Origin of the sequence: Oceaniglobus trochenteri (assembly GCF_020529025.1) — a bacterium.
GTDB lineage: Bacteria > Pseudomonadota > Alphaproteobacteria > Rhodobacterales > Rhodobacteraceae > Oceaniglobus > Oceaniglobus trochenteri.
Genome location: NZ_JACNMM010000002.1, coordinates 219822 through 446962 on the forward strand (window position 1 = coordinate 219822; position 227141 = coordinate 446962).

The window sequence follows — 227141 nt, forward strand, 5'->3', positions numbered from 1 at the left end:
TACGAGGGCGAGTTCCGCGGCGACAAGCGCGAGGGCCAGGGCGTTTTCGTGGCCACCGATGGATACCGCTATGAAGGCGATTGGGTTGCCGGCCGGATCGAGGGGCAAGGCACCGTCACCTATCCCGACGGGTCGGTCTATGTGGGCCAGTTCCGCGATGACCTGGCCGATGGCACCGGCAAGATCACCTATGGCGACGGCGCCACCTATGATGGCGAATGGAAGGCCGGCATCATCAACGGCACCGGCGTGGCCACCTATGCCAGCGGGCTGGTCTACGATGGCGAATTCGTGAACGGGTTGAACGCGGGCCAGGGCACCATGACCTATCCCGACGGATACACCTATACCGGCGCCTGGCAGGACGGCCAGCGCAACGGCAATGGCAAGGCCACCTATCCCGACGGCACCGTCTATGAAGGCGATTTCGTCAACGGCACCCGCGAGGGCCAGGGCACCATCACCATGCCCGACGGCTTTACCTACACCGGAAGCTGGAAGGCCGGCGAGATGGACGGCGAAGGCGTGGCGACCTATTCCAACGGCGATGTCTACGAAGGGTCCTTCGTCGCGGGCAAGCGTCAGGGCCAGGGCACGATCCGCTATGCCAATGGCGACGAGGCCTCGGGCGGCTGGGAGAACGGCGCGCTGACCTCGAGCAACTGAAGGGAACCGCGCTGACGCGCGGTGCCTGCGGCGCGAGTATTTCTTGCAAGAAAGAGGGGGCGTCAGACCACCTGGCCGTCGTCGAGCCTGTCAAGCAGGGCGGCGGCCTCGTTGATGACGGTCTTGCGGTGGCTTTCCTCCATCCTGTCCCAGGTGCGGTACATGTTGGCCATGCGCGGGTTCCTGGCAAAACGATCGCGGTGGCGGTTCAGGAAATCCCAGTAGAGCAGGTTGAAGGGACAGGCCCCCTCGCCCGTTCTGGCCTTCACGTCATAGGCGCAACCCTTGCAGTAATCCGACATCTTCGAGATGTAGTTGCCGCTTGAGACATAGGGCTTGGAGCCGATGATGCCGCCATCGGCGAACTGGCTCATCCCGATGGTGTTGGGTGCTTCGACCCATTCGAAGGCATCGGCATAGACCGCCAGATACCAGTCATGCACCTGCCCCGGATCTATCCCCGCGATCAGGGCGAAGTTGCCGGTGACCATCAGGCGCTGGATGTGGTGGGCATAGGCCTCGGCCCGGGTCTGTTCGACGGCTTTTGCCATGCAACGCATCCGCGTCTTGCCGCCCCAGTAGAGGGCGGGAAGATCGCGGCTATGGTTCAGGGCGTTGCCTTGCGTATATTCGGGGCCCTGCAGGAAATAGATCCCGCGCATGTATTCGCGCCAGCCGATGATCTGGCGGATGAAGCCTTCGGCGGCGTTGATGGGCACCTGACCATCGCGCCAGGCCTGCTGCACCGCCTCGCAGACCTCGCGCCAGTGCAGCAAGCCGGTGTTGAGATACATCGAGATGCCCGCGTGATAGAGAAACCGGTTGTCGGCCAGCATGGCATCCTGGAAATCTCCGAAACGCGGCAGGGCATGGGTGATGAAATGGGTCAGGGCCCGGCGCGCCTGGGTGGTGTCGGTGGCGAACCAGAAGGGGTTCAGATCGCCGAAATTGTCGGGAAACCGCTGCGCGACCAGGTCCAGCACCTCGTGCACGGTGTCGTCGGGGGTGAACTGCATCGGGCCGCTGAAGGCGATATCTTTGGGTGCCGGCTTGCGGTTGTCGTGATCGAAGTTCCACTGCCCGCCGGCCGGTTCGTCGCCCTCCATCAACAGGCCCGTCCTGCGGCGCATGTCGCGATAGAAATACTCCATCCGCAACTGCTTGCGCCCTTCGGCCCAGTGTTCGAAATCCTCGTGGCTGGCCAGGAACCGGTCGTCGGGCAGCTGTGTCACCTTCAGCGGGCAATGGGCCAGCGCGTCGATCAGCCGCCATTCGCCCGGTTCGGTGGCAAGCACCTCCTGCGCGCCGTGTTCCTCCGCGCGGCGCAGCAATTCGCCGCAGATCGAGCCGGCGTTGTCGGGATCGTCCAGCCGGGTATAGGCCACCTGCCAGCCGTCATCCCGCAGCCGGGCGGCGAACTTGCGCATGGCGGCCAGCACGAAGGCGATCTTCTTGGGGTGATGGGCCACATAGGTGGTTTCATCGCCAACCTCGGCCATGACGATCATGTCGTCCTTCGTGGCCTGTTGCAGCGCCGCGATATCAGGCGAAAGCTGATCGCCCAGGATGAGGATCAGGCGTTTCACCACGGAATGGTCGCGCCGGAATAATCGAAGAACCCGCCCGATTGCGCCGGTTCCAGCGCGGCGATGACATCGACCAGGTTCTTCGCCGCCACCTCGGGGGTGACCTTGGCGTGGTCGGGATAATCGGCGGTGAAGGCGGTTGCGACGGTGCCGGGGTGCAGGCAGACGGCGATGGCCTGGCGGTGGCTGCGCGCCAGTTCGATCGCGCCGCCATGGATGAACTGGTTCAGCGCCGCCTTGGAGGCGCGATATCCGTGCCAGCCGCCCAACCCATTGTCGCCGATGCTGCCCACCCGGGCCGAAAGGGCGGCGAAGACTGCCCGCCGGTCACGCGGCAGAAGGCGCAGGGCGTGTTTCAGGATCAGCGCGGGGCCGATGGCATTGGTGGCGAACTGCGCCGCCAGCGCCCCGCCCTCAAGTGCCCTGAGCGATTTTTCCGGCGGCCTTGCGTCGATGACCAAAGCGCCCGTTGCCACGAAAACCAGATCGAAAGGGCCCGCAAGCGCGCCAAGGTGGCGTTCGATGCTGGCCTCGTCGGTGATGTCGAGCCCGTCTGCACTGCGCGACAGGGGGGTGACGGCAACGACCCGCCCCTGCAGTTCGCCCGCGATGGCGCGCCCGATGCCGCCCGATGCCCCGATGACCAGTGCCTGTTCCATGAGCCAGAGCTAGGCCCGCGCCCTGCCCCGTCAAGCGGGCGATTTCGGGGTTTACATTCGGGCGCGGCCGGGTATCGTTTGCGCCATGGAACACCGCGCCCATACCCCCGCCCTGAGTGCCGAAACGGCACCGCTTGGCCTGCGCGGCCTGCTTCTTCTTAGTCGCCTCTGAGCGTGCCTTCGGCGCGACCGCTCAGGGGTGGACCAGCGCCGGAAGAACAGAAGCACCAAGGATACCAATGACATGACCGATACCACCAAACGCGACCGCGTCGTGATTTTCGACACCACCCTGCGCGACGGCGAACAATCGCCCGGCGCCACCATGACCCATGCGGAAAAGCTGGAGATTGCCGAACTGCTGGACGACATGGGCGTCGACGTGATCGAGGCCGGGTTTCCGATTGCCTCGGAAGGGGATTTCAACGCCGTCAGCGAAATCGCCAGGCGCAGCAAGGACGCGGTGATCTGCGGGTTGGCGCGGGCCAACTTCAAGGACATCGACCGCTGCTGGGAGGCGGTGAAACACGCCGCGCAGCCGCGCATCCACACCTTCATCGGCACGTCCCCGCTGCACCGCGAGATGCACAAGCTGAACCAGGACGAGATGGCCGAGCGCATCCACGACACCGTGACCCATGCCCGCAACCTGAGCGACAACATCCAGTGGTCGCCCATGGATGCCACCCGCACGGAAGCGGATTACCTGAAGCGGGTGGTGGAAATCGCCATCAAGGCCGGCGCGACGACCATCAACATTCCCGATACCGTAGGCTATACCGCGCCGGTGGAATCCGCCGACCTGATCCGCATGCTGATCGCCGAGGTGCCCGGCGCGGACGAGGTGATCTTTGCCACCCACTGCCACAACGATCTGGGCATGGCGACGGCCAATTCGCTGGCGGCGGTGGCCGGGGGCGCGCGCCAGATCGAATGCACGATCAACGGCTTGGGCGAACGCGCGGGCAACACCGCCCTGGAAGAGGTGGTGATGGCGCTGAGGGTGCGGGGCGACATCATGCCCTGGGACACCCGGATCGACACGACGAAGATCATGCACATCAGCCGCCGTGTCGCCACCGTCTCGGGCTTTCCGGTACAGTTCAACAAGGCCATCGTGGGCAAGAACGCCTTTGCACATGAATCGGGCATCCACCAGGACGGGATGCTGAAGAACGCCGAAACCTTCGAAATCATGCGCCCCGCCGACGTGGGGTTGAAGGAAACCAACCTTGTCCTGGGCAAGCATTCGGGCCGCGCCGCCCTGCGTGCCAAGCTGAAGGAACTGGGGTTCGAACTGGCCGACAACCAATTGAACGACGTCTTTGTGCGCTTCAAGGACCTGGCCGACCGCAAGAAGGAGGTCTACGAAGAAGACTTGGAAGCGTTGATGCGCGACCAGTCCAAGGGCGAAGGCGAACGGGTGAAGGTGAAGTTCCTGCGCGTCGTCTGCGGCACCGAAAGCCCGCAAAAGGCTGAGCTGACCCTGACCGTCGATGGCACCGACCACGAGGTCACCGCAACCGGCGACGGTCCGGTGGATGCCACCTTCAAGGCGATCAAGCAGGTGGTCAGCCACGATGCCCGGCTGCAACTCTACCAGGTGCACGCCGTGACCGAAGGCACCGATGCCCAGGCCACCGTCACCGTCCGGATGGAGGAGAATGGCCGCATCGTCACCGGTGAATCGGCCGATACCGATACCGTCGTGGCCAGCGCCAAGGCCTATGTGGCGGCCCTGAACCGCCTGCTGCTGCGGCGCGAAATGGCCGGCCCCGACGCCGATGTGAAGGGTGTCAGCTACAAGGACGCGGGCTGAGACTCGGGGCGGGTGCGGGGTTTCGGCCCTGCCCCCGCCCAAGGCATTGTCGCACCGGGCGGGCGAAACCTCAGGCCCGTTCGGCGATTGTTTCAACGCCGATAAAGATATTTTGCCGTTTTCCAGAATTGCACATTTCGAACAATTTTGACCCTTTCGTCGCAGCCTGCGCATCCAGCCTTTCACTTAACCGACAATACCCCGCTTTCCCGCCCGCCCCGGCCGGCCACCTCGCGCGGGAATGCGCCGAAATCTCCGGCCCGGGGCCTTTCGCCGCTTCGCGCCGGGGCATATAAGGCGGCCTCGTCTGCGCCGGGTGGAGTCGCGGACCCGACACGTCATTTGGGGGCTGCCTGCCGATGGGAAGTTTTACCGGTCTGTTTTCGTCCGACATGGCCATTGACCTGGGAACAGCGAACACGCTGGTCTATGTCAAGGGCAAGGGCATCGTTCTGAACGAACCTTCGGTGGTGGCCTATCACCTGAAGGACGGTCGCAAGCAGGTGCTGGCGGTCGGGGAAGATGCCAAGCTGATGCTGGGCCGCACCCCCGGCAGCATCCAGGCGATCCGCCCGATGCGCGAAGGGGTCATCGCCGATTTCGACGTGGCCGAAGAAATGATCAAGCATTTCATCCGCAAGGTTCACAAGCGCACGACCTTTTCCAAGCCCAAGATCATCGTCTGCGTCCCCCACGGCGCAACGCCGGTCGAAAAGCGGGCGATCCGCCAGTCGGTCATCAGCGCGGGCGCCCGCAAGGCCGGCCTGATCGCTGAACCCATCGCCGCCGCCATAGGGGCCGGCATGCCGATCACCGACCCGACCGGGAACATGGTCGTCGATATAGGGGGGGGCACCACCGAGGTGGCGGTGCTGTCGCTTGGCGATATCGTCTATGCCCGCAGCGTGCGGGTGGGCGGCGACCGGATGGACGAGGCGATCATCAGCTACCTGCGCCGCCAGCAGAATCTGCTGATCGGCGAATCGACGGCCGAGCGGATCAAGACCACCATCGGCACCAGCCGGATGCCCGACGACGGGCGCGGCGCGGCCCTGCAGATCCGCGGGCGCGACCTGTTGAACGGCGTGCCCAAGGAAACCGAGATCAACCAGGCCCAGGTGGCCGAGGCGCTGTCCGAACCCGTGCAGCAGATCTGCGAGGCGGTGATGATCGCGCTGGAAGCGACACCGCCCGACCTGGCCGCCGACATCGTCGATCGGGGCGTCATGCTGACCGGAGGCGGCGCGCTTCTGGGCGATCTTGACCTGGCGCTGCGCGAACAGACCGGGCTGGCCGTGTCCGTGGCCGACGAATCGCTGAACTGCGTTGCCCTGGGCACTGGAAAAGCTCTGGAATACGAAAGACAGCTTGCCCATGTCATCGACTACGACAGCTAACGCCGAGGGCCATGAATGGCGCAGGATCGAGGCACCAGCGTAAATTACACCCGCCCGGTCCGCCGCATTCTGGTGGGCGTGGTGGTTGTGTTGTGCCTTGCCATCTTCCTGTTCTGGCGCATCGACAGCCCCCGCGCCGAACGGGTGCGCGCCCAGATCATCGACCGGGTGGTGCCATCGTTCGACTGGGCACTGCTGCCGGTCACCAAGGTGGCCACGATGATCGAGGATTTTCAAAGCTACAGCCGGATCTACGAACAGAACCAGGAGCTGCGCCGCGAGTTGCAGCAGATGAAGGCCTGGAAAGAGGCCGCCCTGCAGCTTGAGCAGGAGAACGCCAAGCTGCTGGACCTCAACAAGGTGCGGCTTGATCCGTCGCTGACCTATATCACCGGCGTGGTGCTGGCCGATTCGGGCAGCCCCTTTCGCCAGTCTGTCCTGCTGAACGTCGGCGCGCGCGACGGAATCCAGAACGGCTGGGCCACCACCGACGGGCTGGGCCTTGTGGGGCGGGTTTCGGGCGTGGGCGAAACCAGCGCCCGGGTGATCCTGCTGAACGACACCGGCAGCCGGATTCCGGTGACGATCCAGCCCTCGGGACAACGCAGCATCCTGGCCGGTGACAACTCTCCGCTGCCGCTGCTGGATTTTCTCGAGACGCCCGAGGCCGTGCGCCCCGGCGACCGGGTGATCAGTTCGGGCGATGGTGGCGTTTTTCCGGCGGGGCTTCTGGTGGGTCAGGTCGCCCTTGGCACCGACCGGCAGTTGCGCGTGCGCCTGGCCGCCGATTACGAGCGGCTGGAGTTCCTGCGGGTGCTGCGCAGCCACGCCGGCGAGACGATCACCGATCCCGGTTCGCTTGTCGCGCCCGCCACCCCGCCCCAACCGCCGGAGACCGGCGATGGTTGACCCGGTTTCACGCCGCCGCTGGGGGTTTCGCGCGCTCTTCGTCCTGCTGGCGGCCATCGTCGTCTTTGTCGAAATCCTGCCCTACCGGATCGGCGATGCCCGCATCCCCGGCCCCGATATCCTGACGCTTCTGGCCTATGCCTGGGTCATGCGGCGGCCCGACTACATCCCGACGCTGCTGGTGGCTGCGGTGATCCTGTTCACCGACATCCTGTTCATGCGCCCCCTTGGCCTGTGGACGGCGCTGGTGCTGCTGGGGCTGGAATTCCTGCGCGCCCGGCAGCCCTTTTCAAAGGATCTGCCCTTCCTGGTCGAATGGATGATGGTGGCGGCGGTCCTGCTGGCGATCACTCTCACAAATGCGTTGGTGCTGGCGATTTTTCTGGTAGAGCAGCCGGTGCTTTCGTTAACCTTCCTGCAAATGATCGTATCAACCCTGACTTACCCGGTGGTGGTGGCCCTGTCGCGTTACGCGATCGGGATCCGCAAGGCTGCGCCGGGCACGGTTGACGCATTGGGACACCGGATATGAGACGCTCACCCAAGGATACCGAGGCCAGCAGCCGCAAGATCACCCGTCGCGGGATGGTCGTGGGCGGGCTGCAACTGGGCATGCTGGGCGTTCTGGGCTGGCGGATGCGCCAGATGCAGGTGGAACAGGCCGACGAATTCCGCCTGCTGGCCGAGGAAAACCGCATCAACATGCGCCTGATCGCGCCCTCGCGCGGCTTGATCTTCGACCGCAACGGCATTCCGGTGGCCGAGAACACCCAGAACTACCGCATCGTCATCGTCCGCGAAGAGGCGGGCGATGTCGACATGGTGATCGAGCGGTTGCGCCACCTGATCTATCTCGACCCCGAAGAGCTTGAGCGGTCGCTGCGCGAGATGCACCGCCGCTCGCCCTTCGTGCCGGTCACGCTGACCGATCAGCGCAGTTGGGAAGACATCGCCACCGTCGCCGTCAACGCCCCCGCCCTGCCCGGCATCACCCCCGACGTGGGCCTGACCCGGCATTATCCGCTGGGCGAGGATTTCGCCCATATCGTCGGCTATGTCGGCCCGGTCAGCGATTACGACCTGAACCGCATCGAGGACGACGACCCGCTGCTCCAGATCCCCAAGTTCCAGATCGGCAAGACCGGCGTCGAGAACAAGTATGAACGCGACCTGCGCGGCAAGGCCGGCAGCAAGCGGATCGAGGTGAACGCGGCGGGCCGGGTCATGCGCGAGTTGGGCCGCGACAGCGGCGTGCCGGGCGCCAACCTGCAACTGACCGTCGACAACGCGCTTCAGAATTTCGTCGAGGCACGGCTGACGCTGGATCAAAGCGCCTCGGCCGTGGTGATGGACGTGCGCAGCGGCGACCTGATGGCGGTGGGCAGCGCCCCCACCTTCGACCCCAACAAGTTCGTGCGCGGCATTTCCGTGAAGGACTATGGCGAACTGACCGACAACATCTATCGTCCGCTGGCCAACAAGGCCGTGCAGGGCGCCTATCCGCCCGGCTCGACCTTCAAGATGATGGTGACCATGGCCGCGCTGGACACCGGCGAGATCAGCGCCGAGGACACGGTCTATTGCCCCGGTTTCACCGAGCTGGGCAACCGCCGCTTCCACTGCTGGAAGCGCGGCGGGCACGGCTATGTGAACCTCGAGAAAAGCCTGCAGCAATCCTGCGATGTCTATTACTACGAGATGGCCCAGAAGGTCGGCGTCGACAAGATTGCCGAAACCGCCCGCCGGTTCGGGTTCGGCGAAAAGTTCGACATCCCCATGTCCGCCGTCACCGCCGGGGTCATGCCCGACAAGGATTGGAAGCGTGAACGCTATGGCAAGGAATGGCTGATCGGGGATTCGCTGAACGCCTCGATCGGACAGGGCTATGTCCTGGCCTCGCCGCTGCATCTTGCGGTGATGACGGCGCGTCTGGCCTCGGGCAATGCCATCATGCCACGGCTGATCAAATCCATCGACGGTGTGGAAACACCCATCGTCGGTGCCGAACCGCTGGGGTTCAACGAAAACCACCTGCGCATGGTGCGCAAGGGCATGTTCGCCGTGTCCAACACCCGGCGCGGCACCGGGTTCAGCGCCCGCATCGACGACGAAGGCCGGCGCATGGCCGGCAAGTCGGGCACCAGCCAGGTGCGCAACATCACCGTGGCCGAACGCGCGCGCGGCGTGACCAGCAACGCCGACCTCCCGTGGGAGCGGCGCGATCACGCGCTTTACGTCTGCTTCGCCCCCTACGACAATCCGCAATACGCGGTTTCGGTGGTGGTGGAACATGGCGGCGGCGGATCGTCGGTCGCCGCCCCCATCGCGCGCGACATCCTGCTGTTCGCCATGCACGGCAAGACCCCGCCGCTCGACGCCTATCCCTCGGGGCAACGGGGCCGCATCCGCGAGATGCTCAGCAAGCTTCCCGTGCGCGGCACCACGCCATCCCCCGGCAGCGACAGGGCATGATCGGATGAGCTATCTCGAATACCACGCCAAGACGGTGCCCACCGGCCTGTCGAAGATCCTGCACCTGAACTGGCCGCTGATCCTGCTGCTTTCGGCGGTGGCCTCGGCGGGCTTCGTGATGCTCTACTCGGTGGCGGGCGGCTCGCTCACCCCCTGGGCCGAACCGCAGATGAAGCGTTTCGGCCTTGGCATGGCGCTGATGCTGTTCGTGGCGATGGTGCCGATCTGGTTCTGGCGCAACATGGCGGGCCTTGCCTATGGGGCCTCGGTCCTGCTGTTGCTGTTCGTGGAATTCTTCGGCGTCACCGGCATGGGCGCCCAACGCTGGATCGACCTGGGGTTCATGCGCCTGCAACCGTCCGAGCTGACCAAGATCACCCTGGTGATGATCCTGGCAGCCTATTACGACTGGCTCGACATCCGCAAGACATCGCATCCCCTCTGGGTCGCGGTGCCGCTGATCCTGATCCTTGCGCCCACCTTCCTGGTGCTGCGCCAGCCCGACCTTGGCACGGCGCTGCTGCTGATCATCGGCGGCGGTGCGATCATGTTCCTGGCCGGGGTCAGCTGGTGGTACTTCGCCGCGGTGGCCGGACTGGGCGTCGGGCTGGTTTCGGCGGTCTTCACGTCGCGCGGAACGGACTGGCAGCTCTTGAAGGATTACCAGTATCGCCGGATCGACACCTTCCTCGATCCCTCGACCGATCCGCTGGGCGCGGGCTATCACATCACCCAGTCCAAGATCGCGCTGGGGTCCGGGGGCTGGACGGGGCGCGGCTTCATGCAGGGCACCCAGTCGCGGCTGAACTTCCTGCCCGAAAAGCACACCGATTTCATCTTCACCACCCTCGCCGAAGAGTTCGGCTTTCTCGGCGCCTTCTCGCTGCTGTCGCTCTATGCGCTGATCATCGTCTTCTGCTTCGCCTCGGCCTTTTCGAACAAGGACAGATTCGGCTCGCTTCTCACGCTGGGGGTCGGGGTGACCTTCTTCCTGTTCTTCGCCGTGAACATGTCGATGGTCATGGGCCTGGCGCCGGTCGTCGGCGTGCCCCTGCCCCTGGTCAGCTATGGCGGCTCGGCCATGCTGGTGCTGCTGGTGGCCTTCGGGCTGACCCAGTCGGCCCATGTCCACAGGCCGCGCGGCCGATGATCAATGTGCTCTTCTCTGCCCGGTCCGACCGTTGGCCACAGTATCGCCAGCCCCTGGCCGATGCCTTCCTCAAGGCCGGGCTAAAGGTCGATCTCTCCTGCGACCACGCGCCCGAAACGGTCGATTACATCGTCTTCGCCCCGGGTGGGCCGGTGTCGGATTTCACCCCCTTCACCCGCTGCAAGGCGGTCCTGGGCCTCTGGGCCGGGGTCGAAACCGTGGTGGACAATCCCACCCTCACCCAGCCGCTGACCCGCATGGTCGATTCCGGCCTGCGCGAAGGCATGGTGGAATGGGTCACGGGCCACGTGTTGCGCCATCACCTGGGGATGGATGCCCATATCACCGGACAGGACGGCAACTGGCAGCCCGAGATCCCGCCCCTCGCGCGGCACCGGACTGTCGGCATCCTGGGGCTCGGGGCCTTGGGCACCGCCTGCGCGCTGGCCCTGCGGGGGCTGCGCTTCGATGTCGCCGGGTGGAGCCGCCGGGAAAAGCAGGTCGAGGGCGTCGCCTGCTTTCACGGTCCCGAAGGCCTGCACCAGGTTCTGGCCCGCAGCGAGATCCTCGTGCTGCTGCTGCCCCAGACGCCCGAGACGGAAAACACCCTTGATGCGCAAACCCTGGCGATGCTGCCGCGCGGGGCCGTGGTCATCAACCCGGGCCGCGGCCCCCTGATCGACGATGCCGCCCTTCTCAGCGCGCTCGACAGCGGACAGATCGGCCATGCCACGCTCGACGTGTTCCGCACCGAACCACTGCCCCCCGAGTCGCCCTTCTGGCAGCACCCGAAGGTGACGGTCACGCCCCATATCGCCAGCGCCACGCGCCCGGATTCGGCGGCGCAGCTGATCGCCGGGAACATCCTGCGCGCCGAGGGCGGCCGCCCGCTCCTGAACCTGGTCGACCGCGCCGCGGGCTACTGACCTTACCCATCTTTGGTCCGGAAATATCCTCGGGGGGAGGCCGAAGGCCGGGGGGCAGACAGCCCCCCTCTGCCGGCGCGGCTCAGCGCAACCTGGGCGGGCGCTCCGGGTCCATGCCCGGGTTGGCGCCCGGTTGCGTCACCGCCTCGGGTTCGGGCAGATCGAACCGCAGCCCCACCCGCGCAAGCCGGGCCGCAAAGGGATCGGCGGCGGTGAAGAACCCCACGTCCAGCGTTCCTGCCTCGACACCCGAAAAGGCCAGCGCCTCGCCCGTGGCGCGGGCAAGGGCCGCCTCGGCGCCGGGGGCCGGATCGACGAAGGCCAGCAGATGGGTCAGCCCGCCCTCGTAGCGCGCGCCGACAAGGTAGGCCATGCGCGCCATGCCCGCCGCCGCGGCCAGCTTCGCGTCCAGCCCCCGCAAAAGGCGTTCGGGCAGACCGTGGGGCGCAGTTATCTCCTGGGGGCGGGCTTCGATCTGCGCCGGGGCCTCGGCCAGGGTCGCCACCAGCCACTCAAGGGCATCCGGTGCCACCAGGAAGGACGACGGCGCCACGTCCGGGTTCAGTGCGAGGCCCAGCCCCTGGGGCGCCAGCATCGCCGCCACCGCCCGCCCCGACAGGGCGGCATAGGGCACGATGCGTCCGGCAAAACCGGCCAGCCGCTCCTCGCGGTCGAAGCCCAGCACGAAGCGCCCGTCGTCGGTGTCGAAGATCGCGGGTGCGATGGTCTCGCCCTCGGCCTCGCGCTCCAGCATCACGAACAACTCGCCATCCGCCAGGCGTTCATAGAACCCCAGCCGCAGGGCATCGTCGCCCGGGGCCTGTTCCATGGCGGCATGGGCGTGGTCGAGGGGGGTTTCAGGCGTCATGCCAGGGTCTCCGATATGGCGGTGCGCAGGGCGGGCAGAAGCTCGGCCTCGAACCAGGGGCGTTCGTTCAGCCAGCCGGTATTGCGCCAGCTGGGATGGGGCAGCGGAAAGACGGCGGGCGCATGGGCCCGCCAGTTCGCGACATTCTGGGCCACGGTCCCCGGGCCAAGGTGCCACTTGTGGGCATATCCCCCCACAAGCAGGGTCAGGGGTACCGGCCCGATCTCCTGCATCACCCTGTCGCGCCAGGTGCGCGCGCAGATTGCGGGGGGCGGCAGATCCGACCCCTTGGCGTTGTAGCCGGGAAAGCAGAAGGCCATGGGCACGATGGCGATACGGTCCTTGTCATAGAAGGTGGCGGCATCCAGTCCCATCCATTCCCGCAGCCTGTCGCCCGAGGGGTCGCTGAACGGGCGGCCGCTGCGGTGCACCCGCGCGCCGGGTGCCTGGCCGGCGATCATGATCCGCGCCCCCGGACGGAACCAGGGCACCGGGCGCGGCGCATGGTGCGTCGCCGTGGCCGCAAAGCGGGACGCGCACAATCGGCAGGACAGGATTTCACCGGCAAGATCGGACATGCCCTTCACATAGGGCGCGGAATGCGCAGGGTCCACGGGGGGTTGCGTCATCTCTATATTTCTATAAATCTAGAAATATGAAAACACTCTTGCCCGACTCGCTCAGCATCGAACAGGCCGCTTCGACCTTTGCCGCCCTCGGCTCGGAACAGCGGCTGGCGGTTCTGGCCGCCCTGGTGCGGGCCGGGCCGGACGGGCTCAGCATTGGGGCGCTTGGCGAAAAATGCGGCGTCACCGGATCGACCCTGACCCACCACATGCGCATCCTCACCCAGGCCGGACTGGTTCAGCAGGTGCGCCAGGGCCGTTCGATCATCTGTGCCGCGGCCGAATTCGGCCGGGTGCAGGCCCTGTCCGATTATCTTTTACGCGAATGTTGCGCCGATTGCGGTGCAATCGGAGAACACCGCCATGTCTGACCATGCCCACAGCCACACGCCGACGCGGATGCCCAACCTTCGCAACGCCTGGACGGCAAGCCTTGCCATTCTCGTTGGGCTGGCGATATTCGATTTCCCCGCGGCCTGGCCAACGGCGACATTCGCGGCGCAGTCCCTTCTGCACACCGCGCCCTTCATCCTTTTCGCGGTCTTCGCCGTCGCCTACCTGAAGGCCAGCGGCGCCGAGAACCTGCTGGCCCGCGCCTTCGAGGGGCGGCAGGGCCGGATGATCGTGCTGGCCGCGCTTCTGGGCGGGTTGGCCCCCTTCTGCAGTTGCGAGGTCATTCCCTTCATCGCCGCCCTTCTGGCAGTGGGCGCACCCCTGAGCGCGGTCATGGCCTTCTGGCTGGCCTCGCCGCTGATGGACCCGGCGATGTTTGCCATCACCGCCGGCACCCTGGGGTTCGATTTTGCCCTGGCGAAAACCGTCGCGGCGGTGTCACTGGGGCTTCTGGGGGGCGTGACGGTGATGATCTTTGCCAATACGCCGGTCTTCACCGACCCGCTGCGCCCGCAGCCTGCGCGCAAAAGCTGCTGTGGCAGCGCCAAACCCTTCTCGGGCAAGGCAGAATGGGCCTTCTGGCGCAGCGCCCCCCGACGCGAGACCTTCCGAGACACCGCGCTCGACAATGCCCTTTTCCTCACCAAGTGGCTGTTCCTGGCCTATCTTTTCGAGGCGCTTATGCTGCGCTATGTGCCCTCCGACTGGATCGGGTCAGTGCTGGGCGGTGACGGGATCGGGCCGATCTTCCTTGGCGCACTGGTGGGCGGGCCGGCCTATCTGAACGGCTATGCCGCCGTGCCGCTGGTCGATGCCCTGCTTGATCAGGGCATGGCGAGCGGCGCCGCGATGTCCTTCATGCTGGCCGGCGGTGTCAGTTGCATTCCCGCCGCCATCGCCGTCTGGGCGCTGGTCCGGCCGCGGATCTTTGCCGCCTATGTGGGCATCGCCATGGTGGGGGCCGTCCTGGCGGGGCTGGGCTGGGCCGCCGTCGCCTCCTAGGCGCCGCCTGCCCCACAGGTTTGTCTTTTTCGCGGGTGCAAGAACAGTTGCCCCCCGGGGAACGATGATTTACCCATGAAAGCCAATTCGCTGAGGGATCGGGAACCTATGTATCGTGTCTGGAATTTCGTCACCAACTATTCACTGCTGCTGATCTTCGGCGCGTTGATCGCGCTGATATGGGCCAATATCGACGCACATTCCTATCACCACGTGGTGGAATATCCGATCTGGTTCAACGATCTGGTCGGCACCGACGCCGGGAAATGGATGTCCAAGTACGGCGAGGACTTCCACATCGACGCCATTGGCGATGTGTCCCGCGTTCTGACCTTTCACTATCTCGTGAACGACGTGCTGATGGCCTTCTTCTTTGCCATCGCCGCGAAAGAGGTCTGGGAGGCCGTGATCCTGGAAAACGGATCGCTGCGCGGCAAGAAGGCCGCAACCCCGCTGGTTGCCACCCTGGGCGGCATGGTGGGGCCCATCGCCGTTTACCTGGGCATGGCCTATTTCGTCTTCGGTTCCGAAACCTATGACGCCGTGGCGCGGGGCTGGGCCATTCCCACCGCCACCGACATCGCCTTTTCCTACCTGGTCGGGCGGATCGTCTTCGGCGCGGGCCACCCTGCGGTGCGCTTCCTGCTGCTGCTGGCCATCGCCGACGATGCGGCCGGGCTGATCATTCTGGCGATCTTCTATCCCTCGGGCGAACTGGCCCCTGCGATGCTTCTCGTCTCGCTGGCGGCGGCCATCGCGGTGTTCTTCCTGTTCAACTGGTTGCCGCGCAAGATGGATGCCGGCGATCAGCTGCGCCCGCGCTCGACCTGGGTGCGTGAAAAGCTGTCGTTCTGGCCCTACCTTGTGGCCGGTGCCATCAGCTGGTGGGCGTTTCAGGAAAGCGGGCTGCACCCCGCCCTTGGCCTTCTGCCCATCGTGCCCACCCTGCCCCACGCCGACCGTGCCTTCGGGATCTTCAGCGAGGCCGAGCAGTATCTGACCGACCTTCTGAACCACACCGAACACCTGCTGAAGCACCCGGTCGAGGTGATCCTGTTCTTCTTCGGCCTGCTGAACGCGGGGGTCGAGTTCAACTCGATCGGCGCGCCGACATGGCTGGTGCTGGCCGGCCTGTTGATCGGCAAGCCCTTCGGCATCCTGCTGTTCGGCTGGCTGGCGGCGGGGCCAATGAAGCTGGGCCTGCCGGTGGGCATGCGGATCATCGACCTGTTCGTGATCGGCTGTGTTGCCGCCATCGGCTTTACCGTGTCGCTTTTCGTTGCCTCGGTCGCCTTCCCCGGTGGCGCGGTGCAGGACGCGGCCAAGATGGGCGCCCTGTTCAGCTTTGGCGCGGCGCTGGTTTCGATCATCGCGGGCAAATTGACGCGGGTTCAGAAACAGGAAGACTGATAACAGTCTGAAACGCCCCGGCCTTTGATGGATTGGAGACAATTTTCATTGGCCGGGGTGGCCGCCTCGCGGCAAGACACTGGGCCGATGGGCCGAACCGACATATTGTGGCCAAATTGACGGAATACGCTTGGTGTTAACCGCAGTAAGATAGCTGTGGGCAAACAGAGCAGGCGCCGGGGCGCAGATGATCGAATTTGAGAATGTCTCCAAGTCGTTCTGGACAGGATCGCACCACAAGGTGATCCTGAACCGGGCCAGCTTTCGCGTGGAGGTTGGCAATTCTCTGGGAATCCTCGCCCCCAATGGCACCGGCAAGACAACGCTGATCAACATGATGGCCGGGCTGGAAAAGCCCGATGAAGGCCAGATCAAGCGCACCAGCCGCATCTCGTTTCCGCTGGGGTTCATGGGCGGTGTCATCAACAAGCTTTCGGGCACCGAGAACGCCCGCTTCATTGCCAAGCTCTACGGGATCGACCCCGACTATCTTGAGGCATTCTGCCGCTGGCTGTGCGGGCTGGGTGAATATTTCGACATGCCCGTGGGCACCTATTCGGCGGGCATGCGGTCCCGCCTGTCCTTCGCGCTTTTGCTGGCGCTGGAATTCGATATCTACCTGATCGACGAAGGCATGCCCTCCACCACGGATGTCGAGTTCAACCGCAAGGCCGGTTCGATCCTGCGCGAGCGACTTGAAAGCGCCACCATCGTGGTCGTGTCGCACCAGGCCGAAACGCTTGAGAAATTCTGTCGCTCGGCGGCTGTCCTGATGGATGGGCAGTTGCACATGTTCGACACACTGGAAGAGGCCAAGCAGCTTTATGACTACGAAACCCAAAGTTAGAAAGTTCCGCATCCGCCGTTCCAGCCCCCTGGCGACCAGCCCGGAGCAGGTGGACGATGCCGTGCAAACGGACCGCGGCGAAACGCCTCCGAACGAACCCGCGCGCCCGGAAAAACCCGCCGCACCGCAAAAGGCCGAAGCACCGTCCGCCGCGCCGCAACCATCGGCGTTTCAGGATGCCAATGTCTCCTCCTCCGACGAAGTGGCCGCCGAGGATGACATGGCCGCCCTGCGCCGCGAGGGGCTGACCGGGCGCCAGTTGCGCATGGCGCGCCGGCTGGCCCAGAAGCACGGCCTTGCCCCGACCTCCGATTTCGACGCGGTGCGCCTGTTGCGGGCGCGCGGCATCGACCCCTTCGAACGGGCCAACATGCTGGAACTGGTGGTGCCCGAACAGGGGTCGGGCCAGCCACGGGAATCGCGCGTGCAACTGCCCCAGACCCGCGCGCCCGATTCGCTGCCTTCGACCGAACTGGGCAATCCGGGCCAGCCCCGCCCCGACCCCCGCGCCGCACGCGCGCGCGAGATTCAGCTGATCCAGCGCGACATCGCCCGCCGCCGCCGCCGCAAGTCGCTGCTTCTGATGTCGCGGCTGGCCTTCCTGGTGGGGCTGCCGACGCTGATCGCGGGCTATTACTTCTACGTCATCGCCACGCCCATGTACGCCACCAAGTCCGAGTTCGTGATCCAGCAGGCCGACGCGGCCGCCCCCGGTTCGCTGGGCGGGCTGTTTTCCGGCACCGGTTTCGCCACCAGCCAGGATTCCATCGCCGTGCAAAGCTATCTGCAATCGCGCGACGCGATGCTGCGGCTGGACGCGGATGAGGGGTTCAAGGCGCATTTCTCGGACCCGTCCATCGACGCCATCCAGCGGCTGCCCGAAAACCCGACGAACGAACAGGCCTACAAGGTCTTCAGCAAGAACGTCGAGATCGGCTATGACCCCTCGGAGGGCATCGTCAAGATGGAGGTGGTGGCCGCCAGCCCCGAGGTCAGCGCCGAGTGGTCGAACCGCCTGATCGAATATGCCGAAGAACAGGTGGACAACCTGACCCAGCGCCTGCGCGCCGACCAGATGCAGGGCGCCATGGACAGCTTCGAGGATGCCGAGGCCAAGATGATGGCGGCGCAAAGCCGGGTCCTGGAATTGCAGGAAAAGCTGGGGGTCCTGGACCCGACCGCGGAAACCGGCGGCGTGATGACCCAGATCACCACCTTCGAGGTGCAGCTTCAGGAAAAGCGGCTGCAACTGCAACAGTTGCTGGACAACCGCCGCCCCAACCAGGCCCGCGTCGATGGTGTGCGCGGCGATATCTCGCGGCTGGAAACGCTGATCGCCTCGCTGCGCGGTCAACTGACCGATGGCGGGGGCAGCGCAAGTTCGCTGGCCCAGATCAGCGGCCAGTTGCGCATGGCCGAGGTCGATCTTCAGACCCGCACCCTGCTGATGCAGCAGGCGCTGCAACAACTGGAAACCGCCCGGATCGAGGCGAACCGCCAGACCCGCTATCTCTCGATGGGTGTCACCCCCGTCCCCCCGGACGAGGCGACCTATCCCCGCGCCTTCGAGAACACGCTGCTGGCCTTCCTGATCTTCTCGGGGCTTTACCTGATGATCTCGCTCACCTCCTCGATCCTGCGCGAACAGGTTTCCGCCTGATCCATGGGCGGATCGGGCTTTTCCTGATCCCCCCGGCGCACTACGCTGGGGCCAATAGCCACGGATGGTGTGATCATGAAGCCCTTGTTCCTGTTGTTGCGTGCCGTCCTTGTGGCCTTTGCGCTTGTCTCCACGATGCCGGCGCTGGCCCAGACCGCCGACGACGACGCCGAAACCAGCCGCGATCTGGCCAGCGTCGAATCGGCCATCGAAACCGACGCCCGCATCACCGAACGCATCCGCAACATCCTGATCGAGCTTGAGGGCTATGAAGGCGTCACCGTGGCTGTCCGCTCGGGCATCGTTACCCTGTCGGGCGAGGTGCTGGACGAAGCCGCCCTCACCCGGCTGGAAGAGCTGGTGAACCGCATCGACGGCGTGATCACCATCCAGAACGAGGTGACGGAAACCACCGACCTGTCCAAGCGGCTGAACCCGGCCATCGAACGCATGCAATCGCGCGTTCACCAGGCGGTGGCCTTCCTTCCCCTTGTCGCCGTCGCCCTGACGGCGGCCGCGCTGATCTGGTTCATCGGGCTGCGCATCGCCCGCCTGCGCCAGCCCTGGGAAAGGCTCGCCCCCAATGCCTTCATCGCCGATATCTATCGCCAGATCATCCTCTTGGTGTTCATCGTCGCCGGCGTGGTCATTGCGCTGGACATCCTGAACGCCACCGCGCTACTGGGCACGATCCTGGGGGCCGCCGGTATCATCGGCCTGGCCATCGGTTTCGCCGTGCGCGACACGGTCGAGAATTTCATCGCCTCGATCATGCTGTCGATCCGCCAGCCGTTCCAGCCGAACGATGCAGTCGAAATCAACGGCGACGAGGGCAAGGTGATCCGCCTGACCAGCCGCGCGACGATCCTGCTCAGCTTTGACGGCAACCACATCCGCATCCCGAATTCGACCGTCTTCAAAAGCCGCATCGTCAACTATTCGCGCAACAGCGAGCGGCGCTTCCAGTTTGAAATCGGGGTCGAGGCCGACAGCGACCTGGCCGCCGTGCGCAGCCTGATCGAGGACACGGTCAGCGCCATGCCCTTCACGCTGGACGCGCCGGGCACCTCGGTCTGGATCAAGGACATCACCGACAGCGGCGTGGTCTTCACCGTCACCGGCTGGATCGACCAAGGGACGACATCGCTCTTGCGGGCGCGGGGCGAAACCCTGCGCCTTGTCATGCTGGCGATCGAGGCCGCCGGATTCGCGATTCCCGACACCACCTATCGCATCCGCATGGAAGGCCCCGCGACGGCCCTGGTTTCGGAAACCCCCGAGGACGAGCCCCCTGCCCGCCCCGCCGCAAAACCCGCCCCGATGCCCGAACCGACGAAGGACGTGATCGGCGTCGATACCCAGGACGATCAGGCCCTGGAAAAGATGATCGCGCAGGAACGCAGCGACGAAACCAACCCCGATCTGCTGCGCCGGAACGCCCCGACGGAATAACCCGAGAAAACCACCGGTTCGCGGTTTTTTTGCCCTTGCACAGCCCGCCCCCCCTCGGTAGAACCCGCCCCAAGTTGGGGTGTAGCCAAGCGGTAAGGCATCGGTTTTTGGTACCGTGTATCGTAGGTTCGAATCCTACCACCCCAGCCATTTTTCCGGAATTGCAATGCCTGCCGAGGACTGGAACCTAGTCGGTTCAACCTGACATCTGGCGACAATCCAGACGCCCTGTCTTGCTCAGTCCTTCTGCCGTCACTGACATTCACCGGCGCGGGTATTGCCAACCGGTATTCGGCCGACCTGCTCTTCCGCCACCACCGCATCATCGACGTCTGCAATCGCCCCTTCGCCCTGAAGGCAGGAACAGCATGTCATCGGGCCCGTGGGGCAAGGTGCCACAGGCGATCGCGGCCATCAGTCCTGCCCTTCGCCGGGCATCCGAATCTGCAGCTTGATGTCGGCGGGGCGGCCCTCGGCGGCGCGTTCGAAGGCTTCGATGCCGCGTTCGAACGGGAAGGTCTCGGAGATCAGCGGGGTAAGATCGACCTTGCCCGAGGAGATGAGTTCCAGCGCCCGGTCGAACACATTGGCATAGCGGAACACGGTTTCGATCCTGAGTTCACGGGCACAGGCGGCACTGACGTCAAAGGGCACCGGCTCGGGCGGCAGGCCCACCAGCACGACACAGCCGCCGGGGCGTGCCGCGCGGATCGCATCGCCATAGACGCGGGGGTTGCCCGAGCATTCGAACACAATGTCGGCGCCCCAACCGGCGGTTTTCGCCATCACGGTATCGACAAGCGCGTGTTGCGCCACGTTGACGCCCGTTATCCCGTCATAGCCTTCGGCGATGGCCAGTTTCTCGGCGCTGATGTCCGAGATGATGACCCGCGCGCAGCCCCCCGCAAGGGCCGCCAGCGCCACCATGACGCCGATGGGGCCTGCCCCGGTGACAACGGCCACGTCACCCGGTACGATGCGGGCGCGCGTGGCGGCCTGCATCCCGATGGCGAAGGGCTCGACCATCGCGCCCTCGGCAAAGCTGACGTTGTCGGCCAGCCTGTAGGTGAAGGCGGCCGGGTGAACGACCGAAGGCGTCAGGATGCCGTGGTCGGGCGGCGTGGCCCAGAAGGTGACCTTCGGGTCGACGTTGTAGATGCCCAGCTTGGTTGCGCGCGACGACATGTCGGGCACCCCAGGCTCCATGCAGACCCGGTCACCCACCTGCAGGCCCGTGACGCCCCCGCCCACTTCGGTGACGGTGCCGGCCCCTTCGTGGCCCAGGACCATCGGCGCATTGACCACGAAATCGCCGATCCGCCCGTGGGTATAGTAATGCACGTCACTGCCGCAGACGCCGACCGTATGCAGCGCGATCCGCACATCCTGTGGACCCAGCTGGTCGGGCAGCTCGATCTCGCGGATCGACAGTTCGCCTTTGCGCTCCAGAACAAGGGACTTGGCCATAACGTCCACCTCTCAACCTGCTCCCCGGTCATGGCACGACCGGGGATACCGCTCCGCGACTTTAGCAGGTTGCGGCGCCACGCATAGACGGTTGGGCGTGATCGCCCCCCCCTTCCCCGGTGACCTTGCCAGCGGCAACGCGCATTGAAATGACGCCACACTGCGCCGGGGCGAAACACCCTCTGCGGTGACGCGTGGGAAGGGTTGCCGAACCTGTCCAAATGTCCGAACCCGACCACACCCGTTGAATCGACAGCAGGAGGAGCAACCGCTTCATCGTTCTTGATTTCCGCTCCGGCTTTGACACCAACTCAGGCTTTCGCAAGTTGGGTATGTTAGGATGGCCCCAAGGCAATGCGGCGCTGGCATGCCGGGGGGGGGCGGACCGGCTCGGAACCGGCAGCGCCGAAACAGGAACGACAGACCGCCGGAACATGTGATCGGCGCGGCCCCGGCAGCCGTGCCTCATTGCGGAAAAACAACCCCGGGTGTAGTAATGTGTGGATATCATCAACCATAGCAGGCATAAGCCGAGCCTCAGCCGCACTGCCCGCAGACCATTGAAGACCAAGGAAATTGTTTCCAACACCCCCTGACGAATTAGCGCACATGGGCAAGGTTGGTACCCTAAGCAGGATTTTCGAGAAGCATATGAAAATACTCGCCATCGACGATGACTCATTTATTGTCGAACTTCTCACGATGATCTGTAACAGGATCGGGTTTTCCGACGTTCAGACCGGGCTGTCGGGCGAAGAGGCGCTTCGCATGATCGGGGAGAGCGAGCAGGGCTTCGACTGCTTTCTTCTCGATATCAACATGCCCCAGATGGACGGGATCGAGCTATGCGCGCGAATCCGCGCATTGCCCGGCCATGAAAAGACCCCCATCATCATGCTGACCGCCATGACCGAGCGGCATTATATCGACCGGGCCTTCAAGGCCGGCGCGACGGACTACGCGACCAAGCCCATCGACATGATCGAGTTGCGCGCCCGCCTGCGCATGGCCGAAGAGGTTGTGACGGCCCGCAACCTGGCGGCCATTGCGCTGGCCGCCGAGGTGGAAGACACCCAAGGCCCGCCGGTCGAAAAAAACTACGCGCTTGACGATCTGATCGAGGTCGGGGGCTTTGCCGATCTGATCGATTATGCCGCATTGGCCAATTACCTGCTGCAACTGTCGCGTGCCGGCCTTGTCGGTTCGCAGGTTCTTGCCATCAGCATCGACCGGATCGACGAAATCTATGCCCGCGCCTCGCTTCGCGAGTTCACCCATGTCCTGACCGAAGTGGCCCGGGCGGTGAATACCTCGTTTGGTGAAGGCGGCTACATGATGGCCTATGCGGGCACCGGCACCTTCGTTCTGATCTCGGGCAAGGCAACGCTGGAGCCTTCCATCGGGCTTGAGAACGAAATCCAGGGCCTTCTGGATGGCCGGCGCATCAGCTTTGACAACGGCGAGGCGATTGCGCCCGAAATATCCATCGGCAACCCCATCAGGCCAAACGCCAGCAAGACGCAGCGCATCCGCCGGACCTTCGACCGCGCCATCGCGCGCGCCCAGAACCGCGGGCAGAAAAAGGCCAGCGATGGCGCCCACCCGGCGGACAGGCTGGCCTCACGATAACATGGCAAAGGGCCGCCTGGTCGGGTTCAGGCGGGCGGCCTTGTCGGGACGGTAAACCAGAAGCAGGTCCGCCCCCCCTCTTGGCTGTCAAACCCGATTTCACCGCCGGTCTGTTCGACGATCTGCTTGGTGATGCTCAGCCCCAGCCCTGTGCCGCCACGACTGCGGGTCGAAGCTGCGTCAGCCTGCGAAAAGGGGTTGAACAGCTGCGCCTGGAAGGATTGCGGTATCCCGTCGCCATCATTGCACACCGAAATGCGGATCGCGTGTTTTTCGGGGCGCAAGGCAATATCGACCTTGCTGTCGTTGCGGGCGAACTTGGCTGCATTGGACAGCAGGTTGGCCATCACCTGCTGAAAACGTTTCGGATCGACATAGCCCGCAAGGGTGCGGTCTGGGCAATCGACCTCGTATCGCACATTGAACCGGTCGGCCGAGGCAAGGTTGGCCATCACCGATTCCTCGACAAGGCCCACGATCCGGTAGCGTTCCAGTTCATACCGCATCTGCCCGGCCGAGAATTTCTCGAAGTCCAGAACGTCGTTGATCAGCGTGTGCAGGCGGTTGCCGTTCTGCTCGGCGATGTAAAGCAATCGCTGTGCCTCGTCCGACAACGGCTCGGCGTCCATCGACGACAGAAGCGAAAGCGACCCCAGGATCGAGGTCAGCGGCGTGCGCAACTCATGGCTGACGGTCGAGACGAATTCGCTTTTCAGCTCGGCGAGGCGGCGCTGCTCGGTCACATCCACCACCTGCGAGACGAAATGGTCTGCCTGCCCGTCATCATCCTTCACGACCCCGACACTCAACAAGCCCCACATCACGGCCCCGTTGGCCCGGATGAAACGCTTCTCAAGCTGATAGGTCGAAATCTGGCCTGCCATCAGCAATTCAAGCTGGCTCAGGTCCCGCTGAAGATCGTCGGGGTGCGTGACAGCCTGAAACCCGGTCTTCAGAAGATCCTCAAGCGGATACCCCAGAAGATCGCAAAGCGCGGGGTTCACCTGTAGAAATCTACCGTCCAACCCGACAAGAGCCATGCCCACAGCCGCGCTTTCGAAGGCCGACTTGAACTGGTCCATGCTTCTGCGCAGCGCCTTTTCCACGTTCTTGCGCTGGGTGATATCTGACATGACACCGCTCAGCCGGGTCGGGTTGCCGTCACGGTCGCGTTCGGTGACCGAAATATCGCTGCGTATCCACATCCAGTCAGACCCGTCGCGCTTGCGCAGGCGGTAATCGCAATTGACCTGGTCGCGCTTGCCCGCGATGCACTCCATCATCGGTTCAAGGGCCACCTCGCGATCATCCGGATGCAGGCGCGCGCGCCATTCCTCGTGGATGTTCACCTCTTCCGTCGGCCCCAGCCCCAGGATCTCGCGCCAAATCTCGCAGACGTTGACGGTGTCGGTGGTGCGGTCATATTCGAACACCGCGATGCGCGCGCCCTTTATGGCGCTCTGGGCCCGGCGCAGGGTCTCCTTGGCCTGCTTCTCGGCGCGCACCTCGGCCGTCACGTCGCGCATGACCAGGGCGTATTGCGCCCCGTGCTGTTCATCGTCCCAGACGGTCATCTGAATGCCCAGAGGCACCGGTTCGCCCGAACGCATCCGCCCGGTCATGCCCTTGACGATGGCGTCGATCGCCGGAGGCTCGATCAGCGCCCCCAGATCCTGGGCCGACGCCACCGCAAGGACATCGGAAACGGGCCGCCCCTGCAAGGCGCCCACGTCATAGCCGAAAAGGCGGTCGGTTGCCCTGTTGCAATGCAAAATCCGCCCCGAAGCCCCGACGATCATCAGGGCCACGCGAATATGTTTGAATGCATTAATGATCGACTGATCGCTCATCATCTCGTCACCTCGTAAATCCGCGAGAGGGATCGGCGCGATCCCTGCCCCTAGCCCCTTCCCGTCGCCTGCCCCCTCGTTCGTCCGGAATCGGCAGCGGCTGTCAGGCGGGCGACAAGTGAGTGAACATCGAAGGGCTTGGTCACGAAATCGGTGGCCCCGGCGGCAAAGGCCTGATCCACGTACTGCTGATCGCTCATGGCGGTGATCATGATGATCGGACAGTCGTGATAATCGGGTATCCGGCGTATCAGATCGCACAGTTCAACGCCGTCCATCACCGGCATCTGGATATCGAGAAGAATGCATTCGAACGGCGTTTGCGCCGCGATGATCTGTTCCAGCGCAGAACCGGCATTGGTGACGGTGACAATCTCGGAATAGCCGGCACGTTCGGCGATCACGCGGAGGATCTGAAGAACGGAGTCATCATCGTCGACCGCAAGTATTTTCATCGCCTGTCCTTGTGCCCGCTACGTTCGGAGTTCCGATGGGGAACAAGTCCTGTTCCGCCGTTCGTCAAGCCAGATCGCACTGCTCGTCGGGGTCGCTGCTGCCGTGATGCGACGCATTGTTCTTCAACGCCGCTTTCTGGACGTTCTAGGCGCCAGAAAGGCCGGATGCAACTTGGGATGATCGCCTTTTGGTTGTTTTCCACCAACCCGAGGTGCGGATACAACGCGCGTTGCGAAAGGCTCAGCTTTTGGGGTGGGTGTGCTGGATAGACAGATCCACCAGCATTTCACCGAACTCCGGCTCGGTCTCGGGGCCCTGAAGCGTCAGGTTGTGGAGACTGATGAAATCGGCGTGAATCTGTTCGATCTCGGCCTTGGTGAAATCGTTATCCGACCGGGAAAATGCGCCAATGCTTTTCGAGCCATGTTCCGACGTCGCCATGACGCACCAGTGGTTCAGGTCAAACTCGACCGCCTTGTCGAAGACGCCGTGTTCATCCATGGCCTTCAGTTCCGACCAAGGGGCGATGCCGTCATTGGCAAAACCCCACCTCACGGCGGGGTCCTTCATGACGATCCCCTTCTGGGAATAATAGGCCATCCAGGCCGCGTCATATGTCTGAAACAGGTACTTGGGTGTCGCGAAATCAACGTGAAACGCCGCAGCGAAGCCCCCTGGGCTTTGCAGCTTCAGTCGCGTGAGTAACAATCTGAGCTGACTTGTTAGGTTCATACCACGCCCCGACCCCGTGAGCGCCTTTGTAACATGCATGGCGACTCAAAAACAATCGCATTCTTTCACCGCCTGAGCGGCGCACCTTATGCCTTGTAGGGTGCCGCCGCCTGTTTGGCTGCGCGGTTGAGATTGGCGGTCGGCACCAGGAACAGGAAGAAGTCCTGAACCAGGTAACGCTCATCCGTTTTGTTGATGATGTGCTCCATCGCCTCCGAATCCTCTTGCCCACAGCAAGGTAGTACTCAAATGCGCTTCTTGTGAGGCACAAAACCGATAACTTTCCGGCGACATCATGTCAAACGTTTGCTTGACGGCGCAGTCTCACTTCATCGTCAGCCTGAGCGGCTCGGACAGCGGGCATGGACAGGATGGCATAAGAGCGGCCGTCATGCTTGTTGCGGTACTTCTCGCCCACCTGCTCGGCCGCATAGCCCAGCTTGCGCAGGGACCGCCGGAAGCCCGGCACCGTCAGCGTCACCAGATCGTTCGAACCCTGGGCGATTGCCAGTTCCACCAGCCCCTGAACCACCAGCGCCAGACATTCCTGCCGTTCCTCCATCGAAGTCAATTCGTCCGACATCACCAGGCGCGTGCATTCCGAGGCATTGGCGAACTTGTGCGCCTTGGGCAGAAGGTCGGCGGGAATCCCGTCGATGCGCCCCGCCGCGGCATCCTGAAGCATGCAGCCGTGGCTTCCCCAGGTGTCAGAGAACCGCATCAGCCGCGCGCCTCCCACCAGGCGCCCGTCCTTGATTGCAACCGAGTAGGACGCCGTGGGATTGTCGTACTGGTCCATCTCGACGTCGTCGTTGTGCGGGATGTCCCACGCCAGGGTATCAACGAAAAACCTCTTGCGAAGCGCAAGAAATTCATAGAACGCTGATCCGTGCAGGTGCATATCCGACAGATCGAAGGTTATTCCTGTAATTTCGCTTTTCATTTACCATGCTCACGTTGACTGAGTTTCAAAAGCTGCGCGACGTTGGCACAGCCGACTTCCCGCTATGGGCGAGTACATGGCATTTGTGTGTCGAAAATGCGATCAAATCCAGCCGTATTCTTTAGCTTCTCCGACAGCTTGCGTATTTGTGCGCGCCCCTAGCTTGGATCTGGCGTTTGTCAACCGCAATTTCACCGCGCTTTCGCTTATGCCAAGACGGTGTGCAATTTCTTTCAGCATCATCCCCAGCGCCAGCAGCTTCAGCGCGTCAATCTCGGCTTCGGTCAATGCCCGTGCGGGTTCAAGGGCATGGTGCAGCTCGGTCAGGGCACCGCTGAGGAACTCCAGTTCGTCCTCCTCGAACTCGCGATCCGGGCGCGCGAAGGATCCGAACGACCGCAGGCCGGGCGATTCTTCGGGCATCACGCTGACCACCGCGCCATAGCGCAGGCCGAACGTTCCGGCCGTCTCCAGCACCTTGCGATCGTCGCTGAGTGAAATCGCGCTCCAACGGGTGTGGCCCGAATTGTCATAGATCCAGCGAATCACCGGATCGAAGATCATCAGGCCTTCCTTGGTGTATTTATCGATCCACTCGGGGGGGAGGGTATTGCGTTCGTATTCAGGGAAAGCAAAGCCGACGCGCAGCGCCAGATGGTACCCTGACGTCGCGAGGCAGTCGAAATCATAATCGACCAGAAGGCTGGTTATTGTTTTCATTAATCTCTGACCCAGCCCCTATCGAACGCGCACGCTATCCAGGGTTGTGTCTCTAGGCGCCTGCCGGAACAAGCTCGGTGTCAGACTCGGTTTGATAATAGCGAACATAGACTTCAAATACTTATAGCTTCAAGGCCGACCACTGCGACCAGACGACGCTTTGCCGAAAATTGGCTTCCTCGCTGCGACCGGTCACGCCCTTCCCTGCCGCTTGCCCTACCCAGCCTTGGGTTGTTTCGCGAGACTACAGCGTCGGATCATGGCGCAACAGCCGAAACGCCCCGCCATCGTTCACGACAGCGCAGCGTTGCAAACAGGAACCACAGGATCATCCCGAAACCAGATGAAGCCGCCCCGCGCCATTTCGTTCGGCGGAACGCTTCTCGGCAAAGGCGATGGCATTGCCAAAGGCCACCACCGCACGCTGCGCCCTTTCGGCCCCCGGGCGCACCGGCCCACCGACCGATGCCATGAGAGGCGGCGTCCCCTTGGTGTCAAGCGCGTCCGCCCAATGGGCGATCTGCCTTTCGATCGTCCTTTCGATGACCCTGCTGTCGGAATGGGACTGGGCCTTGGCCACGACCAGAAGATCACCGTTTGCCGCATAGCCCACCAGGGTCTGCCGGTCGGAAAAGGCTTCTCCGCCTGCCTTGGCTACGTCGCCAAGAAAACGTGCGAATTCAGCGGGTTCAAGCTGCGCCTTGAGATCGGCCAGCGGATCGACCCGGACCGCGAAAACCTCAACCTGGGTGGTTTCGCGCCGGGCCATCGCGGTGAGGTAATTCATCAGGACCGAGCGTTCGACCAGATTGTCGCCCGCAGCCTCGCGCAAACCTTCAGGCAGCGAAAAGACCAGGTCGCGCGCGGCATGGGGTGCACCGCTGCGGCGGGCCTCGGCCACCTCTTCCTGGGCGATGCGCAGGCGCGTGCCCAATTCGTCGATATCGAAGGGCTTGGTCGCGTAATCGGTCGCACCGGCGCGGAAGGCATTGCCCATGTTCTTGAGGTCGCGCATCGCCGTCAGCATGATGATGGGGGTCAGCCGATAGGCTTCCAGCGCCCTGACATGCTTGCAAAGCTCGATACCGTCCATCTTCGCCATGCTGATATCCACCAGTAAACAGTCGAAGTCGGGATCATCCTGCAGAACGCGCAAGGCGTCGGCCCCCGAGGGCGCCGTGGTGATCTGGGTGAAACCGCTCTTGGCGGCAATCATCGGAATCAACTCGAGGATGAAAGGATCGTCATCGACAGCGAGAATCCGCATGGAGCCCTGTTCAGCCCCGCTTGCCGGATTGCTTACCGTCACTTCGCCGATCCGCCCGGTCGAATCATAACGTACGGCCTTAGGCACCACGAGAGCATAGCGCAGACCGGCCGTCACAAGCATCGTTCCGGCACCCACCAGCGTGTAATACCCCAGCGCCAGCCAGATCGACGCCCCCATGACCAGCGAGACCACGAATGCGGCCATGCCCGTGACGACGCCGACAATGAGATACCCGATGATCATGGCGATTCCCGATAGACCAATACAGACCACAACCTAGAGGAGATTTTCCCGGTTTCAACACATTCCGGTTACAAGCGCCGCCGTTGCCCGATAACTGTCGCCTTTTGAAGCGCTTTCATCGCCCAATCCGTCAATGGTTGAATGTCCGGACACAGTGGCATGGACCGGTTAATGAACGGTGAAATTTGCCCGAACCGGCGGGACGGGGACCAACCTGGCGATTCACCGCCCCCCTGCCCCGCCCATCGCGACACACCGGGCGGGATCGTCGATGGCACATGGCCACCCGCGGTCTAGCGCATGGCCAGGTTGATCAGCGTAAAGATCAGCGCCGACAGGATGGCGGCGGCGGGGACGGTGATGATCCAGGCGGCGATGATCGTCATGAAATGCGACCGGCGCACCAATTTGCGGCGGCGGCGCTCTTCGGGGGCATAGGTCGCGCGGTCCGGCATCGCCAGCCGGGCCTTGCGAATCCGCCGCTCGGCGTCCCACTCGCGGAAGAAGCCGACGCCGAACACGCCCCCCACCGCGATATGGGTCGAACTGACGGGCAGGCCAAGCCAGCTTGCCACGATCACCGTCGAAGCGGCGGAAAGGGCAACGCAATAGGCCCGCATCGGGTTCAGCTTGGTGATCTGCCCGCCGACCATGCGAATCAGCTTGGGTCCGAAAAGGAACAGGCCGAAGGAGATACCGAAGGCACCGATCACCATGACCCAGAAGGGAATACCCACCGTATCGGACAGATCGCCCGACTGTGACGCCTGGACGATGGCCGCCAGCGGCCCCACGGCATTGGCCACGTCGTTGGCCCCGTGGGCAAAGCTCAGCAAGGCGGCCGAAACGATCAGCGGAATGCCGAACAGCACCTTGAGAGACTTGTTCCGGTTCTCAAGCCCCTCGGATTGCCGGCGAATCACCGGAATCATGACCGCCCATGTCGCCACCCCGATCACGGCCCCCATCAGCAAGGCGGTGCCCAGATCGACCGAAATCAGTTTCTTCAGTCCCTTGAGCACAAGATAGGACGAAAAGACGCCCGCCATGATGCCCACCAGAACAGGCACCCAAACCCGCGCCGCCGCAATCTTGTCATCCCGATAGATGATCCGCGACTTGATCAGCCAGAGAAACAAGGCCGCGATGCCGCCGCCAAGAACCGGTGAAATCACCCAACTGGCGGCGATGGTGCCCATCATCGACCAGCTGACCGCGGCAAACCCCGCCGCGGCAACCCCTGCCCCCATGACGCCGCCGACCACGGAATGGGTGGTTGAAACCGGCGCGCCAACCCATGTGGCCACGTTCACCCAAAGCGCGGCCGAAAGCAGTGCTGCCATCATCGCCCAGATGAAGGTGGCCGTGGTGCCCATGCTTTCAGGCGCGATGATGCCCTTGGCGATGGTCGAAACCACGTCGCCCCCCGCGATCAGCGCACCGGCGCTTTCGAAGACAACGGCAATGGCAATTGCGCCGCCCATGGACAGCGCATTCGCCCCGACCGCCGGACCCATGTTGTTGGCCACGTCGTTCGCGCCGATGTTCAGGGCCATGTAGGCGCCAAGACAGGCCGCAACCAGCACGATGAACGAATTGTTCTCCATGCCGGTGAACAGCATCGCGCTGATCCCGGCCAGCAGAACGAAAACCAGCCCGACCCCCGGCCCCACCATGGGGCGTGACGCATAGCTGGTCGCAAGCTCGATATTCGAGAATCGCGCCAGGTCGCGATCCAGTGTATCCAGATGGCGTGGGTCGCCCTGTTCGTCAGCCATGTCCGTCATCCCCTCGATTGGGAAAGACGACTAGCGTCCTCTTGGCGGTGGAATCAACCGTCAATGCGGCAGCGCCGAAATTACTTAGCGACTGCGGAAGATCGACTTCAGTTCCGGCTCGTTCACCATCTCGGCGGCCTTGTCGGCCGTCACCCACCTGCGTGTCCTCTCGTGGGCTTCGGGGAAATCTTCGGACAGATCCTCGACCGCGACGGCATAGACCAGCGTTTCGACCGGTATTTCCCATCCCGAGGATTGCCGCTTGCGGTAGGAATAGCTTCCGATCGGTTCCTTCGTGGCCTTGCTGTTGCGCACGCCAGCCTCTTCCCAGGCTTCCTGCAAGGCGGCCTCGTTGGATTTCAGCCCGCGGATGGGCCATCCCTTGGGAATGATCCAGCGGCCGGTGTCCCGGCTGGTCACAAGCAGGTATTCACGCGACTTGCCCTCGCCACGATGGCACAGGGCAGCGACCTGCAAACGCTTCGGGCGTTGCAGAAGGGGGGCCAGGAACCCGGTCCAGACCGATTGGAGGGCAACATTCATTAAAAAACCACTCGACTTTTTCTTCTTTTTCTATGCGTCCCTATATAGGATGCCGCTGGGGAAATTGCAATTTCCACGCCCAAGCCACCGGAATCCGCCATTTTTCCAAAGACGATCCCGCGACCGCTTAGCGCGGCGTCTTCATCTTGTCGCGGATCGCCAGGTGCGCGGCGGCCAGGCGCGCCATCGGCACCCGGAACGGCGAGCACGAGACATAATCGAACCCCGCCGCGCGGCAGAAAGCGATGCTTTCGGGATCACCCCCATGTTCGCCACAGACCGAAAGGGTGATGCCCGGATGGGCCCTGCGCGAACGCTCCACGCCCAGCGTCAGCAACTCTCCCACCCCGTCGACATCCAGCCGCAGGAAGGGATCTTCAAGAAAGACCCCCTGTTGCACATAGGGCCCCATGAAGCGCCCGGCATCGTCGCGCGACAATCCGAAGGTCATCTGGGTCAGGTCGTTGGTTCCGAAGGACAGGAAGGCGACGGTTTCCGCGATCTCACCGGCGCGCAGGGCCGCGCGGGGCGTTTCCACCATCACCCCCATGCGATAGCGGAAATCGACGCCGGTTTCGCCCCGCACCGCCGCCGCCACGCCATCGACCCGAAGGCGTACCAGTTCAACCTCGCGGCGGGCCGAAACCAGCGGGATCATCACCTCGGGCACGACGCGGCCGCCCACCTCGACCGCGGCCTCGAAGATTGCGCGCGCCTGCATGTCGTAGATCTCGGGCACCGCGATGCCCAGCCGCACGCCGCGCATGCCCAGCATCGGGTTCACCTCGCGCAGGGATTCGACCCGCGCGATTACCTTGGCCAACGGCAGGTCCAGCGCCTCGGCCAGACCCAGCAGCCCCTCGCGCCCTTCGGGAAGGAATTCGTGCAGGGGCGGATCAAGCAGGCGAATGCAGACCGGCAGCCCCTCCATGACGCGGAACATGTCGGCAAAATCCGACCGCTGAACCGGCAGCAACCGCTCCAGCGCGGCGGCGCGGTCTTCCGGCCTTGCCGCGAAGATCATCTCGCGCATCACGGTCAGGCGGTCGGCGTCGAAGAACATGTGTTCGGTGCGGCACAGCCCGATGCCCTCGGCGTTGAAACGGCGGGCCATGTCGGCCTCGGCGCGGGTGTCGGCATTGGCGCGCACGCCGATGTCGCGCAGACCGTCGGCCCAGCCCAGCAGCGTGCGGAAGGCATCATCCAGCGCCGGTTCGACAAGCCGTGCCGCCCCGACCAGCGCCACCCCCTGGCTGCCGTCGATCGTCACCATGTCGCCCTCGTGAAACACGCGGCCATGATCGCCGGTCAGGGTCCGGGCGCGGGTGTCGATGGCAATGCCCGAGGCCCCGACGACACAGGGAAGGCCAAGCCCCCGGGCGATCACCGCGGCATGGCTGGTGACGCCGCCCTTCTCGGTCAGGACAGCGACCGAGGCCAGCATCCCACGCACGTCGTCGGGCTTGGTTTCGCGACGCACCAGAATGCAGGCTTCCTCGCGCGCCGCGCTGGCCTGCGCCGCCCGCGCCGTGAAGACTAGCCGCCCGGTGGCCGCGCCCGGGCTGGCCGCGATCCCCCGGGCAAAACTGTCGCGCGGGCCGTCGGGATCGACCTGGGGGTGCAGCAGGTCGGACAGGGCGGTGGGTTCGATCCGCAGCACCGCCTCCGAGCGCGGAATGATCCCGTCCTGCGCCAGGGCCACCGCCACCCGCACCGCGGCCCGGGTATTGCGCGGCACCCGCACGGCATCAAGGATGTGCAACCGCCCGGCATCTATGGTGAATTCGATCTGCATCTCTTCGCGCAGCCGACTGCGGCAAAGCGCGCCGAAGGCGACGAGTTCATCGAAGGTTTCGGGGCAAAGTTCCTCCAGCGAGGCGCCGCGCCCGTCGCGCGTCAGGTAGATGGCCCGCGCGCCTTCCACCAGTGCCTCGCGCCCCTGGCTCTGGCTCAGATAGCGGCCCGTGACCTGAGCCAGACCCGTGGCAGAGTCGATGAACTGGATCACGCCCGAGCCGCATTCGCCCCGGCGGCCATGCCCCACCCCCAGGGCCATCACCTGCACCACCAGCCCCAGCCCGGCATCGCTGGGCGCGCCCTTGGCCTGGCGCAGCAGGCGCGCCGAGGTTCCCTCCCAGGCCCGCGCCATCGACCGCAGCACATCGCTCAGCTGGCGTTCGGGGTTCTGCGGGAAAGGTTCGTCCAGCTCCGCTTCATAGGCCGCCAGGAGTGCCGGAATGGCGCTGGCGTCGGGCTTGGATATTTCGAACATATCCGGGTCAAGCCGATCCACAAGAACGGCATAGGATTGTATAAACCGGACATACAGTGCATCTGCCGCCTCTGGCCCGATCAGCCCGGTCAGGCGTCTGTGCTGGGCGTCGTTCATCCCGATGTTCAGGATCGCCCCCGGCCCGCCCCAATCAGAGACCTGCCCCGAGGGGCGTACCGACAGCAATCTGTCGCGCCCCAGCTCATCGAACAGCGGCCCCAGGTCGGGCAGTTCGCCCAAGGCGATGCGGCGCACCATGTCACAGCCAAGCGCGACGGTCTGCGGCACGGGCAGGCCCATGCGGATCAGCCGCTGCAAGCATTTCGCGCGCCCCCCATGCTCCGCCGCCGAAATGGCGGCGGTGGCGGTTATCGCGGTATGGGCCTGGCTTTCGACGGTTTTCTGCACTGCGGCGCTCCGATGTCGCGCGCAGGATAGCCCCCTTGCGGTGTCATGCAAGGATTACGTCCGGGCCTAGCCTTCGATGCGGGTCAGATCGGCGACGCCAAGACAGATGGTGCGGATGCGGCTTAGCAAATTCAACCGGTTGCGGCGGATCACCTGGCTTTCGGCGTTCACCTGCACCGCCTCGAAGAAGCCGTCGATGGGCGCGCGCAGGGCGGCCATGGCCGACATGGCGGCGGCGAAATCCTCGGCCTGCATGGCGGGCGCGATCTGTGCATCTGCGGTATCAAGCGCGGCGAAAAGCGCCTTCTCCTCGTCGGTTTCGGCGTATTTGACATCGGCCCCATAGGAGTATTCGACACCATCCTTCGCCTCGGCCTGGGCCAGGATGTTGTTGGCCCGCTTGAACCCCTGCAACAGGTTTTCGCCATCGTCCGTTTTCAGGAAATCGGCCAGGGCATTGGCCCGGTTGACCAAAAGCGTGAAGTCGTCACTGCCCGGCATGGCCAGGCAGGCGTCAATCACGTCATGCCGGATACCCTGGTCGCGCAGGTAGACCTTGAGCCGGTCGTGGATGAACGCCACCAGGTCGGCGGCCTTGTCTTCGGGCAAGGCGCCCAAAACGGTCGTAAGCTGCATTCGAAGGCCCGAGGTCAGCAGCAGCCGGATCACCCCCAGCGCGGCGCGGCGCAGGGCGAAGGGGTCTTTGCTGCCGGTCGGTTTCTCGTCGATCGACCAGAAGCCGGCCAGCACGTCCAGCTTGTCGGCCAGGGCGACCACTACCGAAAGCGGCGCGGTGGGCACATCGTCGGACGGGCCCAGCGGCGAATAGTGATCCTGCGCCACGGCCGCCACCTCTTCGGGGTGGCCCGCCGCCGCGATGTAATACCGGCCCATGAGCCCCTGAAGTTCGGGGAATTCGTAAACCATTTCCGAGGTCAGGTCGGCCTTGGCCAGCCCGGCGGCCAGCGCGGCCTGCTCGGGGTCGGCCCCCACCACCGGCGCGATCTCGCGCGACAGGGCCTGCACCCGCGCGACCCGGTCGGCCAGGGTGCCCAGCTTGTTGTGGAAGGTGACGTTTTCCAGCGCCTTCGCCCATGCACCAAGGTCGGATTTCGCCACCCGCAGGTCATTGTCCCAGAAGAACCGCGCATCCGACAGGCGGGCCGACAGAACCTTCTGGTTGCCCGACAGGATCGTGGCGCCGTCATCGGCGGTGGTGCGGTTGGCGACTGTCACAAATCGAACAATCTGGCCTGATTTCGGGTCGCGAACGCTGAAGAACTTCTGATGTTCGCGCATTGAGGTTTGCAGCACCTCGGGCGGCAGGTGCAGAAAATCCTCGCCGATCCGCCCCATCAGCACGACCGGCCATTCCACCAGGCCGGCCACCTCGGACAGAAGCGCGGCGTCTTCCACAACCTCCAGCCCCTGGGCAAAGGCGGCGGTGGTGGCATCGGCCCAGATGTGATCGGCGCGGTCTTGGGCAGAAAGCATCACCTTGGCGCGCGCCAGCTTGGCCGCGTAGTCATCAAAACCGGTGACCGAAAAGGCATCGGGCGCCAGGAAGCGATGACCGCGCGTGGTGTCGCCCGCGCGGATGCCGTCGATTTCAAGGTCCACCACCCGGTGGCCATCCTCGGCCGAAAGGATGCACAGGATCGAATGCAGCGGCCGCACCCAGCGCAGATCGCCCGCACCCCAGCGCATGGACTTGGGCCAGGGGAAATTGCGCACCACCTGCTCCAGCACCTCGGCGACGATGGCATCGGCGGGGCGGCCCGGCGTTTCGATCACCGCGACGTAGACCTGCCCCTTCTTTTCGTCGCGCACCTGCAAATCCTCGCGGGTCAGCCCGGTCGAGCGCAGGAAACCCTCGATCGCCTTTTGCGGCGCATCGACGCGCGGGCCCTTGCGCTCTTCCCGCTTGGCGGGGGCACCATCCAGTAGCCCCTCGACCGACAGCGCAAGACGGCGCGGCGTGTGGAAGGCCCCGGCCGAGGCATAGGTCAGACCAGCCTCGACCAGGCCGTCGGTCATGCGTTTCTTCAGGTCCTCGGCGGCGCGGGCCTGCATCCGGGCGGGAATTTCCTCGGAAAACAGTTCGATCAGCAGATGTGCCATGTCAGGGTTCTTTTCGTGAAATTGGTTCAGTCGCGCGGCGGACAGGACGGCCCGGCGGGGGTGCCGTCATATTCCTTGTCGCCGCAGTGGTTCAGCTGGTGCCAGGCATAGGCGCGGCCATCGTCGAAAACCGCCACCACACGGTCGACACCGTATTCGATGTTCTCCTGCCCCAGAAAGGCGATCGCCTCGCCGGTTTCCAGCGCCGCGCCGATGGTTTCGGCATCGAAACAGTCGAACCAACCCGGCGCGGTCAGCGGCTGGGCGTTTTCGTAGGTGACATAGGTTTCGGTCAGCATGGCCTGGCTCATCGGAGTGGTGAAACAGGCGCGGAACCGCAGGGGCGAACTGTCGGCGTCGATGCCGCGGAAATCCTCGGCCAGGATGGCCTCGGGTGCGTCGGTTGCCAGCATGGTCAGCTGCACGTCGTCCGGGGTGTATTCAACCTTGTCGTAGAAGGCATAGACCTGAAGGTAATACATCGTCGCTCCGGCGACGAGCGCTGAGATCACGATGGTCCCTCCGATGATGCGGCCATTCATGGTGCCTCCGATCCGGGGCAATGTTGCGCGCTCATGCGGCCCAGCCCCCCTGCGGCGTTTCAAGGTAGGCGTCGGCACAGGCCTTGGCCAGCGCGCGCACCCGGCCGATATAGGCCTGGCGTTCGGTGACCGAGATCACGCCGCGCGCATCCAGCAGGTTGAACAGGTGGCTGGCCTTGATGCACTGGTCATAGGCCGGGTGCACCATGACGATACGCTTGCCCGATTTCGGATCGTCGGCCTCCTGGGCGATGATCCGGTGGCATTCGGCCTCGGCATCCTTGAAATGCTGAAGCAGGGTGTCGGTGTCGGCGACGTCGAAGTTCCAGCGCGAATATTCCTGCTCGGTCTGGCGGAAGACATCGCCATAGGTCAGCGGGATCGGCGCATCGGGGGCGTTGAAGGGCATGTCCATGACATGATCGACGCCAAGGATATACATCGCCAGACGCTCCAACCCGTAGGTCAGTTCGCCCGAGACGGGGCGGCAGTCATGCCCGCCGACCTGCTGGAAATAGGTGAACTGCGACACTTCCATGCCATCGCACCAGACCTCCCACCCCAGGCCCCAGGCCCCCAGCGTGGGCGATTCCCAGTCGTCTTCGACAAAGCGGATGTCATGCAGCGCCATGTCGATGCCGATGGCCGCAAGCGAGCCGAGGTAAAGCTCTTGCAGGTCGGGCGGCGAGGGTTTGATCAGCACCTGGAACTGATAGTAATGCTGCAACCGGTTGGGGTTTTCGCCATAGCGCCCGTCGGTGGGGCGGCGCGAAGGTTGCACATAGGCGGCCGCCCAGGGGTTGGGGCCAAGCGCCCTCAGCGTCGTGGCGGGGTGGAAGGTGCCCGCCCCCACCTCAAGATCGTAGGGCTGCATGACGGCACAGCCGCGGGCGGCCCAATAGGTCTGCAGGCGCAGGATGATCTCTTGAAAGCTCTGGGGCGTGTCCACTGTGGGCCTCGTAATTCTGGCGGGCAAAAGCGGGTTCTGCATAGGCACATGGGCAACAAGGGTCAATTGCGCCCGCCACTCTCTTCAATGTTTCTTGACCTCGTGCAAGATATCGCTCTCATGAGGTCGGCTGTGAAAATGGCGAAATTGACAAGGGTTGAGCGGATAAGAATGTTCGGATTTATGAGAAGTCTTGTGGTGGTAACGGCCGCCTTCGTAGCGGCGGGCGCACAGGCCCAACAGAATTCGTGGATTCAGGTCGAGGCCCAGCCGCGTCTGCAGGCCGCCCAGGAACGCGCGTCCGACTATGCCCGGCGCCTGCCGAACGTGGCGGGTTTCCAGTTGGGATCGACCAACTGGCACGCCATCGTCGTCGGCCCCTATGACGAGGATGTGGCCGATCGCCTGCGTCGTGATCTGCGCAGCCAGGGGGCCATTCCCGGCGACAGCTTCGTCACCGACGGTCAATCCTTCGGCACGCAGTTCTGGCCCATCGGCGGCGCGGCGGCTCAGGCCCCGGCCACGCCCGCCACCCCGTCCCCCGCCGCTCCGCTGACCGAAACGGCCGAGCCGCTGCCGGTCATCCCCGCCGAACCGGCCGATGAGACCCCCGCCGAGGCCCGGCGCAGCGAAGCACAGTTGACCGGCGAAGAACGCCGCGCGCTGCAGGTGGCGCTGCAATGGGAAGGTTTCTACGACGCTGCCATCGACGGCGCCTTCGGCCGTGGCACCCGCGCCAGCATGGGCGAATGGCAGGCGGCAAAGGGCTATGACGTGACCGGCGTTCTCACCACCCGCCAGCGGACCGAGCTTCTGGCCGCCTATAATGCCATCCTTGAAGGGCTGGGCATGGAAACCGTGCGCGACGATGTGGCGGGCATCGAGATCAAGCTGCCGCTGGCCATGGTGGGGTTTGACACCTACGAACCACCCTTCGCCCATTACGGTCCCCACAAGGACGCGAAATTTCCCAAGGTCCTGCTGATTTCCCAGCGGGGCGACGAGAACACGCTTTTCGGTCTCTACGACATCATGCAGACCCTTGAGATCGTGCCCGAAGAGGGCGCCCGCGAAAAGCGGCGCAGTTCCTTCACCCTGATCGGCGAGAACGCCGAGTTCATCAGCCAGACCGAGGCGGTCACCAAGGACGGAACGGTCAAGGGCTTTACCCTGATCTGGCCGCGTGGCGACGAAAAGCGCCGCCAGCGCGTGATCGACGAGATGACGGCAAGTTTCACCGCCATTCCCGGCCAGGTGATGGACGACCTTGTGGGCGACCCGACCGAGGATCAGCGGATCGACCTTCTGGCCGGGCTTGAGGTGCGCCGCCCCGAAGTGTCGCTCAGCGGCTTCTACGTCGATCCGCGCGGCCATGTCCTGACCACCAGCACCGCCGTGCAGCAGTGCAGCCGCATCACCCTGAACGAAGAGGTCGAGGCGACCCTGAAGGCCAGCGATGCCGACAGCGGCCTTGCCCTTCTCACCCCCGACCAGGCGCTGGCGCCGCGCGCCTTTGCCCGGTTCCAGCCCGCCGTGCCGCGGCTGCAATCGGATGTGGTGCTTTCGGGCTATTCCTACGAGGGCATCCTTGGTGCGCCCTCGCTGACCTTCGGCACGCTTGCCGATCTGCGCGGCCTGAACGGCGAAGAGACGATCAAGCGGCTCGACCTTGCGGCGCAGCCGGGCGATGTGGGCGGCCCGGTCCTGGATGTCAGCGGCGCGGTCCTGGGAATGCTGGTTCCCGGCATCGACAAGGACGGGCGCGCCCTGCCCGATCAGGTATCCTTTGCCGTCGATGTGGAAACCATCGCCGGTTTCCTGTCGGACAACGGCCTGTCGGCCACCGCCGCCGAACGCGCCGGCCCGGTGAAGGCCGGCGTGCTGAACGACATGGCCACCGACATGACGGTGCTGGTCAGCTGCTGGCGCTAAGCGCCGGCGTCATCAGGATGACGGTCGGGCCGTCCGCCTTCAGGGCGGCCCCCACGGCCTCTTGCAGGTCCGATAGCGTCGCCGGGGCCACGGCCCCCGCGCCATAGGCCCGGGCCAGCGCCAGGAAATCCGGGTTGCGCGCCACCACGGCATTGGGCGCGATCTGGCTGCGCACCATGGCGTCTTCGATTTCCTTCAGCTTTCCATTGTCCCACAGCAGGATCGGCAGCGGCAGGCCCAGTTCAACGGCCGTTCCCAATTCCTGCAACGAATACTGGAAGCCGTAGTCGCCCGCGATGGCCACGGTCGGCAGGCCGGGCCGCCCGACCGCGCCACCGATGGCCGCCGGAAGGGCATAGCCCAAGGTGCCGAAGCCGAAGGGGTGGTGCCAGTGGCCGGGCCGCGCCATGGGCCAGATTTCCTTGGCGGCATAGGCGAACTGGGTCATGTCGGAATAGACCATCGTGTCGTCGGGCAGCGCCGCGCGCAGGGCATCGCAGATCGGCAGGATGCCGGGCCGCTCGGCGTCGATCTCGGCACGCCACTTCGCGCGGGCCTCGCGCACCTCGGCCCCGCTCCAGCCGGTGGCGGGCGGCGCATCGCAGGCGGCCAGCAGCCGCCCCATGAACCCGCCCGCATCCGACAGCACGGGATAGGCCGCCCGGTGCCTGTCGTTCAGGCTTTGCGGGTCGATATCGACACGGATCATCGGTGCCTCATGGCCCAGCACGTCGCGCCAGAGATCGACCTCGGCCAGTTCGGTTCCGATCGCCAACACCAGATCGGCGCTGGCGATCACCTGCGCGCTGTCGGGGCGGGCCAGCAGGGCGCCGAAATGCAGCGGATCATCCGGCGCGGCGATGCCCCGCCCGGCATAGGTGGTAAAGCTGGCGGCGCCCGTGCGCTGCAACAGCGCCCGCGCCGCATCCGACGCCCCCGCCGCGCCCCCCCCGAAGATGAAGAGCGGCCGCTTGGCCGCGGCCAGCAACGCCGCTTCACGCTCCACCGATGCCGCGACCGGCGGTTGGGCCAGCGGCATGGCATCGGGCGCCGGTGCAGCCGAGGCGCCCAGCACCGCGATCGGCACCTGGATATGTTTCGTGCGCTTGCGCAGGGTGGCGAATTCGCCCAGCGCCCGGTCGATCAGGGCAAAGGCCCCGTCGGCGTCGCGCGCGGTGTGCGACCAGTCGCTGACCGTGGCGGCCGCGCCCTCCTGGTCGCGCATCTGGTGCAACTGCCCCTGCACCGAAGCCGTTTCATCCAGGCAGGACGACAGCACCAGCAGCGAAACCGAATCCGACCAGGCCTGGCCCATGGCCGTCATCGCGTTCAGAAGGCCCGGCCCGGTGATCACATAGGCCACCCCCGCCCGACCCGTGGCACGGGCATAGCCATCGGCCATGAACCCCGCCCCCTGTTCGTGACGGGCCAGCACATGGGTGATCCCGGCCTCTTCGATTCCGCGATACATCTCGACGTTGTGCACGCCCGGAATCCCGAAAATGGTATCGACGCCCCGCGCCTTCAGCATGTGGGACATCTGCGCCCCCAGCGGTCGTTCGCTCATCATCCCCTCCAGAACATCGCGGTAAACAGAACATAGACCGCCATGATCTCAAGCCGGCCAACAAGCATCCCGGCGATCAGCAGCCACTTGGCGGTGTCGTTGATCGGCGCAAAGGTCCCGGCCGGGCCGATGATCGGGCCAAGGCCGGGGCCGATATTGGCAATCGCCGTCGCCGCCCCCGAAAGCGAGGTGACGAAATCCAGCCCCGTCATGGCCAGAAGCACCGAAAGCACCCCCAGCGACACCACGAACAGCACCAGGAAGGCAATGACCGAGTTCATGACATCGCTGCCCACGGGCCGCCCGTCATAGCGCGGCGTGAAGATGCCATGGGGCGAGTGGATGCGCCGGATCTGCGAATAGATGGCCGCCAGCAGGATCTGATAACGGAAGATCTTGATCGAACAGCAGGTCGATCCGGCACAGCCCCCCACCAGCCCGATCAGAAAGAAGACCACCATCGCGAAGCTGCCCCAAAGCTGGTAGTCGACGCTGGCATAACCGGTGCCCGAGATGATCGAGGTGACGTTGAACAGCGCCTCGCGCAGCGACGCCTCGGCGTCGCGGTCGTCGGCCACCATCTGGAAAATGCTCATCACCACCACGACGACAAGGATCACGGAAAGAAAGGCCCGGATCTGCGAATCGCGCCAGAAGGGCTGGGCGGTGCCCGCGATAAGCTGGATGTAGCGCACGAAAGGCATGCTCGCGAGGATCATGAAGATCGAGGCGGCGTATTCCGGTGCGCCCTGGAAGGCCCCGAAGGATCGGTCGGTGGTCGAGAAGCCGCCGGTCGACAGCGTGGTAAGCGCGTGGTTGATCGCCTCGAAGCTGGGCAGACCCAGCGCCAGGTAGCAGAGAAAGCAGATGAAGGTCAGCGCGACGTAGATCCAGCTGATCTGGGCCGCGATCTCGGCGGCGCGGGGCAGGATCTTGCCCATGGTATCGAAAGCCTCGGAGCGGAAGATCTGCATCCCGCCCACCCGCAGTTCGGGCATGAAGACCATGGCCACGACGATGATCCCGATCCCGCCGAACCACTGCAACATCGAACGCCACAGCAAAAGCCCCCGCGGCAGGGAATCAAGCCCGGTGAACACTGTCGATCCGGTGGTGGTCAGGCCCGACATCGCCTCGAACATCGCATCCGTCAGGCTGGCCCCCGTGGCGCCCAGCACGAAGGGCAGCGATCCGAAAATCGGCAGCATGACCCAGACCCCGACGGTCAGAAGGAAGGTCTGCTGAATCGAGATCCGTTCGACAACGCCATTGGAACAGGCCAGCGCGATCAACCCGCCGGTCAGCGACACGATCACAGCCGCCTCAAGAAATGCGGGCCAATGGCCGTTGCCCGCGGCAAGATCAACCATCAGGGGCACGACCATGGTTGCGCCAAGGGCAGCCACAAGCAGGCCGATCACATATCCAACAGGGCGCGGGTCGATCATGGCAAAGGCTTGGCCAGATGGCGCGAAACTGTCAACCGGAGGCGCAGAGGCCAGGGTGCAGGTGCAGCACGAAAACGACAGGTCATGACGGGCGCGTCACCCGCCGTGGACAAGGCTGGAGAACAGGCGCGGATCAAGGCTGGCCTGCGCGAAGGTCGGCCCCTCGGTCAGGACAGAGACGGCATCGTGGCTGTGCAGGCTTTCCTGGTGGCTGGCCACGATACGGTAATCCCCGACCCGCGAATCCCCCTGCAACCTTTCGGCAAACAGGCGCGCGGCGTCTTCCACGAAGATCGGATTGGCGGCGTTCAGCTCGGCAAAGGCCTGTTCGTCCTCGCGCTTGACCATGACCTGGGTTTCCGTCGGCACTGCGGCGCGGCACAGGTCGATCAGGTCTTCGAACCAGAGACAGGGGGCACTGTCGCGCACCACCACCGAAACCCGCGCGACCGAGCGCTGGGAATGGGGCGTCGCCAGTTGCCCGCGGTTCTGGCGGGCATGTTCGGCCAGCTCCAGCGAACAGGGGCAGGTCGAGGAATAGACGTAATCAAGGTGCAGGATCTGCTGGCGTACCCCGCCCTGCTCCACCAGTTCCAGCGCGATATCGTAATACTGGTATCCCGCCAGCCCCGACCGCAGCGAACCCAGCGCCATGGGAAAGGACAGGCGCATCTGGATGCGGGCGTCAAAGCTCTCCAGGTCGGTCTTGTAATCGTCCAGTGCCGCTTCGATCACGTTGAAACTGAACGTCTTTTCCGCGTGGGTATAGAAGGTGCGCATGATGCGCGACATGTTGATGCCCTTCTTGTCCGCCTCAAGCGATACGGTGCCGGTGACGCTGGTTTCCAGCATCAGGGGCGCCCCGTCGCGGGTGCGATAGCGGATCGGCAGGCGGAAGTTGCTGATGCCCACATGCTGGATCTGGCGCTGCGCCCCCCGGATCAGGGCGGCGGGGCCGTTCTGAAGATCGGGCAGGCTGGCCAGATAGGCCGGATCGGTGCGAAACTCGGCAGGATAGTCCCGCGAAAGGCCGGTCGTGGCGCCAGCCTGGCTTGGCGCCAGGTCGGCGATGGCCGGGTCCAGCGCGGCGATCTCGGCCGGAGTCGACCGCCCCGCCCATTCGCGCAGCACCCTCAGGGCCTCTGCGGCATCTTCGCGTTCGGATTCACCGGGCGGAGTGTGAACGTTCATGGGCGGCCTCTACAGAGGGTGGGACGGACGGCACCGGATACCGCCGCCCTGCCACAGGTTCTAGCGCATTTCGCAGCCGGGCGCACGACCGCTGTTCAAACCCGCACTCGGGCCGGCGGCCGACAGGGCGATGCGCCCGTCAAACCGCATCCAGCGCCCCGAGTATATCCGCCAGCAGATCATCGGCATCCTCGATACCCACCGACAGCCGAACCAGCCCCGGCGTGATGCCAAGGGTCGCGCGCTGTTCTTCGCTCAGCCGCTGGTGGGTTGTCGTGGCGGGATGGGTGACGATGGATTTCGCATCGCCAAGGTTGTTGGAAATGGTCATGATCTTCAGCGCATTGAGAAACCGGAAGGCCGCCGCCTGCCCGCCCGCTATGTCGATCGACAGAACGGTGCCGCCCTTCTCCATCATCCGCAGGGCCACGTCATGCTGGGGATGGTCGGGCAGATGCGGGAAGATGACCCGCGCCAGTTTCCCGTGCCCGTCCAGCGCGGCGGCGATCTTCGTCGCACCATCGGTCATGGCGCGCACGCGCAGATCCAGGGTTTCCATGCCCTTCAGCATCACCCAGGCGTTGAAGGGCGACATCGCGCCGCCGGTATGCTTGACGTAGGGCTCCACCGTCTTGCGGATGAATTCGCGGGTGCCCAGGATGACGCCCCCAAGGCAACGCCCCTGCCCGTCGATATGCTTGGTGGTGGAATAGACGACGACATCGGCACCCAGTTCCAGCGCACGGCTCCAGATCGGGGTGGCGAAGACATTGTCGACCACCACCGTGGCCCCCACGCCATGGGCGATCTTCGCCACCTCTTCCAGATCGATCACCTCCAGCGTCGGGTTGCTGATGGATTCCAGGAACACGGCCCGGGTATCGGGGCGGACAGCGGCGCGCCAGGCGTCAAGATCGGTGCCATCGACAAGGGTGATCTCAACCCCGAAGCGGGCCAGCACATCCTCGAGGATGTACAGGCACGAGCCGAAAAGCGCCCGGCTGCTGACCACGTGATCGCCGGCCTTCAGCATCGCGGTCAGCGCCCCGCTGACGGCGGCCATGCCGCTGGCAGTGGCAAAGGCATCCTCGGCCCCTTCAAGCGCGGCGATGCGTTCTTCGAACATCCGCACCGTGGGGTTGCCGTAGCGGGCATAGATGAACTCATCCTCGCCCGACTTCAGGAACCGCTGCTCGGCCTGTTCGGCGCTGTCGTAGACAAAGCCCTGTGTCAGGAAGATCGCTTCCGACACTTCGCCATACTGGCTGCGCCGGGTTCCGGAATGCACCAGTTTGGTGCGGGTGTTCCAGTCTTTCGTCATGGGTGCCCCTCGTACAAAAACCCCCACCGTCAAAGCGCCGGGGGCATTTGTCCCGACCTCTTTAGCGGAATTTTTAACGTGGCCCGCAATCCGGTGAACAAATCGCCACGATGGCGCCAGCCATAGCGCCCCGCCCCGCGACGGTCAAGCGCACAGCCCCCGGCGCGCCGCCCTTGCACGCCGGGCCCGTCCACCCCAGTGTCAGGGCAGACGAACGGAGAAACCAATGTCCAAACCAATCGATCTTTTCTACTGGCCCACGCCCAACGGCTGGAAGGTCAGCATAGCCCTTGAAGAAATGGGCCTGCCCTACGACGTGACGCTGATCGACATCGGCGCCGGCGCGCAGTTCGATCCCGAATTCCTGAAGATCGCGCCCAATAACCGGATGCCCGCCATCACCGACCCCGACGGCCCCGACGGTGCGCCGATCTCGATCTTCGAATCCGGCGCGATCCTGCAATACCTCGCCCGCAAGACGGGCCGCTTCTGCGGGGATACGGAACGCGACCGCGTGGCGGTGGACCAGTGGCTGATGTGGCAGATGGGCGGGCTTGGGCCCATGGCGGGCCAGGCGCACCATTTCCTGAAATACGCCCCGGCCATGGACCCACCCCATGACCTGCCCTACGCAAAAGACCGCTATCGCGCCGAGACGGGCCGCCTCTACGGCGTGCTTGACCGTCAGCTTGCGAAAAGCGAATTCGTCGCCGGCGACTTCTTTTCGATCGCCGACATGGCGATCTGGCCCTGGGCATCGCTCTGGGAAGGCCAGCAGCAGACACTGGAGGACAAACCCCACATGGCCCGCTGGCTGGAAACAGTCGCCGCCCGGCCGGGCGTGAGCGCAGGACGCGCGGTCGCGGCCGAAAAACGGTCCGACCTGCAATCCGACAGGAAGGCCCAGGGCAACCTCTTCAAACGCTGATCCACTTGGCGCCGTCAGAGGGGGGCTGTCTGCCCCCCGCTGGCTGCGCCAGCCCCCCGAGGATATTTTCAGACCAAAGATGGAACGGTTAACCTTAATGCAAGGTTTATCATGCCATTCTCGGGGTCCGGGACAGGCTGGGAAGCCGATGATCGTGACCGAAGATGGTGGCTCATCCCCGCGCGGATGGGCCACTTTCCATCTTTGGTCGTGAAATATCCTCGGGGGGGCCCGGAACGGGCCGGGGGCAGACAGCCCCCTCCCCGCTCGCCGCAGGCGCCTGTGCCTATTTCTCGCGCGTCTTGTAGGTTTCGAACAGCTTGCCTTGCAGCATGAAGAAACCGAACATCGCCGCGGTCAGGCCGAAGGTCTTGAAGTTCACCCAGGCGTCGGTGGACATCGTGCGCCAGATCACCTCGTTCGCGATGGCCAGGCCGAAGAAGAACAGCATGAACCGCTTGGTCAGGATCATCCAGCCTTCCCGCTCCAGCGGGATCATCTCGTCCATCAGCACCCGCAGGTAGGATTCGCCGCGCAGCAACCCGACCCCCAGGATCGCCCCGAAGATCAGGTAGATCAGCGTCGGCTTCATCTTGAAGAAGCGTTCGTCGTTGAACCAGACGGTCAGCCCCCCGAAGACGACCACCAGGACCAAAGTCAGAAGCTGCATCTTGCTGAGCTTGCCGGTCAGGCGCCAGAGGATGAAGCTGCTGAGCGCGATCAGCGGCACGAAGGCCGCCGTGATCACGATGAAGCCGGAATAATCGGTGCCCCCGATGGTGAAGGTCCGGTCGCGCAACATCAGGTAGCCGGCGAAGAACAACAGCACAGGCCCCAGTTCCAGCGCCGATTTTGCCCATGCGGGGATGGATTTTTCTTGCATCATGGTCTCCGGTCAGCCTCCCATTTCTACTATCACGGCACCGACTGCGATCAATGCCATCAGTGCCATCCGGCGCGGTCCCACCGTTTCGCCCAGCACGAGCCAGCCGATCAGGGCGGCGAAGACCGTCGAGGTTTCGCGCAGCACCGCCGCCTCGCCCACCTTGTCCAGCCGGGTGGCCAGCATGACCGACCCGAAGCTGCCGAAGGCGATGACCGCACCGATGGCCCCCCGCGACAACAGCGGGCGCAGCGCCGGACGCGGGGACAGGCTGCGATAGCGCAGATAGCCGATCAGCGGAAAATCCATGGCCGTGATCACGAAGAACCAGGCCAGGAAGGTGAAGGGATCGGGCGTCGCGCGGATGCCGTAGGCGTCGTAAGTGGTATAGATGGCCACCAAACCGCCGGTGGCCAGCGCGATCCACAGGGCGGGCACCAGGGTATCGCGCTGCAGGTCGATGAAGATCAGGTTGTAAACCGCCAGCCCGAAGATTCCGGCCAGAAGAACCGCCACCCCCACCCACTGCATCGGCGCGAAGGTTTCACCGAAGATCAGCCAGGCGCCGATGACGGTGAAAAGCGGCCCGGTGCCCCGCACCACGGGATAGACCACCGTGAAGGCGCCGCGCGAATAGGCCAGCGCCATCCCCACCTTGTAGACGAAATGGATCAGCAGCGCGCCCCCCAGCAACAGCCACTGGGTGCCCTCGGGCCAGGGCACGGCGAAAAGCGCGATGGGCAGCGCGAAGAGGAAGATGAAGGCGTCGATCACCCCGCGCGTCAGCCATGGGTCGTGCATGCCCTTCTGCAACGCGCCGAAGACCGCATGCAGCACCGCCGCCGTCAGCGCCAGCGCCAGGGCAAGCTGGTGCCCCGCGGCCGTGCCCTCCATGGCCAGCAACCAATCGCTCATCCGCGAAACCCCCGGGGCGGTTCAGGCGTTGGCCCTGGAACAACCGGCAATCGAGGGCGCATGTTTGACAACATCCTGAACGATCTGACAGGCACATTCAGCACCGTGCCGGTGGATGTGGCCACGCTGCGGCTGGTGGTGGCGGTGATCCTGGGGGGCGCCATCGGGTATGAACGCGAGCTGCGTTCGAAGGCGGCGGGGCTGCGCACGCATATCCTGATCGCCCTGGCCGCCTGCCTGTTTGTCATCATCTCGCAAAGCATCGCCACACTGCCCTTCGGGGCCGATGCCGAACTGCGTGTCGATCCGCTTCGCCTGATCGAGGCGGTGACCGCCGGTGTCGCCTTCCTTGCGGCCGGGGCGATCTTTACCCAGGGCGCGAAGGTCCACAACCTGACCACGGGGGCGGGCATGTGGCTGGCGGGGGCAATCGGGCTGGCCTGCGGGGCCGGACAGGTGCCGCTGGCCGTCATCGCCACGGTGATCTGTGTCGCGGTGCTCTGGGCGCTGCGACAGCTCGAAACCTGAGCGGTCATCCCTCAGACCGCGGCGCCGGTCAGGGCCACGGCAAATTCCTCGGGGTCGAAGGGGGAAAGATCGTCGATCTGTTCGCCAACCCCGATGGCGTGGATCGGCAGGCCGAAGCGGTCGGCCAGCGCGACAAGGACGCCACCGCGCGCCGTGCCGTCCAGCTTGGTCATCACCAGGCCGCTGACATCGGCCAGCTTCTGGAAGATTTCCACCTGTTGCAGGGCGTTCTGGCCGGTGGTCGCATCCAGCACCAGCAGGGTGTTATGGGGCGCCGAAGGGTCTTTCTTGCGGATCACGCGGACGATCTTGCTCAGTTCTTCCATCAAGTCGGCGCGGTTGTGCAGCCGCCCGGCCGTGTCGATCAGAAGAAGGTCGGCCCCCGAGGCTTCGGCCTTGGTCATCGCGTCGAAGGCCAGCGACGCCGGGTCCGAGCCTTCGGGCGCCGTCAGAACCGGAACGCCGGCGCGTTCGCCCCAGACCTGCAACTGTTCCACCGCCGCCGCGCGGAAGGTGTCGCCCGCCGCGATCACCACCGATTTGCCGGCGGCGCGAAACTGGCTGGCCAGCTTGCCGATGGTCGTCGTCTTGCCCGACCCGTTGACCCCCACCACCAGCACGACCTGCGGGCGGTTCGGATAAAGCGGCATTGGCCGGGCGACGGGCTCCATGATGCGGGCGATCTCCTGCGCCATCAGCGCGCGGATCTCGCCCGACGACATCCGCTTGCCGAACCGGCCCTCGGCCATGTTGGCGGTGACGCGGGTGGCGGTCTGCACACCCATGTCGGCGGTGATCAGCAGTTCTTCCAACTGCTCCAGCATGTCGTCGTCCAAGGCGCGGCGGGCGACATTCGCATCGGGCGCGCGCCCGACAAGGCGGTTCAACAGGCCGGGTTTTGCCTCAGGTTCCGGCGCCGGGGGTGCGGCGGCCGGGGGTGCGCGCTCGGGCTCCGGCGTCGGCGGGGGGGGCGGCGAAGGCTCGGCTGCGGCGGCGGGCGGCGCGGTGTCTTCCGCCGTCGCGTCGCCCACGATGGCGTCCACACCTTCCTCCAGCTTCGAGGAACTCTTGAACAACTTGCTCTTCAGCTTGTTGAAGAATGACATCGGCGGCCCTTTTCGCAACCCTTGCCCATCAGTTAGGGCAGTTGGGCGCCGGATGGAAGGGCGGGGGTTTGTCAGCGCGCGCGCCGCACCCTATATCCCGCCCATGACACCGCCCGATCTGAACTCCGCGATCCTGGCCGCGCTGGCCGAAAACCCCGACCGGGTGCAGCACATCATCCATGACGGCAAGACGATCTGGCTGAAGCGGCGCGAAAGGCTGGGCCCGGTGCGCCGGCTGCAGAAGGGCGATTCCGCCCGCGCCTTCGAGGCCGAGCGTGCCGCCCTGCACGAATGGGCGGCCTTGGGCGCCCCTGCCCCGCGCATCCTGGCCGAGGGGCCGGAGTTCTTTGCCATGGCCGACTCGGGCCGACCGCTTCACACCCTGATGACCGACGACGCGGCGCATCTGCCCGCCTTCCGCGCCGCCGCCCGCGCGCTGGCCGACCTGCATCGCCGGGGGCTGAGCCACGGGCGGCCGTCGCTGAAGGATATCTGCTGGGACGGCGAAAAGATCACCTTTCTCGATCTCGAACGCTATGCGCCCCGGCGTAACACACCCAAGGGCCACGCGATGGACCTGGTGATGTTCGTCTTCAACGGGCTGACCGTGGGGCGCGGCATGACGCCCGAAATGGCCGCCGCGATCGAAACCTATCGCGCCGAAGACCCCGCCCATGTCTGGGAGGCGGCGCGCGCCTGGTGCCACCGAATGCGCTGGATCGACTGGCTGACCAAGCCGATCCAGATGCGCGGGCCGGGAAAGGCAAAGGAATTCAAGGCGATACCCCTTACCCTTGCCACCTTCGCCGCCCCCTAGCCCCTGGCGCCCGTGCCGCCGATTTCTTCCGGGAAATGCGCCATGGTCAGGCGGATCGGATTGGGCGCCGCCTGTCCCAGCCCGCAGATCGACGCATCGGCCATCGCCTCGCACAGATCCTCAAGCAGGGCGGTATCCCAGGTTTCCGCCTCCATCAGCTTGACCGCCTTTTCACAGCCGACCCGGCAGGGCGTGCATTGGCCACAGCTTTCATCCTCGAAAAAGCGCAGCATGTTCAGCGCGGCATCCCTTGCGCTGTCGGCGTCCGACAGGACGACCACGGCGGCCGAGCCGATGAAGCTGCCCAGGGGTTGCAGCGTGTCGAAATCCAGCGGCACGTCATCGACGCTGGCGGGCAGAAGCCCCGAAGACGGGCCACCGGGCTGATAGGCCTTGAACACATGCCCTTCGGCCATGCCGCCTGCCTCGGCGATGATGTCGCGGATCGTCGATCCGGCCGGCAGAAGATAGACCCCGGGGCTGGCCACCCGCCCCGAAACCGAAAAGCTGCGCAGCCCCTTGCGCCCGTTCCTTTCCACCGACGACAGGATGCCCGGCCCTTCACGGCAGATCCGCGCCACCCAGTGCAGGGTTTCGACGTTGTGCACCAGGGTCGGACGGCCGAAGATGCCCACCTGCGCGACATAGGGCGGGCGATGGCGCGGCAGCCCGCGCTTGCCCTCGATGCTTTCGATCATGGCGCTTTCCTCGCCGCAGATATAGGCGCCGGCGCCACGGCGCAGGTCGATATACCCGGGCGCCACAAGGCCCGCGGATTCTAGCGCGGCAATCTCGCGGCGCAGGATTTCAAGAACCGCGGGGTATTCATCGCGCATGTAGATGAAGCAGGTCTCCGCCTCGACGGCCCAGGCGGCGATCAGCATACCTTCCAGGAAAAGATGCGGTCTGCGCTCAAGATAGAACCTGTCCTTGAAGGTGCCCGGCTCGCCCTCATCGCCGTTCACGGCCAGATAGCGCGGCCCGGCGTTGGCCCGCACGAAGCCCCATTTCTTGCCCGAGGGAAAGCCGGCACCACCCAGCCCCCGAAGGCCCGATTGCAAGAGCTTGTCCTGCACCGCTTCCCAGTCACCACTCTCGCGCAATGTTGCAAAAGTGCTATATCCGCCGTCGGATACATAGGATTCATAGGCCTGATAGTCGGGAATATGACAGTGCGTATCCTCGCTTTCGATGGCGGCCCGCACCTTTTCGGGCGTTGCGCGGTCGATGTGGTTGTGGCCAAGCTCGACCGCAGGCGCCGTATCGCAGCGCCCCATGCAGGGCGCGCGCAGCACCCGCACCGTCGCCGGATCAAGCCCCTGCTCCAGCGCCGATTTCAGCGCCTGCGCCCCGGCCAGTTCACAGGACAGCGAATCACAGACCCGGATCGTCAGGGCCGGCGGCGGCGTCTCGCCCTCTTTCACCACATCGAAATGGGCATAGAAGCTTGCCACCTCCTGCACCTCGGCCATCGACAGGCGCATTTCCTCGGCCAGGGCACGCAAAAGCGGCGCCGAAAGACAGCCCTCGGCATCCTGGATCAGGTGCAGATGTTCGATCAGCAGATCGCGCCGACGCGGCCGGTCGCCCAGGATCTCGTGCAGGCGGGCCAGCGCGCCATCGTCCAGTTGCCGCCCCTTCGGCGTCTTGCGCCCCCTGCCCTTGCCGGATTTCCAAACACCCTTGCGGTCGTCCAGTGCCATGTCGCGTCCTGCCTTTCCAGATTCCTGCCGCCACCCTAGCGTTTCCAATCCCGATGGCCCATGTCAAATGCGACACCCCGTGCCCGCAACAAGGCCCGGCAAACCTGACAGGCGGCCAAATTTGCGCCATCATGTTCAGCGATACTTCACGGAATCTGTCTCAGGATGTGGCCCATGATGCCCGGACCGACCCGCCTTTTCGCCATCGCGACGCTTCTGCCCGCCGTCCTTCTTCTGGCGGGCACCCTGCTGGGCGGGCCTGCGCTGTGGCTGGGGCTGTTCTGCATGACGCTGCTTGCCGGCACGCTTGACCATCTGGTGGCCCGCGATGCCAGCGCGGGGTGCGAATTTCCGGCGGGGGACGGGCTTTCGGTGGTTCTGGGCGGGTTTCACTTTGCCCTGCTGTTTTCGGCCGTCTACGCCCTCGGGCGCGGCAGCGTCCTGTCACCACTCGAACATGCCGGGGTGTTTCTGGGGGTTGGGGTCTGGCTGGGCCAGGTCAGCAATTCCAATGCGCACGAGCTGATTCACCGCAGCAACCGCTGGCTGTTCCGGCTTGGCAAATGGATCTACATCTCGCTTCTGTTCGGGCATCACACCTCGGCCCATCCCAAGGTCCACCACCGCTTTGTCGGATCGCACGACGATCCGAACACCGCGCAACTGGGCGAATCCTATTACGCCTTCGTGGCCCGCGCCTGGCCCGAAGGCTTCGCCGCCGGGCGCGACATGGAAACCGCCCTGCTGGCACGGCGCAACCTGCGTTTCGCCGCCCTGCATCACCCCTATGTCACCTACATCCTGGGGGCGGTCGGCTTTGCCGGGCTGGCCCTGGTACTGGGGGGGCTTTTCGGGCTGCTCTGGTTCGTCTTGCTGGCGGGTTTTGCCCAGCTGCAACTGCTGATGTCGGATTACGTGCAACACTACGGCCTGGTGCGCCGCCGCATTGATCCCACCCGGCTGGAGCCTGTCGGCCCGCACCACAGCTGGAACGCGCCCCATTGGTATTCGGGCGCGATGATGCTCAACGCGCCGCGCCATTCCGATCATCACGCCCACCCCACGAAGCCCTATGCCACGCTTGAGCTTGGCGATGTACCGATGCTGCCCCGCTCGCTTCCGGTGATGGCGCTGATCGCGCTTTACCCGCGCGCCTGGTCGCGCATAATGGACAAGCGCGCCGCGAAATGGCGCCGCCCGCCCGCCGGAACCGCCGCCTGACACAGATGTGAGCGGCTTTCCCCGCATTGCCCCAAGCTGCCACTTTTCGCGCGACTTTGCCTGTGGCAGGCTGACACCATGAAACAGCTTCTGCCCCTTGCCTTTCTCGCCCTCTTCACCGGAGTCGCCAGCGCGCAGGCCCCGATGACCGCGGCCGAATTCGATGCCTATACCCAGGGCAAGACCCTGTTCTTCGAGGCGGGCGGCCTGTCCTACGGGGTCGAGGAATACCTGCCCGGCCGCAAGGTGCGCTGGTCGTTCCTGGATGGCGATTGCAAGGAAGGCAGCTGGTACCCATCCGGCGCGCAGATCTGCTTTGAATACGAAGACGGCACCGGCCCGCAGTGCTGGACCTTCTTCCGCGATACGGGCGGCTTGCGCGCGATCTTCCAGGGCGACGATCCGCAAACCGCCCTTTACGAGGCGCGCCAAAGCGATGAGCCCATGGTCTGCCTCGGCCCGAAAATCGGCGTCTGAGCGGGCAATGCCCCCTTGCCTTGGCCCATGACGCGCCGCATCCTTTGACCATGAGCTTGACGGGAAAACATGCGCTTGTCACTGGCGGGGGCAGCGGTATCGGCCTTGCCATCGCCCGCGCGCTGGCCGCCGAAGGCGCCGTTGTCACCATCACCGGACGGCGCAGCGCCCCGCTGGATCGGGCGGGCGAACTTTACGGCCTGCACCCGCTGGTGGCCGATGTCACCGATGAAACGGCGCTGGACGGTGCGATTGATCGGGCCGTCGCCGCACGGGGGCCGCTGGCGATCTGCATTGCCAACGCCGGAATCGCCGAGGGCCGCGCCCTGCACAAGACCGACATGGCCTTCTGGCGGTCGATCATGGCCACCAACCTTGACGGCGCCTTCCTGACGATCCGCGCCGCCCTGCGCTCGATGCGGGGGGAGGATTGGGGGCGGGTGATTGCCGTGTCCTCGGTTGCCGGGCTGAAGGGGTTGAAGGGCGCCTCGGCCTATACCGCGTCAAAGCACGGGGTTGTCGGACTGATCCGGGCGCTGGCCGCCGATCACGCCGGCGGGCCGATCACCTTCAACGCGCTTTGCCCCGGCTACGTCGACACCGATATCGTCAGCCGCAACGCCGCCGCGATCCAGTCGCGCGCGGGCCTCTCTGCCGCCCAGGCCACCGCCCTGATGACCGACACCAACCCCCACAAGCGGCTGGTCACGGTGAGCGAGGTTGCCGAGGCCGCGCTCTGGCTTTGCGGGCCGGGATCGGGCAGTGTAAATGGCCAGGCCATCGAGATTTCGGGCGGCCAGATCTGAAAGGACCAAGATGACGGATTTCGCAGCCACCAAGGCCATGTTCCACCTGCCCGACGGGGTGATCTATCTTGACGGCAACTCGCTTGGGCCGCTGCCCCTGGCCGCGCCCGAACGGGTGGCCGAAATGATGACGGCGCAGTGGGGGCAGATGCTGATCACCGGGTGGAACAAGGCCGGGTGGATGGCCGCCCCCAGCGCCATGGGCGACCGGATCGCACGGCTGATCGGCGCGCCCGAGGGCAGCGTGGTTCTGGGCGACACCCTGTCGATCAAGGTGTTCCAGGCGCTGGCCGCGGCCCTGTCGCTGCGCCCCGATCGTCGGGTGATCGTCAGCGACAGCGGCAATTTCCCGACCGATCTTTACATGGCGAACGGGTTGATCCGCGCGCTGGACAAGGGGCACGAACTGCGCACCCCCGCGCCCGAGGATGTGGCCGATGCCATCGGCGAAGATGTCGCCGTGCTGATGCTGACCCACGTCGATTACCGTACCGGGCGGATGCACGACATGGCCGACCTGACCGCCCGCGCCCATGCGGCGGGTGCGCTGGTGATCTGGGACCTGGCCCATTCGGCCGGCGCCCTGCCCCTTGACCTGGCGGGGTGCGGCGCCGATTTCGCGGTGGGCTGCACCTATAAATACCTCAACTCGGGCCCCGGCGGACCGGCCTTCATCCATGTGGCGCCGCAGCACGCCGGGGCAGTCGAACCGGTGCTGTCGGGCTGGCTGGGCCATGATGCGCCCTTCGCCTTCGACCCCGATTACCGCCCTGGTCCGGGGATCGAACGGATGCGCGTCGGCACCCCGCCGGTGATCCAGATGGCGGCGCTGGACGCCGCGCTGGACATCTGGGACAGTGTCGACATGCAGGCCCTGCGCGACCGCTCGGTCGAGCTGTGCGAGAGGTTCATCGAAGGTGTCGAGGCGCGCTGCCCCGACCTGACGCTTGCCTCGCCCCGCGTGGCGGCGCAACGCGGCAGCCAGGTTTCGTTCCGCCACCCCGAGGGATACGCCATCATGCAGGCCCTGATCGCGCGCGGCGTGATCGGCGATTTCCGCGCCCCCGACATCCTGCGCTTCGGTTTCACCCCGCTTTACATCGACGCCGACGACGTTGACGGCGCGGTGAACCACCTGGCCGAGGTGATGGAGGGCAACCACTGGGATCGCCCCGAATACAAGGTGCGCGCCGCAGTCACATGACGCAACAGCAACAATGGCCGGACATCGTCCTGCGCCCCTATCGACCCGACGACGCCACGGGGTGTTTCGCCCTGTTCCGCCTGGCCATCCACGCCGGAACCAGCCCCCATTACGACGCCGCACAGCGTGCCGCCTGGGCCGGGTCGGGGCCCATGGGCGACGCCTGGCACAGCCGGCTTGCCGCAATGCACACCACTGTCGCCCAGCAGGCGGGCGGGATCGTCGGCTTCATGTCGCTGCGCGGCGACGGTTACCTAGATTTTGCCTTCGTCCACCCCGACCTGCGGCGCAGTGGGCTGGCGGTGAGGTTGCTGGACCGGACACTGGAACAGGCGCGCCGCCTTGGGCTGCGTCACCTGACGACCGACGCAAGCCACCTGGCGCGGCGGTTCTTCCTGAAACACGGCTGGCACGAGGTCGCCGCCCAGCAGGTACAGCGCGACGGTGTCATGCTTGAGAATTTCCGGATGGCGCGAAGCCTATGAGGCCCGGGCCATGGGCGCGCGCCGCCCCGCCGCCCATTCCGCCGCCGCAGCGCCGAAAGACGTGAACAGCGGGCGCGACACCGGGTCGTTGGCGGCGTTCCACTCCGGGTGCCACTGCACCGCCAGCGCATAGCCCGGCGCACCTTCGATATAGACAGCCTCGGCCGTGGTGTCGGGCGCGCGTCCGTCGATCACGATGCGCGCACCGGGGGTGCGGATGCCCTGCCCGTGCAGGGTGTTGGTCATCACCTGTCGCGCGCCCATCAGGCCGTGGAACACGCCGTTCTCGGTGAACTCCACGCTATGGCGCAGGGCGAATTTCTCTTCGATGGTGCCGTCGGGGGGCATGCGGTGATTGTCGCGCCCCGGCAGATCGCGGATTTCCGGATCAAGGGTGCCGCCCATGGCCACGTTCACCTCCTGGAAACCGCGGCAGATGGCCAGGAACGGCTGACCGCTTTCAACGCAGGCCCGCACAAGCGGCAGGGTGATGGCGTCGCGGGCCCGGTCGAAGGCGCCGTGGGCGGCGGTTTCCTCTTCCCCGTATTCGGCAGGGTGGACGTTGGGGCGCCCGCCGGTCAGCAGGAAACCGTCGCAGGCCGCCATCAGGTCGGGCACGGAAACAAGGCGCGGATCGGCAGGAATGATCAGTGGCAGCGCCCCCGACACCTCGGCGATCGCTTCAGAGTTCATCAACCCGCCCGCCGTGACGGGGTATTGATCGTTCAGAAGGTTCTGGTTGCCGATGATCCCGACGATGGGGCGTCTCATACCGTCTCCCTTGTGGTTATGGCCCAAAGTTTACCGGGTTTGCCTGCCGCATCCAACCGGATTGGCGCAGCCGTGCAGGGGGGCAGGATCACAGCAGCTCTCCCTGTTCGGGGGGGGCCTTGGGGGGCTTGGGCTTGCGCCGCCGCGTGGCCGGGGCGGCGCCGCCGATGGGGAAATCGCCATCACCGAAACGGATCGTCAGGCTGGTGGCCTGGGCCGCCGCCTTAGCGGTGGTGATCACGTCATCGCCGCTCAGCACCACGGCATAGCCCCGTTGCAGCGTCGCCTCGTAGCCCAGCGTCTGGCGCAACCGCTCCAGCGCGTCCAGCCGCCCGCGCGCCGTCTCGGTCTTGTCGTTGAAGGCGCGGTGCAGCCGCTGGGCCAGCCGATCCAGATCGCGGCGGCCCGAATCGACGGCCCGCCCGATGGGCTGGGGCGAAAGGCGGCCACTGCGCTGATCCAGCCGGTCACGCTGAACCGCCAGCGCGCGCGAGAGGCCCGGGGGAAGGCGAGCGGCCAGGCTGTTCATCCGGGTGCCTTCGCCCTCGATCCGGGCGCGCAGCGTGCGCGGGCGCATCACCGCCGCCGCCTCGGTCAGCCGTCCGCGCGCATCCTGGGTGGCGCGGGTCAACGCGGCGGGCAGCCGCGCGCCCGCCAGGTCAAGCCGCTGGCGCGCAGGCGCCAGAAGCGAATCGAGCCGGGGCAAGGCCCGCGCCACATCGCGCAGCCGCTGGCCCTTCTGGGCCAGGTCGCGGGTGGGGGCCGCCGTCAGCCGCGCCCCCTGCCCCGTGACCCAGGCCAGCAGATCGGCCCGCACCGGCACCGCCAGTTCCGCCGCCGCCGTGGGGGTGGGCGCGCGCTTGTCGGACACGAAATCGATCAGCGTCGTGTCGGTTTCATGGCCCACGGCCGAAATCAGGGGAATCTCGCTTTCGGCGGCGGCGCGGGCCACGACTTCTTCGTTGAAGCCCCAGAGATCCTCAATGCTGCCCCCGCCCCGGGCCACGATGATCAGGTCGGGCCGGGGCAAGGCGCCACCGGGGCTGAGCGCGTTGAAACCGCGAATCGCCCGCGCCACCTGGGGCGCGCAATCCTTGCCCTGCACCGCCACCGGCCAGACCAGAACCCGACGCGGAAACCTCTCACGCAGCCGGTGCAGGATGTCGCGGATCACCGCACCGCTGGGCGATGTCACCACGCCGATCACCTCGGGCAGGAAGGGCAGCGCCTGCTTGCGCGATTCGTCGAACAGCCCCTCGGCGGCCAGGGCCTTCTTGCGCTTTTCCAGCATCGCCATCAGCGCGCCCACACCCGCCGGGCGCAGATCGTCCACCGTGAGCTGGTACTTCGACTGCGACCCGAAGGTGGTAAGCTGCCCCGTGGCAACAACCTCCATCCCCTCTTCCGGCAGGGTGCCAAGCGCCGCCACCTGCCCCTTCCAGGTGACCGAGGCCAGAACGCTGCGGTCGTCCTTGATATCGAAATACAGATGCCCCGAGCGCGCCTTGAACACGCGCCCCACCTCGCCGCGCACCCGGACGCGGCCGAATTCGCCCTCGATCACCCGTTTCACCGCGCCCGAGATTTCCGAGACGGTGTATTCATGGGCGTTCTGCCCCGGCGCGGGATCGTCGATCAGGTCGGACATCAGGATACCTTGTGAACTCTGCCCGCCCACCCTAGAACGCCCGCAACCAGAGGAAAAGCGGGGGCGACATGAACATTCTCATTCTGGGCAGCGGCGGGCGCGAACATGCCATCGCCTGGGCCGTCATGCAGAACCCGAAATGCGACCGCCTGATCGTGGCGCCCGGCAATGCGGGGATCGCGATGATCGCCGATTGCGCCGCGCTGGATATCCTGGACGGCGCCGCCGTGGTGCAGTTCGCCGAAGAAAACGCCGTGGACTTCGTGATCATCGGCCCCGAGGCACCGCTGGCCGCCGGCGTGGCCGACGATCTGCGCAGTGCCGGCATCCTGGTGTTCGGGCCGGGCAAGGCGGCTGCGATGCTTGAGGCGTCCAAGCGGTTCACCAAGGAAATCTGCGATGCCGCCGGCGCCCCCACCGCCGCCTGGGCCCGGTTCGACAGTGCCGAACCGGCGCGCGACTATATCCGCCAGAAGGGCGCGCCGATCGTCGTCAAGGCCGATGGCCTGGCGGCGGGCAAGGGCGTGATCGTGGCAATGGAGATGTCCGAGGCCCTGGCCGCCATCGACGACATGTTTTCAGGCGAATTCGGCGCCGCCGGTGCCGAGGTGGTGATCGAGGAATTCATGCAGGGCGAAGAGGCGTCGTTCTTCGTGCTTTGCGACGGAGAAACCGTGCTGCCCATCGGCACGGCGCAGGATCACAAGCGCGTCGGCGCGGGCGATACCGGCCCCAACACCGGCGGCATGGGCGCCTATTCCCCCGCGCCGGTGATGACCGACGCAGTGACCGAGGCAACCCTGGCCCGGATCGTGCGCCCCACCATGGCCGAGATGGCGCGCCGTGGCACGCCCTTCACCGGCGTTCTTTTCGTCGGGCTGATGATCGAGAATGGCCAACCCCGGCTGGTGGAATACAACGTGCGCTTCGGAGACCCCGAATGCCAGTGCCTGATGATGCGGCTGGGCGCGCAGGCGCTTGACCTGTTGCTGGCCTGCGCCGAGGGCCGGTTGAGCGAAGCCCGGGTCAACTGGGCCGAGGACCATGCCATGTGCGTTGTCATCGCCGCCGAGGGCTATCCGGGCACCTATGCCAAGGGCGAGGTGATCGGCGGGCTCGAAGGGTTCGAGGCCGACAGCTTTACCATGATGTTCCATGCCGGGACCGCGCTGCGCAATGGCAAGGTGGTTTCGGCGGGCGGGCGCGTTCTGGGCGCCACCGCGCGGGGGAGCGATCTGCGCGCCGCGCGCGACCGTGCCTATGCCCTGGCCGACCGGGTGGAATGGCCCGGCGGCTTCTGCCGGCGCGACATCGGCTGGCGCGCGCTGGACTGACGGGGCGGACTGGGGCGCTGCCCCAGACCCCGGAGTATTTTCAGCAAGAAAGAGGGGCGTCAGTCGCAGGCCATTGCGGCCGCGAAGCTGCCCCGGTCGCGGTGCCGGCCGATCACCCGCGAGGTGAGCCGCCCCCCGGCGAGGCGGGTTGCCATCACATTGCGCCAAGCGGCATCGGCGGTGATCATCTCGGGGCCGGCGCCGCAATCGCGCATGCCCCCCGCGATGTCGCTTTCGCCGATCCGGTGATTGGTGAGGCCGGGGCTTTCGGCCAGGGGCACCAGCCGCCAGCCTTCGCCCGCAGGTTCCATGCGCCAGACCATCAGCGTTTTGGCCAGGTGCGGCCGGTCGATCCAGGCGAGTTCGATCCTGCCGTCACCGTCCAGATCGGCGGCGCCGACGGGGGCCAGCCAGCGGAACCGCTGTCCGATGAAGGGCGAGGCGGCAAGCGGCGCAAGCCGTCCCTGCCCGTCCAGCCCCCAAACCGCGAGGCGGGCGCCCTGGCTGTCGCTGCTTTCGACGGTGATGACCTCGGGGGCGCCATCGCCCGTGACATCCGCAAGGCGGGGCGCGGTATCCTCGAACACCATGCCCGGGGGGTATTGCGCCGACAGGCGGCGGCCATCGGACAGTGTGACCTCAAGCGTCGCATGCTCGATGCCATCGCCCAGCACGGCGTGTGGATAGCGGTCGGTGGGGTCGGTGTAGCGGGCGGCGGTTATCTCGGCCGCCAGGCCCTGCCCGGCGAAGAGCGCGGGCAAGGCCCAAGCGATGAGCGCCCGCGCCGAAATCATATCTGTTTTTCGGGCATCTGCACCACCAGCCCGTCGAGGGCATCGCTGACCTTCAACTGGCAGGTCAGGCGTGAACGCTCGGCGTCGGGCTGGAAGGCGAAGTCCAGCATGTCTTCCTCCATGCCGTCCTTTTCAGGCAGCTTGGCCACCCAGTCGGGGTGGACGTAGACATGGCAGGTGGAACAGGCGCAGGCGCCGCCGCAGTCGGCCTCGATCCCGGGAATGCCGTTGTCGCGCGCGCCTTCCATGACGGTCAGCCCGTTGGCCACCTCGACCACATGTTCGGTGCCGCCATGTTCGATATAGGTTATCTTTGCCATCGCTCGTTTCGTTCCCTCGTTGACGGTGTCGCGTCCGTACCTAATGGTCGGGGCGGCGTGATGCCAGTGACATCTGCGTGGTTTCGCCGGGCGCGCCCCTGCCGTGACAAGGCCCTTCCCCGATTGCTGCCTTTGGGATAGCATCGCGCGAAACGACCCGCCAGAGGCCGAGCAGCATGTCCTTTCCCATCCCTTCCCAGGCTCTTTGCCCGGCTGTCCTGCTGCTGGCGCTTGCGGGATGCACCGGCATGACCCGGCCGGATGTGTCGCGCTTCCTCGAACCAGAGCTTTCGGCAAGCGACCGCCCCGTCGGGTCGGACCCGAATGCCTGCTACAGCCAGGACGTGACCCCGGCCCTGATCGAGACGGTGACCGAACAGGTGGTGGAACAGCCGCCCGAGCTGTCAAAGGACGGCACGCTGCGCCGCCCCGCCACCTATCGCACCGTTACCGAGGCGCGCATCGTGAAGGATCGCAGCGACATCTGGTTCCAGACCCCCTGCCCCGACGAACTGACGCCGCAGTTCATTGCCAGTTTGCAAAGGGCGCTGGCGGCGCGGGGGCTTTTCGCGGGCAGGGTCAGCGGCGTGATGGACGCCGAGACCCGTCAGGCGGTGCGCCGGTATCAGAAGGCCGAGGGGCTGCACAGCGGGGTCATTTCAACGGCGGCGGCAAAGCGGCTGGGCCTTGCGGTCTATGAACGCGACGAGGCCCTGCGCAAGCGCCGCTGAACCGGGCAAAAGAAAACAGGCGCCCCGAAGGACGCCTGCCTGATGGTTGCTTTCCGAAACCCGATCAGTCGATGGGCAGGGCCACGAAGCGCGGTTCGCCCGCACGACGCACCAGAAGCAGGATCGACTTGCGCCCTGCATCCTTGGCCTCGGCGATCCGATCTTCCAGGTCCGAGGGACCGCTGATCTTGCGCTGCCCAGCCTCGGTGATCACGTCACCGGCGCGGATGTTCTTTTCGAAGGCATCGCTGTCTTCGGCCACATCCGTCACCACCAGCCCGTCGGTGGCGCCGCTGAGGTTCAGTTCCTCGCGCATTTCGTCGGTCAGGACCGTCACCGTCATGCCCAGCACATCGGCATTCGACGGCGCTTCGGGGGCCGGGGCCACGGCGGGCACGGCGCCTTCGGCCTCTTCGCGGCGGCCAAGCGTGATGAGGAGCGTTTCGGTCTTGCCATCGCGGTAGACCTTCACGCGCACGGCCTTGCCCACCTGGGTGTTGCCCACGGTGCGCACCAGGCTGCGGGTGTCGGCGACGTCCTTGCCATCGAAGCTGATGATCACGTCACCCGCCAGCATCCCGGCCTCTTTCGCGGGGCCTTCGGGCACGTCGGTGACCAGAGCACCGGCCGCGGTCTTCAGGTCCATGGATTCGGCGATGTCCTCGGTCACGTCCTGGATGCGGACGCCCAGCCAGCCGCGGCGGGTTTCGCCGTATTCCTTCAGCTGCGAGACGACCTTGGTCACGACATTCGACGACATGGCGAAACCGATGCCGATGGAACCGCCGTTGGGCGACAGGATCGCGGTGTTCACGCCGATCACCTCGCCGGCCATGTTGAACAGCGGACCGCCCGAGTTGCCGCGGTTGATGGCGGCGTCGGTCTGGATGTAATCATCATAGGTGCCCGAAAGCGCGCGGTTGCGGGCCGAAACGATACCGGCAGAAACCGAGAAGCCCTGGCCAAGCGGGTTGCCCATGGCCATCACCCAGTCACCCACACGCATCACATCACTGTCCCCGAACGGCACATGGGACAGCGCGGTGTCGGCCTCGACCTTCAGAAGCGCAATGTCGGTGTTGGGGTCGGTCCCCACCAGCGTCGCCGGAAGTTCCTTGCCCGAGAAAAACTCGATCTGGATCTCGTCGGCGCCTTCGATCACGTGGTTGTTGGTGACGATATAGCCATCTTCGGAAATCACGAACCCCGAGCCAAGCGCCTGGCTGCGGCGGGGCCGCTGGCCGTTGCCGCCGGGGTTCATCCGGTCGTTGAAGTCACGGAAGAAATCCTCGAAGGGCGAGCCTTCGGGAACGATGGGCGCCTGCCCCGAGCGGGCGGCAACCGTGGTGGTGGTGGTGATGTTCACCACCGACGGACTGATCTTGTCGGCCAGGTCGGCAAAGCTCTCGGGCGCGCCTCTTGCATCGGCGGCCAGGCTTTGTGCCATAACCAGGGCCAGGCCCACGACAAGCGCCCAGAAGGTGCGCAGGGGGGCCGATACGGTCCGTTGCAGTGTCATAGTGCGAGATGTCACGATATGCTCCTCCAAGCAAAGCATTGGTGCAATTGGCAGGGCGGGATCAGCGGCACCAAGGGCCGGCAGGGTCAGGCGATCCCACCTGTCTCAGGTAGTGTGACATCGGCGTAGCGCAACCGCCAGTCCGTGTCGTGTCAACAGCACGTGATTAAAACGTGCGCGAAACTTGCGTTGCGGTCACAGTCCCGCGCCCAGGGCCCGTGCCCCCCAGACCAGCAGAACCCCCAGCGCCAGCGCGCCCAGCCCGATGAAGCGCCGTGTTTCCGGGGATATCCGGCGCAGCGCCTCAAGCGCCTCCTCCAGACGCGAAGGGGCCAGTGCGAACACCAGCCCCTCGATAGACAGCACCAGCCCGAGGGCAAGAAGTGCGGTTGCGATCAACGATCCGCCTCGCGCGGCTGATCGGAATTGAGGTAGTCGAAGAACTCGCTGTCGGGCGACAGGACCAGCATCGAATTCTCGCCCTTGAGCGAACGCTGGTAGGCCGTGAGCGAACGATAGAACTCAAAGAACTCCTGGTCGGCGCCGAAGGCCTCGGCGAAGATGCCGTTTCGCTGGGCGTCGGCCTCGCCTCGGGTGACTTCGGCGTCGCGGGTCGCCTCGGACACCAGTTCCACCACGGTTCTGTCGGCGGCGGCGCGCACGCGCTGTGCCGCTTCCTCACCGCGGGCGATCTCGTCCGCGGCTTCGCGTTCACGTTCCGCCCGCATCCGGGCGAAGGTGGCTTCCAGGTTCTGCTCGGGCAGCGCGGTCTGCTTCAGCCGCACGTCGATCACCTCAAGCCCCAGGGGCGCCGCACGGGCGCGGGCCTGGGCGGTGATGCGCGCCATCAGTTGCGCACGGTCGGCCGACAGGATCGTGTTCGAGGTCACGCCATCCGAACCCAGAACCGCGCGGATCTGCGGGTTCAGGATGCCTTCCAGCCGGTCCTCGGCGGCACGTTCGCCCCCAAGACCCACGGCACGGCGGAACTGTTCGACATCGGTAATGCGATAGCGGGCAAAGGCATCGACCACCAGGCGGCGGTCGTCGCTGGGCGTCACTTCGATCGGGTCGGTGTCGATGCTCAGGATGCGGTCGTCATAGCGCACGACCTCCTGGATCAGCGGCAGCTTGAACGCCAGTCCGGGTTCTTCCTTTACGGCCTTGATCTGGCCGAACTGCAGCACCAGCGCCTTTTCGCGTTCGTCCACGATGAACACGGACGACACCAGAATGGCACCGGCAATCACGATGAGCGGGATGACAAGAGCGGATTTTTTCATCAGTTCGATCCTCCCGAGCCGACATTGCGGCGCAGTTCATTCAGCGGCAGATAGGGCACAACGCCCTGACCCGCGCCACCCTGGGCGCTGTCGAGGATGATCTTGTCGACCTGGCCCAGCACGTCTTCCATGGTTTCAAGATACAGGCGCTTGCGCGTGACCTCGGGCGCCTTGGCGTATTCCGCCAGAACGGCCGAGAAACGGCTTGCCTCACCCGATGCCTCGTTCACCACCTGGGCGCGATAGGCTTCGGCCTCTTCCAACAGCTTGGCGGCTTCACCACGCGCGCCCGCAAGGGCCTGGTTGGCATAGGCATCGGCCTGGCGTTGCAGGGTGTCGCGCTTCTGCTCGGCGGCCTGCACCTCGCGGAAGGCGTCGATCACCTCGCGCGGGGGGTCGGCCTTGTCGAGGTTCAGACGCACCACGTTGACCCCGGAATCATAGCTGTCGAGCGTGTTCTGGATCAGTTCCTGCACGGTGTCGGCAATCAGGGCACGGTCACGGTTCAGGATCGGCGCCAGTTCACTGCGCGCGATCACCTCGCGCATGGCCGATTCCGAAACGGCGCGGATCGTCTGGCGGGCATCGCGCAGGTTGAACAGGAACATGGCCGGGTCGCTGATGTTCCAGACCACTTCGAAGTCGATATCGACGATGTTCTCGTCGGTGGTCAGCATCAGCCCGTCGTCGTTGCGACCCGAGGTGCCGCCAACGCCGATCTGTTCGGTCTGTTCGCGCGTCACCGGCAAAACCTCGGCGGTGACCAGCGGCCAGGGGGCAAAGTTCAGACCCGGCCCGCCGGTGGCCGAGTATTTGCCAAGGAACAGTTCAACCGACTGTTCTTCGGGCTTGACGGTGTAGAAGCTGGAAAAGACCCAGAGCCCGATCACGGCCAGCGCGGCAATGCCCACGGTGCCGCGGCTGAGTCCGGGTCCGCCCGAACCGCCACCGGTGCCGTTGTTGTTGCCACGGCCGCCGCGCCCGCCCATCAGGACGCGCAGCTGCTCCTGGCCCTTCTTCATTATCTCGTCGATCTCGGGAATCTGCGGTCCGTCGCTGCCCGGACGCCGGTTGCCCGGTTTCCGTCCATCGTCATCGCCACCGCCCCCGCCGCGGGGGCCGCTGCCCCAGGGTCCGCCATTGTTGCTGGCCATCCAGGTTGTTTCCTTTTGTTGGTCAGTATCTTCTGTAACTGTGGTTCTCGCGCAGTGAAATCAAGCGCCCGGCAGATATATGGCTGCCACCGGTCCTAACGGACCGGCTTGCGCATTGTCACCAGTTCTTCGGCAATTGTCGGGTGAACCGCGACCGTGCGGTCGAAATCCTCTTTCGTGGCGCCCATCTTGACGGCGATCGCCGCCAGCTGGATCAGTTCGCCCGCCCCTTCGGCCACGATATGGCAGCCCAGGACGCGCCGATCGGCGGCATCGACGATCAGCTTGAACAGCACCCTGTCCTCGCGCCCGGCAAAGGCATCCTTCATGGGCTTGAAGGCCGTGGCATAAACCTCGATCTCGTGGTCCTTGCGGGCTTCTTCCTCGCTCATCCCGACATAGCCGTATTCGGGCTGGGTAAAGACGGCACCGGGCACAAGGGCATGATCGGCCTTCACCTTCTTGCCGCCGAAGACGGTATCGGCAAAGGCGTGGCCCTCGCGGATGGCCACCGGCGTCAGGTTGATCCGGTCGGTCACATCGCCCACCGCATAGATCGACGGCACGCTGGTCTGCGACCATTCGTCCACCACAATCTCGCCCTTGCGGCCCAGCTTCACGCCGATGTCCTCAAGCCCCAATCCGCCCGAGTTGGGCTTGCGGCCCGTGGCATACATCACCTTGTCGTAGTGGCGGTTCTTGCCGTTGGTGGCCTTGACGAAGATGCCCTCGTCCTGCTGCTCCATCTCGATCACATCGCAACCGAGGTGCAGCGAAACGCCACTGTCCATGATCAGTTCGCCGATGTGGCCGCGCACCTCTTCGTCGAACCCGTTGAGGATCTGAGCGCCGCGGTAGAACTGCGTCACCTCGACCCCCAGACCGTTGAGGATGCAGGCGAATTCACAGGCGATATAGCCGCCGCCGACGATCAGGATGGATTTGGGCAGCTCATCGACAAGGAAAATGTCGTTGCTGGTGATGGCCAGCTCGCTTCCCGGAAAATCAGGCACGAAGGGCTGTCCGCCGGTCGCAACAAGAATATGCTTGGCCGTCACCGTCTTGCCGTCGGCCAGCCGAACGGTATGGGCATCGTCCAGAACGGCGCGGCTGTCGAAGATCGTCACGCCCGCGTTCTGGGCATTGCGCCGATAGGCGGCCTCAAGCCGGTCAAGCTCGGCATGCAGATGCGGGCGGAATTGGCCCCAGTCGAACCCGTGCTGGCGAATGTCCCAGCCATAGGCCTTGCCGTCCTCGACCGTGCGGGAGAAGCCGCTTGCGTAGACCATCAGCTTCTTGGGAACACAGCCGCGGATCACACAGGTGCCCCCCATGCGGTATTCCTCGGCCAGGGCCACCTTCGCGCCCCCTTCGGACGCCGCGATCCGCGCAGCCCGCACCCCACCCGAGCCGCCACCGATCACGAAAAGGTCAAAGTCGAAATCCATCTGCTCCCGGTCCCCCTCTGTGTGCGCAAAGGGTATCGCAGATGTGGCAGGGGATGGCCAGAGCGGCTAGAATGAAGGAAAGTGCCGTGCCGTTGTCTTTAGCAATCGGTCCCTGCTCCAGGTTGAACCATCGCCCCAAATAGAAGGAGCGTTGCCAAGCCACCTAAAGCAACATCGATTGGCCGCCGTGCCGGCTTCCAATTCGACTTCCGAACCTTTTCACTTCTTTGCCTCAATTGCTGTACGAGCCAGGGCTGCGGCAAGATCGGCGCTCAGACTTTCGATCCGCGCCAGTGACGCAGCATCCTTTTCCATGGCAAGATCAAGCAAGGCCTGAAGTTGGTCCAGATGATCGCGAAGATCAGAAACTTGGCGGTTCAGCACTCCATTCTGCCGCCGAATTTCGGCCACTCGGTCGGTTTCGAACCCAAGATGCCGGATCTTGTCAATCTCACTGCCTACATCCTGACACGTTCCCTTTTCGATACTTTGGGTGGTGACACGAACCGCCGAGTTGTCAGCGCCGTTTAGTTGATAAATGAAACGTCCTTTGGAAAAGATGCCAACATCTGCCTCGAAACGCACGACGACGGTCGGATCAAAAGCCGACAAAACCTGACCTTCTGGGGTCGCATAGAACGCGAGGATTTCAAACTCACCCTGAAATGAACAGGCAATGAACTCGAATTTCTCTTGCCCACTTGCTGGCACCGCAACAGCGAAGGCACAAAAAAAGGTGAGCAAAAAATGGCTAAGCATTTTCCATCCTGTCGGTTCGTTTTTCAAGAACTCCCTCGCGCCGAGAAGGGTGCCTCGACAGAAATACCTGTCCTTGCGCGGCGAAAGTCCCCTACTCCCCCAGGTCGCTGAACAGGTTCTCGGTGTCCACGAAATCGATCTTGTCCTGCTGGGTGACGCCGGTGTTCACGTCCTTCACCTCGACCCGGCCGTCGCCGTGGCCGATCACCACGACGTCGCAGATGTCGATGAACAGGCCGTTTTCCACGATCCCCGGAATCTGGTTGATCACCAGCGCCAGTTGCCGCGCGTTGCCGATGCGGTTCAGGTGCAGATCCAGGATGTAGTTCCCCTCGTCCGTCACGAAGGCGCTGTCGCCGTTCATCCGCAGGGTGCCGGAATCGCCCAGTACGTCCAGCGCGGCCAGAGTCTCTTCGACCAGGGCCTTGGTGGTCTGCCAGCCGAAGGGCACCACCTCGACCGGGAGGGGGAAGGCCCCCAGCGTCTGGACCTGCTTGCTCTTGTCGGCGATCACCACCATCCGGTCGCTCGCCGTCGCCACGATCTTCTCCTGCAGCAGGGCGCCACCGCCGCCCTTGATCAGGTTCAGCTCGTCATCGAACTCGTCGGCGCCGTCGATGGTCACGTCCAGCCACTTCGCCTCGTCCAGGCTCACCACCTTGATGCCCACCTGGCGGGCCAGTTCGGCGGTGCGGGTGCTGGTGGGCACCCCGGTGATGCGCAGACCGTCCTCGCGGATCATCTCGCCCAGGCAGCGCACCAGCCAGGCGGCGGTGCTTCCGGTGCCAAGGCCAACGCGCATCCCGTCCTCGACAAAGTCGCAGGCGCGCTTGGCGGCGACGAATTTTGCGGTGTCGATGGGGGACAGGCGACCTGACATCAGAACGGCTCCGGATAGCTGCGGCATTTCGCGCCTTATAGGCCGGGACGGCGCCATGTGCGAGCGATTATTACCCGCCCTTCGCGCCCCTGGCATCGCCAGCGCGGCGCAAAACGTCGCAATCGCCCGTGCAACCGGGGGCCTGCCGTGCCACAGTCGGTGCTGCAAGCCAACGACAGGACCACCCATGTTTCTTTCCGTATTCGAGATGTTCAAGATCGGCATCGGCCCATCGTCGTCGCATACCATGGGGCCCATGGTGGCCGCTGCGCGGTTTCTCGACCACCTGCGCGCCATGCCCTTCACCGCCGAGGGCCTGCGCGCCTCGCTGCACGGCTCGCTGGCCTTCACGGGCGTCGGCCATGCCACCGACCGCGCCGTGATCCTGGGGCTGGCCGGCTTTGCCCCCGAAACCTATGACGGCGAAGCGGCCGAGGCGGCACTGAAGGCGATCCGCGAAGAGCGCCGCGTCGCCCCGCCGGGGCTGGCGCCGCTGGCCTTCGACCCGGAAACCGACCTGAGGTTCGATTACGGCCCGCCCCTGCCCGGCCATTCCAACGGGATGATCCTGATGGCGACCGACCGGCAGGGTGACGTGATCGCGCAAGAGACGTATTACTCCGTCGGCGGCGGCTTCGTCCTGACCGAGGCCGAACTGCGCGACGGCGCCGATACAAACGACGGCCCCCCGGTGCCCCATGCCTTCAAGACCGCGGCCGAGATGCTCGAGATGTGCGCGGCCACCGGAAAATCCATCGCCGCGCTGAAACGCGCCAATGAACTGACCCGACGCGACGCCGCCACCCTCGACGCGGGGATGAAGCGCCTCTGGCAGGTGATGAACGATTGCATCGACCGCGGCCTCGCCGCCGAGGGCACCCTGCCCGGCGGGCTGAAGGTGCGCCGCCGCGCCCACGACATCCACCAGGCGCTGCTTGCGGAACGCGGCCAGAACCAGCGCGCGCCCCATACCATCAACGACTGGATGAGCGCCTACGCCATGGCCGTGAACGAGGAAAACGCCGCCGGTGGCCAGGTGGTGACGGCCCCCACCAATGGCGCGGCGGGGGTGATTCCCGCGACGATCCGCTACTGGCTCGATCATGTCCCGGGGGCGACGACGGCGCGCATCCCCGAATTCCTGCTTACCGCCGCCGCCATCGGCGGGCTGGTGAAACACAACGCCAGCATCTCGGGCGCAGAATGCGGCTGCCAGGCCGAGGTGGGCAGCGCCGCCGCCATGGCCGCCGCCGGCCTTGCCGCCGTCATGGGCGGCACGCCCCCCCAGGTCGAAAACGCCGCCGAGATCGCGCTGGAACATCACCTGGGGATGACCTGCGATCCGGTGCGCGGCCTGGTGCAGGTTCCTTGCATCGAACGCAACGGCCTTGGCACGATCAAGGCGGTCTCGGCCGCCTCGCTGGCCCTGCGGGGCGACGGCACGCACCTGGTGCCGCTGGATTCGGCCATCGAGACCATGCGCCAGACCGGCGCCGACATGAGCGAGAAGTACAAGGAAACCTCCCTCGGGGGGCTCGCCGTGAACGTGCCCAACTGCTGACCGATCCACGCCCCGAAACCGGGGGAGCCTCCGGCGGGGATATTTGAAGACCAAAGATGCAGGGGCCGGCATGTCACATCTTTGGTCGTCAAATATCCTCGGGAGGAGTCGGCGCAGCCGACGGGGGGCAGACAGCCCCCCTTTCACCCGCGCGGACCGCGCAACAGCCATTGCAAGCCGCCCCTGTGCGGCCTAGCGTCGCGCCATGACACCTGACCGCCCCCTTCTCGGCATCCTGCTGATGATCGGTTTCACCGCTACCGCGCCGATCATGGACAGCTTTGCCAAGCTAGCCGCATCCAGCATCGCGGTGGGACAGATCGTGGCCTTCCGTTTCGGGCTTCAGGCCGCGCTGCTGTTGCTGGCCGCGGCGGTGCTGTCGCAACTGGCCTGGCCCGCGCGGCGCGACTGGGCCCTGCATGTCCTGCGGGCGGCGCTGATCCTGATCGCGACCGGCGCCTTCTTCACCGCTTTGGGGGTGATGCCCCTGGCCGATGCCATGGCGATCTTCTTTGTCGAACCCTTCATCCTGACCCTGCTGGGGGCCCTTGTCCTGGGCGAATCCATCGGCTGGCGGCGGATCGGCGCCTGCGCGGTGGGCTTTGCCGGCGCCCTGCTGATCATCCGGCCCAGCCTGGCCGTCTTCGGCCCCGTGGCGATGCTGCCGCTGGTGACCGCCTTCTGTTTCGCCAGCTACATGGTGTTGACGCGCCGGATCGCCCGGCGTGTGCCGCCCGTCGCCCTGCAGTTCTGGACGGCCCTGGCGGCGACCGCCCTGATCCTCCCCCTGCTCTGGCTTGCGCGCGACAGCGAGGTCGCGCCCCTCCTGACCCGCACCCCCGAAGGCTGGGCCTGGGTCTGGCTGATCGGCGTCGGGGTGATGGCCGCGGTTTCGCACCTGATGATCAGTTTCGCGTTGAAATTCGCCCCCGCGGCAACGATCGCCCCCCTGCAATACCTTGAAATCGTGGTGGCCACGCTGCTGGGGTACTACATCTTCGCCGATCTTCCCGATCTTCAGACCCTGCTGGGCATCCTGCTTATCGTCGCTTCTGGGCTTTATGTCTTCCTGCGCGAAAGGCGGCTGGAGCGCGACCCGCTCCCAGCCGCTCCGCCCCCGGCATGACCGTGCTACGCGCCGCCGACCGCCCGCTTCTGGGCATTGCGCTGATGCTGGGCTTCTGCATCCTGGCCCCCATGGGCGACGCCACGGCCAAGCTTCTGGGCGGCACCCTGCCCGTCGGGCAGCTGGTCACGGTTCGCTTCGTGCTGCAGGTCCTGTTCCTGGTGCCGCTGGTCCTCATGGCGCCCCAGGTGATCCGGCTGAACCGGCGGCTCATGTACCTGACGGCCCTGCGCACCCTCTTCCACATCGCCGGAATCGGCGCGATGTTCCTGTCGCTGGTCTATCTGCCCATAGCCGAGGCCGTGGCCATCGCCTTTGTCATGCCCTTCATCCTGCTGCTGCTGGGCCGCTTCGTCCTGCACGAAGAGATCGGCCCCCGCCGCATGGCGGCCTGCGCCGTGGGCTTTGGCGGAACGCTGATGGTGGTCCAGCCCAGTTTCGCCGCCTTCGGGGCGCCCGCGCTTCTGCCGCTGGTGGTGGCGGTGGTCTTTGCGCTGTTCATGCTGGTCACGCGCACCATTGCCAAGGATGTCGACCCGATCGGCCTGCAGTTCGTCAGCGGTGTCATGGCCTCGGTGGTGCTGGTTCCGGCGCTCTGGCTGCTGGATGGCAGTGGCCTGCCGCAGCTTGACGCCGTGATGCCCAGCGGAAATGCCTGGTGGCTTCTGGCGCTGCTGGGTCTGCTGGGCACGGCGGGGCATCTGCTGATGACATGGTCCTTGCGCTTTGCCCCCTCGGCGACACTGGCCCCCATGCAATACCTTGAAATCCCCGTGGCCACGCTGATCGGCTGGGCCGTCTTCGGCGATCTGCCCAACGGCCTTGCCGCATTGGGCATCGCGGTGACGCTTGCCTCGGGGCTTTATATCGTGGCGCGCGAAAGGGCGCTGAATGCGGCCGCGATCCGGACCGCGGCACCTAGCCAAGCGCCGCAAGAAGCGGCGCCAAGGCCGCCCGCGGCAGAATAAGCAGCATCCCCGGCCCGTCAAAGCGCAACCGCACGGGGCCGGTCACGCGGTTCGACGTTCCAATCTGTCCGCCCGGCGCAAAATCCAGGCCCTCGATCGGCCATTCCAACCCTTCCGACCGTCCGCGCACCGGCGCCATCGGGAAAAGCGAACATCGTGCGCCCCTGTCCAGCGCAAGGTCGATACCCACGGACACATGGGTCACCACGTCGCGGGCGCCGATCAGGACGACCGGATCGTGCTTTCGCGCCAGCGCCCCCAGCGCCGCCAGTTCGTGATCGACCTGCCCGCCGAGAAACCCCAGCCCCAAAACCAGCGGCGCCGCGATCCGCGACAGGGATTTCTCGAAATCCGTGGTCATCTGGCAGGTGTCGTGGATCATCCGCTCGGCACCGATTCTGTCGCGCGCCGCCCGCGAGATCGAGTCGAGGTCTCCGATGGTCCAATCTGGCATTTGCCCAAATTCAAGAACAGTGTCAGCACCCCCGTCGGCCGCCACCAGAAGCGGCGCAATGGCCCGTGCCATCTCCAGATCGCCTTGCAAAACAGGCCCCCCGCCCACCAGGGTTGCACCGACGCGATCGGAAACCATCTTGTCCGCCATGGGGAAATTAACCTTATATCAGCCTTCCGACCACATTCTGGCCGCGAAAAGATACCGGATTATCCGCAGTTCTGTTCTGATTTGCGAACCAATCCGTGGTAAACATACCCCTGCTGGATCGGGGGAGAAAGCGAGTTAACCATGGTTGGATCAAGCAAGATTCTGACTGTTTCATATGGCACGTTCTCGTGCACACTCGAAGGGTTCGACCAGCCTTTCGAGACGATGAAATCAATCGCGGAATACTTCCGTGATCTGGCTGCGGACGACCGTTACTTCGGCGCCGAACCGCCGCAGCCCGATACGCAGATGCTTCACCAGATTGCCGAGCGCGAGGTCAAGCGCCGGGTCGAGGCGCGCGTGCAGAAGAATGGTGTCGTGCTGCGCCAGACGGCCGATGCCGTCGGCGCCGACCTGCCCTCGGCCGCGCCGCCCGAACGCCCGCCGCAGGTCAGCCGCGGCGACGATCGCCGGCCCTCGCCCGCCAAGGCCGACCCGGCCGACAACGCCCCCTTCGAGGTGGACATCGACGGCGACAGCGTTGCCGCGAAACTCTCGCGCATCCGCGCCGTGGTGGCCCGCGCCCGGGCCAACCGCGACACCGACACCGCCTTCGTCGAGGATGAGCCGGTCGAGGCCTATCTTGACGGCACCGCGGCCCCGGTGGACGACAACCAGCCCCCGCTCGCCGACGACCCCGACGATTTCACCTCCGAAACCGTGCCGGGGGACGATTCCGAACCGGCGGTCAGCCTGGCCGAAATGCTGGCCGATGACAGTGTCGAAAAGGCCATCGACGAAGATGACCTGATTGCCGAGGAGGCCGACAAGGCCGCTGCTGCGGAAGAAGCGCGCCTTGCCAAGGAAGCCGAAGAGGCCGCCGCAGCCGAAGAGGCACGCCGCGCCAAGGAGGCCGAAGAGGCCGCAACAGCCGAGAAAGCACGCCGCGCCAAGGAGGCCGAAGAGGCCGCAGCCGCCGAGGAAGCACGCCGCGCCAAGGAAGCCGAAGAGGCCGCCGCAGCCGAGGAAGCACGCCGCGCCAAGGAGGCCGAAGAGGCCGCCGCAGCCGAGGAAGCACGCCGCGCCAAGGAGGCCGAAGAGGCTGCTGCCGCCGAGGAGGCACGTCGCGCCAAGGAGGCCGAAGAGGCTGCTGCCGCCGAGGAGGCACGTCGCGCCAAGGAGGCCGAAGCGGCCGCCGCAGCCGAGGAAGCACGCCGCGCCAAGGAGGCCGAAGCGGCCGCAGCAGCCGAGGAAGCTCGCCGCGCCAAGGAGGCTGCCACGCCCCAGGCCACCGTGCCCCAGAGCCCGATCGCCCGTGTCATCAAGCTGAAGCGGACCGAGTTCGAGGCCGCCCTGGCCGCCGGTGAAATCGAGGAAGTCGAAGATGACGAGTTGACCGACGATGACGACATGGTCGCCGAGATCGAAGTCGACAACGACGAAGATGACGCGATCACCGCAGCCGAGGACGAACTCGAGGCCTCGGACGACGATACCATGGACACGCTGGCCGATACCATCGCAGCCGCCCTGACCGACCACGACGAGGCGGACGGCACGAACGTCTTTGCCGAATCCGACGAGACCGAAACCGACGACACCGACGATTCGCTGACCGAGGGCATCCGCGACCTGATCGGCCAGACCAGCCTGGACGAGGACGAGGAAGCCGAACTGGCCGCCGAACTGGCCGAGGTCGAACGCGAAGCGGCCGAAGCCGCCGGCAAGGCCGAGGCGGCAAAGGCCAAGATGCGCTATGCCGACCTGATGGAGGACGCCGAAGAGGAAGCGCAAGCGCCCGATGAGGCCCCCGCCGAGGATGGCGATGAACAGGCGCTGAACCGTCTGCTCGACGAAACCAACGCCAAGCTCAGCGAAACCGAGGGGTCGCGCCGCCGTTCGGCCATCGCCCACCTGAAGGCCGCCGTCGCCGCCACCAAGGCCGACCGCATGATGAAGGGCAACCGCGCCGAACCGGTCGAGGACGAAAGCCTCAACCGTTACCGCGACGACCTGGCCCAGGTGGTGCGCCCCCGCCGCCCGGTTTCGGCAAGTGCCGATCAGGGCCGGGCGACACCGGCGCGCGAACGCCCCGCCGACCCGCTGGCGCCGCGCCCTGCCCCGCTGGTCCTGGTGTCCGAACAGCGGATCGACAAGCCCGCCGAGGGCACGTCGCGCCCCGCTGTGGTGCGCCCGCGCCGGGTTTCGGCCGCGCGCCCGGCACCGGCCCCGGCCCCAGCACAGGATGACGACGGCACGCTCAGCTTCTCCGATTTCGCCGCCGAGCGTGGTGCCGATGCCCTGCCCGATCTTCTTGAAGCCGCCGTGGCCTATTCCACCAAGTACGAGGGCCAGGCAGAACTGACGCGCCCGCAGATCCTGCGCCGCGCCGCGGCCCTGCGCCCCGACCTTGCCGAAAGCCGCGAAAAGGGTCTGCAAAGCTTTGGGCAACTGCTGCGCACCGGCCGGATCCGCAAGGTGGGACGTGGCCAGTTCGCCCTGGGCGAGGCTGGCGGCGAACCCCAGGCCCGCGCCGCCGGTCATTAACCCGCAGCCCGAACCATCAAAAAAGGCGGCCCCGAAACGGGCCGCCTTTTGTCTTGGCGTCAGTCCTTGTCGTCCCTGCCCGGGTCGGCCTGACCGATCCCGCGGAACACCGCCCGGAACGGCAGCGCCCAAACGATGCCCAGCACAATGTAGATCGCCAGTTCGATCAGGATGTTGGGCCGGTCCAGCAGGGTCACCGCCCAGCTGGCCACCAGGATGTAAAGCGGCAGCCCCACCAGCAGGATCAGGAGCGACCAGCGCCGACGTGCCTTGTAACTCAGCGCCATTGCAGCCTCCTCAATCGGCGAACGGGTCGGTCACCAGGATCGTGTCCTCCCGCTCGGGCGAGGTGGACAGGAGCGCGACGGGACAGCCGATCAGCTCTTCGACCCGGCGCACGTACTTGATGGCGTTGGCCGGCAGATCCGCCCAGGAGCGCGCACCCTCGGTCGATTCGCTCCAGCCGGGCATTTCTTCGTAGACCGGCACGCAGCGCGATTGCTGATCGGCAGCGGTGGGCAGGTAATCCAGCCGCGTGCCGTCCAGGTCATAGCCGACACAGATCTTCAGCGTTTCGAAGCCATCCAGCACGTCAAGCTTGGTCAGCGCGATGCCGTTCACCCCCGAGGTGGCACAGGTCTGGCGCACCAGCACGGCGTCGAACCAGCCGCAGCGCCGCTTGCGCCCGGTCACGGTGCCGAATTCGTGCCCCCGCTCTCCCAGGCGCTGGCCCGTCTCGTCGTTCAGTTCGGCCGGGAACGGGCCTTCGCCCACGCGGGTGGTATAGGCCTTGACGATGCCCAGCACGAAGTCGATGGCGCCCGGCCCGATGCCGGTGCCCGTGGCCGCCTGCCCGGCGATCACGTTGGACGAGGTGACAAAGGGATAGGTGCCGAAATCGATGTCCAGCAGCGCGCCCTGCGCCCCTTCGAACAGGATGCGCTTGCCCGCGCGGCGCTGATCGTTCAGCACCTTCCAGACCGGCGCGGCATATTCCAGAACCGCCGGCGCGATCTCGTGCAGGGCATCGATCAGGGCCGCGCGGTCAACGGGTTCCAGCCCCAGACCACGGCGCAGGGCATCGTGATGCACCAGCGCGCGGTCGACGCGGGTTTCCAGCGTCGCCGGATCTGCCAGGTCGGCCACCCGCACCGAACGCCGCCCCACCTTGTCTTCATAGGCCGGCCCGATTCCACGCCCGGTGGTGCCGATCTTGGCGACACCCACCGCCGCTTCGCGGGCGCGGTCCAGTTCGCCGTGGATGGGCAGGATCAGGGGCGTGTTTTCGGCGATCATCAGGTTCTCGGGGGTGATGTCGACGCCCTGTTCGCGCAGCTTGGCGATTTCCTGCACCAGGTGCCAGGGGTCCAGCACCACACCGTTGCCGATCACCGAAAGCTTGCCACCCCGCACGATTCCCGAAGGCAGAAGCGACAGCTTGAACACCTTGCCGTCGATCACCAGGGTGTGGCCCGCGTTGTGCCCGCCCTGAAACCGGGCGATCACATCGGCCCGCTCGCTCAGCCAGTCCACGATCTTGCCTTTTCCCTCGTCCCCCCACTGGGCTCCGACGACGACGACATTGGCCATAAGGCTTCCTTTCCAGATCCGGTGTACCGCATTGCGTGCGGCCCGCGCCCGTATACGCGCGCCCGCAGGGCAGGACAAACGGATTTCACACCCGCCCGCAGGGTTTACAGCGCGCCCTTTCCTCTGCCATCCAGTGCCAAAGGGGATGGAGGATCGAATGGGGTTTCTGCTGCGCTGGCTTTTCGCGTTCGTCCTGTTGGCGGCGACGTTCAATCCGACCGACCTGAACTATGTGCGCTGGGTGCGCGCCAACTGGGATGACCAGATGCCCCTGGCGGTGCTTCTGGGGCTTCTCCTGCTGATCGGCTATATCGTCTATCTGCGGGCCACGGTGCGGTCGATCGGGGGAATCGGCATGGTGCTGGTGGCGGCGGTGGTGGGGGCCTTGATCTGGGTGCTCTACGATTATCAGGTGCTGCGGCTGGACAACCGCGATGCCAACACCTGGCTGGGCATTTTCGCCCTGTCTCTGGTTCTGGGCATCGGGCTGAGCTGGAGCCTGGCGCGGCGCAAGCTGTCGGGCCAGGCCGACATGGACGATGTCGACGAATAGCGCTCCAGCACCGCACCGCGATGACCGCCACGGCCGCGACGCTTTGGGGTTGCGGCTTGGGGGTTTGGCTTTTAGATACCGCCTGTCCCAATGCCAAAGGCCGCCGTCATGGAAAACATCGTTCTTGTCGTTCATCTGATCCTGGCCCTGTGCCTGATCGGGGTCGTGCTTTTGCAGCGCTCCGAGGGGGGTGGACTGGGCATGGGCGGCGGTGGCGGCGGCGGTGCCGTATCGGCCCGTGGCGTTGCGACGGCGCTCACCAAGATGACCTGGATCTTCGCGATCTGCTTCATCGGCACCTCGATCGGCCTGACGGTGATCGCGGCGCAGAAATCGGCCGGGTCCTCGGTTGTCGACCGCCTTGGCGTCGAAGCGCCGGCACAGACCGCACCCGACCTGCCCGCGGGCAGCGACCTGCTGCCCCCCAGCGCCGATGACACGCCGCTGACGCCGCCGCGCGCCGACTGATTCCGAAAACTGTGGGGCGCCCGCCCGGGCACCCCAAGATGTTGCGGTCTGGTTGCGGGCAGAGCGCGAATCCTGTAAGGCTTAAATCCCGTGGTGGTGCGCAATCCGCACCGCATTCCGACAGTATTTGCATCGCGACTAGGCGATCATCCAAGCGTTCAACCACGGGGGCCTTCGATCATGGCACGGTATGTTTTCATCACGGGCGGTGTCGTTTCATCCCTGGGCAAGGGGCTGGCATCGGCGGCCCTTGGTGCGCTGTTGCAGGCCCGCGGGTTCTCGGTGCGACTGCGCAAGCTCGACCCTTATCTCAACGTCGATCCCGGCACGATGTCGCCCTTCGAACACGGCGAGGTTTTCGTAACCGACGACGGCGCCGAGACCGACCTTGACCTGGGCCATTACGAACGCTTCACCGGGGTGGCGGCGCGCAACACCGATTCCGTCTCGTCCGGGCGGATCTATTCCACCGTTCTCGAAAAGGAACGGCGCGGCGATTACCTGGGCAAGACGATCCAAGTGATTCCCCACGTAACCAACGAGATCAAGGATTTCCTCAAGGTCGGCGCCGACGAGGTGGATTTCATGCTTTGCGAAATCGGCGGCACGGTCGGCGATATCGAGGGCCTGCCCTTCTTCGAGGCGATCCGCCAGTTCGCCCAGGACCGCCCGCGCGGCGAATGCATCTTCATGCATCTCACCCTGTTGCCCTGGATCGCGGCAAGCGGCGAGTTGAAGACCAAGCCCACCCAGCACAGCGTGAAAGAACTGCGCAGCATCGGCATCGCCCCCGACATCCTGGTCTGCCGCAGCGAAAAGCTGATCCCGCAGAAAGAGCGGGAAAAGCTGGCGTTGTTCTGCAACGTCCGCCCCGACAGCGTGATCGCCGCCTATGACCTGAAATCCATCTACGAGGCCCCCCTGGCCTATCACCGCGAAGGGCTGGACCAGGCGGTTCTGGACGCTTTCGGCATCTCCCCCGCCCCGCGCCCCAACCTGACCCGTTGGGAGGATGTCTATGACCGCATCTACAACCCCGAGGGCGAAGTGCGCATCGCCATCGTCGGCAAGTACACCCAGCTTGAGGACGCCTATAAATCCATTGCCGAGGCGCTGACCCATGGTGGCATGGCCAACCGGGTGAAGGTGCGGATCGAATGGGTGGATGCCGAGCTGTTCGAACGCGGCGATGCCGCCGCCTCGCTTGAAGGCTTCCATGCCATTCTCGTGCCCGGCGGCTTTGGCGAACGCGGCACCGAGGGCAAGATCAAGGCGGCGGAATATGCCCGAACCCGCAAGATTCCCTACCTGGGCATCTGCCTCGGGATGCAGATGGCCGTGGTCGAGGCCGCGCGCAACCTGGCCGGGCTTGCCACCGCGGGGTCCGAGGAATTCGACCACGAGGCCGGAAAGAAGCGGTTTGAACCCGTGGTCTATCACCTCAAGGAATGGGTGCAGGGCAACCACACCGTCGCCCGCCGGGTCGACGACAACAAGGGCGGCACCATGCGTCTGGGCGCCTATACCGCCAACCTGGCCGAAGGATCGAAGGTCGCCGAGATCTATGGCACCAACGTGATCGAGGAACGCCACCGCCACCGCTATGAGGTGGACATGGCCTATCGCAAGGCGCTGGAGGAAAAGGGCATGGCCTTCTCGGGCATGTCCCCCGACGGACGCCTGCCCGAGATCGTCGAAGTGACCGACCACCCCTGGTTCATCGGCGTGCAGTTCCACCCCGAGCTGAAATCCAAACCCTTCGATCCCCATCCCCTGTTCAAGGATTTCGTGCGCGCGGCGAAGGACGTGTCGCGGCTGGTTTAACCAAGGCCGGAGAAGGGGATTTACTGGCTGCGTCAGCGGCGGATGGGACCGGGGGATTCGCACTTTCCCGAACCGGTGATTTGGTAGATAGTTAACAAATGGTTAATTCTATTTGAAAGCTATCCAATGAAAATCGTTCTGATCTGTTTCGCAGCGCTTGCCCTGTCAACTCCGGCAAGCGCGGGCTTCTCATCTGCCCACCCCTCGCTGACGCCTCCGTCGGAAAGCACCGGCCATTCAGGGGGTTGCCGCAAATCCTCGCCTCCCGGTCAGTGCTGCCATGCCGGATCGAAACCCCTTCACTGCCACTGATCCCCAAAGGCCCCTCACGCCATCATCCCGGTGTCGCCGCAGACCGATATCGCCTGCCCCGAGATCGTCGCGCCCCGGTGCGAGGCCAGGAACAGGGCCTGGTCGGCAATCTGGCGGGGTGTCACATAGTCCTTGATCGAGGAATAGGAAAAGGCCCGCGCCTCGGTTTCGGCAAAGCTCACCCCCTGGGCCTGGGCCTTGGCCTCAAGCACCCGGCGTTGGCGATCCCCGGCCACCAGGCCCGGCAGGATGGCGTTCACACGCACCCCCTGCCCGCCCAGTTCGATGGCCAGCGACTTGGTGAACCCGATCACCCCCCATTTCGCCGCCGCATAGGGACTGCGCAGGGCAAAGCCCACCCGCCCCGCCAGCGAGGACAGGTTGATCATCGCGGCGTTGTCGCTGGCGATCAGCGCCGGAACCGCGCGGCGGGCGACATTGAACTGACCGGTCAGGCAGACGGCCAGGGTATCGTCCCAGGCGCCCGGGTCGATATCCTGCACCGCGCCGGTGGGGCCTGCGATCCCGGCATTGTTCACCAGGCAATCGAGACCGCCCAGATGGTCAAGCGCGGCCTTCATGAAGCGGTCGACGGCATCCCTGTCGGCCACGTTGCATTCCAATCCGACAATCCCTTCGGGCAGGCCTGTCAGCGCGCCGGCATCCACATCGCAGACCACCACGCGCGCGCCCTCTTCGGCAAAGGCGCGGGCAATCTCCAGCCCGATTCCCGCCGCCCCGGCCGTGACGATCACCCGATGCCCGTTCAGCTTCAAATCCATGGCTCTTTTCCCTCTTTGCCCATAGGGTGGCGCAAACCTACCCCTTCGGAGTGACAGAATGCCCAAAGGTTACTGGATCGCAAACAACATCGTTCACGACGCCGACGAATACGCCCGCTACAAGGCGGCCAACGGCGCCGTCTTCGCCCGCCATGGCGCGCGGTTCATCGTGCGCGGCGGCACGCAGGAGGCGCGTGAGGGCGATCCCTTTCCGCGGTCGGTCGTGATCGAATTTCCCAGCTATGCCCAGGCGCTCGCCTGCTACGAAGACCCCGATTACCAGGCGGCCAAGGCCATCCGTGAACCGGCATCGCAGACGCGGCTGGTGATCGTCGAAGGCTATGACGGCTAGGCGATGCTGTCGTATCAACATGGCTATCACGCCGGCAACCTCGCCGATGTCCACAAACATGCCCTGCTGGCGTGGATGCTGCGGTATCTGACCGCCAAGGACAAACCGCTGTTCTATCTTGAAACCCACGCCGGGCGCGGGCTTTACGATCTGGCCGCGCCCGAGGCCGCCAAGACCGGCGAAGCGGCGGCGGGGATCACGCGCGCAGAACCGATGCTGCCCCGCGATCACCCCTATCGCGCGGTGCTTGCGGCGACCCGTGCGCGCCATGGCGCCACGGCCTATCCCGGCTCTCCCCTTGTGGCCGATCATTTCCTGCGCCCCGGAGACTCCTGCCACCTGGCCGAGCTTCACCCCGCCGAACACGCGGCGCTGTCGCAGGCCAGCACCCGCGCGACGCTGCACAAGGCCGATGGGCTGGCGCTGGCCCATGCCCTTCTGCCGCCCACCCCGCGCCGGGGGCTGGCGCTGATCGACCCGAGTTACGAGGTGAAGACCGAATATGGCGATCTGGCGCGGCTGATCCCGCAGCTTCACGCCAAGTGGAATGTCGGCGTGATCCTGCTGTGGTATCCGATCCTGCCCGACGAGCGCCACCGGCCCATGGTGCGCAGCCTGCAAAGCGCGCTGCCCGATGCGATCAGCCACGAGGTGGCCTTCACCCCGGCCCGCCCCGGCCACGGAATGCAGGGCAGCGGCATGTTCATGGTCAACCCGCCCTGGGGCACAAAGGAAGAGGCCGCCCGATTGGACGGCCTCTTCGCGAAACTTTAGGGCAGATCAGAAATCCAGGGTGATCCGGCGGGTGATGCCGATGCGCACACCATACTGGTCGCGGTCGCCCTGGCGCACGATGGGGCTGTCGGCGGCATCGCCGGTGAAGCGATCCCAGGTCACGGCGCCCTCGACACCCCAGTTGTCGTCGATCTTGTAGGTAGCGCCCAGTTCGATCCCGGCGCTCAGCACGCCACCGTCGGCGTTGAAGGCACGCCCGGCAAAGTTGCTGCCCGCCGCGCCGGCCTCGGCAGCGCTGACGCCGAAATAGGTCTGCGCGTAATCGTCCGAGCCGACGAAGACACGCGGACCGATGGACAGCGACAGGCGGTCGGTGGGGTGGAATTTCACATCCGCGCCCAGTTCACCGACAAAGGATTCGTGCCCGACAACGCCGTAACGCAAATCGGCGAAGGCATCGAAGTTGCGCGAGGTATAGCCCAGGCCAAGGCCCAGTTCGACACTGGCATCCACATCGTTCAGGCCGCGCAGTTCGGCGTGATCGGCCGCCTCACGTTTGCCGATATAGCGGAACGACCCCCGCAGGCCCAGGCCATAGCGCGGATCGTTGGCATCGGCGCTGCCGAAGCTGCGCCCACCCGGCAGGCGAAGGAAATTGAGCCCCAGCGCGAAATCGGGGCCGACGCTGTAATCGCCGGAACCGAAATAATCGGGCGCAACCGAAGCTCCGCCACGCACCGTGAAGATCAGATCGGGGGTCGCCGCGGGCACCGCCTGATAGACGGGGGCCGGTTCGGTCGTCGTCGTGCCAAGATCACCCGCCAGAACGGCGGAGGGCGCGACGAGGGACAGAATGGCAAGGGCGCGGGGCAGCAGGGACATTGGCGTGATTCCAGGGGCAGACATGAACATTGGGATGTTTATAGCGATATTGGTGGGTTTGCGCAGTCACCGATGCACAAGATTTTGTGTCATTGTATTTATGCCATAAGGCGCCCTTCCCCCCGTTGGCGGCGCGCTTTATATGCGGTGCATGTTTGCTGATCTCATCCGCCGTCTCACCGCGCCCGAACCCGAGCGCCTGCCCGATCCCGACGCCCGGCTTGCGCTGGCGGCGCTGCTGGTGCGCATCGCCCGCACCGACGGCGAGTATTCCGATGTCGAGATAGACCGGATCGACCGGGTGCTGGCCCAACGCCACGGCATGTCGCCCTTCGAGGCCGCCGCCCTGCGCCGCGATGCCGAACAGGTCGAATCCGAGGCCCCCGACACCGTGCGCTTCACCCGCGCCATCAAGGAGGCGGTGGATTTCGACGACCGGATGCAGGTGATCGAAGCGCTGTGGGACATCGTCCTGGCCGACGGCGTGCGCGACGAAGAGGAAAATGCCCTGCTGCGCCTGGTTGCGCCGATGCTGGGGCTGAACGACCGCGACAGCAACCTGGCCCGCCAACGGGTCGAGGCGCGCCGGGGATGATCGCCAGCCTGCCGATGTACGACCGCGCCGAAACCTCGGCGGCGCATGATGCCCTCTGGGCGCTGCTGCGCGACCGGCTGCACGACCGGGGCATCGACGCCCCTGCCCGGCTGACCCGAGGGCCCGATCTCTGGGCCGAATGGGAATCGGGCGATCTTCTTCTGGGCCAGACCTGCAACCTGCCCCTGCGCGCCCGCCTGCATCCGCGCGTGGCCCTTGTGGGCAACCCCGACCTGGCGCTGGACGATACGCCGCCCGGCCATTACCACAGCCTGATCGTGACCCGCGCCGGTGAACCCACCGAAATTGCGCAGCACGCCCATGGCCGTTTCGCCCTGAACGACGCGATGTCGCATTCGGGCTGGGGCGCGGCGCAGGTTCTGGCCCGCCGGCACGGGTTCACCTTTGCCCGCACACTGGAAACCGGCGCCCACAGCGCCAGCGCCGCCGCCCTGGCCGAGGGGCGGGCCGATATCGCCGCCATCGACGCCCACACCTGGCGCAGCCTTCTGGCCTATGACAGTCATGTGACCGACCGGCTTCAGGTGATCGGGCGCACCGAAGCCTCGCCCGCGCCGCCCTATATCACCGCCTTCCCGCAACTGGTGCCGGTGCTGTTGCGCGCCCTGTCGTCCGCCATTGCCGCCCTGCCCGCCGCGCATCGCGCCACGCTGGGCCTTGCGGGGGTGGTGCAGGTGCCGCTAGCCGCGCATCTGTCGCTGCCCAATCCGCCCGAACCGCGGCGCCAGGGGCGCGAAACCGGGGCTTCCGCAACGTCAGAGGCCAATTCGGCGTTGCAATCGGTGAACTAATCCGCCCTACTTGGGCGGACTTTCCCAGTGATGATTGCCACGTGACCGAAACCAACCCGCCTGTCATCGAGATCCGCGACCTCCACAAGAGCTATGGCTCGCTCGAAGTGCTCAAGGGCGTCGACATGGTGGCGCCGCGCGGTCATGTCGTATCGCTGATCGGATCGTCGGGGTCGGGGAAATCCACGCTTCTGCGCTGTGCGAACCTTCTGGAAGACAGCCAGCAGGGCGAAATCCTGTTCGAGGGTGAACCGATCGCCTGGCGCGGCACCGGCCTTGGCCGCCATCCGGCCAACCGCACCCAGGTGACGCGCATCCGCACGAACCTGTCGATGGTGTTCCAGCAGTTCAACCTCTGGGGCCACATGACGATCCTGCAAAACGTGATGGAGGCGCCGGTCACGGTGCTGAAACGCGATGCGGCGGAGGTTGAGGAAAAGGCCCGCGGCTATCTCGACAAGGTGGGCATCGGCGACAAGTGCGATGCCTATCCGGCCATGCTTTCGGGCGGGCAGCAGCAGCGCGCCGCCATCGCCCGCGCCCTCTGCATGGAGCCGCGCGCTCTGCTATTCGACGAACCCACCTCGGCGCTCGACCCCGAGCTGGAACAAGAGGTGGTGCGCGTCATCAAGGCCCTGGCCGAGGAAGGGCGCACCATGCTGATCGTGACCCACGACATGCGCATGGCCGCCGATGTGTCCGATCACGTCGTCTTCCTGCACCAGGGCCGCATCGAAGAGGAAGGGCCGCCCGAAACCCTGTTCGGCGCGCCCAAGACGGAACGCCTGCAAGGGTTCCTCAATGCCGGAAAACCGCAGTAACGCCGGCCAACCGGCGCAATAAATCAAACACTTACCACGGGAGAACCAAAATGAAGACACTGATCCTCACCACCGCCGCGCTGGCCCTTTCGGCCGGCATGGCCATGGCCGACGCCCACTCCAAGACCATCCGCATGGGCACCGAGGGCGCCTATCCTCCGTACAACTTCATCAACGACGCCGGCGAGGTCGACGGTTTCGAGCGTGAGCTGGGCGATGAGATGTGCGCGCGCGCCGAACTGACCTGCGAATGGGTCACCAACGAATGGGACAGCATCATCCCCAACCTGGTCTCGTCGAACTATGACACCATCATCGCCGGGATGAGCATCACCGACGAACGCGACGAGGTGATCGATTTCACCCAGAACTACCTGCCGCCCGATCCCTCGGCCTTCCTGGCGCTTGACGGTGTGACCATGGACGACGTGACCGTGATCGCCGCCCAGACCGGCACGATCCAGGCGGCCCATGTCGCCTCGATGGAGGGCAAGCAGCTGGTGGAATTCGCCACCCCCGACGAAACCGTCGCCGCCGTGCGCAACGGCGAAGCCGATGCCGTCCTGGCCGACAAGGCCTTCCTCGAGCCCATCGGCACCGAAAGCTCGGATGTTGCACTCATGGGTGACGACGTGATGCTGGGCGGCGGGATCGGCCTTGGTCTGCGCGAATCCGACACCGAGCTGAAGGAAACCTTCGATGCCGTCATAACCGAGATGAAGGGCGATGGCAGCCTGAACACCATGATCAAGAAGTGGTTCGGCGACGAAGCCGCCACCTTCTGATCCGCGGGGAACAGGGGCCGGGCCTGCCGCGCCCCTGTTTCTTTCTTGCTGCAAATACTCAAAAAAACCGGCGTTTCCATGAACGCTGCCGCCAGAAGGTGATCGCCCATCCTCGCCTGTACCGATCCAGACACGCTTGACGGCCTGCACTGGCTTGCCTGCTACCTGACGACGGGCAAGCACATGGCCTTCTATGCCTCGTTCGGCACCGTGATGCTGTTGCTGGCGGTGACCGCACCGGCGGCCCTGCTGTTCGGCTTCGGCGGGGCGGTCGCGGCGCGGTCGCATTTCGCGCCGCTGCGCTGGTTCGGCAAGGGCTATACCGCCGTGGTGCGCGGGGTGCCCGACATCGCGTTCTTCCTGTTCTTCGTCATCGCGCTGGACCAGGCCTTCGAATGGCTGCGCCATCAGGTCAAATGCCCCGACTGGGACATGCCGGTGCGCCAGGGCAGCGATTTCGTGGTCTGCGCCGCGGCCAAGCTGCCGCTCTCGTCCAGCCCGCAATGGGTGCACGAGGTTTACGGTTTCGCCATCGCCGTGCTGACCTTCGCCATCGTCTTCGGCGCCTTTGCGGCCAATGTCCTCTACGGTGCCATGCGGGCCGTTCCCCGCGCCCAGACCGAAACCGCCGAGGCCTATGGCCTGTCGCGCCGCCAGACCTTCTGGCGCATCCTCGTGCCGCAGATGTGGGTCTATGCCCTGCCGGGGCTGTCGAACCTGTGGATGATCCTCATCAAGGCGACACCGCTGCTGTTCCTGCTGGGGGTCGAGGATATCGTCTATTGGGCGCGCGAGCTGGGCGGTTCGAAAACCCAGGTCTATTCCTATCCGCATCCCGACTGGCGGCTTTACTATTTCCTTGCCCTGCTGGTCTTCTACCTTGCCCTCACCCGGGTGTCCGAGGTGGTTCTGACACGCCTGACAAACCGCCTGTCGCGCGGCCAGGCCACCGTCGCGGGCGAAGCACAGAGGCGGGCCGCATGAGTTGCGTCGAAACCATCCAGGCCTATGCCCTGCGCTCGATCGGGATCGGCGAACGCTTGCTGCCGCGCAGCGACTTCACGCTTTGCGAACAGTTCACGCTGATCGGCTCGGGGCTGCTCTGGAACATCTATTTCGGCGTGCTGGCGCTTTGCTTCGGCTTCTTCATGGCCATCACCGTTGCCATGGCCAAGGCCGCGCCCAACCGCTGGGTGCGCAAGCCGGCCGAATGGTTCATCTTCATCTTCCGCGGCTCGCCGTTGTTCATCCAGTTCTTCCTGGCCTACGAAACCTTCGTGATGCTGCCCAAGCTGGGGTTCGACCTGAACCTGGGCTTCACCGAGATCACCGTCGAAACCCGCTGGCTGACGCGGGCCTGGGCGGGGGCGCTGATCGTGCTGTTCCTGAACACCGCCGCCTATGCGGGCGAGATCTTCTATGGTGCGCTTCGGACCATTCCGAAGGGCGACATGGAGGCCGCCGACGCCTATGGCTTTTCCGGCTGGACCAAGTTCCGCAAGATCACCTTTCCCACCATGCTGCGGCTGGCCTGGCCCAGCTACACGAATGAGGCGATCTTCCTGTTCCACGCCACCACGCTTGTCTATTTCAGCGGCTTTCCCGCCTGGCAGCAACGCGGTGACGCGCTGTATTATGCCAGCTATTTCGCGGACAAGACATTCAACCCCTTCATCCCCTACCCCATCCTTGCCGGTTATTTCATTCTCCTGACGCTTTGCGTGATCGGCATATTCGGCCTTGTAAACACGCGGCTGAACCGGCATCTGCCGCAGGAGAGACGGCAAAAACTGCGCGTCCGCCCTCAGGTCATCAGATGAATCTCGACGAACACCCCGATATCCGCACCATCCGCGTCGCCGCCTCGGACCTGAACGGCCAGGCCCGGGGCAAACGCATGCCCGCCCACCTGGCCTCCAAGGTGTTCGAGGACGGCACGCGCTTTCCGCTGTCGGTGATGTTCCTCGATATCTGGGGCGAAGACATCGACGACAGCCCGCTGGTGCATCACGCGGGCGACCCGGACGGCGTTCTGTTTCCCACCGAACGCGGGTTGGTGCCCATGCCCTGGCTGGCCGCGCCCACCGCGCTGATCCCGCTGTGGATGTTCCACGAGGACGGCACGCCCTTTGCCGGCGATCCGCGCCATGCGCTGGCCAATGTGCAGGCCCGTTTTGCCGAACGCGGGCTAACCCCCGTGGTGGCGACCGAGCTTGAGTTCTACCTGATCGACGATTCCGGCAAGGATCTGCGCGTTCCCAAATCCCCCAGTTCGGGCAAGCGCCGCCAGGGCGCCGAAATCCTGTCGCTGCGGGCGCTGGATGCCTGGGATGCCTTCTTCACCGACCTCTACGAGGCTTGCGAGGCCATGGACATCCCCGCCGAGACGGTGATTTCGGAGGCCGGCAAGGGCCAGTTTGAGGTGAACCTGACCCATGTCGCCGACCCGCTGAAGGCCGCCGACGATGCCTATCTGTTCAAGCTGCTGGTGCGCGGCATGGCGCGCAAGCACGGCTTTGCCGCCTCGTTCATGGCCAAGCCTTACGAGGAACACTCGGGCAACGGCATGCATGTACATTTCTCGGTGCTTGACCGTGACGGCAACAACATCTTCGACGATGGCGGCGAACGCGGAACCGACGCGCTGCGCCATGCCATTGCCGGCTGCATGAACGCCATGCCCGGCTCGACCCTTCTCTTCGCGCCCCACGGCAACAGCTATGACCGTTTCGTGCCCGGCGCCCATGCCCCCACCGCCATTGCCTGGGGCTATGAAAACCGCACCGCCGCGATTCGCGTGCCGGGCGGCAACCACAAGGCGCGGCGCATCGAACACCGCGTGGCGGGGGGCGACGTGAACCCCTACCTGATGATCGCCGCCATCCTCGGCGCCGCGCTGAACGGGTTGGAGGATGGCGTTCTGCCGCCCGATCCGATCACCGGCAACGCCTATGCCATGGACCTGCCGCGCATGCCCACCACCTGGGAAACCGCGATCGACGCCTTCGCCGAAGACCCCGCCATGAAACGCATCCTCCCCGAGGCGCTGATCACCAACTTCGTGATGACCAAGCGGCAGGAACTGCACTACCTGGCCGAGCTGAGCGACGACGAACAGGTCGAACTATACCTCGATACGGTCTGATCCCGCCTTCCCCTGCGGCAACCACTCACGCGTTGACAGCCTGACGGCAGGCCTCCAAACTCCGACTCGTCGGCCAGGGATGAGGAGCTGCTGCTTGCCGGATCACCGGACCCCAGAATTGACCTTTCGTTTTCGGGGGTTGCCCGTCGGGCAACACGCGGGTGCGAGGGGCGTCGTGGGGGCCCCGGGTGCCTGGCGCAGGGCGGCGCTGTCATTCCTTCCCATCCCGGGCACTGGCCCGGGCGGGACAGGCCAACGCCCCTGACCCCAAGGTCGGGTGGCGACGAACGAAAGACACTTCATCGGAAAAAAGGGAGAAATCCATGATCACAACACTCAAACGCACCACTGCGGGCCTGGCCCTGGCGACGCTTCTGGCGCCTGCCGCCATGGCGGAAGAGTTCATCACCATCGGCACCGGCGGCGTGACCGGCGTGTATTACCCCACCGGCGGCGCGATCTGCCGTCTGGTCAACAAGGGCCGCAAGGACCACGGCGTGCGCTGCTCGGTCGAATCCACAGGTGGTTCGGTCTACAACATCAACACCATCCGCGAGGGTGAGCTGGAATTCGGCGTCGCCCAGTCCGACTGGCAGTACCACGCCTACAACGGCACCTCCTCCTTTGCCGACGCGGGCAATTTCGAAGGCCTGCGCGCCGTCTTCTCGCTGCACCCCGAGCCCTTCACCGTGGTCGCTCGCGCCGATGCCGGCGTGAAGACCTTCGATGACACCAAGGGCAAGCGCGTGAACGTGGGCAACCCCGGTTCGGGCAGCCGCGGCACCATGGAAGTGCTGATGGAAGCCAAGGGCATGTCGATGGACGATTTCACCATCGCCACCGAACTGAAGCCGGCCGAACAGGCCTCGGCCATGTGCGACAACCAGATCGACGTGATGACCTATACCGTCGGCCACCCCTCGGGCGCCATCCAGGAGGCCACCACATCCTGTGACGCCAACCTCGTCAGCGTCGAAGGCGAAGCGGTGGACAAGCTGATCGCCGACAACCCCTTCTACCGCAAGGCTGTCATTCCGGGCGGCATGTACCGTGGCAACGACGAAGACACCAACACCTTCGGTGTCGGTGCCACCCTGGTGACCAGCGCCGACGTGTCGGAAGACGCCGTCTATACCCTGGTCAGCGCCGTGTTCGAAAACTTCGACGACTTCAAGAAGCTGCACCCGGCCTTCGAGAACCTGAAGCCCGAAGAGATGATCAGCGCCAGCCTCTCGGCTCCGCTGCATCCCGGTGCCGAGAAGTACTACAAGGAAAAAGGCTGGATCGAGTGATCCGCACCTGACCAAAGGGGGAAGGCGGCCACCGCCTTCCCCACCCTAGGCCTGACAGAACAATAACGGCGCGCAACGACGCACCGACAGGGGGACACGACATGAGAGACCAATCCAGCACCGGACGTGCGCTGAGCGAGGAAGAACTCCAGGAACTGGTGTCGTCCTCGGATGCGGGCGCCCGCAATCCCGTCGGCCCCGTCGGCACCTTCCTTGCCATCGTCGCGATCATCTGGTCGGTGTTCCAGGTCATCCTTGCTTCGCCGCTGGCCTATGTTCTGCTGCCCGGCTCGATCATCAACAACTCGCGTCAGGTGCACCTGGCCTTCGCGATCTTCCTGGCCTTCATGGCCTATCCGGCGCTGAAATCCAGCCCCCGCCATTACATCCCGATCCAGGACTGGATCATGGGCCTCGCCGGGGCCTTCATCGCGATGTACGGCTATGTCTTCTATGAAAAGGTTACCGCGTCCGGCGGCCTGGCCGATGACGTGGACAAATGGTTTGCCCTTGCCGGCCTTGTCCTGCTGTTTGAAGGCGCGCGCCGCGCCCTTGGCCCGGCCATGGCGATCATCGCCACGATCTTCCTGCTTTACGTCTTCTACGGCTCGTCCCCCGTTGTGCCAGATGTCATCCGCTGGGGTGGCGCAAGCCTGAAGAAGGCGATGAGCCACATGTGGATCACCTCGGAAGGGGTGTTCGGCATCGCGCTTGGCGTTTCCACCAAGTTCGTCTTCCTCTTCGTGCTTTTCGGCTCGCTTCTGGATAAGGCCGGGGCGGGCAACTATTTCATCAAGATGGCCTTCGGCGCCCTCGGCCACCTCAAGGGCGGGCCGGCCAAGGCGGCGGTTGTCGGTTCGGCCGCCACCGGCCTGATCTCGGGGTCGTCCATCGCCAACGTCGTGACCACCGGCACCTTCACCATCCCGCTGATGAAGAGGGTCGGCTTCACCTCGGAACAGGCGGGCGCGGTCGAGGTGGCCAGTTCCGTGAACGGCCAGATCATGCCCCCCGTCATGGGCGCAGCCGCCTTCCTGATGGTGGAATATGTCGGCATCTCGTATGTCGAGGTCATCACCCACGCCTTCCTGCCCGCGACCATCTCGTACATCGCTCTGGTCTATATCGTTCACCTGGAAGCGGTGAAGCGCAACATGCCTGTGCTGGGCAACCGCGTCGTTTCCATGGGGCGCACCATCGGCGGCATGGCGGCCTTCTTCGTCGGTTTCGCGCTGCTGTGCTATGGGGTGCAATACCCGGTCAAGGCGATCACGGCGGCCCTGCCCAACTCGGGGCTGATCCTGTCGATTCTGGTCTGCGCGGCCTATGTCGGGCTGCTCTGGTTCGCCTCGAAGGTGCCCGACCTTGAACCTGACGATCCCAACGCCGAAGACCTTGAACTGCCCGTGGTGGGCGAGATCTACAAGGCCGGGCTTTACTACCTCCTGCCCATCGTCGTGCTGGTCTATTTCCTGATGATCGAGCAGAAGTCGCCCGGCCTCTCGGCGTTCTGGGCCACTACCCTGCTGTTCGTGATCCTGCTGACCCAGAAACCCTTGAAGGCAATCTTCCGCGGCGAAAACGGAACGGTCGAGCGGTTCAAGGACGGTATCGTCGATCTGCTTCAGGGTCTGATCGACGGCGCGCGCAACATGATCGGCATCGGCCTGGCCACGGCCACCGCCGGCGTGATCGTGGGCACCGTCACCCTGACCGGCGTGGGCCAGGTGATGGCCGACCTGGTCGAGTTCCTGTCGGGCGGCAACCTGATCCTGATGCTGGTGATGGTGGGGCTTCTGTCGCTGGTGCTGGGGATGGGCCTGCCCACCACGGCCAACTATATCGTCGTGTCCTCGCTGATGGCGGGGGTTGTCGTGGAACTCGGCGCGCAAAGCGGGCTGATCGTGCCGCTGATCGCGGTGCACCTTTTCGTCTTCTACTTCGGCATCATGGCCGACGTGACACCACCCGTGGGGCTGGCCAGTTTCGCCGCCGCCGCCGTGTCGGGGGGCGATGCCATCAAGACCGGTTTCGTGGCGTTCTTCTACAGCCTGCGCACCGTCGCCCTGCCCTTCGTGTTCATCTTCAACACCGACCTGTTGCTGATCGACGTGACATGGGTGCAGGGGATCATGGTGTTCATAACGGCCACCATCGGCATCCTGGTCTTCACCGCCGGGACCATGGGCTATTTCGTGGCCCGCAGCCGGATCTATGAAAGCCTCGTGCTGATCCTTGTTGCCTTCACCCTGTTCCGCCCGGGCTATTTCATGGACAAGATCCAGCCGCCCTTCCGCACCATCGCACCAACCGACCTGGTTCAGGCGGTGGACGAGGCCAAGCCGGGCAGCGAGCTGCGCGTCGTGGTCAGCGGCCCCGATTTCATCTCGGGCCAGCCCAAGGATACGACCCTTGTCCTGCCCATCGGGGATGAGCCTGCGGGCGAACGGATGGATGCCCTGGGCCTGATGACGCTGGTGGAAGGCGATACCCTTGTCCTGGAAGAACCGATGTTCGGCACCCCCTATTCGGAAACGATGCAGGGCTACGATTTCTACGGCGACGAGATGGTGACGGTGACCGCCGTCAAGGCCCCGGCCAACCAGTTGCCCAAGGAATTGCTGTTCATCCCGGCGCTGCTGCTGCTGATCGGGGTCTACATGCTTCAGCGGGGCCGCGCCCCCAAGGAAGGAGTACCGGCATGACCCGTTCTGTCCTCTGCGCCGTCGACATTTCGAACCCGGGCCAGGACGATCACGTCCTGAAGATGGCGCACCGCCTGGCCGATCTTGACGGTGCCCAGCTTGACGTGATCACCGTCCTGCCCGATTTCGGCAAGAGCGTGGTCGGCGGGTTCTTCGAAAAGGGCCACCACGACAAGGCGGTCGAGGCCGCCCGCGCCGCCATGAACAAGCAGATCACCGCCTGCCTCGGCGCCGACATCAACACCGCCGTGCGCCATGTCGTGGCCACCGGCAGCGCCTATGAAGAGGTGTTGAAACTGGCCAAGGAAAGCGATTGCGGCCTGATCGTGATCGGGGCCCACAAGCCCGGCATCGCCGATTTCTTCCTGGGGCCGAACGCGGCACGCATCGTGCGCCACAGCACCTGCAACGTCTTCGTCGTACGCGCCCGCAACAGCCCCTTTGGCCCCGCGACCGACTGACGCTCGGGTTTAGTTTGCTAACGCACTGCACCCTGCCCGCAGGGCGGACAGGGTTCGGTGCATCACAAATTGTTTTTCAGGTCGCTTCAGTTGGAAGTGGCCGGGGTGCCGCTTTCGGTGCCTTCCACTGCGCCGGTCCGTCCATCGATCTGAACGTCCGCGCCCTCGGGCTCGTTTCCGTTCATCACGATCCAGCCAACCCAGATCAGAAGCAGGATGACGGCAAAACCCACGACCCCGCCCATGCCGAACAGGGAGGGACGATGGCGCTTCTTCTGCTTTTCAAGATCGGTTTCGGGTGCTGACATTGGTGTCTCCTGGCTATCGCTTTGTGGCGGCCATTGAAGCCGCCCTTGTGACTCCCTAACGTGCAGGACAGCAAAAAGTTCAATGCCGCTTCCCGAAAGGCCCCCCATGAAAGACGCCGCGCCCCAGGCTGTGCACCTGTCCGACTACCGCCCGTTCAGTCACCTGATCGACGACGTGCACCTGACATTCCGCCTGTCGCCCGGCGCGACGCGGGTCGTTTCGCGCATCGCGTTCCGCCCCAATCCGGCCGCCGAACCGGGCCAGGCCCTGCGGCTGGACGGTGAAAACCTGCACCTGGTGTCGGCCGCCATCGACGGGGCGCCCGTTTCCCCCGAGGTGAATGAAACCGGCCTTGTCTGCGCGGTGCCCGAAGGCCCCTTCCTGTGGGAGTCCGAGGTCGAGATCGCGCCCGAAAGCAATACCGCGCTTGAAGGGCTTTACATGTCGGGCGGCATATATTGCACCCAATGCGAGGCCGAGGGTTTCCGCAAGATCACTTTCTATCCCGACCGCCCCGACGTGATGGCCCCCTTCACCGTGCGCATCGAGGGTGATCAGCCGGTGCTGCTGTCCAACGGCAACCCCGGCACGAAGGGCGACGGTTTTGCCGAGTGGCACGATCCCTGGCCCAAGCCCGCCTATCTTTTCGCGCTAGTGGCCGGTGACCTGGTGGCGAAATCGGGCCGTTTCACCACGATGAACGGCGATGCGGTGGACCTGAACATCTGGGTGCGCCCGGGGGACGAGGGCAAATGCGACTATGCCCTGGATGCGCTTGAGCGGTCGATGAAATGGGATGAAGAGGTCTATGGCCGCGCCTATGACCTGTCGGTGTTCAACATCGTCGCGGTCGATGATTTCAACATGGGCGCGATGGAGAACAAGGGGCTGAACATCTTCAATTCCAAATACGTTCTGGCCAGCCCCGAAACCGCCACCGACCGCGATTACGAGCTGATCGAGGGCATCATCGCCCATGAGTATTTCCACAACTGGACCGGCAACCGCATCACCTGCCGCGACTGGTTCCAGCTGTGCCTCAAGGAGGGTCTGACCGTCTTCCGCGATCAGCAGTTTTCCGGCGACATGCGCAGCGCTCCGGTGAAACGGATCGAATCGGTGCTGCAACTGCGCGCGCGTCAATTCCGCGAAGACAACGGCCCCCTCGCCCATCCGGTGCGCCCCGAAAGCTATATCGAAATCAACAATTTCTACACCGCCACCGTCTATGAAAAGGGCGCCGAGCTGATCGGGATGCTCAAGCGGCTGGTGGGGGATGAAGCGTACGACAAGGCGCTGGACCTCTATTTTCAGCGCCACGACGGGCAGGCCTGCACCATCGAGGATTGGCTGAAGGTGTTCGAGGATGCCACGGGGCGCGATCTGGCCCAGTTCAAACGCTGGTATCAGCAACCCGGCACCCCCCGCCTTCGTGTCGACGAATCCTTCGATGGCCAGCGGCTGACCGTCACCCTGCGCCAGCACACGCCCCCCACCCCGGGACAGGCCGACAAGCAACCCCAGGTCATCCCCGTTGCCTATGGCCTCTTGCACCCGGATGGCCATGAACTGGCCGGCACCCGGATGCTGGTCATGGACAAGGCCGAATGCACCCTGACCTTCGACAGCGACGGCGCGCGCCCGGTGCTGTCGCTGTTGCGCGGGTTCTCGGCCCCCGTCATCGTCGAACGTGACCTGAGCGCCGAGCAGCGCGCCTTCCTGCTGGCCCATGACACCGACCCCTTCAACAAGTGGGAGGCGGGGCGCGCCCTGGCCAAGGACGTTCTGGTGGCGATGATCACCGAGGGTGCCGGCCCCGGCCCCGAATATCTTTCGGCGCTGGAACAGGTGATCCGCGACGATGCGCTTGACCCGGCCTTCCGTGCGCTGGCCATGGCCCTGCCCTCCGAGGACGATCTGGCGCAGACCCTGTTTGACAGCGGGCTGACCCCCGACCCCGACGCCATCCATGCCGCGCGCCGCCGGCTGACCGATGCCATCGCCAAGGCCCATGGCGATACCCTTGCCGCCCTCTATGACGCCATGGCCGTGCCCGGCCCCTATACACCCGAAGCCGGGGCCGCCGGCAAAAGGGCGCTGCGCCTTTCCGCGCTGGGGTTCCTGTCACGCCTGGATGGCGGAGAGCGCGCCGCGCGCCAGTTCGCCACCGCCGACAACATGACCGAACAGCTGGGCGCGCTGTCGGTCCTGCTGGCCAACGCCCAGGGGCAGGACGAGGTGGCGGCCTTCTATCGCCAGTGGCACCAGGACCGGCTGGTCATGGACAAGTGGTTCATGCTGCAGGCGATGCAGGCCAGCCCGCAAAAGGCCGCCGAGATCACCGGCGCGCTGACCCGCCACGATGATTTCGACTGGAAGAACCCAAACCGCTTCCGGTCGCTGATCGGCGGGCTGGCGGCCAACCATGCCGGCCTGCACCATGCCAGCGGCGCAGGTTACGATCTGGTGGCGGACTGGCTGATCCGGCTTGACCCGCTGAACCCCCAGACCACGGCGCGGATGACGACGATCTTTGAAACCTGGCGGCGCTATGATGCCGACCGCCAGGCGCTGATGCGCGGCGCGCTGGAACGCATCGCCGCCACCCCCGGCCTGTCGCGCGACAGCACCGAAATGGTGGGCCGTATCCTGGGCTGACGGGTGACGCCGCTTCTCTTCCGGCGCAGCGCCCGCGCGCCCCTGACGCTGGCGCTGGCCGGGGCAATCGTTCTTGGCGCGGTCGTGCTGTGGCTGGTGCTTGACGCGGCCTGGTGGATCGTTCTGCCCATGGCGCTGATCGCCCTGCCCGCCCTGATCGAGGCGGCACGCGGGCGCATCGCCCGGCTTGACCTAGACGAAACGCGGCTGACCTGGGCCAGCGGGGCGCGCCGGGGCGACGTGGCGCTGAACCGGATCGCCCAGGCCCGGTTCCGCACCACTTTCGATCTGTCGCAACGCCTGATCCTGCGGCTTGACGACGGGCGGCGCCAGAACGTGCCGCCCGAATGCCTGCCGCCCGGGCGCCGCCTGGAACAGGCCCTTGCGGCACGCGGCGTGCCCACACACCGCACGATCCTGAGGGACTGACACCAAAACACACGCCCCGATGGAACGCATCGCCCGCGACACCCGTTTCCCTGTCAACGGCGCCCAAGGCGGCGCCTCATGAACGACAGGAGAATGACCATGACCGATATCGCGAAAAGCAAGATCCTGATCCTTTCGACCAACGGCTTCGAACAGTCGGAACTGGAAGTTCCGCGCGACAAGCTGCGCGCGGCGGGGGCTACGGTGCATGTGGCCACGCCCGACGGCAAGGCGATCAAGGGATGGGACGGCGGCGACTGGGGCCGCGAGGCCGATGCCGACCTGAAAATCGCTGACGCGAGAATCGCGGATTACGACGCGGTCGTCCTGCCGGGCGGCCAGATCAACCCCGACATCCTGCGGACCGACAAGGACGCGGTGGCCCACGTGAAAGAGGCGGTCCGCAGCGGCAAGATCGTCGCGGCCATCTGCCACGGGCCCTGGATGCTGATCGAGGCGGACGTGGTGGAGGGGCGCGAGATGACGGCCTATCCGTCGATCCGCACCGACCTGCGCAACGCGGGGGCCAAGGTGGTGGACAAGCAGGTTGCCATCGACAACGGCATCATCACCAGCCGCAACCCCGATGATCTTGAGGCCTTCGTGGCCAAGATCATCGAAGAGGTGAAAGAGGGCAAGCACCCCCGCCCCGCCGCCGCCTGAAACGGATGACACGAAAACAAGCGCCGCCGGTCATCGCGACCGGCGGCGTTTCTGCGCCCTGTCCCAACCGTCGGGCGGCGCACCGTGCCTTGAGTGAGGGAGCCTCCGGCGGGAGTATTTTCGGCAAGAAAGAGAAGGGCGATCAGCGCTCGTTGCTGGCCAGTTGCCGCGCGCGCGGGCGTAGGGCCGGGTCGTCCAGCGGGGCGGTCAGTTGCGGCGGGCGCGGCATGGGGCGCGGGCTGGTGGTGCGCTGGCAATAATCCTGTCCGCGCAGCCAGTTGGCCATTTCCTGACGCTTGCGGTCCGACCGCATGGGGCCCCAGTCGGCGGAAACGCCGCTCCAACGCGGGGCGCGGCTGTGGATCACGCCGTCGCGCGGCACGGTCACGGCCATGATGCGGATCGCGCAGGCAAGATTGGCCGTGCCGGTCAGCAGCGCATTGCCCGAGCGCGCCTTGCAGCCATAGCCGCGCGCCGTCGAGGGCAGGATCTGCAACAGCCCGTACCAGCGCCCGCCGCCCCCCACGGCGCGGGGTTTCCAGGTGCTTTCATACTTGGCCAGGGCCGACAGGAACCCCACCCAGAAGGCCCGCCGCACCGGCGCAGGCGCACCGGCATAGCCGGGGCACCATTGGGCAATGTCCTTGGGGACCGATTTCACCAGCGGCGCGCCATGGGCCTTCAGCGCGCTCAGCGCCGCGCGGGTCCAGACCTCGCTTTCGCCGCGATGGTCCCAGCGGGTGTCGGGAATGACCTCGGGGGTGAAGGCCGGGCGCGGCTTGGGGCGCGGGCTTTCATCGGGGGCCGCCACGGCGGCCCCGGCGATGGCGAACATCGACAGGGCGGCGATCCGGGCGAACCGGGAAAGATATGTCAGGGTGCGGCAGCACATCGCGGCAAGATGCCAAGAGCGGCGCCGCCTGGCAAGAGCGCCCTTCAGGACGCCTTGCAATAGGGCTGCTGGCTGGTCCAGGCGCGCATCTCGGCGCGTTTGCCTTCGCTGTGGAACGGACCCCAGTCCAGCATGCCGCGGCTGACGGTGCCGCGCTTGGCCACCTGGGCCGTGGCGATGCGGACCGCGCAGCGCAGGTTGCTGGCGCCATCCTTCAGCGCATTGCCGGATTTAGCGGCGCAGCCATAGCCCTGTGCGGTGCGCGGATCGATCTGCACCAGGCCGAACCAACGCCCGCCGCCACCCACGGCAGCCGGATTCCAGGTGCTTTCGTGCTTGGCCAATGCGCTGAGCAGGCCGGCCCAGAAGGCGGCGCGCTGATCGGCGTCGGCCTCGGGGTAGCCGGGGCAATAGGCCGTGATGTCACTGGGTGTCAGGCTGGGAAGACCAGCGGAATCGCTGCGAAGGGCGGTCAGGGTCGCCTCTGTCCACAGCGGGGCCTCGGGGCGGTGATCCCAGCGCATGACCGGTAAAACGGTCGGATCTTCAACGGCTTCGGGCGTGTTCGCACAGGCGCCAAGCGCCAGCGTCAGCCCGAGAACAAGAGCAATCGTTCGTTTCATGATTCACATTTTGGCAGCACCGCGCGATTCTGCCCGGCGCCCGTGGGATACCGCAAAAACCCCGCTTCGCCACCTTCGGGCTGCCGCATCGGCGGATTCCTGCGCCCTTGCGTGATCTGGCGGCCTGACCTAGAACCGCGCAAGCCCTCCAGATACACAGGTTTGCCATGCTTGATCTTACCTTCGAAGCCCCGAAACCCCGCGTGATTTCAGGCGCAAAGCACGATTGGGAACTGGTGATCGGGCTTGAGGTGCACGCCCAGGTGTCCAGCAAGGCCAAACTGTTTTCCGGCGCCAGCACCCAGTTCGGGGCCGAGCCCAACAGCAACGTTGCCTTCGTGGACGCCGGGATGCCCGGCATGCTGCCTGTCATCAACGAGGGTTGCGTGGCGCTGGCAGTGAAGACCGGGCTGGGCCTGAAGGCCGAGATTCACCTGAAATCGGCCTTCGACCGCAAGAATTACTTCTATCCCGACCTGCCCCAGGGCTATCAGATTTCGCAACTTTACCACCCCATCGTCGGCGAGGGCGAGGTGATCGTGGACATGGCCCCCGGCATCGCGCGGCGTGTGCGGATCGAGCGGATTCACCTGGAGCAGGATGCCGGCAAGTCGATTCACGACATGGACCCGAACATGAGCTTCGTGGACCTGAACCGCACCGGCGTGGCACTGATGGAGATCGTCAGCCGCCCCGACATCCGCGGCCCCGAGGAAGCAGCCGCCTATGTGGTGAAGCTGCGCCAGATCCTGCGCTATCTGGGCACCTGCGACGGCAACATGCAGAACGGCAACCTGCGCGCCGACGTGAACGTGTCGGTCTGCCGCCCGGGCGATTACGAACGCTATCAGGAAACCCAGGATTTCAGCCACCTCGGCACGCGGTGCGAGATCAAGAACATGAACTCCATGCGCTTCATCCAACAGGCGATCGAGGTCGAGGCGCGCCGCCAGATCGCCATCATCGAGGATGGCGGCAAGGTGGTGCAAGAAACCCGCCTCTACGATCCCGACAAGGGGGAAACCCGGTCGATGCGTTCCAAGGAGGAAGCGCATGATTATCGCTATTTCCCCTGCCCCGATCTTCTGCCGCTGGAAATCGAACAGTCCTTCGTCGATGACATCGCCGCAACGCTTCCCGAGCTGCCCGACGAGAAGAAGGCGCGCTTCGTGACCGAATTCGGGATGACCGAATATGATGCCGGCGTCCTGACGGCCGATGTCGAGAATGCCACCTACTTCGAGGCGGTGGCGCAGGGGCGCGATGGCAAGCTGGCCGCGAACTGGGTGATCAACGAATTGTTCGGCCGCCTGAAGAAGGACGACCTGGCAATCACCGAAAGCCCGGTGTCGCCCGATCAGCTGGGCGGGATCGTCGCTCTGATTTCCAAGGGCGACATCAGCGGCAAGATTGCCAAGGACCTGTTCGAGATCGTCTATACCGAGGGCGGCGATCCAGCCGAGATCGTGGAAAGCCGCGGCATGAAGCAGGTGACCGATACCGGTGCCATCGAGGCGGCCGTGGACAAGATCATCGCGGAGAACCCCGCCCAGGTGGAGAAGGCCAAGGTTAATCCCAAGCTGGCCGGCTGGTTCGTGGGCCAGGTGATGAAGGCCACGGGCGGCAAGGCAAACCCCGCTGCGGTGAACCAGATCGTCGCCGCCAAGCTGGGCCAGTAACAAGGGCGTGTTCGCCCCGGCGGAAATGCCCGCAAATCCGCCCGACGCGCCGGAAAAGATCGGCGCAAGCTGGCTGATGCGCCGCGTCGGGCTTTCCCCGGCGCGCGCAGTTTGATAAAAGCGCGCTCTGGAACGGGCGCTGGAGGGTGCGATGACAAATTTCGAATACGTGGTGGTTCCGGCGCCAAGGAAGGCGCCCAAGATCAAGGGGGCCAAGACCAGCGAAGCGCGCTTTGCTCATACCCTGACCGAGGTGATGAACGCCTATGGCGCCGAGGGCTGGGAATACCTGCGCTGTGACACCCTGCCCTGCGAAGAGCGCAGCGGGCTGACCGGCACCAAGACCGTTTATCAGAACATGCTGGTGTTTCGCCGGGTGATCGAGGAGACGGCCCACGACATCCCCGAGGCCGACCGCGTGCAAACGCCCGAACAACTGGCCGCCGAACTGGCCCCTGCCGCCCCCGCCCCGTCGTCCAGTCAGGCCCCCGCAACGCCCGAGGAAAAGCCCGCCGCCCCGCGTCTCAGCGCGGCGCGCACCGCATCTGCGGGCCCGGCCCCCCGCCTTGGCCCCGCCGCCACCGAAAGCGGCACGCGGGTGCACCCCTTTCCCCTTTCGGGGGCCGAGCGGTTCGAAAAGCGGGACGACTGAGGCTCAGGCCTTGATGACAAGCGCGAGCGCATGAATGCGCCCGATCAGATCGGCACCGATGGCATCATGCACCGCCCTGTGGCGGGCGATCCGGGTCATCGGCGCAAAGGCAGGCGCGGTTATGGTAACACGAAAATGGCTTTCGCCGCCTTCCTGGTATCCGGCGTGGCCCCGGTGGGCCTCACTTTCATCCTCGACGTGCAGTTCGGTGGGCTGGAACGCTTTTTCCAGTCGGGCATGGATTTCATCGCTCACGGCCATTTTTCTGCAATCTCCCCTTCACTCTCTGACCCAAATCTCTAAACTCCCAGTCCCGAGTCGGAAAGGTGCCCCATGACGAAAAGCGATCCCTTTGGTTTTGACATGCGCGTCACTTCGGCCAAGAAGAAGAACCCGCGCGGCAAACGCGGCATGTCCGGTGCCTTCGAAACCTCGACGCGGGTATGCGAACATCCCGGCTGCCAGGAAGGCGGCCAATATCGTGCGCCCAAGTCGCCCGATCACCTGGATGAATACCTGTGGTTCTGCAAGGAACACGTCCGCGAATACAACCTGAAGTGGAACTTCTTCAACGGCACCACCGAAGAGGAAATGGACGCGCAAATCGAAAGCGACCGGTTGTGGAACCGCGAAACCAAGCCCTTCAAGAAGTCCGAGGAACAGCGCGCCTGGTCACGCCTGGGGGTCGACGATCCGCATCAGGTTCTGGGCGAGAACGCCACCCGCAACCCGGGCCGGTCGATCACCGGCACCCGCCGCCTGCCGCCGACCGAACGGCGCGCGCTGGATATCCTGGACGCCAAGGACCACTGGACCAAGCCCGAGATCCGCAAGGCCTATAAATCGCTGATCAAGGTGCTGCACCCCGACATGAACGGTGGTGACCGTGGCCACGAGGAACAGCTTCAAGAGGTCGTCTGGGCCTGGGATCAGATCAAGGACAGCCGCAGCTTTACCGGCTGACCGCAAGAAAAAGGCGCCGCGCTGTCACTGCGCGGCGCCTTTTTTCATGGGCGGTTCAGGCCGGGCGAAACACCAGCGCCGCACCGTTCAGGCAGTGCCGCTTGCCCGTGGGGGGCGGGCCATCATCGAAGATGTGGCCAAGATGGCTCCCGCAGCGGTCGCAATGGCATTCGGTGCGGACCTGAAACAGGAACGACCGGTCCTCTTTCGTTTCAATCGCATTGTCCAGAGGCGCTGTGAAAGACGGCCAGCCGGTGCCGCTCTTGAATTTGGTGGCACTGTCATAGAGCGCCTGGTCGCAGCCCTTGCAGTGGAAGATACCCGGTTCGGTGATGTCGTTCAGTGGGCTTGAGAAGGCTTCTTCGGTCGCCTCCTCGCGCATGACGGCATATTCCAGATCGCTCAGCATCGCCTTCCACTCGGCCTTGCTGCGCTGCACCTCGAAAGCGGCGAAGGCAGGGGTGGCCAGGGTGGCGGCAAGGGTCGTTGTCAGGAAGTGGCGGCGTTTCATGGCGGGCTCCGTCGTTGCGGAAAAGGGGGTGGATGCGCGACACTCGCCGCGCATCCATGGCTTGATACAGGTGGTCTTACTGCTTGGGCAGCAGGACGCGGTCGATCACGTGGATCACGCCGTTCGACTGCTTGACGTCGGCGGTGGTCACGGTGGCGACACGGCCGTTTTCATCGGTCAGCGTGATCTTGTCGCCGTCCATCTTGGCCTGAAGGGTGCAGCCGCCCACGGTGGGCACGGGGTGGGTGCCGTTGTCATCGGCGATCATCTGGCCGATGGCATCCGACATCGCATCGGCAGCCACGACGTGGCAGGTCAGGATGGTGGCCAGCTGTGCCTTGTTCTCGTCCATCATCAGCGCGTCCAGCGAATCCTTCTTGATCATGCCGAAGGCATCGTCGGTGGGCGCGAACACGGTGAACGGACCGGGGCCCATCAGCGTTTCCACGAGGCCGGCTTGTTTCACGGCGGCCACGAGGGTGGTGTGGATCGGAGAGTTCACGGCGTTCTCGACGATGTTCTTGCTTTCCAGCATCTCGGCACCGCCCACCATGGGGTTGTCGGCCATGGCACCGGTGGCGATGGTGGAAAGGGCAAGGGTTGCGGCGGCGAAAGTCGTACGGATCATCTTGATCTCCTGGTTGTGGTCTCCCGGATCGTCCCGGTTGCCTGAAATCACGAGGCCATCCGCGCCAGAGTTTCAGGGGGCCGCATCTTTTTGCCGCCGTGCACATCCGTGGCCCACGAAAAACCCCGCCGGAAGACCGGCGGGGTTGTTTTCTTTTCGTCGCAAAGGCTTAGGCGTCGACCAGCGCACCCGCCCCCAGAACCGCACCCGATGGCCCGGCGATGGGCGAACCGCCCGGCGGTTCTTCGCTTACCGCCAGGGTCGCGCCCGGCATGCTTTCGCGCAGATCCTCGGGCACGATCATCACGGCCTCGGGATCGTCGGGCAGAACGCCTAGCGAAACCGGTCCCGGGCTGCCCTCGGCAATCACCCAGAGTTCAAGAACGCGCCCCTCGGGGGCGGCCCCTGCCCGGCGTTCGACATGCATTTCGCCGCTTTCATCGCTGTAGGCGACGTTGATCACCAGCGCGTTCTCTTCCCCGGCAATCCCGGCCACATAGGTCGGTTCGAAGGCTGCGGGCGCGTCCACTTCGGGAAGCTGCGTCATCACCGCCAGACCCAGCGCGAGGGCCAGGCCGGCGCCGCCGAACAGCTTGAACATCGACCAGCCCCCCCGGCGTGTCGGGGCCGGGGCCTGTTGCGCGGTTTCCGCCTGGATCGCGCGGGCCAGGGCGGCGCGCAGCGCCTTGGGGGGATCGACCTCGGCGATCTCGTCGGCAAGTGGGGCAAGCCTGTCGCTCCACCAGGCCAGGCGCGCGCGCAGGGCACCATCGACCGCAAGCCGCTGATCAACGGCCTGGCGATCCTGGGGGGACAGCAGATGAAGGGCGTATTCCGCCACCATCATCTCGTCGTTGTCAGGTTCCATGTCAGTCATCTGCTCAGGCACTCTTTCAGGCTTTGCAGGCTGCGGCGCAGCCAGGTTCTCATGGTGTTGAGCGGCACACCGTAACGGTCTGCCAGCTCTTGATAGGTCTGTCCGTCCAGGTAGGCGCCTTTCACGGCCCCTGCCCTTTCGGGTTTCAGTTCACCCAGGCACCCCTGCACCCGGTCACGTTCCGAAGACGCCACGGCGGCGGCTTCCGGTGTGGGCGCGTGGTCGGGCAGCTCTTCCGCCAGATCAAGCGATTCGCCCCGCCGCTTGCGGGTGCGCAGCCGGTCGATGGCGCCATTGCGCGCCACGGTGATCAGCCAGGTCATGGGCGAAAAGCCGTTTGCCTTGTAGCGGTCGGCGTTGCGCCAGATCTTCAGGAAGATCTCTTGCAGCACGTCCTCGGCTTCTGCCCTGTCATTGAGTACACGCAGGCAGATGCCGAATAGTTTCGCGCTTGTCGCATCGTAAAGCGAAAGAAAGGCCGCCCGGTCGCCCTCGGCCATGGCGAGGATCATGTGTTCGATGTCTTGCGTTGTTCTCATGGTTCCTCCGGGGCTGTCGCAACCGTTAAATCAAACGCAGGGCCATCTGGCCAGTTCCTTGCGCGGATTTGGGCCGCCTTCCCCTTGCGTGCGCGGTGGATATGTTGCACCACGCCCGGGTTGGACGGCGCCCGGCACCCGGCGCCGCACGAAAGGGACGGACACCATGGCTGACGGAAAGATCGACATTCAGGCAAAACCCACCGAGGACATCTCGCTGCGCGACGTTTTCGGCATCGACAGCGATATGCACGTCAAAGGCTTTGCCGACCGGTCGGACCGCGTACCCGAGCTGGATTCGACCTACAAGTTCGATCCCGACACCACCCTCGCCATCCTGGCCGGGTTTGCCCACAATCGCCGGGTGATGATCCAGGGCTATCACGGCACCGGCAAATCCACCCATATCGAACAGGTGGCGGCGCGGCTGAACTGGCCCTGCGTCCGGGTGAACCTTGACAGCCACATTTCGCGGATCGACCTGATCGGCAAGGATGCGATCAAGCTGCGCGACGGCGTGCAGGTGACCGAATTCCAGGAAGGCATCCTGCCCTGGGCCCTGCGCAACCCCACCGCCATCGTCTTTGACGAATACGATGCCGGGCGCGCCGACGTGATGTTCGTGATCCAGCGGGTTCTGGAAGTCGACGGCAAGCTGACGCTGCTGGACCAGAACGAGGTGATCACGCCCAACCCCTATTTCCGCCTGTTCGCCACTGCCAATACCGTGGGCCTGGGCGATACCACCGGCCTTTACCACGGCACCCAGCAGATCAACCAGGGCCAGATGGACCGCTGGTCGCTGGTGGCGACGCTGAACTACCTGCGCCACGATGCCGAGGCGGCCATCGTGCTCAGCAAATCGCCCACCTACAACACCGAAAAGGGCCGCAAGATCATCGGCCAGATGGTGACGGTGGCCGATCTGACGCGCACCGCCTTCATGAACGGCGATCTGTCCACGGTCATGTCGCCGCGCACAGTGATCGCCTGGGCGCAGAACGCCAGCATCTTCCGCGACGTGGGCTATGCCTTCCGGCTGACCTTCCTGAACAAGTGCGATGAGCTTGAGCGCGAGACCGTGGCCGAGTTCTATCAGCGCTGCTTTGACGAGGAACTGCCTGAAAGCGCCGCCAGCATCGCCCTGGGCTAAGCCCGGGCGGCAGTTGCGCTCATGAAAAAGGCCGCGCCCGTATGGCGCGGCCTTTCCTGTCTTTGCCGGACAGATCAGTTGTTGGCTGCCGGGGCCGCGGGGGCCGTTCCGTCACCGGCCGGCATACTTTCCATGGCGCGGTTGGCCTGGTCTTGCGCCGCCTTCGTCACAAAGGCTTCGGCGGCTTCAAGGTCGGCTTCGGTCGCGCTGGTCACCAGGCGGATGTTGCCGTTTTCGTCGGTGGTGGTCGACAGGCTGTCCATGGCGATGGCGACGTCCTTCTCACCGATGCCCAGGAAACCGCCCACACCGATCACCACACCTTCGACGTTGCCATCCAGGTTGACGATCATGTCGTCGATCTCGCCGATCGAGTCACCGTTCGAAGAGTAGACGGCGCTGCCGATCAGGTCGTTGGCAAGGATCGTGTTCTCGCTTTGCAGCGTGATTTGGCCTTCGACCGGCTGGGCCACCTCTTCCTCGGCGGCCGGCTCGGCTGCCATGCCATCGACGGCGGCTTCGGTTCCGGCTGCTGCATCGTCAACAGCTTCTTCCGTGGCGGCGGCTGCGTCGTCAACCGCTTCCTCGGTGGCGGCGGCCGCATCGCCAGCCGCTTCCTCGGTGGCGGCGGCGGCATCCTCGGCCGCGCCTTCGACAGCATCGCCCGCCTTTTCGGCCGCGTCCTTCATCTCGTCCGTTGCCGTTTCAGTGTCGGCGGTAACCTCGGCGTCGGTTTCGGTGGTGGCGGTCTGTGCCATCCCGGCGACAGGGGCGCCGGCCAGCATTGCGATCAGGGCCAGACGGCTACCGGTTTGGAAAATGTTGGTCATGGGTTCACTCCGTTTTACTGCGGCGTTTTGGCGCACCTGACGACTGGTCCTGTGCCTTGACATCCAAATTTCGCCTCTTGTCCAGTCAATCCCCAAGGGCGCGAATTGGTTCCCGCCGGAATCGCGATTCACATGCCCCCTTTGACGAGTCGGCGGGAACATGCCAGACCCCCTCTGCACACAGTCGTAAGCCAGGCGTTCCGGACATGAAGCAGTCAGACAATCCCGCAGACCCTTTCAAGAAGGCGCTGGCCGAGGCCACCAAGACCATGGCGGACGATCCCGACATGACGGTGACCTATTCCGTCGACCCCCCGGGGATGAGCAACGACAGCGTGCGCCTGCCCCAGATCACGCGCCGCATGACCCGTGACGAGGTTCTGCTGGCGCGTGGCACCGCCGATGCCTATGCCTTGCGCCGCCGCCACCACGATGCCGGCACCTTCAACCGCTATGCCCCCCAGGGCCAGATCGCGCGCGACCTTTACGAGGCGATGGAAGAGGCCCGCTGCGAAGCCGTGGGCGCGCGCACCATGCCCGGCACCGCGGGCAACATCGACAGCAAGATCGCGCACGAGGCGATGCGCAAGGGCTATGCCCAGGTGACGAAAGCCTCGGATGCGCCGCTTTCGGTTGCGGCCGGATACCTGATCCGCCACCTGGCCACCGGGCGTCCCCTGCCCGAGGGCGCAGACAACATCATGAACCTCTGGCGCGGTTTCCTGGAGGAAAAGGCCGGCGGCACCCTTGAGGATCTGCAGGCCAAGCTGGGCAACCAGGCCGATTTCGCCCGCTTTGCCCGCCAGATCATCGAAGACCTGGGATATGGCGACCAGTTGGGCGATGACCCGGACGCCGAGGACGAGTCCGAAGACGAGGCCGAGCCCGAGGACGACGACACCGACAACCCCGACAACCAGGGCGACGATCAGGAGGACGGCGACGAATCCGAGGCCAGCCCCGAGCAAAGCCAGGACCAGACCCAGGACCCGAGCCAGGCCCAGGTCACCATGGACGACATGGCCGATTCCGAGATGGGCGAAGAGGCCGAGATGCCCGAAGGCGACGCGCCCTTCGAACCGCCCGCCCCGCCCCCCGCTTCGGCGGCCGATCCCAACTACCTTGTCTACCAGACCGACCACGATGAGGAGATCCGCGCCGAGGACCTGGCCGAACCGGCCGAACTGGAACGCCTGCGCGCCTACCTGGATCAGCAGTTGGAGCCCCTGAAGGGCGCCGTGTCGCGGCTGGCCAACAAGTTGCAGCGCCGCCTGCAGGCACAGCAATCGCGCAGCTGGGAATTCGACCTTGAGGAAGGCACGCTGGACGCCGGGCGCCTGGCCCGTGTCGTGGCCAACCCCACCACCCCGCTGTCCTTCAAGCGCGAGAAGGATACCGAGTTTCGCGATACCTGCGTGACGCTGCTTCTGGACAACTCGGGCTCCATGCGCGGGCGGCCGATCTCGATTGCCGCGATCTGTGCCGATGTCCTGGCCCGCACGCTGGAGCGCTGCGACGTGAAGGTCGAGATCCTGGGCTTCACCACCCGCGCCTGGAAGGGCGGGCAGGCCCGCGAATCCTGGCTGGCCGCCGGGCGCCCCACCGCACCGGGGCGGCTGAACGACCTGCGCCACATCATCTACAAGTGCGCGGATTCGCCCTGGCGGCGGGCGCGGCCCAACCTGGGCCTGATGATGAAAGAGGGCCTGCTGAAGGAAAACATCGACGGCGAGGCGCTGGAATGGGCGCACCGCCGCCTGTCATCGCGCCACGAGGCCCGCAAGATCCTGATGGTGATTTCGGACGGCGCGCCGGTGGATGACAGCACCCTGTCGGTGAACCCGGCCAACTACCTGGAAAAGCACCTGCGCGACGTGATCGCCATGGTCGAGCGCAAGAAGCAGGTCGAGCTTCTGGCCATCGGCATCGGCCATGACGTGACCCGCTATTACGACCGGGCGGTCACGATCACCGACGTGGAGCAACTGGCCGGCGCGATGACCGAACAGCTTGCCTCGCTCTTCGACGCCGATCCGCGTGCACGCGCAAGGGTCATGGGGATGAAACGCGCCGGCTGAGCCTTTGGCGGGCCGGGGATTTCGAGTATTTTTGCAAAGAAGAAACCAGGGGTGGTTCCCTGGGAGGAATGGCGATGTTTCAGACCTTTGAAGTAAGCACCTCGCCCGAGCAGGGGCCGGGCCGTCTGGCGCTGGTGCGGGCGGCCATGGCCGATGCCGGGCTTGACGCATTCCTTGTGCCCCGCGCCGATGCCCATCAGGGCGAATATGTCGCGCCCCGCGATGCGCGTCTGGCCTGGCTGACGGGTTTCACCGGATCGGCGGGCTTTTGCGCCGTGCTGGCCGACGAGGCGGGCGTCTTCATCGACGGGCGCTACCGGGTGCAGGTGCGCAGCCAGGTGGCCGATGTCTTCACGCCCGTGAACTGGCCCACAACCACCCTTGGCCCCTGGCTGGCCCAGCGGTTGCCCGAGGGCGCGCAGGTTGGCTTTGACCCCTGGCTGCACACCGCGGGCGAGATCGAGACCCTGCGCGCCGCGGCCCCCGGCCTTGCCTTCCTGCCCACCGACAACCTGGTGGATGCCGTCTGGCAGGATCAGCCCGCCCCGCCCTCGGGCCCTGCCGAGGCCTGGCCCGAGGCCCTTGCCGGACGCTCGGCCACCGAAAAATGCGGCGACATGGCCGATGAGCTGCGCGCGGCGGGCCAGCGCGCCTGCGTTCTCACCCTGCCGGATTCGATCTGCTGGCTGCTGAACATTCGCGGCAGCGATATCGAACGCAACCCCGTGGTACATGCCTTCGCCATCCTGCACGACGATGGGCGGGTCGATCTGTTCTGCGATCCGGCAAAGCTGAACGCCCTGGCCCGCCACTTGGGCGACGGCGTGGCGGTTCATCCCGCCGGGGGGCTGGACGATGCCCTTGCCGCCCTGACCGGCCCGGTGCGGGTGGACAAGGCCACGGCGCCCTTCGCCGTCCCGGCCAGGCTGGAGGGCGCAGGCGTCGAGCTGTGCTTTGACGCCGATCCCTGCATCCTTGCCAAGGCCCGCAAGAGCGACGCCGAGATCGCCGGAACCCGCGCCGCCCACCTGCGCGACGGCGCGGCCATGTGCCGCTTCCTGGCCTGGCTCGACACCGCGGCGGACCGAGTGACGGCGGGCGAGACCGTGACCGAGATCGACGTGGTGCGCGCGCTGGAGGGATTCCGGCGCGACATCAACCAGCTGCGCGACATCAGCTTTGAAACCATCGCCGGATCGGGGCCAAACGGCGCCATCGTCCATTACCGCGTGAACGAGGACAGCAACCGCGCCCTCGCCCCCGATGAATTGCTGTTGGTGGACAGCGGCGGGCAATACCTTGACGGCACCACCGACATCACCCGCACCCTGGCCATCGGTGACCCCACCGAGGAACAGCGCGCCTGTTTCACCCGGGTGCTGCAGGGCATGATCGCCCTGTCCCGCGCCCGCTGGCCCAGAAGCCTGGCGGGGCGCGACCTTGATCCGCTGGCGCGCTATCCCCTGTGGCTGGCGGGGCTGGATTACGACCATGGCACCGGCCACGGCGTGGGCGCCTATCTGAGCGTGCACGAAGGCCCGCAGCGGATTTCGCGGCTGGGCGAGGTGCCCCTGTCGCCCGGCATGATCCTCAGCAACGAACCCGGCTATTACCGCGACGGCGCCTTCGGCATCCGCATCGAAAACCTGGTGGTGGTGCAACAGGCCCCTGCCCTTGCGGGCAGCGACGGGCGCGATCAGCTGTCCTTCGAAACGCTGACCTTCGCCCCCATCGACCGGCGGCTGATCGACACGGCCCTGCTGGCACCGGGCGAACGCGACTGGCTGAACGCCTATCACGCCGAGGTCTCCGCCCGCATCACGCCCGAGGTCGACGCCGAGGTGGCCGCCTGGCTGGCCCGCGCCACCGCGCCGATCTGAACGCCCTGATGTCTATGTTTGCGCTATCTTCGGGCATGGCGCGGCACGCGCGGCTGGGATAGGATCGCGCCAAACGACAGAACAGGGAGATCGGCATGGCCGACACAATCACGATCCGCCCGGCGCAGGGCACATGGGTGGTCCGCGCCGGCGGGGCCGTCATCGGCGAAACCGAGGCGGCGCAGGAACTGACCGAAGGCAACGGCCCACCGGTGATCTATTTCCCCCGCGCCGACCTGGCCATGGCGTTTCTCGAACGCTCGGACAGCAGGACGCATTGCCCCCTGAAGGGCGACGCCAGCTATTTCTCGGTCCAGACGAAAAGCGAACTGATCCGCGATGCGGCCTGGAGCTATGAGTGCCCCCGGCCCGGGGCCGAGGGCATCGCCGGTCACCTGGCCTTCTATTCCTCGAAAGTGGCGGTCGAACAGGTCTGATCCGGGGGCGAAGGGCGGCTCAGCCCGCGCTTTGGCTGCGCAGGGCATGGCCCATGGCGCGGGTCAGATCGTGGATCGCCGTGTGCGCCATGGACCGCGGCACCATGATGCGCAGCCGATCGTCCTTCAGCCGCGTGATGCTGGCGTGCACATGGCCCAGCAGGCTGCGCGCGGTATGGCCGGGCGGAAACTGCGCCGCCCGGGTATCGACGGGGCAAAGCCGGGCCAGGGCCTCTGCGCCGCCCGGGCCGGTCAGGTCGAAGACCGCCCAGGCATCCGACTGATCGCTGATCGCGCCATGGCTGGACCGGGGCGGCGCCCCCAGGACCAGGGCCAGATGCCGCCCGGCCCAGATCGCCAGGGCGCCATCGGCTTCGCTGGTCCGGCCGGGCGCCGGAAAGGGCATGCCCATGTCATCAGAAACCGCCCCTTCCTGCCCATCAAATGGCATGACGGCGGTGATTGCCTCGGGCAGGTGTTCGGCAAGGGTCAGACCCCCGATGGTCTGGGGCAGCGCGCCCCCGGCGGCGGTCCTGGCGACAAGTCTAACCACGCAAACGTCCTCCCTCGGGGTCGAAGGCCACCGGATCGGTGACGATGCACAGGGTGTCATGGCCGCGCAGGTGATCGACCAGCCTGATCCTTTCTCCAAGGCGCGCGGGCCCGTGTTTCAGGAAGGCCAGCGCGAGGTTGCTGTTCAGCGTCGGCGACCAGGCGACCGAGGTGACATGGCCCTGGTCATGCACCCTTTCGGCCTTGTCGCCCGGGTTGAACAGATGCGCCCCCGCGCTGACGGGCGCCTGCGGATCGACGGGGCGCAGACCCACCAGCCTTTCGCGCGCCGGATCGCGCAGACCGGGCCGCGCCGCCATCATCTTGCCGATGCAATCCTTGTCGGGCGACACCATGCGCCCCATCCCCAGATCGCAAGCGGTGGTGCGACCGTCGATCTCGGCATCGGTCAGGTGTCCCTTTTCGATCCGCAGCACGTTCAGCGCCTCCATACCGTAGGCCCCCCCGCCCAGCCCCTCGGCCAAGGCCACCAGCAGCCGGAACAGGCTGTCGCCATAGCGGGCCGGAACCGCGATTTCATAGGCATGTTCCCCCGAAAACGAGATGCGGAACAACCGAGCCGCCACCCCGCAGACCGACACGGCACCGCAGGACATGAAGGGCCAGGCGTCGTTTCCGATCTCGTCATCCAGCAGCGCGTTCAGAAGGTCGCGCGATCGCGGGCCGGCCACCGCGAATTGCGCCCACTGCTCGGTCACCGGGGCAAGGCGCAGGTTCCACTCCGGGCGCAGCACCTGTGACACGAACTCCAGATGCTTCAGCACCGGCGCCGCAGCGGCCGTTGTGGTGGTCATCACATAGTGGCCCGGGGCAAGGCAGGCGGTGGTGCCGTCGTCCATCACATGGCCATCCTCGCGCAGCATCAGGCCATAGCGCACCCGCCCCGGCTTCAGCGTCGAAAACCGGTTGGCATAAACGAAGTCGAGGAATGCCGCGGCATCGGGGCCCTGGATGTCGATCTTGCCCAGGGTCGATACGTCGCAGATGCCCACCGCGTTGCGCACCATCGCCACCTCGCGGTCGCAACTTTCGCGCCAGGTGGTTTCGCCGGGGCGCGGGAACCAGCCGGGCCTGTACCACAGGCCCGCCTCGATCATCGGCGCGCCCTTTTCCACGCTGGCGCCATGCGAGGGGGTGAATCGCTGCGGCGCATAGCCCGCACCCGAGGCCCCTGCCCCCATGGCCGCGATCGGCACCGGGACATAGGGCGGGCGAAAGGTGGTGGTTCCGGTTTCGGCAATGCCGCGCCCGGTGGCGTCGGCCAGCACCGCCAGGGCGTTGACGTTGCTGCCCTTGCCCTGATCCGTGGCCATGCCCAGGGTGGTATAGCGCTTCATGTGCTCGACACTGCGGAAATTCTCGCGCGCGGCCTGGGCCACGTCCTTCGTCGTCACGTCGTTCTGCAGATCCAGCCAGGCGCGCCCCCTGCCCGCCACCTGCCAGTGCGGGGTGATGGCAAAGGGAGCATCCTCGGCGCCCGGCAGATCGGGCATGGTGGCGCGCAACCCCAGGTCGGACAGCGCCGCAAGCGCCGCCCTGGCCCCCGTGCTCAGCGCGCCGTGGGTGGAAAAGACACCCGCCGCGGCACCCGCCACCCCCAACCCCGGAATGGCACCTTCGGGCGGAACGAAACCGGCGATGTCATCGCGCCAGAGCGGGCGCGCGTTCATGTGGCAGGTCAGATGCACCGCCGGGTTCCAGCCGCCCGAAACCGCCAGGGTATCGGCGCGCAGCCGACGCTCGCGCCCGTTCTGGCGGATGGTGATGCCCCGCAGGCCCAGCCGCCCGCGCGTCGCCACAACCTCGGCCCCGGCGAAGGTCTCGTAATCCGCGTATTGCGGCACTTCGGGGCGGGTGTCGATCAGGGCCGCCACCCTGACCCCGGCGGCGTGCAGATCGCGGGCGGTGCGATGAGCGCTGTCGTTGTTGCCGAAGACCGCCACCGATTGCCCGGCCGCCACGCCATGGCGGTGCAGATACCTGCGCACGGCGCCCGCCATCATCACCCCGGGCCGGTCGTTGCCCGGAAAGGCGATGCCGCGTTCCAGCGCGCCGGCACAGAGCACCGCACGGCGGGCCGCGATGCGCCAGAAGCTGTGATGCACCGCCCCCGGCGCGCCCCGTTGCAGGGCGCCATAGGTGCCGCCGTCATAGGCGCCGGTGACCGTGGTGCGCGCCATGCGCCTGACGTTGGGCAGGCTGTCCAATTCCTCCAGCGAGGCCGCCACCCATGCGCGGGCAGGCGCGCCGCCCAGCATCTCGTCCTCGTCCAGAAGGCGCCCGCCCATGCGGTCGCGCTCATCGGCCAGGATCACGTCGGCCCCCGCACGCCCGGCAACCAGCGCCGCCATCAGCCCCGCGGGCCCGGCCCCGATCACCAGAAGGTCGCAATGGCCGAACACCTTGTCCGACACATCCGGTGCGGGCAGTCCCGACAATGCCCCCAAACCGGCGGCGCGCCGGATCAGGGGTTCGTACACCCTTTCCCAGAAGGCGCGCGGCCACATGAAGGTCTTGTAATAGAACCCCGCCCCCAGCAGCGGCGACAGAAGGTCGTTCACCGCCATGACATCCAGGCCCAGCCCGGGCCAGCGGTTCTGGCTGACCGCCTCCATCCCGTCGAAAAGTTCGACCATGGGCGCGCGTTCGTTGGGGCGCCTGTCGCCGCCGCGCCCCACCGTCACCAGGGCGTTCGGCTCGTCCGAACCGGCGGTCATCACCCCGCGCGGGCGGTGATACTTGAACGACCGCCCCATAAGCCGCACGCCATTGGCCAGAAGCGCCGAGGCCAGGCTGTCGCCCGCCAGCCCGGTATAGGGCCGCCCGTCGAAGCTGAACCCGATCACCCGGCCGGGATCGACCAAACCACGCCCCGCGATCCTCATGGCGCATCCGCCAGCGCGACGGCGATAACCGCGTGGGTGACGGTATCGCGCGTCACCACCAGCCAGGCCGAACATCCCGCGCCGTGGTGCCACAGATCCCGCGCCACCCCGGCGGGGTTTTCGCGCAGGTGCAGATAGGCGTCCCAGGCCTCCGGTCCGGCCTCGGGTGCCGGACGCTCGCACAATACCGCGTCGCCGGTATAGGAAAACTCGCGCAGGTCACGCTCCCCGCAGAGGGGACAGGTCAGCCGCATGACGGCACACCCCTTCTCTTTCTTGCCGAAAATACTCGCGCCGCAGGCTCCCGAAGCCACGTCGCGCGCCTAGTGCAGTTTGTGTTGCGCACCGGTGCCCTCCTCGTCCATCAGGCCCACGCCATCGCGGAACCGGTCCAGGCGGAAGCGCGCGGCAGTGTCGTGGGGCCGGTCGGTGGCCAGCAGGTGCGCCAGGGCAAACCCCGAGGCAGGCGTCGCCTTGAACCCGCCATAACACCAGCCGCAATCCAGGTAGAGCCCTTCGATTCCCGTCCTGTCGATGATGGGCGATCCGTCGGGCGTCATGTCCATGATCCCGCCCCACGACCGCAGCACCCTGGCCTGTCCCACCACGGGCATCAGGGCCATGGCCGCCTCCATCACGTGTTCCGCCGTGGGCAGGTTGCCCCGCTGGGCGTAAGAGGCATAGCCGTCAAGATCGCCGCCGAAGACAAGGCCGCCCTTGTCGGACTGCGAGATATAGAAATGCCCCATGCCGAAGATCACGACGTGGTCGATGATCGGTTTCAGGCCCTCGGTCACGAAGGCCTGAAGGACATGGCTTTCCACCGGCAGGCGCAGACCGGCCATGGCCGCCACCTGGCCCGATCGCCCCGCTGTCACGATTGCAACTTTCCTGGCGCGGATCACCCCGCGCGTGGTGGTGACGCCTTGCACTTTTCCGCCTTCAACGTCGATTCCGGTCACTTCGCATTGCTGGATCAGATCGACGCCGCGCCGGTCGGCGGCGCGGGCATATCCCCAGGCCACGGCATCGTGGCGCGCGGTTCCGCCCCGGGGATGAAGCAATGCGCCATGAATGGGAAAGCGCGCATTGTCGAAATCCAGATAGGGCAGACGGTCACGCACCTCGTCGCGGTCCAGCAGCACTGCGTCGTCGCCCTGGTTGATCATCGCGTTGCCGCCGCGCACATAGGCATCGCGCTGGTCGTCGGAATGGAACAGGTCGATCAGCCCGCGTTGCGAATGCATGACGTTATAGTTCAATTCGCGCTCCAGCCCCTCCCAGAGCTTCAGCGAATGGGAATAGAATTCGGAATTGCCGGGCATGGCATAATTGGCCCGCACGATGGTGGTGTTGCGCCCGACATTGCCGCCGCCCAGGTATCCCTTTTCCAGAACCGCGACGTTGCGCAGCCCATGTTCGCGCGCCAGGTAATAGGCCGTGGCCAGGCCATGACCGCCGCCGCCGATGATGACGATATCGTAGGCGTCTTTCGGCGCCGGATCGCGCCAGACCGGTTGCCACCCCTTGTTGCCGGTCAGCCCCTCTTTCAGAAGGCGCAGCGCGTTGTATCCCATGGGGGGCTCTCCTATCCGCCGTCGTAGGCTGCGCGCCGCTCCGTCTCGGTCAGGACAACGGGGGCGACGACGGGCGCGCCCTTTGCGTCGAAGAACGGGCTTTTGCGTGCCTTGCCAGACAGATAGGCCGAAAGGGTGCGCCGGATCAACCCGGTCAGCATCGTCAGGGTGCCACGGTCCTTCTTCGGCGCGCCCGGCTCGCGCAGGGCATATTTGGTGAAGCCCTGGGTGTGCAACTTGCCCAGGGCGGCCGGATCTTCGATCAGCGGTTGCCACATGCCGGCCAGGGGCAGGCGCGAACTGCCGATGGTATTGGCCAGGGGCGTGTCGCAGCATGACGCATACCAACGATAAAGCCCCTTGGGGCGCAGCCGCTTGCAGGCGATCCTGTCGGCCCCGGCGGTGATTTCGATGCTGGCCGGTATCGTCTGGTGCAACAGGCTTCCGCCGCCCGGCGTCAGGCTGTCGCTTACACCCAGGTGACGGGCAAAGGCCCGGCAATCGGCGCAATAGCATTCGAGGTTGCACCCCGACCCGGGCGCGACATCGTGCAAGACACCGCGCAGCGTGCCGCATCGGCAGGCGAAATTCAGATCCTGGGCCATGGTTCTCCGATCAATTGGCTGGGCGCGAATCGCACTCGCGGATGCTGTGATATTCTTGCGGAATTAACCATGGTTTCCTCGGATTGCGGCGGCGGGCCGGACGGCGGTGCGAAAATTAACCACGCCATTGTCGCGGGTTTTCGAACAGTTTCCGCCTCAGCCGGGATTGGGTGACGCCCCGGCGTTTATGGCCAATCCTTGTCCCCGGTCTGCCACATTCCCGCCCGATTTCGGGCGCCAACCTGCCTTTCTGACGAAGTCCGGTCATGAATCGAGGTTAATGATGCTGCAAAAATCCAACCTTTCCGTGGGTGCGACCGCCCGGTTCCGCGAGGACGAGTCTGGATCGATGACCATTCTGGCCCTCTTCCTCTTCCTCTGCATGGTGCTGATCGGCGGCATCTCCATCGACATCATGGTGTTCGAGAACAACCGCACCCGCCTGCAAAGCCTGTCGGACCGCGCCGTTCTGGCCGCGGCCGATCTCGATCAGGATCTCCCGGCCGAGGATGTGGTGAACAGCTATTTCGAGAAGGAAGGCATGTCGGCCTATCTTCGCGGGATCGAGGTGAACGAAAGCGTCAACCAGCGTTCGGTCAGGGTGAACACCGAAAAGCTGCAAAGAACGATGTTCATGAACTTCTGGAACCACACCGGCGTCGACACCCTGACGCCCCGGTCCCTTTCGGCGGCCCTTGAATCGCGCACCGACATCGAGATTTCGCTGGTGCTGGACGTTTCGGGCTCCATGGGCTGGGCCAGTTCGGCGCCCGGCAGTACGTCGAAGATCGCCGATCTGCGTTCGGCAGCGAAGCGGTTCATCGACAAGATCTATACCTCGGGCGATCCCGACAGGATCACCGTCAGCCTCGTGCCCTATTCCACCCAGGTGAACGCCGGGGCCGTCGTCATGGGGGCGCTGAACGTGCCCCAGTCGCAGGACCAGTCGCATTGCGTGGCCTTCGAGGACGCGGATTTCGACAGCACCGTGATCGAGGATGACGGCGCCTATCGCCAGACCTCGCATTTCGACCAGTGGAGCGGCAGCCAGCGGCCCGGCCGGTTCGTCTGCCGCCCCGAGGCCAATTCCATCGTCAAACCGGTGATGAACGACCCCGAGCTGATCAAGGCCCAGATCGACACCCTGGTGGCCGAGGGCAATACCTCGATCGAGATCGGCCTGAAGTGGGGCGCCGCCTTCCTTGACCCCAGCGCGCAGGGCGTGACCCAGGCGCTGATCGACGCGGGCCAGGTGGCCTCGGACTATGCCGACCGGCCCTTCGCCTGGGATCGTCCGGCCACCGAGAAGTTCGTGGTTCTGCTGACCGATGGCATCAACACCGAACAGAAAGAGATCGAGCCCGCCTTTGCCAGCGGCCCCTCGGGCGTCTACCGCTGGTTGCCCAGCACCACGAATGCCACCGTCTTCTACAGCAACGCCGCCCCCGAGATCGGCGATGAAGACGGCGATGGTGTGGCCAACGAGGGCTTCTGGCATCCCCGCCTGACCCTTCGGCGCGCCCTCACCGGGCTGCGTTCGGACGTGACGATCCCGGCGGGCTGGACCGCCCTCCCCCTGGGCCAGGATCTGAACGAGCTGAGCGCCCTTCTGCCCGCCGCCCTTACCACAAGCCAGGCGCCCGAACAGTTGGACTATGCCGATCTCTGGGGCGAGATGAACGTGCGGTACTTCGCCGAGAATTACATTCGCGCCATGCGCGGCTCCTACAGTGCGCGCAACGCATTCTACGACGATGTCTGGCAGGGCGTCTCGGCCTGGAAGAAGGACAACCGCCTGCTGGATCTCTGCGATACGGTCCGCACCCGCGGCGCCACGATCTTTACCATCGGGTTCGAAGTGACGGACCATTCCGCCAACGTGATGCGCCAATGTGCAAGCACCCCGAACTATTTCATCCGGGTGGTGGGTAATGATCTTGAAACGGCCTTCGACCAGATCGCCAATGCCATTTCCAAACTGAGGCTGACACAATGAAACGGTTCCTGCACTCTCTTGCCGCGCCGCTGGCCCGGTTCCGCCGGGACGAGGACGGCGGCCCGACCATCGAGTTCACCATCCTTGTCGTACCGGTTCTGTGGATGTTCATGTCGGGTGCCGAAGCGGGCCTTCTGAACATGCGCAGCGTCATGCTGGAGCGGGGCACCGACATCGCCATGCGGGCGGTGCGCCTGCACCCCGACACGCCCCCCACCCACGAACAGGTCAAGCAGATGATCTGCGATCAGGCGCTGTTGATCCCCGATTGCATGGCAAGCCTTCGGGTGGAGATGCGCAACGTGCCGCGCAGCGCCTGGAACAGCGTCAACTCGGACGTGGAATGCACCGACCGCAGCGACGAGATCCGCCCCCTGACCCGCTTCGTGCCCGGGCGGGCCAGCGAATTGATGCTGGTGCGGGCCTGCGTGAAGATCGCGCCGATCTTTCCGACCACGGGATTGGGCCTGATGCTGCCCAAGGACGGGGCGGGTGATTACGCCGCCATCTCGACAGCTGCCTTCGTGAACGAACCCTGATCAGGAGAGCGACGATGAAACTGCGCCTCAAATCCCTGCTGCACCGCTTCGGCCGCGACAACGACGGCAGCTATTCGGTGGAATCCATCCTGTTGCTGCCGATGCTGGCCTGGGCCATCCTGGCGATGTTCAGCTATTTCGACGGGCTGCGCCTGGCGAATGTGAACATCAAGGCCACCCACACGATCAGCGACATCCTTTCGCGGGAAACCGCGCCGGTGAACGACAGCTATATCGACGGCCTGGAGCAGTTGCAGGCCTTCCTCGTGAACCGCAACTATGACAAATCGCTTCGCGTTTCCGTGCTTCGGTTCGACGGCGACGCCAACGCCTTCGACCTGGTCTGGTCCGAGGCGCGCGGCGACAAGGCCGCCTATCCTGACGCCAGCCCCGTCGCGCAGCACTTGCCGGCGACGGCCGACGGTGACATCGTGATCGTGGTGGAAACCTGGATGGACTATCGCTCGGCCTTCGTGATGGGCCTGACCGATACCACGCTATACAACTTCATGGTCACAAGCCCGCGCTTCGCGCCCCAGCTTCTGTGGGAGGGCGCCGCCCCGGCCACCACCTGACCCGGCGCCTGCTGCGACACGACACCCAAAAATGGCGGCGCCCCCGGCGAAGGGGCGGCGCCATCCGCCGTTTGCGCCCTGCGCGCCGGGCCCTTCGCGAATTGTGGCCAAGCCCCAAGTTTCCGTCACATTCGCCAAGAAGTTTCCACAAATCGCCGACAATCGTCTCATTCCGGCCCAAAAAGCGCCGAACCATCCTGCCATATCCTGAGAAGGGCGACATGCGACCTGTGTCGTGACCGCATTCAGGAGTTGGCTAGTGACCCATATTAAGACCGGAAATGGCAAGGTAAGGCGCCTGAATGATGCTGCCTCAGCCCGTGCCGCAAGACGTTTCGCGCAGGAAGAGGACGGATCGATGATCCTGTTCGGCCTTTACCTGTTCATGGCAATCCTGTTGATCGGCGGTATCTCGGTCGACATCATGCGCAACGAATTCTCGCGCCTCGGGCTTCAGAACACCGTTGATACCGCGGTCCTGGCCGCCGCCGACCTGGATCAGACGCTTGATCCCGCCGCTGTCGTCACCGACTATTTCAACAAGGCCGGCATGGGGTCGTATCTCGATTCCATCGACGTGGTCGAAAACATCAATTCGCGCACCGTCACCGCGACATCCTCGGTCGATGTGAGCACGCTGTTCGTCAACGCGCTGGGCATCAACTCGATGCCGGCGGCCGCCAGCGGCACCGCCCGCGAGGAAATCAGCGATATCGAAATCTCGATGGTGCTGGACGTGTCCGGTTCGATGGGCAGCGCCAACCGCCTGCGCGATCTCAAGAAGGCCGCGAAGAACTTCGTGAACACGGTCCTTTCGGAAGAACGCAGCATCGCGGGCGACGGCGAAGTCTCGATCTCGATCGTGCCCTATTCCACACAGGTGAACGTGGGCAAGGTGATTGCCGACGACATGAACCTGAGCTTCGGGCACGACTATTCGCACTGTGTCGATTTCGAATCCTCGGATTTCAACACCACGGCCATGCCGACCGGCAACCGCAAGCAGACCGGCCATTTCGACCCGTTCAGCCGCACGAGCCCGCCGGACACCTTCGTCTGCCGCAACGAGGATTCATTCAAGGTTCAGCCCCTGACCGAGGACAAGACCAAGCTGATCGCCCAGATCGATGCGCTGACGCCCAACGGAAACACCTCGACCGATATCGGCATCAAGTGGGGCGTTGCCATGCTTGACCCGTCGTTCCGCGATGTCACCGAAGCGCTGATCGACGCCGACGAGGTTGCCGACACCTTCGCCGACCGCCCCTATGATTATGACCGCAACAACAGCATGAAGGTGCTGGTGGTGATGACCGACGGCGCCCAGACCACGCAGTACACCCTGCGCGACCAGTACAACCAGGGCATGTCCGATGTCTGGGGGCGCCAGTATTCCGACGGCAGCTGGCGTTTCAGCGTCGATCACCAGGAATACCGCGACAAGGACGGCGACCGGAACTGGTGGGAAACCTGGTATCTGCCCCGCTATGACGCCTGGAGCAACAGCCGCGATGGCGGAGATTCCAGCAGCCATCGGCTCAGCTACCAGGAACTGTGGTCGGCCGCCTCGCTGGGGTATAACGCCTACTACATGTGGTATCGCCAGGACAACTCGTCGAACCTCTACTACGACTGGCTGCGCGATCCCTACGACACCGTTTCCGGTTCGACCAAGGACAACCGCATGTCGCAGCTCTGCGCCAAGGCGAAATCCGAAGGCATCCTGGTGTTCAGCGTCGCATTCGAGATCGACAGCTCAGATGCCCGGCTGATGAAGGAATGCGCATCGTCCGAAAACCACTACTTCGACGTGGACGGCGAAGACATCGTCTATGCCTTCTCGGCCATCGCTTCCACCATCAACCAACTGAGGCTGGTCCAATGATCAATATGCTGAGAACCTTCCTGCGCCGGGATGACGGCGTGGCCTCTGTCGAATTCGTCCTGATGTTTCCGCTGATCATGGGCATCTTCCTGTGCTCCGCCGAAATGGGCGTGATCCAGATGCGCCAGGCCATGCTGGAACGGGCGATGGATGTGGTGGTGCGCGATCTGCGCCTGGGCAAGCCCGAGTACCGCGACCCCGACAACCTGAAGGCCGCCGTCTGCGACGAAGCCCTGCTTCTGACCGATTGCGAAACCAACATGAAGCTTGAAATGGGGCCGGTTCCCACGCGCGGCTTCACCTACCGGACGGGCAGCGCCGATTGCGTCAACCGCGAACAGACCTCCAAGCCTGTGGTCAACTATACCTCGGGCGCCAACAACGAGGTGATGCTGATCCGGTTCTGCTATCTGCACGATCCGATCTTCCCCGCGATCGGCCTGGGCGCGATCCTGCCCCCCGTCACGAACGGCGGTTACAAGATGATGGCTTCAACCTTTTTTGTGAATGAACCGACATGAACATCATGACACATCTGCGCAGGAAGCTGCGTGCCTTCGCAAAGGACAGCACCGGCAGCTATACCGTCGAAGCCGTCCTTATCCTGCCCCTTCTTCTGTGGGCGATGCTTGCCACCTTCACCTTCGTCGATGGCTACCGGATGCAGGCCCTGAACCTGCGCGCCACCTACACGATCAGCGACCTGCTGACGCGACAGTGGAACCCGGTGGATCGCGACTTCATGGTCGGACTTGGCAAGTACCACGAGTTCCTGACCAACAACGGCCACGACACCTCGCTGCGGGTCACGGTCGTCTACTACGACGCCGAAAAGGACAATCACGTTCTGGTCTGGTCCTATACCACCGACGCCAGCAAGCCGAAGATCACCAAGGGCGATCTGCCGTCCCTGGCCTCCTCGCTGCCGGTTCTCGCCAATGCCGACTCGGCGGTGATCGTGGAAACCTGGATGGACTATGAACCGCCCTTCAAGATCGGCCTGCCCGAGACGGTGTTCAACAACCGCGTCGTCTCCTCGCCCCGGTTCGTGCCACAGCTTCTGTGGACGGGGCCCTCGGTCAGCTAAACCACGGGGCTGCGCGCCGCGATGCGCGCAGCCAGCGCCTCGGCCATCGCCTTGCCCTCGCTTGCGCCGGTCACGCCGCCGACACCCACCCGCTGCCCGGTGCGCCACCACAGACCCGGCGCCCAGCCCCGGGGATGGGGCCTGGACAGCTTCAGCACGAAACCGTTCGATGGCTTGAAGGCAAAGGCCCCCCGGTCGATCGCCAGGATATCGTCGATCAGCGCCAGCCGGTTTCCAGCGGTGTCGCGCAGCTCGGTTTCCGTCAGTTCGATGCGCGCGCGCGTCGCCTGCCACAGCCCCACCATCCCCGCCAGCGCCAGCCCGCCAAGGATCAGCAGCGCGATCCGCCAGATCAGCGAAGGTGCCGTGGCCAGCGCCATCCAGATCAGCAGCGCCCCCAGCGCCGCCATGACCAAGGCCCCCAGCGTTCGCCGCACGGGCGAGGGTGTGAGGGTGGCAAGTATCTGAGGCATCTGTCGCTCTCCCTTCGGCTGCCTTGCCCTACCCCATCGCCCCACCGGAATCGAGCCGTTTCGCATTGCCGCACAGCGGCGGTGCGCCCGCGCCCGTTGTCGGCTTTCCCCCGGTTTCCTATCTTCGCTGCAAAGGAGATAGCATCATGTCGATCCGCCCTGTTCTTTCATCGTCCCCCGCCCAGCCGACCCTTGAAGGGGCCGGCGTGAAACTGCACCGCGCCTTCGGCTTCTCCAACCCCGAGGCGCTGGACCCCTTCCTGCTGTTCGACGATTTTCGCAACGAACGGCCCGAAGATTACCGGCGCGGGTTTCCCTGGCATCCCCACCGCGGGATCGAAACCATCACCTATGTCCTCTCGGGCGAGGTGGCCCATGCCGACAGTCTGGGCAACACCGGCACCCTTGGCGCGGGCGACGTGCAATGGATGACCGCCGGGTCGGGCATCCTGCATCAGGAAATGCCGCGCGGCAACGCCAGCGGCCAGATGCACGGGTTTCAGCTTTGGGCCAACCTGCCCTCGTCGCTGAAGATGACCGCCCCCCGCTACCAGGACGTGACATCCTCCGAGATCCCCGAGATCGTCGAGGATGACGGAACCGTGGTGCGCGTCGTCACCGGCACCTTCCGGGGCCGGCGCGGCCCGGTCGACGGCATCGCCGCCGATCCGCAATACCTCGACATCTCGATCCCGCCGGGCCGGCGCAAGACCTTCGCGGTCGACACCTACCGCCGCGCCTTCGCCTATGTCTTCGCCGGGTCGGGCGCCTTTGCCGATGCCTCGGCCCCCTCGGGCGTACTGCTGGAAAAAGAGGTGATGGGCCAGGAGGTGAACATCCGCGATCAGTCCGGCGACCGCACGCTGGTGCGTTTCGGCACCGGCGACGAGGTGACGGTGCAGGCCGGCGAGGAAGGCGTGCGCTTTCTGCTGATCTCGGGCGCTCCGATCCAGGAACCCATCGCCTGGCACGGCCCCATCGTGATGAACACCCAAGCCGAGCTGCAACAGGCCATGCGCGATCTGCGCAACGATACCTTCATCCGCCCCGCTCACTGACGGCCCCGCTCTTGCCCGCGCCCGCCCCGCCACGCTAGGGTGGCGCGGGCAGGACGGAGCGGAACATGGCGCGTGGATCTTTGATGGCGGTTGTCGCCCTTTCGGCGGCCTTGGCGGGCTGCGCGGGCTATCCCGATCTTGGCGAATCCCCGGCCGCCGCGCGCGCCGAATATCCCCGGCTCGTCCCTCTGACAGGGCTTCTCGCCACCGCGCAGACCGGGCAGTTGACCGACCCCACACTCTCACGAGATCTGGCGGGCCGCGCCGCCCGGCTGCGGGCCCGGGCCGCCGCCATGCGCCGCGCCGCCCTCACCGATCAGGACCGCAGCCGCATCCGCGAAGCCGTCCTGCGATACGGCGGCTGACCGGCACCACCCCCGCACCGCATCTGACACGTTGATGCCATCTGCCAAACAGGCTAAGCCCGCGCACGAACAGTTCAAGCGACGGAGCACGCCCATGACCACCCCCCTTCGCCTCGGTATCGCGGGCCTTGGAACCGTCGGCGTCGGCGTCGTGCGGATCGTGCAGCGCCACGCCGCCCTGCTGGCGGCGCGCACCGGACGCGACATCGTGATCACCGCCGTGGGCGCGCGCAACCGCGACAGGGATCGCGGCGTGCGTCTGGGCGGCTATGACTGGGAGGACGATCCCGTCGTGCTGGCCACCCGCGACGACGTGGACATCTTCGTGGAACTCATGGGCGGCGATTCCGGCCCGGCCCTGGCCGCCACCCGCGCGGCCATCGCCGCGGGCAAGGACGTGGTCACCGCCAACAAGGCGATGCTGGCCCACCATGGCCAATCGCTGGCCGAAGCCGCCGAAGCCGCGGGCGCCGTGATCCGCTTCGAGGCGGCCGTGGCCGGCGGCATCCCCGTGGTGAAGGCGCTGACCGAAGGCCTGGCCGGGAACGAGATGACCCGCGTGATGGGAGTGATGAACGGCACCTGCAACTACATCCTGACCCGGATGGAACAGGATGGGCTGGGCTATAACGCCGTCTTCGCCGAAGCCGCCGAGCTGGGCTACCTCGAAGCCGACCCCAACCTGGATGTGGGCGGCATCGACGCGGGGCACAAACTGGCCCTGCTGGCCTCCATCGCCTTCGGCGTGCAGGTCGATTTCGATTCGGTCGTGCTGGAGGGCATCGAACGGGTCACCATCGGCGACATCCGCCAGGCCGCCGATATGGGCTTCCGGATCAAGCTGCTGGGCGTTGCGCAACTCACGGCGCGCGGCCTCGAACAGCGCATGACGCCCTGCCTCGTACCGACGGCCTCGCCCCTCGGTCAGCTCGAGGGCGGCACCAACATGGTGGTGCTGGAAGGCGACAGCGTCGGGCAGACCGTCCTGCGCGGCGCCGGTGCCGGCGAAGGCCCCACCGCCAGCGCAGTGCTTTCGGACATCATCGACATCGCCCGCGGCACCCGCCTGTCCACCTTCGGGCAACCCGCGACAACCCTTGTCCGCGCCACACCCGCCGTCGCGGCAACGCCCGCGCCCTATTACCTGCGCATGACCCTGCAGGACAAACCGGGCGCCCTGGCCAAGATCGCCACGGTCCTGGGCGACGCTGGCGTCTCGATCGACCGGATGCGCCAGTACGACCACAGCGACACCTCCGCGCCGGTTCTGATCGTCACCCACAAGACCACGGGCAGCGACATCGCCACCGCCATCGCCGCCATGGCCGATACCGGCGTGTTGGTGAACGACCCCCTCGCCCTGCGGATCGAGCCGGTCTGACCCTCTTTCTTGCCTGAAATACTCCGGGGGTCCGGGGGCTGGCCCCCGGTGCGCCGTCAGCCGGGCGCGCCCGGGCTGACGGCTCTTGTCACTTGACCCGGATCGCGGCCGGGGGTTCCCTTGTGCCATGCGCATCCTCGCCGCCCTCCTCTGCCTTTTTTTTGGCACGCTCGGCCTCGCCCGGGCCGATGGGCCGGCCACGCCCGCCGCGCTGATCGGGGAAAGCTTCGAGGCGGCGCAATGGGCGTTGCTCTCCTCCGCCGGGGCGGCCATGCGGCAGACGGCACAGCGCCGCGCCGCCAGTGATCCGGCCCTCACCGCCCTGCTGCGCCAACGCCAGATCACCGCCGACAGGCGCGCCCGGGCCGAGGCCGATCTTGCCGCCCTGCCCGCCAGCAGCGGCGGTGCCGCCATCGACCTTTCGGGCCAGATCGACGCGCTGGGGGTGGAACTCGCCACCCTCGACCGCCGGATCGCGGCCCTGGCCCCCAATACCACCGTTGCCGAAACCCGCCCCCTGACCATCCCCGAGGTCCAGGCCCTGCTGCGCCCGGACGAGGGGCTGATGCTGTTCTTCGTCGGCGACGACGACAGCTTCGTCTGGGCCGTCACTCCGGAACGCGCCGCATGGCGCCGGGTCAGCACCGCCCGCGCCGACCTGGAAACCGGCGTCGCGGCGATCCGGGCCTCGCTGATCCAGGCCAATACCCTGCGCGCGGGCGTGCGGCTGAACGCGGGTCCAACGCCGCGCGGCGCCCCATTCGAGCGGACCCAGGCCTCGCTGCTCTATTTCGAACTCCTCGCCCCCTTCGAGCCGATCCTGAAGGGCGTGCGCCACCTCTTCACGGTGGCCGACGGACCGCTGACCGCCCTGCCGCTGGCCCTGCTCATCACCGATGACAGGCTTGCCGGGGCCGATTCCGATCCCGAAGCGCTGCGCGCCACCCACTGGTTCTTTCAGCGCCACGCCCTGACCACCCTTCCCAGCGTCGAGGCGCTTGCCGCCCTGCGCGCGCGCCCGGCACCGGCCGGAGAGGGCAGACTCAGCTTTCTCGGCTTCGGCGATCCCTCCCTTGGCGGCGCGATCGCAGCGCCCGCCGAGGTGACCTTCTACCGCGAGGGCGGCGCGGGGGTCGAAGACATTCGCGCCCTCGCCTCCCTGCCCGGCACCCGGCGCGAATTGCGCGCCCTGGCCCGTACCCTTCGCGCCCCGCCCGAAACCCTACACCTGGGCCTCGAGGCCACCGAAACCGCCGTGCGTGCCGCGCCCCTGGCGCAGACCGATGTCATCGCCTTTGCCACCCATGGGCTGCTGTCGGGCGATCTGCGCGGCCTTGGCGAACCGGCGCTGGTGCTGACGCCCCCCGACACCGCCCGCCCCGGCGACGATGGCCTGCTGACCGCCTCGGAAATCGCCGCGCTGGATATTCCGGCGGAATGGGTGATCCTCTCGGCCTGCAACACCGCCGGGTCCGATGGCCGCCCCGATGCCGAGGGCCTTTCGGGGCTGGCGCGGGCCTTCCTGTTTGCGGGGGCGCGCAGCCTGATCGTGTCGCACTGGCCCGTGCGCGACGATGCCGCCGCCCGGCTGACCACCGATACCTTCACAAGGCTAGCCGATCACCGCGCCCGGGGCCGGGCCGAGGCATTGCAGGGCGCCATGCAGGCCATGCTGGACGACACCAGTGATCCCAGCCTGGCCCACCCTGCCGCCTGGGCGCCCTTCGTTCTGGTCGGTGAGGGCGGGTCATGATGCGCCGCCTGCTGCTGGCGGTCGCATGGGCCGCCGTGCTGGCCCTTTCCGTTTCAATGGCCCGGGCGCAGGACGACGATATTCCTCGCAATTTCGACGCCGTCATGGAGGCGGTGGGCGAGGCGCTGCAATCGGGCGACAGCGAAGCGCCGTTCGTGGTGCTGAACCGCGCCATCCGCACCGCCCGCGCCGAAGGCCGGCTGACCCCCGACTGGTCGATCTTCTTTGCCATGGCCGCCGATTTCATCCGCAACGACAGGGGCAACCCCGCCTTCGCCCTGGCCCTGACCGAAGAGGGGCTGGCGCTAATCGCGGGCGATCCGTCGCAGGACGATTTCGCCGCCGCCCTGCGGGTCAGCGGCGCCTATGCCCTGGCCGATCTGGGCCGGATGGACGAGGCGGTCGCACGCGCCCGCCTGGCGCTGCCGTTGTTCCGGGACACCTTCGGCGAGGATGCGGCCGAGGAACTTGAGGGCTATGTCGCGCTCTGGGCCGAGGGCCAGCTGAGCGCCTTCAACACCTCGGCGCTGGAACTGGCCCGCGATGCCCTGGAACGGGCACGCAGCCAGGCCGACGAGGGCGCCCATGGCATGGCGATTTCGCTGGCCGGGGCCGCGCTTTTGCCGCCGGGCGGCAACCTGGATGCCGGTACACTGCGCGCCGTGAACGCCGAGGCCGAGGTGATCATCGCCGACAGCCTGCGCGCGCTGGGGCGCACCCAGGACGCCGCCAATGCCTATCTGCGGGCGATCTCTCACCTTGCGCAGGCGCCCTGGCAGCCGGGCGCCGATGCCGTCTGGTGGCCCGAGGCCGATGAACCCGAGGGCGCCGATCTTCTGGCCAATGCCTTCCACAGGCTGGCGGGGCTGGCGATTTCGGCGGGCGCAAGCGATCTTGCCATCGCCGCGCTTGAACAATCGCAGCCATTTTCGCGCAGCACCGATGCCCAGATCACCGGGATGCTCTATCAGGCGGTGCTGGCCGGGCGCGATGGCGACACCGACCGCGCCCTGGCGATCATCGCCCAAAGCCGCGCCCGCGCGCTGGACGAGGGCGAAACCGCCACCGTCATCATGGCCGATTTCTATGCCGCGCAGGTATCGCTTTTCGCGGCCCTGCTGAAGGACAGCCACGCCGACCCCTCTGCCCTGATCGCCGCCGGCGAAGCGGCCCTGGCCCATGGGCAGGCGACAGGCAACCTCGATGAAACGGCCATCCTGGGCGACATGGCCCGCCACCTCAGCCGCACCGACGACACCCGGGCGGCGCTGGACTATGCGCGCCGGTCGCTGATCCGGCGGCGTGCGCTGCTGGCCGGGGGGGCCGGACAGGACAGCGGCTTTGGCCGCCAGGAGGCGCGACGCGCCCAGCGTGGGGCGCTGGAAACCTTCCTGCGCACTGCCCACGATGCCGCCGCGCAGGCCGACCCGGAATGCGAAGATCCGTCACGCTTTGCCTATTACGGCTGCGTGATCGCCACGCCGCGCCATTGATTCCAGGGGTTTGCGCTAACGCAACTTGCCAGACCCGGCGTCACCCATTACCCCCCGAGGGCAGGATCGCCCCGGATGGAACAAGGATTGCACGATGGCTGACACCGCTGAATTTCACGACCGCATGCTGTCACTCGGCCTGGCCCGGGTGTCGGAGGCGGCGGCGCTTGCCTCGGCCCGGCTGATCGGACGGGGCGATGAAAAGGCAGCGGACCAGGCGGCCGTCAACGCCATGCGCGACCAGCTGAACAAGCTGGACATCGCCGGCGTCGTCGTCATCGGCGAGGGCGAGCGGGACGAGGCCCCCATGCTGTACATCGGCGAGGAAGTGGGCACCGGCAACGGCCCTGCGGTGGACATCGCGCTGGACCCGCTTGAGGGCACCACCTTGACCGCCAAGGACATGCCCAACGCCCTGACCGTGATCGCCATGGGCCCGCGCGGTTCCATGCTGCATGCCCCTGACGTCTACATGGAAAAGCTGGCCGTCGGCCCCGGCTTCAAGCGCGGCGTCGTCACCATGGACATGTCGCCCAGTGAAAGGGTTTCGGCCCTGGCCGCCGCCAAGGGATGCAGCACCGAGGACATCACCGTCTGCGTGCTGGAACGCCCGCGCCACGAAGAGATGATCGCCGAGATCCGCACCACCGGCGCCGCGATCCGCCTGATCACCGACGGCGACGTGGCCGGCATCATCCACTGCGCCGAGGCCGAGAAGACCGGCATCGACATGTACATGGGATCGGGCGGCGCCCCCGAGGGTGTTCTGGCCGCCGCCGCGCTGAAATGCATGGGCGGGCAGATCTATGGCAAGCTGCTGTTCCGCAACGACGATGAGAAGGGCCGCGCGAAGAAGGCCGGGATCACCAACCTTGACCGCGTCTATACCCTGAACGACCTGGTGAAGGGCGACGTGATCTTCGCCGCCACCGGCGTGACCGACGGGTCGGTCGTGGCAGGCATCAAGCGCGAACCGGGGTTCCTGACCACCGAGACAATCCTCATGCGGTCGAAAACCGGCTCGGTGCGGCGGATGACCTATCGCAACCCGACCAGATAGCGGCACAGGCCGGACGCCTTCGGCGAGAGAGTATTTGAAGCAAGAAAGAGAGGGGGGCGCGGCACGGCGGCCCCCTTTGCCATTCAGGGCGCGGCCGTGGTTGGCGGCCCCGGGACTGCTGCGCGCGGCCGGACCGCTTGAGCGCAAGTGCCTTTGGGCGGCGCGGTTGGGCAGCCACAGCGGATCAGCCATCAGGACGGGACCAGATATGGTCCTGGGGGGTTCGGCGATGCTGGTGCTGTTGGGCTGGTTGAACGGCGGGCGATCCGCTAACAGGGCGACATGACTCAGGATACCGAAGCCTTTCTGGGCGTCGAACGCTCGCTGACCGGCCGCCATTGGGCTGGCCCCTCGGTGGACACCGCCCGCCTTGCCGAAGCCATGGCCCAGGAAACCGGCCTGCCCCCGGCCCTTTCGGCGGTTCTGGCGCGCCGTGGCGTCCCCCCGAACGAGGCGACCGCCTTTCTGGCCCCTGCCCTGCGCGACCTGCTTCCCGACCCCATGACCCTGCGCGACATGGGCCCGGCCACCGAACGGTTCCTGGCCGCGGTCAAGGGGCGCGAGAAGATCGCCATCTTCGCCGATTACGATGTCGACGGCGGCGCCTCGGCCGCGCTTCTTCTGTGCTGGCTGCGCCAGATGGGGCGGCAAGCGACCCTCTACATCCCCGATCGCATCGACGAAGGCTATGGCCCCAACGACGAAGCCATGGCCGACCTGGCCCGGCGGCACGAGTTGATCGTCTGTGTCGATTGCGGCACCCTCTCCCACGGCCCGATTGCCGCCGCCAAGGGCGCGGATGTCATCGTACTGGACCACCACCTGGGCGGCGAGACCCTGCCCGAGTGCGTGGCGGTGGTGAACCCGAACCGGCAGGACGAATCCGGCGACCTGGGCCATCTCTGCGCCGCCGGCGTCGTGTTCCTGCTGCTGGTCGAGGCGAACCGGCGGCTCCGGGGCGACGGCGTGACCGGCCCCGATCTCATGGCGATGCTCGACCTTGTGGCGCTGGCCACCGTGGCCGACGTGGCGCCGCTGATCGGGGTGAACCGGGCGCTGGTGCGCCAGGGGCTGGTGGTCATGGCACGCCGTCAGCGCCCCGGGCTGGTGGCCCTGGCCGATGTGGCCCGGATGGACGTGGCGCCGACGCCCTATCACCTGGGGTTCCTTCTGGGGCCGCGGGTAAACGCGGGCGGGCGGATCGGCGCCGCCGACCTGGGCGCGCGCCTGCTGGCCACCGACGACGCCGCCGAAGCCGGTGCGCTGGCCGAACGGCTGGACCAGTTGAACACCGAACGCCGCGAGATCGAATCCGCCGTGCGCGCCGCCGCCATGGCCCAGGCCGAAGCCCGGGGCGCCGACGGCCCGCTTGTCTGGGCCGCCGGTGCCGGGTGGCACCCCGGTGTGGTGGGGATCGTGGCGGCGCGCCTGAAGGAAACCTTCGCCCGCCCCGCCGTGGTGATCGGGCTGGACGAGGCCGGGCTGGGCAAGGGATCGGGGCGGTCGGTCGCCGGTGTCGACCTGGGCGCCGCCATCCAGAAGGTGGCCGCCGAGGGCCTGCTGCTGAAGGGGGGCGGCCACCGCATGGCCGCCGGGCTGAGCCTGACCGAAGCACAGCTGGAACCGGCCATGGCGCGCCTTGGCGAGTTGCTGGCGCGCCAGGGGGCGGGCACCGGCGGGCCGGAACGGCTGCGCCTGGATGCGGTGCTGATGCCCGGCGCGGCAACGCCCGAACTGGTAAGCCAGATCGAACAGGCCGGCCCCTTCGGCATGGGGGCCGCAGCACCGCGATTCGCCTTCCCCGACTGCGCGATCCACGCCGCCCGCCGAGTCGGCGACAGCCACCTGAAAATCACCTTCGGCGATGGCATGGGCCCGCGAATCGATGCCATCTGCTTTGGCGCCTACGACGGCCTGCTGGGAAGCGCGCTGGAGAAACATGGCGGGGCGAGGTTCCACCTGGCCGGACGGCTTGAGATAAACCACTGGGGCGGGCGTTCGCGCGTGCAATTGCGCCTGGACGATGCCGCCCCCGCCTGATGCCAGGGCCCCCGGAAACCGCAAAAACCGCCCCTGCGATTTTTTTCTTCACAAGAGGCAAAATCCCACTTGCCCTCCCCGCGCGGTTTCCCTAGATACCACCGCACAAACAGTGGCCCGTTCGTCTATCGGTTAGGACGCCAGGTTTTCAACCTGGAAAGAGGGGTTCGATTCCCCTACGGGCTGCCACTTTGCACATCTCCCACACCATTGAAACTACGAGATTTCGCGCGCCGTTGCCGCGTGTCCGCGCTGGCCTGTGACGACTTTCGGTGCAGGGGATTGCCTGCGCCGAAGGGATGGCCCGGATCGGGCCATGCCTCGGGTCCGTCTCCGGGGTCAGCCCTTCGCCGCCCTTTCCAGCGCCGCGATGTCGATCTTCACCATTTCGGTCATGGCCAACATGACGCGTCTTGCCTTTGCCCTGTCCGGGTCGGCCAGAAGGCGGGGCAGCATGCGGGGCGTCACCTGCCAATGAAGCCCGTAGCGGTCCTTGATCCAGCCGCACTGGACTGGTGTGCCGCCCTTGGCCAGCGCGTTCCAGTAGTGATCGACCTCGGCCTGATCGGCGCAGTCGATGGTCAGCGAGATCGCGTCGGTGAAGGGATGGCCGGGGCCGCCATTCATGGCGATGAAGCTGCGCCCCGACAGGGTGAAGGCCAGCGTGATCAGATCGCCCTCACTGCCGCCGGGATAGTCGATGGTGCTGTGGGTCCGTTCCTCGATCCGGCTGTCGGGAAAGAGAGAGGTGTAGAATTCGGCGGCCTCTTCGGCCTTGCCGTCGAACCAGAGGAAGGTGGTGATCCTGTCCATGTCGTTTTCTCCTGCTTGTGGTGGGGCGCACCGGTGGCGCGCCCCCGTGGTCATGCGGCCTTGACCGGGCGCTTGCCCGTGAACATGACCTTCGCGCCCTCGGGGTCGGTCACCTGGATCAGCCAGTCGCCCTCATCCCCCGGCAATTCCATCGGGCCATTGGTGACCGTGCCACCGCCCGCTTCGACGGCCGCCTTCGCCTTGTCGATATCGGCCACCGTGAAGGCAAAGTTCCAGAACGGCGGGGTGCCGGGTGCCGGGGCGTTCATCATCGCGCCGTACATTTCGACATCGCCCTTGCCGAAGAAGGTGTAATCGCCCATCTCGCCCATGGGCATGGCACCGGTCTTTTCCCAGCCGAACAACTGACCGTAAAAGTCCAGCGCCGCGCCCTGGTCCGAGGTGACAAGTTCGTTCCAGCCGCAATGCCCGGGCTTGAGGATATGGAACGCCGTGCTGGGCGCGTCGCTGTTGCCGCGCATCAGGTAGAACCGGGCGCCCTGGGGGTCGGCGACAAAGGCGAAGCGGCCGACGCCGGGAATGTCCTGGGGCTCCATGTCGACACGCCCGCCAAGGGCGCGCAGCTTTTCGGCCGAGGCATCCACGTCCGCGACCCCGAAATAGACCGCCCAGAGCGGCACGAAGGGCGCCTGCGCGGGGGCCTTCATGACACCGCCCACGCCCTCTCCGCCCTGGGTGGTGAACACGCGATAGTCGCGCTCCATCCCGCCGGCGGACTTGTCGAACGACCACCCCATGACGGCGCCGTAGAAATCCTGCGCCGGGTCGGGCGCATGGGTCATCAGTTCGTACCAGATCGGGGTGCCTTCCTGGTTGGTCATCGGTCTTCTCCCTATCGTCCCATTTCGAAAATCGGGGCAAAGCCGCCGAAGATCATGCGTTTCATATCGAAAGGCACATCGGCGGGTGGCGTCATGTTCTCGTCGGATTGCATCTTCCGCTCGGCCGCATCGGCGGTCGCACGGTCGGGCCAGACGATCCACGAAAAGACGACGGTTTCACCTTCTTTCGCCTGCACCGCGCGCCGGAAATCGGTCAGTTCGCCGTCGCGGACATCCTCGCCCCAGGCCTCCATGATCTCGGTCGCGCCATAGCCCCGGAACATCTCGGCCGCCTCCTCGGCCATCTTCCGGTAATCTTCCTTGCGGTCGGTGGGGACCGCTACGAGGAACCCGCTGACATAGCTCATCCATCTTCTCCCTTGGTTGCGTGCTGTCGTCCTGTCCTTCCGACGGCCCTGCCCCGCCGCCTGCGCGGGGCCAGGTGCCGGCCTGCGCCATCTCATGCGGGCGCCGTCGATTCTCTTGACAGTTATGTTGATATCAACGTAAAAGAACCCGTGTCAACGAATTCCCCAAAACACGCCACCATCGGCATGACCTTGCAGGTCCGCGATACCTGCCTTTGCCTGCATTCACAGCGGGCCGCGCGGGCGGTTGCGCGCCGATTCGACACGGCGCTGGCACCTCTGGGGCTGAAGAACGGTCAGTTTTCCCTGCTGATGTCGCTGAACCGCCCTGCCCCGGCGCCCACCGTCGGATCGGTCGCGCGGCTTCTGGCCATGGACCGCACGACGCTGACGGCAAACCTGAAACCGCTGGAACGGCGCGGGCTGATCACGGTCGCCCCCGACGAGAAAGACCGCCGCGCCCGGCGGCTGAGCCTGACAGCGAAGGGTCTGGCCCTGTTGGAGCAGGCCGTGCCGATCTGGATCGCAACCCATGGCGCCATCGAACAGGCCCTGTCCTTCGATGCCGATGCCCTGCGCGATCAGTTGAACACCCTCGCCCAGGTGGCCGCAGCGTCAGACGGCGGCTGACCTAACGATCGGCCAGGCCCTTGCCCGCCATGATCTTCGCACGGCTCTTCTCGATGCGCGATCGCCGTGTCGCCGCCTGCTTGGCTTGCGAGACATGCAGAACGTAACCGCGCTTGCGACCGGGGGTCAGGGCCTGAAAGGCGCGGGCCAGCCCGGCGTCCGCGTCCAGCGCCGCCTGCAATTCCTCGGGATAGGTCAGATCGTGTTTCGCATCGAACACCACCTCCAACCCGTCCTGTTCGGCCTTCAGGGCACGCCGGAGAAACCCAGTGATCAGAGCGGCCCCTTCGTCGATCTCGTGAAGGCTGCGAAACCGCAACTGGCGCATGGCCTGCGAATTCTCTCCCGGTGCCACCAGATGGCCCGACGGATCATCCAGCAATGCGCCCTTGAAGAAGCCCAGCGCGCAATAGTCCTTCATCCCGTAGATGATGACGACATTGGCCCCCTTCCAGGAATAGCAAAGCTTGCCCCACTTCACGGTTTCATCCAGCCCGTGCTCAAGGATCAGCGCGCGAAAGGCATTGCGCTCTTCGTGCCAGTTGTCCTGTTCCAGCAGAGTGTCGACATCCATGACCATGCCTTTCCCGTTCATCGCCGCAAAGTCAGGTCACATCCGATCATCATTCCCTGCCGGTTTCACGGCCCGACATCCTGCCCCGATCTGCCTCGCGACGGCCCGTCGCCTTGCCCCGAAAATAGGCGAGGCCGACAAAGGCAAACCCGATCGCCATGCCGGCAAACATGCTTGTCAGATCCATGGCTCTTCCTCCCTTCATCGAACCAACAGGCGCCCGGGTCAGTGGTTCCGAAGAAGGCCAACGCCCTGCATCAACACTCCATCCCCAATGCGCCGGCCAGATCGCGGGCCGCACCCGCCGCCCCTCATTCTTGCCGAAAATACTCCCGCCGGAGGCACGCCGCATCGCGGCGTTCCCCTTCAACCCCCGTCGCGTGGCAGGATCGCGCCGCGATGGCCGATCACTTCGACCGCCTGGTCGTGCCCTGCCTGCATGGCCTGGGCCAGGGAGGCGCCGCTCAGGTGGCTGGCCAGGAAGGCCCCGACAAAACTGTCCCCTGCCGCGGTGCTGTCCACCACCTTCTCGGCCCGCCGGAAGGGGCCGGGTTCCCCGTCATTGCGCGACAGGGCCACCGGGCCATCGCCACCGCATTTCAGCGCCCCCACGGCGGGGCCATACCCGGCGAAGCGCGCGATCACCGCCGTCCGGTCGGCATCGCCGAAAAGGTCCATCTCGTCATCCACCGAAGGCAGCGCGATATCGCAGATGCCCCAGGCCCGCCCGACCCAGTGCTGCGCCGTCGCGCGATCCTGCCAGAGGCGCGGACGATAGTTGCTGTCAAAGGCAAACCGCCCGCCCCTTTCGCGGAAATCCGCGATCCAGTCCAGCAGACCGGCCCGGGCCGCCTCGGGCAGGATCGCCAGGGTGATGGCCGAAAGGTACACAACGTCGAACCCCGCAAGGCTGTCGAAGGCCATGCCGCCCTTGGCATCGAACATGGTGCGCGCCGCCGCGCTTTCGCGCCAATAGGCGAACGACCGTTCGCCCGCTGCATCGACGCTGATCGCATAGATCCCGGGGAGCTTTTCGGGGTGACGCAGGATGTGGCCGGTGTCCACGCCTTCGGATTCGATGAAGGCCACCATCCGGTCGGAAAAATCATCCCGCCCCACCGCCGACACGAAAGACACCTTGTGCCCCGCGCCCAGGTTGCGCCGCAGGTAGATCGCGGTGTTCAGGGTGTCACCGGCGAATTTCACGACCATCTGGTCGGGCATGTCTGACTGGGACAGTTCGATCATCGCCTCACCGATGCAGGCGACGGACAGGGGCGTGGCGGGGGTGCTCGACATGGGGCGGTCTCCGGGTTTCGCGATGGCAGTCTCCTATCCTACCCGCCCCGGCGGGCCAAGGGGCCGGTCAATGCCCGTCACCGCAACCCCCACGGCGTTGACACCCCTCCGCAGGCTGGCCACAGTCCCCCGGACCAAGGCAGAAAAGCGGCTTGCATGAACGACATCTTCGAAGGACTGGCCGCCGCCCTGGGCCTGATCGTGGCGCTCGATCCCGACCTGATCGAAATCAGCGCCCGCTCGCTCCAGGTCTCGCTGACCGCACTGGTGATCGCCTGCGCCCTGGCCATTCCGCTGGGCACCTGGCTGGCGGTGCAACGCTTCCGCCACCGGCGCACGGTGATCGCGGTTCTGAACGCGCTGATGGGCCTGCCGCCCGTGGTTGTCGGGCTGATCGTCTATATCCTGCTGTCGCGCTCGGGGCCCTTCGGCGTGCTGGGGCTCCTGTTCACGCCCACCGCCATGGCGATTGCCCAGGTCATCATCATCACGCCGCTGATCGCCTCGATCACCCATCAGGCCATGCGCGACCTCTGGGCCGATTACCACGACCTGCTGATCTCGCTGAACACCACCAAATGGCAACGGGTCCGCACCCTGATCGTGGATGGAAGGCGCAACCTGCTGACCGCCGCGCTGGCCGGGTTCGGCCGCGCCATCGGCGAGGTGGGCGCCATCATGATCGTCGGCGGCAACATCGACCATGCGACCCGCGTCCTGACCACGGCCATCGCGCTGGAAACCGGCAAGGGAGACTTCGCCCTGGCGCTTGGCCTCGGGTTCGTGCTGATCGCCCTGGCGCTGCTGGTCAATATCGCCATCCATGCCCTGTCGCGCACCGAGAGCGAAGGCCGATGGTAGGCCTCCTGCCCCTCACCCTCACCGCCGCCACGGTGCGCCGGCGCGGCAAGCGCCTGCTGGGTCCGCTGGACCTGACGCTTGACCAAGGCGGGCTGACCGTGATCATCGGGCCCAACGGATCGGGCAAGACCACCCTTTTGCGGGTCATGCACGGAATCGAACGCCTCTCCTCGGGCACCGCGCAATGGTCGCTCCCCCCGGCCGAGGCACGGCAGCAGCAGGCCTATGTGTTCCAGTCCCCCACGATGCTGCGCCGCAGCGTGCTGCAGAACCTGCGCTATCCGCTCGATCTGCTGGGCCACCCCCGCGCCGAGGCCAGCGCCCGCGCCGCCGACTGGGCCGACAGGATCGGCCTCGGCCAGGCGCTCGACCGTCCGGCAACCCGCCTCTCGGGGGGCGAGCGTCAGAAGCTCGCCCTCGCACGCGCCCTGATCCGCGAACCCCAGGTGCTGTTCCTCGACGAACCCTGCGCCAACCTCGACGGGCGCGCCACCCGCGACATCGAAACCCTGCTGCTGGCCGTGCGCGCCACCGGCACCCGCATCGTCATGGCGACACACGACATGGGCCAGGCCCGTCGCCTGGCCGACGACGGGGTTTTCCTGCGCGGCGGCATGGTCCATGATTCCAACCGGGCACCATCGTTCTTCGATGCCCCGAAAACGCCAGAACTGGCTTCGTTCCTGAAGGGAGACATCGTCGAATGATCCGCCACATCCTGCCCCTCGCAATTGCCGGCCTCGTCGCGACCTCGGCCATGGCCGACACCATGAAACTGGCCGTCACCACCTCGTTCGAAAACTCCGGCCTCGCCGATGTCCTGCTGCCCGCCATCAAGGCCGACACCGACATCGAGGTGCAGCTTCTGGTGGTCGGCACCGGCCAGGCCATCCGCCTGGGCGAGGCGGGCGACGTCGACGCGATCCTCGTGCACTCAAAGGCCGCCGAGCAGAAGTTCGTCGAAGCCGGATACGGCACCCACCGGCGCGAGATCATGTACAACGATTTCATCCTTGTCGGCCCGTCAAGCGATCCCGCGGGGATCGCCGGGGCCGAAAAGGCGGCCGAGGCCATGGCCGACATCGCCGAATCCCAGGCCCCCTTCGTCAGCCGGGGCGACGACAGCGGCACCCACAAGGCCGAACTCACCCTCTGGAGCGCGGCCGGCCTGAAACCCGCAACCTTCGGCGACTGGTACAATGCCGTGGGCGCCGGTATGGGCGCCGCGCTCAACACCGCCGCCGGGCTGAACGCCTATATCATGGCCGACCGCGCCAGCTGGCTGAACTTCGGCAACAAGGCCGACCTCGCGCTGCTGTTCTCGGGCGATCCGATCCTGTTCAACCAATATGCCTTCCTGCCGGTGAACCCCGAAAAGCACCCCCATGTGCGCAACGATCTGGCAGTGCAGCTTGAAACCTGGCTGACGTCGGACAGCGCGAAGGGGCTGATCGACGGCTACACGATCAACGGCGAAACCCTCTTCGTCTTCAATGCCAAGCCGGAATAACCCCGGCGCGGGCCGAAAGGTCGGGATTTTGAGTATTTGAAGCAAGAAAGAACACCGGTCCGCACAAGGGGCCGGTGCCTGTCATCTTTGGTCCTGAAATATCCCCGCCGGAGGCTCCGGCCTCGCCAGGCCACCACGCGAAAGGTGAAGCGGCGCCCCCGCGTCACGCGCCCGCCGCCCGAAGGGCGAAAAACATCATGTGCGCCGCAAGGCGCGCCTTTCGGTCAGGTGTCGTCCAGGCTGCCGTGTATGGCGAATTGTTCCAGCCCGGCCTCGCGCGGCTCGATCATGCGGAAACTCTCGCGCACGCCGGCGTCGGTCAGTTCGCGCGCGACGGTCAGCAGGGTGTTGGGTGCGGCATCGGCGCAGAGGTCGGCCATATGCGCCAGTTCCGCCTCGGCCACCTCGCGCGCCGCCGCTTCGGAGGGGGCGCCGTAGATATCCACGAAATGCCGGGCAAGGCCCGCCAGCAGGGCCTCGTATTCGCCCTTTTCGATCGCAGTGACCGCGACAAAGCTGACCCGCCCGAAGGTTTCGCAGCCCAGCCAGCCGTTGGCGAAGGCCTGGCGGGCCTTGCCGGTCAGATCGCCCTCGGACCAGTTCGAAAACTCGAACCCCCCGGCGATGCACCATTCACCCGTGCGCGCCGGGCTGTGGAACACCCGGGTGTCGCTTTCGTCGAAGTGGATGGCACGGGCCAGTTTCATGGTGTCTCCTTCAAGAGCGTGGCAAGCGGCACAAGGTCGGTCCCGCCGTCGCGTTTCAGCAGCAGGCCAAAGTGTTCGTCCACGCCGAGAAAGACACCGCGCCGGCCTCCGACGATTGTATCGGCCCCGATCCCCTGGGCAAGCCCCGTCCATTCCCGCAACAGCGGCGCCGTCCCCTCGCTTTCCCAGGTGTCGAGCCAGACCAGCGTGTGGCGCAGCCAGGCCGAGAGCAGCGTGGCCGGGTCGATCCCGCCGCAGCCCTCTTCGGCCAGGCTGGTGATGTCGGGGGCGTGGCCGGTTTCCTGCTCGGGCGACCAGAGATCCAGCGTCAGCCCCACAACCAGCCAGTCGGGCACGGGCGCCCCGGCCCCCGCCGCCATGGACAATGCACCGCAAAGCCCGCCGTTCAGCCTGATCCCGCCGTTCCAATCCAGGTGCACCCCCACCTCGGGCGGGGCCAGGGCGCCCAGGGCGTTCTGGAAGCCGATCCCGCAGAGCGGCAGCATGACCACCGCACCCTCTAACGCCACCTCGGGGGCAAAGACCACCGCCGCGCGCAGCCGGTCGGGCGCGATGTCGTGCACCACCAGCCCCGCGTCACAGCCCGCCCGCGCCTCGGACACCGCGACCGCGAAGGGGTCGGCGCCCGCGCTGGCGAGGGGCGTGAACAGCGGCGGCAGGTCCACTCAGGCCTGCCCGCGCGCGATCAGGTCGCGCGCCACGCTGCGGAAGGCCTGGGCCTGGGGGCTGTCGGGGGCCGAAACGACGATGGGCGCGCCACCATCGCTGGCCTGACGGATCGACAGGTGCAGCGGGATTTCCGCCAGCAGCGGCACGCCCAGTTTCTCGGCCTCGGCCCTTACGCCGCCATGGCCGAAGACATGTTCCTCGTGTCCGCAGTTCGAACAGATATGGGTCGACATGTTTTCGATCATGCCGTGGATCGGCACGTTCAGCTGGTTGAACATGTCGATCCCCTTGCGGGCATCCAGAAGCGCCACGTCCTGCGGGGTCGACACGATGATGGCGCCCGAGACCTCGGCCTTCTGGGCCAGGGTCATCTGCACATCGCCCGTGCCCGGCGGCAGATCGACGATGAGAACGTCCAGCGCGCCCCATTGCACCTGCATCATCATCTGTTGCAGCGCCCCCATCAGCATCGGCCCGCGCCAGACCACCGCCTGCCCCTCGTTCGTCATCAAACCGATGCTCATCATCGTGACGCCGAAATTGCGCATCGGCAGGATGGTCTTGCCATCGGGGCTGGCGGGGCGGCCCGACACGCCCAGCATCCGCGGCTGGCTGGGGCCGTAGACATCGGCATCCAGCATCCCCACGCGCCGCCCCTCGGCGGCCAGGGCGCAGGCCAGGTTCGAGGCGACGGTGGATTTGCCCACCCCGCCCTTGCCGCTGGCGATGGCCAGGATGCGGTCGACCCCGGGAATGCGCGCCGGGCCGGTGGGCTTGGGCTTCACGCCAAGGTCAGGGGGCGGCTTGGGGGTGGAATGGGCCGTCAGCACGATCGAAACGCCCGTCACCCCCGGCAGGGCGCGGATCTGCGCCTGGGCCTGGTCCTTCAGCCGGGTATAGGCATCGGCATGGGCGGGGTTCACCTCGAGCACGAAGCGCACCGCACCGCCGTCGACGGTCAGCGCCTTGACGACGCCGGCCTCGGCCAGCGATGTGCCCGCCACCGGATCGTCGAGTGTTTTCAGAATGTTCAGGACATCGTCACGGGTCGCGGTCACGCTCACGCCTGCCCCGTGATCTTGCCGGTCACCGTGTGTTCAAGGTCAAGGCCATCGACGGTCAGCACGACCTTGGCTTCGAAGGTCTTGCCGGCGGTGTCGCCCGCTGCGCGCATCGCCTCTTCGATCTGCTGCTGCGAGGTGACGCCGACCTGTTTCAGGAACTTGCGCATGGACATGTTGAAATCGTCGCTCATCTCTTGCCCTTTCGTGGCGTTCTTGACGCTTCAAGGTGTCGGCCCCTAGGCTGTGACAGTCAAGGGGAGGTTGGCGGATGAAACAGTTGTGCGCCGTTCTGCTGGCGCTTCTCCCCCTCTGGGCCGTTGCGCAGGAGGGGCCGCTGCGCGTCTCGGCGCCCGAGGCGCTGATCGACAGCGGACTGTTGCAGCATATCCTGCCACGCTTTGCCCTGAAGCACGGGATGCGCGCGGTTGCCGTGACCGGGCCGGGCGATGCAACCTTCGGAGAGGAGGGCGCGGCGGTGTTCCACGGGCTGGGGCAGACCTGGCATTTCGCCCCCGGCCCCGGACCAGGCGGCGCGGCGCTGCTGGACTGGCTGCGCTCGGACATCGGGCGGCGCACGGTCGAGGGGTTCGCCCCCGATGGCACGGCCCCCTTCAGCGCCGAGATCGCCCCCGAAGAGGCCGCCGCCCCCACCCTGCCCCAGGGCGATCCGGTGGCGGGCGAACGGCTCGCCCTTGTCCATTGCGGGCGCTGCCACGTTGTGAACGCCAGCAACCGGATGAAGGGCATGGGCGCCACCCCCTCCTTTGCCATGCTGCGCACCCTGCCCGACTGGGAAAACCGCTTCGCGGGCTTTTATGCGTTGAACCCCCACCCCAGCTTCACGCAGGTTCAGGGCGTCACGCCGCCCTTCGACATCTCGCGTCCGTCGCCGATCATTCCGCTAACCGTGACGCTGGACGATATCGCGGCCATCACCGCCTATGCTGCCGGGATCGCCCCCGCGGATCTTGGCGCGCCGATCCGGTCGCGCTGACGCCACCGTTGCCTGACGTTGCGTGATCGCCTAAACGATGGGCAACGCAATTCCCCCAGGAGAGACAGGATGGCTGAGAACACCCACGGTTTCGAGACGTTGCAGATTCACGCCGGCGCAAAGCCCGATCCGGCCACCGGCGCGCGCAACACGCCGATCTACCAGACCACCGCCTATGCCTTCCGCGACGCCGATCACGCCGCCGCGCTGTTCAACCTGCAAGAGGTGGGTTTCATCTATTCCCGCCTGACCAACCCCACCGTGGCCGTGTTGCAGGAACGCATCGCAACGCTTGAGGGCGGTGTCGGCGCGGTCTGCTGTTCGTCGGGTCACGCGGCGCAGATCATGGCGCTGTTCCCGCTGATGGGGCCGGGCAAGAACGTTGTGGCCTCGACCCGTCTTTACGGCGGCACGGTCACGCAGTTTTCCCAGACCATCAAGCGTTTCGGCTGGTCGGCCACCTTCGTCGACTTCGACGATACCGAGGCCGTGAAGGCCGCCATCAACGATGACACCCGCGCCGTGTTCTGCGAATCCATCGCCAACCCGGGCGGCTATATCACCGATATCGACGCGATCAGCGCGATCACCAGGGCGGCAGGCGTGCCGCTGATCGTCGACAACACCAGCGCGACGCCCTATCTGTGCCGGCCCATCGAACATGGCGCCGACATCGTGGTGCATTCGGCCACCAAGTACCTGACCGGAAACGGCACCGTCACCGGCGGCTGCGTGGTGGATTCGGGCAAGTTCGACTGGTCCGCCAGCGACAAGTTCCCCTCGCTCAGCCAGCCCGAGCCCGCCTATCACGGCCTGAAGTTCCATGAAACCTTCGGCCCCATGGCATTCACCTTCCATGGCATCGCCATCGGGTTGCGCGACCTGGGGATGACGCTGAACCCGCAGGCGGCGCATTACACCCTGTGCGGCATCGAAACCCTGTCGCTGCGCATGGAGCGCCACGTCGAGAACGCGGTGAAGGTGGCCAAGTGGCTGGAAAACGACCTGCGCGTCGATTACGTCACCTATGCTGGGCTGGAAAGTTCGCCCTACTACGGGCGGATCGAAAAGATCTGCCCCAAGGGCGCCGGTGGCCTGTTCACCTTCGCGGTCAAGGGCGGATATGACGCCTGCGTCAAGCTGATCGACGCGATGGAGATCTTCAGCCACGTCGCCAACCTGGGCGACACCCGGTCGCTGATCATCCACCCCGCCAGCACCACCCACCGTCAGCTGAGCGAAGAGCAGCAGCGCGCCGCCAATGCCGCCCCCGAGGTCGTGCGCGTCTCCATCGGGATCGAGAATGTCGAAGACCTGATCGCCGATCTTGACCAGGCCCTGGCCAAGGCAACGGCCTGACGAAATGGTCGGGGCGCCCGATGCGGCGCCCCGTCCCCTGTTCAGTTTCCGATGGCGAAGACCATGGTCACGTTTGCCGTCACCTCGATTTCCCCGGCCGCAACCGGCATCGACCGCATACCGGCGCTTTCCATCATCGCCATGGGCTGCGGACGCCCCGAACCGGCCTCGGAAATCTCGATCACCTCGCCCAGCGTCACATCCGCCGCGCCCGCGAAAAGGGCGGCCTTGGCCATGGCGTCTTTCACCGCCGCCTGCCGCGCCTCGATCATCAGCGGCTCGGGGTCGGCCACCTCGAACGAGATGCCCGAAAGCCGGTTGCCGCCGCCCGATGTGACCTTGTCGATCAGCGCGCCCAGCCCGTCCAGGTCGGCGACCTTCACGTTCAGGTCGGACGAGGCGACATAGCCCACGATGACGGGCGCTTCGCGGCGCTCTTCGGTCTGTTCGTATTGCGGGCGCACCGACAGGGTGCTGGTCTGCACCGCCCTGGGTTCGATCCCCGCCGCGCTCAGCGCCTCCATCACCCCCGACATCTGGTCCGAGGCCAGCCCCAGCGCACCCGCGGCGGTTGCATCCGCCGCCTCGACCCCGAGGCTCAGCCGCGCCATGTCGGGAACGGCGGCAATCCGCCCCTCTCCCGAAACCGTGATCCGCGGCCCTTGTTCCTGCGCCGAGGCCGTGCCAGCAACGACCGCAAGAAGCAGCCCGCAAACCGCCAGCTTTACCTTGTTCCTATCCATGCCTGATCCCTTCAAAAGCGTGCCTTCATGGTTGGTTATCCTGTTATCAGGTAGGGGGAGGGGAAACCTCTTTTTGTTTTCCTCGGCGGAAAGCTGCTATAGAACATCGAAAAACGCGCAGAGGACTCCTGCGCGCGCCGCCAAATGGTAGAGCATTGATATGAAGCCGAACTTTATACTCGAATTGTCCCAGACGGGGATCTGCCTGCGCCAGCTGACCGGGGGCAAGACCCGGATCGTTGGTGAGGTGTCGCTGTCGGATTCCGAGTTCGACTCGAAGGTCGCTGCCCTGCGCAACGAGGTTGCCGAAAAGTCCGACGCCCCCATGGCGAGCGAGCTGCGCATCCCCAACTCGGAAATCCTGTTCACCACGATCGACGACCCCGAGTACGATGCCAAGACCACCAAGGGCAGCCAGGAGGCGCTGCGCGAAAAGGCCGTGCGCGACGCGCTTGAGGGGATGACGCCCTATGCCCTGCCCGACCTGAATTTCGTCTGGAAAGTCAAGGGAAAAGGCGAACTCTCGATTGCTGCCGTCGCGCGCGAAACCCTTGCCGAGGCCGAGGAATTTGCCGTCAGCCGCGGCTTCAACCCCGTCAGTTTCGCCGCCCGCCCTGGCAAGGCCAAGTTCCAGGGCACCGCCCAGTTCGGCCCGACCGAGCTACAGCGCAAACGCGCCGCCGCCGAGGAACGCGAAGCCGCCGAAGCCAAGGCGCAGGCCGAGCGCGAGGCCCGCCGGAAGGCCGACGAGGCGGCCAGGGCCAAGGCCGCGCAAGAGGCCGAAGCCAAGGCACAGGAAGCCGCCAGGGCCGCCGAAACGAAAGAGCCGCCAAAGGCAAAGGCTGCCGAGGACCAGAAGAAGCCCGCCGTTGATTCGGCCAAACCCGCCACGGCCGAGGCCCCGGCGCAGACCCCGGCCGCGAAAAAGCCCGGCCCCGACAGCGCGCCGCCGGCCAAACCCGCCCCGCCCGCCGCCCAGAAGGATGCAGCCCCCAAGGGCAAGGCCGATGGCGCCCCGGCGACGGCCCCGCCCGCCGAGGGGGCCCAGCGGCGGCTGAACCTCGACAAGGCCACCCCGCCCGCCAAGCCCGGCGCGGCGGATGCGAAACCGCAACCTGCGGCTGAACCCGCCGCCGAAAAACCTGCACCGAAGGACGCCAAGGCCGAAACCCCGCGCGTGGGGTTCTCGGGGCCCAGGATCAACGATCCGCTGCCGCCGCTGGATGACGACGGCATCATCGACGATGTTCCCGCGATGCCCGTCGCCTTCGCCACCCGGCGCAAGCAACAGGCCGAACTTCAGAAGAAGGCCCCGGGCAAACCCGCCCCCGGCCCCCTGACCCCCGGCGCCGCCGCCGAGCCTGACCCGAAGGAAAGCCGGTTTGGCCGGATCGCCGCGCGCTTTGCCGTCACCCCCGACGACAGCAACGGTGCCGTGCCCCCACCGCCGCCCCGGCGCGGTCCCGGCGCGGGCAAGCCCGGTGCCAACACGGTGCTGCGCGGTTCGGCCAAGAACGGTGCCGCGAAGCCTGCGGTCGGGCTGCCCGATTCCTCCGAGGCGGCGGCGACGCTGACCCCGACCACCGACGCCAACGGCCAGATGCTGACCGGACGCGACCGCGATGCCGTTTCGGCGCGCATGGCCTCGGGCCGCAAGCTGGACGAGGCCGAGGCGATGACCGTCTTCGGCGCCCGCGCGGCCAGTGAATCCCGGTCGTTCAGGCCGCTTCTCATTGCCATAGCCATCGCCTTGGTGCTGGCCATCGCCGTTTGGGCGGCCTTCCTGTTGATGGGGAACGACCGGATTTCGGATCAGGGCGAAGCCGCGCTGCCCGAAAACTCGAACGCCGTCCTGGCACCTGCGCCCCTGGAAAGCGAAGGCGAAACCGACACCGCCGCCCTTGCCCCGGCCGAAACCGCCCCCGAGGCCGAGCCGGCAGCCGAAACGCCCGCCGCCCCCTCCCCCAGCGCCGATACCGAAGTGTCCGACCTGGCAGGCGAAAGCGGCGCCGCCGAGCAGGGCAATGCCAATGCCGGCCAACCCAGCGCACCGGATTCGACCGTGGCGATCCTGGGCCCCCAGCCCCCCGTCGCCCCCGCACCCGAGGGGCTGCCGATCAGCCCGACAGCGCCCGATCCGATCTCGGAAGATCCGCTGCAACGCCCCCCCGCCCAGGGCGGTGACGAGAATATCGTGGGCCGCTACGCGACCACCGGCATCTGGATCGAATCTCCCAACCCGCCCGATGCGCCCGGCACCGACCGGGTCGACGATCTCTATGTCGCCTCGGCCGATCCGACGATCACCCTTGACGAGGCTGACACACTGGTGCGGCCCGGCGACACCACCTCGCCCACGCCACTGGCCCCGCAACTGCCCCCAGCGCCTCAGGGCGACGGGTTCGAACTGGACGATCGCGGGTTGGTGACGGCCACCCCCGATGGCACCTTGTCGCCCGATGGCATCCTGATCACCGCCGGCCCGCCGCCGCGCACGCCCCCCACCACGCCCGAACGGCCCGAGACCCTGGCGCCCGATCCGGCCACACAGCCCGATCTGCCGCGCATCCGCCCGCGCACGCGCCCCGATGACGCGACCGCCAGCGACGATCAGACAAACCTCGACAATGCCGCCGCCCAGGCCGTGCAAGAGGCCGGCGTGCAACCGCGCCCGCGCCCTGACACCGAAGAACCGCCGCGCGTCGCCGCCCTCGACGATACCCCCACGGCGCAGGATGACGCCGAGGCCGCCGCCGTGACGGTGGCCGGTGCCTCGACCGCGACGCCCGAGGCGCCCGTGGCCACCCAGCCGCCCCGCGCCCCCCCGGCCGACCTGATCGCCCTGCGCGCCGCACAGCCCGAACCCGAAGAAGAAGCCGAGCCCGAGGAACCCGTCAGCCCCTTCGCCGTCGCCCGCTCGCGCCTTCCGAAAACCAAGCCCGGAAATTTCGCACAACAGGTTGCCAGCGCCCGCGCAAAAGCCGCCGCCGCGCCGCAACAACAGGTCGTCACGCGCGTCGCAGCGCCTGCCGCCGTCACCACCCCCAGCATTCCGTCGCGCGCCTCGGTGGCCAAGCAGGCCACGGTGAAGAACGCCATCAACCTGGGCAAGGTGAACCTGATCGGTGTCTATGGAAGCTCGTCGAACCGTCGCGCTTTGGTGCGCCTGCCCTCGGGCAAGTTCGTCAAGGTCAAGGTGGGTGACAGGGTCGACGGCGGCCAGGTGGCCGCCATCGGGCAAAGCGATCTCAGCTATACCAAGAGCGGCCGCCGCGTCACCCTGTCGATGCCCAACGGCTGACCCCCTCCGCGATCAGGCCTCGTCGGCCTGAAGCACGCCGCGTTCGATCTGATCCTGTTCGATGCTTTCGAACAGCGCCTTGAAGTTCCCCTCGCCAAAGCCGTCGTCGCCCTTGCGCTGGATGAATTCAAAGAAGATCGGCCCGATCACCGTCTTGCTGAAAATCTGAAGCAGGATGCGCGTCTCACCGCCATCCACGACGCCTTCGCCGTCGATCAGGATGCCGTGCTTCATCATGCGATTCTTGGGTTCGTCATGCCCCGCGACCCGGTCATAGGACATGTCGTAATAGGTTTCCGGCGGCTTGGGCATGAACTTCACGCCCTTCCCGGCGATCTCGTCCACCGCGGCGTAGAGATCGCGCGCGCCCACGGCGATATGCTGGATGCCTTCGCCGTTGTAGCGTTTCAGGTATTCAACGATCTGCCCCGTCTCGCCCCGATCCTCGTTGATCGGAATGCGGATGCGTCCGCAGGGCGAGGTCAGCGCCCGCGAGAACAAGCCGGTGAACTTGCCCTGGATGTCGAAGAAGCGGATTTCCCGGAAGTTGAAGATCTTGCCATAGAAATCAAACCACTTGTCCATGTTGCCGCGATGGACGTTGTGGGTCAGGTGGTCGAGGTAATAGAACCCCACGCCCTCGGGGTGGGCCTTGCTCACCCAGTCGAACTCGGCGTTATAGGGGTTCTTGTCGTAATACTGATCGATGAAATAGATCAGCGATCCGCCAATGCCGACAATGGCGGGCACATCCATCGTCTTGCCGGGGCCGGTGTATTCCTCGGCGCCCCTGGCAACCGCATGGCGCAGGGCGGCGGCGGCATCCACCGCCCGCCAGGCCATCGAGGGCGCGCAGGGCCCGTGATCAGCCACGAAGCGGGCGGCGTGGCTTTCGGGGTCGGCGTTGATCACATAGGTGATATCGCCCTGCTGCCACAATTCGACGGGCTTTTCCTTGTGGGTCGCGGTATGGACATAGCCCATGCGCGCAAAGGCCTCGCGCAGCTTTTCCGGCTCGGCATGGGCGAATTCGACAAACTCGAACCCGTCGGTGCCTGCGGGGTTTTCCTCGGTGATCGTCGCCTTGGGGGCGTCGTGGGGGAACGGTCCCATGGTTGTCTCCTTCTGATCGCGGTTTGTTGAAGGATATCACGGCCCGTGGCGGCAATCTGCGCATTCACCCGCATGCTTTTCCTGTAAAATGCGCGAACGACGCGCTAGTCTGGGTGAAACCCGCACAGGTGACGCATGACCGCCCTTGACGAGACCGACTCGCGCCTTCTGGCCGCGCTTCAGAAAAACGCCCATCTGACCGCCCAGGAACTGGGCGAGATGCTGCACCTGTCGCCCTCCCAGGCGGGGCGGCGGCGCCAGCGGCTTGAGGCCGAGGGCTATATCGAACATTACACCGCCCGCCTTTGCGCCCAACGGCTTGGCCTGTCGATCCAGGCCTTCGTGCAGGTGGAAATGGCCAGCCACAACCCCGAACAGGCGCGCAGCCTGGCCGCGCTTCTGGCCACCCGCCCCGAAGTGATCAGCGCCTGGACCCTCACGGGCGAGGCGGATTACCTGCTGCGCGTCTTCTGCGCCGATCTTCCGGCCCTGAACGCCCTGCTGCACGACGTGCTGCTGCCCCATCCGGCGGTGGCGCGCGTGCGCAGCCAGATCGTGATGGACCAGCTCAAATCCGACGCCCCCCTGCCCACCTGACCCCTCGCAAGAAAAGGACGCCCCAATGGAAGCCTTCCTCTACCAGGCCACGATCTATCTCGGCGCGGCCGTCATCGCCGTTCCGCTGGCCGCGCGGCTGGGGCTTGGGTCGGTGCTTGGCTATCTTGCGGCCGGCATCATCATCGGGCCGGTGGTGGGCCTCGTGGGCAGCGAAACCGCCGACCTTCAGCATTTCGCCGAATTCGGCGTGGTGATGATGCTTTTCGTCATCGGGCTGGAGCTTGAGCCGAAGGCGCTTTGGGCGATGCGCCACCGGCTTCTGGGGCTGGGTGGCTTGCAGGTAACGGTGACCATGGCGCTGGTCGCAACGGGGGCGGTGATGCTGGTGGGCGTTCCGGTCAGCCAGGGCATCGCCATCGGCATGATCTTCGCCCTCTCCTCGACCGCCATCGTGTTGCAGACGCTTTCGGAAAAGGGGCTGATGCAGACATCGGGCGGGCGGTCGTCGTTCTCGGTGCTGCTGACCCAGGACATCGCGGTGATCCCGATGCTGGCCCTGCTGCCGCTTCTGGCCATCGGCGGGCTGAACGAGGGGCAGCATTTCGACGAACACGGCACCCTGCCCACCGAACAGCACGCCCCCACCAGCCACACCACACCCCACGGCGCCGCCGACCATGCTGGCAACAGCCAGGGCGACGCCCCCCTTGCAGAACAGGCCAGCGACACGACCGAGGCAATGACATCGGGCGCCCCCGACAAGGCCGCCGAGGCGGCGATGACCCTGGTGCAAAGCCTGCCGGGCTGGGGCATCACCCTTGTCACCGTGGCCGCGATCGCGCTGATCATCCTGGCGGGCGCCTATGGCACGCGGCCCCTGTTCCATTTCATCCACCGCGCCAACCTGCGCGAACTCTATGTCGCGCTGGCCCTTCTGATCGTGATCTCGATCGCCTTCGTGATGACGCTGGTGGGCCTGTCGCCCGCCCTTGGCACCTTCCTGGCCGGCGTGGTGCTGGCCAACTCGGAATTCCGCCACCAGCTTGAATCCGACATCGATCCGTTCAAGGGCCTTTTGCTGGGGCTGTTCTTCATCACCGTGGGCGCGGGCATCAACTTCAACACCTTCCTGGCCGCCCCCTTCACCCTGCTGGGGCTGACGCTGGCGGTCATGGCGGCCAAGGGGATCGTGCTTTACCTTCTGACGCTGATCTTCCGCATCAAGGGGCGCGACCGCTGGCTGTTCACCCTCGGGCTGGCGCAGGCCGGGGAATTCGGCTTCGTGCTCGTGTCCTTCGCGCTCAGCACCGATGTACTTCCGGCGGCCCTTGCCGAACGGCTGCTGCTGGTGGTGGCCCTGTCGATGCTGCTGACGCCGCTGTTCTTCATTCTCTACGAACAGCTTTCGGCGCGGATGACCGAAACCGCCGACACCCCCGAGGCCGATACCATCGACGACCAGCAGCCGATCATCATCGCGGGCATCGGTCGCTTTGGCCAGGTGGTGAACCGGATGATGCAGATGACCGGCTTTCGCACCACCGTCGTCGACAACAACCTGGAAACCATCCAGTTGATGCGCAAGTTCGGCTTCAAGGGCTTCTTCGGCGACCCCACCCGCCCCGAGCTTCTGCACGCCGCCGGGCTGAACAGCGCCCGGGTGCTTGTCGTCGCGCTGGACGATCCGAAGGCGGCGCTGAAACTGGTGCGCTATGCCCGCAAGGAAAGGCCCGACATCCATATCGTCGCCCGCGCCCATGACCGGGTGCATACCTACGAACTCTACGCCGCCGGGGCCGATGACATCGTGCGCGAACTCTTTGACAGCTCGCTGCGCGCGGGGCGCTACGTGCTCGAAAACATGGGGCTCAGCGATTACGAGGCGAAAGAGCTCGAGTACGAGTTCTTCAAGCTCGACCGCCATCATCTGCTGGAATTGGCCGAACTCTGGCAGCCGGGCGTCCCGCTCGACCGCAACCCCGCCTATGTCGCCCGCGCCCGCGACCTGAACAAGGAACTGGAAACCGCGCTTGTCCGCCGCGCCGACGAGGAAAAGCGCACCGGCACCGGGGATTGACCGGCGCCGGCTCTTTCTTGCTTAAAATACTCGAAATCCGCCCTATGCCCCGGCCACACCGGCCTCGGCAAAGGTGGCCATGTCCGAATGGCAGGCGATCGCGCCCTTCAGAACACCGATGGCCAGCGCCGCGCCCGACCCTTCGCCCAGCCGCAGGCCCAGCGACAGCAGCGGCGCCTTGTCCAGCCGCTCCAGCAGGCGGCCATGGGCACCCTCGGCCGAAAGATGCCCGGCGACGCAGTGATCCAGCGCCCCCTTGCGCGCCATCTCCAGCGGGGCCACGGCGGCACAGCAGATGAACCCGTCCAGAATCACCGGAATGCGCAGCACGCGCGCCCGCAGCACCGCCCCCGCCATGGCCGCCATTTCGCGCCCGCCAAGGGCGGCCAGCACCGCCAGCGGATCGCCCCGCAGCGCGGAATGACGCGCGAGGCCTGCATCGACGACGGCGATCTTGGCCGCCAGCGCCGCCCCCGCCACGCCGGTGCCTGCCCCCGTCCAGGCCGCGCCGTCGCCACCGAACAGGCCGGCGGCCACGGCGGCCGCGGCGGTGGTGTTGCCGATGCCCATTTCCCCCACCACCAGAAGGTCGGCGCCCGGATCGACGGCCTCCCATCCGGCGCGCAGGGCCGCGACGCAGGCGGCCTCGTCCATGGCCGGGCCTTCGGTGAAATCGCCGGTGGGCCGGTCCAGGTCCAGCGCGTGGACATCCATGCGCGCGCCGAAACAGCGCGACAACTGGTTGATCGCCGCGCCCCCGGCCCTGAAGTTCGCCACCATCTGCACCGTCACCTCGGGCGGAAAGGCCGACACGCCCCGCGCCGCAACCCCGTGGTTGCCGGCAAAGACGATCACCTGTGGCGCCGCGATCACCGGGCGCGCGGTGCCGCGCCAGCCGCCGTACCAGATGGCCAGGTCCTCCAGCCGGCCCAGAGCGCCCGGCGGCTTGGTCAACTGGCTGTTGCGCTCGGTCGCGCCGTCCCGGGCCTCGGCATCGGGTCCGGGCAGCCCTGACAGGATGGTCCGGATGTCGTCGAAGGTCGCGAATGCGGTGTCGGTCATGTGGTCTGCCCCGTTGATCTGTGTCGTGGCCCTGTTTACCCCTTGGGCCGACAGGCGAAAGCCGCAAATGAGGTGATCCGATGACCCGCACCGACAAACCGCACCTGCGCGATCTCGCCGCGGCGCTCGGCCTGCTCAGCCGCCTGCCCCTGCGCATCGACACCGCCCATGCCACCGCCCGGGGGGCGCGGGCCGCCTGGGCCTGGCCGGTGGCGGGCGCGGTCATCGGCGCGCTGGCCGGGCTGGTGGGCGCGACGGCACTCGGGCTGGGGCTGCCGGTGGGGGTTGCCGCGGGGCTGGCGCTGGCGCTGGGGCCGGTGGTGACGGGCTGCATGCACGAGGACGGGCTGGCCGATGCCGCCGACGGCCTCTGGGGCGGGTGGGAGCGTGAACGCCGCCTCGCCATCATGAAGGACAGCAGCATCGGCACCTATGGCGTCGTGGCCCTGGTCCTGTCCCTTGGCCTGCGCTGGTCGGCGCTGACGGCGCTTTTCGCGGCCGGGCATACGGTGCTGGTGCTGGTGGGCGTCGCCGCCCTGTCGCGCCTGCCCATGGTGCTGATCGCGGCGGTGCTGCCCAATGCGCGGGCGGCGGGCCTTTCGGCCAGCGTCGGGCGGCCGGGCCAAGCGACCGCCCTGTTCGCAATCCTCGCCACCCTCGCCATCGCGCTGCCTGCCCTGGGCCTTGCCGCCCTGCCCGCCTTCGCGACCGTCGGCGCAACCGCCCTCGCCGCCGGGGCCATCGCCAGGGCCAAGATCGGCGGGCAGACCGGCGACATCCTGGGCGCCACCCAGCAGCTTTGCGAAATCGCGGCCCTTGCAACCCTCGCGGCCGTGCTCACCCCCTGACCCCATCTTTGGTCTGAAAATATCCTCGGGGGGGGCGGAAGGCCCCCCTCGGCTGTCAGGGACAGGCGGCGCCCCTCGCGGCGGCTCAGTGATCCTTGCGCTTTGAAAGATAGTCGTCGGTGGTGCGCACCTTGGGGCGCGGTGCGCCCGCAAATGGGTTGTCCTGGCTGTGATACTGGGCCTGGATGCGACAGTTGTCGCACATCTGGATCATCCGCGCCGCCGCCGGGTTGGCGAACATGCCATGCTTGCCCGCCAGCTTCTCGGTGATCTTCTCGACCGTCGATTTCACGCCAAACAGGGTGCCGCATTCCACGCAGGCGAAGGGTTCTTCCTCGTGCAGCACCACCTGAGCCAGGGCATCGTCGCCCAGGTTCAGGCGCGGTTGCAGGGTGATCGCATCCTCGGGGCAGATATTGGCGCAAAGCCCGCATTGCAGGCAGGCGTCTTCCTGGAACCGCAGTTGCGGCAGGTCGGGGTTGTCGCCCAATGCCCCCGAGGGACAGAGCGAGACGCAGGACAGGCACAGGGTGCAGGCATCGGTATCCACCAGCACGGCCCCATAGGGGGCGCCCCGGGGCAGATCCAGCACGGCATTGCCGTTCAGCGCCTTGCCCCCAAGGCGCGCCACCTGGCGGCGGCTGCCCATGGGCAGGGCCGGCGCGGCGACCGGCGCCGGCCCTTCGGCGGTGAATAGGTGATCGGACAGCGCCTCGGGGTCGGTCATGTCGATCAGGGCCACCCGCCCCGGCGCAATCGCAGCACTCAGCGCCAGTTCGCGGGCGGGCGCCTCGCGTTCGGTCTTCGGCGTCAGCAGGATGTCGACACCGGCAAAGCCCGCCGCAAGGGCCGCAAGGGTTTCGGCATGGCCGAACCCCTCCAGCGTATCGACGGCCAGCGGGATCACATCGTGCGGAAGGCCCCGGCCATGCCGGGCCGCCAGGGCAATCATCTCGCCCCCGTGGTCGGGGTCATGGACCAGAAGACGCGGCGCTGTGCCGCCCGCCTTGCGGAAGGTCTCGGCCAGGGTGGCGATACGGCGCATCAGCGCATCGACCGGCGGCGCGTCATAGCTGATCGCCCCCGAGGGGCAAAGCGCACTGCAGGCTCCGCATCCGGCACAGACCATCGGATCGACCATGACGTGATCGCCGTCGGGCAGGATCGCCCCGGTCGGGCAGATATCAAGGCAATTGGTACAGGCCACCTGGCCAGCCCGCGAATGGGCGCAGAGAGATGGTTCCACCCGCACGTAAAGCGGCTTTTCGAAGGTGCCCACCATCTGAGACGCCGCCAGAACCGCTGCGGCCACGCCCGCCGGGTGGCCCGGGTCGGCCCGCAGGTATCCGTCACGCTTGGCAGGTGCCGGAAACAGCGGCGTTCCGCCCGTCAGGTCCAGGATGATGTCGCAGTCCGATCTTGCGCCGTCGCGCGGCGGGGTCAGGCCCGCCGCACCGCGCCCCCCGGGCACCACCTGTTGCAGTGCGTCGATCCGCACCTCGAACTGCCCCAGCGTTCCGCCTGCCCGCACCAGCCGCCCGGCCACCACGTCAAAGCCCGCTTCGTGTTCGACCGCTTCGGCATCCTCCAGCAGGATGGTCACCGCCAGGATATCCTGCAGGTCACGGGCGGCCTTGAGGGCGACCGCGGCTTCGCCGACGATCAGGCAGGTTCCCTCGGACACCACGTCGACATTGCGCGCGGCGGGTTGCGGCAGATGCCCCTCGGCCAGCAGCGCCGCCATTTTCGGCGTCGCATCATTGCCATCGCCCCAACCGGCGCGGTCGCGGATGTCGATGCACAGGGGCGGTTCCACGCCCAGTTCGTCAGCCAGTTCACCGAACCGCGCCGCCTCCTGCCCGCAGGCGATGGTGACGGGGCCGTCCTGCATCGCCTCGGCGGCCAGCGCGATCTGATCGGTGCAAAGCGCGCTGTGCAGCCGCGAACAGGCCCGCCCGGTGGCGCGGGCAAGGTCTTCGCCCTTCACGGTCTGGGTGCCAAGGCAGTCGCAGATCAGGATCTTGCCGGTCATCGAAATCCCCCCTTCAGATGATGCGCATTTGGTCAGGAAACCCGGGCCGGGTAAACCGCAATCGCCGGAAGCCACCCCCAACCGGTGGGGGCTGTCAAATCAATTGCAGCCGAAGTTTGCGAAAATTCCACTTTGTCCGTGCCCATTTATGTTGCAGGATCAGGCTGTAGCCAAAACAGGATGAGGGCAATTGGCCTTTCTGTTCAGCAAAGCCCGCACCGTGCCGATCGGCGTGGTACTGAAACGTTCACCGGGGGCCACCCGCTGGGCCAAGTGGGCATGGCGTGCGACAGACATCCTGCCCGGGGCTGGCCCGGCCCGGTGGAAAGTGATTGCCGAGGCGGGGGATACCACGCTCTATCACGCGGCCACCCTGCCCCTGACGCTCTACCCCTCGGATACCGAGGCCTATGTCCACGAGCTCGCCGCGCGGGTGCCTTCCGTCTATATCGTGCTGCGCACGGGATCGGCGGAATGGCCGCTTGAGCCGCAGATCGTCACCGCCTCGCCCTACGAGGGGCAGGATTACTGCGACTCCGGTGAAGACGTGGTGGAGCGGGTGGCGATGCCCGCCGCCATGCGCGCCTGGATCCAGGGCTTTGTCGACGAACACCACGAGGAAGAGGTGTTCGTGAAACGCCGCCGCAAGAATGCCCGTGTCGACATGGTGCAGGACGGCATCGGGGATTCGCGGATCTCGCAGGCCTCGGACGTCTATCGTGCGCCGGGCGCGAAGGCGGTGCCGTGATGGGGCGGGCCGATTCCTTCTGGGACAGGCGCCGCGCCGCCGTGCAGGCCGAGGCACGGGCCGAGGAAAGCGCCCGCGCCCGCCGCGAGGCAGACGAACAGCAGGCCGCTTTGGCCGACCGCCCCGACGATGAAATCCTTGCCGAACTGAACCTGCCCGACCCCGACAGCCTGTCGATGGGCGACGATTTCAAGGCCTTCATGGCACGCGAGGTGCCCGCCCGCCTGCGCAACCGCGCCCTGCGGCGGCTGTGGCGCAGCAACCCGGTGCTGGCCTGTGTCGACGGGCTGAACGATTACGACGACGATTACCTGACCGGTTCGACGGGGAATGGCGCGATCGCCACCACCTACCAGGTGGGCAAGGGCATGTTGTCGCATATCGACGAACTTGCCCGCCGGGCCGAGGCGCTGGCCCAAACGCCCGCCCCCCTTGCCCAAAGCGAGGAACCGGCACCGCCCGCGGCCCCAACCGAAGCGCCAGCCGCGCCACCGGCCGAAGCCGTGGCAGACGCCGCGCCCGAGGATGACGCAGCGGCGGAAACTTCTGCACCGCCGCGGCGGATGCGGTTCCACTTCGAAGACAGGGGGCAGGCATGAGCGCGGCCGAACAGATCCAGATCGCCAGCGAAGACCGGCTGCGCGCCGATCTCTACAATTTCCTCGGGCTGCTTCTTTCGGCCCCGCCCGACCAGATGCTGCTGGACCAATGCGCCGGCCTGTCGGGCGACGAAAGCGATCTTGGCCGCGCCATCGCCGGGCTGGCCAGTGTCGCCCGGGTCAGCAAGCCGCGCGGCGTGCAAAGCGAATTCAACGCGCTGTTCATCGGTCTCGGCCGGGGCGAACTGCTTCCCTATGCCAGCTATTACCTGACCGGTTTCCTGAACGAAAAACCGCTGGCCCGCCTGCGCAGCGACATGGGCCAGATGGGAATGACCCGCGCCGCCAATGTCTTTGAACCCGAAGACAACATCGCCTCGCTGATGGAAATGATGGGCGGCATGATCGTGGGGCGGTTTGGCGCCCCCGCCACGCTGGCCAGCCAGAAAACCTTTTTCGGCGCCCATATCGCACCATGGGCGCCGCACTTCTTCACCGATCTGCGTGGTGCGAAAAACTCGGTCCTCTATGCCGCCGTGGGCGACGTGGGCCGTGCGTTCCTCGAGATCGAGCGCGAGGCATTCCGCCTGACCGCCTGATTCCGGCCTTTCCCCGTGACCGGGGCCAACCACCGGCGGGGATGCCCGCCACCAACGAAAGGGAGACATCCCGTGACCGAAGAAACCGCCAAGACCCCAAGCCGCCGCGCATTCCTGAAACTGGCCGGCACCGCCGCCCCCGCTGCCGTGGCCGCCACTGCGCTGGCCTCCGACACAGCCGAAGCGGCCGAGGTGAACCCCGCCTCGAGCACAATGCAGGACACGGCCCACACCCGGGCCTACCTGGCCAGCACCCGTTTCTGACATCAAGAACTGACCCTGCAAGGCGGCGCACAAGACGCCACCGCGCAGCAAAGGGAGGAAAGACATGCTGAGGAAAAAGACAAACGGAACCGCACGGCGCACGGCGCGCACCGGCATCGTTTCCGAGGTGGCCAACGCATCGGTGGACCGGCGGGCCTTCCTGCGCGGATCGGGCCTTGCCATCGGCGGGCTGGCGGCAATTTCGGCCACCGGCGGATCGGTGACCCGCGCCAGCGCCCAGCAGGCGATGACCGGCAAGGTGGAAACCATCAAATCGGTCTGCACCCACTGTTCGGTCGGCTGCACCGTGATCGCCGAAGTAGCCAACGGCGTCTGGACGGGCCAGGAGCCCGGCTGGGACAGCCCCTTCAACCTGGGCGCCCACTGCGCCAAGGGGGCCTCGGTACGCGAACACGCCCATGGCGAACGGCGGCTCAAGTACCCCATGAAGAAGCAGGGTGGCGAATGGGTCCGCATTTCGTGGGACCAGGCCATCAACGAGATCGGCGACCAGATGATGTCGATCCGCGATGAATCGGGCCCGGATTCGGTGTACTGGCTTGGCTCGGCCAAGCATTCCAATGAACAATCCTACCTGTTCCGCAAGTTCGCCGCCTACTGGGGCACGAACAACGTCGATCACCAGGCGCGGATCTGCCATTCGACGACGGTGGCCGGGGTGGCCAACACATGGGGCTACGGCGCCATGACCAACAGCTACAATGACATCCACAATTCCAAGGCGATGTTCCTCATCGGCTCGAACCCGGCCGAAGCGCATCCCGTGTCGCTGCTGCACCTGCTGAAGGCGAAAGAGCAGAACAACGCGCCGCTGATCGTCTGCGATCCGCGCTTCACCCGCACCGCGGCCCATGCCGACGAATATGTCCGCTTCCGCCCCGGCACCGACGTGGCGTTGATCTGGGGCATCCTGTGGCACATCTTCGACAACGGCTGGGAAGACAAGGAATTCATCCGCACCCGTGTCTGGGGCATGGACGAGATCCGCGACGAGGTGGCCAAGTGGACCCCAGAAGAGGTGGAGCGCGTGACCGGAACGCCCGGAACGCAACTGGCCCGCGTCGCGCGCACCCTGGCCAACAACCGCCCCGGCACCCTGATCTGGTGCATGGGCGGCACCCAGCACTCCAACGGCAACAACAACACCCGCGCCTATTGCATCCTGCAACTGGCCCTGGGCAACATCGGCACCTCGGGCGGCGGCGCGAACATCTTCCGCGGCCATGACAACGTGCAGGGCGCGACCGACCTTGGCGTTCTGGCCGACACCCTGCCCGGCTATTACGGGCTGTCCGACGGGTCCTGGGCCCACTGGGCGCGCGTCTGGGACGAAGATCTCGACTGGCTGAAGGGCCGGTTCAGCGTCATGGAGGGGGCCGGCAAGGACGGCGAAGACCGTCTGATGATCAACGAGACCGGCATCCCGGTGTCGCGCTGGATCGACGGTGTGCTGGAAGCGAAAGAGAATATCGACCAGCCCGACAATACCCGCGCCATGGTGTTCTGGGGCCATGCGCCCAACTCGCAGACCCGCCTGAAAGAGATGAAGACGGCGATGGAGAAGCTGGACCTTCTGGTGGTGGTCGATCCCTACCCGACGGTCTCGGCCGTATTGCAGGATCGCGACGACGGGGTTTACCTGCTGCCCGCCAGCACGCAGTTCGAAACCCGCGGTTCGGTCACGGCCTCGAACCGGTCGCTGCAATGGCGCGACAAGGTGGTGGAACCCCTGTTCGAAAGCCTGCCCGACCACACCATCATGTCGAAATTCGCCCAGAAGTTCGGCTTCCACGACCGCATGTTCCGCAATATCGCCATGGACGGAGACGAACCCAACGTCGAGGACATCACCCGCGAATTCAACCGCGGCATGTGGACCGTCGGCTATACCGGCCAGTCGCCCGAGCGGATGAAGCTGCACATGGAGAACCAGCACACTTTCGACCGCACGACGCTGCGCGCGGTGGGTGGCCCGGCCGATGGCGATTACTACGGCATGCCCTGGCCCTGCTGGGGCACCCCCGAGATGAAGCATCCCGGTTCGCCCAACCTTTATGACCTGTCGCGCCAGGTGAAGGACGGCGGCATGGGATTCCGCGCCCGTTTCGGGGTGGAACGCAACGGTGACAACCTGCTGGCCGAAGGGGTCTATCCCGTCGGCTCCGAGATCCAGGACGGTTATCCCGAGTTCACCGTGCAGATGCTGCGCGACCTGGGCTGGGACAGCGACCTGACCGACGATGAAGTGGATGCCATCAACCGCGTCGCGGGCTTCCCCGATGGCGCACCGCTGACCAACGAGGCGGCCGATGACGGCGGAGACGGCTCGAGCGAGGAAGTCGGCGAAACCTCGCAGCAGGGCGACATCAAGTCGGACTATGCCGAAAAGACCGGCGGCGTGAACTGGAAGACCGACCTGTCGGGCGGCATCCAGCGCGTCGCGATCAAGCATGGCTGCGCCCCCTACGGCAACGCCAAGGCCCGCGCCGTGGTCTGGACCTTCCCCGACCCGGTCCCGCTGCACCGCGAACCGCTTTACACCAACCGGCGCGACCTGGTGGAGGATTACCCGACCTACGAGGACAAGAAGTTCTGGCGTCTGCCCACCATGTACGCCTCGATCCAGGAAAAGGACTTTTCCGAGGATTATCCGATCGTCCTCACCTCGGGGCGGCTGGTCGAATATGAAGGCGGCGGTGACGAAACCCGCTCCAACCCCTGGCTGGCGGAGTTGCAGCAAGACATGTTCGTCGAGGTCAACCTCCGCGACGCCAACAACCTCGGGGTGCGTGACGGCGCCATGGTCTGGGTTGAGGGGCCCGAGGGCGCCAAGGTGCGGGTCAAGGCCCTGGTCACCGAACGGGTGGCCAGCGGTGTTGCCTTCATGCCCTTCCACTTCGGCGGTCACCTTGAAGGGGTCGATCTGCGCGACAAATACCCCGACGGCGCCGATCCCTATGTCCTGGGCGAAAGCAGCAACACCGCACAGACCTATGGCTATGACAGTGTGACCCAGATGCAGGAGACCAAGGCGACTCTCTGCAAGATCTGGGCAGCGTAAGGAGGAAAGAGATATGGCAAGAGCGAAGTTTCTGGTCGACGCCGAACGCTGCATCGAATGCAACGCCTGTGTCACGGCCTGCAAGAACGAACACGAGGTGCCCTGGGGCATCAACCGCCGCAAGGTGGTGACGATCAACGACGGCTCACCGGGGGAACGCAGCATCTCGGTGGCCTGCATGCATTGTTCGGATGCGCCCTGCATGGCCGTCTGCCCTGTGGACTGCTTCTATCAGACCGACGATGGCGTGGTCCTGCACTCCAAGGATCTGTGCATCGGTTGTGGCTACTGCTTCTACGCCTGCCCCTTCGGCGCGCCGCAGTACCCGCAGGCGGGCAACTTCGGATCGCGCGGCAAGATGGACAAGTGCACCTTCTGCGCCGGTGGCCCCGAGGAAAACAACTCCTCGGCCGAGTTCCAGAAATACGGCCGCAACCGGATCGCCGAGGGCAAGCTGCCCATCTGCGCCGAAATGTGCGCCACCAAGGCCCTGCTGGCCGGGGATGGCGACGTGGTGTCGGGCATCTACCGCGAACGTGTCGTGGCGCGCGGCTTTGGCTCGGGGGCCTGGGGCTGGGGCACTGCCTATGATCAGAAGGGCGGCTGACACCCACCCTGCCCCATGATGTTGCAGCGCCCCGGTCAATTGGCCGGGGCGTTTGCCGTTGACGCGATGGAACCGCAATGATCCTGTCGCGTTGGACCAACAGATCCAACAGCGGAGCTTCAAATGAAACGCCTACTTCTTACCCTTCCCCTGATCGCGGGCCTGGCCGCCTGTGACACACCCACGCAATCGACCCTGACCGGCACCGCACTGGGCGCCGCGGCAGGCGCCGCCGTTTCCGGCAGCGGCGACAAGGTGACTGGCGCGCTGATCGGCGGCGCAGCGGGCGCTGCGGCAGGCAACTACATCGGCCGCGCCAACCAGCCCGGCCAGTGTGTCTATCAGTACCCGAACGGCCAGCGCTACACCGCCGCCTGCTGATCGTCAGCTCCGGCAAGCAACAGGAAAAGGGCGCCCTTTGCGGCGCCCTTTTTCATGCGCGCAACCTCTAGCGCAGGCTCAGCCCGCTGATCTGCCCGGCAAGTGCCGTATCGGTATCGTCGCTGTCCGCCGATACCGCAACCCCCACAAGGGCTCCCGGGGCGCCACCAAAGGCGGTGCCATAATCGCGGGCGAGGTCAACCGTTTCACTGAAAGCGCCGGTCCCGGCCCCGCGCAGCACGATGGTCTTGCCCCGCGGGCCCAGATAGGGCGACGACAACAGCGCACCGCGCTGGTGCGCCCCGCCCCAGACATAGACCAGCACACGGGCATCCGAATTGGCCAGAAGCTTGCGGATGTTGGACGACCCGGCGTTCGCCTCGGCCACCCCTGCGGGCAGGAACACGAAATAAAGCGCGGCGTTGCGATCATCGCCGCCCTTGCGCGTCAGGTCGGTCGGCGGCACCGACTGCGATACGGCCCAGCGCCACGAGGCCGCCCGCGCGCCCCAGTCGCCCCGCGCCACCCGCTGCCAGATCAGAGATGCCGCCCCGTTCGACGTGAACCCGAGCGTAGCGCCCCCCTGCCTGAAATCGACCTTGGAAAACAGGCGGAACCGCTGTTCGGTCCAGCCCGAGAAGGCCACCTGCCCGGCGCTGACCGGCCCGCCAAGCGCGGCGGCCATCGCGAAAGCTCCGGCAATGATACGCAAACCCATGGATCTTCCTTTCGGCAGTCTTTCCCGCAGCATGACGGGTTTCAGGCCCCGGGCGAATCACGATCCCGTCAGGCTGGCGCCGGGCGCGCGCCTGCCCTAGCCTGCGCCACGACCAACCAGAAGGAACCGCTCCATGTCCGACACCCTCCGCGCGGCCATCACGATGCTGGCGGCCGGCATCGGCATTCCGGTGCTGGCAACCCTGAACGCCTGCCTCGGCAGCCGCATCGCCGCCCCGGCCGTCGCCGCAACGGCGCTTTTCGCGGTGGCGCTGCTCTGTGCCGCCTGCGTGGCCATGGTGACGGCGCCCGGGGCCCTGCCCCGGCTGATCGGCCAGCCTGCGCATCTCTTTCTCGGCGGTGTCCTGATTGCCTTCTACGTTCTGTCGATCACCTGGATCGCCCCGCGCTTCGGGGTGGGCAATGCGGTGTTCTTCGTGCTGCTGGGGCAATTGATCTCGGCAGGGCTGATCGACCATTTCGGCCTCTTTGGCGCCCGTCAGCAGGCGGTCACCCTGTCGCGCGGCGCCGGGATTGCCCTGATGGCACTGGGCGTGGCGCTGACCCAGAAGGGATGACCGCGCGGCCCCTTCGCACGGCGCGGGCCGACAGGAAAACGCGCCCGGCCGAATCGCGCATATTTCCACACGCACCATTGACCGCCGCCCCGAACCTCCCCTAATCCAAGGGCGTGCGGGCGTGGCGGAATGGTAGACGCTGGGGTCTTAAACACCCTTGCCGCAAGGCGTGTGGGTTCGACTCCCACCGTCCGCACCAGAATGCCGGCTCAGCGGTCCAAGCGCACGCTTTCGCCCACCGTCGTACGCTCCTGCGCCGAGAAACCGGCATAATTGCGCAGCGCGAAATTCGCCCCCACCGCGATCACCACCATGGCGCAGACCGCCAGCAACATCGCCTTCATGCCTTCGCCCCCTTCGTGCCGGCCCTGTCAGTCCCGGCTTCGCGGGCCTTCACCTCGTCCAGCCAAAGGCTGTGATGTTCGCGCGCCCACTGCTCCTCGACCTCGCCCGAGCCCATGGCATCATAGGCGCCCTCCATCCCCAGGGTGCCGATGTAGATATGGCCAAAGATGATCGCCAGCAGGACCAGGCTGACGATGGCATGCCACAGCTGGGCATATTGCATCTCTTCCTGCGGGGTCAGGGCCGCGGGCCAGCTTCGCCCCTCCTGCAACCACCCCGGAACGCCCAGATCGTTCAGCTTCTGGAAGGTGGGCGCGAAAAGATGCAACTCGAAGGGAAACAGCAAGGCCAGCCCGGTCAGCGAAATCGACCCGCCCAACAGGATCACCGACCAGAAGATCAGCTTCTGACCGGCGTTGAACTTCTTGGCCGGCGGATGGCCACCGCCAAAGATCCCGCCCCCCTTCAACAGCCATTTCACATCGGTGCGGTCCGGCAGGTTGTGGATCACCCAGAACAGGAAGATCATCACCAGCGCCACCATGAAGGCCCAGGACACGTTGTTGTGCACCCACTTGGCGCCGATGGCGAAGGTCGAAAAGGCCTCGTGCCCGAAGGTGGGGATAAGGTACTTGCGCCCAAACAGCGATATCAGCCCGGTCAGCCCCAGCAACAGGAACGACCCGGCCAGAAGCCAATGGGCAAAGCGTTCGATCGCCTTGAACCGGGTCACGGTGCGGCCGGTCTTTTCGCCGTCGATGCGAATGCGCCCGCGCAGCAGGAAGAACAGGGCCAGAACCCCCAGTGTCCCGATCAAAAACCACGCGCCATAGCCCAGAAGCGGCCCCTCGCGAAACCGCAGCCACCACATGCCCCCGTCCTGGATCAGGACAGTGGCCGCCGGGCCGTTGTTGCGGGTGGTCACATCGGCGCTGTCATAGCGCAGGGCGCGCCAGAGATCGGAATCCGAGGCACCGCCGCGCGTGCCAAGCGGCGCGGTGACGGGTGCGGCCGCGTCAGGATCGCCCGTCGCCTCACGGCGAAAACCATCATCCACGGGCTGGCGGGCCTGGCGCGCCAGGATATCCTCAAGCGTCTGCGCCCCGCCGGTGGCGGCCCGCGGCCCGTCGGCCGGCCCATCCTGCGCCAGGGCGCCCCCCGCAAACAGGATCAGCACGAAAACACGAAGCATCTGTTGCAGGATCGTCATCTTGCCGGCCTCCCCATCATTTAAGGTCAGGTTAGCCCAGCGCACCGGCTCTGGAAAGGGCTTGCCGAAACAGGCCCGATCACCGTTCCAGCCCGGCCGGAACGCTCCGCACCTGCCCCTCTTTCTTGCTGAAAATACTCATGCGCACCGCTTCGCCATGCGCTGCCCCATCGGTGAAGCGCCCGCAAACAATGACGTGCGCGCAACGCGCGCGCCTTCTGGTTGGCCGCTACAGCGCCACGTCCTTCACGGCCTCCATCGCCACATAGGTCGAGGTCTGCGCCACATGGGGCAAGGACGAGATCTTCTCGCCCAGAACGGCGCGATAGCTGACCATGTCGGATGTGCGCACCTTCAGCAGGTAATCGAAGGCCCCCGCGATCATGTGGCATTGCTCCACCTCGGGCACCGCCTGCACCGCCACGTTGAAGGCCGAAAGCGCCGCCTCGCGGGTGTCGGTCAACTTCACCTCGACAAAGGCGACATGTTCGCGCTTCACCCGGACCGGGTCGATCATCGCGCGATAGCCGGTGATCACACCGTCCTGCTCCAGCCGCTTCAGGCGGGTCTGGGTCGGCGACTTGCTCAGCCCGATGCGCCCGGCAAGGTTGGTTACGCTGATCCGGCCCTCGACCGCCAGAATGGAAAGGATCGCCCGGTCGAACCGGTCAAGATCGCCTTCGGCCATTTGCACTGGTTTGCCCCTCTTTTTAGGTCTATTGGCCTGACAGTTTCAATTTTTCGGGCAACTGTCACGGCAAATCCGGCGTAAACTGGTCTGAAAATCCCGAAAGGCCCGAAATGCGCGACTCATCCCATGCCCCCGCCCTGCCCTTCTCGGCCGACAAATACGCCGATGCCGACGCGACCCTGGCCGCCCTGATCGAAACCGCCGCCCTGACGTCCGAGGCCCGCAAGGCGATCGCCGCTGACGGGGCAACCCTGGTCAGCGCCATCCGCCGTTCGGCCAAGCCGGGCTTGATGGAGGTTTTCCTGGCCGAATACGGCCTTTCCACCGACGAGGGCATCGCGCTCATGTGCCTGGCCGAGGCGCTGCTGCGCGTCCCCGACGCCGACACCATCGACGACCTGATCGAAGACAAGATCGCGCCCAGCAAATGGGGCACGCACCTGGGCAAATCCTCTTCCTCACTCGTCAATGCCTCGACCTGGGCGCTGATGCTGACGGGCAAGGTGCTGCGCGACGAGAAGCCGGGCGTGGTGGGTACCCTGCGCGGCGCCGTCAAGCGGCTGGGCGAACCGGTGATCCGCACGGCGGTGGCCCGTGCCATGCGCGAGATGGGCCGCCAGTTCGTACTGGGCGAAACCATGCCCAAGGCGATGGAGCGTGCCGCGCATATGGAGAAGCGCGGCTATACCTACAGCTATGACATGCTGGGCGAAGCAGCGCGCACCGCCGCCGATGCCGCCCGCTATACCACCGCCTATGCCCGGGCGATCGATGCGATGGCCTCGGCCGCCACCCATGGCGACATCCGTGCAAACCCCGGCATCAGCGTGAAATTCTCGGCCCTGCACCCGCGATACGAGGTCGCCCAGGCCGAGCGGGTGATCGATGAACTGGTGCCCCGCGTCACCGCCCTGGCCCGCCAGGCAGCGCGTCTTGGCATCGGGTTCAACGTCGATGCGGAAGAGGCCGACCGCCTTACCCTGTCGCTTGCGGTGATCGAACAGGTTCTGGCCGACCCCGAGCTTGCAGGCTGGGACGGTTTCGGCGTCGTGGTTCAGGCCTATGGCCTGCGCTGTGCGCCCACCATCGACTGGCTTCACGCCCTGGCCACGCGCCTGGATCGCAAGATCATGGTGCGGCTCGTGAAGGGCGCCTATTGGGATACCGAGATCAAGCATGCCCAGACCCTGGGGATGCCGTCGTTCCCGGTCTTCACGTCAAAGCCCGCCACCGACGTCAGCTATATCGCCAATGCCCGCAAGCTTCTGGGCATGACCGACCGGATCTATCCGCAGTTCGCCACCCACAACGCCCACACCGTCGCCGCCATCCTGCACATGGCCGACGACAAGGCCGCCTTCGAATTCCAGCGCCTGCATGGCATGGGCGAACGACTGCACGACATCGTGCTGGAACGGGAAAAGACCCGCTGCCGAATCTATGCGCCCGTGGGCGCGCATCGCGATCTTCTGGCCTACCTCGTGCGCCGCCTGCTTGAAAACGGCGCCAATTCGTCCTTCGTGAACCAGATCGTCGATGAAGACGTCTCGCCCGAACAGGTTGCCGCCGATCCCTTCGAACAGACCGACCGCAAGGCGCCGGTGCGCACCGGCACCCAGCTTTTCGCAGACCGCCCCAATTCAAAGGGCTGGGATCTGAGCAGCGCCGCCACCCTGGCCAAGATCGACGCGGCCCGCAATCCGCACCGCGACGCCCGCCCGCAGGGCGCGCCGATCCTCGCGGGCGATGCGGCACCCCAGCCCGCGAACGAGGTGGTCAGCCCCGTCGATGGTGCCCCCGTGGGCCAGGTGGCCGATGCCTCGCCAACCGATGTGGAAACCGCCCTTGCCGCTGCCCGCCCCTGGTCTGTCGATGTGGGCGAAAGGGCGCGCATCCTGAACCTCGCCGCCGATCTCTACGAAGAGAATTTCGGCCCGCTTTTCGCCCTCCTCGCACGCGAGGCCGGCAAGACCCTGCCCGACTGCGTGGGTGAACTGCGCGAGGCGGTCGATTTCCTGCGCTACTACGCCAGCCAGGCGCAGTCGCTGACCCGCCCGGCGCGCGGCACCTTCACCTGCATTTCCCCCTGGAACTTCCCGCTGGCCATCTTCACCGGCCAGATCGCGGGCGCCCTTGCGGCGGGCAATGCGGTTCTGGCCAAACCGGCGCAGCAGACGCCGCTGATCGCCCATTCCGCCGTCGAACTTCTTCACAAGGCCGGCGTGCCGCGCGAGGCGCTGCAATTCCTGCCCGGCGACGGCAGCATCGGCGCTGCGCTGACAGGCGATTCGCGGGTGCATGGGGTGGCCTTCACCGGCTCGACCGCCACCGCCCTGAAGATCCGCGCCAACATGGCCCGGCACATGGACCCGGGCGCGCCGCTGATCGCCGAAACCGGCGGGCTGAACGCAATGATCGTCGATTCCACCGCCCTGCTGGAACAGGCAGTGCGCGATGTGGTGATGTCGTCCTTCCAATCGGCGGGCCAGCGGTGTTCGGCCCTGCGCTGCCTCTATGTGCAAGAGGATATCGCCAAGGAATTCAAGCAGATGCTCTTTGGCGCCATGGACGAGCTGACTTTGGGCGATCCCTGGAACCTGTCCACCGACAGCGGCCCGCTGATCGACGCGGCGGCCCATGAAACCATCACCGCCCACATCCGCAACGCCCGCGCCGAGGGCCGAATGCTCAAACAGCTTTCGGCACCGAAAACCGGCCATTTCCTGCCCCCCACGGTGATCGAGGTGCCCGGCATCGCCGCCCTCAAGCGCGAGGTTTTCGGCCCCGTCCTGCATCTTGCCACCTTCGCCGCCGATGAGATCGACAACGTGATCGAGGCGATCAATGCCACCGGTTTCGGGCTGACCTTCGGGTTGCACACCCGCATCGACACCCGGGTTCAGCATGTGACCGACCGGATCCACGCCGGAAACCTCTATGTGAACCGCAACCAGATCGGCGCCGTGGTCGGCAGCCAACCCTTTGGCGGCGAAGGGCTTTCGGGCACCGGCCCCAAGGCGGGCGGCCCGTCCTACCTGCCGCGCTTCACGCAACCCGCCAGCGCGCAGGTCGGCCAGGAAGACAGCCGCCATCCCGCCGATCTTGGCGCCCTGTCGCGCGCCCTTGCCAAGGCCGCCACCCCGGCGCGGCGCGACCCGCGCGATCTGCCCGGGCCGACCGGCGAATCGAACCGTCTTTCGGTTCATGCCCGCCGCCCGATCCTGTGCATGGGGCCGGGCGAAGCCGCCCGCGCCGCCCAGATGCGCGAGGTGGTCGCCAGGGGCGGCACGGCCCAGCCCTGCCCGCCGCTGGACGCGGCCGCGCTGGATGCCCTGCCCGCGCTTGGCGGCGTGGTCTGGTGGGGCGACGCCGACACCGCCCGCGCCATCGCCCTGTCGCTGTCGCGCCGCCCGGGGGCCATCGTGCCGCTGATCACCGGCGCCATCACCGCCAACGATTGCACGCACGAACGCCATATCTGCATCGACACCACCGCCTCGGGCGGGAACGCCCAGCTTCTGGCCGAAGCGGCAACCGCTTGACCGCAGCAGGAAACATGGGCAAATCTTCCGCCCATGTTTCCGATCCGCGATCACAACCCGTCACGGGGTACGCCCTTCGTGACCTATGCCCTGATCGCGGCGAATATCGCCGTATACCTGGTGACGGTCGCACTGTTCAGCAGCGAGATGATTCCGTCGCAGGTCTATGCACACTGGGCCCTGATCCCGGCAAATTCCGACCCGCTGACCTATATCACCTCGCAATTCCTGCACGACGGGTTGTTGCACCTCGGGGGCAACATGCTGTTCCTGTGGATCTACGGCGACAACCTGGAAGACGAAATGGGCCATATGCCCTTCCTTGGCTTCTACCTTGCCGGTGGCGTTGCGGCGGGGCTGGCCCAGATGCTTGCCGATCCCGGATCGCCCATCCCCATGGTCGGGGCCTCGGGCGCCATCGCGGCGGTGATGGGGGGCTACCTGCTGCTCTTTCCCAAGGCGAAGGTGGATGTCCTGATCATCTTCGTGGTGTTCTTCCGCATCTTCCCCGTTCCGGCCTGGATCGTCCTGGGCATCTGGTTCGTGCTGCAGATGGTTTCGGGGGTCGGAACCCCCAGCGATCAGGGCGGCGTGGCCTATTGGGCCCACGCGGGCGGCTTCATCGCCGGCCTTGCGCTGACCCTGCCGCTGTGGCTGCGCATGGGCGGCCCGGGGTTCTGGAACCGCACCCACGGGCACCCGCCCCACCCCGAGGCGACCTATCGCCTGTCGCCCTCCACCGTGCCGAAGGTGCGCCGCAGATGAGGGCGGCGTGCCACTGCGGGGCGGTCGTTCTCGAGGTGACCCTCAGCGACGGGATGAACACCCTGCGCCGCTGCGATTGTTCGTTTTGTGTAATGCGTGGCGCCGCTGCGGTAACCGCGCATCGCGATAATGTCGCAATTGTGCAAGGCGCCGAGAACCTGCAATGCTATCAGTTCGGCACGAAAACCGCCCGCCACCATTTCTGCAAGACCTGCGGTATCTACACCCACCACAACCGGCGCAGCAATCCGCAAGAGGTGGGCATCAACGCCGCCTGTCTCGACGGCATCCATCTGCCCGATCACGATCCGATCGCCTGGGTCGACGGGCGCAACCACCCGTCAGACCGTAATCCCTAGCCGCGCACCAGCTTGGCAAAGCCGTCGAACAGCGCCTCGTTGGCCACCACCACTTCGCCATTCTCCAGCATCGAACGTCCTTCGTTCACCGGTTCCAGCAGCGCGCCCGCCTCGCGGCAGATCAACAGGCCGGCGGCCACGTCCCAGGGCTTCATGCGCCGCTCCCAGTATCCGTCGAACCGCCCCGCCGCGACATAGGCCAGGTTCAGCGCCGCCGAGCCCCAGTGGCGCACACCGGCCACCGCAGGCAGCACCCGGCCGAATTCACGCAGCAGTTCGGGCAGGCCCGGCGCGCCGGAATGGGGCACACCGCAGGCAAAGATGCCCTCGATCAGCGACCGGCGGCCCGAAACGCGCACCCGGCCCTCGTTCATCCAGGCGCCACCGCCCTTTTCGGCGACGAACATCTCGTCCTTGGCCGGATCGAAGATGACGGCCGAGACGATCTCGCCCTTGTGTTCCAGTGCGATGGAAATGCACCAGTGCGGCAGACCGTGCAGGAAGTTCGACGTGCCATCCAGCGGATCGACGATCCAGCGGCGGGTCGGGTCCTTGCCCTCGACCGGGGCGCTTTCCTCGGCCAGCCAGCCATAGTTCGGGCGCGCCGCCATCAGGTCTTCGCGGATGATCGCCTCGGCGGCCAGATCGGCCTTGCTGACGAAATCGCCGGCCCCCTTCGCGGAGACCTGCAAATTCTCGACTTCACGGAAATCCTTGACCAAGGACCGGCCCGCCCGGCGCGCGGCCTTGATCATCACATTCAGATTTGCACTGCCCTGCATCGCATCCAACCTTCAAATTCCAAGCCCGGGCGATACACCCGCCCCCCGAAAAAGCCAACCCCGGTTCTTTCTTGCGCCAAATACTCCCCCGCCGGAGGCGTCCCGAACCCTCAGCCGTCGCCACGCTGGAGCTTGACCGGTTCGCTGCGACACAGGCGCAGGAAATGCGCCATGTAGGGCACCGTCGTATCCTCGCCCCGCGTCGCCGCGTAAAGGCGCTTGGTCACCCCCTGGGCCGTCAGCGGCCGGGTGACGTAGTCGGAGTTATAGCGCACTTCGCGCACCACCCAGTCAGGCAGAACCGTCACCCCCCGCCCCGAGGCCACCAGCAGCAGGATCACCGCCGTCAGTTCCACCTGGCGGATCGCGCGGGGTTCCACCTTGGCCGGAATCAGGAGTTCGGTGAACACGTCCAGCCGCGTCCGGTCGACCGGGTAGGTGATCAGGGTCTGATCGCGGAAATCCTCGGCCTCGACGTATTCGCGCCCGGCCAGCGGGTGCGAGGCCGGGGCGACAAAGACCGGCGCGTAATCGAACAGCGGGCTGAAATCCACGCCGGGCAGGGATTCGGGATCGGAGGAGACGACCAGATCCACCTGTTCCTTCTGCAGGGCCGGCAGCGCCCCGAAGGACAGGCCGGGGCGGATGTCGACATCGACATCGGGCCAGGCGTGGCGGAATTTCTCCAGCACCGGAAACAGCCATTCAAAGCAGGCGTGGCATTCGATCGCGATGTGCAGCCGCCCGGATTTGCCGCTGACCAGGCCCGCGAATTCATCTTCCATCGCCGCGATCTCGGGCAGGATGCGTTCGGCCAGGCGCAACAGCTTCATCCCCGCCGCCGAGAGTTTCAGCGGTTTCGAGCGGCGCACGAAGAGTTCGACGCCCGCCTGATCCTCAAGCCCCTTCACCTGATGGGACAGAGCGCTTTGGGTGATGTTCAGCTGGTCCGCCGCCCGGGCAACCCCGCCCGCGTCGTGGATGGCCTTGATCGTGCGCAGGTGGCGAAACTCGATATGCATGGCCGCCTCATGATCTTGATGAAAATTATGAATTGGCCTCACATAAAGGATTCCGGCACAAGGGGGCAACACCAATCAGGATATCCGCCATGGTCACGCCGAACGTATCATTCGAATTCTTCCCGCCCCAATCGCTTGAGGCGTCGTTCCGCCTGTGGGACACGGTGCAGACCCTCGCGCCGCTTGATCCGGGGTTCGTTTCGGTCACCTATGGCGCCGGGGGCACCACCCGCGACCTGACCCATGATGCGGTGGGCCTGCTGCACCGCAACTATGGCCTGACCGTGGCCGCGCATCTGACCTGCGTGAACGCCAGCCGTGAAGAAACGCTAAGCATCGCCCGTTCCTACAAGGAGGCCGGGGTGAACCAGATCGTCGCGCTGCGCGGCGATCCGCCCAAAGGCAGCAATGGTTTCACCCCCCACCCCGAAGGCTTTGCCCATTCGGTCGAATTGATCGAGGCACTGGCAAAGACCGGCGATTTCGAGATCCGCGTCGGCGCCTATCCCGACCGTCACCCCGAAGCGGCCAGCGACACCGCCGATGTCGATTTCCTGAAACGCAAGATCGACGCGGGCGCCAGCTCGGCCATCACCCAGTTCTTCTTCGATGCCGATACCTTCCTGCGGTTCCGCGATGCCTGTGCCGCCGCCGGCATCACGGCGCCGGTCATCCCCGGCATCCTGCCGATCGAGAACTGGAACGGGGTCAAGCGTTTCGCCACGCGCTGCGGCACCTCGGTGCCCCAGTGGCTGGACGATGCCTTCACCACCGCGATCCGCGACGGGCGGGAAGAGCTTCTGGCGACGGCGATCTGCACCGAACTGTGCAGCAAGCTGATGGCCGAAGGGGTGGAAGACCTGCATTTCTACACGCTCAACAAGCCGCACCTGACGCGCGATGTCTGCCACGCCCTTGGCGTGACCCAGAAAACCGTTCTTGAGAACGTCGCCTGAGCAGGCCAGATTGGCGCGACCCCGAAAAAGGACGCGCCGATGTTTTTTGCACAAAGCCCCGATCAGTTGCCCGACCGCGACACCATCCTGTCGATGTCGGGCATGGAGTTCATGGAGCGGGTGCGCGACGGCAAGCTGCCCGCCCCGCCCATCGCCCGGGCGCTGAACTACCATGTAGAAACGGTCGAGCCGGGCCGCGTGGTGTTTCGCGGCACCCCGGGGTTCGAGCAGATGAACCCAACGGGCGGCATTCACGGCGGCTGGTACGGCACGCTTCTGGATTCCTGCATGGCCTGCGCCGTGATGACCCGGGTGCCGAAGGGATCGGTCTATACGACGCTGGAATACAAGATAAACATCACCCGGGCGATCCCGGCCGACACCACGATCCTTGCAACCGGATGGCTGGATCACGCGGGCCGGTCGACCGGGGTGGCCCATGGCGAAATCCGGGGCGCCGAGGACGACCGGCTTTATGCCACCGGATCGACCACCTGCCTGATCATGAATATCGCCGCGACGGGTTGATCCAAAGGAGCGCCTACGGCGCATTCCATGTTTTGCGGGCGCTTCACCGGCGGCGGCAGCGGCGGGGGCTTGCGTCGGGATTTGAGTATTTGCAGCAAGAAAGAGATCAGCGGGCTGTGGGGTGGATGCTTTCGCTGGGATTGGCGCCTATCGTGCGTGGGGTCCGGTTGAAGAACAGGCGGCTCCAGCCGGCCATGGTGCCGGCCGAGGGGGCATCGGGATCGGTCGGGAAGCGGCTGCGCCAATCTTCGGGCAGCGGCAGGCCACAGCCTTCGGCCTTTTCCAGCATCCAGACCAGCGGGATATTGGCCAAGGGGCGGCATTCGGCGCGGCAGCCCTGCTGGCCGCCGACATCGCCGTGGGTGCCGCGAAACCAGACCTGTTCCAGCGTGCCACGGTAATCGGGGGTCAGGTGCCACAGGACGGGCTCATAAGCGCGGCGGGTTTCATCCATCGCCAGCGCCTGAAAGCCATGGCGGGTGGTATGCCCCAGTTCGTGGTTGTGGAAGGCATGGGCCGGTTCGGAATAGCGCCACAGGATCGGCGCGCGCAGACCCAGCGCCTTGACCGTATCAAAGACGCCGATCATGTCGATCGCGACGCTGTCGTGGCAGTGGGCGTCGGCGAAGGCCGTGCTGTCGCCCGACTCGCGGTAGAGCCGATAGGCCCGCGAGATGGTGCGCGCCGTGGCGTGATCGGCCCGCACGAGGCCGATCCTGTCGATCACCCCTGCGAGCGAGCGGACCGCGTAGGCACCGCGCGAATAGCCGAAGAGGAAGATCCGGTCACCCTGCCGATAGCGCGAGGCCAGGGCGCCATAGGCCCGCTGGATCTGTGAATTCAGCCCCCGCCCCAGGATCACGTTGCGCACATGGCGCCAGTTTTCCCACTGGATGCCCGGTTCGTAGCGCACCCAAAGATCGGCGCGGGGGGCGCGTTCGGCCAGAAGCTTGTAGATCAGCCCGATGTTGGTTTCGCACCCCGGCGAAAGCGATGACATGGTGCCGTCAAGCAGGACGACATGGGTGACCGGTTCGCGCCGGTCACGCCATGGCGTCTGCAGAACGGCGTGGCCCGTCGTCCTATTCGGCGGCGATCTTTTCATTGCCTCCGTTCAGGGCTTCCCAGACCCGCATCGGTGTGAAGGGCATGTCGATCTGGCGCACGCCACTATCCCACACCGCGTCGAGCACGGCGTTCGAGACGGCGGCCAGCGCCCCGACGGTGCCCGCTTCGCCGCAGCCCTTCATCCCCAGCACGTTGGCGGTGGAGGGGACCGGTTCGGTCGAGAAGGCGATCATCGGCATGTCATCGGCCCGGGGCATTCCGTAATCCATGAAGGTGGCGGTCAGAAGCTGGCCATCCTCGGAATAGACCACACGTTCGGTCACCGCCTGCCCGATACCCTGGGCAACGCCGCCGTGCACCTGGCCTTCGGCCAGCATCGGGTTGATGAGGTTGCCGAAATCATCGACCACCGTGTACTTGTCGACCCTGACCTGACCGGTTTCCGGGTCGATCTCGACCTCGGCGACATGGGCGCCGTTGGGATAGCTGCGCCCGGGAAGCGTTTCGGTCTGGGTCTGGCGCAGCAGGTCGGTGCGGCCTTTCTCGCGCGCCATGGCCGCAATTTCGAGCATGGTGGGCGCCTCGTTCCGGCCGGTGGCGCGGAAGCGCTCGTCGTCAAAGCTGATGTCGCCCTCGGCGATGCCCAGCTCCTCGGCCAGGAAGGCGGTGAATTCACCGATCATCTTCTTGACCGTGCCATAGGTGGCATTGTTCTGGGTGGTGACCGAGCGCGAGCCGCCGGTGCCGCCCCCTGTCGCGATACGGTCGCTGTCGCCCTGGATCACGCTGATCGCCTCCAGCGGAATGCCGGTCTGATCGCTGAGGAACTTGGCATAGACGGTTTCATGCCCCTGTCCGTTGCTTTGCGTGCCGACATAGATCAGCACGCTGCCGTCTTCCTGGAATTCGACGGTGGCGGTTTCGCTGGGGTTTCCGAGGATCGATTCGATGTAATAGCAAAGCCCCTGACCGCGCAGCAGCCCGCGCGCCCGGGATGCCTTGCGCCGTTCCTCGAACCCGGCGCGGTCCGATGCCTTTTCGGCCGAAGCCAGCAGGCGTTGAAAATCGCCCACGTCATAGGTTTCGCCGGTGGCCGAGGTATAGGGGAAGGAATCGGCCGGGATGAAGTTGCGGCGCCGGATCTCCCAGGGGTCGATGCCCAGTTCGCGCGCCGCATAGTCGATCAGGCGTTCCAGCGCGAAGATCGCCTCGGGACGGCCCGCACCGCGGTAGGCATCGACCTGGGTGGTGTTGGTGTAGATGCCCTTGGCCTCCATCCAGACCGTCTGGACGTCATAGGTGCCCATCAGCACCTTGCAGAACAGCTCGGTCTGGATGTACTGGCCGAAATTGGCGTTATAGGCGCCCATGTTGCAGTTCGAGCTGATCCGGTAGGCGGTGATCTTGTAATCCGCATCGAAGGCCAGTTCGCCCACCGACACAAGGTCGCGCCCGGCATTGTCGCTGAGCATGGATTCGGTCCGTTCGCCCATCCAGCGGACCGGGCGGCCCAGTTCGCGCGAGGCGACGGCAGACATCAGGTATTCGGGGTAGTTCGGGGCCTTCATGCCGAACCCCCCCCCCACATCGGGGTTGGTCACACGCACCTGTTCGGGGTCGATCCCGAAGGCGGTGGCCATCTCGGATTTCACGCCCCAGACGCCCTGCCCGTTGAAACAGACATGCAGCCGGCCGTCGTTCCATTCGGCATAGGCGCCGCGCGGCTCCATCGAGTTGGCGATCACCCGGTTGTCGTCCATCCGCAGGCTGACGGTATGGGCGGCCTCCTTGAAGGCCTTGGCGGTTGCCGCCTCGTCCCCCTTGGCGAAATCGAAGACCACGTTGTCGGGCGCTTCGGGGTGGATGGCGGGGCCGCCGGGGGCGACATCGACCTTGGCGGGCAGATCGTCATAATCGAATTCGATCAGTTCCGCCGCATCGCGGGCCTGGGCCAGGGTATCGGCCACGACAAAGGCCACCGGTTCGCCCACGAAGCGCACGCGCCCCTCGGCCAGGAAGGGGCGCAGCGGATCGGCCCCCTTGCTGCCGTCGCGGTTCCCGACAAGCGAGGCGGACATGCCCAGCCCGACGCCGAGGTCGCGGACATCCGCCGCGGTCAGCACCATGTGGACACCGGGCGCCTCGCGGGCCTCGTCGACGTTCAGCGTGGTGATTTCGCCATGGGCCACGGGCGAGCGGAAGACGAAGCCGTGCAGCGCGCCTTCGGGCGCGATGTCATCGACATAGCGCCCATGCCCCGTCAGGAAGCGGACATCCTCGACCCGTGTGGTGGATTGCGATTTGCCAAAGCTGTCCATGGTGCTCTCCTGCGGTAGACCGTTTGCAGGGAACACTAGCGGCCGGTGGGGCAGTGTCCAGCCCCGCCCGGCCGATTGTCGGCGCCGTGATCGCCCGGGCCTCTCAGCCCTGAAGCGCCATCACGGTGACGATCTGGAAGTTGCCGAAGCCGTTGAAACGGGTCACGGTCGCGGTGGAATAGGCGCCCAGCCCATGGAAGAGGATGAAGTCGCCCTCGTCCATGTCGGCGGGCAGGCCCAGTTCGCCCGGCAGCCGGTCGACCGAATCGCAGGTCGGGCCAAAGACGATCCGCCCGCGCGGGGCACCGGTGCGCCGGTTGCCTGCGCCATCGCGCACCTCGATACGGTCGATGATGCCGATCAGCGGCAGTTCGGCCAGCCCGCCGTAGACGCCATCGTTGATGAACACATGTTCGTCATCGCGGATCGCCCGCACCTGGGTGGCCAGCGAATAGGATTCGGCCACCAGGCCACGGCCCGGCTCGCAGACCAGAGCGGGGCGGTCCTCGCCGAAGGCTTCGGTGGTGACGCGGTCAATCAGGCCGAAGATACCCTCCAGCGCGGGGGCAATCTCGGTCAGGCGGTGCGCCGGGAAACCGCCGCCCACGTTCAGGCGGGCAATCTTCACGCCCGCATCGGCGGCGATCGTCGCGGCAGTGCGGATATAGGAATCCCAGGCCGCCGGATCGGTGCACTGGGTGCCCGGGTGGAAGGTAAGCGAGGGAACAAAGCCCAGGGCGGCCGCTTCGGCCAGAAGTGCGGTGGCCTTTTCGGCGGTCGCGCCGAACTTGGCGCCGAAATCATAGGCCGCGCCCTTGACCGGCAGCTTGAAGCGCACGGAAATCTCGGCGCCCGCAGGCACCAGCGCGCCCAGCTTGGCCAGTTCCGAATGGCTGTCGACCGAGAAGGACTGCACGCCCAGTTCGACCGCGCGGGCGATTTCCGCCTTCGAGCGGACGGGGTTGTTGTAGTGCATGGCAGCGCCGGGGGCGACGCGGCGGATCATCTCGATCTCGTAGACCGAGGCAACGTCATAGCCGCGGATGCCGGCGGCGGCCAGGTTGGCGATGACCATCTCGTCCGGGTTCGCCTTGACGGCATAGGTCACAAGACCCGGAAACCCGTCGAGAAACCGCTTTGCCGTGGCTTGCAGAACCATGGGCGCAAAGAACAGGACCGGATCGGCCGGCTCCTCGCGAACAAGGTATTCGGTCGGATTTGCGAAGATGGTTTTCGACAGTCCCATGGGGTCACGTCTCCTCAGAAGGATTAAAAAGCCGCTGCTTTCTCTTGCCCGGACGGCCCGGTTGGGAGGCACACACGATGGTCCACCACACCAGGCCAGGTACGCGAGAACGCCGCCCTTATCTCCTGAAGTCTGTGGACCATATGGCGGCGGATTTCACCGATGAAAAGAGTTGAATTGTGCGGCAGCCTCGTTAAATTGACGAAAAACGTGGGCAAAATGATGGATGAACTGGATCAGCGGCTTCTGGCGGCCCTTGCGGCCGATTCCTCGACCTCGACATCGCGGCTGGCGCGCCGATTCAAGGTGGCGCGCAGCACCGTGCAGGCGCGGATCGAACGGCTGGAACGCACCGGCGTGATCGGCGGCTATACCGTGAAGCTGGGCCAGGCGATGACCCTGCGCCGCATCCGCGCGACGGTTCTCGTCCGCATCGAACCGCGCAGCGGCGCCGCCGTCCTCACGAAACTGCGCGCCCTGCCCGAGGTCGAAATCGTCCACACCACCTCGGGGCGGGTCGACATGATCGTGCAACTGGCCGCCGAAACCACCCAGGACCTGGACGAAACGCTCGACAAGCTGGGCGCGCTGACCGGCGTGATCGCCACCGAAAGCCTGATCCACCTCTCCACCAAGATCGACCGCTCGATCAGCGGGATGTGAGGGATGGCTGCGCCGGCGGCGTATCCGAATCCCCGCCGGCACCCGGCCCCCTCTGCCGCAGACCGGTTTCTTTCTTGCCCAAATACTCCCGCCGGAGGCATCCGACAGCGCCACCCGGCGCATCCGCCCCTTTCCCTTGCCCCGCCTTGTCGGTAAATCAACGCCAACACGAGGAAGGATCGCCGCTATGCCGATGGACAAGACATTCCAAGCCGCCGACGCCGAAGGGCGCATCTATGACGCCTGGGAAAAGGCCGGCTGCTTCACCGCGGGCGCCAACGCCAGCCGCGCCGAAACCTTCAGCGTGATGATCCCGCCGCCCAATGTCACTGGCAATCTGCACATGGGCCATGCCTTCAACAACACCCTGCAGGATATCCTGGTGCGCTGGCACCGGATGCGCGGCTTCGACACGCTCTGGCAGCCGGGCACCGACCACGCGGGCATCGCCACCCAGATGGTGACCGAACGCGACATGGCCGCGAACGGCGAACCCACCCGCCGCGACTTGGGGCGCGAGGCTTTCACCAGCCGGGTCTGGCAGCAGAAGATCAAGTCGCGCGGCACCATCATCGGCCAGCTCAAGCGCCTGGGCGCCTCGGCCGACTGGTCGCGCGAGGCCTTCACCATGTCCGGTGCCCCCGGCGCCCCCGAGGGGGAAGAGGGTAATTTCCACGATGCCGTGATCAAGGTCTTCGTCGACATGCACGAAAAGGGGCTGATCTACCGCGGCAAGCGGCTGGTCAACTGGGACCCGCATTTCGAAACGGCGATTTCCGACCTCGAGGTCGAAAGCACCGAGGTCGACGGCCACATGTGGCACTTCAAGTACCCGCTGGCCGGCGGTGAAACCTATGAATACGTCGAGCGGGACGAGGACGGCAACGTCACCCTGCGCGAGGTCCGCGATTACATTTCCATCGCCACCACCCGCCCCGAAACCATGCTGGGCGACGGCGCCGTCGCGGTGCATCCGGGCGACGAACGCTATGCGCCCATCGTCGGCAAGCTCTGCGAAATCCCGGTGGGCCCGAAGGAACACCGCCGCCAGATCCCGATCATCACCGACGAATATCCTGATCCCGCATTCGGGTCGGGCGCGGTGAAGATCACCGGCGCCCATGATTTCAACGACTACGGCGTGGCCATGCGCAACGGCATCCCGCTCTATGCCCTGCTGGATACCAAGGGGCAGATGCGCCAGGACGGCCTGTCCTACGACGACTCGGCCCGCCAGGCCGCCGACCTGGCCCGCACCCACGGGGCCGACACCACGGCCCCCGACGTGGGCCAGATCAACCTCGTCCCCGAAGACCTGCGCGGCCTTGACCGGTTCGAGGCGCGCAAGCGCATCGTCGATCAGATCACCGAAGAGGGCCTGGCCGTCACCGTGCAGGTCACGGTCGAAGGCGATGAGGGCGCGCAAGCAACCGAAGAGCGCCCGCTGGTCGAGAACAAGAAGATCATGCAGCCCTTCGGCGACCGCTCCAAGGTCGTCATCGAACCGATGCTGACCGACCAGTGGTTCGTGGACACCGCCAAGATCGTCCAGCCCGCCATCGACGCGGTGCGCAACGGCGAGGTGACGATCCTCCCCGAGCAGGATCGCAAGGTCTATTTCAACTGGCTGGAGAACATCGAACCCTGGTGCATTTCCCGCCAGCTCTGGTGGGGGCACCAGATCCCGGTCTGGTACGGGCTCGATCTGCACACGTCCTCCTTCCGCGACGACGAAGGCGACAACGCGCTGGACGAGGTCGAACTGCTTTCGCTTCTCACCCGCGATCACCTGGTGCATTCCGGCCACCGCCTGCACTGTGCGCCCGCCTTCGAAGACGTCTCGGCCCGCTTCCGCGACGATATCGCCGCCCTGCCCGCCCCGCTGCACGCCGCCCGGGTGGTCGAGGTCGCCTCGCGCGATGAAGCAGTCCACGCGCTTGCCGCCTCGCTGGCCGAATACAACCTCAGCCAGGACCCGACGAAACTGGTCTATCCCGTCTGGCGCGACAGCGACGTGCTCGACACCTGGTTCTCGTCCGGCCTCTGGCCCATCGGCACGCTTGGCTGGCCGGAAAACACCGAGGCGCTGGAGAAGTATTTCCCCACCTCGGTGCTGATCACCGGCTTCGACATCATCTTCTTCTGGGTCGCCCGGATGATGATGATGCAATATGCCGTGGTCGGGCAGAAACCGTTCGGCACGGTCTATGTCCACGCCCTGGTGCGCGACGAGAAGGGCAAGAAGATGTCCAAGTCGCTGGGCAATGTTCTCGACCCGCTGGAACTGATCGACGAATACGGCGCCGACGCGGTGCGCTTCACCCTCACCGCCATGGCCTCCATGGGGCGGGACCTGAAGCTCAGCACATCGCGCATCGCCGGCAACCGCAACTTCGGCACCAAGCTGTGGAACGCCTTCCGCTTTGCCGAAATGAACGGGGCCACCACCCACAAGGGACAGCCCGCACCCGAGCAGACCGTCAACCGCTGGATCATGGGCGAAACCGCCAAGGTCCGCGCCGAGGTTGACGCCGCCCTTGAAAGCTATCGTTTCAACGATGCCGCCAACGCGCTTTACGTCTTCGTCTGGGGCAAGGTCTGCGATTGGTATCTCGAACTGTCCAAGCCGCTGCTGATGGACGGCACCGACGATCAGAAGGCTGAAACCCGCGAAACCCTGGCCTGGGTGCTGGATCAATGCCTGATCCTGCTGCACCCGGTCATGCCCTTCATCACCGAAGAGCTCTGGGGCCAGATCGAACGGGCAAAGATGCTGATCCACGCCGACTGGCCCACCTATGGCGACGAACTGATCGACGCCCGGGCCGACACCGAGATGAACTGGGTCATCTCCCTGATCGAGGGCATCCGTTCGGTGCGCGGCGAAATGAACGTGCCGGCCGCGCTCAAGGTCGATCTTCTGATGCTGGATCTCGACGCCGCCGGGCAGACCGCCTGGGACAACAACGCGCCGATGATCGAAAAGCTGGCGCGCCTTGGCACCGTCAGCCGCGCCGATACCGCCCCCAAGGGCAGCGCGACGATCCCGGTTTCGGGCGGCACCTTCGCCCTGCCCCTGGCCGACATCATCGACGTATCGGCCGAAAAGGCGCGCCTGTCCAAGGCCCTGCAAAAGGTCGAAAAGGAGCTTGGCGGCCTGTCGGGCCGGCTGAAGAACCCGAAGTTCCGCGAAAACGCCGCGCCCGAGGTGATCGAGGAAACCGAGGCCCAGGCCGCCGTCAAGACCGAGGAAAAGCAACGCCTGCAAGCCGCGCTTACCCGGCTGGCCGAAATCGACTGACCGCGGGGCGGGCCCTGCCCGCCCCCACCTCTGCCCGAACCGAAGGTGCGCCATGTCCCGTTTCCTGACCGATCACGTTGCCAGCCTGCCCGCCACGGTGCCCTTCGTGGGCCCCGAAACCCAGGAACGCGAACGCGGCCGCCCCTTTGACGCCCGCATCGGCGCGAACGAAAACGTCTTCGGCCCCGCCCCCGCCGCCATCCGCGCGATGGAAAGGGCGGCCAGCGATGTCTGGATGTACGCCGACGCCCAGCATCACGACCTGCGCCTTGCCCTTTCCGCCCTGCACGGGGTCGACCCGGCGCATATCCAGATCGGCGAAGGCATCGACACGCTTCTGGGCTATGTCTGCCGCATGACGGTGGAACCGGGCGTGCATGTCGTCACCTCGGACGGTGCCTATCCCACCTTCAACTTCCACGTCTCAGGCTATGGCGGCACCCTGCACAAGGTGCCCTACCGCGACGATCACGAAGACCTTGAGGCGCTGGTGGAAACCGCAAGGCGCACCGGCGCGCGGCTGATCTATCTGTCGAACCCCGACAACCCCATGGGCACCTGGCACGATGCCAGCGCCATCGACGACATGATCGCCAACCTTCCCGAAGGTACGCTGATGATCCTGGACGAGGCCTATGTCGAATGCGCGCCCGAGGGCACCGCGCCGCAGATGCGGCCCGAACAGCCCAACGTCATCCGCATGCGCACCTTCTCCAAGGCCTATGCCATGGCCGGGGCGCGGGTGGGCTATGCCATCGGCCCGCGCGACCTGATCGCCGCCTTCGATCGCATCCGCAACCATTTCGCCATGAACCGGATCGCCCAGGTGGGCGCCCTGGCCGCCGTCGGCGAACAGGACTACCTGGCCCAGACAGTGGCCAGGATCGCCGCCGCGCGCAGCCGCATCGCGCAGATCGCGGCCGACAACGGGCTGCACGCCCTGCCCTCGGCCACGAATTTCGTCACCGTCGATTGCGGCGGCGACGGTGCCTTCGCGCGCCGGGTTCTGGCCGGGCTGGGGGAAAGGGGCGTCTTCGTGCGGATGCCCTTCGTCGCGCCGCAGGATCGCTGCATCCGCCTTGGCTGTGGACGCGAAAGCGATCTTGACCTGCTGGCCCTCCACCTTCCCGCAGCGCTTGCCGAGGCCCGCGCGGCGTAATTCAAGGTGACATGAGGCCGATCCGCCCTAGGATGATCCGACGGGGGGGCGATTCATGGTCGAAGACTACACGATGGCGTTTCTGGTCTCGGCTTTCTGCCTGACCTTCCTTGTATTGTGCGCGATCTGGGTCATATGGGGATTGATGGCGGCCGTCATCTCGGGCTGGGCCGCCGATCGGGCGCTGAACCGCGCCAAGGGCGCCGCCACCTGACAATCCTATCGCCGGAGCCACCTCGATGAAGAGATTCACCTGCCCATCCTGCAGCAACGAACTGCACTTCAGCAACGATGGCTGTGTCGTCTGCGGCACCGACCTGGCCTTCGATCCGGCCCGGCTCGACATGGTGCCGGCGGCGGGGCAGACCCGCTGTGCCAATGCCGAAGTGGCCGATTGCAACTGGCTGGCCGAACCGGGCGAACGCTTTTGCCGGGCCTGTCGGCACAACCGCACCGTCCCCGATCACGGCATCGAGGAAAACCGCATCCGCTGGGCCGCGATCGAACTGGCCAAGCGGCAGCTTTTCTATTCTCTGATCCGCTGGAACCTGCCCCTGCCGGTGGATGACAACGGCCCATGGCCCGCCCTGGCCTTCGATTTCCTGACCGACGAAACCGATGCCGATGGCAAGGTGAAACCGGTACTGACGGGCCATGCCAACGGCCTTATCACCCTGAACATCGCCGAAGGCGACGATGCCGAACGCGAGGCGCGCCGCACCGCCATGGGCGAACCCTTCCGCACCCTCGTGGGCCACATGCGCCACGAGGTTGCCCATTATTACTGGGAGGTTTTGGTCAGGAATACCGACGCGCTTGACCAATGCCGCCGCCTGTTCGGCGACGACAGCGAGGATTACGGCGAGGCCCTTCAGCGCCACTATGCCAACGGCGCGCCCAACGACTGGCCCCAATCCCACGTCAGCTCCTACGCCACGGCGCACCCCTGGGAGGATTTCGCCGAAACCTTCGCCCACTGGATGCACATGGTTGACGGGCTGGAAACCGCCTGGGCCTATGGCATCAACGCCGGTCAGGGTGCCCTCCGCTTCGATCCCTACGCCGCCCCCGGTGCGCAATCGGTGATCGATGCCTGGGTGCCGGTCAGCATCGCGATCAACGCGGTCAACCGATCGCTGGGCCAGCCCGATCTCTACCCCTTCGTCCTGTCGGCCCCGGTGATCGACAAGCTGCAATTCATCCATGGCCTGATCGCCCCCTGGCGCGCCTGACGGCAGGCAGCGGCGCCGGGCCAGTCGGCCTATCGCTGGCCCCGCGGGGCGATCTGTGAAACGCTGGGATCAAACCGGCCTAACTTCTGGGAACATCATGTCGATCTATGCCAGCATCTATCACCTGACCCATTACAAGTATGACCGCCCGGTCACCCTTGGCCCGCAGATCATCCGCCTGCGCCCCGCCCCGCACAGCCGCACCCGGGTCATCTCGCATTCGCTGAAGGTGTCGCCGCAGCCGCATTTCGTGAACCACCAGCAAGACCCCTACGGCAACTGGCTGGCGCGCTACGTCTTTCCCGAACCGGTGCGCGAGCTGAAGATCAAGGTGGACGTGACCGCCGACATGTCGGTCTACAACCCCTTCGATTTCTTCGTCGAAGGCTTTGCCGAACACTGGCCCTTCGAATACCCCGAGGATATCCGCCCCGACCTGTCGATCTACATGACTCCCGAACCGGCAGGGCCCAAGCTGGCCGAGTTTCTGGCCAGCGTGCCGCGCGAAAAGACCCCGATCAACGATTTCATCGTCGCGCTCAACACCCGCCTGTCGCGCGAAATCGGCTATGTCATCCGCATGGAGCCGGGCGTGCAGACGCCCGAGGAAACCTTCACCACCGGCAAGGGGTCGTGCCGCGATACCTCGTGGTTGCTGGTGCAGGCGCTGCGCCATCTTGGCTTGGCCGCGCGTTTCGTCTCGGGCTACCTGATCCAGTTGAAACCCGATCTCGAGGCGCTGGACGGTCCATCCGGCACCGACAAGGATTTCACCGACCTGCACGCCTGGGCCGAGGTCTACCTGCCCGGCGCGGGCTGGGTGGGGCTTGACCCGACCAGCGGCCTTCTGGCCGGCGAATCCCACATCCCGCTGGCCGCCACGCCCCACTACCGCAACGCCGCGCCGATTTCGGGCATGGCCAGCTTTGCCGAGGTCGACTTTGCCTTCGACATGAGCGTGAAGCGCGTGGCCGAACACCCCCGCATCACCAAGCCCTTTTCGGAAGAGGCCTGGCGCGACCTGAACGCCCTGGGCGCCAAGGTCGACAAGGCTCTGGAGGATGGCGACGTGCGCCTGACCATGGGCGGCGAGCCGACCTTCGTGTCCATCGACGATTTCGAGGCGGACGAGTGGAACACCGGCGCCGTCGGCCCCACCAAGCGCGTCTTCGCCGACAAGCTGATCCGCCGGTTGCAACAGCGTTTCGCGCCCGGCGGCTTCCTGCACTACGGGCAGGGCAAATGGTATCCCGGCGAAACCCTGCCGCGCTGGACCTTCAGCCTCTACTGGCGGGGCGATGGCAAACCGGTGTGGAAGAACCCCGACCTGATCGCCGAAGAGGAAGGCGCCGGAACGGCGACGCCCGATGAGGCGCGCGCGCTTCTGGAAGGCATGGCCAAGGTGCTGGGCGTGCCCGACGAAAACGTTACCCCCGCCTATGAAGACCCGGCCGAGTGGATCATCAAGGAAGGCAACCTGCCCGAAAACGTGACCCCGGAGAATTCCCACCTGAAAGACCCCGAAGAACGCCAGCGCATCGCGCGCGTGTTCGGCCGGGGCCTGACCGAACCTTCGGGCTTCGTGCTGCCGGTGCAGAAATGGCAGGCCCGCGCCACCGCAGGCTGGCGCAGTGAAAAATGGACCCTGCGGCGCGATCACCTCTACCTTGTGCCGGGGGACAGCCCGGTGGGCTATCGCCTGCCGCTGGGCACCCTGCCCCACGTCCCCGAGAAGGACTATCCCCACGTCATCCCGCAGGATCCTTTCGATGCCCGTCCGCCCCTGCCCGATTTCGACGGCGAAACCGATGCCGAGGCCGCGGAACGCACCCAGGCGCGCAGCAGCTTCACCGCCTCCGAGGCGACCCAGGACCGCGTCGAACAGAAGCTGGGCGAACTGGGCGGCGCCGTGCGCACCGCCCTTTCGGTTGAACCGCGCGACGGGCGGCTTTGCGTCTTCATGCCGCCGGTCGAAAAGCTGGAAGATTACCTTGAACTGGTCGCCGCCGCCGAAGCAGCGGCCGAAGCGCAGGGGCTGCCGGTGCATATCGAAGGTTACGGCCCGCCCAGCGATCCGCGCATGAACGTGATCCGCGTCGCCCCCGACCCCGGCGTGATCGAGGTGAACGTGCACCCCGCCAAGGACTGGGACGAGGTGCGCACCATCACCGAGGCCGTCTATGACGAGGCCCGCCAGACCCGCCTGGCCGCCGACAAGTTCATGATCGACGGGCGCCACACCGGCACCGGCGGCGGCAACCACGTTGTCGTCGGCGGCGCCAGCCCGGCCGACAGCCCCTTCCTGCGCCGCCCCGATCTTCTTGCCTCGGTGGTGCGCTATTGGCAGCGGCACCCGGCGCTGTCCTACCTTTTCTCTGGCATGTTCATCGGCCCCACCTCCCAGGCGCCGCGCATCGACGAGGCGCGCCACGATTCGCTTTACGAGCTTGAGATCGCCCTGAACCAGGTGCCCCTGCCCGGCGAAGGCGAAGCGCCCGCGCCCTGGCTGGTGGACCGGCTGTTCCGCAACCTGCTGGTGGATGTCACCGGCAACACCCACCGCGCGGAAATCTGCATCGACAAGCTTTATTCCCCCGATGGCCCCACCGGGCGGCTGGGCCTTGTCGAATTCCGCGGTTTCGAGATGCCGCCCGATCCACGCATGAGCCTGGCGCAGCAACTGCTGTTGCGCGCCATCATCGCGCGGATGTGGGCCGACCCGATCAAGGGCAACCTCACCCGCTGGGGCACCACGCTTCAGGACCGCTTCATGCTGCCCCATTTCGTCTGGGAGGATTTCCTGGAAATCCTGCGCGACCTGAAGGATCACGGGTTCGACCTGTCGCCCGAGTGGTTCAGGGCCCAGGCCGAGTTCCGCTTCCCCTTCTGCGGCGAAGTGGAATACGAGGGCGCGCATCTGGAAATCCGCCAGGCGCTGGAACCCTGGCACGTCCTGGGCGAAACCGGCGCCATCGGCGGGACCGTGCGTTATACCGACAGTTCGGTGGAACGGATGCAGGCGAAACTCACCTGTGCCGACCCCGACCGTTACATCGTGACCTGCAACAAGCGGCAGGTGCCCATGACCCGCACCGCGACTTCGGGGGTGTCGGTGGGCGGTGTTCGGTTCAAGGCCTGGCAACCGCCCCTCGCGCTGCACCCGGTGCTGCCGGTGGACGCGCCGCTGGTCTTCGACATCTATGACACCTGGACCGGCAAGGCCCTGGGCGGCTGCACCTATCACGTCGCGCATCCGGGCGGGCGCAACTACGATACCTTCCCCGTCAACGGAAACGAGGCCGAGGCGCGCCGCCTGTCGCGCTTCCAGCCCTTCGGTCACAGTGGCGGCACCTGGCGCCCCGTCCCCGAAACGCCCCATCCCGAATTTCCGATGACCCTGGATCTTCGCCGGGCGCCCAACACCTGAGCGCCTTGTGAACATAATAGTGGACTTTTGCCGAAAATAGGTGCATTTCACCTGCCTGAGAGGTTGACGAATCTGATGGCGTTCGTGGGAGGAGACACGAACCATCCGGCAGGCCGAAAGGTCGCAAGGATATTCGCCATCGGCACTGCCCCCGGATGTCCCCGTTTGCGCGGAATCCGGGGGTGGTGAACCCCTTCCCCCACATCATGCGACGGATACCATGCGAAGCGATCTCTGCCTTTTCGATCTGCCCACCGGCACCGTCGAAAGCCTCTTGCAGACCCCGCGCCTGATCGAGGCGCCGAACTGGTCACCCTGCGCAGGCCACCTGATCGTGAACGCCGAGGGGCGGCTTTTTCGCGTCGCACTTGGCGATCCCCGCCTTCAGCCGGTCGATACCGGCGGGCTGAACCGGTTGAACAACGATCACGGCATTTCCCCCGACGGCAAGACGCTGGTCTTCAGCGACAAGACCCAGACGGGCGAGGCCTGCATCCACACCATACCCGTGACGGGCGGCACGGCCCGGCGGATCACGCCGCAGGTGCCATCGTACTGGCACGGCTGGTCGCCCGATGGCGCCACCCTGGCCTATGTCGCGCGGCGCGACGGCCTCTACGACATTCGGACCTGCCCGGCCCGGGGCGGCCCCGAGATTTGCCTGACACGGGGGTTCGACCACGCCGACGGGCCCGACTATACCCCCGATGGTCAATGGATCTGGTTCAACGGCCTGCGCGACGGGCAGATGAACCTCTGGCGGATGCACCCCGATGGCAGCGCCCTGGAACGGATGAGCGCGGGCGACCGTGTCGACTGGTTTCCCCACCCCTCGCCCTGCGGGGCGCATGTGCTCTACCTCTCCTATGCGCCCGGCACCCGGAACCACCCCCGCAATCGCGAGGTGCAGCTGCGCCTGATGCCCGCCAAGGGTGGCGCACCCCGGGTTCTGCTGGATATGTTTGGCGGGCAGGGTACGATCAATGTGCCCTGCTGGGCGCCCTGCGGCACCCGCTTCGCCTTTGTCCGCTATGGGAGAGCGACATGAGAACACTGGCCCTTCTGCTGATGGCCGCCGGCGCGGCCCGGGCGGGCGACCTGCCCGCGCCCGTCACCGATGCAATGTATGTCCCCGTGACCCGCGCCGAGGCCGAACTGGGCCAGCTTCTGTTCTGGGACCCGATCCTGTCGGGCAATCGCAACATATCTTGCGGCACCTGCCATCATCCCCGCTTTGGCACCGGCGACGGGCTGGCGCTGGGGGTGGGTGAAGGCGGCATCGGCCTTGGCCCCGACCGGCGCCCCGACCCCGACAACCCACCGGAAGAGCGCATTCCGCGCAACGCCCCCGCCCTGTTCAACCTGGGCGCCCATGAATTCCGCGTACTGTTTCACGATGGCCGGGTCGAACGTGACGACACCCGCCCATCCGGGCTGCGCACCCCCATGGAAGACGAGATGACCATGGGCTTTTCCGGTGTCCTGTCGGCGCAGACCATGTTCCCGGTGCTGAGCCAGGATGAGATGGCGGGGCATTACTCGGAAAACGACGTGGCCCGGGCGGTGCGCCTTGGCATCATCACCGGCGAGGGCGGCGCCTGGGACATCCTGAGCCGCCGGGTGGCCGAGCTTCCGGAATATGCCCGCCGCTTTGCCGAGGTCTATCCCGAGGTCGCCGAGGGGCGGCCCATCGGGTTTACCGATATCTCCAACGCCATCGCCGCCTTCATGACCTTCGAATGGCGCAGCGACACCGCGCTGTTCGATGCCGTGCTGCGCGGTCAGCAGGTGCTGGAGGGCGACGCCGCACGCGGCGCCGACCTGTTTTACGGCGCTGCGCAATGTGCGACCTGCCACAGCGGACCGTTCCAGACCGACCATGGGTTTCACGCCATGGGCGTGCCGCAGTTCGGCCCGGGCAAAGCCGCCCGGTTCGAACAACACCAGCGCGATGAGGGCCGGATGGAGGTGACGGGACGCCCCGAGGATGCCTTTGCCTTCCGCACGCCAAGCCTGCGCAACGTCGCCTTCACGGCCCCCTATGGCCACACGGGCGCTTTTGCGGAATTGTCGGAATTCCTGAAGTTTCACGCCGATCCGCTGGAAAATAGGGCCGGCTTTGTCGCTGATGTCCAACTTCCGCCGGGCATCGGCAAGGGCCACGACATGGCGCCGCTTGAGGATGCCGCCCTGACCGACGAGATTTCGGCGGCCATCACCACGCCGCCCGTCGCTCTTGACGCCGACGAGATCGCAGCGCTTGAGGCTTTCCTGCGCACCCTGTCCGATCCGGTCGCGGTTTTCGGGCGGCTGGGCATTCCCGAAACCGTGCCCAGCGGGTTGCCGGTGGATCATTGAACCGCCAACCGGCGCGCCCTCCGAGAGGGCGGGCGCCTCCGGCGGGAGTATTTCAGGCAAGAAAGAAAGCTAGCGCCCCGCGATCAGAAGGTCGCCTTCTCCGGTGAGGCGCAGCGTGACGCGGGCGTTGGCGTCCAGCCTGCGCCAGGGCGTGACCTGCCCGTTGTGGCGCAGCCGCACCTCGGCGCCATCGGCCTGGCCCAACCCGAAGTGGTGCGGCCCCGCCTGCCCCCCCGCATGGCCCCCGCCAACGGTGATTTCGCGCGTTTCGATCCGCCCTCCGGGAAGGCGCAGGTCGATCCAGGCGCCGACGGCGCGGGTGTTCGCCCCTTCGGCCCGCAGATCGAGCGCCAGCCAGTTGCCCACCGCCTCGGTCGCGTTCTCGTGCACCTCAAGCGGGGCGCGGCGGTTGACCACGACAAGATCAAGCCTGCCGTCGAGGTTGAGATCCACCAGCGCCGCGCCGCGGCTGCGCGCCGGGCTGGCCACCCCGGCCGCGGCCGCGTGATCGGTGAAGGGGCCATCCGGGGTGCGGATCAGCAGGTTGTTGGGGTCTTTGCTGGCGTTGCCGGGCATCTGGTCGACATTGCCCTTGGCGATGAAGAGATCGTCCCAACCGTCGTTGTTCACGTCTCCGAACTCGGCATGCCAGCCGGTCGAGGGCCGGCCATCGTCACCGGTGAAGGGGCGCTGGACATAGCTGCCGAAACCATAGGGGGCATTTTCATAGCGCCCGCCGGGGCGTGCGAACTGAAGCAGCTGGTCGCCCATCGAGGTGAGCATCACATCGGCCAGCCCGTCGCCGGTGATGTCGCGGCTGGCGATCCCCATGCCCCAGAGCATCAGGCGCGGCCAGCCCTCGGCCTCGGTCAGGGGCTGTAGTGTGTCGAGCGGGATCATCTGTTCCGCCCCCTCGCGCACGTAGTAATGCCTGTCGTTGCTGACCCGAAGATCGCGCCGCCCCGTGCCCGCCCAGTCAGAGATCAGCATGGACAGCGCGCAATATCCCGGCGACAGCGCGATGGGCGCGCCATAGCGCCGCCCTTCGGGGCGCAGCAGCCGGTTGTCGTCGCAGGTGCCGAAGGGGCCTTCGGGATCGTCGCGGTCGACGTAATTGCCAAAGGCCAATGTCGGAAGGGCATTGTCCCCCTCCCAGGTGGCGGAAAAGGCGGTGGTCCAGGCCGCGCCGGGATCGACGCCCCATTCTTCGGTCGCATCGCGGAAGGTGCAATCGCCCTGCCCCCGTAGCATCACGTTGCCCCCGACACGCAGGACCACAAGATCGAGAAGGCCGTCGCCGTCCACGTCCAGCGGATAGGCGCCCGTCACGTCGGTCAGCCCGCCCGCGTCACCAAGGGCAAAGCGCAGGGCAGCGCCGGGCGATGCGGTGGCATTGACGAAAAGCCGGGCGGGCGCAGTGCCCCCCGCGACATAGAGATCGGGCAGCGCGTCGCCGTTGCAATCCAGAACGGCCACGCCGCCGCCCACGAAATGCTCCCACCCGCCGGAATAGATGTGCTGAACCGGAAGATCGCCGGAACGGTCGATGAACTGCACCTCGGCCATGGCCGGGCCTGCGGCAAGGGCCAGGACAAGCCAGCGGATCATTGCGCGGCCACCGGCGCGCCAGCCCCCAGCATGTCCGAGGTGGCGTGGGACAGGGCCAGCGCCGCCGCCCCCCGCGCCCAGATCATGTCGCCCCAGGCATGAATCTCGACCCGAGGCGCGGCGCGGTCGACCTGGATCCAGACGTTGTTGAGTTCGGCCATCACCTCGTCGGCATAAAGGTAGTCATAGCGCAGCCTTTCGCCCGACAGCAGGATCAGCTCGGGGTCGAAAAGGTTGACGACATTGCCGATTCCGACGGCCAGATAGCGCCCGGCACGGCGGAAGATCGACCGCGCGGCGCGGTTGCCGCCCTTGGCGTGATCATAGAGCTTCTCAAGTACCTGCGACATCGAGGCGACATCGGGATGCCAGTTGAGCGCGGTCGAAGCCTCGCGCACCAGGGCATAGTCGGCGACATAAGCCTCAAGGCAGCCGCGCTGACCGCAGCGGCACAAGGCGCCGTCCAGTTGCACCTTGGTGTGGCCCAGTTCCGTCCCCAGCCCCCGCGCGCCTCGATACAGCCGGTTGTTCAGCACCAGCCCCATGCCGACCCCGTGTTCGATGGTGATGACCGCAAAATTCGAAACGTCGCGCCCATCCCCGAACCAGAGTTCGGCCAGGGTAAGGATGTTGGTATCGTTCTCGATCACCACCGGGATGCCCAGGTGGTCGCGGATCATCGCGCAAAGCGGAACGTTGGTGTCCGAGGTCAGCGGCGACCACAGCACGATCCCGAGGTCGCTGTCGATGTAGCCGGGCAGCCCGACCCCCACGGCGCAGATGTCCGACCGCTCCAGCCCCGATTTTTCCAGCGCCATGTCGATGAGCTGCGCGGCCTGGCGGCAGATCGCCTCGGGGGATTGAACCAGCGCGCCGACACCCTGGCTGATCTCGGCCAGGGGGTTGCCCGCGAAGTCGTGGATCACGGCGCTGTTGCCCACGGTCGAGAATTTCACGCCCACGACATGGCCCGCCCCGGGGCGCACCGCCAGGGCAACCGGAGGGCGGCCCCGCCCGGTTTCACCGTCGCGTGGGGTGGCCGCGATCTCGTGCAGGAACCCGGCCGCGATCAGGTCGGTCGTGACCGATGTGACCGAGGCGGGGCTGACCCCAAGATGGCGCGCCAGTTCGACCCGGGGCATCGCCCCGTAGGCGCGGACCGATTCGAACAGCGACTGGCGCAGCGGCACCGGCGAATCGCCCGAGGGGCGCAGCGGCCCGCAGCCCTGGGGCGCGCCCGGATCGGGCGCCAGGGCGGCGTTTTCCGCTGTTGAATTTAGTTCACCGGCCATAAGAAACTCCCACGTCCCGCCCTGTTGTGCCCGGTTTCCGGGCAGCATTTCGGCTCTGACACCAGCAGGTTACGCAGAAATCTGCATTTCGCAAACTATTTATTTTGACACCTGAATTAAATATAGCCATGGTAAAGCCTCACTACGCAACTGACTGCCGCCGAAGAGCGGTGGCAGCACTCGGGAGGAAAACCATGCGTCTTACACTTCTGGCAGCCGCCGCGCTGTCCACATCCCTCACCTCCATGGCTTGGGCCGACGCCCACGGCCTGACGGTTGGCGTCAGCTGGTCCAACTTCCAGGAAGAGCGCTGGAAGACCGACGAAGCCGCCATCAAGGCCAAGCTGGACGAACTGGGCGCGAAGTACATCTCGTCCGACGCGCAGGCCTCGGCCGCCAAGCAGCTGACCGACATCGAGGCACTGATCGCGCAGGGTGCCGACGCGCTGATCATCCTGGCCATGGACAAGGACGCCATCGGCCCCGCCATCGACCAGGCCGCCGCCGAAGAAATCCCCGTCGTCGGCTATGACCGCCTGATCGAGGACGAGCGCGCCTTCTACCTGACCTTCGACAACAAGGGCGTGGGCCGCATCATCGCGCAGACCGTGGTGGATGCCGCCGGTGACGGCAACTATGCCGTGATCAAGGGCGATCCGGGCGATCCCAACGCCGCCTTCCTGCGCGAAGGCATGGAAGAGGTGATCGGCGGCATGGACGGCATCAAGGTCGTCGGCGAGAACTTCTCGGACGGCTGGAAGCCGGAGAATGCCCAGAAGAACATGGAGCAGATCCTGACCGCCAACAACAACGAGGTGGACGCGGTTCTGGCCCAGAACGACGGCATGGCCGGTGGCGTCATCGCCGCCCTGTCGGCGCAGGGTCTGAACATCCCCGTGGGCGGCCAGGACGGCGACCTTGCCGCGCTGAACCGCGTGGCCCGTGGCACCCAGACCGTTTCGGTCTGGAAGAACAGCCGCGATCTGGGTGGCAAGGCGGCGGAAATCGCCGTGGCCCTGGCCGGCGGAACCGAGCTGAGCGCGATCGACGGTGCCGAGGCATGGTCGGGCGGTGAGAACGGCGTGGAGATGAGCGCCATCTTCCTCGAACCCACCCCGATCACCAAGGAAACGCTGCACCTGGCCATCGACGCCGGCCACATCAGCAAGGAACAGGCCTGCGAAGGCGCGGCGGACGACGTTCCCGCCTGCAAGTAAGGCATGACCTTTCCGGCGCGGGGGCCTACCCCGCGCCGGAGCAATGACAGAACCGCCGACGGCCCCCGGCCCCGCGCCCCGCGCAGCCGGACTGGCGCGCCAAGCCCGCCGCCGTTGCCCCGCAGCCCATTGCAGCGCTGGACCCATTCATGACTGACACCTCGACCCCAACCGCCACGAAACCGAAGGCGTCCGATGGGCCGTTCACGCGGTTCCTGAAGGCGACCGAACTTGACACCCGCCTGATCGGCATGGTCGGCGCACTTGCGCTGATCTGGATCGGCTTTCACCTCTACGGCGCCCTCGTGAACAATTTCGGCGCCTTCCTGACCCCGCGAAACCTGTGGAACCTGTCGGTGCAGACCTCGAGCATCGGGATCATGGCGACCGGCATGGTCCTTGTGATCATCACCCGCCACATCGACCTGTCGGTCGGGTCGGTCCTGGGCTTTTGCGCCGTGGTCATGGGGATGCTGCAGGTCTATATCCTGCCGCCGCTCCTTGGCCTGGGCCACCCGCTGATCTGGATCATCGCGGCCCTTGCGGGCATGCTGACCGGCGCCATCGTCGGCGCGATCCAGGGATCGCTGATCGCCTACCTGAAGATCCCGGCCTTCATCGTGACGCTGGGCGGATTGCTGGTCTGGCGCGGCGCGGCCTTCCTGGTCGCCCGGGGCGAGACGATTTCGCCCGTGGATGAAACCTTTGCCCTCCTGGGCGGTGGCCCTTACGGCGCCATCGGTTCGACCGGAAGCTGGATCGTCGGCGGGCTGGCCTGTGCCGCCGCCATCTTCCTGACGCTGAACGGCCGGCGCCAACGGCGCAAGTTCAAGTTCGCGCTGCGCCCGGTCTGGGCCGACACCTTCCTGGCCACCCTGGGCTGTGCCGTCGCCATCGGTGCCGTTCTGCTGGTCAACGCCTATCCCTGGCCCAAGGGAATCGTGCGCCAGTATACCGAACGTCAGGGCATCGAGATGCCCGAGGGCGGGCTGTTCATCAGCCACGGCTTTGCCATCCCGGTTCTGATCCTGGTGGCGGTGGGCATCCTGATGACCATCCTTCTGAACCGCACCCGGTTCGGCCGCTATGTCTTTGCCATCGGCGGCAACCCCGAGGCGGCGGAACTGGCCGGCATCAACACCCGCCTGATGACGGTGAAGATCTTCTCGCTCATGGGGTTTTTGGCCGGTCTGTCGGCCGTGGTCGCCTCGGCCCGCCTGAACAGCGCCACCAACGCGCTGGGAACGCTGGACGAACTCTACGTCATCGCCGCCGCCGTCATCGGAGGCACGTCGCTGGCCGGCGGGGTCGGAACGATCTATGGCGCGATCCTGGGTGCCCTTGTCATGCAAAGCCTGCAAACCGGCATGGTGCTGATCGGCTTTGACGCCGCGATCCAGCAGATCGTCGTCGGCTCGGTCCTCGTGCTGGCCGTCTGGCTCGACATTCTTTACCGCCGCAAATCGAAGTGAGGCCCGAGATGGAAAACACCGGAACCCCCCTGGTCGAGATGCGCGACATCTCGATCGCCTTCGGCGGCATCAAGGCCGTCGATCACGTCAGCGTCGATCTTTACCCCGGCGAAGTCGTCGGCCTTCTGGGCCACAACGGCGCGGGCAAGTCGACCCTGATCAAATGCCTGTCGGGCGCCTATCAGGCCGATGCGGGCGAAATCCACGTCAACGGCCAGAAGGTCGAGATCAACAACCCCCGCGACGCCCGCAGCCACAACATCGAGACGATCTATCAGACGCTGGCGCTGGCCGATAACCTGGATGCCGCCTCGAACCTCTTCCTGGGGCGCGAGCTCGTGACGCCCACCGGATTTCTGGACGATGCCCAGATGGAGGCGGAAACCCGCAAGATCATGCATCGCCTGAACCCCAACTTCCAGAAATTCGCCGACCCGGTGTCGGCGCTTTCGGGCGGTCAGCGGCAATCGGTGGCCATCGCGCGGGCGGTCTATTTCAACGCCAAGATCCTGATCATGGACGAACCCACCGCCGCCCTGGGCCCGCAGGAAACCAAGATGGTTTCCGAACTGGTGCAAGAGCTCAAGCGCCAGGGCCTGGGCATCTTCCTGATCAGCCACGATATTCACGACGTGATGGAATTGTGCGACAGGGTATCGGTGATGAAGAACGGTCAGCTGGTCGGCACCGAGAAGGTATCGGACGTGACCGATGACGAAATCCTGGGAATGATCATCCTGGGCAAGAAACCGGAGCGAAGCGCCGCATGAGCAAGTATATTGGCCTGGACCTTGGCACATCCTCGCTGAAGGCGATCCTGATCGACGAAGATCAGACCGTCCTGGCCGAACATACGGTGCCGCTGAGCGTTCAGCGGCCCCATGACGGCTGGTCGGAACAGGACGCGGCAAGCTGGGAAAGCGCCGCGTCCGACGCCCTGCAGGCGCTGCGCCAGAAGAACGACTGTTCCGGCGTGGCCGGGATGGGGCTGGCCGGGCACATGCACGGCGCCACCCTGATCGACGATGCCGACAGCCCCCTGCGCCCCTGCATGCTGTGGAACGACACCCGAAGCGCGCGCCAGGCGGCGGCGATGGATGCCGATCCGCGGTTCCGAGAGATCACCGGCAACATCGTCTTTCCGGGCTTCACGGCGCCCAAGGTGGATTGGGTGCGCGAAAACGAACCCGAGACGTTCGACAAGATCGCCAAGGTGCTTCTGCCCAAGGATTACCTGCGGATGTACCTGACCGGCGAACATGTGTCGGAGATGTCCGACGCCGCTGGCACCGCCTGGCTGGATACCGGCGCGCGGGATTGGTCCGACGACCTTCTCGCCGCCTGCCACCTGTCGCGCGACCGCATGCCAAGGCTGGTGGAAGGGTCGCAGATGTCGGGACATCTGCGCGACAAGCTGGCGGTGCAGTGGGATCTGCCCGGCATGGTCGTGGCCGGGGGCGCGGGCGACAATGCCGCCGCCGCCATCGGCGCGGGGGTGGTGCGGGACGGCACCGCCTTCCTGTCGCTGGGCACCTCGGGGGTGCTGTTTGCCGCCAACGACGGATACCGCCCCGATCCGGCGACGGCCGTGCATACCTTCTGCCACGCCGTGCCGGGGACGTGGCACCAGATGGGGGTGATCCTGGCCGCCACCGACGCGCTGCAATGGCTGTCGCGCCTTACCGGAAAATCGGCGGCCGAGCTGACGGGCGATCTTGGCGACCTGCGCGCGCCGGGGCGCACGCTGTTCCTGCCCTATCTCGGGGGCGAACGCACACCCCACAACGACGCCGCCATGCGCGGGCAGTTCCTGCACCTTGACCACGCGACCGACGCCCGCGAGGCCGCGCGCGCCGTGCTCGAGGGTGTCGCCTTTGCCTTTGCCGACAGCCGCGATGCCCTGGCCGCCACCGGCACCACCATCGAGCGCGCGCTGGCCATGGGGGGCGGGACGAAATCCGACTATTGGCTGCGCACCATTGCCACGGCGCTGAACATCACCCTGGATCTGCCCGAGGCGGGCGATTACGGCGCCGCCCTGGGGGCGGCCCGCCTGGGCATGATGGCCGCCACGGGTGCGGGCATGGAGATTGCCAGCCAGCCCCCCATCGCGCGCTCTGTCGCGCCTGACACGGCCCTCGTGGCCGCTTTCGCCGATCAGCACGAACGCTACCGTGCTGCCTACTCCCTCCTGAAGGACCACTGAAAATGAGCTATTTCGACGGGATCGATCCGGTCAAATTCACCGGAACCGACACCACTACCGACCTTGGCTTCCGCCACTACAACCCGGACGAGACGGTCATGGGCAAGCGGATGGAAGACCACCTGCGCTTTTCCTGCGCCTGGTGGCACTCCTTCGCCTGGGAGGGCGGCGATCCCTTCGGCGGGCGCACCTTCGACCGTCCCTGGTTCGGAAACGACATGGCCGCCGCCAAGCTGAAGGCCGACAATGCCTTCGATCTTTTCCGCATCCTGGGCCTGCCCTATTTCTGCTGGCACGATGCCGATATCCGCCCCGACGGCGACAGCTTTGCCGAGAACGCCCGCAACCTGGCCGAGATCGCGGACTACATCGGCGAGAAGATGGAAAGCTCGGGGATGAAGTGCCTTTGGGGTACTGCCAACCTGTTCAGCCACCGCCGGTTCATGTCGGGGGCGGCCACCAACCCCGACCCCGAGGTTTACGCATGGTCGGCCGCGACGGTGAAAACCTGCATGGACGCCACGATGAAGATGGGCGGCGAGAACTATGTTCTCTGGGGTGGGCGCGAGGGATATGAAACCCTGCTGAACACCGACCTCGGGCAAGAGGCCGAACAGGCCGGCGCCTTCCTGAACCGCGTGGTGGAATACAAGCACAAGATCGGCTTCAAGGGCGCGATCCTGATCGAGCCCAAACCCCAGGAACCCACCAAGCACCAGTACGATTACGACGTCGCCACGGTCTATGGCTTCCTCAAGCGGTTCGGCCTGGAAAAGGAAGTACAGGTCAACATCGAACAGGGCCACGCGATCCTGGCCGGCCATTCCTTCGAACATGAACTGGCGATGGCGGCATCGCTGGGCATCTTCGGGTCGATCGACATGAACCGCAACGATTACCAGTCGGGCTGGGACACCGACCAGTTCCCCGACAATCCGCGCGAGGCGGCCCTGGCCTATTACGAGGTTCTGAAGGCCGGCGGTTTCAAGACCGGCGGCACCAACTTCGATGCCAAGCTGCGCCGCCAATCGCTTGACCCGGTCGATCTGGTGGCGGCCCATGTGGGCGGCATGGATGTCTGCGCGCGCGGCCTGAAGGCGGCGGCGGCCATGCTGAGCGACGGCGCGCTGGAAGACGCCCGCGCCGAACGCTACGCCGGCTGGGCCACGGAGGAAGGCAAGGCCCTGCTGGGCCGGTCGCTGGACGACATCCACGACCAGGTGATCGAATCCGACATCCGCCCCGAGCCGCGTTCGGGCCGCCAGGAGATCCTGGAAAACATCGTGTCGCGCTATATCTGAGCGCGCTGCGCGGGGCGCCCCGAAAAGCGCCCCGCGCCCAGGCCTTCCTGCATAATATCGGCCCCGGCCAGCAAGTTTTTGGCCTGCCGGGCGCAAGGGGCGCCCGACCAGGTCGCGCCCCTGTTCGCCCTGCAAATCCCCGTTTGGTGGCAAATTTCGAAAATCTGTGCCAGTGTCCGCCCAGGGCGCCGGAATTTCTGCACCGCAGCGGGGAACTTTGCGCCTGCGGCAAGCGTTGCCGACGCACAGGTTGCTGTCCCAGCATCAGGAGTTCATGTGACAAACCCGCCGTTCGATCAGACCCGCCCCTCGCTTCAGGCCCGCCCCTATGGCACCATCGCCGTTCTGGGCGCCGGGGCCTGGGGGTCCGCCCTTGCCACCGTCGCGCGGCGGGCGGGGCGGAGTGTGCGACTGTGGGGCCGCGACGCTTCGGTGATCGACGACATCAACGCCAACGGACGCAACGAACGCTTCCTTCCCGGGATCGACCTGGCCCCCGGGATCGTTGGCACCACCGATCTTGCCGCCGCCCTGGACGGTGCCGAGGCGGTGCTGATCGTCATTCCCTCGATCGCGATCCGCGAAATGTGTCAGATGATCGCCCCGATGATCGGCACGGGCGTTCCCGTCGCCGTCTGCGCGAAAGGGATCGAGGAAGGAACCGGTTACCTCATGGGCCATATCGCGGCCGAGGAACTTGGCAACCACCCCGTGGGCGTGATTTCCGGCCCCACATTCGCCGATGAAACGGCCCTTGGCCATTTCACCGCCGCGACCGTCGCCTTCAACTTCCGCTATGCCGACCGCCTGGCCCCCATGGACAGCCCCGCCGCCCGGCTTGCCGTTTCGATGAGCACGCCGTCCTTTCGCACCTATATCTCCGACGATCTGGTGGGGGTCGAGATCGGCGGCGCGGTCAAGAACGTGATCGCCATTGCCTGTGGCATGATGACGGGCGCCGGTTTCGCCAAGAACACCCGCGCCGCCCTGATCACCCGGGGCATGGATGAAATGAAGCGCCTGGCCGAGGCCCTGGGCGGGCAGCGCGAAACCGTCACCGGCCTGTCGGGCGCGGGCGATCTGACACTGACCTGTTCGTCGGACAGTTCGCGCAACATGTCGCTGGGCACCCAGTTGGGCGCGGGCATCCCGCGCAGCGAATGTTTCGAGGGCCGGCCCGTCGTGGTCGAGGGTGAGATGAACGCCATCTCGGTGACCGACCTCGCCCGCAGGCTTCGCGTGTCCATGCCGATCTGCGAGGCCGTGCGCCACATCCTGCACGATGGCGCCGATCTCAAGGACACCTTCGCGCGCATGTGGTCCTCGCCCATCGAATCCGAACCGCGCGCCATGGGGCTATCGCTCAACCATCCCTCGGCGCGCCTTCCCGAAACTCCGATTGACGAGATTGCGACTTGAACACCGACCTTATCGAGAAACCGATTTCCGCCAAGCAGTTCGTTCTGGCCACCGATCTTGACGGCACCTTCCTTGGCGGCACCGAAGACGACCGCAAGCGCCTGTACGACTGGATCGAGGGCAACCGCGATACCGTGGGCCTGATCTTCGTCACCGGGCGCGACCCCCGCTTCATCGAGGGCATGTGCGCCGATGGCCTGCCCTGGCCCGAATACGTGGTGGGCGATGTGGGCACCACCATCGCCCAGGTGATCGACGGCAAGGTCACACCCATCGCCGAGCTGGAAACCGAGATTTCGCGCCGCTGGGGCGATTCCGGCGCGCGTGTGCGGGCGGCGCTGGAGTCGGCCCCCGGGCTGACCCTGCAAGACACCGAGTTCCGCTATCGTGTCAGCTATGACTATGCCCCCGACAGCTTTGACCCCACCGCCCATGACACGATCAGCGACATGGGGCTGGACGTTCTGGTGTCGGATGAACGCTATTTCGATGTCCTGCCCAGGGGGATCAGCAAGGGGCCATCAATCCGGCTTCTGGCCGAACACCTGGGCATCGACACGGCGCGGCTTCTGGTGGCTGGCGACACGATGAACGATTACTCGATGCTGGCCCTCGGCCTGCCTGCGGTGGCCGTGGGCGGGTCGGAACCCGCCCTGCTGGCCCGGCTTGAGGGCCAGGATCACGTCCACCGCGCCGAAGCCATCGGCGCCGCCGGGATCATCGAGGCGATCCGCGCCCTGAACCTGCATCCGAACATCTGAAGGAAGCCCAATGTCATCCGATCTGGTCATCGTCTATCACCGGCAACCCTATGAAGAGGTTGAGGAAAACGGGAAGATCGTTTTCAAGGAGAATTCCAGCCCAAATGGCATTGTCCCGACATTGAAAAGTTTCTTTGGCGGGGTCGATCATGGCGCATGGGTGGCCTGGAAGCTGGCCGAAGACACCAGCAACCCGGGCTTTGAACAGGTGGTCGAGATTTCCGACAGCTATGGCGATTATTCCGTCTCGCGGCTGCCGCTGACCGCCGACCAGGTGCGCGAATTCTATCACGTCACCAGCAAAGAGGCCTTCTGGCCGATCCTGCACAATTTCCGCGAGCGCTATAACTATGACCCGGTGGACTGGCCCAATTTCCGGCAGGTCAACTGGGCCTTCGCCGAGGCCGCCGCCGCCGAGGCCGCGCCGGGCGCCGTGGTCTGGGTGCATGATTACAACCTCTGGCTTGTGCCCGGATACCTGCGCCAGATGCGCCCCGATGTGCGGATCGCCTTCTTTCACCACACCCCCTTCCCCGCCGCCGACATGTTCAACGTGTTGCCCTGGCGCAAGGAGATCGTCGGCAGCCTTCTGGCCTGCGATGTCGTGGGCTTTCACATCCCGCGCTATTCGTCGAACTTCGTTTCGGTCGCGCGGTCGCTGTTCGACGTCGACGAGATTGTCCGCGAGAGGGTGGAAGAGGATTTCATATCGGAAGGCACCGCGCTGACCGAACGCAGCGTGCCCATCGAACTGGTTCACAATGGGCGCCGGGTGCATATCAGCACGGCGCCGGTGGGTGTGGATGTGGACTACATCCTCAAACAGTCGGACCGCCCCGAAACCGCCACCAAGGTGGAAGAGATCAAGGCCGAGATGGGCGACCGCCAGCTTATCCTGTCGGTGGGCCGCACCGATTACACCAAGGGCGGCGTCGACCAGTTGGAGAGTTTCGGGCGCATCCTGCGCGACAACCCCGACCTGCGGGGCAAGGTGCGGCTGATGCATGTCTCGGTCAGCGCCAACCGCAACATGACCGCCTATGCCGAGGTGCAGGACGCCATCGAACAGACCGCCGGGCGGATCAACGGCCAGTACGGCACCTTCGACTGGACGCCCATCGCCCTGATCTCGCGCGCCGTGCCGTTCTCCGAGCTTGTGGCCTATTACCGCGCCGCCGACGTGGCCTGGATCACGCCGCTGGCCGACGGGATGAACCTGGTCTGCAAGGAATATGTCGCCGCGCGTACCGATGGCGACGGCGTTCTGGTGCTGTCGGAATTCGCGGGTGCGGCCGTCGAGATGGGCTCGGCCGTCATCACCAACGCCTATTCGCACCGGTCGATGGACAGCGCGATCCTGACCGCCCTGAGGATGCCCGAACAGGAACGCCGCCAGCGCATGTCGCTGCTGCGCAATGTCGTGCAGAAATACGACATCCGCGCCTGGGGCCGGATGCAGAAAGAGGCCTTCGACAAGGCCGCGGAAACGGCGAAAGAGCGCGACGCCTCAAGGGTCTGAGCGGGTGACCCAGCGGGACAGGAACGACATTTCCAGCACGGTAATGGTGATCCGGTAGAGGTGATGAAGCGTCACCACCGCCGGGTTGGCCGACAGCGACAGCGCCACCAGACCCATTTCCGTCACCCCGCCGGGCGCGAAGGACAGGATCAGAACCTCGGTCGATTGCCCGGTCACGGCGTGGATCGCCACCGACAGCAGGGCACCGATGGCCAGCATCGACCCGACAGACAGGATGGCCATCCATAGCCCCAGGCGCAGCATCCGCAGGGTGACCCCGATGAAGCGCACCCCCAGGCTGGTGCCGATGACGACTTGCGCCACCGCCAGAACCCAGCCGGGCGGATTGATCTCCACCAGCCCCGTCGCACCAAGCAGGGCCGCCACCAGCAGCGGCCCGGTCAACTGCCCCGCCGGAAGGCGCAGGGCGCGGCCCAGCAGCATGCCGCCGATGGCCACCGCAAGCAGGATCGGCACCGCCACCAGCCGCGCCTCGCCCTGCTGAAAGCTGAGGCCCGCCGAACTCCCCAGAACCTCGCCATGCAGGATCGACAGGCCCACCGGCACCACGCTGACCACCAGGATGATGCGCAGGAACTGCTGCAACGCCAGTACCCGGATATCGGCCCCGGCCTGTTCGCCCAGGGCGATGCTTTCCATCACGCCGCCGGGGGTGCCGCAGAAGAAGGCCGTCTTGCGGTCATAGCCGCCAATCCGGCGGAACAGCCAGAAGTTCACCCCATGGGCCACGAAGACGAAGATGGTGATCCCGGCAAGACTGACCAGCATTTCGGACCACTGCGCCAACAGCGCTCCGTCGACCTGCGCGCCGATCAGCACGCCGATGGCCCCGATGAACACCATCCGGAACCCCATGGGAAACTGGTAGCCGGGGGGAAACCGGTGCGGCACCACGGCAACGGCCACGGCTGCGGCCAGAAGACTGCCCAGCATCCAGGGCAGCGGCAGGTGCAACAGCTTTGCCCCCTCGCCCCCGATGGCCCCAAGGGCCAGAAGGAGGGCGGTGAAAACAACCACCCGGGGATCAGGCCGAAACGGGCCGCTGCCGATACGAATTGAAGCCATGGCAAAGACCTACGCCGAATGAACCGGCTTCGCCAGAGTGCTTTTGTCTATGGTTCTGCCCCCCGTGGTTTGCTACTCCGGCCCCATGATCGAGCTTGATCTTCTTGCATATGGCGCCCTTTTCGTGGCGCTGGCCATGGGCGGAACGCTCAAGGGCGCAACGGGCATGGGGGCGCCGATCATCGCGATTCCGGTGATGGCCACGTTCTTTGACGTGCGGCTGGCCATTGTCGTTCTGGTCCTGCCCAACCTTCTGACCAATCTGCGCCAGCTTTGGCAGTATCGCAGCCATGACCACAGGCGGTTTTCATGGCACCTGGCGATTGCCGGGGCGGTCGGGGCGATTCTGGGGTCGTTTCTTCTGGCCACGGTGCCGGCCCGCGCGCTGACGCTGACCGTGGGTTTCGTCGTGCTCGGCTATGTCGCGCTGCGCATCTGGCGCACCGATTTCCGGCTGGCCCGGAAAACGGCGGACCGGATCGTTCTGCCGGTCGGCCTGGCGGCGGGCGTGCTTCAGGGGGCGGCGGGGATTTCGGCGCCGATCTCGATCAGTTTCCTCAACGCGCTTGGCCTGCCCCGGCACGAATTCATCCCCACGATCTCGCTTTTCTTTGCGGGCATGTGCGCGGTGCAGTTTCCCACGCTGGCAGTGCTGGGGTTCTATGATGCGCAGATGGTGCTGCTCAGCGCGCTGGCCTTCATCCCCTTGTGGACCTTCATGCCCCTGGGCGCCTGGCTGACCCGCTCGATCTCGCAGCGGGCCTTTGATTGGCTGATCCTTGGCGTGCTGATCGTGCTGGCGGTGAAACTGATCCTCTGGCCCTGAGCCGGGCCTTAAAATTGCATGTCCCGTTCCCCCCCTGCCCCGCCTGTGCCAAACCGGCACAACCACGGCAGGCCGGAATTGCACCGGCGGGGCGCAATGCCCCTTGCGCTTGGCCCCGCGCCCGGGTTAGACCCCGCGCCACGGGTCGTTAGCTCAGTTGGTAGAGCGCTTCGTTTACACCGAAGATGTCGGGAGTTCGAGCCTCTCACGACCCACCATTCCCCCTTTCCCGAGCCGGCCTATCCACGCCCCGGTGTTTCGTTGCCCAGGGTCTGAAGGATCGGGCAATCGGGGCGTTGATCCCCGGCGCAGGCATCGACAAGGGTGGCCAGCGTGTCGTGCATTTCGCGAAGATCCGCGATCTTGCGCTCGATCTGTTCCAGGTGGTGCACGGCGATCTCCTTGACCTCGGCGCTGGCGCGGCTTTCGTCTTCGTAGAGATGGAGAAGGGCGCGGCATTCCTCGATGCTGAACCCAAGCGCACGGGCGCGGGCCAGGAAGGCCAACTTGTGCAGATCCTTTTCGCGGAACGACCGATAGCCGTTGGCACTGCGGTCGGGGGAAATCAGGCCGATGTCCTCGTAATAGCGGATCGTCTTGGCCGGAAGGCCGGACCGGGCGGCCACGTCTCCGATGTTCATCCTGTCTCTCCTCATTCCGCGGGGGCGGGGCGCAGGGCCTGCTGCGGAGCGTCATCCGCCGTCAGCGCCGGGGGGATCCGGCGCAGGCGCAGGGCATTGCCCAGCACGAAGACCGAAGACAGCGCCATGGCGCCCGCCGCCAGCATGGGCGACAGAAGCGTGCCAGACAACGGGTACAGCACCCCCGCCGCAACCGGGATCAGCAGCACGTTATAGCCGAAGGCCCAGAACAGGTTCTGGCGAATGTTGGCCATGGTGTGCCGCGACACGGCAAGCGCGTTGACCACGCCACGCAGATCGCCCGCCATCAGGACGACATCGGCGGTTTCGATGGCCACGTCGGTGCCGGTGCCGATGGCAATGCCGGTATCGGCGGCCGCAAGGGCCGGCGCATCGTTGATGCCATCCCCCACGAAGGCGACCGGCCCCTGGGCGCGCAGGCGTTCGATGGCCTCGACCTTGCCCTCGGGGCGCACCTCGGCCACCACGTCATCGATCCCGAGATCGGCGGCGATGGCCCGGGCCGTGGCGCGGTTGTCGCCGGTGATCATCGCCACCCGCAGGCCCATGTCGTGCAGGGCGGCGATGGCCTCGGGGGTGCCGGGCTTGACCGGGTCCGAAACCGCGATGGCGGCCACGATGCGCCCGTCGATGGCCGCGAAAAGCGGCGTTGCGCCCCGCGCGGCGAAGGCGGCGGCCTTGTCAGCCAGATCGCCCAGGGCAATGCCTTCGGAGGTGAGGAAACGGTCGGCACCGATCAGCACGTCCTGCCCATCGACGCGCGCCCGCACACCCATGCCGGTGACCGACTGGAACCCTTCGACCGGGGGAAGATCGCGCCCGGCGGCGGCGCGGTGGATGGCGGCGGCGATGGGATGTTCGGACTGCGCCTCGACCGCGGCAAGGATGGGCAACAGGCGCTCTTCGCTCTGGCCTTCGGCCACGCTCATCACTGTCAGCGTCGGCTGGCCCAGGGTCAGGGTGCCGGTCTTGTCCAGGGCCACCACCTTCGCGTTCTGCAGAGCCTGCAGCGCATCGCCCTTGCGAAACAGCACGCCCAGTTCAGCCGCCCGCCCGGTGCCCACCATGATCGAGGTGGGCGTCGCCAGACCCATGGCACAGGGGCAGGCCACGATCAGAACCGACACCCCGGCCACCAGGGCCAGGGCCAGCGCCGGGTCGGGGCCGAAGACCAGCCAGGCCAGCACGGTCAGCGCCGCCAGCGCCATGACCACCGGCACGAAGACCCCGGTGATCCGGTCAACCAGCGCCTGAACCGGCAGCTTTGCGCCCTGCGCGTCTTCGACCATCTGCACGATCCGCGCCAGAACGGTATCGCCGCCCACCGCCGTGGCCCGCACCACCAGCGCACCGGTGCCATTGACGGTGCCGCCGACAACCGACGCCTCGGCGATCTTGGCCACCGGCAGGGGTTCGCCCGTGATCATGCTTTCATCAACGTAGGATTCGCCCGAGACGACGTTGCCGTCCACGGCGATGCGTTCACCGGGGCGGATGTGGATCTCGTCGCCCGCCCCGATCGCGTCGATCCCGATTTCCGCCAGCTTGCCGTCGCGCATCACGCGGGCCGTGTCGGGGCGCAGCGCCACGAGGCGGGCAATGGCCGCCCCCGTCCGCCCCTTGGCGCGTGCCTCAAGATAGCGGCCCAGCAGGATCAGGGTGCAGATGACGGCCGCCGCCTCGAAATAGACGGCGCGGGTGCCTTCCGGGAAAATGCCGGGCAGAAAGAGCGCCAGCACCGAATACCCCCAGGCCGCCGCCGTTCCCAGCGCCACAAGGGCGTTCATGTCGGGAGCCCCGCGCAGCAACGCGGGAATGCCGCGCCCAAAGAACATCCGCCCCGGCCCGGCCAGAACCGCCGTGGTCAGAACCAGTTGCAGGGTCCAGCTGGCGGTCTGGCCCAGGGTGGACATGACCAGGTGATGCACCCCCGGAATGAAATGCGAGCCCATCTCGATCAGGAAAACCGGCAGGGTCAGCAGCGCCGCCAGGATCAGGGCGCGGCGCAACCCCGCGATTTCATCCTGACGCGCGGTGTCATGGGACGCGGAGTCTTTCCCGGTGTCGTCGGTGACAATCTGCGCGTCATATCCGGCCGCCTTCACCGCCGCCGCCACGTCGGCAGGTGCCACGACGCCCTCAACCAGCTGGACCCGGGCCGTGCCCGTGGCCAGGTTGACCGAGGCTTGCGATACCCCCGGAAGGGCCAGAAGGGCCTTTTCGATCCGCCCGACGCAGGAGGCGCAACTCATCCCGTCGATGCGCAGCCGCAGATCGGCGCGCCGGGCCGGATAGCCCGCCGCATCCAGCGCCTGCACGACCTCGCCCAGGGCATCCTTGCGCGTTATGGTGAAGCGGGCGGCATGGCTGGCCAGGTTGACCGATACCTCACCCACGCCGGAAACCCCCGCGATGGCCTTTTCGGCCCGCCCCACGCAAGAGGCGCAGGAGAGCCGTTCGAGGGTAAGTTGTGCAGACTGTGACATGGGGCGTCCTTCGGTTCGGAAACAGCGTCACAGGGGCAGATAGGGCTTCCAGTCACGGGAAGGTCAAGAGGTTTTTTGCCCGCTGGACCCGCCCCCGCGCCAATGATTAACTGCGCGCCAGCAGCAGGAGGCAGACATGGCGACAGGCACCAACATCCGCACCTATTTCGAAGGCCGCTGGCACGATGGCGACGTGGCGGTGATGAAGGCCGCCGATCACGGTGCATGGCTGGGCAGTGGCGTTTTCGACGGGGCACGATATTTCGAAGGCGTGGCCCCCGATCTCGAGGCGCATTGCGCGCGGGTCAACCGCTCGGCCGAGGCGCTGATGGTGACGCCCACGGTGTCGGTCGCGGACATGGTGCAGATCGTGCACGAGGGGCTGGCCGCCTATCCCAGGGACGCCGCCGTCTACATCCGGCCCATGTACTGGGCCACCCAGGGCGGCTACGGCGCCATCGTTCCGGGGGCCGAGGGCACGGGGTTCTGCATCTGCCTCGAACAGATCCCCATGGCCAGCCCCGACGCAACCACCACCCTGTGCCACACCAGTTTCCGCCGCCCGGTTCTGGAAAGCGCGGTGGTGAACGCCAAGGCCGGCTGCCTTTACCCCAACAACGCCCGGATGCTGGCCGAGGCACAGCGGCGCGGCTTTGGCAACGCGCTGGTGGCCGATGCCCTGGGCAATGTCGCCGAAAGCGCCACGGCCAATGTGTTCATGGTGCGCGACGGCGCGGTCTTCACCCCGGTGCCCAACGGCACCTTCCTGGCCGGAATCACCCGTGCCCGACACCTGGCCAACCTGCGGGCCGACGGGGTGGAGGTGCATGAAACCGTTCTGTCCTTCGCCGATTTCGACAGCGCCGACGAAGTGTTCCTGACCGGCAACATGTCGAAGGTCACCCCCGTCACCGCCTTTGAAGACCGCCAGTATCAGGCCGGCCCCGTCACCCGCCGGGTGCGCGAGATGTACTGGGACTGGGCGCTGTCGGCCTGACGGCATGGGGCTTCGGCGGCTTCTTTATGGTGCGCTGACGCTTTGCACGCTGGCCACGGGGGGCGCAACGCTCTGGGCGCTGTCGCAGCACCCCTTCGCCGCGCCCTTCGTCGAAAGGTCGATCGAGGATGCCGGGCGCGTTCTGTCGCGGCACATGGCGCTTCGGGCCACGCCCGAGTTCCTGGTGGGCGAGGTGGAACAGGCGCTGGCCGATGACGACATGGATCGCCTGCTGATCGCGCTGGAAACGGCCACCGCCCAGGGCATCACCCTGCCCCGTCCGCTGATGGAACGTGCGCTGGTCCAGGCCGAGGCCGCCGAAAGCACCACCCGCCGCCTGTCGGACTGCGCCGCCTGCGCCTGGGACATCGCCCAGTGCAAGACGGTCGCCGCCATCGCCGCCTGCGCCCTGCCGGTGGAAATCACGCCGCTGGGCGATCTGAACGCCCTGCGCCGCGCCGCCGCCGACTATGGCGCGGGCGATCCTGTCGACCGGCTGGACCTGGGGCTGGCGCTGGCCGGGCTGGCGGCCACGGGGGCCATCGTGGTGACGGCGGGGGGCAGCGCGGGGATCAAGGCCGGGGCAACGGTTCTGCGCCTGGCGCGGCGGGCCGGGGCGCTGACGCCGGGCTTGTCGCGGGTGCTGACACGCAATGCCGATGTGCTGCGCGATGCCGGGGCCATTCCCGGCTGGCTGGCGGGGCGGGTGCCGCTGGAACAGGTGGCCGACACGGCGAAACTGACGCGGCTTTCCCTTATCGCGGGCGATCTGGGCACCGTCGCGCGCCAGACCTCGCCCGCCGATACCGTCGTTCTGCTGCGCCATGTCGACAGCGCCGAGGATGCCGCGCGGCTGGCCCGGCTCAGCCGGGTGCAGGGCGGACAAAGCCGCGCCACCATTCACATTCTCGGGAAATCGCGGGCCTTTCGCGCCCTTGTCCGGCTCAGCGATCTGGCGCTGGCCACGCTGGCGCTGCTGGGAGCCCTGGCGGCGCAGGTCGTCACCCTTCTGCTGGCGGGGCTCAGGCGCGTCTTGCGGCCATAGTGCAGTTGCCAGCGCCCGCCCCACGGGGCATCATCGGGGCAAGTGCCAAAGGAATGGAACCATGCGCAAGTTTCTCGTAATCCTAGACGACAGCCGCGAATGCCTGAATGCCATGCGCTTTGCCGCCATGCGTGCGGCAAAGACGGGCGGCGGCGTCGAAGTTCTGGCGGTGATTCCGCCAGAGGAATTCAACCACTGGATCGGCGTCGGCGACATCATGCGCCAGGAAGCCCGCGAACGGATCGAAGTGCATTTCGAGGTCTTCGCCAAGTGGATGCGCGACCGCCAGCACATCAACCCCGAACTGGTGATCCGCGAAGGCGAGGTGGTGCCGGAAATCCTGGCCCAGTTGCAGGAGGACGACGAAGTGGGCGTCCTGGTTCTGGGTGCCGGCGAAGACAAGAGCGACCCCGGACCCCTGGTCATGCAGCTGACGCGCAGTTCGGGCACCCTGCCCGTGCCGATCACCATCGTTCCCGGCGGGCTGAGCAAGGAGCGCCTGGAGGCGATCACGTGATCCCCGCCGCCCGAGGGCTGCGGCACCTGACCGCGCTGGCGCTTCTGGCGGTGGCGATCTGGTGCGCCGCGATCACGGCGGCGCTGGCCGCCTTCGATGCGCGCGACTACGGGCGGCAGGATCTGACCTATCTGCAGGCCGCGCTGGCCTTTCACGGACAATACAACGGCCTTCTGGACGGGGCCTGGGGCCGGCGCAGCCAGACCGCGCTTGAGGATTTCGCCTTTGCCTCCGACAAGGCGCTGACCCCCGATACCCGGCACTTGGCCCGGCTGGTGCAGAGCTTTGAACGTGAACGCCGCGAGGCTGGCTGGGGGCGGATCAACAACGAGGCGGCCGGTCTTTCGATGCTGCTGCCGCTGAACCTGCTGCGCGAAACCGGGGATGACCCGCAATACCTGACCTATGCCACGCCCTCGCGCGATCTGCTGGTGCGCTGGATCGCCGATAGTGGCGCCGCCACCGCCGATATGCACGACTGGGCCCGCGCCAACCACGCCGGAAACGCCCCCGCTTATTCCAGCGCCAGCGACGACAGGGTGATCACCGCGGCCACGCTCGCCTCGGGGCGGCGCGTCTACCTGCGGTCCTGGCTGCGCGAGGGGGTGTTCCTGACGCTGCTGATCCAGTCGGAACCGTCGCAGTTCAACCGCGCGGCACTGATCGCGGCCAGCCTCAAGGCCGGATATGCCGCCGATATCACACCGGGCGACCGGCTTCTGGCGCTGGTTGCGCCGGTTCCCGCGCCCGCCCGTCCCGGTGGTGGCATCGCGCGGGCGCCCGATCGCTCGGACCCCGTCGGGCGCCCTGCCCCCGCGCAACAGGCCCAGGGGGCAGGCACCGGGTTCTTCGTGAACGCCACCGATGTCGTCACCGCCGCCCATGTGATCGAGGGGTGCAGCGCCCTGACCCTGGCCGACGGCACGCCCCTGCGCGTTCTGGCCCGCGCCCCCGACAGCGATCTTGCCGTGCTTGAATCCGAGAGGCGCAGCGCCCACTGGCTGCCCCTTCGGGCCGACCCCGACCTGCGGCTGGGTCAGGGGGTGGCGGCGGTTGGCTATCCCTTCATCTCGCTCAGCGGCGGGGCGTTGAACCTGACCATGGGCAATGTCAGCGCGCTGAGCGGGGGCGAGGACCGGCCCGACTGGGTGTCGATCTCCGCGCCGGTTCAGCCGGGCAACAGCGGCGGCCCCCTTCTGAGCACGATGGGCGAGGTCGTGGGGGTGGTGGTGGCCCGGGCCAACGATGATTTCTACCTGCGCGAAACCGGCACCCTGCCACAGAACATCAACTATGCCGTGCGCCTGTCGCGGCTGCGCCGTTTCCTGACCGACAACGCCATCCCGCTTCCCGCCGGCGACGATGGCGCGGCGCCCCCGTCAGAGGGGCTTTCGCCCAGCAAGCAGGCCGCGATCCAGCCCGTGATGTGTTACTGACCGCAGTTTAGAATCATTCCAACTTATTGACATCGGCGGGCCCAGGGCGCATATCTGGCGCAGCAATGGAAAGGCCTCGCCATGTTCATCCAGACCGAATCGACCCCGAACCCCGCCACGCTGAAGTTCCTGCCCGGCCAGACCGTTCTGGAAACCGGCACCGCCGATTTCCCGACACCGGAATCCGGCGCATCCTCGCCGCTGGCAAAGCGCATCTTCGCGGTCGATGGCATTTCGGGCGTGTTCCTGGGCAACGATTTCGTCACCGTGACCAAGGATGACGGCGTCGATTGGGACCATGTGAAGCCCGCGATCCTGGGCGCCATCATGGAGCATTTCCAGTCCGGCGCCCCCGCCATCGAAGGCGAGGCGCAGACCGGTGGCGGACATGCCGCCCATGACGGCCCGGATGGTGCCATCGTCGGCCAGATCAAGGAACTGCTGGACACCCGCGTGCGCCCGGCCGTGGCCCAGGATGGCGGCGACATCACCTTCCACGGCTTTGACCGCGGCATCGTCTATCTGCACATGCAGGGGGCCTGTGCCGGTTGCCCCTCTTCGACGCTGACCCTGAAAATGGGGATCGAGAACCTTCTGCGCCACTACATCCCCGAGGTGGTCGAGGTGCGGCCGGTTGTCGCCTGACCCCACCGTCCTGGCCTTTGACACGTCGGTCGCGCATTGCGCGGCCGCTTTGCTGTGTGGTGGCCGGATCATCGCCCAGCGGCACGAGGAAATGGCCAAGGGTCAGGCCGAACGGCTGATTCCCCTGCTTGAAGAGGTTCTTGCCGATGCCGCGCTTGGCTGGTCCGACCTGGGGCGAATCGCCTGCGGAATCGGGCCGGGCAATTTCACCGGCATCCGCATGTCGGTGTCGGCGGCGCGGGGGCTGGCGCTGTCTCTGGGCATTCCGGCCGTGGGTGTCTCATCGCTTGCGGCACAGGCCCATGGGCTGAGCGGGCCTGTCCTGTCGTCACTGGATGCGCGGCGCGGCGCGCTTTACCTTCAGGTGTTCGGCCCCGAAACACCGCCCGTGATGTGCAGCGGTGATACCCTGCCCGATCTTGCCATGTCGCGCCCCAGTTGCGTGGGCCACGACAGCGCCGCCCTTGCCGCGCACTACGGAGGCTGCGTGGTGGCACCGCCTTATCCGCTGGCCCATGCCATCGCCTTCATCGGTGCCACGGCCCCCGGCGACACGCGCCCCGCGCCTCTTTACCTGCGCGCCCCTGATGCCGCCCCGCCGCGCGATCCGGCACCGGTGATCCTGCCGTGACACCCGAGGCGATGGCGCATCTGCACGCCGGGGCCATGACCCTGCCGCGCCCCTGGAGCGCGGCCGAGTTCGCCGCCCTTCTGGCCACGCCCGGCACCTTCGCCATCGGTGATTCCCGCGCCTTCGCCCTGGGTCGGGTGATTCTGGACGAGGCCGAGCTTCTGACCCTGGCCACCGCCCCCCAACAGCGCCGCAAGGGCCTTGCCCGCACCTGCCTGGCCGGGTTTCACGCCCGGGCGCTGAGCCTTGGTGCGACTCGCGCGTTTCTAGAGGTGTCGGCAGACAATACCGCCGCGCGTGCGCTATACGATGGCGCCGGATACCGCCAAAGCGGCCTGCGCCCGCGTTATTACCGCCAGGACGGTGCGCCGCCCGTCGATGCCGTGGTGATGGCCCGCGACCTGACGGCCGCCTGACCACACGTCAATCCGCTAAAACATTGGCAAACCTGCACTCTGCCCCATGGCAAGCGGAAAAAGCTATTGACCGGCATGGCGCCCTGCGGCTTTGTTTGACCATGAGATGAACTCCGACGATCACCGATCAGGGTCGGCGCCCAGGCGCACCGGCCCCAATATGAAATATATCACTGGGAGACACAGATGACCCTCATGAAAAAACTCCTCGGCGCCTCTGCCGCCATCGCCCTGAGCGCCGGCGCAGCCCTGGCCGAGCCCGGCCTCATCATCGACCTTGGCGGCAAGTTCGACAAATCCTTCAACGAATCCGCCTACAACGGCGCGCAGAAGTGGGTCGAAGACACCGGCGGCGAATACCTGGAAACCGAGCTTCAGTCCGAGGCGCAGCGCGAACAGACCATGCGCCGCATGGCCGAACGGGGCGCAAACCCCATCGTGGTTCTGGGTTTCGCCAATGCCTCGACCCTGGAAAAGGTCGCGCCCGATTACCCGGAAACCAGCTTTGCCATCGTCGACATGGTGGTGGATCAACCGAACGTGCAATCCATCGTGTTCTCGGAACATGAAGGGTCGTTCCTCGTCGGCATGATGGCCGCCATGGCCAGCGAGACCGGCACCGTTTCCTTTGTCGGTGGCATGGATGTGCCGCTGATCCGCAAGTTCGCCTGCGGCTATGCCCAGGGCGCCGAGGCGGCCAACCCCGACGTCAAGGTCATCCAGAACATGACCGGCACCACCCCTTCGGCCTGGAACGACCCGGTGAAGGGCGCCGAACTGACCAAGGCGCAGATCGCGCAGGGGTCGGACGTTGTGTTTGCCGCCGCCGGTGGCACCGGCGTCGGTGTCCTGCAGGCCGCCAAGGACGAAGGCATCCTGTCGATCGGTGTGGATTCCAACCAGAACTACCTGCACCCCGGTTCGGTCCTCACCTCGATGACCAAGCGGGTCGACAATGCCGTCTACACCGTGTTCGAACAGGGCGAAGAAGGCTTCACGCCGGGCATCAACGTGCTGTCTCTGGAAAATGACGGCGTCGGCTATGCCATGGACGACAACAACAAGGACCTGGTGACCGAAGAGATGGTCAACGCCCTGGAAGACGCAAAGGCCAAGATCGTCGCAGGTGAAATCAAGGTCCACGATTACACCAGCGACGACAGCTGCCCGGCCGGCTGAGCCGCAGATGTCCGTTGATACACAGAAGGGGCGGCCCGATGCGGCCGCCCCCGCCGCCCACCCCGCCATTGAACTGAAGGGCATTTCCAAGGCCTTCGGCCCGGTGCAGGCGAACAAGGATATTGCGATCCGCGTCATGCCCGGCACGATCCACGGGATCATCGGCGAGAACGGCGCAGGCAAATCGACGCTGATGTCGATTCTCTATGGGTTCTACAAGGCCGACGCAGGTGAGATCTTCATCGCCGGCCAGAAGACCGCCATCCCCGACAGCCAGGCCGCCATCGCGGCGGGCATCGGCATGGTGTTCCAGCATTTCAAGCTGGTCGAGAATTTCACGGTGCTGGAAAACGTGGTCCTGGGTGCCGAAGACGGCGCGCGGTTGACCCCCAGCCTGAGCAAGGCGCGCAAGCTGCTGACCGAACTTGCGGCCGAATACGAACTGCACGTCGATCCCGATGCCCTGATCCAGGATCTGGGCGTGGGAATGCAGCAGCGGGTCGAGATCCTGAAGGCGCTGTATCGCCAGGCCGACATTCTGATCCTGGACGAACCCACCGGCGTTCTGACCCCGGCCGAGGCCGACCACCTGTTCCGCATCCTCGAAGGGCTGCGGCGCGAGGGCAAGACGATCATCCTGATCACCCACAAGCTGCGCGAGATCATGGAGGTGACGGATACCGTGTCGGTCATGCGGCGCGGCGAGATGACGGCGACGGTCAAGACCGCCGAAACCTCGCCCGAGGAACTGGCCGAACTGATGGTGGGCCGCAAGGTTCTGTTGCAGGTCGACAAGGCGCCCGCGAAACCCCGCGAGATGGTGCTGAATGTTGAAAACCTGAAAGTCGTCGGCGAAAAAGGCGTGGAAAGGGTGAAGGGAATATCGCTTTCCGTAAAGGCGGGCGAAATCCTGGGGATCGCCGGGGTGGCCGGGAACGGCCAGTCCGAGCTTCTGGAGGTGCTTGGCGGCATCCGCAACGGCACCGGCAGGATTACCCTGAACGGCGAAGAGATCGACCTGACCGGCCAGAACTCGGACGCCCGCACGCGCCGCGCCCGCGGCATCGCCCATGTCCCCGAAGACCGCCATCGCCAGGGTCTGATCCTTGATTTCCACGCCTGGGAGAATGTCGGCTTTGGCTATCACCACGATGCCAAGTACAATTCCGGCTGGTTGATGGACAACGAGGCCCTGCGCCGCGACACCGAAGCCAAGATCAAGAAATTCGACGTGCGCCCGCCCAATGCCTGGCAGACCGCCAAGAATTTCTCCGGCGGCAACCAGCAGAAGATCGTCATCGCCCGCGAGCTTGAGCAGAACCCCGACCTGTTGCTGGTGGGTCAGCCCACGCGCGGCGTCGATATCGGGGCGATCGAATTCATCCACCAACAGATCGTCGCCCTGCGGGATGCGGGCAAGGCGGTGTTGCTGGTGTCGGTGGAGCTGGACGAAATCATGTCGCTGTCCGACCGGATCGCGGTGATGTTCGACGGCAAGATCATGGGCGAACGCCTGCCCGCCGAAACCAGCGAACGCGAACTTGGCCTGCTCATGGCGGGCATCACCGACACCACGCGCGATGTGCCGGTCGAAGAGATCGAGGCCAACCTGGCCAGGAAAGACGGGGCGACACCATGACCCTTCCCAAGTGGGCCGACGTGGTCCTGATTCCGCTGATAAACCTGCTGCTGGCCCTTTTCGTGTCGGGGCTGGTGGTGCTGATGATCGGCGAAGACCCGATCAACGCGATGAAGATCATGGTGAACGGCGCCGTGGGAAGCACCTATGGCTGGGGCTATACCCTGTTCTATGCCACCAACTTCATCTTCACCGGTCTGGCCGTGGCCGTGGCCTTTCATGCGCGCCTTTTCAACATCGGCGGCGAGGGCCAGGCGCAACTGGGCGCGCTGGGTGTCGCGCTGGTCTGCCTTGCGCTGCCCTGGCCGCATTGGACGCTGGCCCTGCCCTTTGCCATTCTCGGCGGCGCGGTCTTCGGGGCCGCCTGGGCCGCGATCCCGGCCTATCTGCAGGCGCGGCGCGGATCGCATATCGTGATCACCACGATCATGTTCAATTTCATCGCCTCGGCGCTGCTGGTCTATCTGCTGGTCAGCGCCCTGAAGGCCCCCGGCATGGCCCCGGAAAGCGCGCGCTTCCCCGAGGGGACGTTCCTGCCCAATGCCCGCGATGTCTTTGGCATGATCGGGGTGAAATTCGCCCGCTCGCCCCTGAACGTGTCCTTCCTTCTGGGGCTGGTCGCCTGTTTCCTGGTCTGGCTGCTGCTGTGGCGCACCCGTCTGGGGTACGAAATCCGCGCCTATGGGCACAGCGAACCGGCGGCGATCTATGCCGGCATCTCGCCCTTCCGCATCACCATGATCACCATGCTGATCTCGGGCGCGCTGGCCGGTCTGATGGCGGTGAACGCCGTGCAGGGCGAGGCGCAGCGCCTGTTGCAGGACAACGTGCTGGGCGCCGGTTTCGTCGGTATCGCGGTGGCGCTGATGGGGCGGTCGCACCCGGTTGGCGTGCTGATCGCCGCCGTGCTGTTCGGCGCGCTTTATCAGGGCGGGGCCGAGCTTGAGTTTGAAACCAGCGTGCCGCGCGAAATGGTGCTGGTGATCCAGGCGCTGGTGATCCTGTTCACCGGGGCGCTGGACAACATGGTGCGCGGCCCGGTGACGGGGGCTTTCCTGCGGTTCGGACGGCGCCCCGGGGCAACGACAAAGGCGGCAGAGTAGCCATGGATTTCAACACGATCATCCAGATCCTCGATTCGACTATCCGCCTGGCGACGCCGCTGTTGCTCGCGTGCCTCGCCGGGTTGTTCAGCGAACGTTCCGGGGTCTTTGACATCGGGCTTGAGGCGAAGATGCTGGTCGCCGCTTTTTTCTCGGCGGCGGTTGCGGCGACGACGGGTTCGGTCCTGCTGGGCCTCGGGGCCGGTATTGCCGCCAGCATGGCCTTTGCTCTGATCCATGGCATCGCCTCGATCACCTTCCGGGGCGATCAGCTTATCTCGGGGGTGGCGCTGAACTTTCTCGCCTCGGGGATGACCGTGCTGATCGCGCGCGACTGGTTCAACCAGGGCGGGCGCACGCCGGCGCTGATGGACGGTGGCCGGTTCCAGCCCATTGATTTGCCCTTTGCCACGGCGGTTGCCGATGTGCCGGTGCTTGGCCCCATCTATTCCGAGCTTTTGTCAGGCCATACGATCCTGGTCTATGTCGCCTTCGCGATGGTGCCGCTGACATGGTACATCCTGTTCCGCACCCGGTTCGGCCTGCGCCTTCGGGCGGTGGGTGAAAACCCCGGCGCGGTGGATACCGCGGGCATTTCCGTGGTGCGGCTGCGCTATTCCGCGGTGATGATCGCCGGCGTCCTCTGCGGTATCGCCGGGGCCTACCTGGCCACCGGTCTGGCGGCCGGTTTCGTCAAGGACATGACCGCCGGGCGCGGGTTCATCGCCCTTGCCGCGCTGATCTTTGCCAAGTGGCGGCCCTGGTATGCCCTGGGCGCCTGCCTGCTGTTCGGGCTGCTGGATGCCATCGGCAACCGCTATCAATCCATCGAGCTGCTGGGCGTCGCGGTGCCCGGCCAGTTCATGCAGGCCCTGCCCTATATCCTGACGGTCGTGATCCTGGCCGGTTTCGTGGGCAAGGCCATTCCGCCGCGCGCAGGGGGTGAGGCCTATGTCAAGGAACGCTGACGACCTGGTCCGTTTCATCCGTGACCGCGCGGGCGAGGAACCGGTGCGCTTCGGGCTGATCCTGGGGTCGGGCCTGGGGCACCTGGCCGATGCGGTCGATGGCGTGGCCATCGATTATGCGCAACTGACCGGCTTTCCCCATGCGGGCGTGTCGGGCCACAACCCCAAGCTGGTGATCGGCGAGCTTGAGGGCGTGCGCGTCGCCGTTTTCGGCGGGCGGGCGCATTACTACGAATCCGGGCGCGGCGATGCCATGCGCCTGCCCCTCGAGGTTCTCAAGGGGCTGGGCGCCGAGGCGCTGATCGCCACCAATGCCGCCGGGTCCCTGCGCGAGGACATGCCGACCGGCAGCCTGATGATGCTGGACGACCACATCAATTTCTCGGGGCTGAACCCGCTGATCGGCGAACAGTCCGACGCTCGCTTCGTGCCCATGGTCGATGCCTATGACCCCGACATTCGCCGCGCCCTGCGCGAGGCCGCCTTGGCCGAGGATGTGGACATGGATCACGGCGTCTATGCCTGGTATTCCGGCCCCTCCTTCGAAACGCCGGCCGAAATTCGCGCCATCGCCATCCTGGGCGCCGATGCCGTGGGCATGTCCACGGTGCCCGAGGTGATCCTGGCACGGTTCCTGGGTATGAAGGCGGCGGCGATCTCGACCGTCACCAACATGGCCGCCGGTCTTAGCGACGAATCGATCAGCCATGAGCACACCAAGGCCATGGCCCCCATCGGCGCGGCCAAGCTGGATCGGGTGCTGCGCCGCTTCCTGCGCGACCAGGCCTGACGCAGAGTTGCACCGCCCTGCCGAAATCCTGCTGCAGGGCAGCATCAAGGCGTTGCGCCTTTCCCGGTTAGCGGGCAAAGAGACGCCATGCAAATCTACCTCCCCATAGCCGAGGTTGCCGTGAACGCCTTTCTCCTGCTGGGAGTGGGCGGACTGGTCGGCGTGCTCTCGGGCATGTTTGGCGTGGGCGGGGGGTTTCTGATCACCCCGCTTCTGTTCTTCATCGGCATTCCACCCGCGGTGGCGGTGGCGACTTCTGCCAACCAGATCGTCGCGGCGTCCTTCTCGGCCCTGCTGGCGCATCTCAAGCGCAAGACCGTCGATATGCGCATGGGAACGGTGCTGATGGCCGGGGGGCTTATCGGCTCGCTTCTGGGGGTGCAGGTGTTCAACCTGCTGCGCTCGGTCGGGCAGGTCGATCTGCTGGTCAACCTTTGCTATGTGGTCTTTCTTGGCATCATCGGCGCGCTGATGCTGGTGGAATCGCTGAACGCGATCCGCAAGTCGCGCAAGGGCACCATCACCCGGCGCAAGCACAACTGGGTTCACAACCTGCCGCTGAAGATCAAGTTCCGCAAATCGGGGCTTTATATCTCGGTCATTCCGCCGCTTCTGGTGGGGCTGGCCGTGGGTGTTCTTTCGGCCATCATGGGGGTTGGCGGCGGGTTCATCATGGTGCCCGCGATGATCTATCTTCTGGGGATGCCCACCAAGGTCGTGATCGGCACCTCACTATTCCAGATCATTTTCGTGACCGCCTTCACCACGATGCTGCATGCCACCACCAACCAGACGGTGGATATCGTGCTGGCCGTCCTTCTGTTGGTGGGCGGCGTGATCGGCGCGCAGATCGGCACGCGCATCGGGGTCAAGCTGAAGGCCGAACAGTTGCGCATCCTGCTGGCCCTGCTGGTTCTGCTGGTCTGCGGCAAGCTGGCCTTCGACCTTCTGGCGCACCCCGGTGAGATCTATTCGATCGCCGGGGCAAGGGGGGTGTGATGCTGCGGATTTTCCTGCTGCTGCTGGCCCTTGTCACCCCCGCCCAGAGCGAAGAGGTGGTGGCCGGCCTGAGCCAGAACCAGATTTCCATCAGCACCAATTTCGACGGCTCCGAGATCATCATCTTCGGTGCCGTGAAGCGCGAACAAGAGATCGACACCAGCAGCGAACTGGGCGTCATCATCACCGTTTCGGGGCCGCCCCAGGCCCTGACCGTGCGGCGCAAGGAACAGCTGGCCGCGATCTGGGTGAACCGCGATGCCGTGGACATCCGCAGTGCCCCGTCCTTCTATGCCGTGGCCACCACCGCCCCCTTCGACGAGATGCTGTCGGACGAGGCGGATCAGACCTTTCTGGTCTCGGTGCCGCGCGCAATCTATGCTGGCGTCGCCTCGGAAGGGGTGACGAACAAGGGCGCCTTCACCGAAGCCCTGATCCGCATTCGCCGGGGCGACGATCTTTACCAGTTGAACGAAGGCACCGTCAGCCTGGTGGGCCACACCCTGTTCAACACCTCGATCGCCCTGCCCGCCAACCTGGTCGAAGGCAATTACAACGTCCGTTTCCTGCTGACCCGCAACCAGCAGGTCATCAGCCAGTACGAAACGGTGATCTTCGTCAAGAAGGTCGGGATGGAACGTTTCCTGTTCAACCTGGCCTATGAACAACCGGTGATCTACGGGCTCTTGTCGCTGTTCATCGCCATCGCCGCGGGCTGGGGCGCCTCGGCCGTCTTCCGCTATATCCGCAGCTAGGACTCCTCGGGCGCATCCAGGGTCAGCGGTGCGGCCGTGCCGCCCAGATCGTCGGTGCCCAGAGGAGAGGACGGACGCGCCAGCCGGTTGCGCACCACCCAGAACAGGCGCTCCTCGGCGCGGGTGATGGCCACATAGGCCAGGCGTTTCCACAGTTGGATGCCCGCCTCGGTGCGGTTGGCCCATGCGGCGGCCGAAATGTCGGGGGCAAAGACCTGCACATCGCGCCACTGGCTGCCCTGCGCCTTGTGGATCGTCACCGCGGCCCCATGCAGGAAGGTGGCCCCCATGCGGGCGGCAAAGGGAATGAAGGGTTCTTCCTCATCCGGCATCTCGATCTTGACGATGCTGGCGGCGCTTACCTGCGGTTCCTCGGCGCCCATGACGTGCAGGCGCGAAAACCCCGGCCTGCGCCCATCGCCAAGAAAGATCACCTGCGCGCCCTTGATCAGGCCCCGCGCTTCGAGGTCGATACGTTTCTTGCGGTGCTTCAACGGCAGTTCCAGCCCGTCGCAGATCAGCGGCTCACCGGGCAGAAGGGCGTCGGGCGGCGCGCCATAGGCGGCACGGAAGGCGTGGATCAGGCGAATCCGCGTGGCATTGCGCCAGACCAGAACCGGTGAGCGTGCCATCTTCTCGGCCTCGACCCGGCCTGCCACCACAACGCGCGGATCGCTTTCCGCCGCCTCGTGAACCATGCGGTCGAACTGGTCATAGGTCAGCGCCGGATCGCCCAGGGCATGGGCCAGATCAAGGATCGGGTTGCCCAGATCCTGGCGGTGAATGCGGTTCAGGGTCAGCTTGCGCTCGCCCTCCAGCGTGTCAAAGACCATCGCCCCCGACTGGTTCACCGGGGCCAGCTGGGCCGGATCGCCGAAGAGCAGCAGGGTCGGGAAGATTTCCTGCAGATCCTCGAACTGGCGCGTGTCCAGCATCGAGGATTCATCAACCAGCCCGATGTCCAGCGGCTCTTCCCGGCGCTTCCAGCCGGTGATGAAATCGCTGCCCCGCAACCCGGCTGCGGCCAGCGCGCCGGGGATCGACTTGTTGTTCTGATAGAAGGCCAGCGCCCGGTCCAGCGCGATGTCGCTCAGCCCTTCGACCGTGGGGCGTTCACCGTTTCCGGCCAGCCATTCGGCCACCTTTTCGTATTCCGGGTCATAGACGGGGGTGTAAAGGATGCGGTGGATCGTCGTGGCCGGAACGCCCCGGTTGCGCAACACACTGGCCGCCTTGTTCGTGGGGGCCAGGATCGCCAGCGTGCGGCGGTCCTTGCGCTTGCGTCCCTCGTAGTCGCCCGACACGATCTCGACGCCCGCCTCGGCCATCGCCTCGTAGAGGCGGGCCAGCAGCATCGTCTTGCCCGACCCGGCCTTGCCGACCACGGCCAGCACCGCGGATTTGCCCTCGGGCATCGGGGAAAGCTGTTCGTTCTCAAGATCGACACCCGCGTTGCGCAGGGTTTCGCTGACGCGATCGAAGGCTTCGGCCTGATCCTCGGAAAAGGTGAGCGCATTGGAGGTATTGGCGGGCAATGACATGGGCGCGACCATAGGCGCGCGCGCCGCCATTGCCCAGACGGATCACGCGGCCAGAAGCAGTTTCCCGTCACCGAAGGCGCGCCGATACCACAGCGCCGAGATCTCCGCCGACAGCCGCGCCCTGCCCAACAGATTGGCCCGCACCTCGGGGCGGAAGGCCCAGCGTCCGGCACAGATGGCCGCGCGCCCCTGCCCCTGCTGGCCCAGGACCCGGGGCGACCAGCCAAGGCGCGCATAGACCCGCAGCATCCGCGCATCGAAGACGCCCAGGGCATGGGTCAGGCCCAGGTTCAGCCCCACTTCGACCCCGCCCAGCATCAGCGCCGCCGATACGCGGGGCGCGGCACCCGGCGCCAGGCAGAACCGGGTGCATTCCCATATTCCGGGGTCGCGCAGCCGTTCCCCCGGCGCTAGATGCGCGAAATGTTCGCCCAGCATCGTGCGCCCCATCGTCGGCATGTAGCGCAGAGACCCGCCATGGGTGCCGTCGGCACGCTCCCAGATCACGTAAAGCGGGTTGAGCGCATCGTACTGATCCCGCTCGTGCCCCCGGGCATCAAGGACGATGTCCCATTTCAGCCGGGCATGGAACTGTGCGGCGCGATCGGCAAACATGCTGTCGCGCAGAAGGGGATAGCGGTGCAGGGCATTGCCGAACAGGTATCGGATCATCAGTCTTTCCTCCGCAGATGGTGCGGGGAAAGGGATGGACGCTGTCAGGTTAAGGGCGCCTTGGGGCAGCGCACGGTGGTTGGCGCCTTGTCAGCCGGTCAGACGACAAGAAGACCGCAAGACAGCGCCCGGGCCACGGCATGGGTGGTGTTGGTCGCCCCCAGCTTGAAGCGCGCGCTCTCGATATAGACGCGCAGGGTGTGTTCCGAGATGGCCAGGGTATCGGCGGCCTGGGCGCGGTTCAGGCCGGTGGCCAGCAGCGTCAGCGCGTCGATCTCGCGCGGGGAAAGCTTCTGGGTGGGTTTCTGATCGCTGCCCCGTTCAATCTCCAGCGCCTTGAGGTTGATGAAATGCGCCATGAGGATCAGGTCGGCCAGATGCGCATCGCGGTAGGTTTTCCACTGGGCGTCGGTGGCGCGGTGATTGATGGTGAACAGCGCGAATTGCCCGCTTGGCCCGCGCACCGGCACGGAATAGCCCTGGTTTCCGATCCCGCTTTCCGCCGCCTCGCCCAGAAACTGGCGCGTGGCCCTTGGGGTCCAGTCCAGTTTCTTCCAGTCAACCGGGTGAAAACGGCGATAGCACCCCTGCACCACCGGATCGAGCCGGGCGTAATCCTGCGCGATATAGCGTTCGACCCAGCGCCGATCATAGGTGAGGGCGGCATATTGTTCGCCGGTGGAATTGACCGAATGATAGACCAGATGTTCGACCTCGAACCTTTCACGCAGGTCGAAGATCGCTTCGTTCAACTGGTCAAGCGTCGTCACCGCGTCCAATCGATCGATGAACCATTCGCGTTTGGGCCGCATTCACACCAATCAGGGCCGCAGCCCGCAGTTCATTCGACGCAATCTCGCGGGCGGCAACCGCCGCCGTCTGTTCAAGCTGAACAGCCAGGGCCGCTAGATCATTTCTGGCGGCAAACTGTGAAAGGTCAGCCAGAACGTCGAGTATCCAGTCGTTTGCCATCTCTGACTCTTCCCCCGATGTGTTAACCAAGTGTTAATACAACCCTAGCATGTGCAAGCCTTCGCCGGAAATTCACGAAATTCAACTCCCCAGAAATGGTGAGGCGGCGATTCTCAGCCCCCTGAAATGAAAAGGCCCCCTTGCGGGGGCCAGATGATTCGCCTGAACAATGTCTCCCCTTGGGCGCCACTGTCCCGGCATTCGAAACGATCAAGCCTGCCGGGCCGACTCGACCGTGTCCTCGAAGGTGCGCAGGCCCGTGTGCGGGGCCTGAACCAGCACGGCCATGTTGCCCGGCTTATGTTCGTTTCGGCGCATCTTGACGTGGGCCGCCGGAATCTGGCTCCAGGTGAACACCTCGGACATGCATGGGTCTAGCCGTCTTTCGATCATCAGCTTGTTGGCCGAGGCGGCCTGTTTCAGATGCGCGAAATGGCTGCCCTGCACCCGCTTCTGGTGCATCCAGAGATAGCGCGCATCCAGCGTCAGGTTGTACCCCGTCGTGCCGGCGCAGATCACCACCATCCCCCCCTTCTTGCAGACGAAGGTGGACACCGGGAAGGTCGCCTCGCCCGGGTGTTCGAACACCATGTCGACGTTCACGCCCTTGCCGGTGATGTCCCAGATGGCCTTGCCGAACTTGCGCACCTCGGAAAACCACTTCTGATAGTCTTCGGTGTTGACCGTGGGCATCTGCCCCCAGCAATCGAAATCCTTACGGTTCAGAACACCCTTCGCCCCCAGCGACATGACGAAATCGCGCTTGTCCTCGTCGGAGATCACGCCGATGGCATTGGCCCCGGCGGTGTTGATCAACTGGATCGCATATGACCCAAGCCCCCCCGAGGCCCCCCAGACCAGCACGTTCTGCCCCGGCTTCAATTCGTGCGGGTGATGGCCGAACAACATCCGATAGGCGGTAGCCAGCGTCAGGGTATAGCAGGCCGATTCCTCCCAGGTCAGATGGCGCGGGCGCGGCATCAGCTGTTGCGCCTGAACGGTGGTGAACTGGGCAAAGCTGCCGTCGGGGGTTTCATAGCCCCAGATCCGCTGGCTGGGCGAAAACATCGGATCGCCGCCGTTGCATTCTTCGTCCTCGCCGTCGTCCTGGTTGCAGTGGATGACCACCTCGTCCCCCACCTTCCAGCGCGTGACCTTGTCGCCCACGGCCCAGACGATCCCCGCCGCGTCGGACCCGGCGATGTGATAGGGCGCGCCATGCACATCGAAGGGTGAAATCGGGATCCCAAGCCCGGCCCAGACGCCGTTGTAGTTCACCCCCGCCGCCATGACCATCACGCAGACTTCCTGGCTGTCGGGCTTTTTCACGTCCACCACTTCCAGTTGGAAGGACTGGTCCGGCTCGCCGTGACGTTCGCGGCGGATGGCCCAGGCGTGCATCCTTGCGGGCAGATGGCCCATCGGGGGTATCTCCCCCAGGTCGTAAAGATCCTTGATCTCGGCATCATAGGACAAGGGCGTGGTCTTGGTATCCAGTGCCATCACGGGCCACCTCCGGGGTTGTCACGCCGCAGCGCAGAATCAAACGGCTTATGCGTGAGATAGCCGCCATCCGGTAATTTTGCAACCCAAACAGAGTATCCTGAGTAATTTTATGTCGCAGCGTCACGCGCCGTGATGGGGTCGTCGGCCAGATGATGGGCAATCGAGTTGGCATAGAAGGCGACAAGTTCGGCGTGATCGGGCCTGATCGATATGCCCTCGGGGCCCTCGGTGATCATCTCGCGCAGCCGCAGCAGGGTCAGCGGCGCGGTGCCCTGCTCCTGCGGGCACATCACGCCACTTGCGGCCATCCGGGCGCGCAGGTCGGCGACCCGCGCCACCAGTTCGGCTTCGCCAAGGGGGCCATCGGCCTGCACCAGCGCAAGGCAGTACAGCGGCACGGGGGGCACCGGCACCGCCCCGCGCAGCCGATCCATGAGCGTGCCGGCCACCGTTTCGATCCGCCCCGGCCCCATCGGCAC

213 protein-coding genes, 4 tRNA genes and 1 riboswitch (2 of these 218 cut by a window edge) are annotated in these 227141 nt (G+C 65.9%); of the genes, 126 read left to right on the forward strand and 91 right to left on the reverse strand.

Going from position 1 to position 227141, the window contains the following annotated elements; translation table 11 throughout:
* On the forward strand, window positions 1-666 hold the end of the coding sequence (locus tag H7828_RS01295) for an MORN repeat-containing protein (protein WP_226779130.1). Its footprint begins 735 nt before the window's first position; only the last 666 of its 1401 coding nucleotides appear in the window; the start codon falls outside the window, past its left edge; the stop codon is at window positions 664-666.
* Between the two features lie 62 nt (window positions 667-728).
* On the opposite strand, the gene H7828_RS01300 is transcribed toward H7828_RS01295, so the two are convergent.
* A complete protein-coding gene (locus H7828_RS01300) occupies window positions 729-2255 on the reverse strand; it encodes a cryptochrome/photolyase family protein (RefSeq protein WP_342592276.1) in 1527 nt (508 codons plus the stop codon).
* The gene (locus tag H7828_RS01305; RefSeq protein WP_226779132.1) at window positions 2249-2911 is read right to left on the reverse strand and encodes an SDR family NAD(P)-dependent oxidoreductase; all 663 of its coding nucleotides are present in this window, start codon (window positions 2909-2911) and stop codon (window positions 2249-2251) included. Before H7828_RS01305 ends, H7828_RS01300 begins: the two co-directional genes overlap by 7 nt.
* Window positions 2912-3155: 244 nt before the next feature.
* Between H7828_RS01305 and H7828_RS01310 the strand changes: the two genes are divergently transcribed.
* From H7828_RS01310 to H7828_RS01340, 7 genes are all read left to right on the forward strand, one after another.
* Window positions 3156-4730, forward strand: coding sequence for a 2-isopropylmalate synthase (locus H7828_RS01310; protein ID WP_226779133.1), 1575 nt, complete (start codon window positions 3156-3158; stop codon window positions 4728-4730).
* 359 nt (window positions 4731-5089) lie between these two features.
* Window positions 5090-6127 (forward strand): rod shape-determining protein, encoded by a 1038-nt coding sequence (locus H7828_RS01315; protein WP_226779134.1) that lies wholly within the window; start codon window positions 5090-5092, stop codon window positions 6125-6127.
* A 15-nt stretch (window positions 6128-6142) separates the two neighbouring features.
* Window positions 6143-7036 (forward strand): rod shape-determining protein MreC, encoded by an 894-nt coding sequence (gene mreC, locus H7828_RS01320; RefSeq protein ID WP_226779135.1) that lies wholly within the window; start codon window positions 6143-6145, stop codon window positions 7034-7036.
* On the forward strand, window positions 7029-7568 hold the full coding sequence (locus tag H7828_RS01325; RefSeq protein WP_226779136.1) for a rod shape-determining protein MreD: 540 nt from the start codon (window positions 7029-7031) through the stop codon (window positions 7566-7568). The genes mreC and H7828_RS01325 overlap by 8 nt, the downstream gene beginning before the upstream one ends.
* A complete protein-coding gene (mrdA, locus tag H7828_RS01330) occupies window positions 7565-9508 on the forward strand; it encodes a penicillin-binding protein 2 (protein WP_226779137.1) in 1944 nt (647 codons plus the stop codon). The genes H7828_RS01325 and mrdA overlap by 4 nt, the downstream gene beginning before the upstream one ends.
* A gap of 4 nt (window positions 9509-9512) precedes the next feature.
* Window positions 9513-10658, forward strand: coding sequence for a rod shape-determining protein RodA (rodA, locus tag H7828_RS01335; RefSeq protein WP_226779138.1), 1146 nt, complete (start codon window positions 9513-9515; stop codon window positions 10656-10658).
* Window positions 10655-11584: a 2-hydroxyacid dehydrogenase gene (locus H7828_RS01340; protein WP_226779139.1), complete on the forward strand. Its 930-nt coding sequence runs from the start codon at window positions 10655-10657 to the stop codon at window positions 11582-11584. The genes rodA and H7828_RS01340 overlap by 4 nt, the downstream gene beginning before the upstream one ends.
* An 82-nt stretch (window positions 11585-11666) precedes the next feature.
* Here H7828_RS01340 and H7828_RS01345 read toward each other — a convergent pair whose 3' ends face one another.
* Together H7828_RS01345 and H7828_RS01350 are read right to left on the reverse strand one after the other, a co-directional pair.
* On the reverse strand, window positions 11667-12452 hold the full coding sequence (locus tag H7828_RS01345; RefSeq protein WP_226779140.1) for an SseB family protein: 786 nt from the start codon (window positions 12450-12452) through the stop codon (window positions 11667-11669).
* Complete coding sequence (locus H7828_RS01350) at window positions 12449-13030, reverse strand: uracil-DNA glycosylase family protein (RefSeq protein WP_226779739.1); 582 nt, start codon at window positions 13028-13030, stop codon at window positions 12449-12451. Before H7828_RS01350 ends, H7828_RS01345 begins: the two co-directional genes overlap by 4 nt.
* A 77-nt stretch (window positions 13031-13107) precedes the next feature.
* Between H7828_RS01350 and H7828_RS01355 the strand changes: the two genes are divergently transcribed.
* The 7 genes from H7828_RS01355 (at window position 13108) to H7828_RS01385 (ending at window position 19992) form a co-directional block, all read left to right on the forward strand.
* The gene (locus H7828_RS01355; RefSeq protein ID WP_226779141.1) at window positions 13108-13449 is read left to right on the forward strand and encodes an ArsR/SmtB family transcription factor; all 342 of its coding nucleotides are present in this window, start codon (window positions 13108-13110) and stop codon (window positions 13447-13449) included.
* A complete protein-coding gene (locus tag H7828_RS01360; RefSeq protein ID WP_226779142.1) occupies window positions 13442-14473 on the forward strand; it encodes a permease in 1032 nt (343 codons plus the stop codon). Before H7828_RS01355 ends, H7828_RS01360 begins: the two co-directional genes overlap by 8 nt.
* A gap of 108 nt (window positions 14474-14581) precedes the next feature.
* Window positions 14582-15883: a Na+/H+ antiporter NhaA gene (locus H7828_RS01365; protein WP_226779143.1), complete on the forward strand. Its 1302-nt coding sequence runs from the start codon at window positions 14582-14584 to the stop codon at window positions 15881-15883.
* 187 nt (window positions 15884-16070) lie between these two features.
* The gene (locus tag H7828_RS01370) at window positions 16071-16730 is read left to right on the forward strand and encodes an ABC transporter ATP-binding protein (RefSeq protein ID WP_226779144.1); all 660 of its coding nucleotides are present in this window, start codon (window positions 16071-16073) and stop codon (window positions 16728-16730) included.
* Window positions 16708-18390 (forward strand): capsule biosynthesis protein, encoded by a 1683-nt coding sequence (locus tag H7828_RS01375; protein ID WP_226779145.1) that lies wholly within the window; start codon window positions 16708-16710, stop codon window positions 18388-18390. Before H7828_RS01370 ends, H7828_RS01375 begins: the two co-directional genes overlap by 23 nt.
* 75 nt (window positions 18391-18465) lie before the next feature.
* Window positions 18466-19842 (forward strand): mechanosensitive ion channel family protein, encoded by a 1377-nt coding sequence (locus tag H7828_RS01380; RefSeq protein ID WP_226779146.1) that lies wholly within the window; start codon window positions 18466-18468, stop codon window positions 19840-19842.
* 75 nt (window positions 19843-19917) lie between these two features.
* Window positions 19918-19992: transfer RNA gene (locus H7828_RS01385), tRNA-Gln, on the forward strand.
* A gap of 264 nt (window positions 19993-20256) precedes the next feature.
* On the opposite strand, the gene H7828_RS01390 is transcribed toward H7828_RS01385, so the two are convergent.
* Window positions 20257-21309: an NAD(P)-dependent alcohol dehydrogenase gene (locus H7828_RS01390; RefSeq protein WP_226779147.1), complete on the reverse strand. Its 1053-nt coding sequence runs from the start codon at window positions 21307-21309 to the stop codon at window positions 20257-20259.
* Between the two features lie 651 nt (window positions 21310-21960).
* Here H7828_RS01390 and H7828_RS01395 point away from each other — a divergent pair.
* Window positions 21961-22938 (forward strand): response regulator, encoded by a 978-nt coding sequence (locus H7828_RS01395; RefSeq protein WP_226779148.1) that lies wholly within the window; start codon window positions 21961-21963, stop codon window positions 22936-22938.
* 26 nt (window positions 22939-22964) lie between these two features.
* Here H7828_RS01395 and H7828_RS01400 read toward each other — a convergent pair whose 3' ends face one another.
* From H7828_RS01400 to H7828_RS01455, 13 genes are all read right to left on the reverse strand, one after another.
* Window positions 22965-24788, reverse strand: coding sequence for a sensor histidine kinase (locus H7828_RS01400; RefSeq protein ID WP_226779149.1), 1824 nt, complete (start codon window positions 24786-24788; stop codon window positions 22965-22967).
* Window positions 24789-24838: 50 nt separating this feature from the next.
* Window positions 24839-25243, reverse strand: a complete 405-nt coding sequence (locus H7828_RS01405) for a response regulator (RefSeq protein ID WP_226779150.1) — start codon at window positions 25241-25243, stop codon at window positions 24839-24841.
* Between the two features lie 241 nt (window positions 25244-25484).
* Window positions 25485-26015 (reverse strand): autoinducer binding domain-containing protein, encoded by a 531-nt coding sequence (locus H7828_RS01410; protein WP_342592277.1) that lies wholly within the window; start codon window positions 26013-26015, stop codon window positions 25485-25487.
* Window positions 26016-26062: 47 nt separating this feature from the next.
* Window positions 26063-26185 (reverse strand): hypothetical protein, encoded by a 123-nt coding sequence (locus H7828_RS22790; RefSeq protein WP_281070673.1) that lies wholly within the window; start codon window positions 26183-26185, stop codon window positions 26063-26065.
* Window positions 26186-26274: 89 nt separating this feature from the next.
* On the reverse strand, window positions 26275-26919 hold the full coding sequence (locus H7828_RS01415) for an acyl-homoserine-lactone synthase (protein ID WP_226779152.1): 645 nt from the start codon (window positions 26917-26919) through the stop codon (window positions 26275-26277).
* A 102-nt stretch (window positions 26920-27021) separates the two neighbouring features.
* A complete protein-coding gene (locus tag H7828_RS01420) occupies window positions 27022-27639 on the reverse strand; it encodes a helix-turn-helix transcriptional regulator (protein WP_226779153.1) in 618 nt (205 codons plus the stop codon).
* A gap of 328 nt (window positions 27640-27967) precedes the next feature.
* Window positions 27968-29152, reverse strand: coding sequence for a response regulator (locus tag H7828_RS01425; protein WP_226779154.1), 1185 nt, complete (start codon window positions 29150-29152; stop codon window positions 27968-27970).
* Window positions 29153-29445: 293 nt separating this feature from the next.
* Window positions 29446-30930 (reverse strand): inorganic phosphate transporter, encoded by a 1485-nt coding sequence (locus tag H7828_RS01430; protein ID WP_226779155.1) that lies wholly within the window; start codon window positions 30928-30930, stop codon window positions 29446-29448.
* 84 nt (window positions 30931-31014) lie between these two features.
* Window positions 31015-31473, reverse strand: a complete 459-nt coding sequence (locus H7828_RS01435; protein ID WP_226779156.1) for an NUDIX hydrolase — start codon at window positions 31471-31473, stop codon at window positions 31015-31017.
* 127 nt (window positions 31474-31600) lie between these two features.
* A complete protein-coding gene (locus H7828_RS01440) occupies window positions 31601-34153 on the reverse strand; it encodes a putative PEP-binding protein (RefSeq protein ID WP_226779157.1) in 2553 nt (850 codons plus the stop codon).
* 66 nt (window positions 34154-34219) lie between these two features.
* Complete coding sequence (gene glyS / locus H7828_RS01445) at window positions 34220-36274, reverse strand: glycine--tRNA ligase subunit beta (protein ID WP_226779158.1); 2055 nt, start codon at window positions 36272-36274, stop codon at window positions 34220-34222.
* 26 nt (window positions 36275-36300) lie between these two features.
* Window positions 36301-36816 (reverse strand): DUF6446 family protein, encoded by a 516-nt coding sequence (locus tag H7828_RS01450; protein WP_226779159.1) that lies wholly within the window; start codon window positions 36814-36816, stop codon window positions 36301-36303.
* A gap of 31 nt (window positions 36817-36847) precedes the next feature.
* Window positions 36848-37807 (reverse strand): glycine--tRNA ligase subunit alpha, encoded by a 960-nt coding sequence (locus H7828_RS01455; protein ID WP_226779740.1) that lies wholly within the window; start codon window positions 37805-37807, stop codon window positions 36848-36850.
* Between the two features lie 141 nt (window positions 37808-37948).
* On the opposite strand from H7828_RS01455, the gene H7828_RS01460 reads away from it, so the two are divergent.
* Entirely contained in the window at window positions 37949-39697 is a 1749-nt protein-coding gene (locus tag H7828_RS01460; RefSeq protein ID WP_226779160.1) for a serine protease, read from the forward strand.
* Here H7828_RS01460 and H7828_RS01465 read toward each other — a convergent pair.
* From H7828_RS01465 to metZ, 4 genes are all read right to left on the reverse strand, one after another.
* A complete protein-coding gene (locus H7828_RS01465) occupies window positions 39681-41264 on the reverse strand; it encodes a thiamine pyrophosphate-binding protein (protein WP_226779161.1) in 1584 nt (527 codons plus the stop codon). The genes H7828_RS01460 and H7828_RS01465 overlap by 17 nt on opposite strands.
* Complete coding sequence (locus H7828_RS01470; protein ID WP_226779162.1) at window positions 41264-42712, reverse strand: TrkH family potassium uptake protein; 1449 nt, start codon at window positions 42710-42712, stop codon at window positions 41264-41266. The genes H7828_RS01465 and H7828_RS01470 overlap by 1 nt, the downstream gene beginning before the upstream one ends.
* Window positions 42713-42808: 96 nt before the next feature.
* Entirely contained in the window at window positions 42809-43903 is a 1095-nt protein-coding gene (folE2, locus tag H7828_RS01475) for a GTP cyclohydrolase FolE2 (protein ID WP_226779163.1), read from the reverse strand.
* Between the two features lie 139 nt (window positions 43904-44042).
* Window positions 44043-45224 carry an O-succinylhomoserine sulfhydrylase gene (gene metZ, locus H7828_RS01480; RefSeq protein ID WP_226779164.1) on the reverse strand — a complete coding sequence of 394 codons (1182 nt, stop codon included), beginning with the start codon at window positions 45222-45224 and terminating at the stop codon, window positions 44043-44045.
* Between the two features lie 40 nt (window positions 45225-45264).
* Window positions 45265-45343: riboswitch (SAM riboswitch) on the reverse strand.
* A gap of 107 nt (window positions 45344-45450) precedes the next feature.
* On the opposite strand from metZ, the gene H7828_RS01485 reads away from it, so the two are divergent.
* Complete coding sequence (locus H7828_RS01485; protein WP_226779165.1) at window positions 45451-46152, forward strand: glutathione S-transferase N-terminal domain-containing protein; 702 nt, start codon at window positions 45451-45453, stop codon at window positions 46150-46152.
* 286 nt (window positions 46153-46438) lie between these two features.
* Here the strand turns inward: H7828_RS01485 and H7828_RS01490 are convergent, their stop codons facing one another.
* A complete protein-coding gene (locus H7828_RS01490; protein ID WP_226779166.1) occupies window positions 46439-47035 on the reverse strand; it encodes an inner membrane-spanning protein YciB in 597 nt (198 codons plus the stop codon).
* 12 nt (window positions 47036-47047) lie between these two features.
* Entirely contained in the window at window positions 47048-47950 is a 903-nt protein-coding gene (locus H7828_RS01495) for a DMT family transporter (RefSeq protein ID WP_226779167.1), read from the reverse strand.
* A gap of 60 nt (window positions 47951-48010) precedes the next feature.
* On the opposite strand from H7828_RS01495, the gene H7828_RS01500 reads away from it, so the two are divergent.
* On the forward strand, window positions 48011-48478 hold the full coding sequence (locus H7828_RS01500; RefSeq protein WP_226779168.1) for an MgtC/SapB family protein: 468 nt from the start codon (window positions 48011-48013) through the stop codon (window positions 48476-48478).
* A gap of 11 nt (window positions 48479-48489) precedes the next feature.
* Here the strand turns inward: H7828_RS01500 and ftsY are convergent, their stop codons facing one another.
* Entirely contained in the window at window positions 48490-49584 is a 1095-nt protein-coding gene (gene ftsY, locus H7828_RS01505) for a signal recognition particle-docking protein FtsY (RefSeq protein WP_226779169.1), read from the reverse strand.
* A gap of 52 nt (window positions 49585-49636) precedes the next feature.
* On the opposite strand from ftsY, the gene H7828_RS01510 reads away from it, so the two are divergent.
* Window positions 49637-50401 (forward strand): BUD32 family EKC/KEOPS complex subunit, encoded by a 765-nt coding sequence (locus tag H7828_RS01510; protein WP_226779170.1) that lies wholly within the window; start codon window positions 49637-49639, stop codon window positions 50399-50401.
* Here the strand turns inward: H7828_RS01510 and H7828_RS01515 are convergent.
* Complete coding sequence (locus H7828_RS01515; RefSeq protein ID WP_226779171.1) at window positions 50398-52104, reverse strand: NAD(P)H-dependent oxidoreductase subunit E; 1707 nt, start codon at window positions 52102-52104, stop codon at window positions 50398-50400. The genes H7828_RS01510 and H7828_RS01515 overlap by 4 nt on opposite strands.
* Before the next feature lie 174 nt (window positions 52105-52278).
* Here H7828_RS01515 and H7828_RS01520 point away from each other — a divergent pair, with 174 nt between their 5' ends.
* The 5 genes from H7828_RS01520 to H7828_RS01540 all read left to right on the forward strand — a co-directional run bounded on the left by H7828_RS01520 (window position 52279) and on the right by H7828_RS01540 (window position 56297).
* Window positions 52279-53325 (forward strand): alkane 1-monooxygenase, encoded by a 1047-nt coding sequence (locus H7828_RS01520; protein ID WP_342592278.1) that lies wholly within the window; start codon window positions 52279-52281, stop codon window positions 53323-53325.
* Window positions 53326-53403: 78 nt separating this feature from the next.
* Window positions 53404-53802 carry a hypothetical protein gene (locus tag H7828_RS01525; RefSeq protein WP_226779172.1) on the forward strand — a complete coding sequence of 133 codons (399 nt, stop codon included), beginning with the start codon at window positions 53404-53406 and terminating at the stop codon, window positions 53800-53802.
* Between the two features lie 50 nt (window positions 53803-53852).
* Entirely contained in the window at window positions 53853-54608 is a 756-nt protein-coding gene (locus H7828_RS01530) for an SDR family NAD(P)-dependent oxidoreductase (protein ID WP_226779173.1), read from the forward strand.
* A 10-nt stretch (window positions 54609-54618) separates the two neighbouring features.
* Window positions 54619-55812, forward strand: a complete 1194-nt coding sequence (gene kynU, locus H7828_RS01535; RefSeq protein WP_226779174.1) for a kynureninase — start codon at window positions 54619-54621, stop codon at window positions 55810-55812.
* The gene (locus tag H7828_RS01540) at window positions 55809-56297 is read left to right on the forward strand and encodes a GNAT family N-acetyltransferase (RefSeq protein WP_226779175.1); all 489 of its coding nucleotides are present in this window, start codon (window positions 55809-55811) and stop codon (window positions 56295-56297) included. Before kynU ends, H7828_RS01540 begins: the two co-directional genes overlap by 4 nt.
* On the opposite strand, the gene H7828_RS01545 is transcribed toward H7828_RS01540, so the two are convergent.
* Window positions 56292-57068: a gamma-glutamyl-gamma-aminobutyrate hydrolase family protein gene (locus tag H7828_RS01545; RefSeq protein ID WP_226779176.1), complete on the reverse strand. Its 777-nt coding sequence runs from the start codon at window positions 57066-57068 to the stop codon at window positions 56292-56294. The two genes, H7828_RS01540 and H7828_RS01545, sit on opposite strands and share 6 nt — an antisense overlap.
* Before the next feature lie 88 nt (window positions 57069-57156).
* Window positions 57157-58716, reverse strand: a complete 1560-nt coding sequence (xseA, locus tag H7828_RS01550) for an exodeoxyribonuclease VII large subunit (protein WP_226779177.1) — start codon at window positions 58714-58716, stop codon at window positions 57157-57159.
* 68 nt (window positions 58717-58784) lie between these two features.
* Between xseA and purD the strand changes: the two genes are divergently transcribed.
* Window positions 58785-60050, forward strand: coding sequence for a phosphoribosylamine--glycine ligase (purD, locus tag H7828_RS01555; RefSeq protein ID WP_226779178.1), 1266 nt, complete (start codon window positions 58785-58787; stop codon window positions 60048-60050).
* A 59-nt stretch (window positions 60051-60109) separates the two neighbouring features.
* Here purD and H7828_RS01560 read toward each other — a convergent pair whose 3' ends face one another.
* Window positions 60110-60844 (reverse strand): FG-GAP repeat domain-containing protein, encoded by a 735-nt coding sequence (locus H7828_RS01560; protein WP_226779179.1) that lies wholly within the window; start codon window positions 60842-60844, stop codon window positions 60110-60112.
* Window positions 60841-61164, reverse strand: a complete 324-nt coding sequence (locus H7828_RS01565; RefSeq protein WP_226779180.1) for a 2Fe-2S iron-sulfur cluster-binding protein — start codon at window positions 61162-61164, stop codon at window positions 60841-60843. The genes H7828_RS01560 and H7828_RS01565 overlap by 4 nt, the downstream gene beginning before the upstream one ends.
* A 248-nt stretch (window positions 61165-61412) precedes the next feature.
* Here H7828_RS01565 and H7828_RS01570 point away from each other — a divergent pair, with 248 nt between their 5' ends.
* Window positions 61413-61895, forward strand: a complete 483-nt coding sequence (locus H7828_RS01570) for a peptidoglycan-binding domain-containing protein (protein ID WP_226779181.1) — start codon at window positions 61413-61415, stop codon at window positions 61893-61895.
* A 64-nt stretch (window positions 61896-61959) separates the two neighbouring features.
* Here the strand turns inward: H7828_RS01570 and H7828_RS01575 are convergent, their stop codons facing one another.
* From H7828_RS01575 to rpiA, 7 genes are all read right to left on the reverse strand, one after another.
* Complete coding sequence (locus H7828_RS01575; protein ID WP_226779742.1) at window positions 61960-63414, reverse strand: DegQ family serine endoprotease; 1455 nt, start codon at window positions 63412-63414, stop codon at window positions 61960-61962.
* A 195-nt stretch (window positions 63415-63609) separates the two neighbouring features.
* Window positions 63610-63813: a DUF2065 family protein gene (locus H7828_RS01580; RefSeq protein ID WP_245398540.1), complete on the reverse strand. Its 204-nt coding sequence runs from the start codon at window positions 63811-63813 to the stop codon at window positions 63610-63612.
* Entirely contained in the window at window positions 63810-64697 is an 888-nt protein-coding gene (gene hflC, locus H7828_RS01585; protein WP_226779182.1) for a protease modulator HflC, read from the reverse strand. The genes H7828_RS01580 and hflC overlap by 4 nt, the downstream gene beginning before the upstream one ends.
* Entirely contained in the window at window positions 64697-65851 is a 1155-nt protein-coding gene (gene hflK, locus H7828_RS01590) for an FtsH protease activity modulator HflK (RefSeq protein ID WP_226779183.1), read from the reverse strand. The genes hflC and hflK overlap by 1 nt, the downstream gene beginning before the upstream one ends.
* Before the next feature lie 95 nt (window positions 65852-65946).
* A complete protein-coding gene (gene gor / locus H7828_RS01595) occupies window positions 65947-67299 on the reverse strand; it encodes a glutathione-disulfide reductase (protein ID WP_226779184.1) in 1353 nt (450 codons plus the stop codon).
* A gap of 219 nt (window positions 67300-67518) precedes the next feature.
* Entirely contained in the window at window positions 67519-68085 is a 567-nt protein-coding gene (locus H7828_RS01600) for a hypothetical protein (protein WP_226779185.1), read from the reverse strand.
* A gap of 64 nt (window positions 68086-68149) precedes the next feature.
* Window positions 68150-68938 carry a ribose-5-phosphate isomerase RpiA gene (gene rpiA / locus H7828_RS01605; RefSeq protein ID WP_226779186.1) on the reverse strand — a complete coding sequence of 263 codons (789 nt, stop codon included), beginning with the start codon at window positions 68936-68938 and terminating at the stop codon, window positions 68150-68152.
* 187 nt (window positions 68939-69125) lie between these two features.
* On the opposite strand from rpiA, the gene H7828_RS01610 reads away from it, so the two are divergent.
* The 3 genes from H7828_RS01610 to H7828_RS01620 all read left to right on the forward strand — a co-directional run bounded on the left by H7828_RS01610 (window position 69126) and on the right by H7828_RS01620 (window position 72593).
* A complete protein-coding gene (locus H7828_RS01610; protein ID WP_226779187.1) occupies window positions 69126-70499 on the forward strand; it encodes an L-serine ammonia-lyase in 1374 nt (457 codons plus the stop codon).
* Window positions 70500-70704: 205 nt separating this feature from the next.
* Window positions 70705-71625, forward strand: coding sequence for a DMT family transporter (locus H7828_RS01615; RefSeq protein WP_226779188.1), 921 nt, complete (start codon window positions 70705-70707; stop codon window positions 71623-71625).
* The gene (locus H7828_RS01620; protein ID WP_226779189.1) at window positions 71622-72593 is read left to right on the forward strand and encodes a DMT family transporter; all 972 of its coding nucleotides are present in this window, start codon (window positions 71622-71624) and stop codon (window positions 72591-72593) included. The genes H7828_RS01615 and H7828_RS01620 overlap by 4 nt, the downstream gene beginning before the upstream one ends.
* Here the strand turns inward: H7828_RS01620 and H7828_RS01625 are convergent.
* Window positions 72544-73197 (reverse strand): thiamine diphosphokinase, encoded by a 654-nt coding sequence (locus H7828_RS01625; protein ID WP_226779190.1) that lies wholly within the window; start codon window positions 73195-73197, stop codon window positions 72544-72546. The two genes, H7828_RS01620 and H7828_RS01625, sit on opposite strands and share 50 nt — an antisense overlap.
* 225 nt (window positions 73198-73422) lie before the next feature.
* Here H7828_RS01625 and H7828_RS01630 point away from each other — a divergent pair, with 225 nt between their 5' ends.
* Window positions 73423-75744, forward strand: coding sequence for a hypothetical protein (locus H7828_RS01630; protein ID WP_226779191.1), 2322 nt, complete (start codon window positions 73423-73425; stop codon window positions 75742-75744).
* A gap of 59 nt (window positions 75745-75803) precedes the next feature.
* On the opposite strand, the gene H7828_RS01635 is transcribed toward H7828_RS01630, so the two are convergent.
* Together H7828_RS01635 and H7828_RS01640 are read right to left on the reverse strand one after the other, a co-directional pair.
* Window positions 75804-76031, reverse strand: coding sequence for a DUF2842 domain-containing protein (locus H7828_RS01635; protein ID WP_226779192.1), 228 nt, complete (start codon window positions 76029-76031; stop codon window positions 75804-75806).
* Between the two features lie 10 nt (window positions 76032-76041).
* Window positions 76042-77334, reverse strand: coding sequence for an adenylosuccinate synthase (locus tag H7828_RS01640; protein WP_226779193.1), 1293 nt, complete (start codon window positions 77332-77334; stop codon window positions 76042-76044).
* 157 nt (window positions 77335-77491) lie between these two features.
* On the opposite strand from H7828_RS01640, the gene H7828_RS01645 reads away from it, so the two are divergent.
* From H7828_RS01645 to H7828_RS01655, 3 genes are all read left to right on the forward strand, one after another.
* Window positions 77492-77887 (forward strand): DUF6524 family protein, encoded by a 396-nt coding sequence (locus H7828_RS01645; RefSeq protein ID WP_226779194.1) that lies wholly within the window; start codon window positions 77492-77494, stop codon window positions 77885-77887.
* Window positions 77888-77995: 108 nt separating this feature from the next.
* Window positions 77996-78355 (forward strand): preprotein translocase subunit SecG, encoded by a 360-nt coding sequence (secG, locus tag H7828_RS01650; protein WP_226779195.1) that lies wholly within the window; start codon window positions 77996-77998, stop codon window positions 78353-78355.
* A gap of 180 nt (window positions 78356-78535) precedes the next feature.
* On the forward strand, window positions 78536-80179 hold the full coding sequence (locus H7828_RS01655; protein WP_226779196.1) for a CTP synthase: 1644 nt from the start codon (window positions 78536-78538) through the stop codon (window positions 80177-80179).
* 326 nt (window positions 80180-80505) lie between these two features.
* Here the strand turns inward: H7828_RS01655 and H7828_RS01660 are convergent, their stop codons facing one another.
* The gene (locus H7828_RS01660; protein ID WP_226779197.1) at window positions 80506-81273 is read right to left on the reverse strand and encodes an SDR family oxidoreductase; all 768 of its coding nucleotides are present in this window, start codon (window positions 81271-81273) and stop codon (window positions 80506-80508) included.
* A 58-nt stretch (window positions 81274-81331) separates the two neighbouring features.
* On the opposite strand from H7828_RS01660, the gene H7828_RS01665 reads away from it, so the two are divergent.
* On the forward strand, window positions 81332-81625 hold the full coding sequence (locus tag H7828_RS01665) for a DUF1330 domain-containing protein (protein WP_226779198.1): 294 nt from the start codon (window positions 81332-81334) through the stop codon (window positions 81623-81625).
* A 3-nt stretch (window positions 81626-81628) separates the two neighbouring features.
* Window positions 81629-82399, forward strand: a complete 771-nt coding sequence (locus tag H7828_RS01670; RefSeq protein WP_226779199.1) for a 23S rRNA (adenine(2030)-N(6))-methyltransferase RlmJ — start codon at window positions 81629-81631, stop codon at window positions 82397-82399.
* Between the two features lie 6 nt (window positions 82400-82405).
* Here the strand turns inward: H7828_RS01670 and H7828_RS01675 are convergent, their stop codons facing one another.
* Window positions 82406-83242, reverse strand: coding sequence for a MipA/OmpV family protein (locus tag H7828_RS01675; protein WP_226779200.1), 837 nt, complete (start codon window positions 83240-83242; stop codon window positions 82406-82408).
* 151 nt (window positions 83243-83393) lie between these two features.
* Here H7828_RS01675 and H7828_RS01680 point away from each other — a divergent pair, with 151 nt between their 5' ends.
* The 10 genes from H7828_RS01680 to H7828_RS01725 all read left to right on the forward strand — a co-directional run bounded on the left by H7828_RS01680 (window position 83394) and on the right by H7828_RS01725 (window position 93858).
* On the forward strand, window positions 83394-83837 hold the full coding sequence (locus H7828_RS01680) for a tellurite resistance TerB family protein (protein WP_226779201.1): 444 nt from the start codon (window positions 83394-83396) through the stop codon (window positions 83835-83837).
* On the forward strand, window positions 83834-84649 hold the full coding sequence (locus H7828_RS01685; protein WP_226779202.1) for a phosphate/phosphite/phosphonate ABC transporter substrate-binding protein: 816 nt from the start codon (window positions 83834-83836) through the stop codon (window positions 84647-84649). Before H7828_RS01680 ends, H7828_RS01685 begins: the two co-directional genes overlap by 4 nt.
* A gap of 41 nt (window positions 84650-84690) precedes the next feature.
* The gene (locus H7828_RS01690) at window positions 84691-85470 is read left to right on the forward strand and encodes an ABC transporter ATP-binding protein (RefSeq protein WP_226779203.1); all 780 of its coding nucleotides are present in this window, start codon (window positions 84691-84693) and stop codon (window positions 85468-85470) included.
* A 50-nt stretch (window positions 85471-85520) separates the two neighbouring features.
* A complete protein-coding gene (locus H7828_RS01695; protein ID WP_226779204.1) occupies window positions 85521-86255 on the forward strand; it encodes a transporter substrate-binding domain-containing protein in 735 nt (244 codons plus the stop codon).
* Window positions 86256-86438: 183 nt separating this feature from the next.
* Window positions 86439-87239, forward strand: coding sequence for an ABC transporter permease (locus H7828_RS01700; RefSeq protein WP_226779205.1), 801 nt, complete (start codon window positions 86439-86441; stop codon window positions 87237-87239).
* Window positions 87236-88075, forward strand: a complete 840-nt coding sequence (locus H7828_RS01705) for an ABC transporter permease (protein ID WP_226779206.1) — start codon at window positions 87236-87238, stop codon at window positions 88073-88075. The genes H7828_RS01700 and H7828_RS01705 overlap by 4 nt, the downstream gene beginning before the upstream one ends.
* Window positions 88072-89400 carry a glutamine synthetase family protein gene (locus H7828_RS01710; RefSeq protein ID WP_226779207.1) on the forward strand — a complete coding sequence of 443 codons (1329 nt, stop codon included), beginning with the start codon at window positions 88072-88074 and terminating at the stop codon, window positions 89398-89400. Before H7828_RS01705 ends, H7828_RS01710 begins: the two co-directional genes overlap by 4 nt.
* 323 nt (window positions 89401-89723) lie before the next feature.
* The gene (locus H7828_RS01715) at window positions 89724-90692 is read left to right on the forward strand and encodes a TAXI family TRAP transporter solute-binding subunit (protein WP_226779208.1); all 969 of its coding nucleotides are present in this window, start codon (window positions 89724-89726) and stop codon (window positions 90690-90692) included.
* A gap of 101 nt (window positions 90693-90793) precedes the next feature.
* A complete protein-coding gene (locus tag H7828_RS01720) occupies window positions 90794-93397 on the forward strand; it encodes a TRAP transporter permease (RefSeq protein ID WP_226779209.1) in 2604 nt (867 codons plus the stop codon).
* A complete protein-coding gene (locus H7828_RS01725) occupies window positions 93394-93858 on the forward strand; it encodes a universal stress protein (RefSeq protein WP_226779210.1) in 465 nt (154 codons plus the stop codon). Before H7828_RS01720 ends, H7828_RS01725 begins: the two co-directional genes overlap by 4 nt.
* 86 nt (window positions 93859-93944) lie before the next feature.
* Here H7828_RS01725 and H7828_RS01730 read toward each other — a convergent pair whose 3' ends face one another.
* Window positions 93945-94166, reverse strand: coding sequence for a hypothetical protein (locus H7828_RS01730; RefSeq protein WP_226779211.1), 222 nt, complete (start codon window positions 94164-94166; stop codon window positions 93945-93947).
* Between the two features lie 106 nt (window positions 94167-94272).
* On the opposite strand from H7828_RS01730, the gene pepN reads away from it, so the two are divergent.
* The 3 genes from pepN (at window position 94273) to H7828_RS01745 (ending at window position 97917) form a co-directional block, all read left to right on the forward strand.
* A complete protein-coding gene (pepN, locus tag H7828_RS01735; protein WP_226779212.1) occupies window positions 94273-96825 on the forward strand; it encodes an aminopeptidase N in 2553 nt (850 codons plus the stop codon).
* Window positions 96826-96828: 3 nt separating this feature from the next.
* Window positions 96829-97254, forward strand: a complete 426-nt coding sequence (locus tag H7828_RS01740; RefSeq protein ID WP_226779213.1) for a hypothetical protein — start codon at window positions 96829-96831, stop codon at window positions 97252-97254.
* A gap of 99 nt (window positions 97255-97353) precedes the next feature.
* Window positions 97354-97917, forward strand: a complete 564-nt coding sequence (locus H7828_RS01745; protein ID WP_226779214.1) for a type 1 glutamine amidotransferase domain-containing protein — start codon at window positions 97354-97356, stop codon at window positions 97915-97917.
* A 142-nt stretch (window positions 97918-98059) separates the two neighbouring features.
* Here the strand turns inward: H7828_RS01745 and H7828_RS01750 are convergent, their stop codons facing one another.
* Window positions 98060-98809, reverse strand: a complete 750-nt coding sequence (locus H7828_RS01750; protein WP_226779215.1) for a lytic transglycosylase domain-containing protein — start codon at window positions 98807-98809, stop codon at window positions 98060-98062.
* Window positions 98810-98853: 44 nt separating this feature from the next.
* Window positions 98854-99432, reverse strand: a complete 579-nt coding sequence (locus H7828_RS01755; protein ID WP_226779216.1) for a lytic transglycosylase domain-containing protein — start codon at window positions 99430-99432, stop codon at window positions 98854-98856.
* A gap of 167 nt (window positions 99433-99599) precedes the next feature.
* Here H7828_RS01755 and gatB point away from each other — a divergent pair, with 167 nt between their 5' ends.
* Both gatB and H7828_RS01765 read left to right on the forward strand, forming a co-directional pair.
* A complete protein-coding gene (gatB, locus tag H7828_RS01760; protein ID WP_226779217.1) occupies window positions 99600-101111 on the forward strand; it encodes an Asp-tRNA(Asn)/Glu-tRNA(Gln) amidotransferase subunit GatB in 1512 nt (503 codons plus the stop codon).
* A 151-nt stretch (window positions 101112-101262) separates the two neighbouring features.
* The gene (locus H7828_RS01765) at window positions 101263-101763 is read left to right on the forward strand and encodes a DUF4177 domain-containing protein (RefSeq protein ID WP_226779218.1); all 501 of its coding nucleotides are present in this window, start codon (window positions 101263-101265) and stop codon (window positions 101761-101763) included.
* 3 nt (window positions 101764-101766) lie between these two features.
* On the opposite strand, the gene H7828_RS01770 is transcribed toward H7828_RS01765, so the two are convergent.
* Complete coding sequence (locus H7828_RS01770) at window positions 101767-102024, reverse strand: BolA family protein (RefSeq protein WP_226779219.1); 258 nt, start codon at window positions 102022-102024, stop codon at window positions 101767-101769.
* A gap of 72 nt (window positions 102025-102096) precedes the next feature.
* Here H7828_RS01770 and H7828_RS01775 point away from each other — a divergent pair, with 72 nt between their 5' ends.
* Entirely contained in the window at window positions 102097-102726 is a 630-nt protein-coding gene (locus H7828_RS01775; RefSeq protein WP_226779220.1) for a DnaJ domain-containing protein, read from the forward strand.
* Between the two features lie 55 nt (window positions 102727-102781).
* Here the strand turns inward: H7828_RS01775 and msrB are convergent, their stop codons facing one another.
* The 4 genes from msrB to H7828_RS01795 form a co-directional block, all read right to left on the reverse strand.
* Window positions 102782-103237 carry a peptide-methionine (R)-S-oxide reductase MsrB gene (msrB, locus tag H7828_RS01780; RefSeq protein ID WP_226779221.1) on the reverse strand — a complete coding sequence of 152 codons (456 nt, stop codon included), beginning with the start codon at window positions 103235-103237 and terminating at the stop codon, window positions 102782-102784.
* A 76-nt stretch (window positions 103238-103313) separates the two neighbouring features.
* Entirely contained in the window at window positions 103314-103865 is a 552-nt protein-coding gene (locus H7828_RS01785; protein ID WP_226779222.1) for a fasciclin domain-containing protein, read from the reverse strand.
* 169 nt (window positions 103866-104034) lie between these two features.
* Window positions 104035-104742, reverse strand: coding sequence for an anti-sigma factor (locus H7828_RS01790; protein ID WP_226779223.1), 708 nt, complete (start codon window positions 104740-104742; stop codon window positions 104035-104037).
* Window positions 104739-105281 (reverse strand): sigma-70 family RNA polymerase sigma factor, encoded by a 543-nt coding sequence (locus tag H7828_RS01795; protein ID WP_226779224.1) that lies wholly within the window; start codon window positions 105279-105281, stop codon window positions 104739-104741. The genes H7828_RS01790 and H7828_RS01795 overlap by 4 nt, the downstream gene beginning before the upstream one ends.
* 166 nt (window positions 105282-105447) lie before the next feature.
* Here H7828_RS01795 and cobS point away from each other — a divergent pair, with 166 nt between their 5' ends.
* Window positions 105448-106434: a cobaltochelatase subunit CobS gene (gene cobS / locus H7828_RS01800; protein ID WP_226779225.1), complete on the forward strand. Its 987-nt coding sequence runs from the start codon at window positions 105448-105450 to the stop codon at window positions 106432-106434.
* 74 nt (window positions 106435-106508) lie between these two features.
* Here the strand turns inward: cobS and H7828_RS01805 are convergent, their stop codons facing one another.
* Window positions 106509-107264, reverse strand: a complete 756-nt coding sequence (locus H7828_RS01805) for a PRC-barrel domain-containing protein (protein WP_226779226.1) — start codon at window positions 107262-107264, stop codon at window positions 106509-106511.
* A gap of 206 nt (window positions 107265-107470) precedes the next feature.
* Here H7828_RS01805 and cobT (H7828_RS01810) point away from each other — a divergent pair, with 206 nt between their 5' ends.
* From cobT (H7828_RS01810) to H7828_RS01820, 3 genes are all read left to right on the forward strand, one after another.
* Window positions 107471-109342 carry a cobaltochelatase subunit CobT gene (cobT, locus tag H7828_RS01810; RefSeq protein ID WP_226779227.1) on the forward strand — a complete coding sequence of 624 codons (1872 nt, stop codon included), beginning with the start codon at window positions 107471-107473 and terminating at the stop codon, window positions 109340-109342.
* Between the two features lie 74 nt (window positions 109343-109416).
* The gene (locus H7828_RS01815) at window positions 109417-111222 is read left to right on the forward strand and encodes an aminopeptidase P family protein (protein WP_226779228.1); all 1806 of its coding nucleotides are present in this window, start codon (window positions 109417-109419) and stop codon (window positions 111220-111222) included.
* Between the two features lie 95 nt (window positions 111223-111317).
* Window positions 111318-111659: a DUF427 domain-containing protein gene (locus H7828_RS01820; protein ID WP_226779229.1), complete on the forward strand. Its 342-nt coding sequence runs from the start codon at window positions 111318-111320 to the stop codon at window positions 111657-111659.
* A gap of 19 nt (window positions 111660-111678) precedes the next feature.
* On the opposite strand, the gene H7828_RS01825 is transcribed toward H7828_RS01820, so the two are convergent.
* The 5 genes from H7828_RS01825 to H7828_RS01845 form a co-directional block, all read right to left on the reverse strand.
* Complete coding sequence (locus tag H7828_RS01825; protein WP_226779230.1) at window positions 111679-112212, reverse strand: sarcosine oxidase subunit gamma; 534 nt, start codon at window positions 112210-112212, stop codon at window positions 111679-111681.
* On the reverse strand, window positions 112205-115117 hold the full coding sequence (locus H7828_RS01830; protein ID WP_226779231.1) for a sarcosine oxidase subunit alpha family protein: 2913 nt from the start codon (window positions 115115-115117) through the stop codon (window positions 112205-112207). The genes H7828_RS01825 and H7828_RS01830 overlap by 8 nt, the downstream gene beginning before the upstream one ends.
* Window positions 115114-115371 (reverse strand): sarcosine oxidase subunit delta, encoded by a 258-nt coding sequence (locus H7828_RS01835; protein WP_226779232.1) that lies wholly within the window; start codon window positions 115369-115371, stop codon window positions 115114-115116. The genes H7828_RS01830 and H7828_RS01835 overlap by 4 nt, the downstream gene beginning before the upstream one ends.
* 69 nt (window positions 115372-115440) lie before the next feature.
* Entirely contained in the window at window positions 115441-116694 is a 1254-nt protein-coding gene (locus tag H7828_RS01840; RefSeq protein WP_226779233.1) for a sarcosine oxidase subunit beta family protein, read from the reverse strand.
* An 11-nt stretch (window positions 116695-116705) separates the two neighbouring features.
* On the reverse strand, window positions 116706-117299 hold the full coding sequence (locus H7828_RS01845; protein ID WP_226779234.1) for a DUF6151 family protein: 594 nt from the start codon (window positions 117297-117299) through the stop codon (window positions 116706-116708).
* A 280-nt stretch (window positions 117300-117579) separates the two neighbouring features.
* Here H7828_RS01845 and H7828_RS01850 point away from each other — a divergent pair, with 280 nt between their 5' ends.
* From H7828_RS01850 to H7828_RS01875, 6 genes are all read left to right on the forward strand, one after another.
* Entirely contained in the window at window positions 117580-119295 is a 1716-nt protein-coding gene (locus H7828_RS01850) for a TadE/TadG family type IV pilus assembly protein (RefSeq protein WP_226779235.1), read from the forward strand.
* A complete protein-coding gene (locus tag H7828_RS01855) occupies window positions 119292-119834 on the forward strand; it encodes a TadE/TadG family type IV pilus assembly protein (RefSeq protein WP_226779236.1) in 543 nt (180 codons plus the stop codon). Before H7828_RS01850 ends, H7828_RS01855 begins: the two co-directional genes overlap by 4 nt.
* Before the next feature lie 14 nt (window positions 119835-119848).
* Window positions 119849-120409 (forward strand): TadE/TadG family type IV pilus assembly protein, encoded by a 561-nt coding sequence (locus H7828_RS01860; protein WP_226779237.1) that lies wholly within the window; start codon window positions 119849-119851, stop codon window positions 120407-120409.
* A 358-nt stretch (window positions 120410-120767) separates the two neighbouring features.
* A complete protein-coding gene (locus H7828_RS01865) occupies window positions 120768-122294 on the forward strand; it encodes a pilus assembly protein TadG-related protein (RefSeq protein ID WP_226779238.1) in 1527 nt (508 codons plus the stop codon).
* Entirely contained in the window at window positions 122291-122815 is a 525-nt protein-coding gene (locus H7828_RS01870; RefSeq protein ID WP_226779239.1) for a TadE/TadG family type IV pilus assembly protein, read from the forward strand. The genes H7828_RS01865 and H7828_RS01870 overlap by 4 nt, the downstream gene beginning before the upstream one ends.
* On the forward strand, window positions 122812-123381 hold the full coding sequence (locus tag H7828_RS01875) for a TadE/TadG family type IV pilus assembly protein (RefSeq protein WP_226779240.1): 570 nt from the start codon (window positions 122812-122814) through the stop codon (window positions 123379-123381). The genes H7828_RS01870 and H7828_RS01875 overlap by 4 nt, the downstream gene beginning before the upstream one ends.
* On the opposite strand, the gene H7828_RS01880 is transcribed toward H7828_RS01875, so the two are convergent.
* Window positions 123378-123854: a hypothetical protein gene (locus H7828_RS01880; protein ID WP_226779241.1), complete on the reverse strand. Its 477-nt coding sequence runs from the start codon at window positions 123852-123854 to the stop codon at window positions 123378-123380. The two genes, H7828_RS01875 and H7828_RS01880, sit on opposite strands and share 4 nt — an antisense overlap.
* Before the next feature lie 146 nt (window positions 123855-124000).
* On the opposite strand from H7828_RS01880, the gene H7828_RS01885 reads away from it, so the two are divergent.
* From H7828_RS01885 to H7828_RS01920, 8 genes are all read left to right on the forward strand, one after another.
* Entirely contained in the window at window positions 124001-124912 is a 912-nt protein-coding gene (locus H7828_RS01885) for a pirin family protein (protein WP_226779242.1), read from the forward strand.
* A gap of 65 nt (window positions 124913-124977) precedes the next feature.
* Window positions 124978-125277: a hypothetical protein gene (locus tag H7828_RS01890; protein ID WP_226779243.1), complete on the forward strand. Its 300-nt coding sequence runs from the start codon at window positions 124978-124980 to the stop codon at window positions 125275-125277.
* 94 nt (window positions 125278-125371) lie between these two features.
* Window positions 125372-126658: a homoserine dehydrogenase gene (locus H7828_RS01895; RefSeq protein ID WP_226779244.1), complete on the forward strand. Its 1287-nt coding sequence runs from the start codon at window positions 125372-125374 to the stop codon at window positions 126656-126658.
* Window positions 126659-126785: 127 nt separating this feature from the next.
* A complete protein-coding gene (locus tag H7828_RS01900; protein WP_226779245.1) occupies window positions 126786-128411 on the forward strand; it encodes a CHAT domain-containing protein in 1626 nt (541 codons plus the stop codon).
* Window positions 128408-129904 (forward strand): hypothetical protein, encoded by a 1497-nt coding sequence (locus H7828_RS01905; protein WP_226779246.1) that lies wholly within the window; start codon window positions 128408-128410, stop codon window positions 129902-129904. The genes H7828_RS01900 and H7828_RS01905 overlap by 4 nt, the downstream gene beginning before the upstream one ends.
* A gap of 94 nt (window positions 129905-129998) precedes the next feature.
* Complete coding sequence (glpX, locus tag H7828_RS01910; RefSeq protein ID WP_226779247.1) at window positions 129999-130964, forward strand: class II fructose-bisphosphatase; 966 nt, start codon at window positions 129999-130001, stop codon at window positions 130962-130964.
* Between the two features lie 282 nt (window positions 130965-131246).
* Window positions 131247-133004 carry a single-stranded-DNA-specific exonuclease RecJ gene (gene recJ / locus H7828_RS01915; protein ID WP_226779248.1) on the forward strand — a complete coding sequence of 586 codons (1758 nt, stop codon included), beginning with the start codon at window positions 131247-131249 and terminating at the stop codon, window positions 133002-133004.
* Between the two features lie 114 nt (window positions 133005-133118).
* Window positions 133119-133193: transfer RNA gene (locus H7828_RS01920), tRNA-Glu, on the forward strand.
* A 150-nt stretch (window positions 133194-133343) separates the two neighbouring features.
* On the opposite strand, the gene H7828_RS01925 is transcribed toward H7828_RS01920, so the two are convergent.
* The 3 genes from H7828_RS01925 to H7828_RS01935 are packed head-to-tail and all read right to left on the reverse strand — an operon-like array spanning window position 133344 to window position 135027.
* Window positions 133344-133817 carry a VOC family protein gene (locus tag H7828_RS01925; RefSeq protein ID WP_226779249.1) on the reverse strand — a complete coding sequence of 158 codons (474 nt, stop codon included), beginning with the start codon at window positions 133815-133817 and terminating at the stop codon, window positions 133344-133346.
* Between the two features lie 50 nt (window positions 133818-133867).
* Window positions 133868-134659 carry a VOC family protein gene (locus H7828_RS01930; protein ID WP_226779250.1) on the reverse strand — a complete coding sequence of 264 codons (792 nt, stop codon included), beginning with the start codon at window positions 134657-134659 and terminating at the stop codon, window positions 133868-133870.
* A gap of 11 nt (window positions 134660-134670) precedes the next feature.
* Window positions 134671-135027, reverse strand: a complete 357-nt coding sequence (locus tag H7828_RS01935) for a DUF1428 domain-containing protein (protein ID WP_226779251.1) — start codon at window positions 135025-135027, stop codon at window positions 134671-134673.
* Between the two features lie 186 nt (window positions 135028-135213).
* Here H7828_RS01935 and H7828_RS01940 point away from each other — a divergent pair, with 186 nt between their 5' ends.
* A complete protein-coding gene (locus H7828_RS01940; RefSeq protein WP_226779744.1) occupies window positions 135214-135657 on the forward strand; it encodes a MarR family winged helix-turn-helix transcriptional regulator in 444 nt (147 codons plus the stop codon).
* A 1-nt stretch (window position 135658) separates the two neighbouring features.
* On the opposite strand, the gene H7828_RS01945 is transcribed toward H7828_RS01940, so the two are convergent.
* From H7828_RS01945 to H7828_RS01955, 3 genes are all read right to left on the reverse strand, one after another.
* The gene (locus H7828_RS01945) at window positions 135659-136231 is read right to left on the reverse strand and encodes a YdeI/OmpD-associated family protein (RefSeq protein ID WP_226779252.1); all 573 of its coding nucleotides are present in this window, start codon (window positions 136229-136231) and stop codon (window positions 135659-135661) included.
* Window positions 136232-136280: 49 nt separating this feature from the next.
* Window positions 136281-136418, reverse strand: a complete 138-nt coding sequence (locus H7828_RS01950; protein ID WP_226779253.1) for a hypothetical protein — start codon at window positions 136416-136418, stop codon at window positions 136281-136283.
* Window positions 136419-136597: 179 nt separating this feature from the next.
* Window positions 136598-137530 carry a sugar kinase gene (locus H7828_RS01955; RefSeq protein ID WP_226779254.1) on the reverse strand — a complete coding sequence of 311 codons (933 nt, stop codon included), beginning with the start codon at window positions 137528-137530 and terminating at the stop codon, window positions 136598-136600.
* A gap of 156 nt (window positions 137531-137686) precedes the next feature.
* Between H7828_RS01955 and H7828_RS01960 the strand changes: the two genes are divergently transcribed.
* Genes H7828_RS01960 through H7828_RS01970 form a run of 3 tightly spaced genes read left to right on the forward strand, consistent with a single transcriptional unit; the run spans window position 137687 to window position 139901 of the window.
* Window positions 137687-138391, forward strand: coding sequence for an ABC transporter permease (locus H7828_RS01960; RefSeq protein WP_226779255.1), 705 nt, complete (start codon window positions 137687-137689; stop codon window positions 138389-138391).
* Complete coding sequence (locus H7828_RS01965; protein ID WP_226779256.1) at window positions 138385-139098, forward strand: ABC transporter ATP-binding protein; 714 nt, start codon at window positions 138385-138387, stop codon at window positions 139096-139098. Before H7828_RS01960 ends, H7828_RS01965 begins: the two co-directional genes overlap by 7 nt.
* Window positions 139095-139901, forward strand: a complete 807-nt coding sequence (locus H7828_RS01970) for an ABC transporter substrate-binding protein (RefSeq protein ID WP_226779257.1) — start codon at window positions 139095-139097, stop codon at window positions 139899-139901. The genes H7828_RS01965 and H7828_RS01970 overlap by 4 nt, the downstream gene beginning before the upstream one ends.
* Before the next feature lie 224 nt (window positions 139902-140125).
* Here the strand turns inward: H7828_RS01970 and H7828_RS01975 are convergent, their stop codons facing one another.
* Genes H7828_RS01975 through H7828_RS01990 form a run of 4 tightly spaced genes read right to left on the reverse strand, consistent with a single transcriptional unit; the run spans window position 140126 to window position 142553 of the window.
* Window positions 140126-140608 carry a DUF6505 family protein gene (locus H7828_RS01975; protein ID WP_226779258.1) on the reverse strand — a complete coding sequence of 161 codons (483 nt, stop codon included), beginning with the start codon at window positions 140606-140608 and terminating at the stop codon, window positions 140126-140128.
* Entirely contained in the window at window positions 140605-141294 is a 690-nt protein-coding gene (locus tag H7828_RS01980) for a DUF4444 domain-containing protein (protein ID WP_226779259.1), read from the reverse strand. Before H7828_RS01980 ends, H7828_RS01975 begins: the two co-directional genes overlap by 4 nt.
* Complete coding sequence (locus H7828_RS01985; protein WP_226779745.1) at window positions 141295-142356, reverse strand: Mrp/NBP35 family ATP-binding protein; 1062 nt, start codon at window positions 142354-142356, stop codon at window positions 141295-141297.
* A 2-nt stretch (window positions 142357-142358) separates the two neighbouring features.
* Complete coding sequence (locus H7828_RS01990) at window positions 142359-142553, reverse strand: DUF6494 family protein (RefSeq protein ID WP_226779260.1); 195 nt, start codon at window positions 142551-142553, stop codon at window positions 142359-142361.
* Between the two features lie 77 nt (window positions 142554-142630).
* On the opposite strand from H7828_RS01990, the gene H7828_RS01995 reads away from it, so the two are divergent.
* Both H7828_RS01995 and H7828_RS02000 read left to right on the forward strand, forming a co-directional pair.
* Window positions 142631-143356, forward strand: coding sequence for a hypothetical protein (locus H7828_RS01995; protein ID WP_226779261.1), 726 nt, complete (start codon window positions 142631-142633; stop codon window positions 143354-143356).
* Between the two features lie 69 nt (window positions 143357-143425).
* Entirely contained in the window at window positions 143426-144715 is a 1290-nt protein-coding gene (locus H7828_RS02000) for an O-acetylhomoserine aminocarboxypropyltransferase/cysteine synthase family protein (protein WP_226779262.1), read from the forward strand.
* Window positions 144716-144756: 41 nt separating this feature from the next.
* Here H7828_RS02000 and H7828_RS02005 read toward each other — a convergent pair whose 3' ends face one another.
* Entirely contained in the window at window positions 144757-145458 is a 702-nt protein-coding gene (locus H7828_RS02005; RefSeq protein ID WP_226779263.1) for an SIMPL domain-containing protein, read from the reverse strand.
* A 160-nt stretch (window positions 145459-145618) separates the two neighbouring features.
* Here H7828_RS02005 and H7828_RS02010 point away from each other — a divergent pair, with 160 nt between their 5' ends.
* Window positions 145619-148759, forward strand: a complete 3141-nt coding sequence (locus H7828_RS02010) for a hypothetical protein (protein ID WP_226779264.1) — start codon at window positions 145619-145621, stop codon at window positions 148757-148759.
* Between the two features lie 12 nt (window positions 148760-148771).
* On the opposite strand, the gene hppD is transcribed toward H7828_RS02010, so the two are convergent.
* The gene (hppD, locus tag H7828_RS02015; protein WP_226779265.1) at window positions 148772-149872 is read right to left on the reverse strand and encodes a 4-hydroxyphenylpyruvate dioxygenase; all 1101 of its coding nucleotides are present in this window, start codon (window positions 149870-149872) and stop codon (window positions 148772-148774) included.
* A gap of 135 nt (window positions 149873-150007) precedes the next feature.
* On the opposite strand from hppD, the gene H7828_RS02020 reads away from it, so the two are divergent.
* Window positions 150008-150469: an Lrp/AsnC family transcriptional regulator gene (locus tag H7828_RS02020; RefSeq protein WP_226779266.1), complete on the forward strand. Its 462-nt coding sequence runs from the start codon at window positions 150008-150010 to the stop codon at window positions 150467-150469.
* Window positions 150470-150494: 25 nt separating this feature from the next.
* Complete coding sequence (locus H7828_RS02025) at window positions 150495-152507, forward strand: cation:proton antiporter domain-containing protein (protein ID WP_226779267.1); 2013 nt, start codon at window positions 150495-150497, stop codon at window positions 152505-152507.
* A gap of 42 nt (window positions 152508-152549) precedes the next feature.
* Here H7828_RS02025 and cobT (H7828_RS02030) read toward each other — a convergent pair whose 3' ends face one another.
* Window positions 152550-153569 (reverse strand): nicotinate-nucleotide--dimethylbenzimidazole phosphoribosyltransferase, encoded by a 1020-nt coding sequence (gene cobT / locus H7828_RS02030; RefSeq protein WP_226779268.1) that lies wholly within the window; start codon window positions 153567-153569, stop codon window positions 152550-152552.
* 80 nt (window positions 153570-153649) lie between these two features.
* On the opposite strand from cobT (H7828_RS02030), the gene H7828_RS02035 reads away from it, so the two are divergent.
* The gene (locus H7828_RS02035) at window positions 153650-154417 is read left to right on the forward strand and encodes an adenosylcobinamide-GDP ribazoletransferase (protein ID WP_226779269.1); all 768 of its coding nucleotides are present in this window, start codon (window positions 153650-153652) and stop codon (window positions 154415-154417) included.
* Between the two features lie 85 nt (window positions 154418-154502).
* Here H7828_RS02035 and H7828_RS02040 read toward each other — a convergent pair whose 3' ends face one another.
* Window positions 154503-156449 (reverse strand): 4Fe-4S binding protein, encoded by a 1947-nt coding sequence (locus H7828_RS02040; protein ID WP_226779270.1) that lies wholly within the window; start codon window positions 156447-156449, stop codon window positions 154503-154505.
* Window positions 156450-156639: 190 nt separating this feature from the next.
* On the opposite strand from H7828_RS02040, the gene H7828_RS02045 reads away from it, so the two are divergent.
* The 7 genes from H7828_RS02045 (at window position 156640) to H7828_RS02075 (ending at window position 162729) form a co-directional block, all read left to right on the forward strand.
* Window positions 156640-157197, forward strand: a complete 558-nt coding sequence (locus H7828_RS02045) for a DUF3305 domain-containing protein (protein ID WP_226779271.1) — start codon at window positions 156640-156642, stop codon at window positions 157195-157197.
* On the forward strand, window positions 157197-157796 hold the full coding sequence (locus tag H7828_RS02050) for a DUF3306 domain-containing protein (RefSeq protein ID WP_226779272.1): 600 nt from the start codon (window positions 157197-157199) through the stop codon (window positions 157794-157796). The genes H7828_RS02045 and H7828_RS02050 overlap by 1 nt, the downstream gene beginning before the upstream one ends.
* The gene (locus H7828_RS02055) at window positions 157793-158395 is read left to right on the forward strand and encodes a TorD/DmsD family molecular chaperone (protein ID WP_226779273.1); all 603 of its coding nucleotides are present in this window, start codon (window positions 157793-157795) and stop codon (window positions 158393-158395) included. The genes H7828_RS02050 and H7828_RS02055 overlap by 4 nt, the downstream gene beginning before the upstream one ends.
* A 72-nt stretch (window positions 158396-158467) precedes the next feature.
* Entirely contained in the window at window positions 158468-158659 is a 192-nt protein-coding gene (locus H7828_RS02060) for a twin-arginine translocation signal domain-containing protein (protein WP_226779274.1), read from the forward strand.
* 64 nt (window positions 158660-158723) lie between these two features.
* Entirely contained in the window at window positions 158724-161741 is a 3018-nt protein-coding gene (locus H7828_RS02065; RefSeq protein WP_226779275.1) for a formate dehydrogenase subunit alpha, read from the forward strand.
* Between the two features lie 13 nt (window positions 161742-161754).
* Window positions 161755-162348: a formate dehydrogenase FDH3 subunit beta gene (gene fdh3B, locus H7828_RS02070; RefSeq protein WP_226779276.1), complete on the forward strand. Its 594-nt coding sequence runs from the start codon at window positions 161755-161757 to the stop codon at window positions 162346-162348.
* A gap of 123 nt (window positions 162349-162471) precedes the next feature.
* Window positions 162472-162729, forward strand: coding sequence for a glycine zipper 2TM domain-containing protein (locus H7828_RS02075; RefSeq protein ID WP_226779277.1), 258 nt, complete (start codon window positions 162472-162474; stop codon window positions 162727-162729).
* 67 nt (window positions 162730-162796) lie between these two features.
* Here the strand turns inward: H7828_RS02075 and H7828_RS02080 are convergent, their stop codons facing one another.
* The gene (locus H7828_RS02080) at window positions 162797-163447 is read right to left on the reverse strand and encodes a DUF3047 domain-containing protein (protein WP_226779278.1); all 651 of its coding nucleotides are present in this window, start codon (window positions 163445-163447) and stop codon (window positions 162797-162799) included.
* 133 nt (window positions 163448-163580) lie between these two features.
* On the opposite strand from H7828_RS02080, the gene H7828_RS02085 reads away from it, so the two are divergent.
* On the forward strand, window positions 163581-164024 hold the full coding sequence (locus H7828_RS02085) for a DMT family transporter (protein WP_226779279.1): 444 nt from the start codon (window positions 163581-163583) through the stop codon (window positions 164022-164024).
* A gap of 115 nt (window positions 164025-164139) precedes the next feature.
* Window positions 164140-164223: transfer RNA gene (locus H7828_RS02090), tRNA-Leu, on the forward strand.
* Between the two features lie 10 nt (window positions 164224-164233).
* Here H7828_RS02090 and H7828_RS22795 read toward each other — a convergent pair.
* From H7828_RS22795 to H7828_RS02100, 3 genes are all read right to left on the reverse strand, one after another.
* The gene (locus tag H7828_RS22795) at window positions 164234-164368 is read right to left on the reverse strand and encodes a hypothetical protein (protein ID WP_281070676.1); all 135 of its coding nucleotides are present in this window, start codon (window positions 164366-164368) and stop codon (window positions 164234-164236) included.
* The gene (locus H7828_RS02095) at window positions 164365-165579 is read right to left on the reverse strand and encodes a formate dehydrogenase subunit gamma (RefSeq protein ID WP_226779280.1); all 1215 of its coding nucleotides are present in this window, start codon (window positions 165577-165579) and stop codon (window positions 164365-164367) included. Before H7828_RS02095 ends, H7828_RS22795 begins: the two co-directional genes overlap by 4 nt.
* Window positions 165580-165808: 229 nt before the next feature.
* The gene (locus H7828_RS02100; protein ID WP_226779746.1) at window positions 165809-166267 is read right to left on the reverse strand and encodes an Lrp/AsnC ligand binding domain-containing protein; all 459 of its coding nucleotides are present in this window, start codon (window positions 166265-166267) and stop codon (window positions 165809-165811) included.
* 113 nt (window positions 166268-166380) lie between these two features.
* Here H7828_RS02100 and putA point away from each other — a divergent pair, with 113 nt between their 5' ends.
* From putA to H7828_RS02115, 3 genes are read left to right on the forward strand one after another with little or no spacing between them, the layout of a single operon-like run.
* Entirely contained in the window at window positions 166381-169812 is a 3432-nt protein-coding gene (gene putA, locus H7828_RS02105) for a bifunctional proline dehydrogenase/L-glutamate gamma-semialdehyde dehydrogenase PutA (RefSeq protein WP_226779281.1), read from the forward strand.
* A gap of 33 nt (window positions 169813-169845) precedes the next feature.
* Window positions 169846-170577, forward strand: coding sequence for a rhomboid family intramembrane serine protease (locus H7828_RS02110; protein WP_226779282.1), 732 nt, complete (start codon window positions 169846-169848; stop codon window positions 170575-170577).
* Window positions 170574-170936 (forward strand): GFA family protein, encoded by a 363-nt coding sequence (locus H7828_RS02115; RefSeq protein ID WP_226779283.1) that lies wholly within the window; start codon window positions 170574-170576, stop codon window positions 170934-170936. Before H7828_RS02110 ends, H7828_RS02115 begins: the two co-directional genes overlap by 4 nt.
* Here the strand turns inward: H7828_RS02115 and H7828_RS02120 are convergent.
* Together H7828_RS02120 and H7828_RS02125 are read right to left on the reverse strand one after the other, a co-directional pair.
* Window positions 170933-171718: an inositol monophosphatase family protein gene (locus tag H7828_RS02120; RefSeq protein WP_226779284.1), complete on the reverse strand. Its 786-nt coding sequence runs from the start codon at window positions 171716-171718 to the stop codon at window positions 170933-170935. The two genes, H7828_RS02115 and H7828_RS02120, sit on opposite strands and share 4 nt — an antisense overlap.
* A gap of 110 nt (window positions 171719-171828) precedes the next feature.
* On the reverse strand, window positions 171829-172740 hold the full coding sequence (locus H7828_RS02125; protein WP_226779285.1) for a LysR family transcriptional regulator: 912 nt from the start codon (window positions 172738-172740) through the stop codon (window positions 171829-171831).
* An 89-nt stretch (window positions 172741-172829) separates the two neighbouring features.
* Here H7828_RS02125 and metF point away from each other — a divergent pair, with 89 nt between their 5' ends.
* Together metF and H7828_RS02135 are read left to right on the forward strand one after the other, a co-directional pair.
* On the forward strand, window positions 172830-173696 hold the full coding sequence (gene metF, locus H7828_RS02130; protein ID WP_226779286.1) for a methylenetetrahydrofolate reductase [NAD(P)H]: 867 nt from the start codon (window positions 172830-172832) through the stop codon (window positions 173694-173696).
* Window positions 173697-173735: 39 nt separating this feature from the next.
* Entirely contained in the window at window positions 173736-174224 is a 489-nt protein-coding gene (locus tag H7828_RS02135; protein WP_226779287.1) for a PaaI family thioesterase, read from the forward strand.
* A gap of 106 nt (window positions 174225-174330) precedes the next feature.
* On the opposite strand, the gene H7828_RS02140 is transcribed toward H7828_RS02135, so the two are convergent.
* From H7828_RS02140 to H7828_RS02150, 3 genes are all read right to left on the reverse strand, one after another.
* A complete protein-coding gene (locus H7828_RS02140) occupies window positions 174331-175329 on the reverse strand; it encodes a DUF2235 domain-containing protein (RefSeq protein ID WP_226779288.1) in 999 nt (332 codons plus the stop codon).
* Window positions 175307-177610 (reverse strand): xanthine dehydrogenase family protein molybdopterin-binding subunit, encoded by a 2304-nt coding sequence (locus tag H7828_RS02145; RefSeq protein WP_226779289.1) that lies wholly within the window; start codon window positions 177608-177610, stop codon window positions 175307-175309. Before H7828_RS02145 ends, H7828_RS02140 begins: the two co-directional genes overlap by 23 nt.
* 103 nt (window positions 177611-177713) lie before the next feature.
* A complete protein-coding gene (locus tag H7828_RS02150) occupies window positions 177714-178856 on the reverse strand; it encodes a type III PLP-dependent enzyme (RefSeq protein ID WP_226779290.1) in 1143 nt (380 codons plus the stop codon).
* A 222-nt stretch (window positions 178857-179078) separates the two neighbouring features.
* On the opposite strand from H7828_RS02150, the gene H7828_RS02155 reads away from it, so the two are divergent.
* The 8 genes from H7828_RS02155 (at window position 179079) to H7828_RS02190 (ending at window position 190996) form a co-directional block, all read left to right on the forward strand.
* Window positions 179079-179519, forward strand: coding sequence for an Lrp/AsnC family transcriptional regulator (locus H7828_RS02155; protein ID WP_226779747.1), 441 nt, complete (start codon window positions 179079-179081; stop codon window positions 179517-179519).
* Between the two features lie 187 nt (window positions 179520-179706).
* Complete coding sequence (locus H7828_RS02160) at window positions 179707-182820, forward strand: valine--tRNA ligase (protein WP_226779291.1); 3114 nt, start codon at window positions 179707-179709, stop codon at window positions 182818-182820.
* 52 nt (window positions 182821-182872) lie between these two features.
* On the forward strand, window positions 182873-183979 hold the full coding sequence (locus H7828_RS02165) for a pyridoxal phosphate-dependent aminotransferase (RefSeq protein ID WP_226779292.1): 1107 nt from the start codon (window positions 182873-182875) through the stop codon (window positions 183977-183979).
* Window positions 183980-184034: 55 nt separating this feature from the next.
* Entirely contained in the window at window positions 184035-184193 is a 159-nt protein-coding gene (locus H7828_RS02170; protein ID WP_226779293.1) for a hypothetical protein, read from the forward strand.
* A gap of 25 nt (window positions 184194-184218) precedes the next feature.
* Complete coding sequence (locus H7828_RS02175; protein WP_226779294.1) at window positions 184219-185211, forward strand: zinc-binding metallopeptidase family protein; 993 nt, start codon at window positions 184219-184221, stop codon at window positions 185209-185211.
* A gap of 97 nt (window positions 185212-185308) precedes the next feature.
* Window positions 185309-188638, forward strand: a complete 3330-nt coding sequence (locus tag H7828_RS02180) for a transglutaminase family protein (RefSeq protein WP_226779295.1) — start codon at window positions 185309-185311, stop codon at window positions 188636-188638.
* 220 nt (window positions 188639-188858) lie between these two features.
* A complete protein-coding gene (locus H7828_RS02185) occupies window positions 188859-189686 on the forward strand; it encodes a TolB family protein (RefSeq protein ID WP_226779296.1) in 828 nt (275 codons plus the stop codon).
* Window positions 189683-190996, forward strand: coding sequence for a cytochrome-c peroxidase (locus tag H7828_RS02190; protein WP_226779297.1), 1314 nt, complete (start codon window positions 189683-189685; stop codon window positions 190994-190996). Before H7828_RS02185 ends, H7828_RS02190 begins: the two co-directional genes overlap by 4 nt.
* 69 nt (window positions 190997-191065) lie before the next feature.
* Here the strand turns inward: H7828_RS02190 and H7828_RS02195 are convergent, their stop codons facing one another.
* Together H7828_RS02195 and H7828_RS02200 are read right to left on the reverse strand one after the other, a co-directional pair.
* Window positions 191066-192604, reverse strand: a complete 1539-nt coding sequence (locus tag H7828_RS02195; RefSeq protein WP_226779298.1) for an FG-GAP repeat domain-containing protein — start codon at window positions 192602-192604, stop codon at window positions 191066-191068.
* Entirely contained in the window at window positions 192601-193896 is a 1296-nt protein-coding gene (locus H7828_RS02200; protein WP_226779299.1) for an ROK family protein, read from the reverse strand. The genes H7828_RS02195 and H7828_RS02200 overlap by 4 nt, the downstream gene beginning before the upstream one ends.
* A 194-nt stretch (window positions 193897-194090) precedes the next feature.
* Here H7828_RS02200 and H7828_RS02205 point away from each other — a divergent pair, with 194 nt between their 5' ends.
* From H7828_RS02205 to ggpS, 8 genes are all read left to right on the forward strand, one after another.
* Window positions 194091-195113: a substrate-binding domain-containing protein gene (locus tag H7828_RS02205; RefSeq protein WP_226779300.1), complete on the forward strand. Its 1023-nt coding sequence runs from the start codon at window positions 194091-194093 to the stop codon at window positions 195111-195113.
* Window positions 195114-195262: 149 nt separating this feature from the next.
* Window positions 195263-196585, forward strand: coding sequence for a sugar ABC transporter permease (locus H7828_RS02210; RefSeq protein ID WP_226779301.1), 1323 nt, complete (start codon window positions 195263-195265; stop codon window positions 196583-196585).
* Between the two features lie 8 nt (window positions 196586-196593).
* Entirely contained in the window at window positions 196594-197355 is a 762-nt protein-coding gene (locus H7828_RS02215) for an ATP-binding cassette domain-containing protein (protein ID WP_226779302.1), read from the forward strand.
* Window positions 197352-198791, forward strand: a complete 1440-nt coding sequence (gene xylB / locus H7828_RS02220) for a xylulokinase (RefSeq protein WP_226779303.1) — start codon at window positions 197352-197354, stop codon at window positions 198789-198791. Before H7828_RS02215 ends, xylB begins: the two co-directional genes overlap by 4 nt.
* A 2-nt stretch (window positions 198792-198793) precedes the next feature.
* Window positions 198794-200092 (forward strand): xylose isomerase, encoded by a 1299-nt coding sequence (xylA, locus tag H7828_RS02225; RefSeq protein WP_226779304.1) that lies wholly within the window; start codon window positions 198794-198796, stop codon window positions 200090-200092.
* Between the two features lie 276 nt (window positions 200093-200368).
* Window positions 200369-201511, forward strand: coding sequence for an NAD(P)H-dependent glycerol-3-phosphate dehydrogenase (locus H7828_RS02230; protein WP_226779305.1), 1143 nt, complete (start codon window positions 200369-200371; stop codon window positions 201509-201511).
* Window positions 201508-202272: an HAD-IIB family hydrolase gene (locus H7828_RS02235; protein ID WP_226779306.1), complete on the forward strand. Its 765-nt coding sequence runs from the start codon at window positions 201508-201510 to the stop codon at window positions 202270-202272. The genes H7828_RS02230 and H7828_RS02235 overlap by 4 nt, the downstream gene beginning before the upstream one ends.
* A 10-nt stretch (window positions 202273-202282) precedes the next feature.
* Window positions 202283-203791 (forward strand): glucosylglycerol-phosphate synthase, encoded by a 1509-nt coding sequence (ggpS, locus tag H7828_RS02240; RefSeq protein WP_226779307.1) that lies wholly within the window; start codon window positions 202283-202285, stop codon window positions 203789-203791.
* On the opposite strand, the gene H7828_RS02245 is transcribed toward ggpS, so the two are convergent.
* Complete coding sequence (locus H7828_RS02245) at window positions 203780-204829, reverse strand: AbrB family transcriptional regulator (RefSeq protein ID WP_226779308.1); 1050 nt, start codon at window positions 204827-204829, stop codon at window positions 203780-203782. The two genes, ggpS and H7828_RS02245, sit on opposite strands and share 12 nt — an antisense overlap.
* Window positions 204830-204926: 97 nt before the next feature.
* Between H7828_RS02245 and H7828_RS02250 the strand changes: the two genes are divergently transcribed.
* Both H7828_RS02250 and H7828_RS02255 read left to right on the forward strand, forming a co-directional pair.
* Window positions 204927-205703 (forward strand): sulfite exporter TauE/SafE family protein, encoded by a 777-nt coding sequence (locus H7828_RS02250; protein ID WP_226779309.1) that lies wholly within the window; start codon window positions 204927-204929, stop codon window positions 205701-205703.
* 142 nt (window positions 205704-205845) lie between these two features.
* Window positions 205846-205921, forward strand: a tRNA-Val gene (locus tag H7828_RS02255).
* A 21-nt stretch (window positions 205922-205942) separates the two neighbouring features.
* Here H7828_RS02255 and cueR read toward each other — a convergent pair.
* Window positions 205943-206344 (reverse strand): Cu(I)-responsive transcriptional regulator, encoded by a 402-nt coding sequence (cueR, locus tag H7828_RS02260; RefSeq protein WP_226779310.1) that lies wholly within the window; start codon window positions 206342-206344, stop codon window positions 205943-205945.
* 11 nt (window positions 206345-206355) lie between these two features.
* Complete coding sequence (locus tag H7828_RS02265) at window positions 206356-208851, reverse strand: heavy metal translocating P-type ATPase (RefSeq protein WP_226779311.1); 2496 nt, start codon at window positions 208849-208851, stop codon at window positions 206356-206358.
* A gap of 136 nt (window positions 208852-208987) precedes the next feature.
* Between H7828_RS02265 and H7828_RS02270 the strand changes: the two genes are divergently transcribed.
* The 14 genes from H7828_RS02270 to H7828_RS02335 all read left to right on the forward strand — a co-directional run bounded on the left by H7828_RS02270 (window position 208988) and on the right by H7828_RS02335 (window position 221971).
* On the forward strand, window positions 208988-209848 hold the full coding sequence (locus H7828_RS02270; RefSeq protein WP_226779312.1) for a branched-chain amino acid aminotransferase: 861 nt from the start codon (window positions 208988-208990) through the stop codon (window positions 209846-209848).
* Window positions 209849-209852: 4 nt separating this feature from the next.
* Complete coding sequence (locus H7828_RS02275) at window positions 209853-210893, forward strand: hypothetical protein (protein ID WP_226779313.1); 1041 nt, start codon at window positions 209853-209855, stop codon at window positions 210891-210893.
* A 61-nt stretch (window positions 210894-210954) separates the two neighbouring features.
* Window positions 210955-211410, forward strand: coding sequence for a universal stress protein (locus H7828_RS02280; protein WP_226779314.1), 456 nt, complete (start codon window positions 210955-210957; stop codon window positions 211408-211410).
* Complete coding sequence (locus H7828_RS02285) at window positions 211407-212846, forward strand: S1C family serine protease (RefSeq protein ID WP_226779315.1); 1440 nt, start codon at window positions 211407-211409, stop codon at window positions 212844-212846. The genes H7828_RS02280 and H7828_RS02285 overlap by 4 nt, the downstream gene beginning before the upstream one ends.
* An 81-nt stretch (window positions 212847-212927) precedes the next feature.
* Complete coding sequence (locus H7828_RS02290) at window positions 212928-213491, forward strand: NifU family protein (protein ID WP_226779316.1); 564 nt, start codon at window positions 212928-212930, stop codon at window positions 213489-213491.
* The gene (tsaB, locus tag H7828_RS02295; RefSeq protein ID WP_226779317.1) at window positions 213481-214122 is read left to right on the forward strand and encodes a tRNA (adenosine(37)-N6)-threonylcarbamoyltransferase complex dimerization subunit type 1 TsaB; all 642 of its coding nucleotides are present in this window, start codon (window positions 213481-213483) and stop codon (window positions 214120-214122) included. The genes H7828_RS02290 and tsaB overlap by 11 nt, the downstream gene beginning before the upstream one ends.
* A complete protein-coding gene (locus H7828_RS02300; RefSeq protein WP_226779318.1) occupies window positions 214119-214538 on the forward strand; it encodes a GNAT family N-acetyltransferase in 420 nt (139 codons plus the stop codon). Before tsaB ends, H7828_RS02300 begins: the two co-directional genes overlap by 4 nt.
* A gap of 186 nt (window positions 214539-214724) precedes the next feature.
* Window positions 214725-215717, forward strand: a complete 993-nt coding sequence (locus H7828_RS02305) for a BMP family lipoprotein (RefSeq protein WP_226779319.1) — start codon at window positions 214725-214727, stop codon at window positions 215715-215717.
* A gap of 7 nt (window positions 215718-215724) precedes the next feature.
* Window positions 215725-217356 (forward strand): ABC transporter ATP-binding protein, encoded by a 1632-nt coding sequence (locus H7828_RS02310; RefSeq protein WP_226779320.1) that lies wholly within the window; start codon window positions 215725-215727, stop codon window positions 217354-217356.
* Window positions 217353-218459, forward strand: a complete 1107-nt coding sequence (locus H7828_RS02315; RefSeq protein WP_226779321.1) for an ABC transporter permease — start codon at window positions 217353-217355, stop codon at window positions 218457-218459. The genes H7828_RS02310 and H7828_RS02315 overlap by 4 nt, the downstream gene beginning before the upstream one ends.
* A gap of 2 nt (window positions 218460-218461) precedes the next feature.
* A complete protein-coding gene (locus H7828_RS02320) occupies window positions 218462-219427 on the forward strand; it encodes an ABC transporter permease (RefSeq protein WP_226779322.1) in 966 nt (321 codons plus the stop codon).
* The gene (locus tag H7828_RS02325; protein WP_226779323.1) at window positions 219411-220217 is read left to right on the forward strand and encodes a purine-nucleoside phosphorylase; all 807 of its coding nucleotides are present in this window, start codon (window positions 219411-219413) and stop codon (window positions 220215-220217) included. The genes H7828_RS02320 and H7828_RS02325 overlap by 17 nt, the downstream gene beginning before the upstream one ends.
* An 87-nt stretch (window positions 220218-220304) precedes the next feature.
* Window positions 220305-221216 carry a sulfite exporter TauE/SafE family protein gene (locus H7828_RS02330; RefSeq protein ID WP_226779324.1) on the forward strand — a complete coding sequence of 304 codons (912 nt, stop codon included), beginning with the start codon at window positions 220305-220307 and terminating at the stop codon, window positions 221214-221216.
* Window positions 221216-221971: a TIGR02186 family protein gene (locus tag H7828_RS02335; RefSeq protein ID WP_226779325.1), complete on the forward strand. Its 756-nt coding sequence runs from the start codon at window positions 221216-221218 to the stop codon at window positions 221969-221971. Before H7828_RS02330 ends, H7828_RS02335 begins: the two co-directional genes overlap by 1 nt.
* Here H7828_RS02335 and H7828_RS02340 read toward each other — a convergent pair.
* The 6 genes from H7828_RS02340 to H7828_RS02365 form a co-directional block, all read right to left on the reverse strand.
* Window positions 221968-223512, reverse strand: a complete 1545-nt coding sequence (locus H7828_RS02340; protein ID WP_226779326.1) for an ATP-dependent DNA helicase — start codon at window positions 223510-223512, stop codon at window positions 221968-221970. The genes H7828_RS02335 and H7828_RS02340 overlap by 4 nt on opposite strands.
* Before the next feature lie 42 nt (window positions 223513-223554).
* Window positions 223555-224184, reverse strand: a complete 630-nt coding sequence (locus H7828_RS02345) for an acyl-homoserine-lactone synthase (RefSeq protein WP_226779327.1) — start codon at window positions 224182-224184, stop codon at window positions 223555-223557.
* A gap of 98 nt (window positions 224185-224282) precedes the next feature.
* On the reverse strand, window positions 224283-224954 hold the full coding sequence (locus H7828_RS02350) for a helix-turn-helix transcriptional regulator (RefSeq protein ID WP_226779328.1): 672 nt from the start codon (window positions 224952-224954) through the stop codon (window positions 224283-224285).
* Window positions 224941-225156 (reverse strand): hypothetical protein, encoded by a 216-nt coding sequence (locus tag H7828_RS02355; protein ID WP_226779329.1) that lies wholly within the window; start codon window positions 225154-225156, stop codon window positions 224941-224943. Before H7828_RS02355 ends, H7828_RS02350 begins: the two co-directional genes overlap by 14 nt.
* Window positions 225157-225366: 210 nt before the next feature.
* A complete protein-coding gene (gene ccrA / locus H7828_RS02360) occupies window positions 225367-226659 on the reverse strand; it encodes a crotonyl-CoA carboxylase/reductase (RefSeq protein ID WP_226779330.1) in 1293 nt (430 codons plus the stop codon).
* A gap of 110 nt (window positions 226660-226769) precedes the next feature.
* On the reverse strand, window positions 226770-227141 hold the 3' end of the coding sequence (locus H7828_RS02365; protein ID WP_226779331.1) for a 1-acyl-sn-glycerol-3-phosphate acyltransferase. 1005 nt of this gene lie beyond the right edge of the window; 372 of the gene's 1377 nt are visible here — the last part of the coding sequence; the start codon falls outside the window, past its right edge — the gene reads right to left on this strand; it ends in the stop codon at window positions 226770-226772.

Bases quoted from the DNA above. Each gene is read 5' to 3' on its own strand.
- H7828_RS02280 (WP_226779314.1), top strand. From the start codon at position 210,955: ATGCGCAAGTTTCTCGTAATCCTAGACGACAGCCGCGAATGCCTGAAT.
- H7828_RS02050 (WP_226779272.1), top strand. From the start codon at position 157,197: ATGGGGCGGGCCGATTCCTTCTGGGACAGGCGCCGCGCCGCCGTGCAG.
- H7828_RS01355 (WP_226779141.1), top strand. From the start codon at position 13,108: ATGAAAACACTCTTGCCCGACTCGCTCAGCATCGAACAGGCCGCTTCG.
- H7828_RS01870 (WP_226779239.1), top strand. From the start codon at position 122,291: ATGATCAATATGCTGAGAACCTTCCTGCGCCGGGATGACGGCGTGGCC.
- H7828_RS02325 (WP_226779323.1), top strand. From the start codon at position 219,411: ATGTCAAGGAACGCTGACGACCTGGTCCGTTTCATCCGTGACCGCGCG.
- H7828_RS01815 (WP_226779228.1), top strand. From the start codon at position 109,417: ATGTTTCAGACCTTTGAAGTAAGCACCTCGCCCGAGCAGGGGCCGGGC.
- hflC (WP_226779182.1), bottom strand. From the start codon at position 64,697: ATGAAAAAATCCGCTCTTGTCATCCCGCTCATCGTGATTGCCGGTGCC.
- metF (WP_226779286.1), top strand. From the start codon at position 172,830: ATGGTCACGCCGAACGTATCATTCGAATTCTTCCCGCCCCAATCGCTT.
- H7828_RS01970 (WP_226779257.1), top strand. From the start codon at position 139,095: ATGATCCGCCACATCCTGCCCCTCGCAATTGCCGGCCTCGTCGCGACC.
- H7828_RS02310 (WP_226779320.1), top strand. From the start codon at position 215,725: ATGTCCGTTGATACACAGAAGGGGCGGCCCGATGCGGCCGCCCCCGCC.
- H7828_RS01965 (WP_226779256.1), top strand. From the start codon at position 138,385: ATGGTAGGCCTCCTGCCCCTCACCCTCACCGCCGCCACGGTGCGCCGG.
- H7828_RS01655 (WP_226779196.1), top strand. From the start codon at position 78,536: ATGGCACGGTATGTTTTCATCACGGGCGGTGTCGTTTCATCCCTGGGC.
- msrB (WP_226779221.1), bottom strand. From the start codon at position 103,237: ATGAAACGCCGCCACTTCCTGACAACGACCCTTGCCGCCACCCTGGCC.
- H7828_RS01845 (WP_226779234.1), bottom strand. From the start codon at position 117,299: ATGGCCCAGGATCTGAATTTCGCCTGCCGATGCGGCACGCTGCGCGGT.
- H7828_RS02150 (WP_226779290.1), bottom strand. From the start codon at position 178,856: ATGGGACTGTCGAAAACCATCTTCGCAAATCCGACCGAATACCTTGTT.
- H7828_RS02085 (WP_226779279.1), top strand. From the start codon at position 163,581: ATGTCCGACACCCTCCGCGCGGCCATCACGATGCTGGCGGCCGGCATC.
- H7828_RS02215 (WP_226779302.1), top strand. From the start codon at position 196,594: ATGGAAAACACCGGAACCCCCCTGGTCGAGATGCGCGACATCTCGATC.
- H7828_RS01830 (WP_226779231.1), bottom strand. From the start codon at position 115,117: ATGAGGATCGCGGGGCGTGGTTTGGTCGATCCCGGCCGGGTGATCGGG.
- H7828_RS01880 (WP_226779241.1), bottom strand. From the start codon at position 123,854: ATGCCTCAGATACTTGCCACCCTCACACCCTCGCCCGTGCGGCGAACG.
- ftsY (WP_226779169.1), bottom strand. From the start codon at position 49,584: ATGTCATTCTTCAACAAGCTGAAGAGCAAGTTGTTCAAGAGTTCCTCG.
- H7828_RS01615 (WP_226779188.1), top strand. From the start codon at position 70,705: ATGACACCTGACCGCCCCCTTCTCGGCATCCTGCTGATGATCGGTTTC.
- H7828_RS02180 (WP_226779295.1), top strand. From the start codon at position 185,309: ATGTCGATCTATGCCAGCATCTATCACCTGACCCATTACAAGTATGAC.
- H7828_RS01945 (WP_226779252.1), bottom strand. From the start codon at position 136,231: ATGGATGTCGACACTCTGCTGGAACAGGACAACTGGCACGAAGAGCGC.
- H7828_RS01525 (WP_226779172.1), top strand. From the start codon at position 53,404: ATGAAACAGCTTCTGCCCCTTGCCTTTCTCGCCCTCTTCACCGGAGTC.
- H7828_RS01400 (WP_226779149.1), bottom strand. From the start codon at position 24,788: ATGAGCGATCAGTCGATCATTAATGCATTCAAACATATTCGCGTGGCC.
- H7828_RS01395 (WP_226779148.1), top strand. From the start codon at position 21,961: ATGAAAATACTCGCCATCGACGATGACTCATTTATTGTCGAACTTCTC.
- H7828_RS01310 (WP_226779133.1), top strand. From the start codon at position 3,156: ATGACCGATACCACCAAACGCGACCGCGTCGTGATTTTCGACACCACC.
- recJ (WP_226779248.1), top strand. From the start codon at position 131,247: ATGACTCAGGATACCGAAGCCTTTCTGGGCGTCGAACGCTCGCTGACC.
- H7828_RS02200 (WP_226779299.1), bottom strand. From the start codon at position 193,896: ATGGCCGGTGAACTAAATTCAACAGCGGAAAACGCCGCCCTGGCGCCC.
- H7828_RS01710 (WP_226779207.1), top strand. From the start codon at position 88,072: ATGAATCTCGACGAACACCCCGATATCCGCACCATCCGCGTCGCCGCC.
- H7828_RS02125 (WP_226779285.1), bottom strand. From the start codon at position 172,740: ATGCATATCGAGTTTCGCCACCTGCGCACGATCAAGGCCATCCACGAC.
- H7828_RS01460 (WP_226779160.1), top strand. From the start codon at position 37,949: ATGAGAAGTCTTGTGGTGGTAACGGCCGCCTTCGTAGCGGCGGGCGCA.
- H7828_RS01565 (WP_226779180.1), bottom strand. From the start codon at position 61,164: ATGGCAAAGATAACCTATATCGAACATGGCGGCACCGAACATGTGGTC.
- H7828_RS01885 (WP_226779242.1), top strand. From the start codon at position 124,001: ATGTCGATCCGCCCTGTTCTTTCATCGTCCCCCGCCCAGCCGACCCTT.
- H7828_RS01935 (WP_226779251.1), bottom strand. From the start codon at position 135,027: ATGAGCTATGTCAGCGGGTTCCTCGTAGCGGTCCCCACCGACCGCAAG.
- rpiA (WP_226779186.1), bottom strand. From the start codon at position 68,938: ATGTCAGGTCGCCTGTCCCCCATCGACACCGCAAAATTCGTCGCCGCC.
- H7828_RS01855 (WP_226779236.1), top strand. From the start codon at position 119,292: ATGAAACGGTTCCTGCACTCTCTTGCCGCGCCGCTGGCCCGGTTCCGC.
- H7828_RS02165 (WP_226779292.1), top strand. From the start codon at position 182,873: ATGTCCCGTTTCCTGACCGATCACGTTGCCAGCCTGCCCGCCACGGTG.
- H7828_RS02210 (WP_226779301.1), top strand. From the start codon at position 195,263: ATGACTGACACCTCGACCCCAACCGCCACGAAACCGAAGGCGTCCGAT.
- H7828_RS02270 (WP_226779312.1), top strand. From the start codon at position 208,988: ATGGCGACAGGCACCAACATCCGCACCTATTTCGAAGGCCGCTGGCAC.
- H7828_RS02345 (WP_226779327.1), bottom strand. From the start codon at position 224,184: ATGATCCGATACCTGTTCGGCAATGCCCTGCACCGCTATCCCCTTCTG.
- fdh3B (WP_226779276.1), top strand. From the start codon at position 161,755: ATGGCAAGAGCGAAGTTTCTGGTCGACGCCGAACGCTGCATCGAATGC.
- H7828_RS02095 (WP_226779280.1), bottom strand. From the start codon at position 165,579: ATGACGATCCTGCAACAGATGCTTCGTGTTTTCGTGCTGATCCTGTTT.
- H7828_RS01360 (WP_226779142.1), top strand. From the start codon at position 13,442: ATGTCTGACCATGCCCACAGCCACACGCCGACGCGGATGCCCAACCTT.
- H7828_RS01510 (WP_226779170.1), top strand. From the start codon at position 49,637: ATGGAAGGGCGGGGGTTTGTCAGCGCGCGCGCCGCACCCTATATCCCG.
- H7828_RS01370 (WP_226779144.1), top strand. From the start codon at position 16,071: ATGATCGAATTTGAGAATGTCTCCAAGTCGTTCTGGACAGGATCGCAC.
- ccrA (WP_226779330.1), bottom strand. From the start codon at position 226,659: ATGGCACTGGATACCAAGACCACGCCCTTGTCCTATGATGCCGAGATC.
- H7828_RS01645 (WP_226779194.1), top strand. From the start codon at position 77,492: ATGGGGTTTCTGCTGCGCTGGCTTTTCGCGTTCGTCCTGTTGGCGGCG.
- H7828_RS01570 (WP_226779181.1), top strand. From the start codon at position 61,413: ATGACCCGGCCGGATGTGTCGCGCTTCCTCGAACCAGAGCTTTCGGCA.
- H7828_RS01415 (WP_226779152.1), bottom strand. From the start codon at position 26,919: ATGAAAAGCGAAATTACAGGAATAACCTTCGATCTGTCGGATATGCAC.
- H7828_RS02340 (WP_226779326.1), bottom strand. From the start codon at position 223,512: ATGTCATTGCCCGCCAATACCTCCAATGCGCTCACCTTTTCCGAGGAT.
- H7828_RS02100 (WP_226779746.1), bottom strand. From the start codon at position 166,267: ATGGCCGAAGGCGATCTTGACCGGTTCGACCGGGCGATCCTTTCCATT.
- H7828_RS01765 (WP_226779218.1), top strand. From the start codon at position 101,263: ATGACAAATTTCGAATACGTGGTGGTTCCGGCGCCAAGGAAGGCGCCC.
- H7828_RS01835 (WP_226779232.1), bottom strand. From the start codon at position 115,371: ATGCGGCTGACCTGTCCCCTCTGCGGGGAGCGTGACCTGCGCGAGTTT.
- gatB (WP_226779217.1), top strand. From the start codon at position 99,600: ATGCTTGATCTTACCTTCGAAGCCCCGAAACCCCGCGTGATTTCAGGC.
- H7828_RS02175 (WP_226779294.1), top strand. From the start codon at position 184,219: ATGAAGAGATTCACCTGCCCATCCTGCAGCAACGAACTGCACTTCAGC.
- H7828_RS01890 (WP_226779243.1), top strand. From the start codon at position 124,978: ATGGCGCGTGGATCTTTGATGGCGGTTGTCGCCCTTTCGGCGGCCTTG.
- H7828_RS01730 (WP_226779211.1), bottom strand. From the start codon at position 94,166: ATGTCAGCACCCGAAACCGATCTTGAAAAGCAGAAGAAGCGCCATCGT.
- H7828_RS02140 (WP_226779288.1), bottom strand. From the start codon at position 175,329: ATGAAAAGATCGCCGCCGAATAGGACGACGGGCCACGCCGTTCTGCAG.
- H7828_RS01715 (WP_226779208.1), top strand. From the start codon at position 89,724: ATGATCACAACACTCAAACGCACCACTGCGGGCCTGGCCCTGGCGACG.
- H7828_RS02115 (WP_226779283.1), top strand. From the start codon at position 170,574: ATGAGGGCGGCGTGCCACTGCGGGGCGGTCGTTCTCGAGGTGACCCTC.
- H7828_RS02265 (WP_226779311.1), bottom strand. From the start codon at position 208,851: ATGTCACAGTCTGCACAACTTACCCTCGAACGGCTCTCCTGCGCCTCT.
- H7828_RS01435 (WP_226779156.1), bottom strand. From the start codon at position 31,473: ATGAATGTTGCCCTCCAATCGGTCTGGACCGGGTTCCTGGCCCCCCTT.
- H7828_RS01790 (WP_226779223.1), bottom strand. From the start codon at position 104,742: ATGACTGACATGGAACCTGACAACGACGAGATGATGGTGGCGGAATAC.
- H7828_RS01660 (WP_226779197.1), bottom strand. From the start codon at position 81,273: ATGGATTTGAAGCTGAACGGGCATCGGGTGATCGTCACGGCCGGGGCG.
- H7828_RS01705 (WP_226779206.1), top strand. From the start codon at position 87,236: ATGAGTTGCGTCGAAACCATCCAGGCCTATGCCCTGCGCTCGATCGGG.
- H7828_RS01515 (WP_226779171.1), bottom strand. From the start codon at position 52,104: ATGGCACTGGACGACCGCAAGGGTGTTTGGAAATCCGGCAAGGGCAGG.
- H7828_RS01720 (WP_226779209.1), top strand. From the start codon at position 90,794: ATGAGAGACCAATCCAGCACCGGACGTGCGCTGAGCGAGGAAGAACTC.
- H7828_RS01625 (WP_226779190.1), bottom strand. From the start codon at position 73,197: ATGGCGGACAAGATGGTTTCCGATCGCGTCGGTGCAACCCTGGTGGGC.
- H7828_RS02110 (WP_226779282.1), top strand. From the start codon at position 169,846: ATGTTTCCGATCCGCGATCACAACCCGTCACGGGGTACGCCCTTCGTG.
- H7828_RS01305 (WP_226779132.1), bottom strand. From the start codon at position 2,911: ATGGAACAGGCACTGGTCATCGGGGCATCGGGCGGCATCGGGCGCGCC.
- H7828_RS02160 (WP_226779291.1), top strand. From the start codon at position 179,707: ATGCCGATGGACAAGACATTCCAAGCCGCCGACGCCGAAGGGCGCATC.
- glyS (WP_226779158.1), bottom strand. From the start codon at position 36,274: ATGGCACATCTGCTGATCGAACTGTTTTCCGAGGAAATTCCCGCCCGG.
- xylA (WP_226779304.1), top strand. From the start codon at position 198,794: ATGAGCTATTTCGACGGGATCGATCCGGTCAAATTCACCGGAACCGAC.
- H7828_RS01975 (WP_226779258.1), bottom strand. From the start codon at position 140,608: ATGAAACTGGCCCGTGCCATCCACTTCGACGAAAGCGACACCCGGGTG.
- H7828_RS02000 (WP_226779262.1), top strand. From the start codon at position 143,426: ATGGCTGAGAACACCCACGGTTTCGAGACGTTGCAGATTCACGCCGGC.
- gor (WP_226779184.1), bottom strand. From the start codon at position 67,299: ATGGATTTCGACTTTGACCTTTTCGTGATCGGTGGCGGCTCGGGTGGG.
- H7828_RS01960 (WP_226779255.1), top strand. From the start codon at position 137,687: ATGAACGACATCTTCGAAGGACTGGCCGCCGCCCTGGGCCTGATCGTG.
- H7828_RS02120 (WP_226779284.1), bottom strand. From the start codon at position 171,718: ATGCAGGGCAGTGCAAATCTGAATGTGATGATCAAGGCCGCGCGCCGG.
- H7828_RS02065 (WP_226779275.1), top strand. From the start codon at position 158,724: ATGCTGAGGAAAAAGACAAACGGAACCGCACGGCGCACGGCGCGCACC.
- H7828_RS02290 (WP_226779316.1), top strand. From the start codon at position 212,928: ATGTTCATCCAGACCGAATCGACCCCGAACCCCGCCACGCTGAAGTTC.
- H7828_RS01420 (WP_226779153.1), bottom strand. From the start codon at position 27,639: ATGAAAACAATAACCAGCCTTCTGGTCGATTATGATTTCGACTGCCTC.
- H7828_RS01700 (WP_226779205.1), top strand. From the start codon at position 86,439: ATGGCCTTCTATGCCTCGTTCGGCACCGTGATGCTGTTGCTGGCGGTG.
- H7828_RS02080 (WP_226779278.1), bottom strand. From the start codon at position 163,447: ATGGGTTTGCGTATCATTGCCGGAGCTTTCGCGATGGCCGCCGCGCTT.
- H7828_RS01560 (WP_226779179.1), bottom strand. From the start codon at position 60,844: ATGATTTCGGCGCGGGCGCTCATCGCTTGGGCCTTGCCCGCGCTCTTC.
- rodA (WP_226779138.1), top strand. From the start codon at position 9,513: ATGAGCTATCTCGAATACCACGCCAAGACGGTGCCCACCGGCCTGTCG.
- H7828_RS02020 (WP_226779266.1), top strand. From the start codon at position 150,008: ATGACCGCCCTTGACGAGACCGACTCGCGCCTTCTGGCCGCGCTTCAG.
- H7828_RS01840 (WP_226779233.1), bottom strand. From the start codon at position 116,694: ATGGGATACAACGCGCTGCGCCTTCTGAAAGAGGGGCTGACCGGCAAC.
- H7828_RS02335 (WP_226779325.1), top strand. From the start codon at position 221,216: ATGCTGCGGATTTTCCTGCTGCTGCTGGCCCTTGTCACCCCCGCCCAG.
- H7828_RS01425 (WP_226779154.1), bottom strand. From the start codon at position 29,152: ATGATCATCGGGTATCTCATTGTCGGCGTCGTCACGGGCATGGCCGCA.
- H7828_RS01795 (WP_226779224.1), bottom strand. From the start codon at position 105,281: ATGAGAACAACGCAAGACATCGAACACATGATCCTCGCCATGGCCGAG.
- H7828_RS01610 (WP_226779187.1), top strand. From the start codon at position 69,126: ATGTTTCTTTCCGTATTCGAGATGTTCAAGATCGGCATCGGCCCATCG.
- H7828_RS01755 (WP_226779216.1), bottom strand. From the start codon at position 99,432: ATGAAACGAACGATTGCTCTTGTTCTCGGGCTGACGCTGGCGCTTGGC.
- H7828_RS01750 (WP_226779215.1), bottom strand. From the start codon at position 98,809: ATGTGCTGCCGCACCCTGACATATCTTTCCCGGTTCGCCCGGATCGCC.
- H7828_RS01785 (WP_226779222.1), bottom strand. From the start codon at position 103,865: ATGATCCGTACGACTTTCGCCGCCGCAACCCTTGCCCTTTCCACCATC.
- H7828_RS01695 (WP_226779204.1), top strand. From the start codon at position 85,521: ATGAAGACACTGATCCTCACCACCGCCGCGCTGGCCCTTTCGGCCGGC.
- putA (WP_226779281.1), top strand. From the start codon at position 166,381: ATGCGCGACTCATCCCATGCCCCCGCCCTGCCCTTCTCGGCCGACAAA.
- H7828_RS01805 (WP_226779226.1), bottom strand. From the start codon at position 107,264: ATGACCAACATTTTCCAAACCGGTAGCCGTCTGGCCCTGATCGCAATG.
- H7828_RS02250 (WP_226779309.1), top strand. From the start codon at position 204,927: ATGGTTCTGCCCCCCGTGGTTTGCTACTCCGGCCCCATGATCGAGCTT.
- H7828_RS01675 (WP_226779200.1), bottom strand. From the start codon at position 83,242: ATGTCCCTGCTGCCCCGCGCCCTTGCCATTCTGTCCCTCGTCGCGCCC.
- H7828_RS01770 (WP_226779219.1), bottom strand. From the start codon at position 102,024: ATGGCCGTGAGCGATGAAATCCATGCCCGACTGGAAAAAGCGTTCCAG.
- H7828_RS01775 (WP_226779220.1), top strand. From the start codon at position 102,097: ATGACGAAAAGCGATCCCTTTGGTTTTGACATGCGCGTCACTTCGGCC.
- H7828_RS01340 (WP_226779139.1), top strand. From the start codon at position 10,655: ATGATCAATGTGCTCTTCTCTGCCCGGTCCGACCGTTGGCCACAGTAT.
- H7828_RS02305 (WP_226779319.1), top strand. From the start codon at position 214,725: ATGACCCTCATGAAAAAACTCCTCGGCGCCTCTGCCGCCATCGCCCTG.
- pepN (WP_226779212.1), top strand. From the start codon at position 94,273: ATGAAAGACGCCGCGCCCCAGGCTGTGCACCTGTCCGACTACCGCCCG.
- cobS (WP_226779225.1), top strand. From the start codon at position 105,448: ATGGCTGACGGAAAGATCGACATTCAGGCAAAACCCACCGAGGACATC.
- H7828_RS01530 (WP_226779173.1), top strand. From the start codon at position 53,853: ATGAGCTTGACGGGAAAACATGCGCTTGTCACTGGCGGGGGCAGCGGT.
- H7828_RS02355 (WP_226779329.1), bottom strand. From the start codon at position 225,156: ATGGCAAACGACTGGATACTCGACGTTCTGGCTGACCTTTCACAGTTT.
- H7828_RS01315 (WP_226779134.1), top strand. From the start codon at position 5,090: ATGGGAAGTTTTACCGGTCTGTTTTCGTCCGACATGGCCATTGACCTG.
- H7828_RS22790 (WP_281070673.1), bottom strand. From the start codon at position 26,185: ATGGAGCACATCATCAACAAAACGGATGAGCGTTACCTGGTTCAGGAC.
- H7828_RS01490 (WP_226779166.1), bottom strand. From the start codon at position 47,035: ATGCAAGAAAAATCCATCCCCGCATGGGCAAAATCGGCGCTGGAACTG.
- H7828_RS02195 (WP_226779298.1), bottom strand. From the start codon at position 192,604: ATGATCCGCTGGCTTGTCCTGGCCCTTGCCGCAGGCCCGGCCATGGCC.
- H7828_RS02170 (WP_226779293.1), top strand. From the start codon at position 184,035: ATGGTCGAAGACTACACGATGGCGTTTCTGGTCTCGGCTTTCTGCCTG.
- H7828_RS01925 (WP_226779249.1), bottom strand. From the start codon at position 133,817: ATGGACAGGATCACCACCTTCCTCTGGTTCGACGGCAAGGCCGAAGAG.
- H7828_RS01995 (WP_226779261.1), top strand. From the start codon at position 142,631: ATGAAACAGTTGTGCGCCGTTCTGCTGGCGCTTCTCCCCCTCTGGGCC.
- H7828_RS01520 (WP_342592278.1), top strand. From the start codon at position 52,279: ATGATGCCCGGACCGACCCGCCTTTTCGCCATCGCGACGCTTCTGCCC.
- H7828_RS01575 (WP_226779742.1), bottom strand. From the start codon at position 63,414: ATGACACTGCAACGGACCGTATCGGCCCCCCTGCGCACCTTCTGGGCG.
- H7828_RS01685 (WP_226779202.1), top strand. From the start codon at position 83,834: ATGATCGCCAGCCTGCCGATGTACGACCGCGCCGAAACCTCGGCGGCG.
- H7828_RS01725 (WP_226779210.1), top strand. From the start codon at position 93,394: ATGACCCGTTCTGTCCTCTGCGCCGTCGACATTTCGAACCCGGGCCAG.
- H7828_RS01630 (WP_226779191.1), top strand. From the start codon at position 73,423: ATGAAATCAATCGCGGAATACTTCCGTGATCTGGCTGCGGACGACCGT.
- H7828_RS01905 (WP_226779246.1), top strand. From the start codon at position 128,408: ATGATGCGCCGCCTGCTGCTGGCGGTCGCATGGGCCGCCGTGCTGGCC.
- xseA (WP_226779177.1), bottom strand. From the start codon at position 58,716: ATGTCCGACCTGATCGACGATCCCGCGCCGGGGCAGAACGCCCATGAA.
- H7828_RS01365 (WP_226779143.1), top strand. From the start codon at position 14,582: ATGTATCGTGTCTGGAATTTCGTCACCAACTATTCACTGCTGCTGATC.
- H7828_RS01950 (WP_226779253.1), bottom strand. From the start codon at position 136,418: ATGGATCTGACAAGCATGTTTGCCGGCATGGCGATCGGGTTTGCCTTT.
- H7828_RS01380 (WP_226779146.1), top strand. From the start codon at position 18,466: ATGAAGCCCTTGTTCCTGTTGTTGCGTGCCGTCCTTGTGGCCTTTGCG.
- purD (WP_226779178.1), top strand. From the start codon at position 58,785: ATGAACATTCTCATTCTGGGCAGCGGCGGGCGCGAACATGCCATCGCC.
- metZ (WP_226779164.1), bottom strand. From the start codon at position 45,224: ATGACGAAAGACTGGAACACCCGCACCAAACTGGTGCATTCCGGAACC.
- H7828_RS02145 (WP_226779289.1), bottom strand. From the start codon at position 177,610: ATGGACAGCTTTGGCAAATCGCAATCCACCACACGGGTCGAGGATGTC.
- H7828_RS02320 (WP_226779322.1), top strand. From the start codon at position 218,462: ATGGATTTCAACACGATCATCCAGATCCTCGATTCGACTATCCGCCTG.
- H7828_RS01500 (WP_226779168.1), top strand. From the start codon at position 48,011: ATGTTTGACAACATCCTGAACGATCTGACAGGCACATTCAGCACCGTG.
- cobT (WP_226779268.1), bottom strand. From the start codon at position 153,569: ATGACCGACACCGCATTCGCGACCTTCGACGACATCCGGACCATCCTG.
- H7828_RS02190 (WP_226779297.1), top strand. From the start codon at position 189,683: ATGAGAACACTGGCCCTTCTGCTGATGGCCGCCGGCGCGGCCCGGGCG.
- kynU (WP_226779174.1), top strand. From the start codon at position 54,619: ATGACGGATTTCGCAGCCACCAAGGCCATGTTCCACCTGCCCGACGGG.
- H7828_RS01820 (WP_226779229.1), top strand. From the start codon at position 111,318: ATGGCCGACACAATCACGATCCGCCCGGCGCAGGGCACATGGGTGGTC.
- H7828_RS01895 (WP_226779244.1), top strand. From the start codon at position 125,372: ATGACCACCCCCCTTCGCCTCGGTATCGCGGGCCTTGGAACCGTCGGC.
- H7828_RS01410 (WP_342592277.1), bottom strand. From the start codon at position 26,015: ATGCATGTTACAAAGGCGCTCACGGGGTCGGGGCGTGGTATGAACCTA.
- H7828_RS02185 (WP_226779296.1), top strand. From the start codon at position 188,859: ATGCGAAGCGATCTCTGCCTTTTCGATCTGCCCACCGGCACCGTCGAA.
- H7828_RS01665 (WP_226779198.1), top strand. From the start codon at position 81,332: ATGCCCAAAGGTTACTGGATCGCAAACAACATCGTTCACGACGCCGAC.
- H7828_RS02025 (WP_226779267.1), top strand. From the start codon at position 150,495: ATGGAAGCCTTCCTCTACCAGGCCACGATCTATCTCGGCGCGGCCGTC.
- H7828_RS01850 (WP_226779235.1), top strand. From the start codon at position 117,580: ATGATGCTGCAAAAATCCAACCTTTCCGTGGGTGCGACCGCCCGGTTC.
- H7828_RS01640 (WP_226779193.1), bottom strand. From the start codon at position 77,334: ATGGCCAATGTCGTCGTCGTCGGAGCCCAGTGGGGGGACGAGGGAAAA.
- H7828_RS02040 (WP_226779270.1), bottom strand. From the start codon at position 156,449: ATGACCGGCAAGATCCTGATCTGCGACTGCCTTGGCACCCAGACCGTG.
- H7828_RS01430 (WP_226779155.1), bottom strand. From the start codon at position 30,930: ATGGCTGACGAACAGGGCGACCCACGCCATCTGGATACACTGGATCGC.
- H7828_RS01745 (WP_226779214.1), top strand. From the start codon at position 97,354: ATGACCGATATCGCGAAAAGCAAGATCCTGATCCTTTCGACCAACGGC.
- H7828_RS02205 (WP_226779300.1), top strand. From the start codon at position 194,091: ATGCGTCTTACACTTCTGGCAGCCGCCGCGCTGTCCACATCCCTCACC.
- cueR (WP_226779310.1), bottom strand. From the start codon at position 206,344: ATGAACATCGGAGACGTGGCCGCCCGGTCCGGCCTTCCGGCCAAGACG.
- H7828_RS01350 (WP_226779739.1), bottom strand. From the start codon at position 13,030: ATGTCCGATCTTGCCGGTGAAATCCTGTCCTGCCGATTGTGCGCGTCC.
- H7828_RS02155 (WP_226779747.1), top strand. From the start codon at position 179,079: ATGGATGAACTGGATCAGCGGCTTCTGGCGGCCCTTGCGGCCGATTCC.
- H7828_RS01495 (WP_226779167.1), bottom strand. From the start codon at position 47,950: ATGAGCGATTGGTTGCTGGCCATGGAGGGCACGGCCGCGGGGCACCAG.
- H7828_RS02135 (WP_226779287.1), top strand. From the start codon at position 173,736: ATGTTTTTTGCACAAAGCCCCGATCAGTTGCCCGACCGCGACACCATC.
- H7828_RS01635 (WP_226779192.1), bottom strand. From the start codon at position 76,031: ATGGCGCTGAGTTACAAGGCACGTCGGCGCTGGTCGCTCCTGATCCTG.
- H7828_RS01325 (WP_226779136.1), top strand. From the start codon at position 7,029: ATGGTTGACCCGGTTTCACGCCGCCGCTGGGGGTTTCGCGCGCTCTTC.
- H7828_RS01375 (WP_226779145.1), top strand. From the start codon at position 16,708: ATGACTACGAAACCCAAAGTTAGAAAGTTCCGCATCCGCCGTTCCAGC.
- H7828_RS01860 (WP_226779237.1), top strand. From the start codon at position 119,849: ATGAAACTGCGCCTCAAATCCCTGCTGCACCGCTTCGGCCGCGACAAC.
- H7828_RS01540 (WP_226779175.1), top strand. From the start codon at position 55,809: ATGACGCAACAGCAACAATGGCCGGACATCGTCCTGCGCCCCTATCGA.
- H7828_RS01465 (WP_226779161.1), bottom strand. From the start codon at position 41,264: ATGAGCGAACGACCGCTGGGGGCGCAGATGTCCCACATGCTGAAGGCG.
- folE2 (WP_226779163.1), bottom strand. From the start codon at position 43,903: ATGAACGTTCACACTCCGCCCGGTGAATCCGAACGCGAAGATGCCGCA.
- secG (WP_226779195.1), top strand. From the start codon at position 77,996: ATGGAAAACATCGTTCTTGTCGTTCATCTGATCCTGGCCCTGTGCCTG.
- H7828_RS01390 (WP_226779147.1), bottom strand. From the start codon at position 21,309: ATGGCCAAGTCCCTTGTTCTGGAGCGCAAAGGCGAACTGTCGATCCGC.
- H7828_RS01990 (WP_226779260.1), bottom strand. From the start codon at position 142,553: ATGAGCGACGATTTCAACATGTCCATGCGCAAGTTCCTGAAACAGGTC.
- H7828_RS01470 (WP_226779162.1), bottom strand. From the start codon at position 42,712: ATGATCGACCCGCGCCCTGTTGGATATGTGATCGGCCTGCTTGTGGCT.
- glpX (WP_226779247.1), top strand. From the start codon at position 129,999: ATGGCTGACACCGCTGAATTTCACGACCGCATGCTGTCACTCGGCCTG.
- H7828_RS01930 (WP_226779250.1), bottom strand. From the start codon at position 134,659: ATGACCAACCAGGAAGGCACCCCGATCTGGTACGAACTGATGACCCAT.
- H7828_RS01900 (WP_226779245.1), top strand. From the start codon at position 126,786: ATGCGCATCCTCGCCGCCCTCCTCTGCCTTTTTTTTGGCACGCTCGGC.
- H7828_RS02035 (WP_226779269.1), top strand. From the start codon at position 153,650: ATGACCCGCACCGACAAACCGCACCTGCGCGATCTCGCCGCGGCGCTC.
- cobT (WP_226779227.1), top strand. From the start codon at position 107,471: ATGAAGCAGTCAGACAATCCCGCAGACCCTTTCAAGAAGGCGCTGGCC.
- H7828_RS02315 (WP_226779321.1), top strand. From the start codon at position 217,353: ATGACCCTTCCCAAGTGGGCCGACGTGGTCCTGATTCCGCTGATAAAC.
- H7828_RS01455 (WP_226779740.1), bottom strand. From the start codon at position 37,807: ATGCAGAACCCGCTTTTGCCCGCCAGAATTACGAGGCCCACAGTGGAC.
- mreC (WP_226779135.1), top strand. From the start codon at position 6,143: ATGGCGCAGGATCGAGGCACCAGCGTAAATTACACCCGCCCGGTCCGC.
- H7828_RS01405 (WP_226779150.1), bottom strand. From the start codon at position 25,243: ATGAAAATACTTGCGGTCGACGATGATGACTCCGTTCTTCAGATCCTC.
- H7828_RS01955 (WP_226779254.1), bottom strand. From the start codon at position 137,530: ATGTCGAGCACCCCCGCCACGCCCCTGTCCGTCGCCTGCATCGGTGAG.
- mrdA (WP_226779137.1), top strand. From the start codon at position 7,565: ATGAGACGCTCACCCAAGGATACCGAGGCCAGCAGCCGCAAGATCACC.
- H7828_RS01450 (WP_226779159.1), bottom strand. From the start codon at position 36,816: ATGAATGGCCGCATCATCGGAGGGACCATCGTGATCTCAGCGCTCGTC.
- H7828_RS01545 (WP_226779176.1), bottom strand. From the start codon at position 57,068: ATGAGACGCCCCATCGTCGGGATCATCGGCAACCAGAACCTTCTGAAC.
- H7828_RS01485 (WP_226779165.1), top strand. From the start codon at position 45,451: ATGTCCAAACCAATCGATCTTTTCTACTGGCCCACGCCCAACGGCTGG.
- H7828_RS01865 (WP_226779238.1), top strand. From the start codon at position 120,768: ATGATCCTGTTCGGCCTTTACCTGTTCATGGCAATCCTGTTGATCGGC.
- H7828_RS02005 (WP_226779263.1), bottom strand. From the start codon at position 145,458: ATGGATAGGAACAAGGTAAAGCTGGCGGTTTGCGGGCTGCTTCTTGCG.
- H7828_RS02075 (WP_226779277.1), top strand. From the start codon at position 162,472: ATGAAACGCCTACTTCTTACCCTTCCCCTGATCGCGGGCCTGGCCGCC.
- H7828_RS01345 (WP_226779140.1), bottom strand. From the start codon at position 12,452: ATGACGCCTGAAACCCCCCTCGACCACGCCCATGCCGCCATGGAACAG.
- H7828_RS01670 (WP_226779199.1), top strand. From the start codon at position 81,629: ATGCTGTCGTATCAACATGGCTATCACGCCGGCAACCTCGCCGATGTC.
- xylB (WP_226779303.1), top strand. From the start codon at position 197,352: ATGAGCAAGTATATTGGCCTGGACCTTGGCACATCCTCGCTGAAGGCG.
- H7828_RS01620 (WP_226779189.1), top strand. From the start codon at position 71,622: ATGACCGTGCTACGCGCCGCCGACCGCCCGCTTCTGGGCATTGCGCTG.
- H7828_RS01875 (WP_226779240.1), top strand. From the start codon at position 122,812: ATGAACATCATGACACATCTGCGCAGGAAGCTGCGTGCCTTCGCAAAG.
- H7828_RS22795 (WP_281070676.1), bottom strand. From the start codon at position 164,368: ATGAAGGCGATGTTGCTGGCGGTCTGCGCCATGGTGGTGATCGCGGTG.
- H7828_RS01940 (WP_226779744.1), top strand. From the start codon at position 135,214: ATGACCTTGCAGGTCCGCGATACCTGCCTTTGCCTGCATTCACAGCGG.
- hppD (WP_226779265.1), bottom strand. From the start codon at position 149,872: ATGGGACCGTTCCCCCACGACGCCCCCAAGGCGACGATCACCGAGGAA.
- H7828_RS01680 (WP_226779201.1), top strand. From the start codon at position 83,394: ATGTTTGCTGATCTCATCCGCCGTCTCACCGCGCCCGAACCCGAGCGC.
- hflK (WP_226779183.1), bottom strand. From the start codon at position 65,851: ATGGCCAGCAACAATGGCGGACCCTGGGGCAGCGGCCCCCGCGGCGGG.
- H7828_RS02330 (WP_226779324.1), top strand. From the start codon at position 220,305: ATGCAAATCTACCTCCCCATAGCCGAGGTTGCCGTGAACGCCTTTCTC.
- H7828_RS02055 (WP_226779273.1), top strand. From the start codon at position 157,793: ATGAGCGCGGCCGAACAGATCCAGATCGCCAGCGAAGACCGGCTGCGC.
- ggpS (WP_226779307.1), top strand. From the start codon at position 202,283: ATGTCATCCGATCTGGTCATCGTCTATCACCGGCAACCCTATGAAGAG.
- H7828_RS02275 (WP_226779313.1), top strand. From the start codon at position 209,853: ATGGGGCTTCGGCGGCTTCTTTATGGTGCGCTGACGCTTTGCACGCTG.
- H7828_RS02010 (WP_226779264.1), top strand. From the start codon at position 145,619: ATGAAGCCGAACTTTATACTCGAATTGTCCCAGACGGGGATCTGCCTG.